127 protein-coding genes, 1 tRNA gene and 3 pseudogenes (1 of these 131 running past the window's edge) are annotated in these 168,475 nt (G+C 39.0%); 78 read left to right on the top strand and 53 right to left on the bottom strand.

Annotation, left to right across the window (positions count from 1 at the left end):
* Positions 1-803: 803 nt before the first annotated feature.
* The 3 genes from Q0976_RS05545 to Q0976_RS05535 all read left to right on the top strand — a co-directional run bounded on the left by Q0976_RS05545 (position 804) and on the right by Q0976_RS05535 (position 4,026).
* Positions 804-1,280 (top strand): type III secretion system chaperone, encoded by a 477-nt coding sequence (locus Q0976_RS05545; protein WP_299491868.1) that lies wholly within the window; start codon positions 804-806, stop codon positions 1,278-1,280.
* A gap of 152 nt (positions 1,281-1,432) precedes the next feature.
* Positions 1,433-2,806 (top strand): hypothetical protein, encoded by a 1,374-nt coding sequence (locus Q0976_RS05540; RefSeq protein WP_299491866.1) that lies wholly within the window; start codon positions 1,433-1,435, stop codon positions 2,804-2,806.
* Positions 2,807-2,952: 146 nt separating this feature from the next.
* Positions 2,953-4,026, top strand: coding sequence for a hypothetical protein (locus Q0976_RS05535; RefSeq protein ID WP_299491864.1), 1,074 nt, complete (start codon positions 2,953-2,955; stop codon positions 4,024-4,026).
* 59 nt (positions 4,027-4,085) lie between these two features.
* On the opposite strand, the gene Q0976_RS05530 is transcribed toward Q0976_RS05535, so the two are convergent.
* Both Q0976_RS05530 and Q0976_RS05525 read right to left on the bottom strand, forming a co-directional pair.
* Positions 4,086-4,943, bottom strand: coding sequence for an alpha/beta hydrolase (locus Q0976_RS05530; protein WP_299491862.1), 858 nt, complete (start codon positions 4,941-4,943; stop codon positions 4,086-4,088).
* Positions 4,944-5,014: 71 nt separating this feature from the next.
* A pseudogene (locus Q0976_RS05525) lies at positions 5,015-5,395 on the bottom strand (transposase); the annotation flags it as partial.
* 244 nt (positions 5,396-5,639) lie between these two features.
* Between Q0976_RS05525 and Q0976_RS05520 the strand changes: the two are divergent.
* Positions 5,640-7,823 carry a S8 family serine peptidase gene (locus Q0976_RS05520; RefSeq protein WP_299491860.1) on the top strand — a complete coding sequence of 728 codons (2,184 nt, stop codon included), beginning with the start codon at positions 5,640-5,642 and terminating at the stop codon, positions 7,821-7,823.
* Between the two features lie 687 nt (positions 7,824-8,510).
* Here the strand turns inward: Q0976_RS05520 and Q0976_RS05515 are convergent.
* A complete protein-coding gene (locus Q0976_RS05515) occupies positions 8,511-10,001 on the bottom strand; it encodes a PLP-dependent aminotransferase family protein (protein ID WP_299491858.1) in 1,491 nt (496 codons plus the stop codon).
* Between the two features lie 150 nt (positions 10,002-10,151).
* On the opposite strand from Q0976_RS05515, the gene Q0976_RS05510 reads away from it, so the two are divergent.
* Positions 10,152-10,763: a GNAT family N-acetyltransferase gene (locus Q0976_RS05510; protein ID WP_299491856.1), complete on the top strand. Its 612-nt coding sequence runs from the start codon at positions 10,152-10,154 to the stop codon at positions 10,761-10,763.
* Between the two features lie 10 nt (positions 10,764-10,773).
* Positions 10,774-11,379, top strand: a complete 606-nt coding sequence (locus Q0976_RS05505; protein ID WP_299491854.1) for an FMN-binding negative transcriptional regulator — start codon at positions 10,774-10,776, stop codon at positions 11,377-11,379.
* On the opposite strand, the gene mnmC is transcribed toward Q0976_RS05505, so the two are convergent.
* The gene (mnmC, locus tag Q0976_RS05500; RefSeq protein ID WP_299491853.1) at positions 11,374-13,353 is read right to left on the bottom strand and encodes an FAD-dependent 5-carboxymethylaminomethyl-2-thiouridine(34) oxidoreductase MnmC; all 1,980 of its coding nucleotides are present in this window, start codon (positions 13,351-13,353) and stop codon (positions 11,374-11,376) included. The genes Q0976_RS05505 and mnmC overlap by 6 nt on opposite strands.
* A gap of 436 nt (positions 13,354-13,789) precedes the next feature.
* On the opposite strand from mnmC, the gene fabB reads away from it, so the two are divergent.
* The 4 genes from fabB to Q0976_RS05480 all read left to right on the top strand — a co-directional run bounded on the left by fabB (position 13,790) and on the right by Q0976_RS05480 (position 19,849).
* A complete protein-coding gene (gene fabB / locus Q0976_RS05495) occupies positions 13,790-15,001 on the top strand; it encodes a beta-ketoacyl-ACP synthase I (protein WP_299491851.1) in 1,212 nt (403 codons plus the stop codon).
* 133 nt (positions 15,002-15,134) lie between these two features.
* The gene (locus Q0976_RS05490) at positions 15,135-16,265 is read left to right on the top strand and encodes a 4-phosphoerythronate dehydrogenase (RefSeq protein WP_299491849.1); all 1,131 of its coding nucleotides are present in this window, start codon (positions 15,135-15,137) and stop codon (positions 16,263-16,265) included.
* A gap of 2 nt (positions 16,266-16,267) precedes the next feature.
* Entirely contained in the window at positions 16,268-17,284 is a 1,017-nt protein-coding gene (locus tag Q0976_RS05485; protein ID WP_299491847.1) for an aspartate-semialdehyde dehydrogenase, read from the top strand.
* A 183-nt stretch (positions 17,285-17,467) separates the two neighbouring features.
* On the top strand, positions 17,468-19,849 hold the full coding sequence (locus Q0976_RS05480; RefSeq protein WP_299491846.1) for a FimV/HubP family polar landmark protein: 2,382 nt from the start codon (positions 17,468-17,470) through the stop codon (positions 19,847-19,849).
* Between the two features lie 457 nt (positions 19,850-20,306).
* On the opposite strand, the gene Q0976_RS05475 is transcribed toward Q0976_RS05480, so the two are convergent.
* The 3 genes from Q0976_RS05475 to Q0976_RS05465 form a co-directional block, all read right to left on the bottom strand.
* The gene (locus tag Q0976_RS05475) at positions 20,307-21,857 is read right to left on the bottom strand and encodes a hypothetical protein (protein WP_299491844.1); all 1,551 of its coding nucleotides are present in this window, start codon (positions 21,855-21,857) and stop codon (positions 20,307-20,309) included.
* Positions 21,858-21,977: 120 nt separating this feature from the next.
* Positions 21,978-23,825: a hypothetical protein gene (locus Q0976_RS05470; RefSeq protein ID WP_299491842.1), complete on the bottom strand. Its 1,848-nt coding sequence runs from the start codon at positions 23,823-23,825 to the stop codon at positions 21,978-21,980.
* A 101-nt stretch (positions 23,826-23,926) separates the two neighbouring features.
* Positions 23,927-24,649 carry a hypothetical protein gene (locus tag Q0976_RS05465; protein ID WP_299491840.1) on the bottom strand — a complete coding sequence of 241 codons (723 nt, stop codon included), beginning with the start codon at positions 24,647-24,649 and terminating at the stop codon, positions 23,927-23,929.
* A 1,405-nt stretch (positions 24,650-26,054) separates the two neighbouring features.
* Here Q0976_RS05465 and Q0976_RS05460 point away from each other — a divergent pair.
* Together Q0976_RS05460 and Q0976_RS05455 are read left to right on the top strand one after the other, a co-directional pair.
* Positions 26,055-26,387, top strand: a complete 333-nt coding sequence (locus Q0976_RS05460; protein ID WP_299491838.1) for a hypothetical protein — start codon at positions 26,055-26,057, stop codon at positions 26,385-26,387.
* Between the two features lie 210 nt (positions 26,388-26,597).
* Positions 26,598-27,065: a GNAT family N-acetyltransferase gene (locus Q0976_RS05455; RefSeq protein WP_299491836.1), complete on the top strand. Its 468-nt coding sequence runs from the start codon at positions 26,598-26,600 to the stop codon at positions 27,063-27,065.
* 203 nt (positions 27,066-27,268) lie between these two features.
* Here Q0976_RS05455 and Q0976_RS05450 read toward each other — a convergent pair whose 3' ends face one another.
* Complete coding sequence (locus Q0976_RS05450; RefSeq protein WP_299491834.1) at positions 27,269-28,123, bottom strand: SDR family oxidoreductase; 855 nt, start codon at positions 28,121-28,123, stop codon at positions 27,269-27,271.
* Between the two features lie 112 nt (positions 28,124-28,235).
* Here Q0976_RS05450 and Q0976_RS05445 point away from each other — a divergent pair, with 112 nt between their 5' ends.
* Positions 28,236-29,123, top strand: coding sequence for a LysR family transcriptional regulator (locus Q0976_RS05445; RefSeq protein ID WP_299491832.1), 888 nt, complete (start codon positions 28,236-28,238; stop codon positions 29,121-29,123).
* 160 nt (positions 29,124-29,283) lie between these two features.
* Here the strand turns inward: Q0976_RS05445 and Q0976_RS05440 are convergent, their stop codons facing one another.
* The 3 genes from Q0976_RS05440 to Q0976_RS05430 all read right to left on the bottom strand — a co-directional run bounded on the left by Q0976_RS05440 (position 29,284) and on the right by Q0976_RS05430 (position 30,776).
* Positions 29,284-29,442: a hypothetical protein gene (locus tag Q0976_RS05440; RefSeq protein ID WP_299491830.1), complete on the bottom strand. Its 159-nt coding sequence runs from the start codon at positions 29,440-29,442 to the stop codon at positions 29,284-29,286.
* A gap of 357 nt (positions 29,443-29,799) precedes the next feature.
* The gene (locus Q0976_RS05435; RefSeq protein WP_299491878.1) at positions 29,800-30,534 is read right to left on the bottom strand and encodes an integron integrase; all 735 of its coding nucleotides are present in this window, start codon (positions 30,532-30,534) and stop codon (positions 29,800-29,802) included.
* A 50-nt stretch (positions 30,535-30,584) separates the two neighbouring features.
* On the bottom strand, positions 30,585-30,776 hold the full coding sequence (locus Q0976_RS05430; RefSeq protein WP_299491828.1) for a phage integrase N-terminal SAM-like domain-containing protein: 192 nt from the start codon (positions 30,774-30,776) through the stop codon (positions 30,585-30,587).
* Between the two features lie 395 nt (positions 30,777-31,171).
* On the opposite strand from Q0976_RS05430, the gene Q0976_RS05425 reads away from it, so the two are divergent.
* From Q0976_RS05425 to Q0976_RS05410, 4 genes are all read left to right on the top strand, one after another.
* Positions 31,172-31,825, top strand: a complete 654-nt coding sequence (locus Q0976_RS05425) for a nucleotidyltransferase domain-containing protein (RefSeq protein ID WP_299491826.1) — start codon at positions 31,172-31,174, stop codon at positions 31,823-31,825.
* A 93-nt stretch (positions 31,826-31,918) separates the two neighbouring features.
* Positions 31,919-32,461, top strand: coding sequence for a hypothetical protein (locus Q0976_RS05420; protein WP_299491824.1), 543 nt, complete (start codon positions 31,919-31,921; stop codon positions 32,459-32,461).
* A 131-nt stretch (positions 32,462-32,592) separates the two neighbouring features.
* Positions 32,593-33,336, top strand: coding sequence for a hypothetical protein (locus tag Q0976_RS05415; RefSeq protein WP_299491822.1), 744 nt, complete (start codon positions 32,593-32,595; stop codon positions 33,334-33,336).
* A gap of 377 nt (positions 33,337-33,713) precedes the next feature.
* Positions 33,714-33,950, top strand: a complete 237-nt coding sequence (locus Q0976_RS05410) for a hypothetical protein (protein WP_299491820.1) — start codon at positions 33,714-33,716, stop codon at positions 33,948-33,950.
* A 30-nt stretch (positions 33,951-33,980) separates the two neighbouring features.
* On the opposite strand, the pseudogene Q0976_RS05405 reads toward Q0976_RS05410, so the two are convergent.
* Positions 33,981-34,936, bottom strand: a pseudogene (locus Q0976_RS05405) (IS30 family transposase).
* A gap of 175 nt (positions 34,937-35,111) precedes the next feature.
* On the opposite strand from Q0976_RS05405, the gene Q0976_RS05400 reads away from it, so the two are divergent.
* The 6 genes from Q0976_RS05400 (at position 35,112) to purF (ending at position 40,882) form a co-directional block, all read left to right on the top strand.
* Positions 35,112-35,528, top strand: coding sequence for a hypothetical protein (locus Q0976_RS05400; protein ID WP_299491818.1), 417 nt, complete (start codon positions 35,112-35,114; stop codon positions 35,526-35,528).
* A gap of 426 nt (positions 35,529-35,954) precedes the next feature.
* A complete protein-coding gene (gene truA / locus Q0976_RS05395) occupies positions 35,955-36,740 on the top strand; it encodes a tRNA pseudouridine(38-40) synthase TruA (RefSeq protein WP_299491816.1) in 786 nt (261 codons plus the stop codon).
* Positions 36,741-36,760: 20 nt separating this feature from the next.
* A complete protein-coding gene (gene folC, locus Q0976_RS05390; protein WP_299491814.1) occupies positions 36,761-38,086 on the top strand; it encodes a bifunctional tetrahydrofolate synthase/dihydrofolate synthase in 1,326 nt (441 codons plus the stop codon).
* A complete protein-coding gene (locus Q0976_RS05385) occupies positions 38,079-38,639 on the top strand; it encodes an SPOR domain-containing protein (protein ID WP_299491812.1) in 561 nt (186 codons plus the stop codon). The genes folC and Q0976_RS05385 overlap by 8 nt, the downstream gene beginning before the upstream one ends.
* A gap of 130 nt (positions 38,640-38,769) precedes the next feature.
* On the top strand, positions 38,770-39,258 hold the full coding sequence (locus Q0976_RS05380) for a CvpA family protein (RefSeq protein WP_299491810.1): 489 nt from the start codon (positions 38,770-38,772) through the stop codon (positions 39,256-39,258).
* A gap of 109 nt (positions 39,259-39,367) precedes the next feature.
* Positions 39,368-40,882 carry an amidophosphoribosyltransferase gene (purF, locus tag Q0976_RS05375; protein ID WP_299491808.1) on the top strand — a complete coding sequence of 505 codons (1,515 nt, stop codon included), beginning with the start codon at positions 39,368-39,370 and terminating at the stop codon, positions 40,880-40,882.
* A gap of 62 nt (positions 40,883-40,944) precedes the next feature.
* Here the strand turns inward: purF and Q0976_RS05370 are convergent, their stop codons facing one another.
* From Q0976_RS05370 to Q0976_RS05355, 4 genes are all read right to left on the bottom strand, one after another.
* Positions 40,945-41,274, bottom strand: a complete 330-nt coding sequence (locus tag Q0976_RS05370) for a hypothetical protein (protein ID WP_299491806.1) — start codon at positions 41,272-41,274, stop codon at positions 40,945-40,947.
* 435 nt (positions 41,275-41,709) lie between these two features.
* Complete coding sequence (locus Q0976_RS05365) at positions 41,710-42,645, bottom strand: biotin-dependent carboxyltransferase family protein (RefSeq protein WP_299491804.1); 936 nt, start codon at positions 42,643-42,645, stop codon at positions 41,710-41,712.
* On the bottom strand, positions 42,627-43,352 hold the full coding sequence (gene pxpB / locus Q0976_RS05360; RefSeq protein ID WP_299491802.1) for a 5-oxoprolinase subunit PxpB: 726 nt from the start codon (positions 43,350-43,352) through the stop codon (positions 42,627-42,629). Before pxpB ends, Q0976_RS05365 begins: the two co-directional genes overlap by 19 nt.
* Positions 43,353-43,370: 18 nt before the next feature.
* A complete protein-coding gene (locus tag Q0976_RS05355; RefSeq protein ID WP_299491800.1) occupies positions 43,371-44,111 on the bottom strand; it encodes a 5-oxoprolinase subunit PxpA in 741 nt (246 codons plus the stop codon).
* Positions 44,112-44,523: 412 nt separating this feature from the next.
* Here Q0976_RS05355 and tesB point away from each other — a divergent pair, with 412 nt between their 5' ends.
* The 4 genes from tesB to ompW all read left to right on the top strand — a co-directional run bounded on the left by tesB (position 44,524) and on the right by ompW (position 47,595).
* Positions 44,524-45,396, top strand: coding sequence for an acyl-CoA thioesterase II (tesB, locus tag Q0976_RS05350; RefSeq protein ID WP_299491798.1), 873 nt, complete (start codon positions 44,524-44,526; stop codon positions 45,394-45,396).
* Positions 45,397-45,419: 23 nt separating this feature from the next.
* The gene (locus tag Q0976_RS05345) at positions 45,420-45,821 is read left to right on the top strand and encodes a YbaY family lipoprotein (RefSeq protein ID WP_299491796.1); all 402 of its coding nucleotides are present in this window, start codon (positions 45,420-45,422) and stop codon (positions 45,819-45,821) included.
* 598 nt (positions 45,822-46,419) lie between these two features.
* Complete coding sequence (locus Q0976_RS05340) at positions 46,420-46,794, top strand: STAS/SEC14 domain-containing protein (protein WP_299491794.1); 375 nt, start codon at positions 46,420-46,422, stop codon at positions 46,792-46,794.
* Positions 46,795-46,947: 153 nt separating this feature from the next.
* Positions 46,948-47,595, top strand: a complete 648-nt coding sequence (ompW, locus tag Q0976_RS05335; protein WP_299491792.1) for an outer membrane protein OmpW — start codon at positions 46,948-46,950, stop codon at positions 47,593-47,595.
* Positions 47,596-47,700: 105 nt separating this feature from the next.
* Here ompW and Q0976_RS05330 read toward each other — a convergent pair whose 3' ends face one another.
* Positions 47,701-48,621 carry a LysR family transcriptional regulator gene (locus Q0976_RS05330; protein ID WP_299491790.1) on the bottom strand — a complete coding sequence of 307 codons (921 nt, stop codon included), beginning with the start codon at positions 48,619-48,621 and terminating at the stop codon, positions 47,701-47,703.
* Between the two features lie 222 nt (positions 48,622-48,843).
* On the opposite strand from Q0976_RS05330, the gene Q0976_RS05325 reads away from it, so the two are divergent.
* Both Q0976_RS05325 and Q0976_RS05320 read left to right on the top strand, forming a co-directional pair.
* On the top strand, positions 48,844-49,725 hold the full coding sequence (locus tag Q0976_RS05325) for a pirin family protein (protein WP_299491787.1): 882 nt from the start codon (positions 48,844-48,846) through the stop codon (positions 49,723-49,725).
* 77 nt (positions 49,726-49,802) lie between these two features.
* Entirely contained in the window at positions 49,803-50,810 is a 1,008-nt protein-coding gene (locus tag Q0976_RS05320; RefSeq protein ID WP_299491785.1) for a glutathione S-transferase family protein, read from the top strand.
* Between the two features lie 22 nt (positions 50,811-50,832).
* Here the strand turns inward: Q0976_RS05320 and Q0976_RS05315 are convergent, their stop codons facing one another.
* Both Q0976_RS05315 and Q0976_RS05310 read right to left on the bottom strand, forming a co-directional pair.
* Positions 50,833-51,309, bottom strand: a complete 477-nt coding sequence (locus tag Q0976_RS05315; RefSeq protein ID WP_299491783.1) for a DoxX family protein — start codon at positions 51,307-51,309, stop codon at positions 50,833-50,835.
* Positions 51,310-51,358: 49 nt separating this feature from the next.
* The gene (locus tag Q0976_RS05310; protein ID WP_299491781.1) at positions 51,359-52,354 is read right to left on the bottom strand and encodes a LysR family transcriptional regulator; all 996 of its coding nucleotides are present in this window, start codon (positions 52,352-52,354) and stop codon (positions 51,359-51,361) included.
* A gap of 101 nt (positions 52,355-52,455) precedes the next feature.
* Here Q0976_RS05310 and Q0976_RS05305 point away from each other — a divergent pair, with 101 nt between their 5' ends.
* The 4 genes from Q0976_RS05305 (at position 52,456) to Q0976_RS05290 (ending at position 56,250) form a co-directional block, all read left to right on the top strand.
* On the top strand, positions 52,456-53,481 hold the full coding sequence (locus Q0976_RS05305) for a zinc-binding alcohol dehydrogenase family protein (RefSeq protein ID WP_299491876.1): 1,026 nt from the start codon (positions 52,456-52,458) through the stop codon (positions 53,479-53,481).
* 743 nt (positions 53,482-54,224) lie between these two features.
* Positions 54,225-55,217 carry a hypothetical protein gene (locus Q0976_RS05300; protein WP_299491779.1) on the top strand — a complete coding sequence of 331 codons (993 nt, stop codon included), beginning with the start codon at positions 54,225-54,227 and terminating at the stop codon, positions 55,215-55,217.
* 282 nt (positions 55,218-55,499) lie between these two features.
* Positions 55,500-56,003 (top strand): peptide deformylase, encoded by a 504-nt coding sequence (gene def / locus Q0976_RS05295; RefSeq protein WP_299491777.1) that lies wholly within the window; start codon positions 55,500-55,502, stop codon positions 56,001-56,003.
* A gap of 76 nt (positions 56,004-56,079) precedes the next feature.
* Positions 56,080-56,250, top strand: coding sequence for a hypothetical protein (locus tag Q0976_RS05290; protein WP_299491775.1), 171 nt, complete (start codon positions 56,080-56,082; stop codon positions 56,248-56,250).
* Between the two features lie 91 nt (positions 56,251-56,341).
* On the opposite strand, the gene Q0976_RS05285 is transcribed toward Q0976_RS05290, so the two are convergent.
* The 5 genes from Q0976_RS05285 to Q0976_RS05265 form a co-directional block, all read right to left on the bottom strand.
* Complete coding sequence (locus Q0976_RS05285; protein WP_299491774.1) at positions 56,342-57,925, bottom strand: hypothetical protein; 1,584 nt, start codon at positions 57,923-57,925, stop codon at positions 56,342-56,344.
* Between the two features lie 240 nt (positions 57,926-58,165).
* Entirely contained in the window at positions 58,166-59,632 is a 1,467-nt protein-coding gene (locus Q0976_RS05280) for a hypothetical protein (RefSeq protein WP_299491772.1), read from the bottom strand.
* Between the two features lie 799 nt (positions 59,633-60,431).
* Positions 60,432-60,728: a DUF1330 domain-containing protein gene (locus Q0976_RS05275; RefSeq protein ID WP_299491770.1), complete on the bottom strand. Its 297-nt coding sequence runs from the start codon at positions 60,726-60,728 to the stop codon at positions 60,432-60,434.
* A 22-nt stretch (positions 60,729-60,750) separates the two neighbouring features.
* On the bottom strand, positions 60,751-61,158 hold the full coding sequence (locus Q0976_RS05270) for a DUF1330 domain-containing protein (RefSeq protein ID WP_299491768.1): 408 nt from the start codon (positions 61,156-61,158) through the stop codon (positions 60,751-60,753).
* Positions 61,159-61,199: 41 nt separating this feature from the next.
* The gene (locus Q0976_RS05265) at positions 61,200-62,198 is read right to left on the bottom strand and encodes a haloalkane dehalogenase (protein ID WP_299491766.1); all 999 of its coding nucleotides are present in this window, start codon (positions 62,196-62,198) and stop codon (positions 61,200-61,202) included.
* Between the two features lie 302 nt (positions 62,199-62,500).
* Here Q0976_RS05265 and Q0976_RS05260 point away from each other — a divergent pair, with 302 nt between their 5' ends.
* The 4 genes from Q0976_RS05260 to metA all read left to right on the top strand — a co-directional run bounded on the left by Q0976_RS05260 (position 62,501) and on the right by metA (position 66,631).
* The gene (locus Q0976_RS05260; RefSeq protein ID WP_299491764.1) at positions 62,501-63,403 is read left to right on the top strand and encodes a LysR family transcriptional regulator; all 903 of its coding nucleotides are present in this window, start codon (positions 62,501-62,503) and stop codon (positions 63,401-63,403) included.
* A 592-nt stretch (positions 63,404-63,995) separates the two neighbouring features.
* Positions 63,996-64,514 carry a sugar O-acetyltransferase gene (locus tag Q0976_RS05255; protein ID WP_299491762.1) on the top strand — a complete coding sequence of 173 codons (519 nt, stop codon included), beginning with the start codon at positions 63,996-63,998 and terminating at the stop codon, positions 64,512-64,514.
* A 706-nt stretch (positions 64,515-65,220) separates the two neighbouring features.
* Positions 65,221-65,628, top strand: coding sequence for a YbaY family lipoprotein (locus Q0976_RS05250; RefSeq protein WP_299491760.1), 408 nt, complete (start codon positions 65,221-65,223; stop codon positions 65,626-65,628).
* A gap of 67 nt (positions 65,629-65,695) precedes the next feature.
* Positions 65,696-66,631 (top strand): homoserine O-succinyltransferase, encoded by a 936-nt coding sequence (gene metA, locus Q0976_RS05245; protein WP_299491758.1) that lies wholly within the window; start codon positions 65,696-65,698, stop codon positions 66,629-66,631.
* Positions 66,632-66,707: 76 nt separating this feature from the next.
* Here metA and Q0976_RS05240 read toward each other — a convergent pair whose 3' ends face one another.
* Positions 66,708-67,091 carry a cytochrome c gene (locus tag Q0976_RS05240; protein ID WP_299491756.1) on the bottom strand — a complete coding sequence of 128 codons (384 nt, stop codon included), beginning with the start codon at positions 67,089-67,091 and terminating at the stop codon, positions 66,708-66,710.
* Between the two features lie 574 nt (positions 67,092-67,665).
* On the opposite strand from Q0976_RS05240, the gene Q0976_RS05235 reads away from it, so the two are divergent.
* A complete protein-coding gene (locus Q0976_RS05235) occupies positions 67,666-68,649 on the top strand; it encodes an XdhC family protein (RefSeq protein WP_299491754.1) in 984 nt (327 codons plus the stop codon).
* 37 nt (positions 68,650-68,686) lie between these two features.
* Positions 68,687-69,181 (top strand): tetratricopeptide repeat protein, encoded by a 495-nt coding sequence (locus tag Q0976_RS05230; protein ID WP_299491752.1) that lies wholly within the window; start codon positions 68,687-68,689, stop codon positions 69,179-69,181.
* Between the two features lie 36 nt (positions 69,182-69,217).
* On the opposite strand, the gene yfaE is transcribed toward Q0976_RS05230, so the two are convergent.
* The 5 genes from yfaE to ubiG all read right to left on the bottom strand — a co-directional run bounded on the left by yfaE (position 69,218) and on the right by ubiG (position 74,845).
* Positions 69,218-69,535 carry a class I ribonucleotide reductase maintenance protein YfaE gene (gene yfaE / locus Q0976_RS05225; protein WP_299491750.1) on the bottom strand — a complete coding sequence of 106 codons (318 nt, stop codon included), beginning with the start codon at positions 69,533-69,535 and terminating at the stop codon, positions 69,218-69,220.
* Positions 69,504-70,634 carry a class Ia ribonucleoside-diphosphate reductase subunit beta gene (gene nrdB, locus Q0976_RS05220; RefSeq protein WP_299491748.1) on the bottom strand — a complete coding sequence of 377 codons (1,131 nt, stop codon included), beginning with the start codon at positions 70,632-70,634 and terminating at the stop codon, positions 69,504-69,506. Before nrdB ends, yfaE begins: the two co-directional genes overlap by 32 nt.
* Before the next feature lie 75 nt (positions 70,635-70,709).
* A complete protein-coding gene (gene nrdA, locus Q0976_RS05215) occupies positions 70,710-72,998 on the bottom strand; it encodes a class 1a ribonucleoside-diphosphate reductase subunit alpha (RefSeq protein ID WP_299491746.1) in 2,289 nt (762 codons plus the stop codon).
* 415 nt (positions 72,999-73,413) lie between these two features.
* Positions 73,414-74,142: an HAD-IA family hydrolase gene (locus Q0976_RS05210; protein ID WP_299491744.1), complete on the bottom strand. Its 729-nt coding sequence runs from the start codon at positions 74,140-74,142 to the stop codon at positions 73,414-73,416.
* Complete coding sequence (ubiG, locus tag Q0976_RS05205) at positions 74,135-74,845, bottom strand: bifunctional 2-polyprenyl-6-hydroxyphenol methylase/3-demethylubiquinol 3-O-methyltransferase UbiG (RefSeq protein WP_299491742.1); 711 nt, start codon at positions 74,843-74,845, stop codon at positions 74,135-74,137. Before ubiG ends, Q0976_RS05210 begins: the two co-directional genes overlap by 8 nt.
* A 361-nt stretch (positions 74,846-75,206) precedes the next feature.
* Here ubiG and gyrA point away from each other — a divergent pair, with 361 nt between their 5' ends.
* Positions 75,207-77,918, top strand: coding sequence for a DNA gyrase subunit A (gene gyrA, locus Q0976_RS05200; RefSeq protein WP_299491740.1), 2,712 nt, complete (start codon positions 75,207-75,209; stop codon positions 77,916-77,918).
* 107 nt (positions 77,919-78,025) lie between these two features.
* Positions 78,026-79,120, top strand: a complete 1,095-nt coding sequence (gene serC / locus Q0976_RS05195; protein ID WP_299491738.1) for a 3-phosphoserine/phosphohydroxythreonine transaminase — start codon at positions 78,026-78,028, stop codon at positions 79,118-79,120.
* Positions 79,121-79,183: 63 nt separating this feature from the next.
* On the opposite strand, the gene Q0976_RS05190 is transcribed toward serC, so the two are convergent.
* A complete protein-coding gene (locus Q0976_RS05190; protein WP_299491736.1) occupies positions 79,184-80,380 on the bottom strand; it encodes an amino acid aminotransferase in 1,197 nt (398 codons plus the stop codon).
* A 422-nt stretch (positions 80,381-80,802) separates the two neighbouring features.
* Between Q0976_RS05190 and aroA the strand changes: the two genes are divergently transcribed.
* The 8 genes from aroA (at position 80,803) to Q0976_RS05150 (ending at position 88,050) form a co-directional block, all read left to right on the top strand.
* On the top strand, positions 80,803-82,086 hold the full coding sequence (gene aroA / locus Q0976_RS05185; RefSeq protein ID WP_299491735.1) for a 3-phosphoshikimate 1-carboxyvinyltransferase: 1,284 nt from the start codon (positions 80,803-80,805) through the stop codon (positions 82,084-82,086).
* Positions 82,087-82,290: 204 nt separating this feature from the next.
* Entirely contained in the window at positions 82,291-82,983 is a 693-nt protein-coding gene (gene cmk / locus Q0976_RS05180) for a (d)CMP kinase (RefSeq protein ID WP_299491733.1), read from the top strand.
* Positions 82,984-83,087: 104 nt separating this feature from the next.
* A complete protein-coding gene (rpsA, locus tag Q0976_RS05175) occupies positions 83,088-84,755 on the top strand; it encodes a 30S ribosomal protein S1 (RefSeq protein WP_299491731.1) in 1,668 nt (555 codons plus the stop codon).
* A gap of 78 nt (positions 84,756-84,833) precedes the next feature.
* Positions 84,834-85,121, top strand: a complete 288-nt coding sequence (gene ihfB, locus Q0976_RS05170; RefSeq protein ID WP_248938461.1) for an integration host factor subunit beta — start codon at positions 84,834-84,836, stop codon at positions 85,119-85,121.
* Between the two features lie 122 nt (positions 85,122-85,243).
* Entirely contained in the window at positions 85,244-85,519 is a 276-nt protein-coding gene (locus Q0976_RS05165) for a lipopolysaccharide assembly protein LapA domain-containing protein (RefSeq protein WP_299491726.1), read from the top strand.
* 1 nt (position 85,520) lies between these two features.
* A complete protein-coding gene (gene lapB / locus Q0976_RS05160) occupies positions 85,521-86,681 on the top strand; it encodes a lipopolysaccharide assembly protein LapB (RefSeq protein ID WP_299491724.1) in 1,161 nt (386 codons plus the stop codon).
* A 116-nt stretch (positions 86,682-86,797) separates the two neighbouring features.
* Positions 86,798-87,493 (top strand): orotidine-5'-phosphate decarboxylase, encoded by a 696-nt coding sequence (gene pyrF, locus Q0976_RS05155; RefSeq protein ID WP_299491721.1) that lies wholly within the window; start codon positions 86,798-86,800, stop codon positions 87,491-87,493.
* A gap of 14 nt (positions 87,494-87,507) precedes the next feature.
* Positions 87,508-88,050: a DUF2058 domain-containing protein gene (locus Q0976_RS05150; RefSeq protein ID WP_299491718.1), complete on the top strand. Its 543-nt coding sequence runs from the start codon at positions 87,508-87,510 to the stop codon at positions 88,048-88,050.
* A 68-nt stretch (positions 88,051-88,118) separates the two neighbouring features.
* Here the strand turns inward: Q0976_RS05150 and Q0976_RS05145 are convergent, their stop codons facing one another.
* On the bottom strand, positions 88,119-88,910 hold the full coding sequence (locus tag Q0976_RS05145) for an EAL domain-containing protein (protein WP_299491716.1): 792 nt from the start codon (positions 88,908-88,910) through the stop codon (positions 88,119-88,121).
* A 292-nt stretch (positions 88,911-89,202) separates the two neighbouring features.
* Between Q0976_RS05145 and Q0976_RS05140 the strand changes: the two genes are divergently transcribed.
* The 4 genes from Q0976_RS05140 (at position 89,203) to rplY (ending at position 94,949) form a co-directional block, all read left to right on the top strand.
* On the top strand, positions 89,203-91,935 hold the full coding sequence (locus tag Q0976_RS05140) for an ATP-binding protein (protein WP_299491714.1): 2,733 nt from the start codon (positions 89,203-89,205) through the stop codon (positions 91,933-91,935).
* 461 nt (positions 91,936-92,396) lie between these two features.
* Complete coding sequence (locus Q0976_RS05135; protein ID WP_299491712.1) at positions 92,397-93,779, top strand: L,D-transpeptidase family protein; 1,383 nt, start codon at positions 92,397-92,399, stop codon at positions 93,777-93,779.
* A 117-nt stretch (positions 93,780-93,896) separates the two neighbouring features.
* A complete protein-coding gene (locus Q0976_RS05130) occupies positions 93,897-94,445 on the top strand; it encodes a DUF882 domain-containing protein (RefSeq protein ID WP_299491709.1) in 549 nt (182 codons plus the stop codon).
* 216 nt (positions 94,446-94,661) lie between these two features.
* Entirely contained in the window at positions 94,662-94,949 is a 288-nt protein-coding gene (rplY, locus tag Q0976_RS05125) for a 50S ribosomal protein L25 (protein WP_298775368.1), read from the top strand.
* Between the two features lie 45 nt (positions 94,950-94,994).
* Here rplY and Q0976_RS05120 read toward each other — a convergent pair whose 3' ends face one another.
* From Q0976_RS05120 to sodB, 4 genes are all read right to left on the bottom strand, one after another.
* A complete protein-coding gene (locus Q0976_RS05120) occupies positions 94,995-96,512 on the bottom strand; it encodes a SpoVR family protein (RefSeq protein WP_299491707.1) in 1,518 nt (505 codons plus the stop codon).
* 10 nt (positions 96,513-96,522) lie between these two features.
* Complete coding sequence (locus Q0976_RS05115) at positions 96,523-97,791, bottom strand: YeaH/YhbH family protein (protein WP_299491704.1); 1,269 nt, start codon at positions 97,789-97,791, stop codon at positions 96,523-96,525.
* A gap of 48 nt (positions 97,792-97,839) precedes the next feature.
* Positions 97,840-99,774, bottom strand: a complete 1,935-nt coding sequence (locus Q0976_RS05110) for a PrkA family serine protein kinase (protein WP_299491702.1) — start codon at positions 99,772-99,774, stop codon at positions 97,840-97,842.
* A 259-nt stretch (positions 99,775-100,033) separates the two neighbouring features.
* Positions 100,034-100,618: a superoxide dismutase [Fe] gene (sodB, locus tag Q0976_RS05105; RefSeq protein WP_299491700.1), complete on the bottom strand. Its 585-nt coding sequence runs from the start codon at positions 100,616-100,618 to the stop codon at positions 100,034-100,036.
* 218 nt (positions 100,619-100,836) lie between these two features.
* Between sodB and grxD the strand changes: the two genes are divergently transcribed.
* From grxD to Q0976_RS05075, 6 genes are all read left to right on the top strand, one after another.
* On the top strand, positions 100,837-101,175 hold the full coding sequence (gene grxD, locus Q0976_RS05100) for a Grx4 family monothiol glutaredoxin (RefSeq protein WP_299491698.1): 339 nt from the start codon (positions 100,837-100,839) through the stop codon (positions 101,173-101,175).
* 687 nt (positions 101,176-101,862) lie between these two features.
* Entirely contained in the window at positions 101,863-102,516 is a 654-nt protein-coding gene (locus Q0976_RS05095) for a LysE family transporter (protein ID WP_299491696.1), read from the top strand.
* Positions 102,517-102,689: 173 nt separating this feature from the next.
* A complete protein-coding gene (gene rlmKL, locus Q0976_RS05090; protein ID WP_299491693.1) occupies positions 102,690-104,825 on the top strand; it encodes a bifunctional 23S rRNA (guanine(2069)-N(7))-methyltransferase RlmK/23S rRNA (guanine(2445)-N(2))-methyltransferase RlmL in 2,136 nt (711 codons plus the stop codon).
* Positions 104,815-105,066 carry a glutaredoxin family protein gene (locus Q0976_RS05085; RefSeq protein WP_299491691.1) on the top strand — a complete coding sequence of 84 codons (252 nt, stop codon included), beginning with the start codon at positions 104,815-104,817 and terminating at the stop codon, positions 105,064-105,066. Before rlmKL ends, Q0976_RS05085 begins: the two co-directional genes overlap by 11 nt.
* Positions 105,063-106,985, top strand: coding sequence for an ABC transporter ATP-binding protein (locus Q0976_RS05080; protein ID WP_299491689.1), 1,923 nt, complete (start codon positions 105,063-105,065; stop codon positions 106,983-106,985). The genes Q0976_RS05085 and Q0976_RS05080 overlap by 4 nt, the downstream gene beginning before the upstream one ends.
* Positions 106,986-107,011: 26 nt before the next feature.
* Positions 107,012-108,895, top strand: coding sequence for a DUF3466 family protein (locus tag Q0976_RS05075; RefSeq protein WP_299491686.1), 1,884 nt, complete (start codon positions 107,012-107,014; stop codon positions 108,893-108,895).
* A 146-nt stretch (positions 108,896-109,041) separates the two neighbouring features.
* Here Q0976_RS05075 and fabA read toward each other — a convergent pair whose 3' ends face one another.
* Positions 109,042-109,557 (bottom strand): bifunctional 3-hydroxydecanoyl-ACP dehydratase/trans-2-decenoyl-ACP isomerase, encoded by a 516-nt coding sequence (fabA, locus tag Q0976_RS05070; RefSeq protein WP_299491684.1) that lies wholly within the window; start codon positions 109,555-109,557, stop codon positions 109,042-109,044.
* Positions 109,558-109,627: 70 nt separating this feature from the next.
* Positions 109,628-111,385, bottom strand: a complete 1,758-nt coding sequence (locus Q0976_RS05065) for a S16 family serine protease (protein ID WP_299491682.1) — start codon at positions 111,383-111,385, stop codon at positions 109,628-109,630.
* Between the two features lie 283 nt (positions 111,386-111,668).
* Between Q0976_RS05065 and Q0976_RS05060 the strand changes: the two genes are divergently transcribed.
* Positions 111,669-111,759: transfer RNA gene (locus Q0976_RS05060), tRNA-Ser, on the top strand.
* 376 nt (positions 111,760-112,135) lie between these two features.
* Here the strand turns inward: Q0976_RS05060 and Q0976_RS05055 are convergent.
* Entirely contained in the window at positions 112,136-113,341 is a 1,206-nt protein-coding gene (locus tag Q0976_RS05055) for a multidrug effflux MFS transporter (protein ID WP_299491679.1), read from the bottom strand.
* Between the two features lie 146 nt (positions 113,342-113,487).
* Between Q0976_RS05055 and Q0976_RS05050 the strand changes: the two genes are divergently transcribed.
* Together Q0976_RS05050 and Q0976_RS05045 are read left to right on the top strand one after the other, a co-directional pair.
* On the top strand, positions 113,488-113,940 hold the full coding sequence (locus tag Q0976_RS05050; protein WP_299491677.1) for a hypothetical protein: 453 nt from the start codon (positions 113,488-113,490) through the stop codon (positions 113,938-113,940).
* Between the two features lie 186 nt (positions 113,941-114,126).
* Positions 114,127-115,425, top strand: a complete 1,299-nt coding sequence (locus tag Q0976_RS05045; protein ID WP_366525069.1) for an alpha/beta hydrolase-fold protein — start codon at positions 114,127-114,129, stop codon at positions 115,423-115,425.
* Positions 115,426-115,556: 131 nt separating this feature from the next.
* On the opposite strand, the gene Q0976_RS05040 is transcribed toward Q0976_RS05045, so the two are convergent.
* Together Q0976_RS05040 and Q0976_RS05035 are read right to left on the bottom strand one after the other, a co-directional pair.
* On the bottom strand, positions 115,557-116,609 hold the full coding sequence (locus Q0976_RS05040) for a hypothetical protein (RefSeq protein WP_299491674.1): 1,053 nt from the start codon (positions 116,607-116,609) through the stop codon (positions 115,557-115,559).
* A gap of 27 nt (positions 116,610-116,636) precedes the next feature.
* The gene (locus tag Q0976_RS05035) at positions 116,637-117,116 is read right to left on the bottom strand and encodes a CesD/SycD/LcrH family type III secretion system chaperone (protein ID WP_299491672.1); all 480 of its coding nucleotides are present in this window, start codon (positions 117,114-117,116) and stop codon (positions 116,637-116,639) included.
* A 1,049-nt stretch (positions 117,117-118,165) separates the two neighbouring features.
* On the opposite strand from Q0976_RS05035, the pseudogene Q0976_RS05030 reads away from it, so the two are divergent.
* A pseudogene (locus tag Q0976_RS05030) lies at positions 118,166-119,251 on the top strand (IS256 family transposase); the annotation flags it as partial.
* A gap of 106 nt (positions 119,252-119,357) precedes the next feature.
* On the opposite strand, the gene Q0976_RS05025 reads toward Q0976_RS05030, so the two are convergent.
* Together Q0976_RS05025 and Q0976_RS05020 are read right to left on the bottom strand one after the other, a co-directional pair.
* On the bottom strand, positions 119,358-120,668 hold the full coding sequence (locus Q0976_RS05025; RefSeq protein ID WP_299491670.1) for an SGNH/GDSL hydrolase family protein: 1,311 nt from the start codon (positions 120,666-120,668) through the stop codon (positions 119,358-119,360).
* 61 nt (positions 120,669-120,729) lie between these two features.
* Positions 120,730-121,599: an IS1595 family transposase gene (locus Q0976_RS05020; RefSeq protein WP_299491668.1), complete on the bottom strand. Its 870-nt coding sequence runs from the start codon at positions 121,597-121,599 to the stop codon at positions 120,730-120,732.
* 635 nt (positions 121,600-122,234) lie between these two features.
* Between Q0976_RS05020 and Q0976_RS05015 the strand changes: the two genes are divergently transcribed.
* Positions 122,235-123,056, top strand: coding sequence for a DUF3891 family protein (locus Q0976_RS05015; RefSeq protein WP_299491665.1), 822 nt, complete (start codon positions 122,235-122,237; stop codon positions 123,054-123,056).
* Positions 123,057-123,085: 29 nt separating this feature from the next.
* On the opposite strand, the gene tolC is transcribed toward Q0976_RS05015, so the two are convergent.
* Both tolC and Q0976_RS05005 read right to left on the bottom strand, forming a co-directional pair.
* A complete protein-coding gene (gene tolC, locus Q0976_RS05010; RefSeq protein ID WP_299491662.1) occupies positions 123,086-124,435 on the bottom strand; it encodes an outer membrane channel protein TolC in 1,350 nt (449 codons plus the stop codon).
* Between the two features lie 97 nt (positions 124,436-124,532).
* A complete protein-coding gene (locus tag Q0976_RS05005; RefSeq protein WP_299491659.1) occupies positions 124,533-125,282 on the bottom strand; it encodes a hypothetical protein in 750 nt (249 codons plus the stop codon).
* A 739-nt stretch (positions 125,283-126,021) separates the two neighbouring features.
* On the opposite strand from Q0976_RS05005, the gene Q0976_RS05000 reads away from it, so the two are divergent.
* The 8 genes from Q0976_RS05000 (at position 126,022) to Q0976_RS04965 (ending at position 145,206) form a co-directional block, all read left to right on the top strand.
* Positions 126,022-129,201 carry a non-ribosomal peptide synthetase gene (locus Q0976_RS05000; RefSeq protein WP_299491657.1) on the top strand — a complete coding sequence of 1,060 codons (3,180 nt, stop codon included), beginning with the start codon at positions 126,022-126,024 and terminating at the stop codon, positions 129,199-129,201.
* Between the two features lie 95 nt (positions 129,202-129,296).
* Complete coding sequence (locus Q0976_RS04995; RefSeq protein ID WP_299491655.1) at positions 129,297-131,102, top strand: non-ribosomal peptide synthetase; 1,806 nt, start codon at positions 129,297-129,299, stop codon at positions 131,100-131,102.
* 45 nt (positions 131,103-131,147) lie between these two features.
* Positions 131,148-136,658: a type I polyketide synthase gene (locus Q0976_RS04990; RefSeq protein WP_299491653.1), complete on the top strand. Its 5,511-nt coding sequence runs from the start codon at positions 131,148-131,150 to the stop codon at positions 136,656-136,658.
* Positions 136,659-136,721: 63 nt separating this feature from the next.
* Positions 136,722-140,789: a condensation domain-containing protein gene (locus Q0976_RS04985; RefSeq protein ID WP_299491651.1), complete on the top strand. Its 4,068-nt coding sequence runs from the start codon at positions 136,722-136,724 to the stop codon at positions 140,787-140,789.
* Positions 140,786-142,444, top strand: coding sequence for a DHA2 family efflux MFS transporter permease subunit (locus Q0976_RS04980; protein WP_299491649.1), 1,659 nt, complete (start codon positions 140,786-140,788; stop codon positions 142,442-142,444). Before Q0976_RS04985 ends, Q0976_RS04980 begins: the two co-directional genes overlap by 4 nt.
* 5 nt (positions 142,445-142,449) lie before the next feature.
* A complete protein-coding gene (locus Q0976_RS04975; protein WP_299491647.1) occupies positions 142,450-143,061 on the top strand; it encodes a hypothetical protein in 612 nt (203 codons plus the stop codon).
* 56 nt (positions 143,062-143,117) lie between these two features.
* A complete protein-coding gene (locus Q0976_RS04970) occupies positions 143,118-144,131 on the top strand; it encodes an NADP-dependent oxidoreductase (RefSeq protein WP_299491644.1) in 1,014 nt (337 codons plus the stop codon).
* A gap of 61 nt (positions 144,132-144,192) precedes the next feature.
* Positions 144,193-145,206 carry an HlyD family secretion protein gene (locus Q0976_RS04965; RefSeq protein ID WP_299491642.1) on the top strand — a complete coding sequence of 338 codons (1,014 nt, stop codon included), beginning with the start codon at positions 144,193-144,195 and terminating at the stop codon, positions 145,204-145,206.
* Between the two features lie 18 nt (positions 145,207-145,224).
* On the opposite strand, the gene Q0976_RS04960 is transcribed toward Q0976_RS04965, so the two are convergent.
* The gene (locus Q0976_RS04960; RefSeq protein WP_299491640.1) at positions 145,225-145,971 is read right to left on the bottom strand and encodes a TerC family protein; all 747 of its coding nucleotides are present in this window, start codon (positions 145,969-145,971) and stop codon (positions 145,225-145,227) included.
* Between the two features lie 482 nt (positions 145,972-146,453).
* Here Q0976_RS04960 and guaD point away from each other — a divergent pair, with 482 nt between their 5' ends.
* Entirely contained in the window at positions 146,454-147,815 is a 1,362-nt protein-coding gene (guaD, locus tag Q0976_RS04955) for a guanine deaminase (protein ID WP_299491638.1), read from the top strand.
* Positions 147,816-147,957: 142 nt separating this feature from the next.
* On the opposite strand, the gene Q0976_RS04950 is transcribed toward guaD, so the two are convergent.
* Positions 147,958-149,229, bottom strand: coding sequence for an MFS transporter (locus Q0976_RS04950; RefSeq protein WP_299491636.1), 1,272 nt, complete (start codon positions 149,227-149,229; stop codon positions 147,958-147,960).
* A gap of 201 nt (positions 149,230-149,430) precedes the next feature.
* Here Q0976_RS04950 and Q0976_RS04945 point away from each other — a divergent pair, with 201 nt between their 5' ends.
* Positions 149,431-149,835 carry a hypothetical protein gene (locus Q0976_RS04945; RefSeq protein WP_299491634.1) on the top strand — a complete coding sequence of 135 codons (405 nt, stop codon included), beginning with the start codon at positions 149,431-149,433 and terminating at the stop codon, positions 149,833-149,835.
* 305 nt (positions 149,836-150,140) lie between these two features.
* On the opposite strand, the gene Q0976_RS04940 is transcribed toward Q0976_RS04945, so the two are convergent.
* Complete coding sequence (locus tag Q0976_RS04940) at positions 150,141-151,400, bottom strand: SGNH/GDSL hydrolase family protein (RefSeq protein WP_299491632.1); 1,260 nt, start codon at positions 151,398-151,400, stop codon at positions 150,141-150,143.
* Positions 151,401-151,968: 568 nt separating this feature from the next.
* Between Q0976_RS04940 and Q0976_RS04935 the strand changes: the two genes are divergently transcribed.
* Positions 151,969-152,439: a DUF2919 domain-containing protein gene (locus Q0976_RS04935; protein ID WP_299491630.1), complete on the top strand. Its 471-nt coding sequence runs from the start codon at positions 151,969-151,971 to the stop codon at positions 152,437-152,439.
* A 114-nt stretch (positions 152,440-152,553) separates the two neighbouring features.
* On the opposite strand, the gene Q0976_RS04930 is transcribed toward Q0976_RS04935, so the two are convergent.
* From Q0976_RS04930 to Q0976_RS04910, 5 genes are all read right to left on the bottom strand, one after another.
* Positions 152,554-152,874, bottom strand: coding sequence for a YdbL family protein (locus Q0976_RS04930; RefSeq protein WP_299491628.1), 321 nt, complete (start codon positions 152,872-152,874; stop codon positions 152,554-152,556).
* Positions 152,875-152,893: 19 nt separating this feature from the next.
* Positions 152,894-153,094 carry a YnbE family lipoprotein gene (locus Q0976_RS04925; RefSeq protein ID WP_299491626.1) on the bottom strand — a complete coding sequence of 67 codons (201 nt, stop codon included), beginning with the start codon at positions 153,092-153,094 and terminating at the stop codon, positions 152,894-152,896.
* A gap of 368 nt (positions 153,095-153,462) precedes the next feature.
* Entirely contained in the window at positions 153,463-156,336 is a 2,874-nt protein-coding gene (locus Q0976_RS04920) for a hypothetical protein (protein ID WP_299491624.1), read from the bottom strand.
* A gap of 413 nt (positions 156,337-156,749) precedes the next feature.
* The gene (locus Q0976_RS04915) at positions 156,750-160,169 is read right to left on the bottom strand and encodes a YdbH domain-containing protein (protein WP_299491622.1); all 3,420 of its coding nucleotides are present in this window, start codon (positions 160,167-160,169) and stop codon (positions 156,750-156,752) included.
* Between the two features lie 52 nt (positions 160,170-160,221).
* On the bottom strand, positions 160,222-161,073 hold the full coding sequence (locus Q0976_RS04910; RefSeq protein WP_299491619.1) for a D-hexose-6-phosphate mutarotase: 852 nt from the start codon (positions 161,071-161,073) through the stop codon (positions 160,222-160,224).
* A gap of 232 nt (positions 161,074-161,305) precedes the next feature.
* On the opposite strand from Q0976_RS04910, the gene Q0976_RS04905 reads away from it, so the two are divergent.
* The 3 genes from Q0976_RS04905 to Q0976_RS04895 form a co-directional block, all read left to right on the top strand.
* Positions 161,306-163,096 (top strand): acyl-CoA dehydrogenase C-terminal domain-containing protein, encoded by a 1,791-nt coding sequence (locus Q0976_RS04905; RefSeq protein ID WP_299491617.1) that lies wholly within the window; start codon positions 161,306-161,308, stop codon positions 163,094-163,096.
* Between the two features lie 406 nt (positions 163,097-163,502).
* On the top strand, positions 163,503-164,624 hold the full coding sequence (locus Q0976_RS04900; protein ID WP_299491615.1) for an ISAs1 family transposase: 1,122 nt from the start codon (positions 163,503-163,505) through the stop codon (positions 164,622-164,624).
* A 398-nt stretch (positions 164,625-165,022) separates the two neighbouring features.
* On the top strand, positions 165,023-168,475 hold the 5' portion of the coding sequence (locus tag Q0976_RS04895; protein WP_299491613.1) for a hypothetical protein. Its footprint extends 528 nt past the window's final position; only the first 3,453 of its 3,981 coding nucleotides appear in the window; the start codon lies at positions 165,023-165,025; its stop codon lies off the right edge, out of view.

The following is a 168,475-nucleotide window of genomic DNA, read 5'->3' as shown; positions in this document are numbered from 1 at the left end:
TGTTTCATTTATAAAAAGCAATGGTATATATCATAATGATATTTATATAAAAATGATTACATGAATGCAAGCATCAGTCATTGGTAATCTAACGCTCAAATATCATTCTAATTGTTGGTAATTTTATACTCAGGTACTTACTATACAGAGTATAAAAATAAACAGTGTTGTAAAACAATTTGTTAGAAACTCGCTATAGATTTATCTGTTGCCCGATCCTTGTTTGAGTGTTGACTCACTTTAGTATTTCTGTCTTTACGACGCTTTTAGTATTGACGGTGTTGGGATAGTGAGTAGGCGCGAATAAGACTCTGTTAGCCTAACAAGGCTAGAGTTTTTATCTGGCTTCATATATTACATGTTTGGATTTTCAATTTCAGAGGAAGGAGGCATCGAAAAATGATACAGGCATAGGGATTGTTATGAGTGTTGGGAAGTATTATACGTACTTTTGCATGATTTAATTCATAAGCTCATCGGAGACTAATCTTATAATCCCCATTTTTATTGACTAAGGTGGCATTTTTTTTATGCTTTATGTATGAAATAATACTTGTTCTGCATTATTCGGTATAATTATATTATTTACTCTGAAGTCTATTATAATTATCATCTTAACCCTACTTTTAACACAGTTAACTTATCTGTATTGTCGTTAAGTGAATATTTTTGTTTTTTTCATTTTTTTTATAATTATTCATTTATATGATAGTTTTACTTTCTTATCGTCGATATAGTGCTATCTAAAATTTGGTAATGTTTAGGGTTATTTTATTCATTGAGTAAAATAAGAAGAGGTGAATATGTCAGACTCTCAGAAAGTGGATATTATTTTAACTGAGTTAGGTGCCATGATGGCAATAGACTCGATTAATAAACATGATGAAGATAGCTGGAGCATTCAATTTGAGGATAATAAACTTGTTGAACTCTTTTATATCTCTAACCAGCATAAATTGACTTTACAATATAACATTGGAATTCCGACATTGTCTGAGGTGAATAAATTACATGATTTATTGCTTGAGTATAATTTATGTTGGCCTGAATCGGGTGGTATACAAATGGCATTGAATAAAACTGATGGGAGTATAGTTCAACTATTTCAATTGTTTATTCAGGATCTTTCTCTCCCTATTATGATTGATGTATTGACGAACTTTATTGAACGTGCTGATATCTGGCAAGCGATTATTCATGATGAAAGTTTCTTTAATCAAAAAAAATCGGTTAAGTCAGTTAGTAATTATAATCGTTTCTCATCACAGTTATTAATATAGTTTCTACTATTTCAATCTTATTTCTGTTGTTTTTGTTAGTTCTTAATATAGCTTACATTATTTTAAATATTGTTTTTTCCGCTATTTTTGTTTTTTAATATTTAAATCTTAAGAGGTTTCCTTTATGTGGATAGTTTATTTTGAGGTGAATTATGCCAAGTAGTACAATTACTCCCAGTACATTTAATTTTAATAATTTAACATCATTAAAAAATAACATCCCAGAAGCTCACGAGGTTCGAGGGCGTGGTTCTCATGTTCCTTTTTCGAAAGATATAGTGCTTTATAGTAAAGAAAAAGTAAAAGATAGCAGTATTACGAGTGAACATACAACGAGTCAATCTTGGGGTTCAACAAGTTTTTCAGATAGACAAGCCAGTTATGATAAAGGCAGGACTGAATTGAAAGCGGCACTTTTACATCTGTGTGAATCCTCAAAGTTTAAAGGGAAAGAGTCACAAATAGAGTCACTTTTTAATGATATTGCTCATAGAACAAGAGGGGATGGCCATACAGGAGTCTTAAAAGGCAGTGATATTATAAAAGCATATGAGTACTTGAGTGAGCCATTCCCAAGAAAAGTAAAAGTACCCAAGCAATCACTTTTACAAATGAGTCATAGTCAACTTTCTCCAGTTAATTTAACGAAAAAACAGGAAACTCAGCCCTTATCGAGTCCGTTGAGTTCACCTGTAGTACACTCACAAATAAAACTATCAACTCAGGTAGAGTCATCCTCAACGCTAAGCTCTCATGTTTTATCACAAGAAGAGCTATCAGGTGAAAGAGCGTTAGATTGCCAAAAAGCGAAAAAAATATTGGAATCACATGTACCAAATTTGAAACGCTGTGATATTAAGATTGTTAATCCAGATTTGGGTAAAGGGGTGTGTCATAACTATGCGTTACATAATGAGTTTAGAAATGATGAAATAAATGAAGTGAATTCACATGTGCCAGGAGAGGGGTCGCTTCATCGAGATTATCTTGAGCTATTAAAACGGGATCCGGAGGCAAGAGTGGCTGTTTTTTATCAAGGAGGAACGGTTGGTCATACTGCACGTTTTGATAAGGATTTGAAAGAGTTTGTACATACCTTACCAGGTGAAGCGTTATTTACCTGTCCAATTGAGCAATTTAAGCGCAGTGGGGGGTACTCTAAACTTGAAGTATTGACACCAGATATGAAGTCTCAATTTGAACATGAAATAAGAGAACTCGATTTACAAGAACAAAAGAGGGTGCAGAGTTTACAGTTGAAAGACAGTCAAGTGGGTGAATTACTAAAGTTGAAGTTAGATCATTTAGGGGTTGATGATATGTGTTTAACAATGTCATTGGAAGAGGCCACTTCGGAATTTGGCTTAGATACTGATGGGCAAAAAATATTTCAATTATATCAAGAGATAGAGTTTGAAAATAAAGCAGGTAAAAATAAAGTACAGTATCTAACAGAACAAATTAGCAAGCAAAATATTAACTTTGATGTTAATAAATTCATGCAGGAAAATTCGGCTTACTTCTAATTTTATAAAGTTAAAACTGTCGTGTTAATAATCTCTACAAAATATTGGTTTTAGCGCTAGAAACGGGTCACTTTTTTTAATTTTTAACCCTCTTTTAGTTAAAGAGAAGCCCTTTATGTTAATTGTTTTAATTTTTGAGGTAGTATATGCCAGATCGTTCCATTACTCCTAGTACATTTAATTTTAATAATTTGATGTCGTTGAAGAACCTAATACCGACAGAGCATGAAATTCGAGGGAGGGATTCTTATAAACCATTTTCAAAAAATATTGTGCTCTATAGTAAGGCAAAGGTGGAAAATACTGATATCAACACTGGCAATAAAAAAGAATGGAGTAGCAAACAAACTTTTGAACAGAGACAAGCCAGTTATGATAAAGGTCGTACAGAATTTAAAGCAGCACTTTTACATTTGTGTGAATCATCTAGTGAGAAAAAACCACAAGTTGATAGGTTGTTTGAACAGATAAATCAAAGAGAAGCTAGATCAGATGGGCATACTGGTATATTAATGGGTAAAGATATTAAAAAAGCATTTGAAATTTTTAATAGCTCCTCGCCTGTTATTAGTTTGGCATCACATCGTGCAATTAAGTCTACGGCGCCTCTTTTACAGACGACTTCTTCATTGGTTACGCAGAGTTCAGTGAAGCAAAATCATAATAGTCAACTTGTTGAGTCTCAATCAAGGCTGACTGAAAGCACCTTGGTAAAGCAGAAACTACCGTCGTTGGTTTTACCTACAGTCGAGCGTAATTCACAAACAGAGAGTCGTTTTATTGAAGCAGAAGAAGGCCTATTCAAATATCATTCTAACTTAAAGGGTCATATCACCATTATTAATCCAGAACAAAGTAAGACGGTTTGCCACAACTATGCGCTCAAAAATGATTTTTATAATGAGGATGTATCTGGTATTCATAGTGGTATGAATGAATACGCGATGTGTAGACCGACACAGAGAAGTATTCGAACTGATTATTTAGCGTTATTGAAACAAGACCCTAAGGCTAAAATTGCTGTATTTTATGCTGGGAGTACGATTGGGCATACAGCTCGTTTCAATGAGGAATTGAATGAGTATGTTCATACTTTACCTGATTCGGCTTTATTTACTTGTGATAAAGATGTTTTTAAACAGAAAGGTGAGTATACAAAAGTGGTGGTGTTTGAGCCCAGTATGGCAAAACAGCTACAACAAGAAATAGATCAAATGTAAATATTGATTATTGAAGTTTAGGAACAACATGGGCTCTATAGTGATTGATGATTTATTTTTTATTTATTAATAAAATCGAGCACCACTTGATTAAACTGTTCGGGGTTTTCCACCATCATAAAGTGATTACCTCCTTGTTGTTCTTCAAATATAAAGAGTTCTGAATTGGGGACTTGTTCGTGCATCCATTGGTGAGACTGCCAAGGATGAAGACTGGCTCTGCCTGTGATAAAAAGCACAGGTAGAGTCAGCTTTTTAAGTACATCGCGGAAATCTTGGCATATGTTGTTTAAATAGAGTTGGCTAGCAGCGCTGCCCGGTATTGCCATACAACCTAGAATAAAGTTTTTTTGTGCGCTTGTGGCATGGGGTGTGGTCATGGCATTAACAATATTTTGTTTGAGTGCATTGGTATTGTCTTCAAGAAAACCATTGGTGAGTCCATGGAGTTCTGCTGCTTGATAAATGGTGCCATATTGCTGTTTCTCATTATCAGACCAAGCGGGATTAACGAGTAATGCCGCAGGCTCATCCACAATAATAAGCTTTTTAATCGATTGATGGCCGAATAAGTCAATGTAATCGTAGACCATCGCGGCGCCCATTGAATGAGCGACTATGGTTACATTTGATAATGATAAGGCTGTAAGTAGATCATGTAAATCATGGGCATAGCGAGATACTCGATAGCCAAAGTCCACTTTTTCTGATTGCCCATGGCCACGCTTATCTAACGAAATGACGCGATAATGCTGGCTAAAAACAGTGATTTGCTGTTGAAAAATATCGGCTGAAAGCCCTCCACCCGGAAGTAATAATAAGGTTTCACCTGGGTCTGTTTCTGAGCGTTTTGCTTCTAAATAGTGCAATGTGACGCCATCACTGGTCTTAAAATAATGAGATTGAACTGTGTCCATGAGTGCACCTTTATTTCATAGCCATGCTGAGTGAGAAAACAGCATTGTGTATTGCTATTGATTATAGAACAATGATGACAGTCTAATGGTCTTTGTTGCCAAGCCTTAAGCTCGAGAAGCCGTTTATTGGTGGCACTGTTAATCCTTTCTACTGAGGCCGTGATACTGTATATGTCTTCAACATGCTGATGAATATCACGGTCGCTCACTCCCATGTAAAACATGGGGTGTTCCTGTATATTTCATCGATTTAAGTGGCTGGGTGTTTTTTAATAAGCTGAGGTTCAAAGGTGGATTGTCTGTCTCTTGTTCTAGATGTTGTTCGATTACAGCATTAAGTGCCGCTTCGGTCAGTTGTGTGATTAACGAACTAAGAATATCATCTTTACCCGTTAGATTTTACTTGCTTGTAATGCTTTTAAGGCTTGTTCGAAATCAAAAGACTGGGTCATGTGCTATTCCTGTTTTTAATTATTGTACGGAAATGAAACAGAATGACGAACATTACTTATTTATTAAATTTAATGTTTTATAAATATACAGTTAAAGATGTAATGTTTGCTTTACTTTAACAGGTTAATCTACTTTACTTTAGTTATCTGAGTCATATTTAAAAGCAGTGGAAATAAAGATAAGTATTACTTCATTTTTATTTCAAAGTATTAATTTAAATTGTTGTTGACAAGGAGTTATGTCATGTTTAAATATAAAAATGCGTTGCTTTATCTGTTTTTTATTTTTCATTTGTTTTTTATTGTTGCAGCCTTTGCTAATAATGATACGAATATAGGGGAACCTGTTGTGGTATCTCCGCCTTTTGGCGAGGTATCATCAAATAATATTATTACTATCAGTGGTAGTGTGCCTGAAAATACTCAGGTTGAGGTAGAGTTTGGTGATTATTGGTCACAAGTCTTTATCGATGATATGAGTAATAGGGTGCCCATTAATGATTATACCGTAGTGGTAGAACCTGACGGTAGTTGGTCTTTTAAGATCATGTTCTTACGCGAAGGTACCATTGCCATGTGGTTATATACGGTACTGCCAGATGGTGATGAGTCTTATGGTATTCCCCATGATGTAGTGTATGATGCTCAGCCGCCTTTGATCACCTTAGTTGGAGGGAAAACGACAGAGGTCTTATTAGGTAACGATTATGTCGATCCTGGTGTGACGACCGATGATGGCAGTAGTGTCAGTATCGATGCCTCTCGAGTCAATACGCATATTGCAGGCACCTATGAAGTTTTCTATGATACTAACGATATCGCAGGGAATAGCATGACAACCCATCGTATTGTTAATGTTGTCGATCCTATAAACCCCAAAGTGGAAACCAGTTGCTATGGTTACGGCAATTCAAAATCAACCTTATGTAAAAATGGTTTAAGCGTTCGCGTCGATAAAGCTTGGGATCGTGGTTATACTGGGGACGGCTATATGGTAGCTATTATCGATAAGCCACTGGATGCGTTGCACCCTTTTTTTGCAGGTAAGCAAGTCGTAAAAAATAACAATGATACCTGTGCAGTTAATGATAACCTGTGTTCTCATGGTACCCAAGTGGCGGGTGTTGCAGCAGGACGTGGAGCCGATGTCAATGATGACGATGTGGTGGATTTTTCTGGTATCGCTAAGGATGCTGATATTTTAGGTATCGATAGCTTATCAACGAACCGATTAGACGATATCTACGATACGTATCGTTTTGAACACAATATTGCCGCTGTGAATATGAGCTTTGGAATATTACTCGATGCCAGTTACTATGCCGAGGATGGCAGTTGTGATGCGCACCCAAGCGCGGCTAGTGTGTATACGGTAGTGCAAAATTTACGTGATGTCGGCATTGCGGTGATCGCGGCAAGCGGTAATGATGGTGTTAATGGCCGCCTTATTTACCCAGCTTGTGTATCGAATGTGATCTCTGTTGCATCGGCGGGTAGTGATGGTAGCGTGTCTGATTTTGCCAACATTGCCGCTAGTCTAGACTTTGTCGTGCCGACCAATTCGATGACCTCGAACCCCCATTATTATGACAGAGTCTATCAAGGTTTTTCTGGCACCTCGGCCGCATCCCCCTTACTTGCTGGTGCCTGGTTGATTTTAAAGCAACACTCACCAGATGCCAGTATTGAGCAAATTCATCAAGCCTTAAAGCAATCCAGCACCGAGATTTATTCGACCCACTCTCATCATAGAGGCTATTACAATCTAAATACGGGTAACTATATTCCTCGCTTAGCTTTATCGACCATCAACTTAGATAATGCCTTAACCGCGTTAGATGAGCTTGAGCCTTTGTATTGTGATAAACCCATGAGCGACTACGATAATGTTATCGAAGGTACGGCAGCCGATGATAATTTAGTGGGCGCATCGGGTAGCAACTTGATGTTAGGTTATGGCGGCAATGACATACTCACAGGTAATAATGGTCATGATTGCATTTATGGTGGCGAGGGTGACGATGTGATCAAAGGCAACAGAGGCAACGATCACCTCTATGGTGAAGCGGGTGCCGACATTTTAATGGGTAAACAAGGTGATGATAAGCTCTATGGTGGTGATGGCAATGATATATTGCAAGGCAATAAAGGGGATGACTTATTATATGGTGGCAGTGGTGACGATGGCTTAGAAGGTCGTGCAGGTACAGATACCTTATACGGCGATAGCGGTAGTGATAGTCTCAATGGTGGAGGGGGGAATCATCAAGATGACGGCGACTTATGCGAAAACGATCCGCTCGACTCAAGCGTGATTTATTGCAGCTTGATGCCGTCAACTCGCACACAAGCACCTGCGTTAATGCGAGTCGAAGAGGCGCTGTATTATCAGCAATTGCCGTTGGTAGGTGCACCTTTAATTGAGTAGGTGCGGTATTCATTTTATGCTTTCTCCTCTAGTATCTATTGCAGGCATAGAGAACAGATGCTGGGGGAGTGGTTAATATACCTGCTTATATTGGTATTTATTTTTTACGTTTAGGTCGAGCTAATGATGGGCATAGCGAGATACTCGATAACCAAAGTTCACTTTTTCGGGTTATCCATGGCTACATTTATAGCTATATTTAATGAAATAACACGATAATGCCGACTAAACGCATTAATTTGATATTGAACTATGTCATGAATGCACCTTTGTTTCATAGCCATGCTGTGTGAGAAATGGTATTCCGTATTGCTATTGAATATATACCCGTGATACTTGAAGATGCCTGTTTTCAGAGCCTGTAAAAGTGCCTAATTCAAGGCGTACTCTTTTGCAAGAAAAGGGGCCAAAATGCTTATTGCCTTTTAAGATGATACAACGCAGAAGTCGGTGCTTTTACAGACTCCCAAAGGGCTGGCTTCTTTATATGTAAAAGCAAGCCTTTTATACAGCGTTACTGAACATCAGCTTAGAATGACTAGGCACGCTGTTCAGCTGACCATCAAGGATGATGGAAATGTCATTCATGCAGGTGCAATTAATGACCTTGTCTAAAAGGCTTTTCATTCCAGCTGAATCCTGCATTTTCAAGTATCACGGGTATAGTGTAAGTTTATGGGCTTGACTTTACGGGGTGTTCAGTGAGTCGATGAAATGGAGGAGCTTGTCGATTCCCTGTTGTAACTTTTCTTCACTCATGCCCGCAAAGCCAATGCGAATATGGCTATTGGGTGAAGTGTCTGGTGTGAGCTGAAAGTGTTTTTCCGATAACAAATAAATACCGTTTTGATGGCACAATGTCTCAAGCGTTGCTGCCATATTGCCGACTTCAACCCAAAGGGCCATGCCGCCCGCTGGAATGGTCAATGTGAGTGGTTTAAGTCGATGCTCATTGTAGGTATTGATGATCTTAACCGCATGATCGCGGCGTTGATGATATATTTTCGTCATTTTACGCAAGTGGCGTTCAAAGTCACCTGTTTGCATCCAGTTAGCGACAGCTTGTTGCATGAGTGCATTGGGCTTGTGATTCATTAATTGTCGATAATGCAGCAGTGCTGGCGTCAAGGCTTTATCGATGGCCATGATCCCTAAACGATTGCCTGGAAACATGATTTTAGAGAAGGTGGCTAAATAAATCACTAATCCTTGAGGATCGTCACTGGCCATTGGACTTAATGGCTGGCTGTCATAATGAAATTCATGATCGTAATCATCTTCAATGATGGCGATATTATGTTGAGCGGCAAGCTGGTAAATCGCCATGCGTTCAGCAATAGGTAAAGTGACTGTCGTCGGGTATTGATGTAAGGGGGTTAAATAAATCAGCTTCAGTTTTTGATGCTCAGCAAGTGCTGTTAAGGCTTCAATATCAATTCCTTGCTTGTGTTGCTTGATAGGCAATAAACGGGCGCCCGCTGCGCGAAAGGCTTGCCAAGCGGGCTGATAGCCTAATGATTCAACGGCAACATGATCCCCAGGGGATAATAATACTTGCGATAATAAATATAATGCTTCTTGGGAGCCATTAACGGCAATGATGTCCTTGTGCTGTATGTTGCGGGTTTTTCGCAAATAGGTACTCACTTGCTCTATGAATAGGGCGGTGCCCGCTAAATTACCGTAATGCAGCTCGCTTAAATCAGGCCTGACTAATGTGTGATTGAGGTAGGCTTTAAAATGTTGGAAAGGAAATAGACTGAGATCGGCCTGCCCACCAGCAAAATTAAATTCAAAAGTATGCGCGGGGGGCTGAGTGTGTGAATTGGAATTGGAATTGGCATTGGCAAGCTGGTCTGGCTTGAGTGACCATTGAAATGTTGAGGTAGGTTTCTCCTCCGTTCGCACTAAGTGTTGGCTCGTATCTATGGGTAAGTGCTGGTTCACTGTGTAAGCTTGGCGTTGTGTGGCACAAAGCCAGCCTTGAGCGATAAGTTCTTGATAGGCTGACATAACAGTATGGCGATGACAGTCTACTTGTTTGGCGAGGGTTCGAGTTGAAGGTAACGGCTCGCCGGGTTGAAGTTGCCCAAATTGAATACTTTTTTTAATCCCCATGGCAATTTGCAAGAAACGTGGCCGAATAGTGTTGTCTAACGCTAAGGCGAGTAATGGCATGTGTTTCCCTTCCTTTATCTGCTCGACAAGGTTTTTTCATGTTCGCCGAATATGTCATTTAATCTGGTATAAGTAAAATATTAAATCTGGTTGTTAATCTTATACCACAGATCAAAGAAGATAATAAAAAAACAGTGAAGGATTAATTTAATGATACCAAACATGCCGTTTAAACCCGTCCCAATATTACTCACTGCCTCGAAAATAACGTTAAGGCCACTACAGCATCAAGATGCTCATGCCTTATTTGTGGCTGGCAATCATTTATCTTTTTGGCAATGGGTACAACCTAATTATTGTGCATCCTTATTGGATACCCAAGCTTGGGTTGCTTCCTCTTTAGCTGCGCAGGATAGGGGGGAGCATCTTCCATTTGTGATCATTGATAATCAGACACAAGCTTTGCTAGGTACGACTCGGTTTTGTGCTATTCGAGTGGAAGATCGCAGCATTGACATTGGTTTTACTTTTATTTGCCCTCAATTTCAAAGAACCTATGCAAATACTCAGGCAAAATACGTCTTACTTGAACATGCATTTGAGTCCTTAGGTGCGGTACGTGTTGAGTTTAAAACTCATGAAAACAATCAACAATCAAGGCGGGCTATCTCAAACCTTGGTGCTTCATTTGAAGGAATATTACGTCATCAACGTATTTTAGCCGATGGTACATTACGAAATACCGCGCTTTTCAGCATTATTCACACTCAGTGGCCTGAAGTAAAAGCGCGGCTATTACACTATGTCTCATCGTTTGAATAAGGGTAATACATTGAATAGCATTGATGATTTACACGAATTTATCGAGGCGTATCCTTTTGGGGTACTCATGTCATCGGATTTAACCGCGACCCATTTACCTTTTATTGTTGATATTGATGAAAAAGGCAATGCAAGGTTATACGGCCATTTTGCCAGAGCTAACCGCCATTGGCGCCAATTAAGTGATGCAGAGGTATTGGTTGTGTTTAATGGTCCTCATGATTATATTTCCCCTCGTTGGTATGTGAGTCAACCCAATGTACCGACGTGGAATTATGCTGCACTGCAAGTCAAAGGGATGTTAAGTTTACTTGATGATACGCAAACACTTGATGTGATGGAGCGCACATTTACGCAATTTGAGCCAGATTTAGTGGTGGATAGTCCCGTGTCGACTCTTGTATATCGGCAAACATTATTGGCGGGGATCGTCGCCTTTAAAATTGATATCGCACATTGGCAAGGTAAGCAAAAATTGGGGCAACAGAAAAGCCTTGCCGATCAGCAAGGAGTGGTGAGGGGATTACAAGCGTCTAATACGCCTGATGCTCAAGGGTTATTAGCTTATATGCAAACCACACAAATCGGCATGGGAAAACCTAAAGTAAAACTATAAGGCCTTTCCTTTTAATAGCTTGCGCATCCACATTCGATTTGGACTGAGTAAAGCTAATGCCGCTTGATTAATGGGTAAAGGCTGCTCGCAGATCATGGCAGCCAATGCTTCTGCAGCCAATGGTCCAGAGCTTAATCCTCGGGATCCCAGACCACCCAGTACATATAAACCTTGGTGGATAGGCGCGGGGGTGTTTTGCCAATATTGTCGACTTTCTGGGGTTAATTGGTGTTGCTCATAACGGGCCAATAACTGCTCAACATCGGGAACCGGCCCCATCATTGGAGCATGATCTCGCGTCACCATACGCACGCCGACTCTGGCATCATTATCACTCACATCAATATCGTCGACCCAAGGTTGGTTGGGATAACTGTGATGCATTTTATTCAGGTTGTCGCGTTGCTCTTGTGGGCAAAAATTAAGATCAGCGGCATTTTTGACATAACTGGCACCGACACAGTGAGTTTGTTGATATTTGGGGGTCAGGTAACCATGGGCGCATAATACGGTTTGTAATTCACTGAGCTGTCCTTTTGATGGAATGTGACTGACTTGCCCTCTAAAACCTGATAGCTGCAGTGTTTTTGTTTGTGTAAATTGGGTTAACGCATGGCCATTGGCAAGGACAACACTGGCAAAAGGGCCATATTCCTGCTCACCTTGGTATAAATACCATTGATTATCTTTTTGCTCTAATCGATCAATATGACAATTGAGATGAAGCTCAAGATGGGTGAGGCTCATGGCTTTATTCATCGCGGCAAGGGTATAGTCTTCAGGACAAACCCATCCACCTTGCGGATAGAAAATACCTGATTTGTCGATGGGAATACCTGCAAGTTGGCTGGCCAGTTGTTTATCAACAGATCTAGCAATATTAGGATCCCAAGCATGACCTGTGAGTATTTTGGTGATGCGAGCTTGGCTGCGCTCATCAAATCCGGTGTGCAATACGCCACATAAATCATGTGCGATGTTAAAACCTGATTGCTGCAAGGCTTCCAGCCGACGTCGACTGTATAAAAAAGCCTGCTGAAAATATTGACTGAGTGTATTATTCTCAGGTGTGAGTAATGGGTACAGTGCCCCTTGTTTATTGCCAGAAGCTTGTGAGGCAAGGTGAGGATCTTTACAAAATAAATGTAATTTGCGCTGACGATTAGCCAGTGATAAGGCTAAGTGAGCACTGGCTATGCCCCCACCGATTATTGCAATGGGATCTTCTTTCGTGCCCATTAAGGGAAAAGGGTTATTGTGTATGGCTTGCTGATAACGTAATGCTTGTCGCTCTTGACTGGCAATATCCTTGTCGACACTTTTAGAAGAATGCGTGTTGATCTGCTGGTCGATATCGACTCTACCTTGGCGCTCAGTGTTGTTAGCGAGTGCGAGACATTGAAACCCAGCTTGTTTGGCCCTTTTTTGAAAGTCAACTTGAACGGGAGATGGATGTTCCGTTTGACCTTGGGAGTGAATAAATAACAGTGGCGCCGTGTCTTGACTGATTTTAGCCATTTGCCAAAGCTGACTTTGGTTGATATGAAAGAGGCTTTGGGTATTTTCACTATACCAATGAGAAATTAAAGTCTGCTGGAAGACTAGCATTTCTTCTATTTGACCTTTTAACTCCCCGATATGAAAGTCTAAGATGAGCTGATCATTATTAAGGCTCAGACGTTGGATACCATGAATATTAATTAACTTTGTATTCAATGTGGTATCGATATAGGGCGCCAAGCTTGGCTGACTTTGAATGAAAAACTCGATAGCTTGTTGGGGAGCATTACCAAGCATGTCAGATGCATGTGGAATAAAGGTTTTTATAATGAGCATGTGAGCATTCGATTTTTGATGCTCAGCAAGTAAAGTTAACCATGTTTTAGGCGCACTCATACCGATTTGACCTAAAACGATAGGTGAATTGTCGGTTTTTGTTGTTTTAACATACTGGTAAAGGCTACTGACTGTCATGCTGGGCTCTTTAATGCTACCGTGATAGGTGAAACGAAAAGATGGTTATCTTTTTTCTGATTTAATTGTACATTTTATTGGGCAAGGGATGTTAATCTATTTAGGGGCTGTTGATCTTTGGTGAGTCTTTCTGCAGCAGTTTGTCGTTTCTTTATACAATACAGAGCTTCTGCGGTGTCGTTATTCTCCATCAATAAGCGATAACGCGGTAGAAGTAGAAAGGAGCGACAAGCGCTGTCACCTCACTTGCCGTGATTAAAACATGTTTGTTTGAACATAATTTAATCACCAAAGATTAACAGGCCCTAGCCTGTAATAGGCGTTTAGACAGACTTTTATCGCCCTTTTGTGGAAAGCTGACCACTTTACCTCGCTAAAAGGGATACCATTAGCTCAGTAAAATTGGGTACTACATGTACATAATGGATAGCAAAAAATGAAAAGAGTCGTGATCACTGGGCTTGGCGTCGTGTCGAGCATCGGTAACAACAAGCAAGAAGTCACAGAATCCTTAAAAGCCGGCCGCAGTGGAATAACTCACTCCGATCAGTTTGTAGAAATGAAGCTTCGTAGCCATGTTTGGGGCGACATTAAGTTAGACCCAAAAGATCATATTGACCGTAAAGCATTGCGCTTTATGGGGAAAGCTGCTGCTTATGCCTACATTGCTATGGAGCAGGCTATCGCTGATGCTGGACTGACAGAAGAGCAGTATTCTGATCCTCGTGTGGGGATCATTGCAGGTACAGGTGGGGCTTCTTCAGCCAACCAAGTGGAAGCGGCCGATATTTTACGTGAAAAAGGCGTGAAACGTGTTGGCCCTTATATTGTGCCACGTATTATGGCCAGTACTGCTAGTGCTTGTTTAGCAACACCTTTTAAAATTAAGGGCATGAACTATTCAATTAGTTCTGCTTGTGCAACCAGTGCGCATTGTATTGGTCATGCCGTTGAACTTATCCAAATGGGTAAGCAAGATATGGTGTTTGCAGGTGGTGCAGAAGAAGTGGATTGGACACTCACCATGGGCTTTGATGCGATGGGTGCATTGTCAACCAAGTACAATGATGATCCGACTAAGGCCTCACGTACTTATGATGCCGACCGTGATGGTTTCGTGATCTCCGGTGGTGGTGGTATCGTGGTGGTTGAAGAACTTGAACATGCATTGGCCCGCGGCGCTAAGATTTATGCTGAAGTTGTCGGTTATGGTGCATCATCTGACGGTTATGACATGGTTGCTCCTTCAGGTGAAGGTGCGGTGCGTTGTATGCAAATGGCATTAGCAGATGTTGATACTCCGATTGATTACATTAATACTCATGGTACTTCTACGCCAGTCGGTGATACTCGTGAGCTAGAAGCATTACGTGAAACTTTTGCTGATGATCTACCTGCGATTGCATCAACGAAATCGCTAACAGGTCACGCATTAGGCGCAGCAGGTGTCCATGAGACAATTTATAGTCTTATTATGATGGAGAATAACTTCATTGCACCTAGCATTAATATTGAAAATGTCGATGAAAAAGCGCAAGGCATGCCAATTGTGACTGAGTACCGTGAAGCTGAGCTTAATACTGTTATGAGTAACAGTTTCGGCTTTGGTGGCACCAATGCGACCTTGGTGATGAGCAAATATAAATAATCATAATGTTTCAGTATTAAATGATTAAGGGAAGCCACGGCTTCCCTTTTTTTACATTTGGATCTTGTGATCGTAATGAATTTTATCCTATTCTCAGTCTTTGTCATGAGTTGTTAGTCGTATAGGAAATGAATTGAAAATCATAGCTGATGAAAATATGCCCTATGTGGATACACTATTTGGTGAATTGGGGACGATAGAAAAAGTGAATGGGCGCACGCTGACAGCAGACAGTATTGCTGATGCCGATGTGTTGTTGGTGCGTTCAGTCACTCAAGTTAATGCGGCTTTATTAGATAAAAATACCCAGCTTAAGTTTGTTGGCAGTGCGACTATTGGCACTGATCATGTTGATCTTGATTACCTTCAGGCTCGAAGTATTCCCTTTGCCAATGCACCGGGGTGTAATGCTACAGCGGTTGGCGAGTTTGTTTTTATTGCCTTACTTGAATTAGCGCATCGTTTTAATGATAACTTAAAAAATAAAATAGTCGGTATTGTTGGCGCAGGGAACACAGGTACCGCTGTTGCTAAGTGTTTAACCGCATTTGGTGTGCAGGTGTTATTACACGACCCTTTGTTACAGCAGCAAGGCGATGAGCGTGATTTTGTTTCCTTGGACGCCTTACTCGATCGTTGTGATGTATTGAGTTTACATGTGCCGATGACACGTACAGGGGCTTTCCCGACTTGGCATTTATTTGATGAAAAGCGGTTATTGCAATTAGGAGTAGGCACTTGGTTGCTGAATTGTTGCCGTGGTGATGTCATCGATAATCAAGCGTTAATAACCGTTAAGCAAGCCCGATCAGATCTCAAATTAGTACTCGATGTGTGGGAAGGTGAGCCGCATCCCATGCCTGAGTTAGTGCCTTTGGTTGAATTTGCGACACCGCATATTGCCGGTTACAGTTTAGAAGGCCGTGCACGAGGCAGTTTGATGTTATATCAAGCGTTGAGCGCACACTTGGGACTTGGTAGGGATAAATCTTTATCAGATTTGTTAACGCCCCATTGGATAGAGCATATTCATATACAAAATCAGCCAGATGAAAAGGCCTTATTGCAGCTCGTTCGGCTGGTTTATGATCTCAGAGATGATGATCGTTTGTTTAGAAATCAATTTCTTAATGTAAACGGATTCGATCATATGAGAAAAATTCATAAACATAGACGTGAATTAAGTGTATTAACACTAGTCAATAGCGGACAATTTGATGTAAATTGGTTATCTTATTTAGGGTTTTCAGGAGTTGAGCTGTAATTATGTCGCAAGAATTTAACGTGGTAGTTTTAGGTGCATCGGGCGCGGTGGGTCAAACAATGATTGAAATCCTAGAAGAACGCAACTTCCCCGTGGCTAATTTATACCCACTAGCCAGTAGCCGTAGTGCGGGTGATACGGTGAACTTTCATGGTAAAAAAGTTGAGATCCTTGACGTTGATACCTTCGACTGGTCACAAGCTCAGATTGGTTTCTTTTCTGCAGGCGGAGATGTGTCTGCTAAATGGGCCCCCATTGCGGCTGAAAATGGGTGTGTTGTTATCGATAATACTTCCCACTTCCGTTATGACATTGATGTTCCTCTTGTCGTGCCAGAAGTGAACCCTGAGGCGATAGCCGATTTTCGTAATCGTAATATTATTGCTAACCCAAATTGTTCAACAATTCAGATGTTAGTGGCATTGAAACCGATTTATGATGCTTTTGGCATTGCTCGCATTAATGTGGCGACTTACCAATCAGTGTCGGGATCGGGTAAGCAAGCCATTGAAGAATTAGCTAATCAATGTGCCAAGTTATTGCAAGGTTTGCCGATTGAGCCTCAAGCCTACTCGAAACAAATTGCGTTTAATGTATTGCCGCAAATTGATAAGTTTATGGATAATGGCTACACCAAAGAAGAAATGAAAATGGTGTGGGAAACCCAGAAAATTTTTGGCGATACCAGCATCGAAGTTAATCCGACAGCGGTCAGAGTTCCCGTCTTTTATGGTCACTCTGAAGCGATTCATCTTGAAACTCATCAACCCGTTGATGCCGATGATGTTAAGGCGGTTCTTCGAGGTGTTGAGGGCATTGAGTTGTTTGAGTCTGATGACGAATACCCAACGGCGGTGACAGATGGAGCGGGTGCCGATCCTGTGTATGTTGGCCGAGTTAGAAAAGATATTTCACATCCTAATGGCATCAATCTTTGGGTCGTTTCAGATAATATTCGAAAAGGCGCAGCACTAAACAGCGTGCAAATAGCGGAAGTTTTGATAAGAGATTATTACTAAATCGATTGAAACTATCCTATATTTTGTAAAATAGCCTGCGCGAATAGCAGGCTTTTTTTATTAACCGTTATTTTTATAACTAGAAACATAGCAGAGTATGGATATCTAGTTTATAGTAATCTTAATAAATACAATTACCTAAAGTTATCACCAGCGATAAAATAAACCCAAGGTGATAGTGACATGTTTGCAAAGGAAGGTACGATGAACTTTCGGTCTCGAAATGTTAAATCCTTGATGGCAGCCAGTACTTTATTTATAAGTGCTTCTTTTTTATGTTCCCCCGTGCATGCAACGGAGCCGTTGAGCGTTGTTGGCCCTCAAGGGCAAGTTAATACGGTAGCAAAGCAGTATGGCCCGGTACAATCGTTTGATACTTTGTGGAGCATTGCACAAAAAGTTAAACCGGATCCTAATTTAACGACTCATCAAGTCATGGCTGCCTTGTTTGATGCTAACCCACAAGCATTTTCTAATAGTAATTACAATAGCTTAGTTAAAGGGGCAAAGCTTGCGATTCCCAGTAAAGCGACGATGGAGCAATACCCTAGAACGGCGGGGGAAAAGACTAATGTCCCTAAAAAATCGGTGAGTAATGTTACCGCCAAAAAGACTCAATCGACAAATGTGAAGCAATCAACCGAGACAAAGCGGCAGGTTGGATCTTTAGCGGAGCAATTAGAAAAAGCTGAAAGGCGAAACCTGCAATTAAGTGCTGAATTTGTCAAGGCGACAGATGGGTTAGTGCTGGCACAAAGTGATAACCAAGAATTAAAAAGCACCATTGCAGAGCTCAATAACAAGGTGGCGTCATTAAATGATAAATTACAGGCCAGTTTAATACAAAATGCTAAGCAAAAGCAGGCATTAGAGACTGCTGAGGAGCAAGTGGCGACGTTAAGTGCAATTAAGCAAGATTTGTCTAATCGAGACCTAGCATCACAGTCGCCCACTTTTTGGCAAAGTATAATGAATAAACCACAGTTATTAGCCGTTTTTGCTGTCGGGCCTGCTTTATTGCTGATTATTCTATTTTGGCTATGGTTTAGAAGAACCAAAAATAATGAGCCAACGGACGCCAATACGCCTGCTTCGGCTAATACTGTCGTTGCTGAAAACCAAGAAGATAATCTTGTCTCTTCTCCAGTGAATACTCCTAGTGTCGAGGACGATACTGCTGAAAAAGTACTGGATGATCAACACAGTGATAGAACAGTGCAATTAGATACTTCACTACCAGAAGCGCATTTAGTTGCATTTGAAAATGAACAGACTGATGATTATTCATCATCTTTGGATACGCAAAATGAGAAAGATACGTCGATTGATGAACTTTGGGCTGAGGTCATTGAAGAGCATGATGATGAGAGTACCACTGAGGAAAAATTGACTGAAGAAACCGTCTTGGAACCGATTCAAACATCGACTGAAGAATCGTTAATGACCTCGTCTTCTGACGCCCCCTCTGTTGAAGAAAGTGATGTTGATTTTACCCACCAAGATGTGTCCCTTGAAGCGGAGCAAATTGTTCAAGAGCAGTCACCTTTGTCTGGTTTTGCTCAGACTCGTGCAAATACTGACAGTTATAATGAAACACACTCTGATGAGATGAATGCTTCTAGTGATACCGAAACCTCAGATGAAAATATGCCTTTATCCAGCGTTTCACAATCTCAAAAGGATGATGTTGAAGACTTTTTCAAGGCTAAAATCAGTAGCGACGAATCGTCTTTACTCAGTGAAAATACGCAAGAAAATGATAGCGATGAGTTGATTTTATCCGCTGATTTATCAGATAAAATTGCTGCTGAATTAGCCGGTGAACTACCTCAAATAGATCAGACTCATGAAGATGATGAATTAGAAAGTTTATTAGCAGAGTTTGATAATGTTGAACCTATTGTTCAGGGGGCAGCTGAGTCAAGTCAAGGTATGGCTCAAAACGATGTGACTGATAAAGAGGATATTATCACGGGGTTGAATACTCATATGGCAAATGATGTTGTGCTTGATGAGGACTTGCCTGATGAAGTGGCGAAAGAAAATGCTGAACAACAAGCTGCTATGGTGGATTCAGTGTCTGATATTGATGCTTTATTAAATGAACTGGAAGATGAGGTGGTGGTCGTTGATCCTGAACATCATGCTACAGATACGGATTTTGACCTCAGTCATCAAGATGCATCGTCAATTATGACAAATGAAAAGAAGAACGCCAGTCAAGATCAAGAACTTGATAAGTTTGAGGAAGAAAATAGTTTTATTGATTTGAATAGTTTACTTAATGATGAACCCAGCAATGACAAAGGCAGAGTCGATCCTTTTTTCGAGTCGAATATTGAAATCGATGAGCTTGAAAGCTTGATGTCTACCGAGTCTTCCGACCAGCCTAAAGCGGAAAATGCTGAACAAAGTATGAGTGATAAATTGGACTTAGCACGGGCTTATATGGACATTGATGACAAAGAGAGCGCGCGGACTTTATTAAAAGAAGTGGGCTTAGAAGGCGATGAGCAACAAAGGCGAGAAGCGGGGGCACTCCTCAATGAGCTTGTTGGACTGTGAAGATGCGTTACATGAATAGTCATCTAGAGTGAATTGAACAAATAAAAAATGTAAAAAGGCCTTTACGTCAAAGGCCTTTTTATTTGGTTTTATACTAACCTAAGTCAATAATTAATTATTCAGTGAAAGGTCAACATTGGGCAGACAAGGTCATTATTTACTCCCGCATGAACTGAATATTTACTTAACCTGAACTCGGGTTAAGCAGCGCCATTAAATATCACTATTTTGGCCTCTATCTGTGTTGTGATTTCTACTAATAGCGGGCTATTCGGCACGAACCCCCGCCTTGATATCGACAAAAATATTGGCCTTTAGCAATAAATGACATAAATAAAAACAAGAAATCAATTTAATTTATTGATTTTTAATATAATATTATTTAAAGTAGACACTCATTATCCCGAGTTCAGGTTACTTAGATTGGTATTAAATCGACATAAATTGAGCCAGGCCCTTATTTCGATGTTATCACACACTCGCCATTTTCTAATACTTCATTCTCAGAACACACCTCAGGAAGCGCTGCATCTTTAGTCATCGAAAGAAAAATATGCTCACTCAATTTGATATTATCGCTGAGTTCAATAGAGTAAGGTGTAATTGCGACATTCGGTAATGCGTCAGCACCGAGTCCGTTTAACCACCAGCCCGCTAACTGACATCCAGAAGTCGTCACCTGTGAAGTGCAGTGAATACTTTCGAGATCGGGAGCTGGAACGGCAAATTGATTGAGTAAGGTATGAAGAAAATCAAGGGCTAATCTTTGGGGGATAAAGTTGGCCTCAGTTTCATCAAACACTGTGATCTCTTCAACCCAAAATGCTGACTCTGAGAAGGAAAACTCTGCTAGGCTGGCTGTAGAGATATAAGGCACACCATTGATTAAGGCTGCAAGCTCATCAACAGCAAGCTTGGGATCAATATGAATGCGATATTGATTCAATAATGTCATGTCTTGCGCTACATTGAGCATGAGTGAGAAGGTAGGAAGAACTGTTTCAACATCTTCTTCAGGTGAAATACCGCAAGTATAATGTGCATCAATATACAGGCCAGCATTAAAGCTTTGATTAAGCAAAGCGTGTAGTTCAGTGGCTATATTGCTGGTATCGTTTGTTAAAGGCCACTCAAAAGTGCCAGCTGGCATGACATTACCTATTAATAGCGTCGTTAGTGTTTCAAGCTTGCTTACAATTCCAATGGGCACTCCGTTAGTCGGACTATATACTCGCTCTCGATGTAATAACAGTCTGGCACCGCTTATAAAATCAAACGCTTCGATATCGCCATATCCTTTTAACTGAGTCAACTCACCTGTTGACTCAAATGTGGCCGCATACAATACCTGTTTTTCGCTAAGATCAGCAGCCGCTGCGTCAGCTTGAGATAAAAAGTGGGCTAGATCAGCCACTTCCTCTTCAAGGTCTTCAATGTCACCTTCTAGTAAATAAATATCCGTGTCAAGATCAGCGATGGCTGTTTCTAATGGGTTAACAGTACTCTGTTCATATTCCCTTTCTATTGAGCGAAGGTCTTTATAGTGTTCATACTCAGCACTGCAGTCTTCCTGAGTACATTCACGATAAAGCTGTTTTGCTTGCTGTGTCTCTTCTTGCAATCGCTCAAGGTGTTCGTTAGCTAATAAAAGGGCTTGTATTCGTTCAAGCCTACTATTAGTCAACGTGACTAGCTGATTTTGTTTCAACTGTAACTGCGCTGTTTCTCGGTCAAAACTCAGTTGTTTCTGTTCTCGCTGCTGACTGTATACTTCATCGAGTATAATCGAGTATTGTAAGTCAAGCTTTGCCTGATTAATGGTTTCACAGGCTCTTTCATCGTTTAATACTGTACGACTCATTAACTCATAGCCTACGTAAGCCTCATTGGGTGTTGTATTTACTCTTGGTACACTATAGGTGTTACTGGCGCCCAAAATACTCAGCATTCCAAAGAGAAGAAGGGAAAAACATCTTCTGAGCGCGAATTTTTTAGCTTCAACTTCCATATTCAAACCACCAATCTATTTTTAGGTATCAATTGTTTGTTTTTATACGTTACTATCTGTTTTCTAAAGACAATTAAAAGAGACCTAGTGAACCTAGCTCTCTTTTATTCTATTTAGAAACTATTCACTTCCTCGAGGAGGAAAGTTAATGGAATAGTCATAGTTAATAAAGAAATAATCGGTGACACTTTCACTCGATTCATAGTCGTTACTTTGCTCATACGATGTCATTGCGGTAGAACTACCACCCCAAATCGATCCAATGCCATAGAAAAACCATCCACCCCAGCACTGATAGCCCCAACCGAATAGGCAAGAGCGTGTAAGCTTACTGGAAAGCTGATCGGTATAAGATTCAGGCACAGGTACATAGTCTAGGTTAGGATCTTCTACCATACCTCGACGACCTACTGCATCAAGTACATCTTGAAGCAACTGAGCACGAACAACATCTTTGAGTGCTTGTTTGTCATCATCGCTGAGTTTGTCATTAGCCGCATCTGCGGTAAAGGTCATTTCAAATGCCTGACTATCTTCAAACTCTTTTGTTGTTTCATTTTTGCTACTACTGCTAAAGAAACCACGCGATTTAGTCACTTTTTTAACCACTCTTAAAAACTCACTGCGGTTATAGGTAGCGTCATAAGAAACATTGGCTCTGACATCAAATGAATAGGCAATTGATGGCGCTAAATACTCACTAAAATTATTGGAATAAATGGCGAACTTTTCATCTTGAGGTAAACCATCAGTGCCTTCTATCATTGTGCAAGAGGAGCTTAACAACAGACCCACCTGGCCGGTAAAACTGTCTGACCAACCATTCAGAATATTATCTTCAAGACCTTCACCTGAACCATCAGGCATATCTTCAAAATCGTGGCTGGCACCAATACCACCAATATTTAAATAGGTCCAAGCAAGCCCTGGTGCGGCACCAAGCCCAGGATTATTGACCAAAATTTCTGGTGGTACGCCAATGGATATAACTGGATTATAGACAGCGACACGGCGGATATTTTTATTGGGATTAATCGCTGCAAAGGCTGCGACCTCATCACCCCAAAGCGTTTGGTATTCCATATTAAGCTGACCGCCATAGATGCCTGCGATCTCTTTATACATGCCTGCAAGAAAGACTTTTTCAGTGGATACTAAGCTTCTCATATCATTGATCCGCTCTGAGTTTTCGGCTAGCTCGTCTTCAAGGCTATCTAAAATATCGTCTGCTTTATCATACTCATATTTTGCATCGTAAAAAATGTCTTGAGCATCTCGCAAGAGGTTTTTTGCAATAGTATAATTATCTTTTGAGAGTTGGTATTCCTCATACTCGAAAGAACAATACTCACGCCAATCTTCTTCTTCAAACTCTGCATCTTCTCGACAGTCATAAAATGCGTCTTTAGCATCATCTTTGGCATATCCGGCTTCTCGCTCGTCAGTTTCTGCCGCTTTCATGGCTGTTTCAGCGGTATCCATAAGCGCCTTGGTATTAGAAACCTGTGTTCCAGCGGTATCCATTTCAACCTTAAACGCCGTTGGAATTTTTTGACCATTTTCATCAAGACGAAAGACGGGTAGATCATCGATAATGACTGGGCGACCACTAGTGTCTAACTCAAATTCAAACACCCCATAATCAACAATAGTTGCAAGTAACTGCTCAGTTAACAGAACAAGTGTGGTGTTTGCATTTTGTTCACTGGCTCTAACAATGGCCAAATCAGTACAATAACTTTGATTTTGAGGGGCATAGTTTGTCAGTGCGACTTCACCTTTTTCAGGTGGCGTAATATAAATATCAGTACTGCTTTCACCGTGAAACCATCGAGTACTATCCACATGACTACTCGGTACGTTAACATCACTATCATAATCTGGATTAATGACAGGTGTTGCAAGCACCTGTCCTCCCGCTACTGAGATAACACTCACTAGTAGCAATTTTTTGAAATTAAAACTCATGTCTATATTCCTTTATAATTACATCCTAAAAAAATGTTTGGCGGCACATTTGCCAAACATACTCTTTCTGTATCCAGCACTGTTAAGCCTCGATACAAAAATTACTTACCACTTAAAAAGGCTATTTCCTCCTTCGCCAGTTGTTCATCTTCTTTTTTCCTTTTGGCATCTCGTTCCAACTGACGTTTTTGGTAATTTTCTGCTGCTTGTTGTTCTATGGCCTGTCGCTGAGCAAAGGACAAGGGTTGCGGGAGGGGTAGCTCGCCACTGTTAATCTCTTCTTGAAGCTGATCGACTTTCGATCTTAATACTGCAATATTTTGTTCCGATATTGATTCCCTGAGTTTGGTGGTGTAGGCGAATAATAGAGAAACAGCTTGTCGATCATCCCCGTCAAGGCTGCCCTTGTTGATCATGTTGATAATATCGTGATCAATATAAAATTGGCTGAGCTGTTCATTGAGTGTTTTTAAGCCTTGATGATCTAAGGTATCTACAGCCTTCACTCCATCAAGTTCTAGAAACAAGCTTCCTATTTCACTACTAAGCCCAGATAGCGCACTGATTATTTGTGACTGGCTTTTTTCTTTGAGCGTCTCTTTTATATTACGGCGATTATCGGAGCGAACACTGTCAGTTAAGATTTCAGTCGATCGCTTATCCCACTCAGGTAGATCGTTTGTTTGACTTAATGATATTTGCTGCTCAGTGTCATTTTTATTAACGAGACTTGACTCTGGCTCTTTGTTATCGTTATAAAAGGTGGCAACAGTCATCACAAGCAGAGCAAAACCACCAAAAAGACCCACTACAACTTTCTTCATTACTATCTCCTTACAGCTAAAGAATAAAAATTTAATTATTGAACTAGAAAGGACTAATACCGATATTAACTATGGATAACCATCAATGTAGCCGTAGCCAAGTACGCTAATTTGTTGGTATTTACAGTCATATACATTGCATATTATGACTACCTAAGATCCATAAAATTAACTTAAACATCCTCAATCGGCTGAATATGTCTGGAAATCAGACTTGTCAGTAATCAAAGATGTATATGTCAATAAAGCCTGACTTTTCCTTGTCTAGGGCTAAAACGTGTTTTTGAGAAACTTTTAAATTGAAGGCAAATAAGGGCCTTACTGAGGGGGATATCATTGAAAAACGCAACTTTCATTGCTATAACCGATATGAGATATCAGGGGCAAATATTGGATAATACCGTTTGGATGGGTTTTATCCTTTTGTGTGTCCTTGTTTAGCTCAGGTCATAACACGGTTTATTGGCGTTGTCGTTTATCAATATTGATTATATTATCTAAGGTATGGAGCGGTGAAATATTAAAATTTGGGTAAGAAAATAGTGTATTTCACTCTTCAAATTACCACACCGTCCTAGTGCAGGTTGTTGATTTAATTTAAGTATCATTCCATTCTTCCTTGCCGTTTATTTTTAATGTATTAACAACAGGCAATAACCTATAGTTATTATTCAGTAACTTCAATAGTCAATATGTTGTAAAATTATTATTTATATGTTAGTCGGATGGGGGGCTGCTAATGGGTAGGTCATTGATAGGCAATATATCGTGATCAGAGCAACCTATATTGCTCAGGTCTTAGTTGAATAACAGGTGGTTGTTTTGTCAGAAAAGTTATTCTGCTCATGTCGAAAGTCACCATTTAAATATTTATTAGTGAGTTAAGGCCAGTTTAGGTTGGTATACTTGATTAAAATAATGCCTGCATAATGAGCGATGTTTTATTTTTGTAATCGAATGATGCTCTGATGTGGCAAGCGCGAATATTCACTATAAAAGGTTAGGTATTTAATCTGGAATAAGAGTCAATATGACTATAAAAATGCCAAAGTTATTTCTTTAAAAAGTGAAAAGTGAAAAGTGAAAATAAAGTCCTTTTAAGAGAGTGGATCAGATCGGTAATGCGCGAATAAAGAATAAATTAATGTTCTTTGTTTCATAATACATGAGAAGTTAAAAAAGAATACCTAGTGTTTTTTTAGCCTAAACCTGACGCGATTAATTTAAGATAGAGACGGACTGTTGTTTAGTGTTATGACACTATTTTTATAGCGCTTATGCTTATTGGAGATATTGAGTTTGTTAGTATATTGATATTTAGTTATTGTTGATTATAATGCCTTGACTTTCAATAGGTAATATTATCTATGTGCAAAATATAAATTAAAAATAAAAAGGGCCAAGAATGATGAAAATATTATTAACTCTCCTGATCAGTATGATTTCTTGGGGAGTCTTTGCTTACGATGGTTGGTCTGGAGCCAATAAAATCGGCAGTATACGCGTTTATTCTGAGGCTAAGGTGTATATTACTATGCCAGGTGCTGAGAACCCAAAAGAGTGCAGTAGTACTAATTTTTTGATGTTAGTGAATGCCGATACTGACGTGGGAAAAAGGCAATATTCTGCATTATTAACGGCTTATGCTTCAGGAAAAAATGTTGATCTGGCATTAACTGGGTGTTCTAACGGTGGAACCAGTGGCTATCCACTGATAGAGCAGGTTTGGTTAAAGTAGAGGCAAACACTGTGCCTTTCATTGGATGAGTATAATTGGATGAGTATAATTGGATGAGTATAACTGGCATGACCTATGTTAGATCTACTCATTCATATCCTAAAGCAATATTGGTTGTACTTTTAACATGAATATGCCATTGGGTACGCATGAATAATGCTTGCCTTCGGTTTGATAACCTTGGCGGGACACTAGGAGATAATCGACGCGATGGAAATCAAAATAGATGATTTGAATAACGGTGCTGTTGTTCAATTATTGCGGGAGCACTTGGAAGATATGTATGCAACATCGCCTTCAGAAAGCGTGCATGCGTTAGATGTCAACGCGTTAACAACACCAGAGATAACATTTTTCAGTTGCTGGGAAAATAATGAGTTATTAGGTTGCGCAGCAATTAAGGAGCTAAATGCAAAACATGCTGAGCTAAAATCGATGCGAACGTCTAATCATGCTCGAAAATCGGGTGTTGGCACACGTATTTTAAAGCATATTTTAAAGGTTTCTGCCGATAGAGGGTATACCAAGATTAGCTTAGAAACGGGTTCACAACCTTTTTTCAAACCCGCTCGCCACCTCTATGAGAAATTTGGTTTTCAGTATTGCGATCCTTTTTCTGATTATAAATTGGATCCATATAGTCAATTTATGTCATATGCACTGGGTGAGAAGCGCTGATTTGATCATTGAGTCGAATAAGGATCAGTATTTTATTGCAATCTGAAGCGAGCGAATACCTTGGAGTAGAAACTCGTTGATTGTTAGCTTGAATCGACATAAATTGAGTTAGTTATATGCCCTTATTTCGATGTCATCACATACTCGCCACTTTCTAGCACTTCATTCTCAGAGCAAACCATAAGAAGCGAAGCATCCATAGCTTATGAGTTAAGGGCCTCGGTGATACTTTTTGATAGTGGCGTTGTAGCTCGGCCAATGAGGTGACTGAGAGTGTTACTCTTTTCAGCCAACCAACCATTGGCAGCATGTACCTCTGAATCGGCTAATATATTGGCAAAACCTTCAGGTAACCCTATTTGAGTTAGCTGTTTAGCAAGTGCTTCTTCACTTAAATTTTGATAAGGAATATTCTTACTTGTTTGCTTTGATATTTCCGCTGCATATTCTGTTAATGTAAATCCCGTATCGCCACTTAATTCATATACCTTGCCAGCATGATCTTTGGAGGTAAGTACTACCGCTGCTGCTTCGGCATAATCTTTTCGAGCGGCTGTATAAAGCTTACCAGCTTGAACGGCGCCAGTGACTTCTCCTGTTGTTAATACCCTTTGAATATTTTGGGTATAGTTTTCTGTATACCAGCCATTACGTAAAATAGTGGCAGGTAGTGTTGACTCTTTTATTAAGGCTTCTGTTTGCTTGTGTTCAACAGCGAGTGTCATCGGAGATGTGTCGGCCTTTAAAATACTGGTGTAGGCCAATAGGCTGACATTGGCCTCTTTGGCCGCCTCAATGACTGCTTTATGTTGTTGGATACGACGGCCAATGTCACTGCCGGAAATGAATAGCAATTTATCGACACCATTTAATGCCGTTTTTAATGTTTCGGGTTGATTGTAATCAGCGTGTCTAACCTCGACGCCAAGTTGTTGCAATGGCTGAGAGGTTTTGAGGTTTCGCACTAAAGCGACGATGTTTTTGGCATCTGTTTTTGCTAATAAACTATGGATAACTAATTGACCTAGTTGGCCATTGGCCCCTGTGATTGCGATCATAATATTTTTCCTTAAAAGAAAGTAAGTGTGTGGTCATTTGGAATGCCAGTGCAGTATGATGCATAATAACTGTATTGATAAGGACTGCTAATCAGAATAAAAGGTTCGGATAATGAGTACAATTAATCATAATCAGTTACGATTGTTAGCCATTTTTGCCTGGGTTGTTGAGTGTGGCAGCTTTGCTGAAGCAGCGCGTAAGCTCAGCAGCAGTCGGTCTCGAATTAGTGAGCAGGTCGCTCAACTCGAAGCAGCATTAGGGGTAAGGTTATTACAGCGCACTACTCGACAACTGACAGTGACCTCTGAAGGGCAAAAAGTGTATCAACAAGCGATTAAATTGGATGATATTCTTAAAGGAGTCGAAGCCGTTACCATACCGTCGAGGCCTAGCGGTCGTGTCGTTATGACGATGAATCATGATATTGCGCATAAGTATGTGTTGCCTGTTCTAGCTGATTTCCAAAATAGATCCCCAGATATCGCGTTAGATTTTATTCTTGATGATGCTAGAGTTGATTTAATTAAAGAGCAGATAGATTTAGCGATTCGAATTGGTATTCCCAAAGATGAATCACTTATCGCTCGTGTAATGCATGAAGAAAGATTTGGGTTATTTGCCAGTCCTCAGTTTTTGCAGCGCTATGGCGTGCCAAAATCAATCAATAAAGTTGAGCAGCTTCCTTGGGTGATAATGACTCAAACCTCTGTTCAATATTTACGATATAAAAGTAAAACAATTGAAATAAAACCAACGCAATCTTTTCGATGCAATTCTCCTTTAATGGTGCAACAAATGGTATTGAATGGATTAGGTATTGGCATTATGTTACCAACTACGGTACGACAAGAAATTAATCAAGGTAAGTTAGTCAGAGTCATGCCAGCTTTGGACAGTGAAAAAATATTATTCTCATTGGTTTATCCTTCTCGGCGTCAACTGCCATTAAGAACTCGAACGGTGGTTGATTTCTTATTAGAGGCAAAAATATTTGATTAAACATTGGATCTGTTACGATATCGCTTCCAGCGGGGGGGGGGGGAGGTCGTGGATGCCTATCCACACTAGGATCTTGAATATTAAGCTTCGCTTGATGGAAGATCGTGAGTGCCCACTCACACAGGGGTGTAATCAATAACTTCATTTGTTTAAAGTTATCTTATTTGGACTGATTGGGTTTATTTAAGTAAATTGCTGCCGCAGGTTTTTGTGCAGATGCCTCTGCGAGACGCTGTAAAGCCATCTGACCTGCATGGATAGCAGGGAATGTCTTAAATTGTTGGGAACAATTTTGACTCTGGCCGCTCTGCGACTTCAAATGACATCCTTGTCTAAAGGCCAGCTAAATAAAATATATCCGTATATAAAAGCCAGCTCAACATCCCTGTTTCCCGTTCATTGACTCATGGCGTGACCATATTCACCCTATTTGTCGCTCATTAAAGCCATATTTATGGCCTTCGCCTTGAAGCCGAAGGCCACAAATGCTTCTACACTGAGGTTTAAAAGCGAAAATTAAAATCAACAGAATAATTACAAACGGTGTTTCTTCCAGTTGGGTTTTTAGTTTCTATTGGGATTTTATGTCGAATAACGAGCGTCTTTGAATGAAGGTTAAGTGATCTTGTTGATTAACGAATAAACCAAGTAAGGTCAATATGAACGATGGACATATTTATTGATGATCAAGTGGACTGATCACACCGCTATAATGCCCACCAATGACATGGGTGTATATTTGTGTTGTCTTAACATCAGTGTGACCTAACATTTCTTGAATTGTACGGATATCATAGCCTTTGCGTAATAAACATGTCGCGAACGAATGACGGAAAGTATGTGCTGTGACACGTTTATTGATCTGAGCTCGTTTTGTTGCTTGTCTTAATTCACGTGAAAATGCGGTGGGATGTATGTGATGACGACAAATATAATGATCACTAGGGTGTACACAGCGGCGACTCGCAGGAAAAAGGTATTGCCAATGAAACTGTGCGGCACTATTTTGATATTTGCGCATAAGTGAAATGGGTAATGATGCTAGCCCAAATCCTGCTGCGAGATCATGATCATGAATTGCTTTAACGTGTGTTATTTGGACGTTTAATTGAGATATTATTGTTTGAGGTAACATGCAGATACGGTCTTTTTGGCCTTTTCCTTGATACACAAAAATCGACTTTTCTTTGAAATCGATGTCTTTTATTCGGATCCATAATGCTTCTTTTAATCGTAGTCCTGAGCCGAAAAGAATTGCCCCAATCAGGTGATGATAATTGGGTAATTGATTGATTATCAACTTTGCTTCTTCACTTGATAATACTTGTGGTAACTTTTTTGGCGCTTTTGCATAAGGAAAGATTAAGTGTTCAGTATCTATTTTTAATACATATCGACATGCAAATACAATGGCGCATAAGGCTTGCTTTTGCGTATTTGCGGAAACCTGACGTTGCTTAGCTAAATAACATGCTTAGCTAAATAACAAAGAAACCGCTCTATTAATGCGCTGGTAATTTCTGAGCCATGGCGGATCGTTGAATAACGAATAAAATATCGATTCCAATAGAGATAGGATTTTTCCGTTTGATAGCTGTAATGACGTATTCTTATTTCCGTTCGTATCGCTTCTAAATACTGTAACTGGCTCATGTGACCACCAATATACAACTGTGTTTATATACAGGTATAGCTGGTTTTGAATATTTTGCAAGAAAAAAGATGCATGACTCATTTATCATAAGGTCATTATCATAGGGATCGCAATATTCGATGCAGCGATAATATTAAGTATAAAGTAGAAATATTACACAATCAATTGATATGATTTAACTTTTAATTATATGTTAAAAAGTGATATGCGGACCTCGTAAACACTGCTGCATGTTTTTTTCTTGGTTTCTTGTTAATAAATAGTTGATTTTTGATTGTTAATGATTGTACTACAATGGGTTAGCAGTGTACTCTAGCCTAAAAATAGTAAGCAGTCTGGAAGATTATCCTGCTGCTGTTGAATAAGCTGTTAGGCATCTAAACAGGGGGTTGTTTTGCCAACAAAATATAAATCCAAACTCAAGAAAGAAGTGGCATTAAAAAAGCTTGAAGCACTTATGGAGAGGTTAGAATTCTGGAATAAAAATTATTCTAGGTACTATCGTGTTGAAGAAGCTGCGCTAGTTGGGAGTATGGCTAGAAATGAAACGAGCTTTGGTGATATAGATTTATGTGTGAAAGTGAATCGTACACAAGAGTTTAAAGTTCACGACCATAGGGATGAATATATAGAATGGAGAAAAGAGGTGCTGGGTTATGCCCCACCTAGAGATTTCTCAGCTGAAATCGGTATGTATGAATTGGATGTAAGTCGTTTTATTAAGAGTAGGGATGGACGGATTGAAATTTTACGGTGGGTTCAGTTTCCCGTAATATGCCTTACTATGAATCCGTTTGTAAAACTGGTTGAAAATGGTAACTGTTTAATAAACTCCGTCACTGAGGTTATGTCAAAATCAACAGTGATAACTGATGAGCAAGCTATCGATATCGTTAATAATGGTGTGCCGGAGAATCCATCTGATAAAAAAGGTGTTTTTTGGCAGTCATATTGCAATACACTAGCTAAGTTTCCGGTTCATATTAGAAACATGATCCTAGAGAGAGATTCTAATATAAAGCATTACGAGTGCTTTGCAAATGCCTAACAAGTTGCAGCAGTATGCCCCTGCGGGGCCGGACGCTCGTCCCTCGCGCCGCTGTGCAAAGCGTTACATGTCACCCAAGAATAAAGTACGGATATGAAAACGAAGCTAAAGGAATTTGTTCAGCACCTATCTCACGATGTAGTGGATGAGGATAAAGCAGAGGAATATCTAGATGATGCCCTTCCGTCTATTGGGCTAATAGTCATGTACTTTAACTCCTTAGAAAGCTGGCTAGATTCTATTCTTTGTGAAAACTTCACCGACCGGACAGATTCCACAGGTCTGATTGTTTTAAATAAAATGAACTATGCCGCAAAGGTCGATCTTCTAAAGCGGTTCAGTGATGATTTTCATATATGCCTTGCTCAGCCCATAGAGGGGTATGATCAACTAATAAACGACTTGAAAGAGTCGGGAAGGCTTAGAAATCTTGTTGTCCATGCAAATTGGGAATCAACTGACGAGGAAGGTTATACCTATGTTAGGCTAAAAATGTCCAAGTCAGGCATGCAGCAAGAATATGTTCAGTTCACAAAGGAATCTTTGCAAAAAATAATTGAACTCATAATCAAAACCCAATTTAGTCTTAGCGCTTACTGGGAGGCTCGTAATGAAGCTCTATACGGTAGCGCATAAACATGTAACAAGTTTGGCAAGCGGGACTGCTAAAAGCGTGGCTTCGCCACAACGCAGCCCCTTCCAAAGGCGTTAGGCTCCACCGCATCAGAACAAAGCTCAGGATGAAGAATAAAGGTAAAAGGAGATTATTGGATCAGCCACAAGAGGTGATAAATAGATGGGTTGCTATAAAAACGATACGTCTTTTTAGGCCTTATATAGAACGAATATTTTTACTTAAGCTTCGGCTCACTTTAAAGTGGAGTGAAAGAAAGCGAAAAAAGGCTCTGACCAGGACCTTCGAAACAACTATCAGAGAGTATCGAAAGCTTCAAAATTCTGAATTTAGGGCATCGAAAAAGATATTTAATATAGCTTTGTTTTTCTTGCTAGCTGAGCGTGATTTACAGGCGATAAAGATCGATGCCTTCACCCATCCGGATCCTTGGAAAAGAAACCTTTCAGTTAGGGTTATGCTACTTATCATTCATGAACGAGATATGAGCAAAGTTGCATCTGGCAAAGTCATGAAGGAGATATATGAAGAAGCTAGAATCAGTGATGACTTGAAGAGCTCTATGATTCAGGCCGTTCGGGGTATATCCAAAGCTCAGAAGAGAACCCAAAAGATACTCACTGAAATAAGAAATAACACTATTGCACATCGAGATTCTGACGCAATGCTACAGTATGAGCTAATAGATAAAGTAGGTATAAAGTCAGCTAAGGAAACTATTGAGGAGTATTTTGAAGCCTCGCATATATTTTTTGGCATATTGCCTAAGCTACTGCTGGAGGCAAGTACACTTCCTGCGTTGCTGTCACAATATTCAAGTTCAAAGCCTAACAAATCAAGCAAGCGGGACGCCGAAAAGCTCGGCGCCCCTTCTTGAGGCGTTAAAATTCTTATTTGAGCTTAGGAATATATCTAGAGAATATGAAAAACAATCTTTTAAAACTGATACCACAATTCGTTACGACATTGATAGCATCATGTGGCTCCCCAGGTGCTAAAAAACCTACCTCGATTGAGGACGTTTATAAGAATAACTAATTCGGACACCCAGAATTAATGTGATGGCGATTAAAAAGAGAGAGTTGGGCCTCGTAAACACTGTTGCATGTTTTCTTGGTTTCTTGTTAGTAAGGGGGTTGTTTGTTGTTGAAGAGAGTTAATTTATAATGATTGTACAACAATGGGTTAGCTGTGTACTCTAGCTTAGTGATGTGTTTAAAAAATGATAAGCAGTTATATTTTAAGGAGTAAAGTATGAGTATTGTTACGGATATATTTGTTTGGCTTTTAATTGATACTGCCTTAGGTTTTTTGTTTTACTCGACCGGGTGTTTTATTTTAAAGGTATTAACACTTGGTCGCTATAATATGGAGTTTAAGGATTTCGCTACTTTTAAAGGTGTAAAATCGAGAAAAGTGACTTCAATTATTATCCTAGGTGTAAGCTTTTACATCTTAATAATTGCACTCATTGCGTATTCAAATAATTAAAATATAACAAGCTGTGCAAGTGAGACAAACCTAGACCTCAGCAATAAGCGACACACATTTACCTGTTAAAAATTCATAAGGACTCAGAAAGTTTAACGCCTTTCTTGGCCTCATGTTAATTAAAAATTCAGCCTCTCGTATTACCTGCTCATTAAGTGAACCTATTTTCATTCCTTTAGGAAAAAAAGGTCTTAATAAACCGTTGGTATTCTCGTTTAAACCCCTTTGGCAGGAGCGATAAGGTTTAGCAAAGTAAACATCACATTTGAGTGATTTTGCTATTGCTTCATGGCCTGCAAACTCACCACCATTGTCAAAAGTGATTGTTTTGCAAATAGACTTAAACGGCTTCATCATCATTTTTATGGTTTTCGTCACCGTTTTTTTGACTTGTTTTTCACGCGTTTTGTCACGAGGCATTTAGTTACTCGTTCGACGAGTGTCACTAGGTAGCCATCTTGTCCATATACCGTGTCACCTTCCCAATGTCCTATCTCTATTTTTTCCTCGACAATAGCTGGGCGCTCACTAATATCGATTCTATTAGGAATGAGTTTGGCACCAGCATCGGATTTTTTACCGCTTTTATAAGGCAGACCTTTACGAGGCAGCTTTGTGGCTTTATTGAGCGATTTTATCAATCTATATAGTGTGTTCGTTGAGACTGCGGTAACCTTTTTTTCTTGTTTCATTCGACCTGATATTTGCTCAGGGCTTAAACCGATATTCAGTAAGGAGTCGATTAATTCACATATTTCGTTAGTAACTTTTTTACTTTTAAAAGCCCATTGACGATTCACCATCGCTTGAGCATGAGCCGTATCACCACAATAATGACCTTGCTCACAGCGTGTGAGCTCATTTGATATGGTTTTGTTACTACGATTCAATTGGTTAGCAATACTTCTAGCACTGAAATGTTGTTTACTTAGCGTTTTAATCTGGTATCGTTCTTTTAAAGTGAGTTGCTTATACTGGGTTTTCATTGGATGACCTTGGCTGATGTTGTGAGAGATTGAAGCTTATAGGCAACTCACTCTCTTCTCTAGACCAAAGTGTGTCGGTTATTATGGCAATCTAAGAAATAACAGTTGGCTGGTTCCGCTCCGTTACACATTTTAGCCAACTACAATTTGCCCCTTAATAGGGCGTTAGGTTTCTATGAGCTTTGGAAGATATTTTCGTATAGCGCTTTTTTCCCCTTATCTTTTCGGAGGAATTGCAGCGGCTTTAGCGTTTACAACTGAGTTTGGGGTAGAGAACGAGCTAGTTTTCTTTACTGTATTCTCACTTGTATTTGCGGGTATTCCTTATGCCCTGTTTGTCGCCTTTGCGTTTGCGTGGTCTAAATTACGCTCAGACACTGAAATTAAAAAGGCAATGTGGCTTGCGCCTTTGTTGTTCTTGCCACTACTAATAATCGTGCCATTTATTAGTGGCTCTCCAGACAGCTTTCTGCAGGCTATTGCCTCTATCGCAATACTCTGGGGTTTTGCTTTGGCTTACGGCTATGGGTATGTACTGCTTACCTACTGTGGGTGGGCACTTATTAAAAAACTGGGCTTGGGCTGTGAATAAATCTAACAAGCCCATTAACTTTCGCGTCTATCGGCACCGGACAGCCAACGCTGCGTTCCGGCTGCCGATTATGGCGGCGTTATACGTATATAGAGGTTTACTGCACTGATGAAATATTCAATATTAATCGTAACAAAACAGTTTTCTGTTTTCGTTTCTCAACATTTTAGCAAACAATTTTTAGCCCATTATTAGGACGGTCTGTGTCGTTGATCCTGTCTTTTTGAGGCTTTTTAGTCATCTTCTTATTCATTTCTGTTAGAAAGTCTGCTTCTTAGTCACTTTTATTATTGTCTTTTATGACGTCACGTTAACCTTGTTATAACCACAATCTTTGATGACGATTTTTTACTGAGTTTCAGCGGTATATTGTGATAAAATCCGCCGATTAAAGAGGTCTGGTTTGTGTAAATTTTGAGGTATGGAATGCGGTTCGCGTTAGGTATTGAGTATGATGGAAGTAAGTATTGTGGTTGGCAGCGTCAACTCGAGGTGGATTCTGTACAAGCGCAACTTGAAAAAGCCTTGTCTAAAGTGGCCAATGAAGCCATAACGGTTCAATGTGCGGGCCGCACCGATACGGGGGTGCATGCGACAGGGCAGGTGGTCCATTTTGATACGAATGCTATCCGTAAAGACACGGCTTGGACCTTAGGGGTGAACGTCAATTTACCCGATGATATCGCAGTAAGATGGGTGCAAGCGGTGGATGAAGATTTTCATGCGCGTTTCAGTGCCACAGCGCGGCGTTATCGTTATATGATTTATAACCATAACCTTAGACCGGGTATTTTACGCGCGGGTGTGAGTCATTATATGGGCGATATTGATGAGACAAAAATGCATCAAGCTGCGCAGTATTTGATTGGTGAACATGACTTTACCAGTTTTCGAGCGCTTCATTGTCAGTCTAAAACCCCTGTTAGGTTAATGCATGAAATTAATGTGACTCGCCAAGGCATGTATATTTGTGTTGATATTTCTGCTAACGCATTTTTACATCATATGGTGCGCAATATTGTCGGCTCCTTGCTTGAAGTGGGCATGGGTCGTCAACCGATTGATTGGCTGGCACAGCTGCTGGAGGGGAAAAACCGTAAAGCGGCTGCACCAACGGCAAAACCTAATGGCTTGTACCTTGTTGATGTGACTTATCCTGAGCCCCATGTGTTGCCTAAACTATCTTTAGGCCCATTATTTATGTTGGATTAATTTTGAGAGAGACACTGTCTATGTCTGTTGAGCCTACAAAAAAAGATGTTAATGAGCAGATTAATGTACCCATACAAACGCACAAATTGGCGCCGAGAAAAAACGCATCATTAACTGCGTGGATAGATTATTTATTAGCCATTCATCCGAGTGAAATCGATATGGGACTCGCCCGCGTATCATGGGTTGCTGAAAAAATGGGGTTGCTGGATTTTTCACAGACTCAAGTGATCACGGTTGCGGGGACGAATGGTAAAGGCAGTACCTGTGCCTTAATTGAAGCTGCATTAACGTTAGAAGGGTTATCAGTCGGTGTATACAGTTCTCCGCATTTACTTCATTACAATGAAAGAGTAAGGGTTAACGGTGAAGATGCAAAAGACAGTGATTTAGTGGCTGCCTTTGAAGCCATTGAACTGGGTCGGGGTGAGACGTCTTTGACCTTTTTCGAATATGCCACTTTGACTGGCCTATACTTGTTTAAAGCGGCTCAGTTGGATGTTATTTTATTAGAAGTGGGTTTAGGTGGGCGATTGGATGCGACGAATGTGGTTGATGCCGATGTGGCCGTGATCACTTCTATCGATCTGGATCATCAAGAGTATTTGGGTGATACTCGGGAGCAAGTGGCTGTGGAAAAAGCGGGGATTTGTCGTAAAGGTAAGCCGGTGATTATTGGTGAGCCTGATAGGCCATCGACGTTAATTGAAACCGTAAACGCCGTTGGCGCACAAATGTGTGCTGTGGGTCCTCACTTTTCGTATCAAATCACTCAGACACATTGGACTTTTCAAGGTCAGCTATTTCATTTATCGGATCTTCCCTTACCCCAATTGCCTTTGCCTAATGCAGCGACGGCGATTGCAGCATTAGAGCATATTTGTCCTTCTATCTCATTGGAGCATATCAAACAGGCTATTTCACAAACGCGTTTAAGTGGTCGTTTAGAGTGTGTGTCTGAGGCACCCACCATTTTACTGGATGTGGCTCACAATCCTCATGCTGCTCGTTATCTTTTATCTCGCTTATTAGCGAAAAATCCCACTCGTTTATTGGCGTTATGTGGCATGTTAAAAGATAAAGAAATTGCTCAAGTTTTAGCGCTTTTTACGCCTCATATTGCGCGCTGGTATTGTTGTGATTTAGCCGTTCCTCGAGGGGCTAGGGGGGCTGATTTAGCGGCATGTTTACCACAAGGAGAAACAGTACAGGTTTTTGAGTCCTTAGCTTTAGGCTGGGCACAATTACAAGAAGAGCTTCAAGAAGATGATATTGTGATTGTTTTTGGATCTTTTTATACTGTGGCAGGGATTAAAACGTTAATAAAAGGAAATGACAGTGTCTAATCGCTTTCAGAATCGTTTAGTGGGTGTGGTGGTTATCGTTGCGCTTGGGGTGCTTTTTTTACCAGATTTACTCAATGGTAAAAAACAACGCCAAGAAGAAATATTTACCGAAATTCCACTTAAGCCTGTAATCAATGAAACTCGTTTGCCCAATCAAGCTTATGATGTGGTGAGCACCGATCTGGATAAAAAAATGGCGAAAGCTGAGGCTGCTCCCACTGTCGAGCAGAAAAAGGAAGAGGTCAAAGTCGCAAAAACAAGAGGGACTCAGTCACACGTTAAGCCCGATAAATCCCCTTTGTCCAATAGTGCTTGGACATTACGTTTAGGCAGTTTTAATAATGCTAAAAACGTGATAGCGCTTGTTGAACGCCTACAAAAGCAAGGATTTAATGCCTACACATTGCCATCGAAGCCGATTGACGGCAAGCTCACAAAAGTGTTTGTTGGTCCTGATGTGTCTAAAGATAAGCTACTTAATTTACAGTCTGATATTGAGAAATTGACTCAATTGAAAGGTAGAATTGAGCCTTATAATCCTATTGAGTCGTAATTGAATCGATAGGTTGTTCTGTGGTGAAAACAGAGAATGATAAATTTACTTATCTTGTTTAAGGTGTGGATTATCCTCTTCTCTGGTAAAATCACGCCGTTTTAACCCTTAATGCTGGATACACTTTTCCATGGTTTGGATTGATTACGCTATAATCGTCATTATTGGCATGTCGACATTGATTAGTTTGATGCGCGGCTTCGCAAAAGAAGCAATGTCTTTAGTGGTTTGGATGGTCGCATTTTTTGTTGCTAGTACATTTTATCTCAAGCTCGCGGTTCATCTTACTGCGATACAAGATGACATAGTGCGCAATGGTGCAGCCATTGCTATTTTATTTGTTTCTACGCTTATTCTGGGTGCTTTAGTTAATTATTTGTTAGGTCAACTTGTTGAAAAAACAGGCCTAACGGGTACAGATAGGGTACTTGGACTCTGCTTTGGTGCGCTCAGAGGCGCGTTAATTGTGAGTGCGTTATTATTTTTCATGGACGCTTTTACAGGCGCCCCCAAAACTACTTGGTGGCAAGACTCACAGCTTGTGCCTGAATTTGGGGTGGTGATCCAATGGTTTTTTAATTATTTGGAAAATACCTCAAGCTTTGTACCCAAAATATAACATGCCTTTGATGTCATCAACGGCATGAAAAATAGTATTGATTGCATATGTGTTGGGTCAATATTTTTTATTAAAATGATAGAACATCTTACAATGAGGAAGCTCACCTATGTGTGGTATTGTCGGAATAGTCGGTCAGTCGTCGGTTAATCAAACCATTTATGATGCCTTGACTGTGCTACAGCATCGAGGGCAAGATGCTGCAGGTATTGTGACTATAGATGGAGCAGCGTTTAGATTACGTAAAGCCAATGGCTTAGTTAAAGACGTTTTTGAGTCTAAACATATGCAACGCCTACAGGGGAAAGCGGGGATTGGTCATGTACGATATCCGACTGCTGGGAGCTCGAGTGCATCAGAAGCTCAGCCTTTTTATGTTAACTCTCCTTTTGGTATTTCTATTGCTCATAATGGTAATTTGACCAATGCTCAAGAGCTTTGTGAACGCTTAGTTAAGCAACGTAGACATGTCAATACGACTTCTGATTCTGAAGTGCTGTTAAATTTACTGGCCGATGAATTACAGCATACTAAGAGTCAAATATTGAGTGCTGATGACGTTTTTGATGCAGTGAGTCAAGTTCATGCTATTACTCGAGGTGCTTATGCCGTTGCTGCTATGATTATTGGCCAAGGTTTAGTTGCATTTCGCGATCCTTTTGGTATTCGCCCTTTGGTGTTAGGCAAACATGAGACAGAAGGGGGAACCGAATATATGGTGGCCTCAGAAAGTGTTGCACTTGATGCTGTCGGTTTTGAGGTGATCCGTGATGTTGCCCCAGGTGAAGCCATCTATATTACTTTGGATGGGCAGCTTTTTACCCGTCAATGTGCAGAATCACCCAGTTATGTACCTTGTATCTTTGAATTTGTTTATTTTGCTCGTCCAGATTCGACTTTAGATAAAATTTCTGTTTACGGCAGTCGAGTGAATATGGGGAAGATGCTTGGACAGAAAATAAAAAGAGAATGGGAAGATAATGATATCGATGTGGTGATCCCCATTCCAGAAACTTCTTGTGATATTGCGCTAGAAATTGCGCGAGATTTAGATTTACCTTACCGACAAGGTTTTGTCAAAAACCGTTATATCGGGCGAACTTTTATTATGCCGGGTCAACAAGAGCGTAAAAAATCAGTACGCCGTAAATTAAACGCTATTAATGCCGAGTTTAAAGGCAAAAATGTATTACTAGTGGATGATTCCATTGTGCGAGGCACCACCTCTGAGCAGATCATTGAGATGGCCCGAGAAGCTGGTGCAAAAAAAGTGTATTTTGCTTCTGCTGCGCCTGAAATTCGTTTCCCTAATGTTTACGGTATTGATATGCCAACGACAAATGAATTGATTGCCCATGGCCGTGATGTCGACGCGATTGCGAAATTGATTGGGGCTGACGGTATGATTTTCCAATCTTTAGAGGATTTAGTGGAAGCTGTCCGCCAAGAGAATCCGCAAATCACCACATTTGAAACGTCAGTTTTTGATGGTAAGTATGTTACAAACGATGTTGACCAAGCTTATTTAGATCATCTGACTCAGTTACGTAGTGATGATGCAAAAGCTGATCGTAATCGTGACTTGGGGACTAACCTTGAAATGCATAACGTGTGTCACCCTTAACGGCTAAAGTTCACCGTAAATGACAAATAAAAAACCGAAGCATTATCGCTTCGGTTTTTTATTTAATGTATCGGTCGCAAGTTTTCTTCTTCAATTAAGCCCTGATCTTTGAGAGAGATAAATAACAACTCAACTTCACATAAGGCTTGTTCATAATGAAAAAGCGCATTTTTCGTTCTTAAAGGTTGGTGTAAATAAGTGAGTAAATGATATTGAATACGCTGCACTTTATTTAAGGTGTCGCCATCATAGCAATATTCGCCACAAATAAAGTGTTTCACTATTGTATTGATACTATGGCAGAGATCACTTTTTTCATCTTCACTATTGATTGCATTTGCTTGTATGCAGAGCATTTTAGCGCGTTGTACTAATAAATAATGAGACTGCATATTATCTGTTTCATGGTTTATCTATAGTCTTTTTCATTCCCGTGGAATGATCACTTATTTACTTACTCAGGCATCTTCAAGTATCACGGGTATAAATGAACGCTCTCGATAAACTATGTCAATAATTGCCCTGTAATGATAGTGGCGATAAGTAATAAATAGAGCGAGCCGACGAAATAAGCCACACTGGATAGGTTTTTACTGATTTTTTCGGCCTTGAAAGATACCCTGCTATCTTGATTCTCTATCCCATGTTTTGCAGGAGTTGTCGAGTTTTGAGCGTAGAAGGGTCTTAATCTGCTATGTTTGTTCTGATTGACTAACATAATAAATACTCAATAATTAGATTATCAACATTGAACAAAATACGCCCAATTTACTTAACCTTAACTGAATGAGTGTTGATTAATTGTTCAGGTTTTGTAGAGTTATTATTCAAAAAGGCAGATTGAAAAACTGAATGAACGCTAACCATTTTTGTTGAGCTTCAAGTCTATTAGCGCGAGTAAAATGAATGTGTGTATCGGGTTTAGCTTGAGCGAGTTTAGGTAAGTCGATTTTTGCGACACAGCCTATTTTTAAATACCCCCCTAATGTTTGTCTATCGTTTAATAAGATAATAGGTTGACCGTTAGGTGGGATTTGAATGGCACCATAAGCAATAGGTTCGGAAATAAAATGCGGCTTTTGGGATACGATAGCGGGGCCTGTTAAGCGGCATCCCATACGGTCGCAATAAGGGCTAACCGTATAGGTAGAGTGATAAAAAGTGTGCTTATCTGCTGCTGAAAATAGATCTTCTTGATAAGCGCCAAGCACGTTTAATGTGATGGTATCACAGTATTGGGGACGAAACTGTGACGGGATAATATGTTGAATATGATTGTTATTTAATGAGTGTGGAATAAAAGGTGGAGAAATATTTAACTGATCTCCTGATTTTAGTGCTTTGGTACCTATGTCATCCCGCAGTACGGTAGCGGTACTGTTTAATATTTGTGGTGCATTAATACCATTTTTAATGGCTAAATAGCTACGTAGGCCTTTTGTGGGATAACCTAATGTGAGTGTTTGATTTTTTTTCAGGAGAAAACTTTGCCAAGGAGCAAGTGGGTTGCCATCTATGTTTGCTTTTGTATCTGCGCCTGTCAGACTGCACAAGAGATCATCATGTGCCTTAAAGCTCGCTTGCCCTAGAGTGATCTCTATTTGAGAGCAGGTCATTGCATTATTTAATAAATAGTTTGCCCAGCAATAGGCATGAAGATCAACAGGGCCGCCCTGAGAAAGTCCGTGCCTTGAGCCTCCAAAGCGACCTAAGTCTTGTATTAAGCTCATTGGACCGGGTGCAACTACTTCCAGTTGCTGCAAATTTTGCCTCCTTGTTTAATATACTCCGTTTTAGATATCGGGGTAAATTTGACTTTGTCACCCACTTTGAATGGCGTCATAGGTAAGGCTGTCACATCGAATAGGGGGGTTGGACAATTGCCGATGATCTGCCAACCTCCAGGTGTGTGATTGGGGTAAACGGCAGTTTGCTGATCGGCGATACCCACACTCCCTGCAGGAATACTCAATCTGGGAGAATCTCTACGTGGAGTGGCAATACGGGGATTAACCCTTCCTAAGAAGGCAAAGCCTGGGGCAAAACCGATAGCATAGACATGATATTCTTCTTCACAGTGGTATCGAATGATGTCGTCTGGATTTAAATGATGTCGCTTGGCTAAATGGGGGAGGTCAGGTCCCACTTCTGTGGCGTAATAAACCGGTAATGTATGCACCAATGAGGGGGAGCTAAATGTTGAGGTGGCCTTTTTTTTATCCCATTGATTCAGTGCGGTTTTTATCTCATCAAAACTTATTTGTGAAGCCCGGTATTGGATTAATATGCTGGTATATGACGGTGTGATTTCAAGTATATTTTGTTTGATTTTATCAAGGAAAACATCAGATACAGTGTGAGATATGAGCTGGTCCACCAGCTGCATGATAGTGTGTGTTACTGATAAATCAATCGTATTCTTAAAGTAGACAATAAGGCTGTCTTCTGCGATAGGCTGAATAGTTATCATCTTTTTTATTGGTGTACTTTATGGGTTAAGCATTCGATGGATAGCGGCAATTTCTTCTACAGAGGTGTCGTTATCGCTATGAATGCATAATGTATCGGCATGTAAATCAATAATACGACCTTCATAGGTTTTCACAAAGCCTTGACTTAAGTTTAAACTCTGTTGCTTGATATGTTTTGCACTTTTTAAGATAGCATCAGGTTGAGAGCGAGGAAGCAGTAAACCATGATTATCATATGCTCTATCGGCAAAGGCTTCCAATATCAGTTCTACATTATGGTATTGGGCTATGGCTTCATAAGGAATATTATCGAGTGTACTTTGAATGATCAGTTTGAGTGGAGCAGATAAGCTGGCATTGATTTTCGAGATTGTCCGTATAATGGTTTCAAATACTTCTACTTTTGTCATCATATCATAATGTAATGCGCCATGAGGTTTAATATAGGTCATATTGGTTTGTTGAAGTTGACAGAGCGTCATTAAGGCTCCACATTGATATGCCACTAAGTGAGCGATTTCTGGTAGTGTATGAGGAATACTGCGTCTGCCGAAACCTTGTTTGTCATGATAACTAATGTGCGCGCCAATCATGACTTGATGTGTTTTGGCCTGTGAAATGGTTTCAGCCATAATATTAGGATCAGATGCATGAAATCCACATGCAATATTTGCCATGTCAATCCATGGCATTAAGGCATTATCATCGCCCATTTTCCATATTCCGTAACTTTCGCCCATGTCGCAATTTAATTTCATGTTGCTGGCTTACCTTTACACTAATCTAGATATTGTTGCTGCTCTGAGTGTCGACAATAAGAGCATGGCTAGTGAATAGACAGGATCTTTACGGAATTTGTCACTAAATATAATAATAGGTGAAATCTATAAGTTAGTTAGCATTAATATGTTTCATGTTTTTTTTATTATGTGCTTAAGCTGATTTTATTATATTTAATCGTTACTATTGATTATTCTTTATTCTTTATTCTTTATTCTTTAGTCTTTACATTTCGCTTGAGCATTGATGTGACGTCTTTTATTTAATCGTTGATGTATGAAATAACCAATTTTTATACATGAAGGGGTAAGAAATAATCTGTCTACCAGTCGAAATCAGTCTATATCAGTAGTAGAATTCTTGTTAAGCGTTTATGAGTAAGGGAATGGAATGAGTCAAGTGTTAAGTGAGTTGCTGTCTTTGTTGTCTTTAGAGCGGCTCGAAGAGGGGCTTTTTCGAGGCCAAAGTCTAGATTTAGGTTTTGGGCATGTGTTTGGTGGTCAAGTGATGGGGCAAGCATTGAGTGCAGCGAAACAAACGCTGAAAACCAATAGACAGGTTCATTCACTGCACTCTTACTTTTTACGTCCGGGTGATGAACATTTACCTATTATTTATGATGTTGAAATTATTAGGGATGGAGGAAGTTTTAGTGCAAGACGGGTTAAAGCGATTCAAAAAGGACGTCCTATTTTTTATATGACCTGCTCTTTTCAGGAACCTGAAGTGGGTTTTGAACATCAAGATACAATGCCTAATATACCTGGGCCAGAAACATTGTTAAATAAACAGGATTTAGCACAAAAATTAAAAGCACAATTACCACAGTCTGTTTTTGATCATTTAATGGCTGAATCACCCTTGGAAATGCGTTTGCTTGAGCCGATGAATGATATGACATCAGACAAAAAACCGGCTAAACGCTATGTATGGTTAAAAGCTAAGGGTAAAATGCCAACGGATCCTTGTCTACAAGATTATTTGCTGGCTTATGCGTCAGATTTTAATTTTTTGGTGACTGCATTGCAGCCTCATGGAAAGTCTTTTTTAACCCCAGGTATTAAAATGGCGACTATTGATCATGCTATGTGGTTTCATCGCTCCTTCGACTTAAGTGATTGGGTGCTTTACAGTGTGGATAGTCCTAATGCATGTGGTGGAAGAGGATTAGTTAAAGGGCAGTTTTTTAATCAACAAGGAGAGTTGCTTGCATCGGCCACACAAGAAGGATTAATTCGAATGAAACACAATGTCGTAAAATAATGCATTATTTAAGAAGGAAAACCATGTCAATCATAAAAAGAAGTATCATTTTAGTGGGCGTGTTACTGTTATCGGCTTGTGTAACGGTGACGCCTCCCAAGCCTGTTGTTGTTAATGGTGCTGCTGGATATCTAGAAGATATTAATTTACCACAAGGCAGTAGTATTGTTATTGCTATCATTGATTTAGACAAAAAAGGCACGATTATTGCTCAAAAGACCTTTAATATAGCCAGAGTACCGGTGCCGTTTAAGTTTACTTTACCAGCAGACAGTATTGACTCATCCATTAACTATGGAGTGGTTGCGATGATTTTATATCAAAATCAAGTTATTTTTCAGACCTATGATCAATATTCTGTGATTAACAATGGCAAAACGACCACTGAAGTCATCATGAAGCCTGTTATGGTTCCAAAACGTTAATAGGTGACTTTTTTAAATGAGCTCTCAGTGTAGAGCTCATTATTATTCATCTAAGCTTTTTGTTAGATTAAACGTTAACTGTGTAAGCTGTGACAATGGAGCGAATGAGTCTGGCTATGATGCGGCTGTTTAATACAGATTAAACAATAGAAAAGTGAGTCGAGTCTTTCTTGAAGCATTAGCAGAGTAGCCAATTAAGGCTCCCTTGCTATTGTCTTCTGATGTTTTTTGGATTGTAGTTAGATGTTGATATTGACGTGTGGTGAATGGTTAAATGTTAATGACAGCAGTAAGTACACCTAAAATGGTTAATGCAAGCCCAATGATTAGTAGTCCTTCTCGAATAGACATAATCTCTCCTTAGATTGTTACCGTTATTTTTTCATTGACTCATTTCACTTTTGTGAACTTGATATTTCATTTTGATTTAATTTAGCAGCCTCTAACATTGTAGCTCAATCTGGCTGACTTTGCTGATGAAAAGGGCAGAGTGATGGGTGCTATTATGCCCTTGTCGGTTGGCTGGTGCCCATCTCTTCATTTGGTGTTGGATAGGCTATTCTCTAATAGAGATGACATTGAATAAAGGTAGCGATAAATGGAAAAACATGGATTGTCGATAGGCATTGAGCGTGTGGATAGTAACTTTTTTTTATCTTTGAAGGCCGTTGGAAAGTTAACACATGAAGATTATTTGCGTATTACCCCCATGATTGACTCAGCATTAAAAGAAGTGGCTCACCCCAAAGTGAAAGTCTTGGTGGATGCTTATGAACTAGAAGGCTGGGAAGTCAGGGCCGCTTGGGATGATTTTAAGCTGGGATTAAAACATGGTAATGAGTTCGACAAAATAGCGATTTATGGTGATAAACGTTGGCAAGAGGTCATGGCTAAAATGGGTACTTGGTTTATTTCGGGAGAGATACAATATTTTGAGGATATTGGCTTAGCGTTGGAATGGTTAAATGTCTGAGTGTATAAGACTAAATTGTGATCTTATTCATGGTTTTTACGTTTCTTGGTTCGCTGATTGAGTGACTTTGATATAGATCAAAATGATAAGTCTTATTCATAGGCATGCTTCATCTATCAATAAAAACTGTAACAATGCAGTGATAAAGGTGAAATGATGAAAAAGAATAGACTTTCTAATGCTGTTGCTATCGGGTTAGTCGCACTGAGTTTATCGGCTTCGGCAAATGCGATACAAGCGGGTGATATTATTGTTCGTGCCGGAGTGGCGGTGGTTGCGCCAAATGCCTCAAGTCAAGATGTTGCAGGTTTGGGGGAATTTGATGTGAGTAGTGATACGCAACTAGGACTGAATTTTGCGTATTTATTTACTGATAATATTGGTATTGAACTGTTAGCGGCCAGTCCGTTTAGCCATAATATATCATTGCCTAATATTGGTAATATTGCTGAAACCAAACAATTACCGCCAACTTTAGTGGTGCAATATCATTTTGGCGATGTCACATCAGCATTTAGACCCTATATTGGTATAGGGATAAACTATACCAATTTTTATGACACTAAATTTACCAATGATCTGGATGGGACTTTGAGCGATATTAGTTTGTCAAATTCTTGGGGACTTGCCGGGCAAGTGGGTTTGGATTATCAACTAACCGATAAATGGTTGCTTAATGGCTCTATTTGGTATGCTGATATTGATACCGATGCGAGTTTTAAATTATCAGGTGAATCAGTGACCATAGATACAAATATTGATCCTTGGGTCTATATGGTCAGTGTGGGATATGTGTTCTGAGGGTTTTGATATAAGGCTATGATGAGCTACTGATAAATAGCAGCATGATGTTATGTTGCTATTTATCATTTAGCTATTTTTTTAGCGTGTTGCCACATATTCAAATCAGTCAGTATCCCAATAGGGAGACTGACTGAAGCGTTCGATAAGAAAGTCAATTAAACGGCGTACTTTTAAAGGCAGGTAGCGATTTTCTGGATACAGTGCATAGGCCTGCAGTTCGACCAGTTGGTAATCAGGTAAGACAGGCACTAAGGTTTTATTTTTAATGGCTTGCCAGGTAATAAACGTGGGTAAATCAACGATCCCGTGATCAGACTCTGCTAGGTATTTCAGCACTTCTCCATTGTTTGCAGTAAAATGTGCCTCAAGTTGCAGCTTATGTTGCTTACCGTTCTTATCTGTGAGTAACAATCCACTGTTATTTGTGTGTTGATACTTTAGCAATTGATGCTTTTTAAGGGCTTCCAATGTGTGTGGGGTGCCGTGCTTCGCTAAATAACCGGGGCTTGCACACAGAATGTGTTTAATGGGGACAATATTTCTGGCCTGTAAACGAGAGTCATCGATGATAGGTCGATAAGGTTGAGTAATACGAAAAGCAAGATCGACACCTTGTTCAACAATATCAACTTTGCGATCAGAAAAATCCACTTCTAAGGTGAGTTCGGGGTGTTGTTGCATGAAAATATCGAGCACGGGGGTGAGATGATGGATCCCAAATGATAATGGCGCGGCAATTTTAAGGGTGCCTTGTAACGAGCGCACTTGACTTGAGACATGACAGTTCATTTCTTCAACTTCATCGATAATCAATTTACACCGTTGATAATACGTTTGACCCGCTTCAGTAATACTCGATTGTCTCGTGGTGCGGGTGATAAGTTTTATCCCCAGCCTGTTTTCTAATTCTGATAAACGCTTACTGATGGCCGATTTTGCCATATTAAGTTGCTCGGCTGCACGAGTAATGCTACCTGCTTCAACGACTCGCGTGAAAACGGTCATATCTTCTAATTGACCCATTATTCTTCCTTATTTAGCCGTTTAAATATTTAATTCGGTTGAATGTTGAGCTTAATTGATGCCGACACTCAGTGATAGATTGTTCACTAATATAGAATAGTTATTTAATATTTTTTATGTTTATTCGCAAATAGTCAACACATATGATGGATGTCATTAAGTTAAGAAGATGACTTTTATTCAGGGGGCGTCTTCTTGAATCAATAATAGGAGCTAAACGCTATGTCAGTAGAATTAACCCCATTACATGCAGATGAATATCAGCATGTATCCAGAATGTGGAAAACGCAAATTCAAGGTCAAGCAGTATCGGATGGCGACGGAGTGAAGATTAATCGCTTGATTGGTACGCAGACTTTGATGATGCTTGACCCTTTTTTATTATTAGATGAGTTTTTATCTGATCAACCGCAAGATTATATTGGTGGTTTTCCAAGTCATCCTCACCGAGGGTTTGAAACCGTGACGTATATGCTAGCAGGTAAGATGCGTCATAAAGATAATCAAGGTAATGAAGGGGTAATAAGTGCAGGAGGCGTGCAATGGATGACCGCAGGAAAGGGGATTATTCATTCTGAAATGCCAGAGCAGCAAGAAGGATTATTACAAGGTTTTCAGTTATGGGTTAATTTACCTGGGGTCAATAAAATGTGTTCGCCAGCTTATCAAGAGTTTATTGCATCAGACATACCAATAGAGCAAGGTCAGCAAGGGCAAATGATTAAAGTCATTGCAGGGAAAACCAATAGTGGCACTGTTGGCGGTGTGAATAACCTTTGGGTTAAACCCACTTATTTAGATATATCCTTACCAGCTCAAACGACTTTTATTCAAGATTTACCTTATGATGATAATAGTTTTATCTATGTCATAGCCGGTGATATTCAATTAGTCGGAAGTGATGCTGTTCTTAATCAAAAAGCATTAGGCATATTAACCAAAGGCAGCCAAGTGCAAATTCAAGCGGGGGAGCGAGGAGCGAAATGCTTATTGATTTCGGGGAAACCTCTGAATGAGACGGTTGAACGAAGTGGCCCTTTTGTGATGAATACACAAGCTCAGGTGATGCAAGCGTTTAGTGATTATCGTCAAGGGCGATTTTGAATGATTTTTAATGGTTGTTTAATGGTTGTTTGAGTGGGAGCTTGAGTTAACAGTGATAATTATTTGGGAGTGATATCATGGGACTATTAATTGAAGGTGAGTGGCATACTGACTGGTACGATACTGAGTCAAATAAAGGCCAATTTAAACGAGCTGAATCGGGGTTTCGTCATTGGGTGACAGCAGATGGTCGTGCGGGTCCATCAGGTAAACCGGGATTTAAAGCTGAAGCCGGTCGCTATCATTTATATGTGTCATTAGCCTGCCCATGGGCCCATAGAACTTTGATTTATAGAAGTTTGAAAGGGCTTGATAGGATGATTAGCGTCTCTGTTGTACATGCTCATATGGGGGAGCATGGCTGGCGTTTTGGTACTATTAATGAAGGGCGAGCAGTGAATGACTTGCATATGAGCCTATTTCATTCATTGGATGAGCATATGGCGAGTCAGGATGACGTTAACGGTAAGCAATATCTTCATCAAGTGTACACTCAATCAGTGCCTGATTTTACCGGGAGGGTCACGGTGCCGATATTGTGGGATAAAAAAACACACCAAATTGTCAGTAATGAGTCATCGGAAATTATTCGCATGTTCAATAGTGCGTTTGATGAAATAGGTGCAATTGAAGGTGATTTTTGTCCTAATGCTAAATTAGCGCAGATAGATGACATGAATAATGTTATTTACCCTTCAATTAATAATGGTGTTTACCGCGCAGGGTTTGCAACGACCCAAGAGGCTTATCAAGAGGCGGTGACGGAATTGTTTGGGGCATTAGATAGGCTAGAACAGCGATTAATGACCCAAGATTACTTGATAGGTAATGATGTGACAGAAGCGGATTGGCGATTATTCACCACACTTATTCGGTTTGATGCGGTGTATGTGGGGCACTTTAAATGTAATATTCGCCGTATAGCCGATTATCCGCATCTTTCTGATTATTTATCCAGACTATATCATTACCCAAAGATCAGTGACACAGTGAATATGGCACACATTAAAGCCCATTACTATGGTAGTCATAAAATGATTAATCCTACAGGCATTGTTCCTGTGGGGCCTAAATTGGCACTTTGAAATAATTGATGATAAAAAACATTCATGATTGCCGCTTATTCAACCAATAATCTATCGATAAGCGGCCACCGCCAGTGATGAGTAAGTAAAGGCAAGCCAGTAACATGCATAAATCATTTCGAGCCGCGTGGGACATGGCCCAAAAACCAGTGCGAATCCCCTCAGGTAAGTGAAATATCCATATGTCATGTCCCAAAAGAATAGGAAGTTTTGTGGATATGATTGCGACGAGCATAATGAAAATAAGAGGGATAGCAGAGAGACGTGTGAATAAACCCAAGATGATAAGCAGTCCGCAAAGGGTTTCAACAATGCCGACAAAAGGTCCAAAAAACTCTGGCCACGGAATGCCAATTTTAATAAATCGCCCAACGCCTAAAATATCACCGTAAAATAGTTTTTGTAGTCCTTCGGGGAAAAAAACGATAGCGCCTACTAATAATCGGATTAAAATTGTCCAAGCGGTGGTATCAGTTTTAAGCCAAGATAAAGATTGCATAGTGAATGACCTTGAATTGAAAATCTGAGCAGCTCTCTATGAGTATTGTTTATCTTAGTACGCTTTTATCTACTATGCCTTTTTTAACTAACTGCTGTAAAATATATCGACAGTTTTCTCGTAAGGTATCTCTGAGTAAGCGGGCTGCTGGAGTAATAGATTGACGGCTGGGGAAAATAAGCCACAACTCTGTTGGAGTCGGTACAAATGTGGGCAATATATTGATGACTTTACCTGAGAGTAAATCATTAGACATATCAAGGCAGGATTTGAGGGCAACTCCTTTTCCTGCGATACACCAACGTCTGACAAGATCGCCATCATTGGAGGCATGGTTACCATTCATTTTAATTTTAATGTCTTTTTTTGACTGAATGCAGTTTTGAGGTAAGTGATTGGTCAATGATGCATCTTGATTAGTCGGTTCTTGTGATGAAAAGTCCCATACATCATTAATAATGTCTTGCAGTTGATAAAAAAGCCCATTATGAGAGGCGAGATCTTGAGGGTGTGTAGGGGTGCCATGTGTTTTTAGATAGTCAGGTGTGGCGCAAAGTAGGCGAGGGACATGACAAATTTTAAAACCATAGACATTAGCATCATTGGGTGAACCGTATCGCAATGCCATATCAACAGAGTCACGGTAAAAATCAATATTACTGTCACTGACATTTGCGCGTAAGCGGATGTTAGGATACGTGTCCATAAAGGTATCGAGCCATGGAATAACAATATTACGGCCTAAGTCTGAGGACAGTGCAATACGCAGTTCACCCTCTATGATCCCAAGATCATCTTTCATATTTAATTTTGCTTGTTCAAGCATATCAAGTGCTTGTTGACATTGAGGTAAATATTTCTCTCCTGCACTTGATAGCCTCAAGTGCCTTGTCGTGCGAATAAATAACTCAGCGCCTAAGGCTTTTTCGACTCGCTTAATTGCCACACTGGCTGTGGCGGTTCGCATGTCTAAATTCGCTGCAGCGGCAGTAATACTGCGAAACTCGGCTACTTTTAAGATGATTTGAAGATCTTCAATTAACATATTATCTAATAATTATTGAAAAAGTATTAATCATTATCCTGTTTAACCGGGTTAAATCAAGTTCTATACTCAATACATCCAATAATCAGTCAGAGAAAATGATGAAAGCGATAGGATTTTACCAATCGTTATCTATTGATAACCCAGATGCATTAGTTGATGTTGATATTAAACAGCCTATTGCCATAGGAAGAGATTTGTTGGTTAAAATACAGGCTATAGCAGTCAATCCTGCAGATTATAAAGTGCGATTAACCACTGAGCCCAAAGAACAAGCACCAAAGATATTAGGTTGGGATGCGGTAGGTGAAGTGATTGCGACGGGTGAGTTAGTGACGCAGTTCCAGCCCGGTGATTTAGTGTATTATGCCGGTGATATTACTCGACAAGGCAGTAATGCAGAATATCAACTTGTTGATGAGCGTATTGTTGGCATTAAACCTAAAAGTTTGTCTGCTGGTGAAGCGGCTGCTTTGCCATTAACGGCAATTACTGCTTGGGAATTGTTATTTGAACATTTAGGCATTAAGCGACAACCTATCGATACTGTTGGCAAGTCTGATGAGATCATTTTAGTGGTGGGGGCGGCTGGTGGCGTTGGCTCTATGCTTATTCAGCTGGTAAAAAAACTCACTGGTGCAACGATTATCGCCACGGCTTCCCGTGAAAGATCCCAAGCTTGGGTGAAAAAATTAGGCGCAGATTTTGTCATAGATCATACTCAGTCACTCATTGAGCAAATAAATGCGTTAGGTTTAGGGGCTGTGACTCATGTGGCCAGTCTAAATAGCACTGATACTTATTTTAAGATTTATACTGAGCTCCTGGCCCCTTTTGGTAAAATTGCGATTATTGACGATCCTAAAGCACTTGATGTGACTCAGTTAAAACTAAAAAGTTTATCCCTGCATTGGGAGTTTATGTTTGCCCGATCTATGTTTCATGCAGTGGATCTTCAAGCGCAAGGGAAATTACTTAGCCATGTAGCAGATCTTGTGGATCACGGTCATATTCAAACGACGTTAGGTCAGCATTTAGGCAAAATCAATGCTGAAAACTTAAGAAGTGCTCATGCTGCATTAGAAGCTGGTAGTGCGATTGGTAAAATAGTATTAGAAGGCTTTTAAATGCTAAGTCACCTGATGTGATGCTGTCGTGAGGAGGAGAGCATTACATCAGGTTAAGTCTATTCGTGGATCTTCGCTTATTATAAGCAATGTCATTAAATACTGCGATTTTTATCTTCTATTTGTGTGGTGTTTTTGCTCATCGGGAACCATTAGAAGAGCTTTGTCTTGATATTGTTCAGTTGAGTTTAATTGTTTTATATGGATAAAAATGGATGATTAACTTAATGAAACCAACAAGCGAACTTATTTTAAATAGAGTTTAACAACAGGATTATTTCAATAAGGAAAAGAGCTTGTTGTCAACATTATTATTTGCTTAAGTGATGTGGCGGTTAAATAAAGCAAGTACAGTTACCGTTAATCTAAATAATTATTTAACTAATATTTTTATTATATTGGATGTGTAAGTGTGCAATGAGCATAAGCCTGATATTTAATTAACAAGAATGATTAGTGCATTACAAGTTATTTTTAAGAATAAAGTCAGTTGAGTGGTGAAAATGGTCTATGAATAAACCATAGTGGTGTTTAAATGGATATAGTCATATTTGATCTTTATCGATATGATTTATGCCAATTATTTATCATCTTCTATATATTTAAACCTTATTGTTGATACTTGAAGTTTTAATTTTAATCTTACTAAAGTTATTGATTTATAACTTTATTTTTGAAGGTTGTATCATAAGTAGGATGAAAATATTATAGAGACTATAGTGTAGTATTTAATGGACAGATTGATGTATAGAGAGGGCGAGTTTCCCTTATTTGGTGCCCCCACTTTTCTGAATGATAAAGGGGAGGAATGTATTCCTCAGCACTATTTACAATTTCAACATTCATTGAAATCAGTCGAAAAAATTGTGACGGATGTTGAATATGATGAGAAATACCCAATCTTTGTCTGTGAAGATGACTTTGGATTGTATATTCAAGTGGGGATCATAGGTTATGATAATTATCTACAGCTTGGCACTCAGCTTAATCAAAAAATTGTTTATGGTCGAAAATGGCGAGTAGAACCGAATCTTCCGACATCTGAGATTATTCAAACCTTATTTTTGGCGTTGCAGAAAGCAAAAGAGCATGAAGTACGTGAGCTTTTTGTATTAAGGCAAGGGGAAATAAAAAGCACTCCTTTTAATTGCCATCATGATTTACCTTTAATGGCTGATATGAGTAATATGTTATTGAGCAAAAGTATTCGTGATGAAAAAGGAAACATGACTCAGCTCATTGTCAGTTGGTTGGCGTTAATTCAATACAATGGGTTTGATATTCATTTAAATCATGTAGAGCGTTTATCTCAAGGTGGTTGGGTACTGACACTCTCTTGTTTAGAAAGTGTTTGTTTGAATGAAGAGAGCTTTATTCCAGCTAAAATGACTTTGTTATTAAGCGTTATCAATCAGAATACGTTATACCACAGTTTGATGAATGAATTGGTTAACTTGGCTCATTTACATGTTTCTGAGCACTTTACTTATCGAGGTTTTACTCGATTCAGCCGGCAATTGGATATTTTTGCCGTGGCAAACCTGTCAGTTTCAAGCCGTCGTTTACATGAAGAAGGTCAATATCAGTCTTTTAAGACAGAATGGTCAAAATTGAATTATGATACTGATGAAACCCGTGTACCTGTATTATCAAATGGCATTCTTGGGGATAAATTAAAATCATTAATCGAGTCTTATTCTCCTTTAGCAGGACAAATACCTAAGTTAAGCTTTTAGTTAACCTGAATTCGGGATAATGAGTGTCAAAGAACATTGGTAATCGGCGGATTCAACTCGCAAGTGCAATATCCCACCTATATTAAGGTAGGATGTAGCATTGAATAACGAGCGATTCACTAGAAATAGATAAGGGCAAACATCAAAGGCGGATTCAGTGGCGTAAAATGAGGTGATGCACACAGCGGCTTCTTCTTGATAATATAGGATATAAACTCTATTAGTATAATTAAATCAAGTGTATACTATTTTAAAATGGAATTTAGCTAATTGAGGAGTAATATGGCTGTTTTAACGATTTTAACGGCACCAGATTTACGGCTGAAAAATATAGCCAAGCTTGTTGTTGACTTTAATTCTGTACAGTCTCTCATTGAGGATATGCTGGAAACATTATATGCCACCAGTAACGGTATAGGTTTAGCTGCAACACAAGTGGGCCGTGAAGAAGCTATTGTTATTATTGATATATCAGACAATAGAGATGAGCCGTTGATTTTAATTAATCCTCAGGTGACAAAGGGGGAAGATAAGCTGATGGGACAAGAAGGCTGTTTATCAATACCGGATTTTTATGCGGATGTAGAACGCTTTTCTATTGTGACAGTCACAGCGCAAGATCGTTTTGGTAATGACATGACCATTGAGAGCGATGATTTTCTTGCTATTGTCATGCAGCATGAAATCGATCATCTTCATGGTCATTTATTTATTGATTATTTATCGCCTTTAAAGCGTCAAAGAGCGGTAAGTAAAGTGGTTAAGCGACTTAAAAAAGCCAGTTAGGTTTTATGATGCACTTCTTTGATGATAATCAAAATGACTGATGAAAATTGGTTGCCCGTCTCTTTCATGTGCACAGATGTTAGCGCAAAGTGGCCTTAAGCGCATTGTGGTGGCAATACTTGATCCTGATCCAAGAAATAATGGTAAAGGTGTTCATATTCTTAAAGAAGCAGGTATTCAAGTCGATATTGGTGTGGGATCAAAATTCGTGATGGGTTTTTTGCAGCATTATCTTGGGTATTCATAATTGGTTATTTATGTATATTAGATGGAAGTGATTTTATAATAAAACGGCGTAAAAATGTCTTTTTGGCGCCGTTTTATTATACATTTATTGATTAAAGGCAGAGTATTTGTCCAGAAGCCATGCAATCACCCCCATTACCGTCAGTTTCATGGCAGGCTACAAGGGTTTCGTTGGTATAGCTGGGTATGAGGTGTGTATGACTTTCTTCTGTGCTTGCACTGATGTCATCTACCATACAGAGTCCTCTTATATCATCAGGGTCTACGCCCCCACATGTTCCAGCTTCTGGATTTTCGCAATCTTCTTCATTACGAATGACCATATGATTCCATGAGATAGTATCAATGAATTCTCTTTGGTAATGGGTATTAGCAGTATCTCCACTACAACCGGTGCAACGAGGATCGTCTGAATTGGGGATTGCAGCATTATAGCCTTCAAACATGAAATCTTCTAAATCACAACCAACTCGAATAGAGGCATTGATTTTATTTGAAGGACATTGGATTATACACGCTATTCCACCGTAACCACTTGGGTCGGCACCTTCAATAAAACATTCAAACTCTTCCACTTCGGCAACCGCATCGGTGCGAAATTCTGTGACACTAATATTGGCGTAGCTTGATAAAATGTCTTCTGTATTTTCATGTTTTTGTAACGTGCTGATGTTATCAAAAGTAATGACGTCCTTAGGGTCAGTGTGTAAGAATTGATTATAAATAATGGTGTTGTTGAGTGTATCAGCATGAGCATTGCTGCAATTGTTTTGCTCACCACGACGAGCATTGAGGTTGATGGAAGGATGATTACTGATATGCTCTAAAGTAAAGTAATTGGCTTCTATTTGATTAAGACTGGTGCTTTGATGGAGAAGAGGGTTTTCTTGATCGCAACGATGAAAAAGATAAATGCCGCCATTGTCGTTTAATGTCAGATGGTTATTTTTGATCACGTTATGAGCTGAGCCATTAAGTGACATGAGTTGCTGCTGAGTATTGACATGAATGGTATTGTTATTAATGTTATTGAAATTAGACTCGGCATCAAGATAGAGCGCGACAGTGTTAGATACTCCTTGTAGATTAGAATGCTCTAAGGTGACATGATTAACACCTTCTGACAAATACAGGGTAGGGCGGTATAACCCTTCAATATTTATATTTTTCAGGCTAATACGATGAGGAGCGGCAAGGTTGGCTCGTTTGGTATGGTTCATTCCTATTTCGAAGCTTGTCATCGGATTGGATTGAGCATCATTTTTCATACCTGTGAGCCGAATGCTGCCTTTAATTTGGCAATCTTGTATATGAATATCGTGAGGAACAGACCAAGTATTATCTGCTTTTTGAACGGATTGTATAGCGATAGTATCTTCTGTTTGGGCTGTAAAGATCCCAGCTTCAATACCGACAGTAAGATCAATTAACGCATTATTACAGTTGAGATAAGTGTTTGATGATCTCTCACCTTCAAAGAGGACTTTTTTGGTTATTACATCATGACTGTCTAGCGTTAAATTACAGTCTATTGACACGGTGTGATTCTCTTTGGTAATTGGGCTTAGAATGTCAGATTTTTTCTCTTTTGAGCAAATATTATCGGCTTTGGCTGGAATGAGTAATAAGGGGGAGGTGATGAGGGTGGCTATCAGTATCTTTTTGAATAATAACATGAAAAATCCTTTTATGTTGATTAAGCATTGAGATTATTTGTGGATGTGAATTAATTGAAATACAGCTAAATACTAGTTTTATAGTTGTTGGTGTTAAAGTGTCAATGTTTTAAAATGAATTTAATGTTCAAAATGAAAACAGGAAACGTCAATTGTGGCAGTAATGAGTGGCATAATGATTTGTCAACACCATTGGCTTGCGAAAGTATCAATGGTGTTGACGGTTTCACATAACCACCATTAGAGGCAAATTTGTTGACCTAATATATGGCAATCTCCGCCATTTTGGTCATGTTCCTTACAACCGATAAACATTTGGTTGTTATAACTTGGGTAAGCATTTGTGTGGCTGTCTTCAAGGTAGCTGCTTGTTTCATGAACGAGGCATTCACTGTCAGGTAAGGTATCACTCTCACGTATGACGTCGATGTGTCCCCAATGAGGTAAATCATAAAGAGAAACTGAGCCCCACTCTAAATTACAGGCTGCTCTGACAGATGCACTAATTTTATTGTCAGGGCAAGTGGCATATTTATAGCATCCGTAACTGTTTGTTTCTACCTTACATTCAAACTCAACAATTTCAGGTTCGATATTTTGCTTAAAGGATGTCACTCTAAAATTGGCATAGACTGAAGCCTCATTTAAGGCTTCATCTTCGTCTGAACCAAAGCGAATTAGCTCATGAGGATCGGCATTTAAAAATTGATTATACATCACGGTATTACTTTCTGTATTATCTTGATTATCTGTAGAGCTTGTGTATTTTAGATTATTGTTGTCATCCTCAATACAGTAAGTCTGCTCTCCATTGTTTGCACCAATATTGATGGCGGATTTATCATTTAGATAGTTATTGTAAATGAAGTAATTATTTTGAATGCTATTAAAACTGGCTGTTTGATGACGTACCATTCCGCCTTCACCACAATTACGGAATAAATAAATTCCTCCGGTATTATTGGCAACAATATAATTGTATTCAATCCTATTGTAAGCAGACCCATCAAGTGCCACCATGTAGTCTGATGTATTGACTGCAATTGTATTTTCTAATACGTTGTGGTAATTAGACTCTGCATCTAAATATAAGCCAACAGTATCAGAGGCTCCGTGAAGATAAGATTGCTGTAATGTGACTCGATTGACCCCAGGTGATAGATAAAGAGCTGGGCGGAATAACGCTTCAATTTCAAGGTTTTTTAATAGAATGTTACTCGGTGCTGTGCTATTGCTTCTTTCTGTGTGTCCGGTATTTAAAGATGACGCCGTAAGATCGTCTGCAAATTCATTATCGTCCATGCCAATAACACGAATACTGCCGCTTATTCTACAATCTTGAATGACGATATTTTGTGGTACAGACCAAGTATCTTTATCTTTACTCGATTGAATGGTGATGGCATCATCATTTTCCATTGAAAATATTCCGGCTCTGATACCCACATTTAAGTCGATTTTTGCACTATTACAATTTAAGCTGGTATTGGATGCATCATCACCTTCGAAGTATATTTTTTTAGTGATGACATCTGTGCTTTTCAATGATAAATCGCAATCTATTGTTGCACTTGGTCGTATTTCTGATACCCACTCTAATATCTCTGCTTTTTTCATATCGGTACAAACATTGGCTGCATTGACAGAGAAATTAAATAAAGAGGTGATTATGAATATTGAAAACAACATGTTTTTTCTATTACACATATTAAGTCCTTTTGATGTTTATGAGTAAAGTCAATTACCTAAAAATTGGAGTCGATATATTTCATCCTTCATCAGTATGATCTTAACTTTATATTAATGTTCATAGTATTATTCATAGCATGGATTTTTTAGTACCTAATCATGTTTTCTTTCTCAATGATAGGGACTAGGATATTTTGACTATCATTTTATTTGATAGACTGAATAATAGTAGTTCATCACTTGCTATAAGTGTGTTTATTTCAATCTAGATTAAATTGAGTGCTAAGGGGGTATTATCATTGGATGTTGTTTTTTAAGTGTATTTGTAGGTTAGTATGTTATTTTTAACATTTTGGCTTTTTACTTATAAGTGTAACATTAATTGTTATAAGTGGTTTAAATAAGGTAGTGGGATTATTATTATAAATATTCAGTATTTTTGATATGAAGGGCATGGGCGGTATAGGTATTTTTGTTATTATGGTCATTAAAGTATTAATCGTCAGTATAATAAATATTTTTGAATATTATTACTGATAGGGGTTACCTGATGAGTCATTCTGTCAATATAAAATGAATATGTCATTTTTTAGTTTCTGTTTTGAATGTGTCAATTTGAAATACTTAAAAGAGTAATAGCCTAATATAAATAGAAATATTAGGCTGTTATGCACTAAAGTTTTAATTTTTAATAATGGAGGTAGTATGTTATTAACTATATAAAACTTAAGTTTTCTTTTTATACTTTTTATTATGGATGATTAACATTTGATATAAAAAGTAGTGATTAATATTTTTATTATGAAGATTATTGCTTCTATTCATTTGCTATAAAGATATGCAAATCAGATAACCCTTCATCTCTATCTTTTACAATGGCAAGATAATCAGGATGATTAAAGGCATCTTTAATATGTTGAGGAGATGGAAACTCCACTTTCATCATAAACTTTGGGCGGCTAGAGCCCACTAATCTTGTGTTTATATTTAACTTATTTGGAGGTAGTTTTGCACCAAAATGTTTCATAATGGAAGCGGATGCCTCTTGATAATTGAGTAGTGCTTCTTTATTTTGTGGCGTGCCAAGTACGATTAAAAAAGTTTTGTTTTCCATATGTTCACCTTTCTATTGTAAGTTATTGGGTTAATATAAAAATGTTTAGATGATTAAAACCATTATTTCTATCGTTGATAACAGAGATATATTCTGGATCAGACAGAGCGTTTAAAATATGCTGCCTATCTGGAAATTCGATATAATTGAGGAAAGTGGGGTTTGGGTTATTTCTATCAATACTGTCTCCTTTGATAACGTCATTAATTTTAAATTTTACTGGTGGAAAGATGGCCCCGTGTTTTTTCATAATGGATCCAGCAACTTTTTTATATCGATTAATTTTGTTTATATCTTTGGGGCTACCAAATGCCATTAAGTACACTTTACCCGTATTGTATTGTGAAGATTTTTCTTCACTTGGCATTGCCCCAAAGACACTTAGGGTCATGAGTGAAGTCGTTAATAAGATGAATATTTTATTTTTCATTAAGATGTCCTAAAGTATAAAGTTATTACATTGATTGCGTGTCAAAACTTAAAATTATTGGCATTGTTATACCAACTAGAAATGGCCGTTCCTATGGCATCAGGGTTATCTTCTTGGATAAAGTGGAGACCTCGACCAATATTGATAACTTGAACATTTCTGATATTGTTTTTGACCCAATTGACTTCATTTTCTTGGATCATCATGCCTGGTGTTGCATTGAGTAAAAGCATGGGCAGATTTGTCTCTTGTAACCATCGCTGATAATGACTGACAATTTTATGTACATTGTTAGGTTTTCCAGAGATGGGGATCTCAGTTGGCCATTTCCAAATGGGTTTACGACTTTCAGGTGTAGGGTATGGTGAGCGATAGTAATCCATTTCAGCTTGAGTGAGTGGGCGTATTATGGCGTTGGGTAAAAACATCTCTATGAAGAAATTCTGTTTCATTATCATGTTTTCACCGACTCCTGGGGTTTTGATTTGTTTTATCATGGCAGCGCCTTCTTTAGGCATACTCTCCCATGTAAATGGCTTTATTAAAGATTCCATGAAAACAATGCCTTTAATATTATTTTCATTTAGAGCAGCATAATTAAACCCTAGCCCTGATCCCCAGTCATGGACGACTAACGTAATATTTTTGAGGTTAAGTTTGTTGATAAATGCCTCTAAATAAGTGGCTTGATCTTCAAAGCTATATTCAATATTTGGTTTATCTGATTTTCCCATACCAATTAAGTCGACTGCGATAGCTCTAGCATCATGACTCACATAAGGAATAATATTTCGCCATAAATAAGAGGAGGTGGGATTACCATGTAAGAAAAGAATTGGATCACCGTGACCTTCATCAATATAGTGCATCTTTGAACCTTTAATATTGATGTAGTGAGAGTCAAAAGGAAAATCAGCATTGATTGACGCTATTTTCTCTTCTTGGTTTTGAGGGGGAGCTGAATTAGGTGCGCAGGCTGTTAATGTTAAAACGGATGCAAATAAAGCTGTTTCGATTGTTTTTTTTAATGGCTTTATCATAAACCACCTCTTGAGCGTTAAGTTTAAAAAGTGAGCAATGTATGTATCAACTCCTTGTCAGCTTGAAGCATTGCTTTTCGTGATTATTTTCATTTAGTTGTGCTGTTTTTCCTAGCAGCTTATTTTCTGATGGTATAAGTATAAAATTTTGAATAGACTTAACAAATAGCGATAAATAGACCTCAATGGTTTATTCTTGAACCGATAGGTTCATGATGAGTTAGTATGCTGATTTTTTATATCTATGTGGGTTTATTAAGCACATTTAATTAGATCTTAAGTTATTATTTTAAGGATATAAGTTGCAAAAACAGAATGTTGGGTGGGATGATGTTCGTTTCTTTTTAGCAGTATCAAGACTGGGAAGTGCTCGAGCTGTTGCAGAAGATTTTATGATGAGTCATTCAACGGTATCTCGTCGAATCGAAAATTTAGAGGGAAGTCTAGGTACTCGATTATTTAATCGGAACGTGACTGGGTACCAATTAACTGAAGATGGTAGAGCATTACTGCATTATGCTGAAGATGCGGAAAGTGCGATGAGAGAAGCTGAACAAGTTTTGATGGGCCGGGATACAAAATTAACCGGTTACATTCACATGACGACGCCAGATGTGATTTCAAAGTGTTTTTTGTTTCCTGAATTATCGAATTTTTCAAATCAATATCCAGATATCGATATTGAAATATCGACAACGAGTGGTCAGTTGGATCTATCTCGTTTTGAGGCAGATATTGCCATTCGATTGATACAAGCTGGAGGGGAGGTTCCTGATTCTCTTGTCGGTCGAAAATTAGGTTCTATTGCAAGTTGTTGTTACGCGAGTAAAGATTATTTACAACAACATGATTTGCAGGATCCTAACACGAAAGCCCGTTGGATTGGTTGGGGAGGAAAAGAGCGTTTTCCAACTTGGGTTAAAAGGACGCCTTATCCACATATACCGACTGTTCATTATATCAATCAAGGGCTCTTGCAATTTGAATTTGTTAAGTCGGGCATGGGGATGGCGATGCTTCCTTGTTTTATTGCTGAAAATGAACAGAAGCTGCAACGCGTGCCTGGTTGTGAGCCTCAAGTGATGCATGAAGCTTGGCTGTTATCACACCCTGACTATCGGGAAGTAACAAGATTACGTATGTTTAAAGAGTTTTTAGTGGATTTATTTCACCAAAAGAAGGGCATATTACTCGATTATGTTTGATTTCATATTGTGAAGAATATAGCCATATCCGATTAAGGTACTTGGGCCTGTTGATCTTTGGTGGTTAAATTATGTCCGAGATAAACGTGTTTTAATCTCGGCGGGAGGAATGATGCCAAGTGATATAAGCAAATATCTCCCAACAAAGAGTAAAACATGTTTAGTGAATCCTACAGACAGCGTTTGTGGCTCCTTTCTACGGCGTTATCGCTTATTTATGTAAAATAACTACACCTCACAAGTTCTGTCTTGTATAAATAACCCACAAACTGCTGCAGAAATAATCACCAAAGATAAACAGGCCCTAGTCCTGATTGAATGAGAGTATATTTCGGTATTATTATTAATGGCTCCCGCATCGGTGGCATTTCTATCATCTCAGGTTAAGTTCTCATTCATGATTATCGACGATTGAGTCTGCAATGATGCAAATTGAATGTTGTTAAATAGCACAACGAAAGTTATATTCTCTTGAACGATGATTTTTGTGGCCGTTTTAATATCGCTATATGCCTGACAGTTATGATAACCACTGGTTTTAAAAAAGAAGATTTTATATGATAGTCATAGATTTTTTTAAAGAATGGCGTTAATGAAGAGACATTTTGATAGCTTGACCCGTGAAATGTTACAAAAAAGACAAACCGCACATGAGGTGTGTCGCCAATTTTCCCGTAGTCCCAGTAAAGGTAACTTGAAACGGGTAAGATCACTGTTTTCTCGTTGTGGTGGAAGTGTTTTCATTGAAGCTGGTTTTCATTGTGATTATGGGGAGTTTATTGAATTAGGCGATCGCGTCTTTATTAATATTAATTGCACTATTTTAGATGCTGGTCGAGTGAGTATTGGGCATGACACGTTAATTGGGCCTAATGTGCAAATTCTGGCTGTGACACATGATGTCGACCCTCAGTTAAGGTTAGGCAAAAGCAATTATGCTAATGATGTGATGATTGGTAATAATGTTTGGCTGGCAGCGGGAGTTATTATTACTCCAGGGGTAACGATTGGGGATAACAGTGTTATCGGTGCGGGAAGCGTTGTCACCTGTGATGTAGACGCGAACAGTTTATATGTGGGTCATCCTGCGGTGAAAGTAAAGACAATTTGACTTTATATATTTCTAAAACCCCTTTAGAAACACATAAAACTAGGGACTGATCTTTGCTCGTAAAGGCGGCTGCTTTTTGTACTGAGTTTTTTATATCTGCATGAATAATGATTGAGTGACCGTTGAAGTGACAGACTCCAACAGGAATTAAATGTAGGCTGGGTTTTGAGTCGAGAAGCGAGTGATGCTAAGTTGATGCTTGATTGCGCCGTATAAATGTTTTTTCTCTTTCTTGACAGTCATCAGTTTATTGCATACCTCTAAATACCATATTTTTATTCATTATTTCAAAGGTGATTATAGTAGCTATATGCTCTCAATAACGCGTTTTAAACTCGAGTATTTGAGAGGTTATCACACTTGTATTTCCATTTTACTTAAGGATATCGCTTAGCGTTTGCAGCCTTTAAGGATATATAGATTTAACCTGAACTCGGGATAAAGAGTGTCAAAGAGTATTGGTTATCCATTTACAGTCAATAGGGTCAAATCACTCCCGTTATTCTTTCTTGTTTAATTTGGCTAAATAGCGCTATTAAGCGGCGCTGCTTATTCCGAGGTCAGGTAGATTTAGCTTTAGCTATAAACGTGACTCTTTTCTATGACCAGATTGGCTATACTGAATAGAACATGAATAATACTCATCCCTTTGATGTCATAGACGTGTAGACATCTAAACGTCCTTATGTATAATGGAGTCAAGAGCATGATGTTATCATTAAAAAAGGTGTTTTTTTTAATCGTTTCTTTATCTTTATTAATTGCTTGTGTAGCTTCTAATGAAGATGAGTATGTCGAGATTGATGGTATTGTCAGTTACCGTACTCCGGTGACGTTACCCGATACCGCTATTTTAACGGTGAAGTTAAAAAATATTGCTGATCATACTCAACCTCCAATCGTTTTAGATGAGCTGAATAAAGAGAAAGTGGCTTTGCCTACTCGCTTTTCTTTTACTGTTCCTTTAAATGAATTTGTAAAAGGCCATATGAACATTATTCAGGCTTATGTAAAGTATAAAGATAAGCTGATATTTATGGAGCTTAATGCTGTTAACGTTAATTTGAATTCTCAAGAGCCTTTGCTCATCATGCTTGAAAAAGTCAGTGAATAACCTAGGTAGATTGAGTGTACCTATTCACTTGATAATTGGTTTCTTTAATATGAAATAGAGGCGCAGTATGCCGGTAAAAATCCCTGATGATCTTCCCGCAGCAGAGGTATTAGAGTCAGAAAATATTTTCATCATGTCTGAAACCAGGGCTAAAAATCAAGATATTAGGCCGATGAAAGTGCTCATCTTGAATTTAATGCCCAATAAAATTGAAACAGAAACACAATTACTTCGTTTATTGGGGAATACGCCATTACAAGTTGATGTGGATTTATTGCGTATTCATGATAAAAGCTCTAAACATACTTCGATTGAACATATGGAGAATTTCTATCGTGATTTCGAAGATATTCGGCATAAAAATTATGATGGTTTAATGATCACTGGTGCTCCTTTAGGTTTATTGCCTTTTGAAGACGTGAGTTATTGGAAGCATATTTGTGACATAATAGATTGGTCTCAGCAGCATGTCACATCAGTATTATTTTTATGTTGGGCTGCCCATGCAGCGCTCTATCACTTATATGGACTGAATCGTCAAGTACTCGACAAAAAACGTTCAGGTGTGTATTTACATCAAAGAACAGAGCAACATTACCCTTTATTACGAGGGTTTGATGATGAATTCTTTGCACCTCATTCTCGTTATGCAGAAATGGATCTGACTGAATTAAAAGCACACTCTGATTTAAATGTTTTAACTCAATCGAATGAGGCTGGTGCCTATATGGTATTGAGTACGGATAACCGTAATTTATTTGTGATGGGGCATCCTGAGTATCAAAAATTTACTTTAGATGAAGAGTATAAACGAGATGTGCAAGAAGGCATTGAACCGGATCAGCCTCAGAATTATTATTTCAATAATGATCCTAGCAATACTCCTATAGTCAGGTGGTACGGACATGGAAATTTGTTAATTAGTAATTGGTTAAATTACTATGTTTACCAATTAACGCCGTATGATCTTGATACTATCAGTCAACCTCGGTCTGTATCGTAAAAAACCATGATATGACGGTATGTTATGAAAGTGCTTCCTCTGTACAGCTTATCAGCTAGAGGAAGCATATTGATGCTTATTTTTGCGATGAATAATAAGCTGAGACGTTAATGATATCTTGTTCACTAAGCATTTTTGCCATAGGTTCCATCGCTGCAGCTTGTCCCCCCTTGCGCTGTCCTGCTTTATAAGCTTTTAATGAAGAAATCAAATAAGCTTTGTTTTGCCCAGCGAGATTTGGATAGATTGGCATAACAGCTTTACCCGTCACACCATGACATGCGACACAAATAGTACTGGCTTTGGCTTTGCCAGCTTCGAGATCCGGAGTGCCAGGTTTAGCTTTTTCTGCTGTTGCAGCCTCAGCCGGTTTAGCTGTGTCTGCTGTTGTAGGCTCAACAGTTATAACGGATGTTGCTGTTAATAATGCGGCGGCAGCTAACATAAGATTACGATTCATTGCTCTTCCTTTTGACGAGTTTTGCACGATAAACGTTCCAGCTTGGTTATCGTGATTAAAATTTAATTTTTAAGTGAATCATAGTATGGAAAGCAATCCGTTCTGTAAGGTTGTCTCCCTTTTATTTCCGAATTACTCATCATGTTGAAGTACACCAACCGCATTGGAATACCAAACCTTTACAGCATGCTTCTTTACCAATATCAGGATAACCCCTTGTTACTGGATTTAACATGATGTCGTATTTTTTAACATTTTATGGTGTAAAAGTAAATGAGCTCCTGAAATAGGCTAATCAACCAAGCTTAAGAAAGTAAAAAATGTATTTATTTTGTAATTCTTATGGGCTATTAATGGTATTATTACTCGCCTATTTTCTGCAACAAGTCTTGGCTTGATGAGAAATGGCCTCATTTTTAGCCATTGATTTAAGTTTATTGGCTGTAATAAAAGTAAAAATAGTTTTTTAACTTATTTGTTAATTGGTGATTTTTATTTGTACTTCTATGTGTCATTTTTAAAACATCATTTTAAAAAAAGTAAAGCAATGAGAATAATAATAAAGGTAAGTTGAATGCAATTGACGGATATTACCGTATTAAAAACCGCATTGAATTGGTTATATGAAGGTAAATCAATTTGGCTGTGCACCATTTTAAATACTTATGGTTCTGCTCCTCGCCCTGTTGGTGCATTGTTTGTGACAGATGGCCAATTAAGACAAGGTTCTATTTCTGGTGGGTGTTTAGAAGATGCTTTTATAGACATGTTAAATGATGGTGCTTTTACAAGAGTGGCTTCTGTTTTTTCATATGGCGATCATATGCAAGGTGAAACGATTGCCACTGAGCTACCTTGTGGTGGCACTATTCGCTTGTTAGTAGAATGCCTTCAACCAACAAATATTGTATTGGCTCATTTAGAGCAGTGGTTACAGTTTGCTCAATCTCATTCTGGGTATGTGCGCCACATTAAGCCTCAAAGTGATGACATTCATCTTGAATTGGCCTTTGGGCAGTATTCAAGAGCTGTGACTGAATCGGATGAGTTGATTGAGATCTATTACGAACAGGTGTGGAAATGTATCATACTTGGAATAAGTCAAGTGAGTATGAGTGTTGCCCAGCTGGCGATAATGGCGGGTTATGATGTCCATGTGTGTGATATGAGAAAACAATTTGAGTCGAGTTGGACTTATGATGCTGATGTTGGGGGGGTCGATATCACTTGGATCTCTCCTGACTTACTGGTTGATAAGCTTGCTAACAGTCGAACAGCAATATTAGCGTTAGCGCATGATCCTCGTATTGATGATTTAGGATTAATGAGTGCTTTTGAGTCAAAGGCTTTTTACATTGGTGCGATGGGCTCTAAAAAAACCAGTATTGCCAGAGAGGAAAGGCTTCAGCGTATTTGTGAATTGTCGGCTGCTGATCTGGCACGTTTACATGCACCAATCGGGTTAAATATCGGCAGTAAGACTCCCGTTGAAATTGCTATTGCTATCATGGCTGATATTATTCGAGTGAAAAATAAGATTGCCCTTGATGCGCTTTAAGGATTTATAAAAATTTAAAAATAAAGGACATTTTTATATGGATAGTGTTATTCAAGCAGCCATTAAATTGCGAGAGTCAGGGCAATATCAACAAAGCCGTTCATTGTTAAATGAATTGTTGCTGAAATCTCAATATTGTGCGTTAGCAGAGCTGCATATTGCTTGGTCTTATGATAATGAAGGTAATGAAAAATGTGCAATTGAATATTATAGTCGAGCATTAGAAGGACAACTATCTGCGACGCAACGTTTTGATGCTTTATTTGGTTTAGCCAGTACTCACCGAGCGCTAGGGCATTATACGTATGCACTGCGTTATTTTGAGATCATTAATACAGAATACCCCCATGAAATCGCCTCTAAACCTTTTTATGCTATGTGCTTGTATAACATGGGTAGGCATAAAGAGGCGATGTCATTGTTGTTGCAATTATTGCTTTCCACCACGAATGAAAATGACATTAAACGTTATCAGCGAGCAATTAGATTATATGCAAGGGATTTAGATAAAATTTGGTGTGATAAGGCCTGAGAATGAGGCTGTTGTTTGTCTATATACTCTTCCCCTTTATGGTGTGGTTGTTGGTAAGTCTAAGTCTAGATCGCCGTTAGGGACGCAACAGCACGGTAAGCATTCACCTTGTTCAAGATGTACTAAAGGTTCGGTAACATAGTATACTTTGCCGCTATTCACTTTTGTCTTACAGGCGCCACAAAAACCACTTCGACATTCTGAAAATAATGTGATTTTTTGACGCTCTAAGGCTTCAAGCAAATTATTGAATTCTTGGTGGGAATACAATAATGTGGGTTCACCTTGAAGGCTGACTATTGCAGCCTTCTGATAACGATGTTTATAGGTCAAAATCGAGAAACTCTGAGCCATCCACTGAGGCGTCAATTTGTCCTACAAGGTAAGATGAGACTTCAACTTCCTGTGGGGCGACTTGCACAGAATCACTTTCCAACCAGCTTTTCATCCAAGGTAATGGGTTAGAGCGGTCTTCATAAGCAGGAGTGAGGTTAACGGCTTTCATACGTTCATTGGTAATATACTCTACGTATTGGCACAGTATTTGTTCATTAAGGCCAATCATAGAGCCATCTTTAAATAAATATTCAGCCCAATCTTTTTCTTGTTCAGCTGCTTTGACAAAAATCTCATAAGCTTGCTGTTCACATTCACTGGCAATTTCTCCCATTTCGGGATCATCTTTACCCGCAGCCATTAATTTTAAAATGTGCTGAGTACTGTTGAGGTGTAGCGCCTCGTCACGGGCGATAAGGCGAATAATCTTCGCATTACCTTCCATCACATTACGTTCTGCAAAGGCAAAAGAGCAGGCAAAACTCACGTAAAAACGAATAGCCTCAAGTACATTCACTGAAACCATGCATAAATACAGCGCTTTTTTGATTTCCCTTTGATTAACAATACGGGACTGACCTTGAATAGTATGTGTTCCTTCCCCTAATAAATTATAGGCTTGAGTTAATCCAATGAGATCGTCATAGTAATGGGCAATATCAGATGCACGCTTTAAAATTTCATCATTGACGACAATGTCATCAAATACAGTTGAAGGATCATTAACGATATTACGTATGATGTGAGTGTAAGACCGTGAGTGGATCGTTTCTGAAAATGACCAAGTCTCTATCCAAGTTTCAAGTTCTGGTAAGGAAACCAAAGGTAAAAAAGCCACATTGGGTGAACGACCTTGAATGGAGTCGAGTAGTGTTTGATATTTTAAATTGGAAATAAAAATGTGTTTTTCATGCTCAGGTAACGCAGCATAATCAATTTTGTCTTTACTGACATCGACTTCTTCTGGGCGCCAGAAGAAAGATAATTGTTTTTCTATGAGTTTTTCAAAGACTTCATATTTTTGTTGGTCGTAACGTGCCACGTTGACCGATTGCCCCATAAACATAGGTTCGCGGCTAGCATCGTTAGGGGTTTGACAAAAAGTTGAATAGGCCATGATTTTCGATTTCCAAAAGATAGGGGCATTATGCCCCTATTATATAGTTAACTGAGTAATGCAGCGATAAATTGATTATATCTTACATGCGCCGCCAGCACAGCCATCATCTTCTTCCTCAATACTGACGATATCATCATGTTGATCTGAAGCCCCATCACGAGTGTTATGATAGTACAAGGTTTTAAGACCCAGTTTGTAAGCGGATAACAAGTCTTTTAATAGGACTTGCATGGGTACTTTATTATCATCGAATCGTAATGGGTCATAATTCGTATTGGCAGAAATCGCTTGATCGACAAACTTCTGCATCAAGCCGACCAATTGTAAATATCCCTGATTGTTTGGCATTTGCCATAGCAATTCATAGTTCCCCTTAAGGGTGTCAAGATCGGGAACAACTTGTTTGAGTTGGCCATCTTTACTGGCTTTGACACTGATAAGGCCGCGTGGAGGTTCTATGCCATTGGTAGCATTTGAAATTTGAGAAGAGGTCTCTGATGGCATTAATGCTGATAACGTTGAATTGCGCAGTCCATGTGTTTTGATATCTTCACGCAGTGACTCCCAATCAAGGTGCAGGGGCTCATCGCAGATTTTATCAAGATCGCGCTTGTACGTATCAATGGGGAGAATGCCTTGAGAGTAGGTGGTTTCATGGAATAAGGGACAAGCACCTTGTTCTTTTGCCAACGTCATTGAAGCTTTTAATAAAAAGTATTGAATGGCCTCAAAGGTTCTATGGGTGAGTCCGTTTGCTGAGCCATCAGAATATTTAACGCCATTTTTAGCTAAATAATTAGCAAAATTGATGACACCTATGCCTAACGTTCGACGGTTCATTGAGGCTGAGCGTGCAGCGTCAATGGGGTAATCTTGGTAATCGAGTAAGTTATCTAAGGCTCGGACGGCCAGTTCGGCTAAAGGTTCGATTTCAGATAATTCATTAATGGCCCCTAAATTAATTGCAGATAAAGTACACAGGGCAATTTCACCTTCAGGATCATTAATGTTATTCAGCGGTTTAGTCGGTAAGGCTATTTCAAGACATAAATTAGACTGTCTGATAGGGGCGACTTGCGCATCAAAGGGGCTATGAGTGTTGCAGTGATCAACATTTTGTATATAAATACGGCCTGTTGAAGCACGTTCCTGCATCATTAACGAAAACAATTCAATGGCGTTGATTTGTGTCTTGCGAATGCTAGCATCTTGTTCATATTGCAGGTATAGACGCTCGAATTCATCTTGATTTTCAAAAAAAGCATCATAAAGACCTGGGACATCAGAGGGGCTGAATAAACTGATCACGGCACCTTTGATCATGCGCTGATACATCAGTTTATTAATTTGCACCCCATAGTCTAAATGACGAATGCGGTTATCTTCCACGCCACGGTTATTTTTTAGCACTAACAGTGACTCAACTTCTAAATGCCAAATGGGGTAGAACAGGGTGGCCGCACCACCTCGTACACCACCTTGAGAACAAGATTTAACGGCTGTTTGAAAATGCTTATAGAAAGGGATGCAGCCAGTATGAAAAGCCTCACCGCCGCGAATTGGGCTGCCTAATGCTCGAATACGGCCTGCATTAATGCCTATTCCAGCACGCTGACTGACATATTTTACAATTGAAGACGAGGTTGCATTAATGGAGTCTAGACTGTCATCACACTCAATGAGTACGCAAGAGCTAAATTGGCGAGTCGGTGTTCGTACACCGGCCATAATGGGAGTCGGCAATGAAATTTTAAACGTTGATGTTGCATCATAGAAGTCTTTGATGTATTTCAAACGTGTTTCTTTTGGGTATTTAGCAAACAAACTTGCAGCGACTAAGATGTATAAAAATTGAGCGCTTTCATATACTTCATTAGTCACGCGATTTTGAACTAGGTACTTTCCTTCCAGCTGTTTAACGGCAGCATAGGAAAAGTCCATATCACGCCAATGATCGATAAAACCATCGAGTAATGTCAGTTCTTCACTGGTGTAATCTGCAAGTAAATGTGCATCATATTTACCCATATCAACCAGTTTATGAATATGTGATTCAAGTTTTGGTGGTTCAAATCGCCCAAAGGCCTTTTTACGTAAATGAAAAATAGCAAGTCGTGCGGCTAAGAACTGGTAATCTGGTGATTCAGGTGAAATCAAGTCCGCAGCGGCTTTGATGATTGTTTCGTGGATTGCTTCTGTTGGAATACCATCAAAAAACTGTAAATGCGATCTCAGTTCAACTTCAGAAACAGAGACATTTTTGAGTCCTTTCGCTGCCCAAGTGATTACACGGTGGATTTTATCGAGATCGATCGTTTCACGCTCACCGCTACGCTTGGTGACTGTCAAATTGCTATTCATTAATAGTGAGGCCTTGGTTCTTTATATTCATGTTAGCGATCGGTTTAAGATCGCAATAGGTGTCCGTATCACAATCAAATAATGACTGATAAATAGAGGTCAGTTTATTTACTTGACACTGGGGTCCTTATAGTGTCTGTAATTGTTACCTACACACAACATATGGTGCTTTGTTATTTCTTAAATACAAGATAGTGCGATTTTGGCTATTTTGCAAGTGAGAATTTTGGGCACAAGTTGTGGATATCTTGAGGATAATAGCCTCGGTTAGTAATAGCTAACCCTTGAGGCTTGTTTTCATATGAATTAAATACAAAAGGTTAAAAAACGAACAGTTTGGGACAAATGTAAAGATCAGATCGTGACTGCTGGATCCTTATTCAAGGCCATTTTCATTCGCAATATTCCCCTTGCATTAAAGTTGTTCGGCTAACCACTTTTCTAAGCATTTTCCGGCTTCAAAATAGTGTTTTGCTGGCCAATTATTCGGTAAATCATCCTGACTGATATATCCCCAAAGTGCGACAGCACCAATCATATTGGCATTTTGGGCCGCAATTAGGTCGCGTTCAGCATCCCCTAAATATAAAATTGTGTGGGGAGCGCAGCCCATTTGTTGGGCCGCAAGCCACATTGGTGCCGTGTGTGGCTTGGCATTGAAGGTGCTATCGCCGCTGATAATTGTGCGCATACGTTGGGTCAATTGAAGTGAGTCGAGTAAGGGGCGAGCAAAGCGTGCTGCTTTATTCGTTACGACGCCATAAGGGATATTTTTGCTGTCTAATAATGACAGTACCGCATCTAAACCATCAAAGATTTCAGTATTATCACCATTAATATGGTGATAATGCGTTAATAATCTTTTTTGTATTGCCGTTTTTTGCTCTGAAGGCAGATCGGGTTGTGCTGCATTGACCAAGGCTAAGCTACCATGGGAGGCGGCAGAGCGCATTGAACTTATACTTTGTTTTGGAAAACCAAAGTCATTTAAGCTGAGATTAAGCGCTTGGATTAAATCAGGGGCGGTATCGGCAAGTGTACCGTCAAGATCAAATAAAACCCCTTTAATTGGAGACACGTTAGATGTAGGTTGCACCGATATGGGGTTAACGCTTGATGTGAGAGTGGATGAAGCGTTAGTCATGTTTCAATGTCGCTATCATGTAATTGACATCAAGTTTTTGAGTATATTTAAAGATATCGCTTAATGGGTTGTAGGTGATCCCTGTGGCATCCGTGCATTGTAAATGAGCCTGTTCGGCTAAAGCAATTAATTCTGAAGGCTTAATAAATTTGTTGTGATTATGAGTCCCAATCGGGAGCATTTTTAGTAGGTATTCTGCGCCTATAATCGTTTGTAAATAAGCCATTATATTTCGATTAATTGTTGAAAAGAAGACATAGCCTCCAGGTTTAACCATATCGGCACATGCTTGGATGACGGAACTGGGATCGGGTACATGCTCTAACATTTCCATACAAGTCACCACATCATATATGCCTTGATGTGTTTCTCTATGTGCTTCAGCTGTACTTTTAATATAGTTGATATCAACGTTTGCCGCTAATGCATGTAAGCGAGCAACTTCTAAAGGGTCATCGCCCATATCGAGCCCATCAACTTGGGCGCCAATTTTAGCCATACTTTCAGATAAAATACCGCCACCACAGCCCACATCGAGTACCCGCTTTCCAAAAATCCCTCCAGCGGTTTGATCGATATAGTTGAGTCTGAGAGGATTGAGTTTATGAAGGGGTTTAAACTCTCCTTGTGGATCCCACCAAGTTGATGCCATCTTTTCAAACTTTGCAATTTCTTCAGGATCTACATTTGTATTGTGCTGCACTTTTTATACCTTCATTAACGATATCTTTAAATAGTTTATCGTTATTAGTGATAATTAACAAAGGCAATGAATGACTAATTGTCCAAATGCGCTAATACTGGTCTTCATTTATCGCATTTTTAGGTATGTCAATTTGAGGCTTCTACCGCGAATGTAATTAGGGTGGATAGTCGATGTATTGTGTCTTAATTAAACGATTGAAAAGGACAAGTTTCACTTATTTAAAATGAACACTAATTAGGCCTAGCGACAATCAATAACTGTGTTAGAATGACAAATCACGTTTTCAGGCTCGGCAATGACTTAAGCTCTCATTTTAGGGACAAAGTTGTCAGCTATTTATCAGGAGATCGAGCAGTTTATGACTGATCTGGCTTCATCTATAACACCCATTAATATTGAAGACGAATTAAAAAATTCATACTTAGATTACGCAATGAGCGTAATTGTGGGTCGAGCATTGCCCGACGTGCGGGATGGCTTAAAGCCTGTGCATCGTCGTGTGCTATTTGCTATGAACGAACTAAAAAATGATTGGAATAAGCCGTATAAAAAGTCGGCCCGTGTCGTTGGTGACGTCATTGGTAAGTATCACCCTCATGGTGATACGGCTGTGTACGATACGATTGTTCGTTTAGCACAGCCTTTCTCTTTGCGTTATACGCTCATTGATGGCCAAGGTAATTTTGGTTCTGTTGATGGTGATTCTGCAGCAGCAATGCGTTATACCGAAATTCGCATGGAGAAGCTGGCACATCAATTATTGGCTGATCTCGACAAAGAGACGGTTGATTTTATTCCTAACTATGATGGCACGGAATTTATTCCTGAAGTGTTACCCACGCGAGTGCCTAATTTGTTGATTAATGGCGCTTCGGGTATTGCTGTGGGGATGGCAACCAATATTCCACCTCATAACTTAAATGAAGTGGTGGCAGGTTGTTTGGCGTTAATTGCCGATCCTGATCTAACCATTAATCAGTTAATGGAATATATTCCTGGTCCTGATTTTCCAACGGCGGCAATGATCAATGGTCGTAAAGGGATTGTCGATGCTTACCATACAGGCAAAGGCCGTGCGGTGATGCGAGCCAAAGCGGAAATTGAAACTGAAGATAATGGCCGTGAGCGTATTATTGTTCACGAAATTCCTTACCAGGTGAATAAAGCCCGCTTAATTGAAAAAATTGCCGAATTAGTTAAAGACAAAAAAATTGAAGGGATTTCAGGGCTGCGTGATGAGTCGGACAAAGACGGCATGCGTATTGTGATTGAAATTAAGCGCGGTGAAGTGGGCGAGGTGGTACTGAATAACCTATATGCTCAAACACAAATGCAGTGTTCTTTTGGTATTAATATGGTGGCGTTGACCAATGGTCAGCCTAAATTATTTAATCTTAAAGAAATGCTAGAATGCTTTATTCTGCATCGCCGTGAAGTGGTCACTCGTCGAACGGTCTTTGAGCTGCGCAAAGCACGTGATCGTGCCCATATTCTAGAATCATTGGCTGTTGCTTTAGCCAATATTGATCCGATTATTGCATTAATCAAGTCCTCCCCAACGTCAAGCGATGCGAAAGTGAAATTAACCTCACAAGGTTGGGAGCTGGGGAATGTGAAAGCCATGCTGGAAAAAGCAGGCGATGATGCCGCCCGGCCAGAATGGTTAGAGCCTGAATTTGGCATTCGTGATGGCTTGTATTATTTAACCGAACAGCAAGCACAAGCCATTCTTGAGCTACGTTTACATCGATTAACGGGGCTTGAGCATGAAAAAATCTTACAAGAATATGACGAGCTATTAACCATTATTGCAGGGTTACTGTTTATTTTAAGCAGTCCAGAGCGATTAATGGAAGTCATTAAGGAAGAGCTTGAAGAAATCCTTGAAGTCTACGGGGATGCCCGTCGTACGGTGATTAATGCCAATGAAGTGGATATGAGCCTTGAAGATTTGATTAACGAAGAAGATGTGGTCGTGACCTTATCTCATTTGGGCTATGCAAAATATCAAGTATTGAGTGATTATCAAGCACAGCGCCGTGGCGGTAAAGGAAAAGCGGCCACGAAAGTCAAAGATGAAGATTTTGTTGAAAAACTACTTGTCGCGAATACCCATGATACGATTTTGTGCTTCTCCGATTTTGGTAAAATGTATTGGTTAAAGGTTTATCAATTACCGCTTGCGAGCCGTCAGGCTCGTGGTCGACCAATTGTGAATTTATTGCCGTTATCAGAAGGCGAACGCATTACCGCGATTTTACCAGTACGTGAATATGAAGATGATAAATATATCATCATGGCAACGTCACACGGAACCGTGAAGAAAACCCCATTAACGGCGTACAGTAATCCAAGAGCGAATGGTATTATTGCTGTGAATCTTAAAGATGGCGATCAGCTGATTGGTGTGGATATCACCAATGGTAATGATGAGATCATGTTGTTCTCTGATGCGGGGAAAGTCGTTCGCTTCAATGAGAAAGTGAAAGATTCTGAAACCGGTGAAGTCAAGCGCGATCCTGAAACCGGTGACGAAGTGTTGGCATTAAGGCCGATGGGCAGAACCGCAACGGGTGTACGGGGTATTCGCTTAGAAGACGGTCAGCAAGTTGTGTCACTGATTGTACCTAAAAATGATGGCGATATTTTAACGGTGACTGAAAATGGTTACGGCAAACGTACTTTATTGGAAGAGTATCCTGCGAAGAGTCGTGCCACAAAAGGGGTGGTTTCTATCAAAATAAGCGAACGTAACGGTGCCGTTGTCGGTGCCGTTCAAGTTTGTGAAAATGATGAAATCATGTTGATCAGTGATAAAGGTACATTAGTCCGTACGCCAGCCACTGGGGTATCGACGATTGGGCGCAACACGCAAGGTGTGACCATTATTAAAACCGCCGCTGAAGAAAAGGTGGTAGGTTTGCAGCGGATCGATGAAATCCAAGGCGATGAAGAGTGCCCCGCTGATACTGACGGGCAAGAAGTGACTGGGGGAAATGCAGAGGCTGCTGAGATTGAGAGCATTGATAATGAGGCGCCCAAGCCGGATCCTGAAGTGAATGAAGATTAAATGATAAATGAGAATAACGGGCGTCCAATCGGACGCTCGTTTTTTTTAGCTTACTTTAATGTTTAAGAGTGAGTGAATATTTTAGTCAATATGAGAGGAAGAGATAAGTGAGCACTATTTATAATTTCTGTGCAGGACCTGCCATGTTGCCTCAAGCCGTAATGCAAAGAGCGCAAAGTGAGTTACTTGATTGGAATGGTCAAGGTGTGTCGGTGATGGAACTTAGCCATCGCGATCCATCTTATATTGCCTTAGCGGAAAAAGCCGAGCAAGATTTACGTGACTTAATGGCTATCCCTAGTGATTATCATGTGTTGTTTATGCATGGTGGAGGGCGTGCTCAGTTCGCTGCGGTGGTGAATAATTTTCTTGGTGATGGCGGTCAAGCGCTTTATTTAGTGGATGGCAGTTGGTCATCCATCGCTGCCGATGAAGCTGAAAAATTAGTGGGTAAAACCCATATCGATAGACTTAATATTGTTAATAAAACGGATGAGTTAAGTCAGGTGGAACTGCCCCATTTACACGGGATAAACAAAGATTATCGTTATGTGCATTATTGCCCAAATGAGACCGTCGATGGTATTGAAATCTTTGATGAGCTAGATAGCCCTTGGCCTATTGTTGCTGATATGTCCTCTACTATCATGTCCCGTGAAATTGATGTGAGTCGGTATGGATTAATTTATGCAGGCGCTCAGAAAAATATTGGTCCATCGGGCTTAAGTATTGTGATAGTACATCAAGACTTATTAACGTTACCCAGTTTACCACAATCGTCGATTATGGATTACCGCCTCGCGGTAAAGCATGGCTCGATGTACAATACACCGCCGACATTTGCTTGGTATCTGGCCGCTAAAGTATTTGAATGGTTGAAAGACATCGGGGGCGTGAGCCATATTGCGGCAGTGAATAAGCAAAAAGCAGCTTTGCTTTATGATTGTATCGATCAATCCGATTTTTATGTCAATAAAGTGAGTATTGAACATCGTTCTAATATGAATGTAACCTTTTATTTGGTTGATGAAACGTTAAATAGTGTGTTTTTAGAACAGGCTAAATCAGCTGGGTTAGTTGCATTAAAAGGTCACCGTATGGTGGGGGGAATGCGGGCGAGTATTTATAATGCGATGCCGCTTGAGGGTGTACAGGCGCTTGTTAAATTTATGATGGCTTTTGCTGCAGAGCATGGGCAATAGACTGAAAAAGTAAAAAGCTTCATCATGAAGCTTTTTGCTTAAGATGATATTTTATGCAAGTGTTTATTCTTCAAGTACCTTAGCAATGGAACTGGCAAGATAATCCACATTATCTTCGCTAATCCCAGCAATACTAATGCGGCTTGAATCGACCATGTAAATGCTAAATTCAGTTTGAAGGCGTGCAACTTGTTCAGGCGTAATGCCTAAGAAAGAAAACATGCCTTTTTGTTTGGCAATAAAACTAAAATCACGTTTAACGCCTTTTGCTTTCAGTTTTTCAACAAGCATACTGCGATTGCCATTAATACGGTCTCGCATTTGAGCGAGTTCTGCTAACCATTCTTGAGTGAGCTCTGCTGAGTCTAAGATAGTTTCAACAATGGCGGCACCGTGTGCAGGTGGCATAGAATAGAGACAACGCACGACATATAAGAGTACAGAAAATGCAACATCGGCACTGGGGCTGTCTTTTGCGACGATAGAGCAAGCACCAATGCGTTCACGATATAAACCAAAGTTTTTAGAGCATGAACTGCATAAAATCATGTTATCAACATGGGCTGCCATTTGGCGTACACCATAGGCATCTTCATCGACACCTTCTCCAAAGCCTTGATAAGCCATATCAATAAGCGGTGTAAATCCGATATTTTTCGTTAAGGTAATGATTTCATCCCATTGAGATGGGGTTAAATCCATACCGCTTGGATTATGGCAGCAAGCATGCAGTAATACCACATCTGTTGGATTTGCCTTAGCCAGTGCCGCTTTCATCTCGTCGAATTTAAGCGATTTATTATCATGATCGTAATAAGGGTAGGTTTTGACTTTAATGCCTGCGGCTTCAAATAACCCATTGTGGTTTGCCCAGGTAGGTGAACTGACCCATATGGTGGCATCGGTTCTACAACGCTTAATAAAATCAGCTGCGACACGTAATGCACCCGTTCCGCCAGGGGTGGAAACGGTGCGAATACGATTAGTGATAACAGCAGGGTTATGATGACTAAAAGCCAATTTTGTCATCAAATCGTTAAAGTGAGGACTGCCAGTTGGTCCAATATAGACTTTAGTATCTTCGGTTTCAAAGCGATGGCGCTCAGCATGTTTGACACATTTTAAGATGGGAGTGTGTCCCACTTCATCTTTATAAACGCCGACACCTAAATCGACTTTATTGGGATTGGGATCGAGTCTATATTGCGTGAGTAATCCTAAAATGGGATCTGCAGGCATAGCGTTAAGCGTGTTAAACATAGCTTATTCTACCTTTTTTGTATGCTGGCCAAAGGCCTTCTAATGAGTATGTGCTCAGCATAACGTAAATGATAGGGAGAATGACAGTCTCTCTGTCTTTTTTACGCTATTTGCCGTGGAAGGAAATGCTGCCATCGAATTGCTTGATATGCCATTAAAGTCATGGACGTTAAAATAGTCAGAAAGACCCCATTTTAGTTTAAATGAAGTGAGTGAAGCACAAATAACGTAATAAAGTGCAATAAAATGCAGAAAAATGTTGAATCCTTGCTCTGGATGAGTAAGTTTATAGCCACGAAGTTTTAGTCTAGGTCTTGTTGAGTGCATTTTGTCGTGGTGACTCGTTTGATGACAAGCCTGAGCATCTATTGTTAACTCGTATCCATGTTTATTGGATTGCCCATTTAAAGAAGAAGTGATTAATGAAACAGCTACGTCTAGAGCCAATTCAACATATTCAAGGCCAAGTGAATATTCCAGGCTCAAAAAGTATTTCCAACCGCGCCTTATTGCTTGCGACATTGGCGCAAGGCACCACGACATTAACGAATTTACTCGATTCTGATGATATTAAATATATGTTGGCATCGTTAAAGCAGTTGGGAGTGAGCTATCGGCTCACAAATAATAATACGGTATGTGAAGTTGATGGTTTAGCGGGTGCGTTAAATACAAAGCAAGCTCAAACCTTGTTTTTGGGTAATGCAGGCACGGCGATGAGACCTTTGTGTGCGGCATTGACGTTAGGAGAAGGAGAATTTACGTTAACCGGTGAGCCGCGTATGGAAGAGCGTCCGATTGGCGATCTTGTCGACGCATTGAGGCAGTTGGGTGCAAATGTCACTTATCTTAAAAATGAAGGGTTTCCGCCATTAACCATCAATGCAACTGGTCTAAATGGCGGTGATGTAGAAATTGCTGGCGATTTATCAAGTCAATTTTTAACGGCATTACTCATGGTTGCGCCTCTTGCTAAGAGTCGAGTGGTTATCAAAATCAAAGGTGAGCTGGTGTCTAAACCTTATATTGATATTACACTGGCTTTGATGGCGCAATTTGGTGTTAAAGTGGAAAATAATGACTATCAGTCCTTTATTGTGGAGGCGGGACAAGTGTATGTGTCTCCGGGTAAAGTATTGGTTGAAGGTGACGCTTCTTCAGCATCTTATTTCCTCGCAGCCGCCGCGATTAAAGGGGGTGAAGTGAAAGTGACTGGCGTCGGTAAGTCAAGCATACAAGGGGATGTCAAGTTTGCTGATGTACTTGAAAAAATGGGGGCCGATATTGAGTGGGGGAATGATTATATTATTGCTCGTGGCTCACCGTTACAAGCGGTAGACTTAGACATGAATCATATTCCCGATGCAGCAATGACCATTGCGACGACGGCATTATTTGCAACTGGTACGACGCATATTCGCAATATATATAATTGGCGGATTAAAGAAACTGATAGGCTGGCTGCCATGGCAACGGAATTACGTAAGGTGGGCGCGATTGTAGATGAAGGACACGATTACATTAGTATTACTCCTCCAAATGTGGTGAATACTGCCGATATTGATACCTATAATGATCACCGCATGGCAATGTGTTTTTCTCTGGTTGCGTTTGCTGATTGTGGCATCACGATTAATGATCCTGATTGTACTTCCAAAACGTTTCCTGATTACTTTGACCGCTTTGCTTCTCTTGTTCGTCGCTGAGTAAAGTTAATCAATGCCTTAAGGGAACCTAAGTATCATTTTATGGTCCTAAAGTGAGCCATTTTATGGCAGTAAAGGCGTGATGTATATCAAAAGCGGTAAAAACTAAATGAAGTTTTTACCGCTTTTGTTGGTAAATTAGTTTATACTTCGCGCGCTTATTTTCAGTAGCTTCACGGAAGGTGGTTTTTGCGGAGGAATTTTATGTCAGAACGGGCTCCTGTTGTCACTATTGACGGCCCTAGCGGTGCAGGGAAAGGTACCATTAGTCAGTTACTCGCCGAAAAGTTAGGTTGGAAACTGCTTGATAGTGGTGCCATATATCGAGTATTGGCACTGGCCGCTATTCATCATAATGTTGAATTGGATAATGAAGAGGCGATTACATTATTGGCGGCGCATCTTGATGTACAGTTTTTACCGGGTAATGAGAATAAAGGCATTAAAGTCGTCCTTGAAGGCGAAGATGTGTCGACGACAATTCGAAGCCAAGAGTGTTCTGATGCCGCTTCAAAAGTAGCAGCATTTCCAAGAGTAAGAGAAGCTTTATTACGTCGTCAAAGGGCGTTTAATGAAGCGCCAGGCCTCATTGCTGATGGGCGAGATATGGGCACTGTTGTGTTCCCCAATACGCCCGCTAAAATATTTTTAACGGCTTCTGCTGCTGAAAGGGCGCAAAGGCGCTATAATCAGTTGCAGGACAAGGGCTTCGATGTTAATATTGATCGCCTTTTATTTGAGATAGAGGAACGTGATGAGCGCGATATGAATCGTGCGGTTGCGCCTCTTGTACCTGCTGACGATGCATTAGTCATCGATACATCGGGGATTGATATTGAAGGTGTGGTCAATTTAGTGTTGGCCCATATAGAAACGAAATTATCTGTATTGAGCTAATGTTAGCTTAATACACAACCATTCACTCGCAAGGATGCAGTGAATTATTGTACTGACTCCACGTCTAGGATGGGCTGTGGTTTATTAAAGAAAGTAACTTAAACATGACTGAATCTTTTGCTGATCTATTTGAACAATCCTTACAAACTCTAGAGTTTCGTCCTGGTTCTATCGTTCGCGGTGTGGTTGTACGCATCGAAAACGGTACTGTACTGGTTGACGCAGGTCTTAAGTCTGAAAGCCCAATCCCAGCTGAACAGTTCAAAAACGCACAAGGCGTTCTTGAAATTGCTGTTGGTGATGAAGTTGATGTTGCCCTTGACTCTGTTGAAGATGGCTTCGGTGAAACTCAACTTTCTCGTGAAAAAGCTAAGCGTCATGAAGCTTGGATTGTTCTAGAAAAAGCGTATGAAGATGCTGAAACTGTAATCGGTATCATCAATGGTAAGGTTAAAGGCGGTTTCACTGTTGAATTAAACGGTATCCGTGCATTCCTACCAGGTTCTCTAGTTGACGTTCGCCCTGTTCGCGATACTGCTCATCTAGAAAACAAAGAATTAGAATTTAAAGTTATCAAGCTTGACCAGAAGCGCAACAACGTTGTTGTTTCTCGTCGTGCAGTTATCGAATCTGAAAGCAGCGCAGAACGTGATGCTCTTCTTGAGAATCTTCAAGAAGGTCAATCAGTTAAAGGTATCGTTAAGAACCTTACTGACTACGGTGCGTTCGTTGATCTTGGTGGTGTTGACGGTCTTCTGCATATCACTGATATGGCTTGGAAGCGTGTTAAGCACCCATCAGAAATCGTTAATGTTGGTGACGAAATCAACGTTAAAGTGCTTAAGTATGATCGTGAACGCACACGTGTTTCACTTGGTCTTAAGCAACTTGGCGAAGATCCATGGTTAGAAATCAGCAAGCGCTACCCAGAAAACACACGTTTAACTGGTCGCGTGACTAATCTAACTGACTATGGTTGTTTCGTAGAAATTGAAGAAGGCGTTGAAGGTCTTGTTCACGTTTCTGAAATGGATTGGACTAATAAGAACATCCACCCATCTAAAGTTGTTAACTTAGGTGATGAGGTTGAAGTTCTAGTATTAGATATCGATGAAGAGCGTCGTCGTATTTCTCTTGGTCTTAAGCAATGTAAGACTAACCCATGGGATGATTTCGCAGAGCGTTTCAACAAGGGTGATAAAGTCTCAGGTAAGATCAAGTCAATCACTGACTTTGGTATCTTTATCGGTCTTGACGGTGGTATCGACGGTCTTGTTCATCTTTCTGATATTTCTTGGAACGGTACGGGTGAAGACGCTGTTGCTGAATACAAGAAAGGCGACGAAATCAATGCTGTTGTTCTTTCTGTTGACCCAGAGCGTGAGCGTATCAGCTTAGGTGTTAAGCAAACTGAAGACGATCCATTCAATGCATACCTTGCTGATAAGAAGAAAGGTGTTGTCGTAAATGGTGTTGTTACTGCAGTTGACGCAAAAGGTGTTACAATTGAACTAGCTGAGACTGTTGAAGGTTACCTTCGCGTTTCAGATATTTCTCGTGAGCGTATCGAAGATGCATCAACAGTTTACTCTGTAGGTGACAAAGTCGAGTCTAAGTTCATGGGCGTTGATCGTAAGAACCGTTCTATCAGCTTATCTATCCGTGCGAAAGATGAAGCTGAAGAGAAGGAAGCAATGGCTAGCTTGAACAAGCAAGATGAAGTCGTCATGAGCAGTGCGATGGCTGAAGCGTTTAAAGCAGCTCGTAAATAAATCATCGCCTGAAGTTCGGGGGTGGCGTTTTCACCCCTGTTAGGTGACTGTGTTTGGCTTGATAATAGAGGGTATAGGATGACAAAATCCGAACTGATCGAAAAATTGGCCACTAGGCAGTCGCAGCTGTCGGCTAAAGAAGTGGAAAGTGCAATAAAAGAGATGTTAGAGCAAATGGCTCTGACATTGGAAACGGGTGATCGGATCGAAATCCGTGGCTTCGGCAGCTTTTCACTTCACTATCGTGCACCAAGAATAGGTCGTAATCCAAAGACAGGAACTTCTGTTGATTTGGATGGGAAGTATGTTCCGCACTTTAAGCCAGGAAAAGAACTGCGCGAACGTGTTGATGCTATTAACGCGTAATTTACATTGCCTTAAAAACCTCCTTTAGGAGGTTTTTTTATGCCTAAAACTTATGTAGCGCTAGCTAGTTAATGAAAATTCTTAGATAATTAGATTATCTAGGGGCGTATAGGGAGTGTAACGTGAAGTCTTTTATTATTGCTGTTGCCGTTGCTTTATTGTTTTTCTTAGCATTAGTGTTTGGTGCTAGAAATGAGCAAGTTGTGACCATTAGTTATTTTGTGGCTCAGGGGGAGTTTCGGTTACCTGTGGTATTAGCGGTGGTATTTTTAGCTGGATTTATGTTGAGCTGGATATTTGCCATTTATCATATTATGCGGCTGAAGTTTGCTTTACGTATGCTGAATAAAAAGTGTGATACATTAACCATTAAAAACAGTCAGGATGTAGACGCTTAATATGCTTGAAATACTGTTTCTGTTATTACCTATAGCCGCGGGTTATGGATGGTACATGGGACGAAGAAGTGTCAGACAAAATCAGAGTAGTCAGCGTAAAAAACTGAGTCGAGATTATTTTACAGGCTTAAATTTCTTGTTGTCGAATGAATCTGATAAAGCGGTTGATTTGTTTATCACCATGTTGGATGTAGATGATGAAACCATTGATACTCATCTTTCTTTAGGATCGTTGTTTCGTAAGCGTGGTGAAGTCGATAGGGCCATTCGTGTGCATCAAAATTTGATTGCACGGCCTCATTTAGCGTTAGAACAGCGTGATCTTGCCATGATGGAATTGGGAAAAGATTACCTCGCTGCAGGTTTTTACGATAGAGCAGAAGAAATTTTTATTAAGTTAGTCAATCAAGAAGAGCACAGTGATGAAGCTGAAACTGAACTCATTGCGATTTATCAAATAACCAAAGAATGGCAAAAAGCCATTAATATTATTAAGAAGTTGACTCGAAAACGCCAGCAAGCGTTAAAAGCCATTTGTGCACATTTCTATTGCGAGTTAGCCGATGAAACCGATGAGCTTAATGATAAGAAACAATGCCTAGATTCGGCGCTAAAACAAGATGCTAAATCAGGTCGTGCGCTATTAATGTTGGCAGAGTTTTATCAAATATCGGGTCAATTCAACTTATGTAAGATCACCTTAGAAAAGCTCTTATTAGCCGATGCAGATTTATTTGCTGATGCGCTTAATATTGCCAAAACGGTTTACATTGAGAGTCAGGATATCGATGGTTATGTGGAATTGTTGCGCCAAGCTGCCTCAGAGGGGGCGGGGGCGAGTATTACGATTTCGTTAGCACAAACCATGATAGAAAAAGGATTGACTGAAGATGCAGAAGCTTTAGTTATCGAAGGCTTGTATCGTCATCCTACGATGAAGAGTTTTCAGCATTTAATGAACATGCACCTAAAACAAGCGGAAGAGGGCAAAGCAAAGGAAAGTTTGATGATGCTTGAAAAGCTTGTTGAGCAACAAATTAAATACCGTCCTGGATATCGTTGTAGTGAATGTGGCTTTCCTTCCCATCGATTGTACTGGCATTGTCCTTCATGTAAAAACTGGGGCAGTATTAAACGTGTTAGAGGCTTAGATGGTGAATAGGGATATATCAATATTCAATTAAAGAGTCGTTGATTTATAGAGTGAATAGTCTATTTAGGGATAACGATTAACTGGCGTTAGAATTAGTATTACTTATTGATATAATTGGAGTAAAAATGATTGATACACCTATTTTGGTTGCGCTTGATTACGATAAAAAAATTGAGGCATTGAGGCTGATCGATCAACTTGATCCTGAAATGTGTCGATTAAAAGTAGGTAAAGAAATGTTTACCTTGTTTGGCCCTCAACTGGTGACTGAAATACACCAACGTGGATTTGAATTATTTCTTGATTTAAAATTCCATGATATTCCTAATACGGTTGCTAAAGCGGTGGCAGCCGCAGCAGAATTAGGTGTATGGATGACGAATGTACACGCCAGTGGTGGTTTAGCGATGATGCAAGCGGCAAAAGCAGCATTACAGCCCTATGGTGATAAAGCACCATTGTTAATAGCGGTGACGGTACTGACATCGATGAGTGATGCTGAACTAGCTCTGCTAGGGATAACCTGTTCTGCCGCTGAGCAAGTTAATCGTTTAGCACAATTAACCCAGCAAGCAGGGCTTGATGGTATCGTGTGCTCAGCGAGGGAAGCACAGGCAATGAAAGCCACATTTGGTCAGGATTTTAGCTTAGTGACGCCAGGTATTCGACCTGCAGGTAGTGATAAAGGCGATCAACATAGGGTCATGACTCCGGTTGATGCAGTGGCTGCGGGCTCAGATTACTTAGTGATAGGTCGTCCTATTACACAAGCTCATAATCCTTTACAGGCATTAGAAGTAATTTATCAGTCATTAAAATAGACGAGACAGTATTTATGGCAAACCCATTTCAAGAGCAGCTATTAAAAGCGGGCTTAGTGAGTAAACAAAAAGTGCGTGATACCAAAACGCAAAAACGAAGAGATAAAAAAGCCAGAGTCGATGATGGAAGTGAAGCATTGAAACAAGAGATTGCTGCAAGAAAGCAAGCTCAAGCGGATAAGGATAAGGCGCTAAATGAAAAACGTTTTAATGAAGCAACTGAAAAAGGGTTAGTCAGAGGATTAGTGACCGAGTTTACTCGTCTAGCAATCAAAGCACCGACTCATGCAGAATTAAAGTTTAATTTTACATTTAATAATAAAGTGTTATCTACATATGTTGATGAGAAATTACAGAATGAATTATTGACAGGACGTTTAGGCATTATTCGTCATGAAGAGCAGAGTTATTTAGTGCCTCATAAATTGGTAGAGCGCGTGAACCTGTTAGTACCTGAGTGGATTGGCTATTTATGGGTAGAGAATGATGATACAGTTGAAGCTGTTGAAGATGATCCTTACGCTGACTATGTGATCCCTGATGATTTAATGTGGTAAGTGATACAGGGATGCTGTATCAATTGAAGAGATAAAAGAATGCATTGCATTCTTTTATCTTGGTTTATTTATGCACTATGGCGATTACGGCTGGGGTGTTTGGGTAAAGGTTTGAGGCTGTGTGTGAGTGAACCCAATTGAGGTTTCGCAAATAAATAGCCTTGCATATAGCGGATCCCCAGCTTTTTCAATGTCCAATATTCCATCATTGTTTCTACTCCTTCGGCTAGCAGCATAATATTGAGTTGCTCGCATGTGACTATAATACCTTGAATAATTGCTTTTTTATATTTATCTTGGTCAACATTTTCGACAAGTGACATATCCAATTTAACGACGTCAGGATGAATTTTAACTAACCATCCTAACCCTGCATAACCGGATCCAAAATCATCAATGGCTACTTTTAATCCATTTTCTTGGTAGTATTGTCGTAATTTAATGACTTTATTGAGATCGATAATTTCTTCTGATTCTGTTAGTTCTAGTACTAGCTGAGTTTTAGGAAAGTTAAAATGATTGGTCAGTTGATTTAAAGATTGCATATGTAAAGAAGGAGACTTGATGACATTTGGACAAAAATTGACAAAAAGTTGGTTTTTTAATTGTAATGCAACAGCCGTTTGAATGGCTCGAAAACGGCATTGTTGATCAAATTGGTATTGATGACAGGCATCAACGCTGGATAAAATATCTTGAGCCGGTTCACCAAGCTCACCTCTAACTAATGCTTCATAGGCAACAATTTTGTGTTTGAAAATATCAACAATAGGCTGAAAGGCCATTTTAATTTTGAAATTTTTAATACTCTGTTGTCGCATCAATGTCTTTGTGCGCGTGTCATTAGATGTCAAGTCCATAAAATGCATTCCATGGCAGAGCAAATAGGGTGAGGAAACTATACCCCAATAAGTTTGTTCTAGGCTCTCTAGGATAAATAATAGCCGTATATAAGATTAAGTGTAGTGCAAGATGGTATGTGTGATTGAATAAAATAATAGGCTTGTGTATTCATTTATTAAATCTGTTCTACACTCAAGGTAAGCATATTTAGATCCTATATGGCTCGGGGTGAATGTGTGATGACATTATGCTTATTGAGTGCTTTGACCTCAGCTTTTCTTTGCTCTCGTTAAATTATTTAGGAATGTTATGAACTGGTTGAATCGAATTTCAATAAAAGCGAGATTATTGCTACTTGTTGTTTTTCCTTTAACTTTTTCAGCTGTATTGGCTTATATTGAAGTCAATAATTTACTTGAACGCACAACACATTTAAAGGTGTTATCAGCTCAATTAAGCTTGTTATCTGATATTTCCGATAGTATTGAGTTGGGGCATCAGATGAGGATCGCGAAATTAGACAATAAGGTATCAAATGCCAAAGCAATAAAGGAAACTTTAGCGAAAATTAAACTGCAACTTAAACAGACAACACTTGCAGTGACTTCTGTGGAGGACAAAGATACTCAGAGTAGTTTAGATTCACTTCAAGAAATTGTCATAGGGCTTGCAGAGGCTTATGAGGAATATCCGCAAGTTGTTAAGGAAGATGTTCAAGAATGGTCATTTTGGGTATTTGATTATTTATCTGAGCTAATTTTGATTTATGAGAAGGAGCCTATTTATACAGGGGTGAAGAATATTGAGCAGCAAGTGAGAATTATGTATCAGCTAACATGGATATTATTATGGGATTATGAAGCTGATTGGAGTTTTCATTTAGAGAGAGTATTTCCAGAACTCAATATGGAAGATGAACTTGTTAGTTTGAAAAATAAACAGCAATTACTGATCGATCGCTTTATTACTATTGGTGCGGATCCAGAGCAGATTAAATTATTATTGAGTATTTTCAGTTCCGCCGCGTTTATTGAAGGGCAAGCTTTTAAAGAGAAGGTTGCTAAAATAGGGCTGTTAAATATCCCAAAAGAAGAAATTACTCTTGGCATTGAAGCATTAGAAACCCGATTAGTGCTGCTCTCTGATGGTTTAAGAGGAGTGATGAAGACGCTCAATAGCCAAATACAAATTGAGGCACGAAGCTTTGAATATCAAGCGTATTTTTATATTGCGTTAATTATAGCTATTTTAATTATTATTGGTTTATTAGGGTTTTCATTAATTAGACGGATCCTTTTTTATTTATTGAATGTCATTAATACAATGCAGAAAATAGAAGAAACCCATGATTATTCAATAAAAATGCCTAATGATGGCCATGATGAGTTAAGCCAGTTTACGTTGAAGTTAAATAATTTGCTGGAAGAACGTCACTTAAACGAATCTAAAATTATGCAGGCTAGGGAAGAAGCTGAGCAAGCAAATAAAGCGAAAAGCTCCTTTTTAGCCAATATGTCTCATGAAATTAGAACACCTTTAAATGGTATTATAGGGATGTCTGAAGTGTTATCTGATACTCATTTAACGCCGACTCAGCTTGATTATTTAAGTGTGGTTGAAACCTCTTCACAAACATTGCTTATTTTAATTAATGATATTCTTGATTTGTCAAAAATAGAGTCGGGCAATTTAGCCATTGCGACGCATCCTTCAAACTTTCGTGAGGTAATTTATGATACTTTGTTGATTGTTATGCCAAAGGCTATCACTAAAAATATTGCACTAGATATTAATATTCCACAAGCGTTGCCATACAGTTTGATGCTTGACGAACATAGACTGCGACAAATAATGATGAATCTGATGTCAAATTCAGTGAAGTTTACTGATTCAGGTTCAGTGAGCATTACGCTTGAAGTCGAAAAAGCAGCGAGTGATACAATATTATTAACGGTATCGGTTATCGATACTGGTATTGGGATTAATAAAGAACAGCAGAAAAAAATTTTTCAGCCTTTTACTCAAGAAGATGGCTCGATTACTCGGCGTTTTGGTGGGACAGGTTTAGGTTTGACTATTAGTTCTCAATTGGTTGAGCTTATGGGTGGGAAGATTTGTGTTGAATCAGAACCCGGTCAAGGTAGCCGCTTTTATTTTACGATTGAAGTATATGTTGAGCGCTATGAGCCTGTTATTCCTGACGGACTTAGTCAACAGAAATTAGTACTGATTTCTAATCAGGCCGATTTTAAGGAAAAGCTGCTGCAAGAACTGGCACAATATGGGCTGAATATTGCTCTGAGTGTTGAGAGGATTAGTGAACTTAAACGGGATGAAAACAGCAGTGAACCTGCTTTTATCATTCTTTATTGCCAAATGAATTTAAAGCAAGCAAGGGAAGATATTACTATTTTAAGGCGTAAGTTTCCCCTATCCCCTCTCATTATGTGTCAATCTTTAAAAACAGAACGTTTTGACTTTGAACAAATGATAGACGGTTCCATTACTTTGCCTATTTTAGGTCAGCGTTTTATTAAGGCATTGACTAATGCCCATTTTACACATGATATGAATACAGAAAATACAGAAAATACAGAAAATATAGAAAATATAGAAAATACAGAAAATATAGAAAATACAGAAAATATAGAAAAAATTAAACCGTTGATCCTTGTAGTAGAAGATAATTTAGTTAATCAAAAAGTCGCAACGATGTTATTAAAAAAAGCTGGTTATGATTTTGATATTGCAAATAACGGTCAAGAAGCGGTGGATAAAATCATGTCAGGACAGTCTTATTCCGTTATTTTAATGGATTGTATGATGCCAGTTAAAGATGGTTTTAGTGCGACAGAGGACATCAGAGCTTATGAAAAAAATCAAGAAAGTAATCCTGTGGCGATTATTGCATTAACTGCGAGTGTTTTAGATGAAGATATTCAGCATTGTTTTGACAGTGGAATGAATGACTATACGGCTAAGCCTTTTAAAAAAGAAGTGCTGTTGGCTAAGATTGAGAAGTATATTCAGGTGATAACATAATTGCTAAAATCAATTTTTTAGTCGTATAGAAGCGGATTGATACAGAATGGGTCAATGCCTAATATGATTTTCGAGTGGGTATTGAAGGTGATTCATGTTAAGGCTCATGATGTATTGGCTGCAAAGGGGAGCATAGAATATAGAACCAATATTAAGGTATATCACCCTTAAGTTTTTTTAATAGGTGATGGGGTTAACCTTAAATGCGATGTATCTCATTGTTGGGATCATTTTCTTATTAAAGAATCTAACACTTTTATTGACTGAATAGTTTTTATTGAGTGATATGCTAAATGATTTATTTTTCTTTTGTTATTAACTTGTTGTCATTATATGTAAGGGGGGGGCGTCAAAAAATATGATTTAATGTTGTATTTTTCTACATTTTGTCACAGATAGCGGCTTATTTTTTGTCATACTTTAGTTGTAACCATTTAGTTGTAATTAAGGGTGATTGTGTGATGTTTAAACGAAGTGCCTTAATCTATTTTATTGTGGTTTATTTTTTTTCGACCGCGTTGCAGTCTCAAGAGCGTGAAAAGTTGGGGCGTCAGTTAATCACCGATCAATTACTCTTTCTCTCTCTTGTTGAGCCGAATCATGTTTTTCATGATTATTACTTGCTTATTGAAAACAATGACAATCTTTATCAGGGAGAATTAAAAGACAGTATTGAATCTGAAATATCCAGCTTTTGGGAAGGAAGAGCAATTCCATTAAAAAACCCTAATTTTAGGTTAGAAGAGGATGTGTATCAAAGAGCGATAGGGATTGAACCCCATATCGATAATTTTTTATTTCTTATTAATCATATTAAACACTTTATTTGGTTGGAGAAGACACACTCTTGGTCCTTATTAACATTAACTAAATTGATAAAACCCGGGGATAAAGATCCTCTTCTTGAGCATATTAGTTTGAGGTTATGGTTATTAGGTGATTTAACGGATTCAAATGACATAGGCAGTGATTATACAGAAGGACTTGTGCAAGCGATAAAAATATTTCAACAACGTCATGGACTTGAAACCGATGGGGTCATAGGTCCTTTAACATTAAGTTGGTTAAACGTTAAACCTCGTACAAAAGCCAAAATGTTGGCTGTCAATTATGTGGAAAAGCACACTTTTTTGGCAGTGAGGGAACCACAGTTTATCGTTGTTAATATTCCAGGGTTCAACATGATACTCGTTGAAAATGGAGAAGTGATGTTGGATTCACGGGTCATAGTGGGTAAACCTTCCCGCCAAACTCCGTTGTTAAGTAGTGAGATAACGAATGTCGTCATTAATCCGAGTTGGCGAGTACCAAGGCGCATAATGTATCGTGATTTGCTGCCAAAAATAAGGCGGGATGGGCAGTATATTAATAAAGGTAACTATGAAGTGTATGATAGAGAGGGTAATCGTTTGTTACGAACTCCGTCTCAGTGGAGCGATATTGCTAAAGGGCCGTTTCCATATCGTTTAGTGCAAAAGCCGGGTGAAAAAAATACATTAGGGCGCTATAAATTTTATTTTCCAAATGATTTTAGTATTTTTCTACATGATACCTCGACGCCTAATTTGTTTCAGAAAGCCAACAGAGCCTTGTCATCAGGGTGCATTCGAATTGAGAAAGTGAAATTTTTGGCTGAATGGATGGCAGAGAAGTTAGTTAACGATAAAAAAACATGGCAACGCATGCAAGTGAAAAGAGAAGAAAGTCGCTGGTTTTCGCTAAAGGCATCTTTACCTGTTCATTTAGTTTACTGGACAACTTGGTTAGATCAAACGGGAGCAGTGCAATATCGACGTGATATTTATAATCAACAAAAATCCTCATTACTTTCTGTTGCCCAATAGTCTTATTCAATGACTTAACAGAGTAATTGTTAAAAAACGACCATCTTGCTTGATTTGTGAACGATTAAAAGGTAGTTTGCCCTCTGTTGTATATTTATTGTTCATTTGGGGGCGTCAGTGTCAGTTGTATGTTCAGCTCGAAGACAGTTATTGTTAGGGCTTGGGGGAGTTGCCGCATTTTCGGTACTGCCAAAAAAAGCCAATGCCAGTCGGTCTACAAAAGGCGTGAGAACGCTCAGTTTTTATAATCGGCACACTGGTGAGCGTGAGCAAGGAAGCTACTGGGTTGATGGGGACTATCAAACTAATATTTTAACTGAGTTTAATCAAATTTTAAGAGATTTCAGACAAAACGAGACCATTCCGATGGATAAACGTTTGTTTGATTATGCCTTTAAACTTCAAAATACACTTAATGTAAAAGAAGAGATCCATATTATTTCTGGTTATCGCTCACCTAAAACGAATGCAATGTTAGCAAGAAGAAGTAATGGTGTGGCGAAACACAGTTATCATATGAAGGGAATGGCACTTGATCTGGCATTACCAGGTGTAAAGCTTGCAGATGTGAGAGAAGCGGCAATGTCATTAAAGCTGGGTGGTGTGGGTTACTATCCTAAATCAGGATTTGTGCATATTGATACAGGTCCTGTACGGCATTGGTAGAATGAAATACTGTTTATAGCATCTTGGAAGTATCACGGGAATAAAATAGGGCTCAATAGAGCCCTATTTTATTCCCTTCACTTTTATTAATGAGTTTAGTTAAAATATTTGTTGGTAGGCTTGTTCTATGGTAGGATCCGCTCCGCTTTAAAGCGTGGTATTTTTGGTCGAAAAAAATACTCTTTATTTTATTTTTTAAATTTTAGTGAGTAAATTATGTCTTATACTATTGTTGCACAAATCCGCACTGAATTAGGGAAAGGTTCGAGCCGCCGCCTACGTCATGCCGATAAAGTACCTGCCGTTGTTTATGGGCCAGGTAAAGAAGCGATTTCTATTGTTTTTGATCACAAAGATATCATTAACATTCAAGCTAATGAAGATTTTTATACTTCTGAGCTAACATTAACAATCGATGGTAAAGACACGAAAGTACGTGTTCAAGACATGCAGCGTCATGCATTTAAGCCTCTTATTGAACATGTTGATTTTAAATTTGCTTAATTGAAATCAGTAAAGAAAAAGCGCCATTAAGGCGCTTTTTTATGTCTAATGCGTGGTTTTTTCAGGGCATGCAGCTAATAGAGTCGATTCTCCATGTTCATTTTCTTGTTCAAGTTTGACATTAAAGCCCCATAATTCATGTAAATGTTTGACGACTTCATGACAGCTGTCATCGAGTGGAATTTGATGGGTAGGGATATATTTCAGTGTGAGTGAACGGTCGCCTGAAACAGCCACATTTTGGACTTGAATATTGGGTTCTAAGTTTGACAAATTATATTGTTGGGACAACATTTGTCTAATGTCTTGATACCCTTGTCTATCATGGATTGCAGATATTGATAGATGATTTTTATTACAGTCGTCAAGAATAGAAAATAGCTTAAATTGCCTGATTATGTTTGGTGAAAGATATTGACTAATAAAGCTTTCATCTTTAAAGTTTTCCATTGCAAAGTGTAGTGTGTCTAACCAAGGTGTTCCTGCAATATCTGGAAACCACTGTTTATCTTCTTCAGTAGGTTGTTCACATATTCGCCTGATATCAACAAACATATTAAACCCAAGTGCATAGGGGTTAATACCATTATAATAGGGACTATTATAGGCTGGTTGGGCAACGACATTGGTATGATTTTGTAAAAACTCAAGCATAAAGCGTTCTGTGACTTTTCCTTCATCATAAAGGTGATTAAGGATGGTATAATGCCAAAAAGTCGCCCAACCTTCATTCATGACTTGAGTTTGTTTTTGAGGGTAGAAGTATTGGCCCATTTTACGGACAATACGCACAATTTCACGCTGCCATGGTTTAAGTAAAGGCGCATTTTTTTCAATAAAATAAAGAATGTTTTCTTGAGGCTCAGAAGGAAAATTAGGTTCTTTTTTTTCTGATATTGCAGTCGGAGTAATAGGAATGGTTCGCCAGAGATCATTAACTTGGCTTTGTAGGTAAGTTTCACGTTCTTTTTGTCTGAGTTGCTCTTCTTTAAATGATATTTCACTAGGGCGTTTGTAACGATCGACACCGTAATTCATTAAGGCGTGGCAGGAGTCGATAATACTTTCAACGGCCTCTATACCGTGGACTTCTTCACATTCACTAATGTAGTTTCGAGCAAAGACAAGGTAGTCAATAATGGAGCTTGCATCAGTCCATGTTTTGAATAAATAATTATTTTTAAAAAAACTATTATGCCCAAAACTAGCATGGGCCATCACAAGGGCTTGCATCGTAATAGTGTTTTCTTCCATAAGATACGCAATGCAGGGATTGGAGTTAATGACGATTTCATAGGCTAGCCCCATTTGTCCACGTTTATAGCCTTGTTCAGTTTGAATAAAACGTTTACCAAAAGACCAATGTGTATAGCCAATTGGCATGCCTATTCCTGCATAGGCATCCATCATTTGTTCAGCGGTAATGACTTCAATTTGATTTGGGTAAGTATCGAGCTTGTAATGTGCAGCGACCCGTTCAATCTCTATAAGATAATCTTGTAGCAAATCAAAGGTCCAGTCTGGTCCATCATTGAGTGGTGTTCGAATTGGTTTTTTCCCCATAATGATTCTCCTAAACTGATTGTTTCTTGAACAATTCTCTAAAGACAGGATAGATATCGTCAGCGTGTTTTATGTGTTGAACGGCAATGTTGGGAAATGTTTTTTGTAAGTGCTCATATTCACGCCAGAGTGTTTGGTGAGCCCTATTGGTAATTTCAATATAACTAAAATAACGAACAAGCGGGAGAATGTTCTTTTCTAATAATTTATGGCATTGGGGAGAGTCATCAGCCCAATTATCGCCGTCGGAAGCTTGGGCTGCATAAATATTCCATTCGTTTTCAGGGTAACGTTTCTGTTGTATTTCATGCATGAGTTTTAATGCACTTGATACAATAGTCCCCCCCGTTTCTTGAGAGTAAAAAAACTCTTGTTCATCCACTTCTTTTGCTTGGGTATGATGCCGAATATAGACGACTTCAAGGTTTTTATAGGTTCGCGTTAAAAAAAGATATAATAATATATAGAAACGCTTAGCGATATCTTTAGTGGCTTGATCCATGGATCCAGACACATCCATTAAACAAAACATGACAGCTTGGCTTGAGGGTATTTCTTTTTTGATAAAATTATTGAATCGCAAATCGAATGTATCGATAAATGGAACTTTGGCAATATTTTCTTTTAATGTTTTAATTTCGGCTCTAAGCGCAATAATTTTTTCAGCTTCAGCGCCTGGCGTATCTTCTAATTGTGCTAGCTCATTTTCTAATTTCTTAAGCTCAGCACGTTTTGAGGCTGATAACGCAATGCGTCTGGCAAGTGAGGAGCGTAAAGAGCGGACAATGTTAATATTGGCTGGCACACCATCATTGGTAAAGCCAGCTCTTACTACCTGATATTCAACAAGTTTGTTCAGCTGGTTTTTTTGTAAGTTAGGGAGTTCCAGATCTTCAAATAATAATTCTAAATATTCATCTTTTGATATTTGAAAAATAAAATCATCCTGTCCTTCGCCACTATCGGATGGATCTCCAGGCCCAGCCCCCCCTGCTTCACCTGATGGAGGGCGGTCAATTTTATCTCCTCGCATAAATTGATCGTTGCCCGGGTGGACTCTCTCTCTTATACCACCAGAGCCTTGGTGAAATGAAGGCTCATTAATATCGCGGGTTGGAATGCTGACTTCTTCACCTTTGTCGACATCTGTGACACTACGGCGGGTGACGGCATCACTGACAGCTTGTTTAATTTGTTTTTTATATCGATGAATAAAGCGCTGACGATTGACAGTGCTTTTACCTTTGGCATTTAATCGTCTATCAATAAAATTAGCCATACAGACCTCCAAAATGGCGAGAGGGTATGATCTCGCCTTATCGGTAAGTTAAGAAGACTTACGGACTCTTAAATACCATTCTGATAAGAGTCTGACTTGTTTTTTTGTATAGCCTTTTTCCATCATACGATTAACGAAATCATCATGTTTTCTTTGATCGTCATTGGAGGTTTTTGTGTTGAAAGAGATGACGGGTAATAAATCTTCAGTATTAGAAAACATTTTCTTTTCTATGACGGTACGCAGTTTTTCATAACTGGTCCATAGTGGATTCATCCCATCATTGTTTGCTCTCGCTCTGAGTACAAAATTAACAATTTCATTTCGAAAATCCTTGGGATTACTGATCCCTGCAGGTTTTTCTATTTTCTCGAGTTCGGCATTGAGCGCTGCGCGGTCAAATAACTGTCCTGTATCGGGATCGCGATATTCTTGGTCTTGGATCCAAAAATCGGCATAAACAACATAGCGATCAAAGATGTTTTGCCCGTATTCAGAATAAGACTCCAAATAAGCGGTTTGTATTTCTTTTCCTATGAATTCAACATATTTAGGAATAAGGTAACCTTTTAAGAACTCAAGGTAACGTTCTGAAATATCGGCCGGAAATTGTTCCTGTTCAATTTGACGTTCTAAAACGTAGAATAAGTGCACTGGATTCGCAGCAATTTCGGTAGTGTCAAAGTTAAATACTTTAGAGAGAATTTTAAAGGCAAAACGCGTTGATAGACCAGACATACCCTCATCGACTCCTGCATAATCGCGATACTCTTGGTATGATTTTGCTTTGGGATCGGTATCTTTTAAGCTTTCACCGTCATAAACGCGCATTTTTGAGAAAAGAGAAGAGTTTTCGGGAGGTAGAATCCGAGATAGTACACTAAATTGCGCTAATGTTTCTAAGGTGCCAGGCGCACAGGGCGCTTGATAAAGTTCAGAGTTGCTGATCAGTTTTTCATAGATTTGAATTTCTTTAGTCACGCGAAGACAATAGGGCACTTTAACAATGTATACGCGGTCAAGAAACGCTTCATTGGTTTTATTATTTCTAAAACTAGACCATTCTGATTCATTAGAGTGAGCAAGAATAATGCCGTTATAAGGTAAGGCTGATAAGCCTTCAGTGCCGTTATAGTTACCTTCTTGTGTTGCTGTGAGCAATGGGTGCAGCACTTTGATGGGCGCTTTAAACATTTCAACAAACTCCATGACACCCTGATTTGCACGGCAAAGAGCGCCGGAATATGAATAAGCATCAGCATCATTTTGAGCAAAATGTTCTAGCTGTCTGATATCAACTTTGCCTACGAGAGAGGAAATATCTTGGTTATTTTCATCTCCAGGCTCTGTTTTCGCAATGGCTATTTGATCTAAAATGGAAGGGTAAACTTTAATGACTTTAAATTTGGCAATGTCTCCACCAAATTCATGTAAGCGTTTAACCGCCCAAGGTGACATGATAGCTTTTAAGTAACGTTGAGGTATACGATATTCTTTTTCAATTAATTTACCATCTTCTTCAGGGTTGAATAAGCAAAAAGGGTGATCATTAACAGGGCTGCGAACGCCGTCGGCACTCAATACATAAATCGGTATGTTTTGCATTAAAGCTTTGAGTTTTTCTGCGAGTGATGACTTTCCTCCACCAACAGGTCCAAGTAAATAGAGTATTTGTTTTGACTCTTCTAATCCCTGAGCGGAGTGTTTAAGATAAGCCACAATTTGTTCGATGGCTTCTTCCATACCGTAGAATTCGTTAAATGCAGGATATCTGGAGATCAATCGATTAGAAAATATTCGACTTAGAATAGGATCTTTAGCGGTATCAATCCGTTCTGGCTCTCCAATAGCGAGTAGTAAACGCTCAGCGGCTGAAGCGTAAGTGGTTTTATCCTTTTTACAAAGACTTAAAAATTCCTCTAATGAATATTCTTCATCGAGTTTTTTTTCATAGCGTTGTTGGTAATGTTCAAAGATACCCATAGTGCACTCCCCCCTGACACGCCAAAAATAGAATGATAGACGTCTGAATGAATTGACTTGCTACTATTAATTTTAGACCTAAAAAGAGAAGTTGGTATGTAAATATCAATAAAAACAATAACAAATAGTTGCGATTGCAACAGTTGCATTTGTTTGTCGATTATTTTTTGTGTCAACAAGGGGGCAAAAGGAAGGGGAATAAAGATAAAAAAGCAGGCGTCATTGACACCTGCTTCATGATATGGGCTATATCAAGAGATTACGCAGCGAAATTTTGGTTAACAAATTCCCAATTGACAAGTTCCCAAAAATGCGCCAAGTAATCAGGACGAACATTACGGTAATCAATATAGTAAGCATGTTCCCACACATCAACAGTGAGTAGCGGTGTAACCCCTTCATCAGTTAATGGTGTAGCGGCATTACTGGTATTGACAATGGCTAATGAACCGTCGGCTTTTTTGACTAACCAAGTCCAAGCGCTACCGAAATTATTGATTGCTGAATCAGTGAATTGTGCTTTAAAAGCGTCAAATGATCCAAAGCTTTTATCAATGGCATTAGCGATGTCGCCAGTTGCCGCGCCACCAGCATTAGGGGCTAAACCATTCCAGTAAAAAGTGTGGTTCCAGATTTGAGCTGCATTATTGAAGATACCACCTGTTGAGGTTTTAATGATTTCTTCAAGTGATTTACTTTCCAGTTCGGTGCCTTCAATTAAGCCATTTAGCTTGACCACATAAGTCTTATGATGCTTTCCGTAATGAAACTCGATAGTTTCTTGAGAGATATGTGGCTCAAGGGCGTCGTTTGCGTATGGTAATGCAGGTAGTTCAAAAGCCATTAGCTTTCTCCATTGACTCTAAGTTTATGTTTATATGTCTTACTCACTGTTAGACATTTTACCCAATAAAAGGGGTGGGTGTCTCTTTCTTTGTGGAAATTTTTTAAATTTTTTCTTTAATCAAGTACCCCTTTAAAAAGTAGGTTTTTGTTATTGCGCAACCTGACGTACAATAGCAGATATACATAGATTATGTTTTACCAGCTTAGGAAGATAAAATGGAAACAGTAGACAAAATTAAACAGCAACTTTCTGAAAACCCGATTATTTTATATATGAAAGGTTCTCCTAAATTACCTAGCTGTGGTTTTTCATCTCAAGTGGCTCAGATCATGATTAACTGTAATGAGCAATTTGCGTTTGTCGATATTCTTCAGCATCCTGATATCCGCTCTGAATTACCTAAATATGCTAATTGGCCCACTTTTCCTCAACTATGGGTTGAAGGAGAATTGATAGGTGGTTGTGATATTTTAACTGAAATGTATCAAAAAGGTGAGCTGCAACCCATCTTAAAAGAAACGGCAGATAAATACAGGACAGAAGAGCAAGATTAATTCTGTTTAGTATTCTTAGCGAGCCCAGATTTATCTATAATAGCTGGGCTTTGTCATTGTTAATTTAGTTTGATTTTCTCTGTTTTCCAGACATTGCCACTTTAGCTCGAAAGAGCCATTTCTTTACTCTGATTGTTATTTAATTAGCGTTTTTTATCTTTTTATGTTTTTTATTTGTATTGTAAATGATTATATTAGAATAATGACACTTATAGCCATTAATACTTTATTATTACGACTTAGTCATATTGCCATTAATTTTTTATTCTCTTTCTTTATATTAGTTTGGTTATAATATTACGATTTTGACTTATTCACTTTATATATCGTTAATGCTTATATGGTGTTGATTTATAATGGTATTTTTATGTGTTTTTTTATGTTACATGCATAGATACAAATTTTGAAAAAATCGTATCCATTATTAAGATGATCTTGATATGAATGATCATATTATGTATTTATTTTATTTGTTATTTGAATAGTTAGTGTTGCTATTATTGGGAAAGTAAAAATCAGTTTGATTGAATGATGAATTAATACAACAGAATTTCGACTATCCAATATTTTTTTAAACCTTTTACTCTAAAAATAAGCAGAATATCAATACATAAATTATTTGTAAACAAAATTTAATAAACATAATAATGGCCTCTAATTTATTCATAATCTATGTAGTGGTGATTTATGTTGTCAATGATTTTACTTGGATTGTCATTTTCTGCCCCTATTGGCCCAGTCTCTGCGGAAGCGATTAGACGAGGGTTAATCGGTGGATTCCTGCCCGCTTTTAAAGTGAAGTTTGGTGCCGCTCTTGGTGATGTTGTCTTTATTGTGGCTGCTTTTTACGGCATGTCGATGATCGCGACAAATACCTTATTACTGGGGATCCTGTCTTTATGTGGTGGGGCATTGCTGCTTTATATTGGTGTGAAAAATATTATCAAAGCCGTTAAGTATTATGAATTGATGAATAACCTAAGTCAGGACAACATGGAGGTGGGGACGGCACAAGAGGTTGAAAATGAAAACTTGTCTAATGGAATTCAAGTCGGATTTGGTATTTCAGTCATGAACCCTTTTGCTTTAGCGTTTTGGTTAACTATTTTCACCAGTGGTGAGTTTAGTTGGGGAACGGATAATACGACGATAGCATTAAATGTATTGTATCTATTTATTGGTATTATACTTTGGGATCTAATTTTGGCTGGTATGCTTGAAGGCGGAAAACGCATTGTCAATGTTTTCACCATTAGGCTAGTCACCGGAATTGCTGGATGTTATTTAGCCTGGGTTGGAATGACCTTTGCCTTTGATAGTGTGACGCGTTTGATGGGTTAAGCTCACTCAACGGGCTTATCAGGCTGAATAATTACCAAGGTAGGCACTATCGCTTATGATTAAGAGGTAAGATCGGTAAGCACTGACTTGGATATTCTTTGATTCTTTGATTCTATTATGTTGTTGAAAAGGTATAATGCGGCATTGATTTTTCTTGTGATCTGATTATACCCATGTTGAATTTTTTTGCAGCGGCCCCTCGAGGCTATGAATATGCACTTTCTTTAGAGCTCAAAGAGCTTGGTGCAACCAATATAAAAGAGAGTGTGGCGGGGGTGTATTTTTCTGCGCCGCTGGATTTGGCTTACCGTATTACCTTATGGTGCCGTTTAGCAAGTCGGATTATTTTAGTGATTTATAAGGGCCCTTGTGAGAGTCCTGAGCAGCTTTATAATGCGGCTTACTGTATTGATTGGCAAACACATTTCTCAAATAAAAGTACCTTTAGTATCGATTTCCATGGCTTAGGTGGTTTTATTAATAATACCCAATTTGGGGCGCTTAAAATTAAAGATGCGGTTGTGGACCGTTTTCGTGATGATGGCAGCGCTCGTCCTGATGTGTCCCGTGTTGATGCTGATTTTAGGATTGATGCGCATTATCGCCGTAATGAAATTACAATTGGGCTGAACTTTTCTGGCCCAGCCTTACATCAACGCGGCTATCGAAATAATGTGGGTGAGGCGCCTTTGAAAGAAAATTTGGCGGCCAATATGTTAGTGCGTAGTGGTTGGCAACAAAATCCACAAACCTTATTTGATCCTTTCTGCGGCAGTGGCACCTTATTGATAGAAGCGGCGATGATGGTGTGTGATATTGCGCCAGGCTTGCAACGTAAAGCGTTTGGTTTTGAACATTGGCTACGTCATGATGCAAAAGGTTGGAAAGCGTTAATTGAAGAAGCTAAGGCTCGCGCATCATTGGGTAAGACTCGTTGTAATATTAAATTTTATGGCTCGGATATCGATTCTCGTATGATAGCCTTGGCGAAGCGTAATGCTGATGGCGCAGGGGTATTTGATTTAATTGATTTTAAAGTGATTAATGCGCTAAATGTGGCGCCGCCAGAAGCGACTGGCTATTTGATCAGTAATCCGCCTTATGGTGAGCGTTTAGGCAGTACGACAGAATTATTGCAATTGTATTATCAACTGGGCGATAAGTTGAAAACGGAGTTTGGAGGCTGGCAAGTTGGGATTGTCAATAGTGATACAGAGCTATTGTCTTGCCTGAAACTCAAAGCCGATAAACAGATGAAAATGTTTAATGGTCAGTTGGAATGTGCATTTAACCTCTATACCTTACATGCTAAAAGTACCCGCCGTGTTGATCCTGCAAACCTTAAGCAAATGGGCGCGCCCAGTGAGGCGGCTCAGCCTTTTGTGAATCGTTTAAAGAAAAATGTGAAGCAATTACAAAAATGGGCCAAAAAAGAAGGCGTGGATAGTTATCGTTTATATGACGGGGATATACCTGAATATAACGTTGCCATAGACCGTTATTTAGATCATGTCATTGTTCAAGAGTATTCAGCGCCTGCTGAAATTCCTGAATCTGTTACTAAGCGCCGTATTACGGATGTGTTGTTATCTTTGCCCAGTGCGTTGGATATTAGCCCTGATCATATTGTACTTAAGACACGTGAGCGTCAAAAAGGCACCAATCAGTATGAAAAAAGAGAAGATGAAACCTTAGAGCGTATTACACAGGAATATGGCGCTAAGTTTAAATTGAACCTTAAAGGTTACTTAGATACGGGCTTGTTTTTAGACCATCGTTTAACACGCAAATTAGTGGGGCAAAAATCCAAGGGACGTGATGTATTGAATTTATTCGCTTATACCGGATCAGCATCGGTACACGCGGCATTGGGGGGCGCAAAATCAGTGACGACAGTGGATATGTCCAATACTTATTTGAATTGGGCGAAAGATAATTTTGAGCTCAATAATTTATCTCATAAAAAGTATGAATTTGTGCAAGCAAACTGCCTACATTGGATAAAAACATGTCGTCAGACCTTTGATTTAATTTTTATTGATCCGCCTACGTTTTCTAACTCAAAACGCATGGAAGATTCTTTTGATGTACAGCGCGATCATGCCAATATGCTGATTAGCTTGATGCGATTATTGAATCCAGAAGGGGAAATTATTTTCTCAAACAATAAGCGTAAGTTTAAGCTTGATAAGGCAGCACTTACGGCGGTGAATATCGATGTGCAAAATATTGATGACAAGACATTACCATTAGATTATAAACGTAATCCGCACATTCATAATACTTGGCTGATTAAACATGCAAAGTAACAACATTGATTATGATTATGTGCTCTATGGTACCGAAGGGTGCCATTTATGTGAATTGGCCGAAGCGTTAGTGATTGAATTTCATCTCAATGTCTTACATAAAGATATTTGTGATGATGATACGTTAGCTAAACAATATGGGGTCAGTATTCCCGTGTTAAAGCAGGTCAAAACAGATCAGGAAATTGCTTGGCCTTTTACGCAAGTTGAAATACAAGAATTGATTAGGGGTGTGGTTTGAGTCTGGTTCGTATTAATAATGGTTCGTTAGCGTACGGTTATACGCCACTGCTGCTTAATGCTGATTTTACTATTGAAGCTGGCGAGAGGGTGTGTATTGTTGGTCGAAATGGTGCAGGTAAATCTACATTATTGAAAGTCTTATCAAAAGATGCATTACTTGATGATGGTGAATTTAATATCACCAATGATGTTAAAGTGAGCCGCTTGCAGCAAGATCCGCCAAAAGCTGAAGAAGGAACAGTTTATTCTTACATTGCCGGTGGGCTGAAAGCGGTGGGGGAAAAACTGGAACGTTACCATCAATTATCCCATGATGTGGCCAATGCCTCACCTGAGGATATGGAGCGCATGCTGAATCAAATGCAGCGTTTACAAGAGGATTTAGATCACAGTAATGGTTGGTTGCTGGATTCTCGCATTCAGCAAAATTGTGAGCGTTTAGGTTTAGATCCAGATAAAGCTTTGAAAGCGTTATCTGGAGGGTGGCAACGAAAAGTGGCGTTGGCTAGAGCATTGGTGAGTGAGCCTGATTTATTATTATTGGATGAGCCAACGAACCATTTAGATATTGATACTATTGAATGGTTAGAGACCTTTTTATTAGGGTATAAAGGCGCCATTGTATTTATTAGTCATGATAGGGGATTTATTTCCCGCATGTCGACGCGAATTGTGGATCTTGATCGTGGGGTTGTGACCTCTTGGCCGGGTAATTATCAGCAATATTTAGCCGGTAAGGCTGAATGGTTACGGGTTGAAATGGAGCAAAATGCTCATTTTGATAAAAAATTAGCTGAAGAAGAAGCTTGGATCCGTCAAGGAGTGAAAGCCAGGCGGACCCGTAATGAAGGTCGTGTTCGGGCACTCAAAGCTCTTCGAACTGAGCGCAGTGAACGTATTAATCGTCAAGGCGGTGCTAAAATGGCGGTGGCAGATACCGAACGCTCAGGTAAGTTGGTATTTGATATTCAGAACCTTGAATACAACATTCCAGAGAAAAATCTGGTTAAAAACTTCACCAGTTCAGTGATGCGTGGGGACCGAATAGCCCTGATTGGTCCTAATGGATGTGGTAAATCAACGCTTATTAAATTGCTTATCGGTCAGCTTGAGCCACAATTTGGCGAAGTGAAAGTGGGAACTAAGCTCGACGTGGCCTACTTTGACCAATACCGTGAAGCGCTAGATCCTGAAAAAACTGTTGAAGATAATGTGGGTGAAGGCAAGAAAACGGTGACCATTAATGGGCAAGATAGGCATATTTTAAGCTATCTGCAAGACTTCTTATTTTCGCCTATGCGCGCAAGAACACCTGTTAAGGCCTTATCGGGTGGTGAAAAAAACCGTTTATTATTAGCTCGCTTATTATTAAAGCCGGCAAACTTAATTATTCTCGATGAGCCGACCAACGATCTTGATATTGAGACCCTTGAGTTGTTAGAGTCTTTGTTAACCGATTATAAAGGCACTTTACTCATTGTTAGTCACGATAGGGAGTTTATTGATAATACCGTGACCAGTAGCTGGTGGTTTACAGGCAATGGGCATTGGAGTGAATATGTTGGCGGTTATCAAGATGCGGTGCGTCAAGGTGCTAAATTTTATTCTGAGGAACCTGTGAGTGAAAAAGCTGTCCAAGCACCCGTTGAACAAACAAAAGCCACCAGTGTTAAAAAGGAGAAGGCACCGGTTGAGAAAAAATTATCTTATAAATTGCAGCGGGAGCTAGAGTTATTGCCTGCAAACATGGAAACCCTTGAGCAAGACATTGAAGCCTTGACGAATGAAATTGCAGCGCCAGCATTTTATGAGCAAGCACAGGATCTCGTTAATAAGAAGCTCGCATTATTGGCGGAAAAAGAACAACAATTGGAAGTTTGCTTTGAGCGGTGGGAAACGCTTGAATCGATGAAGTAAACTTAAAATAATAATAGGAAATAACAATGACGTTTACATTAAACAGAGCCTTATCTTTAGTGGCTGTTGGGGTGTTCAGTGTATTGCAAAGCGCGACTGCAGCTGAAGTCTATGAAGTCGTGAATTTAGATCAAGTGTATGACAGTAATGAGACGAGTCCGACATTAACCGGTACCTTGTCTGCGACGCAAAAAGGTTTTGGCATGGTCATTAATAATAATGATTATGCATTAGGCACGGCAACCAATATTGCTAAAGCTGCATCCAATAGTGTGAGTTTGGCAGATGGGATCGCGCCATCAGAGTCCAGTACAGTGCGAGTGTTAGACAGTAGTGGTAGCGCAACAAACAGTAGTGGTACTGCTTATAAAATGACAAATACCACGCCTATGGTGGCTAGTCAGTTTATTTTTACCGCAGATGGCACTGGCACGACATCAACAGTCTGGGAACCTACTTTTGTTAGTGTTAATGGTCAAATTACGCCAGTTTATCCAGACGGTGGAGAAAACACGGTTGATAGTTATTATTATGGTTTAAATGACAGTGATTTGCGTACAGGAGCCATGACGGCTCCACAGCAGCAAGATGATCCTGTTGATCCAACTTATTACTATCGTGATTATGAACGCCGCGGCTTTGTACAAAATGGCAGTGATACTGAAATTGAATTAATACCGGATGATGCGTCAGTTTTTTATACTGGTATTGGCAGTAATGGCGATGAGTTAACTGCAACTGTGGGTGGATGGTCAGTGGGCGCAGATGTGAATAATAATAGTATTGTCACAGGTTATGCCAGTACAGACTTAAGCAGCACAAGCCAAGATTATGTCAGTAGTTGTATTACTAACAATACGAGTGATACTACTGCCAATATTTGTGTTCAAAACGAGCAGTATAATGGCAATATCGATTATCAACTGCGGGCGTATGTGTGGCAATACGATTCAAGCACTAATACCGTAACAGAGACTAAACTACCACTTGGAGCCACTGAATCCGGAACTACTGTCTATGATGCGCAAGGTCTAGCCATTAATGATAATGATGTGGTGGCGGGTCGCTCTTATGTGTACCGTAATAATGGTAGCAGTTTGTATTATGATGCGGCTTATTGGACATCAAACGGAGATGGGACTTATGCCTATAACTGGATAAATACAGGCAGCAGTAGTACAAAATCGATTGCTAAGGGGATTAACGACAACGGCATCGTGGTGGGCAGTTACACTAAATACATTAACAGTTATTTGCGCAGTAAGTTTTTTTACTATGATACGCAATCTGGTGGATCTGTTGTTACTCCAAATGACTTTTATAATAGTACTTCAGACTTGAGTAGTGAAGCTTATGATATTAACAACAAGAATCAAGTGGTGGGCTGGATTGAGTCAAAAGAAAGCAATACTACCAGTAATCGCCCTAAATCGGGTTTCTTGTATAATATGGATGCGCAAGAGTTTAATGATGTTAATGATTTGTTGACTTGTGAGTCAAAAGGTTACGAGCAAGATACTGAGGGAAACTGGAGCCGTAAACAGGTGACGATTACCAGTGGTACCGGGGAAGTCTTTACTTATGATGAAGACATTGACGTGGTACAAGCCAATAGTATTAATGAAAATGGCGTTATTGTTGGTGTGGCTATGGTGCAAAAGCCTGTTTATTCTATCAGTAATGGTAGCGTGGTCATAGGCGAAAATGGCTTGCCTAATATTGAGAAGGCAGGTAATGGTGGGCCGGTGACCTCTGCAGTCCCTCGCATGGTCGTCTTAAACCCTGTGACAAATGGAACTGCTTGTACTGTGAGTTCAGGTAATGAGAATTATACTCGCGAGGGCGCAGCGACGTTTGCGTGGTTATTTTTCCTACCGTTATTATGGTTGAGACGTCGCTTTAGTGTGTAGTATTTAAGGATGGAGGAACGTTTGCTTAGGATTGTTCTTAGCATTATTTGTCAATGATTAATAGCCAATAAAAAGCCCCTTCATTTATCAATGAAGGGGCTTTTTATTGGCTCAGCAGTAGCGAGTACGATTTTTGAAGTGTGATGCTAGAAGGTTGATGTATCTGTAAATACACCCACTTTAAGATCGGTCGCAGAATAAATTTCACGGCCATCGACTTCCATTGTTGCATCTGCAATACCCATCACCAGTTTACGGTAAACTTTACGTTTGATGGTGAGTTTGTAAGTGACTTTCTTGGCTTCAGGCAAGACTTGTCCAGTGAATTTCACTTCACCAACGCCTAAGGCGCGACCTTTACCGATAGCGCCTTCCCAGCTTAGGAAGAAACCGACTAACTGCCACATTGCATCGAGTCCAAGGCAGCCGGGCATGACAGGATCGCCCGCAAAGTGACAATCAAAAAACCATAAATTGGGATCGATATCTAACTCAGCAACAATTTCTCCCTTACCAAATTCACCACCATCACCATTAATTTTTGTTATACGGTCGATCATTAGCATATTGTCTTTAGGAAGACGAGGAGAGTTAGATTGAAATAACTCTCCTAAACCAGAAGCAATAAGATCTGCTTTATCAAAATTGTTTGCGTTACTCATTGTATTTTTTACTCCAGCAATTTGAGCGCCTAGATTAGCGAACACGTGTAAGCTAAACAACTCCGATCAGCTAGAAAATACGAAGTTTTTCGAGGAGTTTGCCAAACAGGCTCTTTTCTTCCTCGGGATACCCCGCTAAACGATCTAATCTTGTCTGTACTAAACCATAGAGCGACCCTTCGGGGAAGTGATGGTCTTCGTCGGCCTTTCCAGCTGTCTTGTTCATTAACAGTTCAACGGCTTCATCAATATGCTCTATTTGGTATATATGAAATTGTTGTTGCTCAACAGCTTTAATGATAGTGGGCTTTAAATTAAGTTGCTGACAATTTGCCGTGGGAATAATGACTCCTTGTTCCCCGGTGAGGCCTCGTCTTTCACATAAATCAAAGAAGCCTTCAATTTTTTCATTAACGCCGCCAATGGCTTGTACATTCCCAAATTGATCGATGGCACCTGTTGCTGCAATGCCTTGAAAAATAGCCTGCTCACTGATAGCTGAAATAAGGCAGCAATATTCTGCGAGTGAAGCACTATCGCCATCGATTTCTTGGTAAGATTGCTCAAACACGATATTTGCGTTGAGATGAAGCGGGGCGTCACGACCAAATATACGATATAAGCAAGCTGATAAAATCATCATCCCTTTAGCATGAATATTGCCGCCAAGTTCAGACTTTCTTTCAATATCTGCAACCTCGCCATCACCATAATGTACTGATGCGGTAATGCGAGCAGGCTCCCCATAACGGTATTCGACAGTGTCGAGCACCGTTAGGCCATTGATTTGACCGATAAGCCTTGCATCTGTTGAGACATTAATAAATTTATCATCAAAGTTTTGTGCAGACAGTTGAGCTGATGCATTGTGGCGTTGGTTAAATTGATAAATAGCATGTTCAACATCTTTGTCTGTAATGGCCTCTGTTTTACTGTAGGCTTTTGCTTGAGCTAACACTTGTGCGATAAAATTAGACAGTAAAGTGAATCTTTGTTGATGATCTGCCATTTTAGATGCGTAATTGAACAAAGGAAGTAGGCTAGATTGAGCTAGCTTCACATTGTGGGTGCTGGCAATAGCCATGAGCCATTTAAGGTAGTCTTGTTCGTTGTATACACTGCGATCCATTTCATGAATAAGCTCACCTAAGAGTGGAAAATGGGTCGAAAAAAGCCGCTCTTCTATCCAAGCATGACTATAAAGCGATGCATTTCCGATGAGAATGACCTTTGCCGTTAAGGGGATTGCTGGGAGTGACTGATTGGTTTTATATTCTCTCTCGCTGAGAATATGCATGAGAAGATCCCAAAGGCGCTCTTGTTTTAATAAGGATTCTGCACAAATAAAGACATATTTATATTGGCTCAATACGCCTTTTTGAGAGGACTGCTTGTGTTGCTGGCCTGTGCCAATTAAATCGATACGTTTAATATTTCCCGCTAAATAGCAAAAATCGTCAATGTTATCTTGATATGGCTGACTGGCATGAGGATTGGGCTCGTCTTGATGTTGTGATTGAGATAAGTGCTGTTGAGCATGGGAAACTAAGGCTTTGATGAAAGGCAATCGGCTGATCCCTTCGTTATCGGCGATATACATATGTTGTTCGGGAATTTTAGATAACAAAGAGAAAGCGTCGAGTGTTCGTTCTTGGCCTAATAATAATGCACTCATATCTTCAAAAAGGGACGTATTATCTATATCAAGGCTATTGGTTTGCAGGCGAGCTTGTTCATTATGTTCTTGTTTATCAGTTGTATGCCCTGCAATTGTGGGAATGGTAAATTGTGGTGATAGAGCATTAGCAGGAATAGCGGTAGAATTCATAGAGGCAAAGCTTAGCAATGTAAAGAGTTGATAATGGGATAGTAGCATATCTTTTTCAGTGCTTGATAAATTCCATTCGATAATTCAAATTTGTGCATCGTTGTTTTCTTGTTTTGTGCACTCTTTTATTGTGTTGAAGTCTCACGGGTATAGTGTCTCTTAACCATGATTTTATTAAGTCGATGTGATTTTCATCATTTTGTTGTTTATCTCAACACTTAACCCTTCTCAAGGAAAATAGCGGTTTACAATAAAGTGAGGTCAATATATTATTCGCGCCACTGGAGAGATGGCAGAGTGGTCGAATGCACCGGTCTTGAAAACCGGCATGGGTTTGTAGCCCATCTAGGGTTCAAATCCCTATCTCTCCGCCAAATTTCAAATAAAAAACCTATCTAAAAAGATAGGTTTTTTATGCCCACCATTTGAATATGGTTTTGTAGCACACTTATGTAGAGTTCAAATCTCTATCTCTGTGCCAAATAAAATAATAAAGGCAACCTTAATAGGTTGCCTTTTTTGCATCTGAAATAAAATGAATGCGGCATGGGTTTGTAGCCCATTTAGGGTTCAAAGCCCTATCTTTTCGTCAAATAAAATAAAAAAGCACTTAATAACATTAGCGGTTTTTTGTGTTTACCATTATTCTGTTCAGAGATAATGTGCCGTTCTGAGATAAGTTGACACTTTGGATACTTATCGATGAAAACCTAAACGAAAGTGAGTTATTTATTGTTTTTTATTTGTCGATTAAGCTGAGCGCTGCTTTGTATGACTCAGTATGAAACAAAAGATAATGCTGAGACAACCTAATATGATTAAAGTCAGGCTTAGAGGAAGTGTTGAGGTGACTTTCCATTGTAATACGAAAGTTGAAATGAGGAAGGCAAACACGAATTCACAACAACCAAAAAGGGCCGAAGCTGTGCCTGCCATTTCACCAAAGGGTTCAATGGCCCCTCCAGCGCCAGCCCCCATGAGCATAGCGCCTCCCAGACCCATAATCATCATGGGGCCCATGAATCCAAACATACTTAAGCCAAAATAGGCATACCACAAGAGCATGCAAATACCGCTTATGAGCATTAGGGTCGCCCCGCAAAGTACCGTGTGAAATGTCCCCACTTTTTTGGCACAGAAACCACTGATAAAGCTACCAAGAAAAAAGACGATCCCTAAAGAGGCGAAGTAAAACCCAAAATGACTGGGGCTAATATGCAGTAATGTAATAATGATATAGGACGAGGAAGAAAAAAAGGTCATAAAACTGGCGAAACCAAGAGAAGCACAACAAGTATAGATTAAGAATTGTCTATGAGAAAAAATATCATAATAGGTTTTAAGTATATGAGAATCGACTTTTTTACGTTGGTGGTGTGCTAAAGTCTCATTGATGGTAAATTTTGCTGAAATGAGTATTATTAGCCCTATGATACTCAATGCGGCAAAGGAGGCGCGCCAACTAAACCAACTTTCTAGATAGCCCCCAATAATGGGAGCAAAGATAGGGGAAAGGGCAATGGTTGAATTTAAGAAACTGTATATTTTAGCGCAGTCATCCCCAGAGAAAAGATCCCTAACGATGGCAAAAGCCGATACCATCATGCCGCAAGCCCCTAGAGCTTGAGATATTCTGCCAATGATTAATATGTCTATATTTCCAGCGAATGTACAAATTGCCGATCCAAGAATAAAAAGACTCACACTGGCAAAAACGATATGAAGCCGACCGAGTTGATCGCTTAATGGGCCCATTAATAATTCACCGAGTCCTGTCATTAATAAAAAAAGGCTGATAGTAAGCTGAACCGTTAATTGACTAGCATGAAAATCTGCTTTAATGGCGGGAATACTCGGTACATAAATATCTAGCGCTAAGGCAAAGCTAAAAATAAGGGGGGATAAAATGAGAATGACCATGAATATGGGCTGAGATTGTAATGTTTTGTGAACCAAAAGAACCTCCTTTTTTAAAAGGTAATATCAAGCGTAGTCAAGTTTAACATTTAGGTGGATGATTTTTTAAAATAAATGATGAAGATAGGTGAGTACCATTGAGCAATGGTAGACTTTATCATTAACTCTCTAATGAAGGCGGTAATATGAATATAGTCTTGAAGCTGGTTGTAACAATATTAGCTTTTTTGTTGCTGCAGGCATGTGCAATGAGAGTGGATAGCGAGCGAGCAGAAAATCAAGTGTATCAAGGATTGCCTATCGGGGCGTTGATCCATCACATTGGCCATCCTCAATATGAATGGGCGGAGTTTAATGGGGATCGAGAATATATGTGGTTGTTTACAAATGAAGTGAAACAGTATGAAGAGGGGGATGTGCACCATTTATTCCAGAATAAAGGGAAGAGCGATAATCTTGGTCCTTGGCAACCGTCATTATTGAAAAAATGCCAGTTTTCAGTGCTTACCGATGAAAAAAATGTGATTAGAAGTATCAATTTTGAGCAAAATAGTCCCAGTATGCAGCCACAGTTTACTTCTCTGTGTATTGAGGTGTTAGAGGTGGGACGAGAGAATATGGTTGCTAATACTCATTAACTTTAATGGATTAATAATACTATTAATTGACTTATCTTAGTTCTATTTTTTTTATTCATGTTCTGTTGTTTTCTGGACGAACGTAGTATGTTGTTAAATAAAATAAGATTTTGTTATGTATGTATCCTTTACAGGTTTGGTGGAGGTTATACCGTACTGATCTTGCCTCTTGCTCAAGTATGAGCGATAGACCTAAAGAAATGGATTCTGATAAAAAAAATATGCTTCGTTTTACTTACCCTGTTTTTCACCCCTCAATGGACGTTAGCGACTCAGAATAATTTAGGTGAAAGGTTCACGATTGACTCTTCACTGCTGAATGAGACACGTCAATTTCAGGTCGTTTTGCCGGAAAATTATCACGCAGACTCATCAACGAATTATCCCGTTCTCTATCTTCTTGATGGTGATTACTTATTACATGGTGCATCAGGAATGTTGGATTTATTAGCCAATAAGGGACAACTTATTCCTGATATTATTGTGGTTGGACTGGCAGATAAAGGAACGGATAAATATCGGCAATATATGACTCCTCAGGGGTTAAGTGCCCCTAGAAAACAAGGCGATATGGGAAAGGCTTCAGAATTTTTAGCTCATATTAATGAAGAACTTATACCTTATATTGAAGCGAATTACCGTACTGCTGATAATGAGATCATATTTGGCCATTCTATTGGAGGGCTATTTGTTTTAAATGCGTTACTGGAGTCACCTAATACCTTTAACCGTTATTTTTCTTCGAGTCCTTCGGTGTGGCTAAATGACTATGCTTTTGTTAAACGGGCTAAAAAAGTGATGGCAGAGAGTCAACATGATCCCGTCTCTCTGTATTTATCTTTGGGTGATGAGACACGCATGGGACAATATGGGTTTATTGATGTGTTAGATGATCTACAGCCGAAGAATATTGATTGGCATTTTACTCATTATCCCAATGAAAATCATGTTTCTGTCGCATTGATCAGTCTACGTAATAGCCTTAAACATACCTTTGATGGCTGGTTTATTGCAGAAAAAGAACTGAATAAAATTCGCTCTGCTGATGATATTATTGCACATTATCGACCTCTATTGGCCTCATTTAATATTAAGCAGGCCATTCCCACTCCCAGTGTGAGGGCGGCTATTCGTTACTTTTATCGGAATGAAAAACAAGCTGATATTGGTGCTTTTATGCAGAAAGTAAAGCAAGAGTTGCCAAGTTCAGAAGCGGCTTTTGTGATGATGTTGGCCAGTTATCGTGGGCATTTTGATGCACCTCAAGCCGGTATTGAACTCTTGCTGAGTAAAGAGGCTAGTTTTAGTCATTCCATTGAATATATGAAGGCAATTGCAGTGGCTTATGATAAGGCTGGCAATGATAAATTGTCATTAGACTACTATCAAAAAGCACTTGATTTGTCTAAAAAACAGAATGCAAATCAATGGCAAGTGAATATTATTGAGGCTAAATTATTACAGATGAGCAAGATGACACAATAAATTGGCCAAACCATAGCGCTGGGGTTGCATGGTGAGCAACCTCAGCCTTCATCTTGATTTGTTTTTGTTCAATAAACGAATTCTTTTTTATGCCAGTAAGACTTCAGCGGAATTTTGCTTATATTCCTAGACTAAACAAGGACGTGAATCTGGTGTTTGGGGCGCTCAAATTCATTTAGGTTTGTTGTTGTATGTTTTCTAGCAAGCTGCTGTATATTCAAACTTGATTCAAGTTTCAGTAATTGTGATTGAAGTTGAAAAATCTCTTGTTGTGCTTGTTCTAGTTTTTTGTCACTTTCCATTTTGGCTTTTTCTAGTTTTTTGTCACTTTCCATTTTGGCTTTTTCTAGTTTCTTGTTACTTTCCATATCGGCTTCGAATTGTTTAGCGTTTCGGCTAGCGGTTTTTAATTTGTTGCCTTTATTTTTTGTGTCGGTTATACCAAGATCGAGCCCCATGCCTGCGACACTGCTGGTCGTGCTTTTCCCCATTTTTATCATAGATAATGCACTGCCTACAGCGCCCGGTACACTGGCTGCAGATGCTGCACTACACCATAATGTGCTGACAGTGAGCGCTGTTTTCAATACAACTGATGTTGTATTGGCCCAGTATGTGGCATTTTCATCATTCATCCCCATTTTATCAAGCATGGCATAGACGGCATTTGCTAAAGCATCGGAACCCATTTTAAGACCGTCTCCTCCGCCCGCTTTGCTGCGCCAATCGGCAAATGCACAGCCCGCATCAGAGACGACAAGTGCAAATGCAACACCAGACATGGCCATGACTGGAATACCTGCCCCGCCTGTTAAAACCGTCGCTGCAATGGACAAGCCTAATCCTACACCGGCCAAAGCGACATTAAATAAGGCTTTAAAAAAGTTCTTCTTAGCAAGGTCGACGCCATTATCTTTTGCTTTCTGATCGAGCTCTGTTGAACGTTTAATTAAATCCATTGATTCGAGCTTTTTTTTCCCTGAATCACTGATTTCTGCTAAATCCAATGCTGCTATCGTTCTGTCTACAGGACGTGGAACAAGTATCCAGTCTGAGCCAAGATCGGAAAGAGGGACTTGGTTAGGGTCAAACTTTTTGGCAGAAGTCGGTTCTTTTTCTTTAGCTTGTGCCAAGTTTAATGCATTCAAACTCGTTTTATGTGTATTGTTAATAGGTTGAGTCATGAGCACTCTCCTTAATGAGGTGTATAACTAGCCAATGATTTCTTGAAGTAAACTCTGTGCTAGTGTTCTTATTTCTGGCTGAATAGGATCGATAAAGCTTTGATCAATACAAGTTTGTAAAGCTTCAATAGACTCAATAGATCTGTCTATAGAGGAGTAACATTGGGCAATCCGAAAGGTCACGCCAGCATCACAAGCATCCATCAAGGCGGCATAGCCGTAAAAAGAAAGGGCATTTTCAAATTGATCTAAGGCATGCAAACAAGAGGCGAATCCAAGAATGTATGCTCGACGCCAAGGGTTATTCATGACTAAATAAGTGAAGGAGATCAGGGCTGATTGCATGTCTTGACGTTGATAATGTTCAAGAGCGTCTCTGTAAGCATTATCGAGTTCAGTGTCCGTTACACCGTTATAGTCAGCTTGGGTTTGATGCTCGTCAATGGCGCGTTGTATTGCATTGGCAAGCTGCTCAAGTTCAGGAGTTACTTCTCTACTGTCTGTCATTGTTAACCCCTTATGTCGCAAAGTGTGCTGAAAAATTTTGAAATGGTGTATTTTTTAGTTTTTAGCCTAGTTTTTAGTGGATCTATTCACTTTAATAGTGTCATTACATGTTTAAATAAACTGAGAGAAAATAGCTAAATTAGCCAGTGCTAAACTAATAATAAATTGATGGGGAAATAAATTACTATCACTTTTATACTCAAAGCGTTACTAACTCATCTTACCAGTTGAACCTGTATTAGACCTTGGTCTTATTTTGGGGCGATTTTTGGTTGAAAGGTGAGCGATAGGGAATGGATAATCAATTTTGAATGCCTTTTTCGTTCCTATGTTTTGTGAGTTTTAATCAAAATAGTCAGTGCTGTATAGAGCCTGTTGATCTTTGATGAGTATTTTTGCAGCGATTTGTCCTTATTGATATAAGGAAGAGCTTATGCCGAGGCGTCATGCTCGGCTTTGATTACCGATGTCGCGCTATCTTCTCCAACCTTGGAGTTGTCCGCTTGAGTTCAAAATATTACTTTATCTCTTCCATTTGATGTTTACGGATAAACAAATGTCATGTTCATATGGAAGTGAATTGAAGGATCTAGGGATCCTACATAATCAAGCAATGATATCTTAAAGGGGAGCAACAAGTGCTGTCCTCATTTTGTTTAAAGCCGAATTCACTAAACGTGCTTTATTCTTTGTTGAGTGTCCCTTTGTTTAAAGAAAGGAGCTTAGAATGCTAGGTGCCATCCCTCTTGCTGCGATTAAAACACGTTTATCTGAACATGATTTTGCTGATTGAATGATCTTAAAACCAGATTAGTTTAACCTAAACTCGGGATAATGAGTGTCAAAGAGTATTGGTAATCTATTTAAAGTTAATAGGGTAAAATCAGCCCAGTTATTCTTTATTGTTTAATTTGGCTAAATACCGCTATTTTTGTCTATATCAAGGTGGGATTTCGTGTTTAATAGTTAGTGAGCCCTAAATTAATATAATAAGTGCAACACTCACAGATAGGGGCAAAAATAGGGCTATTAAGCGGCGCTGCTTATTCCGAGTTCAGGTTAATCAGCATCTAGAACAAGACACACAGCCCAATCATCGTAATGGTACCAGTCAAAAAACGGTAAAACATGCCTCTGGCAGCTTTGAGCTTGATGTTCCTAGAGACAGACAATCAACCTTTGAATCTCAGCTTATTAAGAAACATCAAACCACCTTAACCGATTAAATGGATAGGCAAATTTTATCCATATTTAGCATGAGGATGAGCTATCGTGACATCCATCAGCATATTAAAGAGTTGTATGGTGTTAATGTCTCTGCCGGCACCATGAACAGTGTCATCGATAAGTTGCTACCTGACTTAAAGCCTGGCAACAAAGGCCGTTAGAGAGTCATTATCCCATTGTTTGGCTTGATGCTATTCACTATAAAGTGAAAGAAGAAGGTCGCTAAATCAATAAAGCTGTTTACACTCTGCTTGCCCTGAATATGAAAGGGGGAAAAAGAAATCCTTGGCTTACGCCTTTCTGAAAATGAAGGGGCTAACAACTGGCTATCGGTACTGACAGACTTAAATAATCGGGGTGTTGAAGATATGCTCATTGCTTATGTTGGTGGCCTGGCAGGCTTCCCTGAGGCCATAGCCAGTATTTTTCCTCAAACAGAGGTACAGCTGTGTGTCATTCATCAAATTCGCCACTCGATGAAACATCTGGCATCAAAGCATCAAAAAGCCTTTATGGCTGATTTAAAGCCTGTTTATCGTGCAGTGACGAAGGAAGCAGCAGAGATAGCACTGAATGAACTTGATGCTAAATGGGGCAGTATTTATCCATTGGTTATCAACACTTGGCGTCGAAAGTGGGATAATTTATCACATTATTTCAAGTATTCGGAGCCTATTCGAAAAGTAATTTATATCACCAATGCCGTTGAAGCAGTGCATCGTCAATTTAGGAAATCAACCAGAACCAAAGGGGTATTTCCAAATGAAAATAGCTTGTTGAAATTGCTTTATGCAAGCATATTAAACGCCAGTGATAAATGGACCATGCCCATTCACAATTGGAGCTTAGGTTTATCACAGTTGGCCATTTATTTTGAAGGGCGTTTAGATAACGTGTTGGATATTTAGATTATATCGTTGACACCAAATATTGAACGCCCTCACACTTGATTTATACTATGTGATAAATTTTGTACTGTAAAACGCTTTAACTTTGGGGGCGTCCTTTCTAGTATCAACCCTTATCATTAGGTTCTAGCTTTGAGCGCCACCTAGCAATATACCCAATGGCACCAAGCCCTAAAAGCTCGGCAACCCCAAATGATCCACCAGAACTAGAGTTTTCATTACTAGGATTTACTGAAGCGTCTACTGGCTTTTCTCTGGGAGGAAAATTAAAATTATGGGTGGCCAATACATCTTCTTTAGTTTGACAAGATAAGTTCATGGCCTTAGATACTTCCTCGAAAATCCACTTGTTACCTTCCTCGTTAGGATGAGAGATATCAACCCACATTCCAAGAGTGTTTACTAAATGATTTCTATCAGCTGGGACACCATTTTTCTTTTCGATCTGCTTAGGTAAGTTGATATAAAGCCCACTAGTTTCACTTGCTAAACGCATCAATTCAAGCCTAACCCAATTCGATTCATCACTAGACCAAACAAAATCAGGAACCACAACATTAACGTTATATTTATTACAAGCCGATATTGTTAAATTAATAACATTCTTAAAGGCAAGTTGATAAGCAGGAGCATTTTCACCAGCATCATTATGACCTAGTGCTAAAATCAAGGTGCTAGAATTTTCACATATCGTATTGATTACATTCTCAGACGTATAACGTAACCTGCGGCCACTTTGTGAAAAGTTGTTACACACAGATTCACTGTATGAAGATAAATAGCTAATTCCAGAAAAACTAAAAACACCACCACTTTTAATAATCACCTTTATTTCAATAGCGCCAGAACCATCATCATATAAATCAACATCAGCACAAGAAAAGTTATTAACGAGGCCGGATGAATCAATTGTTTTATGAACATCCCCGTTAATTAAAATATCAAATTTCGCGCCATCTGGCTGCTGTATATAATGAATTAGAGCTCTAGCCATAAATGCGGGGATTTTAAAAACAAGAAAGCTGTTAATAGTGGATGTTCTATAACCTAAACCTGAAACAAAGTTTTCAGCATCTGCTCTTACAAGAGATTGCCAACCATTAGATTTAGAAAATATTCCAACATCCTGACTTTCATTTTTACCACTTCCTAGCTTTGTATAGGGCGTATATCCATAACTATACGTCCCGTACTCTACATTAAATGCTCTTGCGATAAGATTAGCCCATCCATTACGAGTAATATCACCAGCGAACGCACCATGAGTAATCGAGTCACCCAATATTGATATTGATTTTTCATTGTTAAAAAAATTGGATAATTTAACACTGCTGCTTGAAAAAGTAACTTTAGGAAAAAGGAGAGAAAGCCCTAGCGCTCCGTAAAATGACAAAAATTCACGTCTATTTAAGCTCATTGAACTGATACCTTACCCTTAATCAATTAATCTAGTGTATTAACTGTAAATATAAACCTGGTTACCCATAAAGCTCAGCTATACTCAAATACTTCTGTGGCATGGGAGGTGTTCTGAGTGCAACATACATAAATCGCGGTAACATGTCTTCAAGTGAGCACCGTCGATTAAAGCGATAACAATATTCAGCTAAATATCGAGATAAGTGTCTAGGGTTGATAGAATGATAAGTCCCTGTAATGGCATTCTTTACATTTCTTATCATCGTATTGACCCAAATGAATTGCTGTTTTGTCACACTTTCTGGTCCACCACCTGTCACTATGCTGAAATGCTCGCATTCCGCGTCTTTAACGGCACTAAAGCAAGCGAGTCCATCAGATACGACGGTACTTCCTTTAGATAAATGTGTTTTTGTTGATATTGCTGCTATAAAAGACAATTTATTTTCTGAACCTCGGCCTCGTTTGCCACCATGACACTCACCGCCATAATACACATCATCAACTTGAACAATACCCGATAATTGGCGTTTATCATCTCGCTCTTTCATGACTTGCATGATTTTTTGTTTCACCCGCCAAGCCGTACTATAAGACACGCCTATTTGACGTTTAAGTGATAAAGCTGAAATACCGACTTTCGATTGAACAATTAAATGTACACTTAAAAACCAGATAGTTAAGGGAGGTTTTGAATGTTCAAATATCGTATTGGTTGTTAATGATGTTTGGTGATGACAACGGTTGCACTGATGAATTTTTCTGGATTTTAACGTGCGGTAACTTTGTGAAGAACATTCAGCACAAATAAAACCAGTAGTCCATTTCCAATTAAACAACGCCTTTACACATTGCTCTTCAGTTCCATAATGCTTGAATAATGCTAATAAACTAAAGCCAAGCTGATGTTGAATTTTACTTTTAGCCATGACTATTCTCCAAATTAAGCATTACTCTATATATAGCTCATATTTCAAAATTTTCATGGCTGAAGCTCATAGATAGTCAGGAAAAGGAAAAAGGAAAACATTAGCACCCGGTTTGCGCTTAGGTTTGTGTGTGCTCAGTCGATTTCGAGAGGCCTTTACCCTGGTGAGATAAGTGAAAGTGTTGGACGTAAATAAACTTTTATAACAATTAGTTGTGGCTTTCATACAAGGTGGGTATTACGAGCGTCATTGAGTAAAAGTGAGAAAGCAATTGCTGCAACATAAGGAAGATTACCGAGCTTATCTTTCAATATTTACCGTCTAACTGCATTATTTTTTCTCCCTTAGGTAGATTGGTATTGTGGAGAAAAATACCAGCCTTAAATGTAGTCAATTTAAATAACTATGCGAATAAAAAGGTGCTTTATGCGACCGTGCCACTTTTTTAACAGTCGAGATTATTACCAAGGTTGCTTTAGGTTAAATATCGGCTGACCATTGGATGATAACATTAAAACACAGTTGTTTTTTGTGCGTTAGTACTGTCATACGTTAATGAACTCGTGATTTATGCATCGAGTATTAACTGCTATATTTGATGGTATGAAACAGTGAATGTACAAAGAGGGAAATGCATGATTGTGCAGTCAGCCCTTCAGGATCAACCTCATTTTATCATTACGATGGCCGAGCATAGTTTATTAGCGGGGCAATTTGCTAGAGCCTTTGGCAATACGCGCTTTGAATCTGTTTCTCCGTTATCAGAAATGTTGTATCTGATTGATCACCATGACCAAGGTTGGTTTGATTTAGATATCTCTCCCAGAGTCAATCCGAAAACAGGCTTGCCTTGGCATTTGTCAAATACACCAAATAGATTAAAAATGATGACTATGATGAAGTCGGTTCATTTTAACCAAATGCATCATTGTTATTGCGGTCTGTTAGCGGCAATGCACATGTGGGGAATTTATCATGGTCGTTATGGGTTAAGTGGCAATGCCTTGATTGATACCATCCCTAAGAAATATAAGGATGAATTTAATCAAGAGTTTATTTTGCTAGCGAAAAAGAAAACTTGGCTAGAAACACAATTAGCGAAAGATCCTACTACTCAAAATTGGCTACGACGCTATTTATGGCAAAACTATAAGCAGTTACAATTTTTTGACTCATTAGCGCTCTATTTTAATTGCACTGGTGAAACAATGCGATTACCAGCGTCATTTGTTCAAGTGCCATTATCGGCTATTCAAACACAAACCATAAAGATTGAACCAATAGAAAATAATCAATATCTGCTAACCCCTTTTCCTTTTAAGCAACCCAAAGTGAGCATTAGCTTTCAGGGCCGCTATTTGTTGCCTGAACAAAGAGATACAGATCAGTTACATCAAGCACTCTTATATGCACCGTTACAGAGGCAACAGGTGCAATTGGTTGGCACGTGTTTGTAATGGATTTTGTTAATTTAGTATCACCTTTTTTAGCTTTGTTGAAGGCTGGGTTTGGTGGGTGAGATTAATCCTTTATTGATCTCTACTAAGTCCTTTTCTGTCAATGTGCCCGCAGCTTGTTTTAATGCTAATACTGAGTCAATGTACTGATAACGAGCTTGAGCGAGTTCACTTTTTGAATTGTATAACGTACTGGTGGTATTTAGCACATCGACTATGGTACGAGTGCCCACTTCAAATCCCGCTTGTGTGGCTTTGGCTGCTATTTGGGATGAGGTTACAGATTGTTTATAAGCTTTAATCGTACTGATTGCAGCATTGACGTTATTGTAATCACTGCGAACGTTCTGAATGACACTTCGATGAGTTTGCTCTAATACTTGGCAGGCGTTGACGTAATCATCTTGAGCTTGACGGACCTGAGAATTAATTTTTCCTCCTGAATAAATAGGAATATTGAGGTTGAGTGATACAGATGATGTATTATAGTTATAACTATTTGGATAATCAGAGTTGTTAATATCTTCATTGTATTTATCTGCGTTGGCATTAAGGCTCAATTTGGGGAGATGTCCCGCTTTATAATAATCAATGTTTTTTTCCGCTATCTCTTTTCCTACATCATCAGACAGAAGTGATAAATTTTTATTATTTGAGAGCGTTACCCAATCACCTATATTAGTCGGTAGGATTGGGCTAGTTTCAAAATGGGTGGTATCAAGAATATTAAGATGTTTATCATTAATACCCGTAATTGCTCTTAAACTTTCGTAATCATTCGTTAACGTGTTTTGGGCAGTAATCGATTGTGCCGTTGATAAATCATATTGTGCCTGAGCGGATTGTACATCGCCAATGGGTGAGAGCCCGACTTTAAATCGTGCTTGAGTTTGTGCGAGTTGGCGTTTATAGGCTTGTTGAGCAGCAATATTAAAACGGTAGTCATCTTGAGCGGTGAGGACATTAAAATAGGCTTTGCTTACCCTGACGATGAGGTTTTGTAATGCTGCTGCATAGGTTATATCGGCTTGAGAGGCTGTTTTTTCCGCAATGGTGAGTTTAGACCAGAGACTGCCATCATAGAGTGTTTGTGATAAAGAGAGGCCTGCGGAGGCAACATTGCCACTTGCACTGAGACTGGGGTATTGATTATCCCAAGTATGGGAGACGCTCATATTGCCGCTGATTGTAGGCAGTAAAGCAGCTCGAGACTGATTAATATTCTCATACAGGGAGTCACGTTTGGCTTTAGCTTGCAGTACTGTTGGATCGTTTTGGAGTGCTTGTTTATAAACATCCAGTAAACTAGTGGCATGAGCCGTTTGAGTTGAAGCCATTAAGGCTAATGACAGACAAAAGGTGAAATATTTTAATTTCATGTGTTTATCCTTAATGGTGTAACTATGTTGATTAAGCGTATTTAGTGGATCTTGATGCATTTTAATGGTTAAGAACTTGTGCTCAGTAGATAGGTATTTAAGGGGGGATCATATAATCTTGTAGGCAGGATGCAGTGATCCCATTTTCTTTCAAAGCGGCAAATAAGGCTGAAGAGGAAAAGCCCTGACAGTTGAGTTTAGCTTTTATAGTATCAATGCGTTTTCGTTCTGCAGTTTGACTGCATTGATGTTTCCAAGCAATTTCTTTTAATGAATTAAGTTCTAATAACCAATGAATGCTTTCCATTTCTTTATTCGTAAATTTGATATTACCAAATTGAAAACATTCATGTTTCACATCAATATCTAAGGCTTTTACTTTTGTTGGGCATTCAATTTGATCTAAAGGGAGAGGTTTAATGTTGAATTTACACCAAATTGAGCTAGAAATACTGCTGATGATAGGTTTTTTTGCGTACAAAGACAGTAGATCATTGTCTTTTAGGCTTCTTTGTGTTGCAACTGAAAAAATGTCTACAATATTGCCATAATTATCTGTTATATCTGTTTTATATTTTATTTGTTGTTTTTTTAATATACTTTGATGTTCGAGATCCATATGGTTCCATGATGTTATCCCTGAATTGATCCTATGTCCTATTTTTTTATAAAGCCCTGACGACCAATATTGCACTAACCAGTCATAGTCACTTGAAATAGCATATATTATTTTTTTTTCAAGATTTAATTTGCCAAAGAAAGTATGCATAATACCTTCTTTTTGTTCTGTTATTTGATTCTTAAAAAAAGTACATGCTTGCTTCATTTCTTTTGAATGAATATTCATAACTCCCCAGCCCCCAAAATAGAATGCTATTTTTAAATAGATTGTGCATTCTTATTCTTTAAACCCAAAAATGGTTCTTTTATAATTACCAGTTTAATTTTAGTATATAATTTGTTGGCATTTTACTTATATTAGACAAATAAATCACGTTAAAGTTGATTAACCCACTGTGTTGTCGAATAACTTAAATATATTTAATATTAGGTTTAAGTTCCTTTTTCTTAGTTTTTATTACACTATTTTGTTTTTTGTGTTATTGAATTAGCTACTATTATTAATCCCTATTCATTTTTTGTTTATCTTATTATTATGTTTAGGTGGGCAATTTTTTATTTTTACTTTATTTATTTTTCTTTATTTAACTTTTACAATATTTTAATTTTCCTAACTTTTGACTTAAATCATTGATTGTTGGTTTGTTTCCCTTTTTGTTTTGATTGGCTTATTGATTTGGAGAGTTATGGGTAAGAGATAAAGTTAATGATTGTATAAAGAATGGTTTTATTAAAGTTCATTTTCACTTTCTATTGATTACCTATTTAAAATTACTCGTTATCATAATATTGATTTATATTCAAGTTGTGATATTGATAACCTGACAGCATTTATTTTCCCTTTAGAATGAGATTCAAGTTTTAGAAACACCAGTAACTTTATTTTCTATCAAGTCATCTCATTTATTGTTTTAGAGATAATGTTATTTCATAAAATATGTCAGTGATTAAAAGGGTGAGTTTATATGTTCTTTTTATCTTTAAGTCAGGTTATTGATCGTGTATCTGCAGATTGTTGGGACAATATTGCTGTTAAAGATCTTAAGCAAACTCTTACATATGGAGAATTAAAAACATTATCAGATAACGTATCAGGTTATTTTCAACATCATCCCCAATATAAAAAAGGTGGGATTGTACTTTTACATATTGAAAAAACGGTGTATTTACCTGTTGTGTTGTTAGGTATATTGAAAGCTGGTTTAGCTTATATTCCACTATCAGAATTCCATTCTGATGAGCAGATCTGCTCAATTTCATTAGATTCACAAGCCAGTATCTTATTGACTGATAGCAAAATATTAAAAAGTTCATTAGTGGAAAAACTTGCACTTCCAGTGTGTCATCTTGAGGAAGTATTAGTTACCAGTCATCATTCTCAGCTTGAGTTCCCTGATATTGTTTCAACGGATCTGGCATATATTCTTTATACCTCAGGTTCGACTGGAAAACCGAAAGGGGTCATGATTGAACATGGTCAACTTGCTTATTATTCTGAGTGGTTTTCAGGTCAATCTTGGGGAGACTCTGCGCCTAGTTTGCCTTTTACATCGGCAGTGAGCTTTGCTGCGGCAGTGAGCCAAATTTATTATTCGTTACGTCGAGGCGAAGTGTTACATATTTTGCCTGAAGACTGTTTGCGAACACCTAAATTATTGCTTAATTGGTATCATCGACATCCTAATGCTGCGCTTTATTGTGTGCCTACTGTGTGGCGAGAGTTACTGGCTTTTTTCGCGTTAATGTCTGAGGAAAATCATGAACTGGCTTTGCCAAATGTCGTGTTATTGTCAGGGGAAGCGGTTCCTGAAGCCTTAAAAACAGAAAGCTTTCAAATTGTGCCCACATTGCGATTGTATAACTTATATGGCCCGACAGAAGCAACAGCAAATGCGACTTTTTGTGAACTTTATCCAGAGATCCCTGTGCATTTAGGTCAAGGTATTATAGGTACTGAGATCTTGTTATTAGATGAGCAAAAAAAGCCTGTTGTGAAAGGGGAAATTGGCGAACTTTATATTGCGGGTCATGGGGTGGCGCGGGGGTATCTTAATGATCTTGAGCGGACTAAGCAGCGTTTTTGCTCTTTATACAGCGCTCAAGGTCAGTGGTTATGGGCCCATGGAAGTGGCGATTTAGTGAAAATGGATGAAAATGATCGATTAATCTATTTAGGTCGAAAAGACAGTCAATTGAAATTAAATGGTATTCGATTTGATGCTGGCGATATTGAGCAAGCAATATGTTTATTCCCTGGTGTGAGTGCATGCATTGTCACTGTTTATCAGAGTGATAATGGGATCCAGTCTTTAGTTGCTTATGTATTATGTGAACAAGGTGAACCATTGGATAATAAGATGATTTCTCATCAGCAATGGCGTGAATTTTTACATGGAAAGCTCACTGACTCACTCTTACCCACTCATTTTATTTGTTTAAATACGTTTCCTAAGTTGCCCAATGGAAAGCTGGATAAGTCACAATTACCCCAGCCACAGGGTATTAATAAGGCAACGAGTCAGTTACAAGATAACAACCCTGAGCCTTGTATAAATAATGAAGACACTCTAGAACAAGCTATTTTTGCTATTTGGGAACAAGTACTCGCATGTGGAACGATAGCGCGACAAGATAATATGATGGCGCTGGGGGCCAATTCTTTGCATTTAATGCGAGTTCAATCCCTTATTGAATCACAGTTGGGGTATGTATTGTCTTTTAATGATTTCTTTGATTATCCCAGTATAAAATCTTTAGTGAATAAACTGAAATCAATGCCAAAAAATCAACAGCCTGCAAAGGAGCAAAGAGAGACTTCAAGTGCATTTTTAAGTCATGAACAAGTTTATTTTATGACATTAGATTGTTTCAGTGAAAATACCGATTATCAAATTTATTTTTATCATGAAATAAAGGGGATATTAGATACGGCGTGTTTAAAAGACAGTCTTTTTCGATGTGTAAAACACAATCCTATATTACTGACGCGGTTCAACCTTGATATGACTAAACATATTGATGTGCCATTTACGCTTGATGATATTACGATTATTGAAAAAAAAGCCACATTAGCTCAGGTTGAAGATCCACAATGGCTGCTGAAATGTGCTCAATCCGTTTGCACTGATCTCGATTCAGGTCCTCTTATTCATTTTCAGTTGTTAAGTATAGAGGATGACTTCCATGTATTATTGCATACAGTTCATCATGTGGTATTTGATCGAGAGTCAATCAATATTTGGTCACAAAAACTAATTGAATATTATCAATACCTTAAATTTGACAAATCTATTCTTGTTGAACAGGAAAGTGATTATAAAGAGTATATCAATGACCAACAAATATTGAGGTCACAAGCGCGTGATGAAGCATTAAACTTTTGGCGTAACCAGTTGCAATATGACTTTACTGCTTGGGCAGGCGAGTCTATTCATTCCGGTACAAATCATTGTGTTGAGTCTCAAGCTTTACATGGCTATAAAGCCAATAAAGTACAGCTTCTTGATTCACAGCAGCATGAAAGCTTGTTTAGGCTTGATTATCGATTGGGCTTATTAGTGGATATTGAAGCATATGCTCAGCGCCATAATGTGACCGTGTCTATGATCATGTTAACAGCTTTTTATTTGACTTTACTACAGACTAATGAGAAGCAATTTTGTCAAATAGGGATCCCAGTCTCTAATCGAGAGAGAGCTGGTTTTTCCCAAACTTTGGGTTGCTTTGTCAATATGATTAATTTCTGTGTTGATGTCCAAGATCATCTTTCTTTTACGGATTTATTAACTCGATGTAGAAGCAGTTTCTTTAAACGCTTACCTTATGCTTATATGAGTTACGGTGAGCTCGTTGATGATTATCGACAAGAACATAATGCTTCTGTGATCCCTTTCTTAGCGAATTTTAATTATTTAACCCCATTGCCAAGATTGAATGTCGGGAATACACAGTGGACTGTTCAAGAGATCCAACCCAATGCCGTTAGGCAAGGGATCATGTTAACGGTGGAAGAAAAGCAAGATACGTTATTAGGGTATTTATGTTTTGATATTCAACAGTATTCAAATGAGGATATTTCATTTTTTTCAAGATTATTTGAGAAAATAATTAATGATGAAATTTATAGTGAGTCCTTTTCATTTTAGTGTGGATATATATTGATTTTCAACGTTGTTATTAAAAATAAAGCCCTATGTAATGAAATATTACTTTTAAATTTTAATTAAGGTGGAGGCATAATATGGCATTTGAATATTTATTGCACTCGGTATTGGAACGATCGTTCAAATCATTTTCAAGCTGTACTGCTTTAAAAACCGATAGTCGCAATATTAATTATAATCAATTATTAATGATGAGTAATGTTATTGCTAAAAAATTAATGGATAGTGGGGTTAAGTCAGGTGATATTGTTGCTGTCTATTTAAATAAAAGCCCTGAAATGATTGCCTGCTTATTAGGGATAATAAAGTTAGGAGCAATATATTTACCTTTAGATACCTCTTTTCCAGAAGAAAGATTAAAATATATGCTGGAAAACTCACAGGCAAAAGCTGTTATTGATGATAAAGTAAATAAACCATTTCCAATTAAACAATCTTGTTTAAATATTAATTTATCAGAGGTCAATTGGGAGTTAGATATTTCATTTGAGCCGGTTATTATTAATGATACTTGTCCATGCTATGTCATTTATACCTCTGGCTCAACAGGACGGCCAAAAGGTGTGCTGGTTTCACACCGAACGGTTGTTAACTATTTACAGTGGATGCAAAACGCTTTTACATTATCTTCTTCAGATGTGGTTTTAGCGCAAACGACTTTTAGTTTTGATGTGTCTGTTTGGGAGATGTTTTGGCCCCTTTGTATTGGGGCAAGTTGCGCAGTGATTGAGGATGAAAAAAAATACGACCCTGTCTTACTAGCTGATTTTATGCAAACCCATGGGGTCACTGTGGCTCAGTTTGTGCCGACAGCGTTACATACAATTGCTGATACTCAGGTATTGAGTCGTTGCTCTCAGTTAAGGCATCTTTTTTCTGGTGGCGAAGCACTGGATCAAACATTAGTTCAGCAATTATCAACGCAAACATCTGCGATTATCCATAATTTATATGGGCCAACTGAAGCTAGCATATTTTGCTTTCATTGGATTGCGGATCCTCAATTCAGCAAAGGCTACGTGCCCATTGGTCAGCCAATACCTCATGCTAAGGCGTATATATTGGATGAGCAGGGGAAGCGTGTTTCTCAAGGGCAAAGCGGTGAACTGTATTTAGCCGGAGATATTTTGGCAAAAGGATATATCAATAACGTTTCAATGACTGAGTCTAAGTTCGTTCATAATCCTTTTTCAAATGCTTTTTTTATCGACACTCGAATGTATAAGACCGGTGATCGAGTGCGTGAACGTGAAGATGGCGTTTTGGAATATTTAGGCAGAATGGACAGGCAAGTTAAAATAAGAGGTCATCGAATAGAATTAAGTGAAATTGAATCTGTGATTTTTAATATTAATGAAATTAAAAATATCGCAGTAAGTTATGAAAATGAAACAAACAGTAATAATCATTCTGGCTTAAATAATAAAGTATTAAAAGCTTATTATACATTGAAAGAAGGCACAGAGTTAAGTGTTGAATTAATAAAAGATCATTTAGAAGAATACTTACCTTTTTATATGTGTCCATCACACTTTATTGAACTAGAGAGAATGCCTACGTTAAATAATGATAAAACAGATTATTCACAATTGGATTCAGTAAAGAGAATTATTAATAAAATCAAAAGAGAATATATTATGCCTATATCTAAAGCTAATTTTAATAATGATACCGAGTCAAAGATTTCAGAAATTTGGAAAGAAATATTAAATAAAGATTACATTTCACTAAGTGATAATTTCTTTGATGTTGGTGGTAACTCTTTATTGATGGCAAAAGTACATCGACATATTAAAAAAGAGATAACGGATAAAGTGTCAATAATGGATCTACTTCAATTTCCGACAATAAAAAAACTCAGTCAACATATAGATAAGCAATAGTCACATCATCGATTTAATTTAGCGGGTATTAAAGAGGTATATATTATGAAGTCTAAGGCAACTGCTCAACATAAAGATATTGCAATTATCGGAATGGCTGCACGATTACCAGGTGCATCAAATGTGAATGACTTTTGGGCGAATCTTATTAATGGTGTCGAAAGTATTACGCAATTTACTAAAGAAGAATTACGCGATTCGGGTATTGAAGAAGCATTAATTGCATCTCCAAATTATGTTCCTCGTAGAGGTATTATAGGCAATGCACAACATTTTGATGCACACTTTTTTGATGTGACACCTAGGGATGCTGAAACGTTAGATCCACAACATCGGGTATTTTTAGAATGTTGTTGGCATGCATTTGAAGATGCGGGATATGTTCCAGAGCAATATCCTGGAAAAGTCGGTGTATTTGGGGGGACGGGAACGGCTTGGCATTTAAATGAGGTGAATAACCATCCTGATGTCCATCAATATGCCAGTGGTACCTCGATTGTGACTAATAATGATAAAGATTATGTGACGACTCGAGTGTCATATAAATTAAATCTTAAGGGGCCCAGTGTCAATGTGCAAACCGCCTGTTCTACTGCATTGGTTGCCACTGTCATGGGGATGCGCAGTTTGCAATGTGGGGAGAGTGATTTAATTCTTGCTGGCGCCGCGTCTATTGATACACCAGAAAAAAGGGGTTATGAATATAAGCAAGGAGGGATGGAGTCTGCTCAAGGGCGATGCTATACCTTTGATTCAAGAGCTGATGGCACTATTTTCAGTCGAGGGGCAGGCGTATTGGTTTTAAAACGCTTAGATGATGCGGTTCGTGATGGCGATCATATTTATTCTGTGATTAAAGGTGGAGCGATCAATAACGATGGCAATCTAAAAGCGGGATTTACTGCGCCCAGTATTGATGGGCAAATCGCGGTGGCCAAAAGTGCGATTGATGAATCGGGTATTGATCCAAGTCAAATCAACTTTATTGAGGCTCACGGTACGGCGACGGCACTAGGCGATCCCATTGAGTTTTCTTCACTTTCACAAACTTTTCAAAGTTATACCGATGATAAACAATTTTGTTTATTGGGCTCAGTTAAAAGTAATATTGGGCATACTGATGTGGCTTCAGGTGCCGCCAGTTTAATTAAGACGTCTTTATCGCTGAAAAACCATCAACTGCCCGCATCGTTGCACTATCAATCACCTAATCCAAATATTGACTTTGAGAACAGTCCTTTCAAAGTGAATACTGAATTGACGCGGTTAGATATGAATAAAGAGCCGTTAAGAGCACTGATTAATTCTTTTGGTGTGGGAGGCACCAATGCGTGTGTTATTGTTGAAGAGGCGCCGATTCAACGACTCAGCGATCAGGCTAAAGGACACTATATTTTGCCGTTATCAGCAAAGAGTCGAGAAGCGTTAGAGGAAATGAAAGGTAATTTAGAACAGTACCTTGAAGTCAACCCTGAGGTTAATTTAGCCGATGTGGCTTATACCCTACAAGTGGGCCGTGAGCAGTTTAATTTTAGCAGCTTTGTGGTGGCAAATGATAAAGCCAGTTTTAAGGAAAAAGTGAGTCAAGCTCAAGTCATTAAAACGAGCTTTAAAGATACACCTGAACTGGTATTTATGTTTCCAGGTCAAGGTAACCAATACATTAATATGGCAAGGCCTATTTATGATGCTTATCCCGTATTTAAGGAAACATTTGACACTTGTTGTGATCTGTTGACACCGATTTTAGGTCGAAACATTAAAGATATTATCTTTCAAGAAGCGGACAGTCAGTCGCTTGAAAAAATCAATGAAACTCAGTTTACTCAACCTGCATTGTTTATTGTTGGTTTCGCCATGGCTAAATTGTTGGCGTCTTGGAATATGACTCCCAGTGTCATGATAGGACACAGTGTGGGTGAATACGTTGCGGCGTGTTTAGCCGGTGTTTTTAGTTTGGAAGATGCATTAAAAGCGGTAGTACTTCGTGGAAAATTAGTGCAAGGCCTACCGGCGGGTTCTATGTTAGCCGTATTATTAACTGAAGAGGAGGTTAGTGAACATATTAAAGGGACAAACATTGAGATTGCGGCAATGAATTATCCTGGATTATGTGTATTGGCTGGTGATCTGGATGAAATAGCCGAGTTACAAGATCAATTAGAAGATGATGGTATCTTCTGTAAGCACTTAGATACGTCCCATGCTTTTCATTCCTATATGATGGAGCCAATATTAGAGGCGTTTAAAGACGTCATTGCGGGGATCACATTAAGTGCCCCAAGTATCCCTTTTGTGTCAACTGTGACAGGGGATTGGATCACCGATGAATTAGCGACCGATCCTGAATATTGGGTACAACATGTTCGTCAACCCGTGAAATTTAGCCATGCACTGAAAACCTTATTGGCAACGGATGCAGAATTAGCCTTTTTTGAGGTGGGCCCAGGACGGTCTTTAGACTCTGCGGTTAAGCAGCATGTCAAACCAGGTGAAACGGTAGTGGTGTATTCTTCATTACCTATAGCAAAAGAGCAAGACACATCGGTTGAACATTTATTAGCCTCTCTTGCCAGTCTGTGGGCCAATGGGGTGACATTACCTTGGGCTCAAATGCATCAAGGGACAGTGAGAAATCGCTTATCATTGCCTGGTTATCCATTCCAACGCAAAGAGTTTAAATTACCGAAAGCAAAAACCGCTGTTGATGGGGTCGAATTAAATTCGCTTAAACTGCTAAAGCAGAAAAAAGCAGATATAGGTGATTGGTTTTATATCCCTTCTTGGAAACGAGTAGGCCAATCTTATTTAAATAAAAATATTACTGCGCAAGCTTCTTGTTGGTTAGTGTTTGCCCAAGAAGATGGTCTGTCAGACAGCATTAAAGCAGAATTAATGGCGAGATCTGAACCGATTATTTGGGTCACAAAAGGAGAGACTTTCAAGCAGGTTGAAGGCGAAAATCATTTTATTATTGACCCCAGTAACGTAGAGGATTACCGCTCATTATTTAAAGCCATTAAAGCCCATGAGTTAACCCCTAATAGAGTGTTACATTTATGGAATGTACAAGTGCAAGAACAAGATCTGCAACCGTTGACACAAGCCAGTATTGCAGCATCAAGACGGGCAATTGTAGCGCAAGAAATTAATGGTTTTTACAGTCCTCTTTATTTACAGCAAATGTTAATCGAAGCGAATTTACTGGATAACTTACAGTTAGTTTTAGTTTCAAATAATACCTATAGCGTGGCGGGAGAGACGGTGTATTCCCCTGAAAATGCTTTGTTAATGGGGCCTGCCCGTGTGTTTTATCATGAATATTCAGAGATCCAGTGTCATCAAGTGGATATTGATTGGGTGAATATGGGTCAAGAGCAAGATATTGCTCAGCAATTGATTGTTGAAGCGCTTATTCCCTCTGACGGACAAATCATTGCCTATCGTGGAAAGTTACGATTTGAAGAAGATTACCAAGGAGTGTACTTAGATCAGCTGCCACAGAGTATGCCCCGTTCGGTTCGAGAAGATGGTGTGTATTTAATTACTGGCGGCGTCGGTGGACTGGGCTTGCTGATGGCAGATTATCTGTCGACAGTGTCTAATTGCACTTTATTATTGACGTATCGCTCAGAACTGCCTGAGCGAAATGAGTGGCAACATTGGATAGTCACTCATGCTATTGATGATCCTATCAGTGTGAAGCTTGCGAGTATATTACGTTTAGAAGCAAGGGGAAATACAGTTCATTTATTACAAGCGAATATTTGCGATTTTGATGAAATGCAAGCGGCATTGGCCCCCTTCAAGCAAATTCATGGTGTCTTTCATACAGCGGGGATTGCTGGAGGTGGAATTATTCCACTTAAACAAAAAGAAGATTGTGCTAAGACATTAGATCCTAAAGTAAAAGGTACGCTTATTTTAGATGAGCTTTTGATTGATCACTCTCTTGATTTCTTCATGTTGTTTTCATCCATCACTGCGGTACTTGGCGATGAAGCACGCTTGGATTATTGTTCAGGCAATGCATTTATGGATGCTTATGCAGCCTATCGTAACCAACGAACATCTGGCAATACGACATCGATTAATTGGGGACAATGGGGCGATGTGGGGATGGCCGTGAATTGGACTAAGCAAGTTGATAGTAACAATGCGGCAATGGGGGTGAAGTCAGGCTTTGAGGTGCAAGAAGGTCAATTATTGACCTTAGTGAATAAACAGAGAGGGAATGAAGAATATTGCGTTAATTTGAGTGTGAATCAAGACTGGGTGATTGATGAGCATAAATTAAAAGGTCAACCAACATTAGTGGGTACCACGATTCTGGCGATGTTACATGAATTACTGGCTGATTTTAAATCAACTGAATTGTTGCAAGTGGGGAACTTAATGTTGACCTCTCCAGTTATTTTTGAACATGCATGGCCAAAAAGGATGAGCTTGTTTGTATCAGAAACAGAAAAAGGCTATCACTATAGCTTACGCAGCCGCGGATTATTAGCCCTTGAATGGCAAGAACATGCTTTTGGTACCATTCACCGCTCAACGACACCAGTGGATATTCATCAAGAGGCATTGGCTAATGTGCAGCAGCGTTGTCAAACGCCTGTCGTTGAGGTGGCATTAAGTCAAAGTGTACGAATGGATGATGGTCGTTTCTTGTATTTAAGTGATCGTTGGAATAACCATGGGAAGATCAGCGAAGGCGAGGGCGAGTGGATTATTCAGAAGCAATTGGCTGATGTTTTTAGTGATGATCTGCAACGTTATTCGTACCACCCAGCGATGGTAGATTCTACAGCGATTGCTTGTTTGAGTCGATTATCGGAGCACAATTTCTTACCCATCAGTTACGGCAAAATTACTTTCATTGCGCCACTTGAGATGGATTGTTTCGTTCACGTGTCACTGAAACATCCTTTTAAACAGGATGATGCTACCGTCATGATGAACATCACTTTCTACTCATCCAGCGGAGAGGTATTATTAGTTCTTGAAAATTATACCCTTATTAAAGTGAGTGCGGAAAATCCTGTAGCGTCCACACATGAGGACGATGGGAAGATTAATGTGCCGAATGTGGAGCTGAGTGATAAAGATATTCTTTATTATGAAGGGGTGAGCTCAGTACAAAGATTGATGCAAAATATTGAATTAGAACAAGTGGTTGTGGCAACCAGTGATTTAGGGCAACTCATTCGTGAAACCGTACCCGAGAAAACCATTACCGAGTTTGATACTGCGCCATCTGCGAATGAAGAAGGACATAGCCGCCCAGAGCTATCGGTGGATTATGTTGAGCCATCGAGTGATATTGAGCGTGAAATAGTGAAAGTGTGGCAGTCTATTTTAGGAATTGTGGGTATTGGTGTAAAAGATAACTTTACCGAATTAGGTGGGAATTCCTTATTGGCCGTTCAAGTTATTTCGGCAGTATCTGAGTTATTTGAAATTGATATTCGAGTGGACTTATTTTATCAAGATCAAACGGTATCAGGTTTGGCTAATTTAGTGCTATCAGAGCTTGAGACTTTGTTAGAAGCTGAGTAAGCAGCCAGTCAGGCAACATATTATGTTGCCTGGCGATTTCGTTTCTTTTGTGAGGAATTCATTATGTCGTTAATCAAAAGCCAGCTTCAATCACTGAGTGTGTCTGAAATAAAAGCCTTAGCGAGAAAAAAGGCTGCTAATAAACTAAAGAAAGAAGAATATCTCCTCCAGCAGCACAATGAGCAGCACGATTACTACCCTTTGACTGAAACACAAAAGAGCATTTGGCTTATTAGCCAGAAGCAAGAAAACCAGCTTGTATATAACAATCCTTTTGCGGTGATCTGTCGAGTCGACAAACCATTTTTAGCGGAAATTTCTGAAAAAGCGGTAGCGCATATAGTCAAACAACATACAATTTTTCAAACTGTATTTACTGAAGTGAATGGTGAGCCTGTACAAAAGATACATTCAGGTAAAGCTTATCGTTTTACTTATGATGATATGAGCCATGGCAGTGAAAGTGTGAAACAAACTTGGCTTAAACAAGCCGCAATAGAAGAAGGACTCAGACCGTTAGATTTGTCTCAAGGACCCTTAGTCAATTTTCGAGTGATTAAGGTCGATGAACATCGCTGTGCATTATTGATGATGTTTCATCATATTATTTCAGATGGCTGGACGGTTAACTTATTTTTGCAATCTTTTTTAAGTGCTTATGACACATTGAGTCAAGGTATTACACCGACTATTACGCAAACATTTCAATTTTTTGATTATGTGCTTTATGAACAAGAATGGATAATGTCCGATGAATATAAAAAGGGCATGGTATTTTGGCAAGACAAGTTGGCCGATGTCGAAGGGCAATTACGCATTCCAACGAATAAAATAAAAACATCAACGAATCAAGATAAAGGCGAAATGTGCTCCTTAAAGCTCAGCGCCTTACAATGGCAGAAAATTCAGTCAGCCAGCAAAAGTGTTCATGGAACAGAATTTCATGTGTTTCTTGCTGCTTTTCAGTGGCTATTGCATTTATATAGCAACCAAGAAGAAGTGGTTGTGGGTGTGCCTTTTGCGAATCGCAATGTGGCGAATAGTCAAGCTATTATGGGGGTATTTACTAATACGCTACCGATTGTCGCTCATTTATCGGCTGATTTAACCATAACCGATTTGATTAATGGTGCGAAAAATCAAAGTAACCAAGCTTTTGCTTATCAAAATATTCCTTTTAATCACATAGTGCAATCTTTAGAACAACGGCATTTCTCCCAAAGTAACCCGCTTTTCCAAGCGATGCTTACTTATCAGGTGTTTCCTTTTTATGATCCAGAACAATTTCAATATGAATCGATAAAAGTGGACTATGGTGTTGCCAAGCTTGATTTAAACTTATGGGTTGAAGCTGAATGTGACAGTATTATTTTAACCTTATATTACAATGCTGCTTTATTTGATGCTGATTTTGTTCAGCGAATGATGGCGGATCTGACTCAGATCTTAACTTGGATCTCAAATCATCCTCAGGCTAATTTACACGATTTTTCATTACTTGATACCTCTCAAATTCAGGCTTTTAAACAGAAATCGTTACCAGAAAAAGCCAATGTAAAAACCGTTAGTCAACAGTTTGAAGAACAAGCAGTAAAGCAACCATTGGCACAAGCATTGTGCTGTGAAGGTCGCGGTATGTCTTATGGTACGCTAGAAAAGAAGGCGAGTACGTTAGCCTGTTGGCTTAAACAGCAAGGGGTAGAGAGTGGTGATGTTGTTGCCTTGCAGTTGCCGAAAGATGAATATTATATTGTGGCTATTTTGGCATTGTGGAAAGCGAACGCTTGTTATTTACCCCTGGATGAAAAGCTAAGTGATCAGCAATTGGTTCCTTTACTCACTCATGTTAATGCGACTTTGCTTATTGGTGATAGGCTGAGGCTTGGGGCTCCTGTTACGTATTTAAATCATCGAGATTGCCCTCAAGATGTCACAGGATGTGAGAATTATTTTTGGGGTGAAGATCCTGACTTTGCTGCGTATATTTTATTCACGTCAGGCAGTACGGGCACGCCAAAAGCGGTTGAAGTTACCCATAATCAGTTAGCGCAATACTGTGAAGCGATTACGCCGAAGCTCAAGCAAAAAGTGAATGCACATTATGGCATGTTTTCCTCTTTTAACACCGATTTAGCGCATACTATGGTTTTTCCTGCTTTGATCAGTGGCGGATGTTTGGAGATTATTTCTTCAACGTTACTTGACGATCCTGGTGCTCTTTGTGATTACTTGACTTCGCATCCTCTAGATTGTGCCAAAATAACGCCTTCTCATTTAGATGCTTTACTTCGGTTAGAGAATGCTAAGGCCATTTTACCTCAAGACTTATTGGTCTTAGGGGGAGAGGTATTAACCAAGCAACTTGTTGAAAAAATTAGGCAGCAGTCCCGTTGCCGCATATTAAATCATTATGGTCCCACTGAAACCACAGTTGGTGTGGCTTGTTTTGACGTGCCAGAGGTGTTGCCTGAAGGGCTGGCGAGTGTGCCTATTGGTCATGCGTTGGCAGATAGCCAGTTCCTTATATTGGATGAACAGCAAAATAGGGTGCCTTTAGGGCGCTCTGGAGAGTTGTATATTGCTAGCCATCATATGGCTAATGGTTATCTTCACCAAGAGAGGTTAACGGAAAAGGCGTTCATTCGTCATTCATTATTACCGGATTGTCGTTTATATCGCAGCGGCGATCGTGCTATGCAGTTGTCTGATGGAGCCTTCGCATTTCTAGGTAGAATAGATAGACAAGTGAAAATTCGTGGATTTAGAGTGGAGTTGGCTGAAATTGAGCATAGATTATCGCTGATTTGCCAGCAAAGTGTGGGTGTGTGCTATTTAGAAGGTACGAGCCTTTTTCTGGCTGAATCAAAACCGGCTCAACTTATTGCTTATATTCCTTGTATTGAAAAACGAGAACAGAATGAAATTAGAGCGCTGATTAATCATGAATTACCCCGATTTATGAAGCCAGATCATATCGAGTGGTTGAACGCGTTACCTTTAAATCACAGTGGAAAAGTAGATTATCGTCAGTTAGCAAAGCTGAAATTACAGACTCAAAAAGTGATAAATCGCCCCCATTCAGAGACTGAGCAAAGGTTACATCCACTATTTTGTGAGATCTTAAAAGAGACGGCAGTTGATTGTAAAGTCAGCTTCTTTGAAATGGGTGGGAATTCACTCAATGGTCTGAATTTATTGATTAATATTAATCGTGATTTTAATACAAGCATTAATATTAATGATTTTTATGATAATCCGAGTATTGCGCAATTGGCGATTGTCATTGAGCAAGCACCATCAATACGGCCGCAAACATTAGTGTGTTTACAAGAAGGTGTTGTAACCGACTTTCCTACACTATTGTTGGTCCATCCTGCTGGTGGCAATGTGATTTGCTACCAAAATCTGGTTAAAGAGTTAGGTGAAAACATTCCTGTTTATGCTATTCAAGTCGCTGATTTTGCAACACTGGATGAAAAAGACACTCAAATAAGTTCGCTTGCTGATAAATATCTTCAAGCTTGCGCTGATCTTATAAAGCGTAAAAATATCATTCTTGGAGGCTGGTCTCTTGGGGCCACGATTGCATTTGAAATGGCAGTACAGTTGCATGTCAAGGTTGGGATGACTCCGCGTTTACTTATCTTAGATCAGGGGGCGCCACAGGTGACTGTTGAGGATGCCAGTTTAATGGATGATGCGCAAAAATTGGCGCATTTTGCCCATAAGGTGAGTCAGTTTATGGGAAAAGAGTTAATGATCACACCTGAAGGGTTATCGAGTCTTGATGATAGGCAGCGATCGAAGGTCTTTTATGAGGAGTTTAAACGGGCAGGCTTAGTTCCAAGCAGTATATCTGTTGATGACTTTGCTTATTTTATTCGAATTTTACAGACACACATTGTAGCAACTGAGCAATATTCTGGTGCAACGTATCCCGGAGAGCTTATTGTCGTTGAAGCCAAAACGGTATTGAAAGGGCGAATAAAATTACCTTATAAAGGGCTAGGTTGGCAGGCATTTAGTCAGCAACCTTTGTGTCACTTGTTTGTTGAGGGGGATCATTTATCGATATTGAATCCACCTTATATTCGTGATTTGGCTCAGCAGTTACTGCAGGTGTTGGCATGAGTCAAGTGCCATCTCCTACGTTAACAGGCAAGACGACTCATATTGAGGTGAGTGCTGTAGAGGGAGGGGAGGAAACGTCCTTTGGTAAAGGCCGCTCACAGCAACAAAGAGAGGTGTCATCTTCTCAGTGGTGGGTCATTATTGGTGGCTTAATTGGCGGTTTCATGGCCATTTTAGATATTCAGATCATGAACTCTTCCATTAAGGTGATCCAAGGTGCGTTATCCATGAGCTCAGATCAAAGTTCCTGGCTTATGACTTCTTATTTCACGGCTGAGATTGTGGCTATTCCTTTGGTGGGCTGGTTCACCCAGGCCTTTGGCACGGGGCGTTACGCACTTTATTGTATTGCAGGTTTCATTGGCGCATCGTTTTTATGTGCCAATGCGTGGAGTCTCGATTCAATGTTGCTGTTTCGAACGCTGCAAGGCTTTTGTGGTGGAGCGCTGATCCCCATTTCTTTTCGCTTGATTATTGAACTATTACCAGATGAAAAGCGCCCCCTTGGTATGACCATGTTCAGTGTGGTGTCTACTTTTGCGCCAGCTATTGGCCCGTCATTAGGAGGATGGTTAACGAGCCACTTTTCTTGGAATATGATTTTTTATGTCAATGTATTGCCAGGTTTAATTGCGGCTGGATTGATTTATCAAGGCATGTTGTTTAATAAAGTGCGTTGGGAAGTCATTCGAGCTGGAGATTTTATCGGTATTATTTCAGTGATGCTGTTTTTAGGCTCTTTGGAAATTATTCTAGAAAAAGGGGGGACAGATTATTGGTTTCAAAGTGCTTTGATCTGCTATTTAACGGTAGTGGCGCTGATTAGTTTTGTGATTTTTATTTATGATCAGCTCCATTGTGAGCACCCGTTAATTAATTTAGCCATGTTTAAAGATACGCATTTTTCTTATTGCATGGTGGTGTTTATTATGTTGGGGGTGGCGATTTATGGCACGTTATTTTTAGTGCCTTATTACCTATCCATGGTACACGATTACAATGCTTCTCAAATCGGTTCAGTGGTGATTTGGATGGGGTTGCCGCAACTGTTAGTACTGCCTTTTATTCCGAAGTTAGTCAAACTCATAAATCTTAAGTACATGATTGCACTTGGCTTTGGCGTATTGGCATTGAGTGCTTTTATGGACAGTCAAATGAGCATTAATTTTATGGGTGAGCAAATGACCCTATCTTTGTTTATTCGTGCGTTAGGCCAACCTTTTATTATGGTGCCCTTATCCTTGTTGGCCACAAAAAATGTTACGCGCAAAGACAGCGCTTCTTCAGCCATTATTATTAATGTTTTTCGTAGTATCGGTGGATCGTTTGGTACTGCGATGTTGACGACATTTTTTATTACTCAAGTCCATATTCATAGCAGTAATATTCAAGCCAGTATTGCTGTTGGGAGTCAAGGTTACGCTCACTTTATCAGTCAAGTTAAAGCGATGTTGATGCGCAGTGCCCACGGAGGATTGAATGGCACCGTAGGACAAATTGCTTCATCAATTTTAACGGATCGTATTACACAGCAAGCTGAAATTATGGCATTTAATGATTTATTTCTCATTATGGGTTGTCTCATGTTTGGGACTGCAGTGTGGGTTTTTCTATCTAATCGAGACTTTACTTTGTTTCGTCATATCGAGGGTTAGTTGTTATGAATGAAGTTAAGCGAAATATTTTTTTACGTTATCTGACGAGCCGCAGTGCATTAGAAAACATCATTGTGCCTATTGTACTTTATAGCGTTGCTTTTTGGAGTATGGGTGCTGGCTGGGCGGTGATCTCTACTGCTGTCTATGGGGGGGTTATTGCGCTGATGAGACAAGGCGATAATACACTGTCGGTGGTGCTACTCTTGCTATTTTCTGGCGGGTGCCATTATGCCTTTTCTAAGGGATTTACCCCGTTTGGGATCACCCAAGAAAGTGTGTTTTTATCTGTGAGCAGCGCGTTCAGTATGTTGGTTATATTGAGTGCGTATTCTTTGATGAATCGTCCAATGATTAAATTATTAGCAGAGTCTGGATTACCTTATCTTAAAACTTTACCTATTAGGGAAACAGCCCTGTACCACAGAGTATGGCATGAAGTGTCAATGGTATGGATTATGGCGCAAATAGTGAAGTTTATTGTGGTATTGGTTTGGAGTCATGAGAGTAGTCATAGTCTCAATACGATGGTTTTTTTGTTTAGTTGGCCCTATACAGTTGCCTTGATCGCTTTTAGTGTGAAATGGCCTCAAATACGGTGGAAGCGTGCGCTATAACAGGAAGGTATATGCGTCATTTAGCTCTTTTATTAATCTAAAATAGGTATAAGAATATGAAGCAGAAAATAAATCAATCTGTCGTGCTAGCAAAGCATCCAGAAGGGCTCGTTCAGTCGAGTGATTTTCGTTTAGAGGAACGTCCGCTTATAGCGTTGGAAGAAGGCGAAGTATTAATTGAAAACCATTGGCTTTCCATTGATCCTTATGTTCGTCCTAGGCTCAATAAAGATGTGGCTATGGTCAATCCAATTCATATTGGCGAGGTTATTCAAGGAGAGGCCGTTGGGTTTGTGCTTGAGTCTAAAAATCCAAGAGTCAAACAGGGGCAATGGGTTTTTTTATTGTCGACTTGGCAACGTTATTTTGTGACTAATGGTAAAAATACCATTATTTTACCTTTGCCTGACACTGGCTTACCTAAATCGGTATTTTTAGGGCCGCTGGGAACGGCAGGACGAGCTGCTTATTTTGGTATGAATCGCATTGCGAAACCTCAAGCGGGAGAGACTGTTGTGATCTCGGCGGCGTCGGGGGCTGTAGGCTCTGTTGCAGGGCAAATTGCTAAGATGGCCGGTGCTTATGTTGTAGGCATTGCCGGAGGGGAAGAAAAATGCCGCTATGTTGTTGAAGAATTAGGTTTTGATGCTTGCGTCGACTATAAAGCGAAAGATTTTAAAGTGCAGTTGCGCCAAGCCTGCCTTGAGGGAGTTGATGTGTATTTTGAAAATGTCGGAGGGAAGATATCTACGTTTGTAGCGCAATTGCTTAATGAGGGAGCACGAGTGCCTGTTTGCGGCAATATTTCAAAATACAATAAGGCTAATGTGCAAGCCGGTGGGCCAGAACAGTTTTTTCAATCATTACCAAGTCAGCCACATGCGCAATTCTTTTTGGTGACACAATGGCTTAAGGATTATCCTGAATCAGATCCTTGGTTATTAAATGCAGTTGAATCAGGAAGCATTAAATATCGAGAGACTATTCATAATGGATTGTCCCAGGCGCCTCAGGCCTTTGCTGATTTATTTGAAGGGCTGAATATGGGAAAACAATTAGTCAAATTATAACATTGATGATTGCTGGCAGGGAGTTGTCAGCAATCATCATGGCTCCGTTATAAGGGGGAAGATGATGAAGAAAAATATTAAAAAAATATCTCTGCTTGTGTTATTAGGTGCATTTGTTCTTGGAGGCGTTTATTGGTTTAGTTATGGCCGTTACTTTCAAACGACGGATAATGCTTATGTGACAAACGATATTACTAAACTCAGTGCGAGAACATCTGGCGTTGTGGTGGCGTCATATATTCACGATAATCAGGTTGTAAAAAAAGGTCAGTTGTTACTTGTATTAGATGATCGCGATCAGAAAGTGACCTTACAAAGAATGCAAGCGAATGTTGAACAAGTCTTGTCTGAGATTGATAATGCCAAAGCGGAATATCAAATGCAATTAAGTAAAGTAGCTGAATTTCAATCACAAACTAAGTTAGATTTAGCGAATGAGGGCTACACAAAACAGCAATACCAACGATACCTTGCTTTATTGAAAAAACATTTTGTGGCTCAAGGTGATGTGGATAATGAAGAGCTTAAATATACTCAAGCAAAAATCCAGTATAAAAAAGACAGCCAAAGTTTAAAGACACAGCAAGATCAACTCGCGGTATTAGCCAGTAATGTGAAACAGTCTCAAGCCAGCTTATCTGAAGTGAAAGCTAATTTAGAGCAGGCCAAGTTAGATTTGAGTTATACCCAAATTGTCTCTCCTATTGATGGGGTGATAAGTGATCGCAGTGAGCAAGTGGGGACGATGGTGCAATCAGGGGAAACGATAGCCAGTATTGTGTCTGCAAAACCTGTTTGGATTGTCGCGAATTTTAAAGAAACCCAACGGGCACAAATGTCTGTGGGTCAAGGTGTTCAAATTAATCTTGATGCTTACCCTGATAAAACGTTTTATGGGAAAGTCAGTAGTTTGTCGCCAGCGACAGGTTCAACGTTTGCCTTGTTACCTGTTGATAATGCAACGGGAAATTTTACTAAGGTTGTGCAACGATTACCTGTGCGTATTGCCTTTGATCACGTTCAGCATTTAGCCAGTGGTTTGTCAGCTACAGTAACGGTGGATACGCGTTCTTAAAGTTTCTGGTGTTATTGCTTACTTCTTATTGCTTGGTGGTTTCATTGAGTGCTTTTTCGCTTTATTTTTGCGTAATTGAATATTAAGCATTTCAACGGTAACAGAAAAAGCCATAGCGAAATAAATATAGGGTTTAGGGATATGAATATCGACTCCTTCAAGCATGAGAGTGAGTCCAATTAAAATGAGAAAAGATAAGGCGAGCATTTTGAGTGTGGGATTGGCATCCACGAACTCATTAATCCTTTTTGCGGCAAATAACATGACAATAACCGTGAGGATAATGGCGGTTGCCATAATAGAGAGCTCTTGTACAAGTCCAATGGCAGTGAGCACTGAGTCAAATGAAAAAATGGCATCCAATGCTGCAATTTGTAATAAGACTAACCCCATACTTGAGGCTATTTTAGTGGTGGAGGGTTCCCCATGTTCGTTAAAACTATGATGAATTTCATGGGTTGATTTCGCCATTAAGAACATACCTCCTCCAATAAGAATAAAATCTCTTCCTGAAATACCATGTTCTAAGATGCTGAACCAAGGTGTGGTTAACGATGCGATTGCTGCTAAAGAAAACAGCAGTAACAGGCGTGTACACATTGCAAGTAGTAAGCCGATATTACGAGCAATATTCCGTTGATGGATAGGCAGTCGCCCCACTAAAATGCCGATAAAAATAATATTATCTATCCCTAGTACTATTTCTAATGCTGTTAATGTGGCTAAAGCGACCCAAGCTTCAGGACTAGATAAAAGGTGATACATTGGATAGTGATCCTCAGATGCTCACAGTTTGCCTGTTAATTGAAAGGGTAAACGTCAAATAATGTTTAAGCAAGCAGGGAAATAGACTTCCTCATAAATACTGTCATTGGACAGTGAGATTATTTTTTAAGCCAGCAAAGATCGAATGGTGATTTATTTGATTGCTATCACATTACTCATTCTAATATAACTATATTGTTACATTTGTATCTAATTGTTTTTTGATTGAAAGGAATATGGAGATAATGATCAACAGATTCTTGTCACTCGTAGATGGAAATAGGGCTTGATTGCGCCGTTTTCAGTTCTTCGGGATCATTTATATCAAAGTCTTATTTAAACAATTTTTTACATATGTATCCTTAGCGCGCTTTCTGATCTGACTTATTCTATTTTGCCTCAATTAAAAGGAGCTGTGGCGATAATGGTGTTTCAGAAAGTCGAGTATTGATGGTTATTGTGTGTTTTTTAGGAGTGGGATTATGTTATTTCGTACCAAATGTGCAGCTTTGCTTGTTGCCTCTTTATTTGCTGGTCAATCTTATGCCGAAACCTATGGTGTTAGAGGCAGTATTCTTCATTTTTTAAGTGATCCAGCACAAACGGCGGAAGTGGAAAATAGCTATGAATATATTGAAGATGGCTTGTTAGTGGTGAGAAATGGCAAAGTGGTCGACGTTAAGCCTTATCGCCAACGTCAATCTCAACGTTATTCTCGTATTGAAGATTACAGTGGTAAGTTGATCATGCCTGGTTTTATTGATACGCATGTGCATTATCCACAAACACAAATGATAGCGTCATATGGGGAGCAATTATTAGAGTGGCTAGAAACGTATACCTTTCCAACAGAAAAAAAGTTTGAGGATAAAGAACATGCTTTAAAAGTCTCGAAACTATTTTTAAATGAACTGGTGAAAAATGGCACTACCAGCGCGTTAGTGTTTGGAACGGTACACCTGCAATCGGTTGATGCATTATTTGAGGAAACTGAGAAACTGAATATGCGCCTCATCGCAGGTAAAGTCATGATGGATAGAAATGCACCCAGTTATTTACTCGATACTGCGGATTCGAGTTATGAAGAAAGTAAGATGTTAATTGATAAATGGCATAACAAAGGACGCTTACAATACGCCATTACGCCGCGTTTTGCACCGACTTCAACACCAGAACAATTAACGGCGGCGGGTCGATTAAAATCTGAATACCCTGATGTTTATGTGCATACTCATTTGTCTGAAAATACAAATGAAATTGCTTGGGTTAATGAACTTTTTCCTGAAAGAGAGGGCTATTTTGATGTATATCAACATTATGGTCTAGCCGGTGATAAGTCTGTTTTTGCCCACAGTATTCATTTAACGGACAGTGAGTGGGATGAGTTTGAGCGTACCGATTCAGTGATTTCTTTTTGTCCGACATCCAATATGTTTCTGGGCAGTGGTTTATTTAAATTGGCCGAGGCAGAAGCACATCATGTAAGAGTGGGGCTGGGTACTGATGTGGGCGCTGGAACCAGCTTCTCTCAGCTTCGTTCTTTAGGAGAGGCTTATGGGATCATGCAGTTGCAATCTAAGAAAATGTCTGCGTTTAAAGGGCTTTATTTAGCCACTTTAGGGAGCGCAGAAGCCCTGAGTCTGGAGGATAAAATTGGTAACTTTAGCAGACGTAAAGAAGCTGATTTTGTGGTACTTGATTGGGCGGCGACAGATTTTCAAAAATTACGTTATCAAGATACGAATACCTTAGAAGAAAAACTATTTGCGCTAATGCTGCTTGGAGATGATCGCAATGTGGTAGCGACTTACGTCGCGGGTGAGAAAGTGTATGGGCAGGAGTAGCGGTTCGTATCAGTATTAGCTGATGGGACTTTGATGATTAAACGTATTGCTAACAGTCGAAGTTTTAATGCTGATTTTTAAGCGTTAAATCTTCATTTATCCGTCCAACTGAAGGATCCGAGCTTTAGTTTTTCAGGTGGATTTATTCATTTTTGATCATTGAAAAACCAATACACATGGCAATGCTGTAACTGAAGGGGATTAAGAAAAGCATAATATGGAATTCTTTAAGATCGGGGTAGAACGTCGACATATCGAACCATTTAAATAAACCCGCTATCATTAACAGTGCGAGTGCACCGCCTAAATTAGAGCAGACACTATTAATACTCAATGCATAGGATTGTTTCGTTGTTGGAGCAAGATCTGCTGTGATTGAAACCGCTGTGACGATAAAGCCGCTGACTATGCCAAGAAAGCTTAATAATAATAAGATTAAGGCTCCATCAATCGGAGAATAAATGACTAACAAACTAATGATTAGTCCCATGCCACTGACATAGGTGAGCAATTTTGATCGTGAATGGTAAAAGAGGTTTGTTAACCAGCCTGCAAAAGGTGCACCTATGATATAACCAACAAATACCGCTGCAGTGGATGATTTTGCATAAAGGTTGCTGACCCCCAGTTTATCGGACATAAAAGGCAGTAACCAAGATGAATAAAAAGACACCATAGGGAGTCCATGAAATAATACATACAAATATGACTTTGATAAATTTTTATTATTTTTATCGGTAGTCGAGGTGATGGAGCGCTCTTGAGGGGGAGTTAACGGGTAGATTATGGCTTTACCTTGTTTGAGTTTGATGAGTAATAGTGTGAGCATCATTAAAACGAGAAAACTAGGAATAATGGCAAAGAGCTCTAACGCATTGATGGGACCAAACTGAATAGAAAGAGGGGTAAAGAGCAAACTGGCAAAAATGGCTGCCGCGCCACCAAGACCAAAAATAATCCCTGAAGCCAATGGATAAAAACGTTGACTAAAGATTTTTTTCGCTAAAAATAAACTGAATACCAGTGAAAAGCTTGAGGCAAACCCCATGAGGAGTAAAGAAAAGGAGATGATGTAAAATGCAGTGGAATGGGCTAACAGTAATATCGCAATAACATGTAATAATAACACACTCATTAAGGTAAACAGATAATATAAGCGATTAATGATGATGCCTGCAATCGGCTGAAAACACACAAAGGCAATCCAAAAAATAAATAAGGCAATATTATATTGTACAGAAGACAAATGGGCGATGCCTTTTTCATCCATTACCGGTAGAGCAATACTGGGGATGATGCGAAACATATATTGGTGGAAGTAAAAGCAAAGTGATAATAACCAAACGAGAAAGAGAGATGATAAACCCAGTAATGTAGAAGGCCTATGGGAAAGAGAAGTTGGACTATTGGTCATATATTGGATTCATTCCTTAAGGGTAAGAAAGCGTTGCTTGGCGTGATCACAGTATTACCATTGTTTATCGTACACCTTTAGGTGGTTTCAATTATTGTTATCTTAGAAGATAATAAACTTTCTGTAAAAGTTGTCGCGACTTTAAGCTACGTCGTTATGAAAAATAATTGAAAATGTTTATATAAATAAAAGGACTTTATTATGTTTAAATATTTAGGAATATTATTGTTTGGTTTATTTTCTTTTATGGTGCAAGCTGCTGATTATCAAATTCGTATTTATAATGGTACCGATAAGAGAGTCAGTACTGGCAGTTTTTCTTGTATTGGAATTGATTGTTCTTTTCCAAGTAGCATAGGATCTGGAAGTTCTGGAACGGTTTATGCTGATGTTGATTCAAATACAAGCTCTGCAATGATTATTTTTGAATATGGCTCTTATCAGTATGAATGCCGAGGAACAATTCGGTTTACGCTTATAGGTGGAGATATTTACGCTGTATCAGGCACCCCGTCTTATATTGCATCAGCTGGAAGCGCTGGGAATTTACCCGATTGCAATAGTGATTATTACAGCTCCAGTTCATGGCAAGTAAGTATGTATTAGGGGTTATTGAGCTTTGGTGATGATTTCTTCACCACAAATGCTGTCTGTAGGATCAGGTTAAACGTGTTTTACTTTTTGTTGAGAGCCGCTCTGTTTAAGAAAGGAGGTGAAGAATGACTAGGTGTCATCTCTCTTGCCGCGATTAAAACACGTTTATTTGAACATCATTTAACAAAGAAAGAACAAATGCCCCTAATATAACCTGTAAAGCTATAGCAAGGGAGGAGATCATCACATCAGGTTAATATATTGATTTAGCAATAAGTCATACCAATCTGATCAAGATCAGATTGGTATTTTTAAAATTAGTTAGTTTGATTTTTAAAAGTGAAGCTGGAGAGTGCCTTATTAACAATTTGCTCGGCAATGATATGGTGAGTTTGTGTTGTTGGGTGCGTGACTCCCCAAAATAAGTAGCTGTCAGAACCATTAACGGAACAATCTGAGCGCAAAGGGTGTGTTTGTAAATAATCGCTTGAAGCACTCTGATTAATATCTAAGCAGGAATCAGTGACATTATTGAGGCCATAACTTTGTGGTGAATCGATAACATCTTCAAATAAATCGTAGGTATCATATAAAACAAAGTTATACCCTTGCGCTTGATAATTGGCGATTTGATTTTTGATAAATGCATTGTATTCAAATATTTTATTTTTTACTTTAATTGCTTGAGTCGCGCTGGAATATTTAAATTGAGGTGCATGACTCGCATCGGGTAAATTTAATACGACCATGTTGGTGATACCACTATCAATGAGCTTTTCGATAATTTCAGTAAAGTCTCCACTGACTTCAGCAACGCTTCGATTATAATTAACAAAATCATTGAGCCCAAATTCAAGGGTGACTAAACTATCTTTAGGATCGTAGTTTTCAGCGAGTTGCATGTATTGCACGTAAGAGTTAATTTGATCGGTCACACCTGGTAAAATAACATATTGATCTTCACCCGCAGCGCCACTAATGGCCCAATTATATAAAGGTAAGCCAATTTGTTGCGCTAAATATTCTGTCCACACATAACCATTAGAAAAATGTCCTAAAAACCAGGAGTTATCATTAGGAAATAACCATTGCGAGGCATTATATAAATTGCCGGTATCAGAAATACTGTCACCAAAACTGACGACTTTATTGACTAGACTTTTATCGTCGTTATCGCTGCTAATGTCATTGGTCCAGATGGTTTGATTATAAGACAAGCGAGTATCAGCGGCAAAGAAGGTGATATCGGCTGCCTGATAATCGGTATCTAAAGTTTTTTGGCAGCGTTCAAGTAAGGTGTCTTGACTGGTTTGAGTGTAAAACATATTTTTCCAAGAGAGACTCGAATACCAATAACCCTTGACTTTATAATAGCTTCCATCATCATTTAAGCCCCACTCCCAATCAGTAGCAACATCATCATGGCTATCGGCTGGTCTGTACCAGCAACGTAAATAAGTGTAGGTTTCTTTGGATTGTAATTTACTGATCTGTGAGCTAGATAGCGTGCTTTCATTGGCAAAGTTTGAAAAAGGCAGTAGGCATAATGTGAGATAGAAGGCATTTTTTAGGATCATATAATGGTTCTCCATTGCAGTTCAGGCCAATGATGTGGCTTATTAACAGCCTGAATTGATATTGTTGTCAGTTATCATCTTTGAGGAAATGTGGCTTATTGTTTTATGTATTAGGTTTTTCTAATGCAATTGATAACAACTAAATGGTATTGATGCTATTTTTATTTTGAGTTTTAACTCTAAACTGGGCTTGTTGTGTCTTTATATGGGGTTGTGTTTTCTTTTTGATTTAAATTTGTTTCAAACAATTTGTAATTTGGTTTGTTTATGGTTGGGGTGTAGATGATCCCATTCACTTATTTCAATGCATATCGCTAAATCAATATGAGTGACTCTCTTTGTTGCATGATCTTGACAGGTACCCACATTCCATCATGCATGCGCCTTGAATTGTCGCTCAACTGCTCGCGCTGAGACTCTCATTTTATATTGATTTAGCTATAACTTTGTGGCGAGGATTGAAATGACAAAAATAACCACCATCTCTCTATACAAATAAGCATAAACGCTTTGTCTCGCATTGGGGTATTTAAGGTGTAGTGATAAGCGGTAGAGGGAAGGTGGTCATTTGAACTTTAGTCATATTCGCTGGCTTGATGAGAAAGGGCAGGTAAAACCGCCGATTTATTTGTATGGAATGTTGATTTTTCTTGCTCGAGGCTGGTGTATTTGGGTTGCTTCATTAACACAATCCAGTGATAGAGCGGGGTTGGTTAGTTTATTTTATCCCCATAAAGCTGACTTTATCATGTCGTTAATGGCGGGGTTAGGTGCCGTTCTGATTTATATTTTTGTTATTGCAGAGCGTAAACGCAGCCCTGAATGGCTTCGAATACCCTTTGGTCAAATAAGAAGTCTATTATTTGGCTTGTTATTATTGGATGGGGGCTTACTGATCGCAAGGGTAATGACTACTCATTACCTATACAGTTGGAGTATGGGATTAGATGCATTATTGTTGTTTTGGAGTGTGATCTATTTATTCAAGTCAAAACGTTTATCTTTGTATTTATCAGATTGGAAAGTGAGCTCGTTATAACCCTATGGGGAAAATGCGCTTTAATGGAATAAAGCGCATGGGGGGCATATAAGCGTTGGTTTATCAATAAAAGGCGAGTAATAAAAAATGAGCACTATTACTTGTTAGAGGGGATTATTTCCTGATCCATTGACCGTTTTTGTTTTGATAAAATTGGCCTGTTTTAGTGGCTGCAATGGCTTTTTTAGCGGCAAGGTTCGCCACTTCACTAAGAGGAATGCCGTTCTGTTTTGCTATTTTTTGATAAGAGTTACGGCGTGCATCGTTTACTCTTTTGGTTAATGTATTTACTTCAGGACTGGCTTTGACAATGCCAAGGTAGCCATTTTGTTGTTCACCTACTTTGCCTTGCATTTTGGCCTCTTGCAAAGAGATTGCATATGCATTTAGGCAAAACAGTAAAACGGTGAACAGCGTCAGTATTTGAGTTTTCATGAAGGCTCCATTAGTCAGCTTAAAATAATTCATCATTAGTGAGTAGTTGATCCAGCTCTTTATCGACTTTGATTTTGATTTCATGTTCAATTTTTACATTGAGATTAATTACAATCGGTTTATCTGGCGGGGCCAGTTGAACTGTTGGTGTACAAGCACTGACGGTTATTAGCACCATTACGCCTAAGAGTGTTTTGTGGGTGAACACTATGCTGTTCATTCCGTTTCCTTACATCATATAGTGAATGTTTTTATGAGTAGTGTAGAGTAAATTTAAACATATTTACTTATTTATTAAAATGTTATATAGACTTTTATTTACTGACTTGATGGGTTCAACATCGTCTTTGCGTTGTCTGATGATAGGCTATAGGTTAAATGGTGAGTACATACTATATATTAAAGCGAATGTATGTGAAATTATTTAATTGATTTTTATATTATTTTTCCATTTATTACTGAGAAACCATATTGAGAGTGAAGTATGAGCCATAATGACTATTTTTTGTTTGGCCTTACCTAAATGTGAGACGCGAAAAAACAGTATTGACCATTAATGATCCGGTTCAATACTGCTTTTTGTTTTAGCTAATTCATTTCATTTAACGGCAGTGTTGCACTAAAGTTATCTCCTGTTATGTTAATCAAGGTCAATTTATCACCCTGATAGGATGTTGAGACGGTAACGTTTATCGTTTCGGTTTTATCACCAGTAAAACCTCTTGATAGGATGGTAAGTAAGCCATGACCATTAAAAGAGCCATTTTTTACTGGTAACATATCGATTTGCTTTAATTTGAATGTGTATTCTGTAATGGATGCAAAATCCATTGCACCCCAGTAGGCACCAGATAATAAAGTTAATGGTGTGCTTTGATCTATGCTATTGCGCTCAAAATACCAGTTTCCGCTGTTTAGATTTTTGATAGCGGCACTGTTAAAGTCGAGATCATGATAAGTGGTTAAACTTGACTCTCTTGCTATGTTATAAAAAAGTTCGCCTTTTATGTTATTTCCATATTCATCCTCTTCGAATGGATTAATATTTAATACAGGATCAAAGATAATTTGGCCAAAAAGCGAAGTATCGGCTTTATAAACATTCAGGTATTCAATCACGTTTGCTTCACTTTCAACGGCTTCGATAGTGATGTTTTCGTAGGTTTCAGGGAATGAACCAATCAGTCCGGGTTTAAGCATGGTATCTTCTGGACCGCAGTCGTCTGATGAAAAGCTGCAAGGAAGATCAATCCAGGCATAACTTGTGGCTTTCAATATTGTATTGTTATTGATTAATTGGTTATTGTTATTGCGTGTGAGCACAAGGGGTGTTTCAAAACGCCAGTCAATAGTTTCGCTGCGGCTTTCATCTAAATAATGTCGCTCGCTTATAAGACCTAAGTCTTCGATGGCCAGTGAGGACTGATTGCTATCGGTTGAGTAAAGGAGAGTGTCTTGCACTTCACTGCGTTGAAATTCAATATTTTTACCATTGGGATTGGTAAAATTGACAGGGATAATGTTAATACTTTTACCATTGACTATGGTATCTTCATCGGCTGCTGCATAAGGAAAATTTCTTATTCCTGTTGCAAAAACCGTAAAGTTGATTTCGGTGATCTCATCTTCAAAGAAGGGGAGTTCATTTTCACTGTCTGATGTTGTGTTAACATCATTTTCATCGGCATAAAAAATGGGTGCATATTGCAAGTTTATGGTTTGCTGATAGAGATCCATATTGGCTTGTAATGCTATATCGGTACTGGTTCTGTTGTTATCTTGTTCATTGCAGTTTAGGCTTGTTTCTGGGTTAAGTACATCATTAAAAATATATTGATTATCAATAATGTTTGTTGTTTCCATACTTATGGGTATAAATAAAAATGGTGTATTTTCAGCCATAGAATAAGAACAAAATGAATTAGTGATTAAACTGGCAGTGTTTTTATCATGAAAGCCAAATGCCAGATCCCAGTTTTTATCATGGTTTGCGATGTAAGTTTGAGCATTATTGTGATCAGGATTGACCTTTGCATAATAGACCTTATCGGCGGGTAGCTGGAACAGGTTAACGTCGTTGTTATCACTGTCAGGATTGATGCTTGCTATAAAAAAATCCACTGTCATGGGAGTATTGGGGTTATGTCCTATAGCTTTAGTAATCGTAATATAATCATCGACCTGACCTAATGGTACTTCCCAAGGGTTATTAATTGGAGGGTTGATCTGTTTTCCTGATTTATCAGAAACTTGAAAGTATGTAATAACATTGGTTTGTGAATTATCATTATTATTTCGTATATAAGATAGAAACATGCTATGGGCATTATCTTCAAAAGGGTTTGCTTCGATATGTATCACCTCAGGAGAGTGGCCTTTTATATTGCTGAACTCATGGCTGTTTTCCCAGTTGATTTTTTGATTATTTTCTGAGAGTTTACCCATTTTAAATTGAATGGTGTTGTTGTTACTGTTACCGTTAGAGCCTGTAACAATAATTGTGTTATTATTTAAAAAGCTAATACTGGGTTTATAGATATTACCCAAGCCAACCGAGTCTCTGTCACTCCACTGTATATTATTTTCGTTGATTGTGCCTGTGTGGTAACGAATTTTGCCATCTTCTTTATAAACGATGACCGCTGTGTTTCCGTCAGGTGAGATGGCGATATTAGGGGTTTTACCTTTGTAGCCGTTAAATTGATTATTGTTTGTAAAGCAGGCTTCTGCTTCTGACTTTACACAAGACCAGCCATTGTTCCAGTAAATGGTGCCGTTATTGAGTCGCCCTTGCTTAAAAAACAATTGCTCGTTTTCATCTTGCCCTATTACAAAGACTTGACGTGTGATGGGTGATAAAGCGCTTTTTAAGTATTCAAATGTATGACGTTCTGAATCATCATTAATGTTTGTTTCAGCACCCCACTCGATTTGATTATATGGGGTTCGCAGACCGGTGCGATAGGCTACAGTTGAGGCTGCATTGTCTGAGTTTGTTTGATGGAAGCTAATTAGATAATTTTCATCGGCAATCAGGCTGCTGAGTTGATTTGGGGTAAAATCATGGCTGAAAGATGAATTTTTGATTTGTTGCCAGTCAAATAAATGGGGATTATACAGCTCCCAGACACTTTTTAATTGAAATGACATTTTACTTTTTTTTTCTACAAAATAGCCACTATTGTAAAAGTTACTTTCTACACTGGTTTTACCGCTTTTGCTTTTTTTTTCGAAGCAAAGCCCACCTAGTGGACATTTGGAAATTTGAATTTTTATAAATTTAATTTCAGATATTGTCTGATTGTCTGTATTTTTGACTTGATAGGTAACTTTAGCCTTACTGCTACATAGAGTACTTTCATCATCCTGAAAATAGATACCAAAATTATTGGTAGATCCAGGCATGATGGTCACAGTTTCTGTTGATTTTGGAGCAATGCACTTATTTTTCCATTTATTCAAATCATCGATATCCCTAGGGTACCATCCAGTTTTGGTAACCGGATAGCTTATACCTTGCCATTTTTTTAAGATGGTGAATTCCTGTTGTGAATATAGTTCGATTTTTTTTATGCTGACACTCACAGGTGAATTGGCTAAGTTTTTTAATTCTGCTTCTAGTCTTATTCTGGTATCATCAGCGAAAGACGAGAAAGAAAAAAATGTGATTAAACTCAATAGCAATATATAATAATACTTATATTTTGGATTTAAATTTTTCATATTTCTTTGAATATCATGCTTAATTAAATTTCATTAATTTTAACTTAATTTATAATTAATACTGTAAGCTTTGGTAACAAAACATTTGGACTTTTTATTCTAAAATTGGGCTTAGAGCTAAATTTGGTTACGGTGACAAAAAGTACGACACGTTATTTTATTGATTTTTCTATTTCACTTTGCAATTTACCACTGAGCTGTAAGCTTCTGAGTAACTGTAATAAGTTTTCTTCTTGAGTGTAATTAAAGACGATAGGGCGTGTAACGCCTCGGCTTTTCCCTTCTATGTGGGCTTTTAAAATGGCATCACCGTTTGATGTCATATTAAATTGACTGGTTAATGCATGATATTCGAGATGCTCTAACGCAGAAAAAGCAAAATCTAAGTAAGGCTGAGACAGCTTCATTTTCTCGACACTGGGATTATTATTGATTGCTATCAGGCCACCAGGGGCACGAGCGGTCAGTTCTCCATTATTGAATGTCAGTTTATCATATTCAAACTGGATAGGTAATACCGCATCAAATAGGCCATCAGCGTAGACTCCTTCAACGGGGTGAAGGGTGAGTAATTGATGAAGGCTGACTCCTTTTAATAAGATGCATGCTTTTGTTTCTCCTTTGGTATTTAGGCTAAACTCTGGCACTGCTAATGTGCCGTTTAATGTGTTTGCTGTGAGGTTGAGTTCAAGTTGTGTTTGGTTTAATCCCAATTGTGCCCATAGGGCTTGCCAAGTTGTTGAAGTGTCTTTGCTTAAAGGCGCTAACCGAGGGGGTGCTATCTGGGTGAGTGTTCCTTGAATATTGAGATCTGTGATGATGATCCCAGGATTAAAGGCATCCATTGATAATGTTAATGTGTCGCATTGTAGTGGTAATTGATTGAGGCTATCTTTTTTTGTGTGTAAGACATGATGAACAAAGTGGCACTGGGCGTGCAGCGTTCCTCCTTCAAAAGGCAGTCCTTTGAACTGACCTTGAATATCATTGAAATGAGTACTGAGCGCAAATTGCCAAGGTGTGGCGCTATTGGTTTTGTAATAGCTGATCTCAAATTGACTCTCACCTGTGATGTCAAGATCTAAGGGTTCGGTTTGTGTTTCTTTTATTACGTTAAGGAGTTCATTTAAGGGGCTGGAAAATGTCCATTTTCCGTTAATAGCCTGTAGATTGGCAAGAGAGTCTACAGTGACTTTATGCTGACTGTTTAAGTGAAGGTCATTGATTTTCCAGCTTTCGTGGCTGGTGATTGTCTTTGCATGGCTGGTGATTGATTGACTTAAAGACAGCTTGTTGATATGTGCCAGTTGTTGGCGCTGTTTTGTTTTTTTAAGCGGTGAGCTTTTCAAGTGAAAGGGGGATGTTTGACTGGCTTTGTTAATGAGTAAATCATCCATATTGACGGTGATGTCTTGTTGCATAGGCTGATTAATGGCAGTCCAAAATGTTTGCATTGCATTATGTGATGTTAGGGGGGCAGATTGTGACGCGAAAGACAAAGTATCGTCCAATTTGAAAACTAAATCGATTGGTCGGGATGAGGCAATATGTAATTGCTTTATCTTTCCTTGGTGTTCAATATTTGCCAGCTTTTGACTTGAGGTATCGGCACGTTTTTTATGCGTTGATGTGTCTGTATTGGTTTGCCAGTTGGCGTTCACTTTGTTTAATTTTAGCTGGATCGGGGGCAAAGTGAGTGTGATTTTCTGCTTAGGAATATAGCGCAGTATTGAACCGGCTTCGATGGTTAATTGATTTTCTTTAACGTCAAGTGTGCGTAAATAACCATGGTCATTGGGCATGACTTTATTGTTTTTTAAGGCCAGTGAATGAGCCGTGTTATTCAAGGTCACTGTGCCAGTATTAAGGCTGATAGGCGTGTCAAATGTAAATTGGATTTGATTGTTTTTACTTTGTTTGATGATACAGCCTTGGCTGCTCAAATTAAGCTGATTAAAAGTGATATTGGCCATATGATGTTTATCATAGTGCTCTATGTTCTTCCAGGTTTTGTTCAGTCTGCTCCGTTCGTTACTTTGGCCTGTCTTCAATAAAGGCAGTGATAGCTCAATAGGTGCATATTGCTGAGTGTGCAGCGCCCACTTTCCGCTCACATTATTCATAGAAAACGCGTTCATTATTTGCAGCTCAAAGAGTGTCAGCTGGGTGGTTATTGGCCCAAGATCCCAGGTCAAATTTGCATGAGATAAACTGAGCTTTTTTGAGGTCATATTGAAAATTAATGGCTCAGTAATAACCAGTTTCAGGGATGTGTTTTGCTGCTTATTTGCTTTATCAGCTTGATTGATTTGTGACAATAATGAGTGTAATTGCGAAGATAATTGTAAATAAGAGATAAGCTCCGTTAATTGAGTTTGGTTAGGGCTAAGAGTGATTGCGACGGGTTGTATGGATAAGGTGGGACCAGTAATGGGACCGGTTATATTGACTTGTAGCTGAGAGGCTTGGCAGTTTGAACCTTGTTGCTTTTTATTGATGTCATAACGTGCGCTGTGTAAGCGGATATTATGCCGCCCTTGGCTTGTGGGGAGAGCGGTTATCGACATATTCTTGGGGGAGATATAAAAAGGAACATCACATAATTGATGTGTTGATTGTACAAAAATCGGTTGTGTATTGTCTGCTCCTACGGAGCTTGATAAGTCTACATTTATTTGACTGGTGAGCTGACCCGTTGCGGGCAACTTTGAGTGAAGCAGAGCAAATAACGTTTGCGAAACGTGTCTGACTTCGGTATTTGTTTGGACTAAAGCTGCTGAAAGGGGAGCTGTTTGTTGGGCACTTGAAGCCGCGGATAATGATTTTGGGTTGACTGTGTTTATAGGTATGCCGTAAGTTAAGCGGGAAGTCAAGCCGAATGAGTCGAGTTCTGAAAATAATGAGGTTAATCCTTTGGCTAGCGCAGCAAATGATAGGTGACTTGAAAACTGCCATTGTGACGGGGTGAAATGCCCTGAAAGTGTCCAAATAGGGTGATTATTCATGAATAATTGTGTCGAGAAGGCACCTTGATGTAAATCCATTGATCTCATTGCCATTAATGGTACCGATTGATGTTGATCTTGGGCGTTAAGATGAACATCAATTTGTTCGATATGCAGCTGTGGAGACGTTGCCAGAAATGATAAGAGCTGAGGGCTCAGTAGTGTTTGTTTTTGATTGCTGGTATTGGCCGCTCGGCTCTGGTCCATCAAGGTATTGACTTGATGGGTAAATGATAAAGGATGGAGTTTCACAGTGATCTTATTAATTGTAACTTGTTGAATATCACTACTTGAAAGTTGAAAAAGAGAGGTATCTTTTTTAAATTGAATGTCAATATCATGGAGTTCCCATTGATCTTGGTTCATGCTAATGGTGAGCTTGGGAATAGACCAATGCAATAGGCTTTCTGCTGAGACATTTATTTGGGTAATGTGTGCATTAAAAGGCGTTAAATAGTGGTTAAAGATCCCTTTCATTAATCGCTCAACGTTTAAGCTAGCGATAGTGGATAGGCCGATAATGAAGGCAAAAATAATGGTAAAAGTAAAAATAACACGCCGCTTCACTGACGACTCTCCTTATTAATGTCCATTGATGCTAAAGGCCCTTGGGTATTGATTAAGCTTTTAGCCATTGAATGCTTGTGGTTAATGTGTGGCTTTCATTGGGGGCGAGTGTGATTTTGTCATCAAGTACGTTAGCGGCTTCTAAGCAAATCATTGAGAGATAATCATCATCTTTAAAATGAGATAAACGTTTAGATTTATCAGACCAAGGGTTCCATAGAATAGCTGATTGGCTATTTTCTCGTGAAATTTCAATAATACCATCGGGGGTGTGTAATTGCTGTTGTGGGCTTAATTGTGTGTACACTCTATCTGTTTCTTGATTGATAATGACATTATCTTGCTGTTGCTTAAAGGGTCCTTGATTAAATTCAATATATTGAGCTTGGTTAAAACCCGTAGCTGACAATGCATGGATATTGCCTATAGGAAAGTAGCTGTGTAAGGCTTGAGTCAATGTGATGGTTTTATCATCTAAGTTGGTATTGATAAGTGAAACGCTCAATGTCTCACTTAAGCGAAAACGTGCACTGAGTTGAGTATGATAGGGCCAATAGTCTTGCGTGCTTTCATTTAATGCTAGTGTAAAGAGTAAATCCACTTCCTTGTCATTTATCTTCACTTCACTGAGTTGCCACATTTGTGTACGGGCAAAACCATGTTGAGGCCAAGCCGAGTTATCATGCTGTCCAAACCAAGGCCAACATATCGGGATCCCACCTCGAATAGCGCTACCCACTTGGTAATCATTGTCGCTTGAACACCAAAGGAGTGGTTTTTGACCTTTAGGCTTAAAAAAATCTATTTGAGCACCTTGTTTAAAAATACGCGCTTGGCAATGTTGTGTATCAATGTCGATGTATTCTAAACCATTTTTGTGCATTTTAGTGGTTACAGTGCCCATAGTACTTCCTAATTAACTGATTTTGCATAAGCTTACCGTATCTGGGGGGGAAGTGAAATGTGGATACCTAAAACCTGAAGAATAATATTGCATGTGGATAAGTGTTGCGTTTTTAAGTTGAAAATGAGAATAATATTGAGTTTTTACTCAATTATATCCGTGATACATGAAGATGCAGGGTATATATAGCGATATAGCGTTAGCGTTAACATAACAAGAAAGGGAAGACAGCATGCCAGTTTATCAAGCACCACTGCGTGATTATCAATTTGTGTTAAATGAATTGCTTAATGTATATCAGCAAGACGAGTTAAGGGGATTTGATGAAATTGATATTGATTTAGTCAATGCCATATTACAAGGCATGGCAGAGTTTAGTACTGAAGTCATGTTGCCATTAAATTCTGCAGGGGATCTTGAAGGTTGCCGTTTAGAAGCAGGACAGGTAAAAACGGCAACCGGGTTTAAAGCGGCGTACGATCAATTTGTAGAAAATGGCTGGGGGACCTTAACCAGTGATCCTGAATATGGCGGGCAAGGGTTACCCGCAGTGGTTGGCTTGTTTATTTTAGAGATGACAGCAGCCACTAATATGTCTTTTGGCATGTATCCGGGCCTGACTCACGGCGCATATTCTGCCATTCATGCTCATGGCACTGAGGCTTTGAAGCAAAAATACCTTGAAAAAATGGTCACTGGTGAATGGACAGGTACCATGAACCTGACAGAATCCCATGCAGGAACGGATTTAGCGTTATTGCGGACAAAAGCGACTCCCTTAGAAGAAGAGACATATGCGATTTCTGGAGAGAAAATTTTTATCTCGTCAGGCGATCATGATTTGAGTGAGAATATCGTGCATTTGGTTTTGGCTAGGTTGCCAAATGCCCCGGCAGGTGTAAAGGGGATTTCTTTGTTTGCCGTGCCTAAATACCTTATTAATGATGACGGTAGTTTAGGTGAGGCAAATAATGTCAGTGCCACGGGCCTTGAGCATAAAATGGGGCTGCATGGTAATGCAACCTGTGTCATGCTTTTTGATGGTGCAGTCGGAGAGCTTGTGGGGGAAGCGAATCAAGGTTTACGAGCCATGTTTACTATGATGAATGAGGCTCGATTAGGTGTGGGCATTCAAGGGTTAGGCGTATCAGATATTGCTTATCAAAATGCCCTGATGTACGCAAAAGATAGGCTTCAGGGGCGGGCATTAAGTGGCCCTAAACACAGTGACAAAGCGGCTGATCCTATTTTGGTACATGGCGATGTTCGTCGAATGTTATTGGCGCAAAAAGCATTTAACGAAGGGACTCGAGGTTTGATGGGCCAACAGTCTTTGTGGCTGGATACGGCTTCTCGACATAGTGATCCCAATCAAGCAAAGCAAGCGGGTATGTTGGCAGCTTTGTTTACACCTGTGGTGAAGGGGTTTGTTACGGATCAAGCGTTTAAAGCATGTATTGATGCACAGCAAGTATTTGGTGGGCATGGTTATGTCCATGAATGGGGAATGGAGCAGTTTGTTAGGGATCTGCGGGTTTCAATGATCTATGAAGGCACTAATGGTGTGCAAGCGTTGGATTTAATCGGAAGAAAGTTACTGTCTGATAAGGGCGCTGTGCTTAATCTTTGGTCGAAAATGGTGAAACACTTTGTTGGCGAGCATCAAGGTAATTCGGCTATGACCCCTTATGTGATGGGATTAGTGCACGCGGCAGAAGATCTTGAAAAAGCCACAGGTTTTATTGTGAGTCAGGCTGAAAAGTCACCCGATATGATAGGGGCAGCTTCAATGCCTTATTTACAATTAATGGGGATCACAGTCCTTGCTTGGATTTGGGCTCGAACGGCATCAATTGCACTACGGGCTTTAGATGAAGAGACGCAGGAGCGTACTTTTTATCAGTCAAAGTTACAAACTGCGCAATGTTATATGGATTATTGGGCGGTACAAACGAGCAGTTTACGTTTGCAAATAGAATCGAGTAGTCACACTATGACTGAATTTGATGACGCATTGTTTTAATTTATTATCTATTTTATTTTTAAGCCACACTTTGTTGTGGCTTTTGGTTTTTTTATCTTCATAAAATCGTATTGTGATGATCTTTAATCAAGTCTAAAAAATATTTTTCCACAGATTGATGGTTATAGGCTGTTATCCTGAGTTAGGGCTGGAGCATACTTTGTTAAATCAAGTAACAAGCTAGTTTTTTGACTCATTTTTTATGTTGATTTATTCACTCGTAATATAATTTATCGTGAAAAGTGGATGCTTTTCATATCATACTGAAATCATCCATTTCAGCTCATTTGTTTAATTTTAAGGTTAGTATGCTCTCACCCTCAGGGCGGGATCACACTCTTAAAAAGAAGTGAACTTTTTGCGATAATGATAATCAGATCATCAAATTAACTCACTTTTTATCATTATGTCCTTATTCGATCATTTGTCACTTCTTGATGATCCTCGTTCTCATGTGAACCAGCGCCATAATTTAGTGGATGTGTTATTCCTTGTGTTTTCAGCCATGACCAGTGGCCAAGATGGTTGGGCTGAAATACAGCAGTTTGGTGAGCTTAAACTTAATTGGTTACGGCAATTTCGTTGCTTTAAAAACGGCATACCGCGTAGACATACCATTGCTCGAATTGTACAAGCAATCAACCCAGAGGCACTCCAATTATGTTTGATTAGCTGGATAAATGAAAAACGACAACAAGCGGATAAACCTTTGATTGCGATTGATGGAAAAGCATTAAAAATGGCTTCAAAGCTAGGTGAAAAGGCATTTCATTCGGTTGCTGCTGATGATATCAATACTGGACTTGCCCTTTATCAAGAACTGAGTTCGGGCAAAGGAAAAGAAATAGCAACAGAAATAGCAACAGCTAAATCCTTACTCAATATGTTAGACATTGATAATGCATTAATTACGCTTGATGCACTCCATGCTCAGGCCGACACATTATCCGCCATTATTTCAAGAAAAGCCGATTATTTAATCCAAGTTAAAGGCAATCAAAAACGCTTGTCTCAAGCGGTACAAGCTCAATTTACCAAAGCCTTTGGAGCCTGTGATACAGTGCCTCACTTTGCAACAACGAATAAAGGGCATGGACGAGAAGAAACCCGTATTACTTTCCAGCTGCCTTTTATTGCGAATGATGAAATAAAGAAAAAATGGCCATCAATCAATACAATCGTTGCAGTAGAGCGACATCGAAAAATCAAGAATAAAACAACCATCGATACCAAATTTTATGTTTCATCGCATCAGGTAGCGCCCGAATTTATGTCAACAGCAGTACGTGGTCACTGGCAAATAGAAAATAACTTACATTGGGTATTAGATGTTGTTTTTAAAGAGGATAGCTGTCGTATTCATGAAGCAAACAGTGTTGAATCACTGCTTATTTTGAGGCGGTTAGCATTAAACCTTGCCAAAATGGAAACAACACAAAAAAGGAGTATGAAAAATAAATTAAACCGCTCTTTACTCAGTGATGAGTATCGAGAGCCGCTTATTTTTGGTCATGTTAAAGGACAATAACAAAGTATGCTCTTGCCCTATATCCTGAGTAAAATACTGTTAGTTAGTGTGTTGGTTAGTTTAATAATTGTGGTGCATAGTAATTGTATGTAAAAATGTTTTGAGTATTTACTATTGTTAGTTATTTTCTTAACGTAGTGTTTTTTTGTGTTAAGTTAATTTCATTTAATCTTGGCTTGTTGGTTTCTGTCTGTTTGTTTTATGTTTTTGTAATACAGTGTGTTAATTGATTTTATGTGGTGAGTCTTAATAGAATTAGTTTTTTAGCGTTAGCAAGGTGGTTCGTGTTTTATTTTTCTAGTGAATAAAATGATCATCACTGGTTTAATCAATATTAATTTAAACTCTCTTTTATTCATCAATAAATGAATTTGGGAGAAGATTTAAAGGCATCAATTATGAAGTATAATCAAAAAAGATTAGTGGGGAAAATTGGGTTAGCATCCTCAATCTCAATGTTGTTATCAATGTCGGCGTTGGCTACTGAAGATCCACTTAAGCTGTATCATAATATGTCACCTCATGATGATTTACTTTATAATGCGAGTTATTATAATTTATCAAATAATACTTTTCTAGCGCGTACAAACCATTATCTGATGGAAAATACTGAAAAGGCATCAAGTATCAGTAGGGATATGCGTGCAGCATTACCGATAACCCATAACAATACAGAAACTGGCAGTGTTGTATTATCTGCACGTTTATTTTCAACAAATTATGACAGTAAGGTTGTCTTAATGCCTAATTCAGATAAGGCATCTTTCTCTGTTGAAGTGTCAGATAAAAATCTGAATGTATTGATGACTGACACTTTACCTTCATTAGAGAATCGTTTTACCTCTTCATTAGCCACAGTGAATTATAATGCAGTAAAAGCCGATTTTACTGGAAGTGGCACGGAAGAGGTTATTGCGATTGGCGATAGTGTTAAATTTAATACATCACCAGAACATTATGGTTTTAATCTTGCGCTTATTCAGGCCAAAGATACGAATGATCCGAGCCAAGGTTTGAATGTATCAACAATTTATGAACCTCTCTCAATGACGATTTTAGGCAATGACTTGGCGGTGCAATATGGGCATCCGGTTGTAGGGGATTTAACCGGTGATGGTAATCAAGAAATTGTTTATGCTTCTAGAACTCAATTTAATGTGTTTACTGTGTGTTCTGGTCAATATTCAAGTGTGAAGAACTCTGTGTGCAATAATAGTGATGGCAGCAGTAAACCTGCTTATACTGTGATATATAATTCTGATCCCTCGAAAGTGAATTTGTTGCCTTATTCAGCGGCTGATCGTACGAATTCCGCTTATGAGCTCCATATTGGCAACTATCATGGCACTGGCAATGAATTAGCGGTTGTGAGTAATGTTCAGAATACTGCGACAAAAAAGTGGATTGCGTCAATTGATGCTTATAAAGTCAGTGCTGGGAGCAGCGGACCCGTTTTTACACCTACAACACAAGCTGACATTACTGGTAATATCGCCGGAGGCTATGATGTGAGAGGGGGTTATTGTTTTGCGACTTCGGCGAAGAAAAACTTGTTTGATTCGAATGAACAATTGTGGCTTGCGTGTCAAAACTATCTAAAAAAGGGTGATAAAAATGCCGTTGGTCCGGTTCTTTCCATGTTACAAATGGGATTTAATTTAGGTGATAAAGGTGTAAGCCTTTTGTCGAGCCAGAAACCTAATAATACTGGTTATTGGCGTTTAAGGGGGCTGTCTGCTGTATATCCAAGCACCTTGCCTATGGATAGAAATCTAGAAGGTACGGACTTTATTAATGCATTGGCCATGGTGTTCAGTGATGCGACTAAGCTGACCAGTCAAGGTATTAAGTTACGTGTGATGACATTAAATCAAGATACCACTGGGGTAAACAGTACTAAGATTTTTCCATATGTCAGTCATAGGGACTTTGCTAATAATTATTCGAGCGGCTCGTTCCATCGAGATTTAGTATTTAGGCCTTATATGATGGCCGATGATCGTAATACCCCCATGAATGTGCGCCGTGCTAAAAATATGTTATTTAAGGGGGATCTTCAAGGGCAGTCTGTCAAGCTTGGTGCGCCTTTGTATTATAAAACGCCAGCTATTCAGAAGCCGTTTTTGATTGTGGGGTCGCCGCCTGCGCATATTGGTTTTATGTTACCAGCGAATAATACGAGTGATGATCCACAAATTGGCGATAGTCGAGTGGTTAATTTGAGTCTGGATAAAGATAACTATGTGACGAAGTTTGAGCAAACAACTACAGACTCGAGTGGGTATGTGACTCAAAATGTGAATACATTAACTAATTCGGTTGCTATGCAATTAACTGCAGAAGGCTCTGTTGGCAGTGGTGAAATAACGCCTAGTCCAGTTAAAGCATCATTTAAAGCAACTGTTGGTGGTAGTTATACTAACGAGAATACAGTGGATGTGTCGAATAAAAATACCTCTACATATTCAACTGATTTGGCATTAACTTCTGGTTATCAAGATAGATTAGGCATCTTGAGTCAAAGTAATGAGCATTTCATTTACCCTGTAATGGGCAGCAGAGTTTGTCCTGACGGTGATGATTGTGCAGAAAGTGAAAAAGGCCAGCAATATGTGATGTATACTAGACAATCTGATGTTTCTCGCGCTTATGTGGATGGTAGTCAAGTTTCTTGGTATCAACCTGTGCATGAAGTGAATAACGTGCTGTCTTATCCCCGTTCGTTTGAACAATTAGAGACAGATTATGGTAGTGCTATTGAACCATTATCTCAGGCAGATAATACTTTTTATACGGCTACTGGAGATAGCGAATTTAAAATGGCTTGGCTAAATGGTACTTCGTCATCAAAGAAAACCACATTGATAAATAAGGAAACATGGAATGCAGGTTTTAGTGGTTCTTATGGTACCAGTAACTCATTTACCAAGTTAACTGGAGTGGGTTACAACAATTCGTTCGATATTAAATATAACGGGGCTTATACCAGTACAGGTGTGACTAACGATACCAGTAATTATGCTGCTGGCTCCTCGGTGACTGTAGCTCTACCAAATACGTTTAGGTCCACAACAGATTACAGTTATGCTATAACGCCTGTTGTATTTAGTGATAAGTTGGATAGTAGCAGTATTGATACTAGTGATCCTTTTATGCCTGAGGCCGTGAAAGAGACTATTCAACAAAATGAAACAGGCTCACTGTCAGGTGGGTATATGAAGATTGGGTATTATACTAATTTTCAAAACATCCCGAGTAATTATATGGGATCGTGGTGGCGATCTAGAAAAGGTCTGTCGAAGATAGATATCGGTCTTAATAACCCCACTCGTTGGGATACAACTGGTAGTAATACGAGTATTCGGCTGGATGATGAAGGGACTAATTGTTTAGCAGATGATGTTTGCGCTGTACCTTACCAACCAACGGTAGCTGGGCAAGAAAATTTTTCGCCTTTTTATAATATGCGAGGGTTATTTGTGACGACCAGAGCTGGTGGTGAGACTCGTTTCGAAGCAGAAGCAGGTGAACAATTAACACTCCAAGCACGGATTTATAATTACAGTTTAACGGATATGCCAGAGGGGAGTCGTGTGCATGTACAGTTTTATCGTCAATCTGTTGCTAACTCTGGTTATTTAGTGCCTAATTCGGCAGAGCTGACAGGTGAAACATGGCTATCTGACATTCCTGGTGCTGGGTACGGTTCAACTGGTTTGGATAATTGGAAGATGGCCACGGTTGACTGGGATACTAGCGAAATCGAGGGAAGTTATTATTTTTGGGTGGTGGCGTGGGCAGAAGATGTCGATGGTGACATGATATCTGAATTACCTGGAAAAGGGCTTGCT

The organism is uncultured Shewanella sp. (assembly GCF_947501665.1).
GTDB lineage: Bacteria > Pseudomonadota > Gammaproteobacteria > Enterobacterales > Shewanellaceae > Shewanella.
Note: the sequence above shows the minus strand (reverse complement) of the source record. Positions and strands in the feature narration are given on the sequence as shown.

What these genes read in the sequence shown, in the direction of transcription:
- Q0976_RS05545 (WP_299491868.1), top strand. Translation starts at nt 804, where the DNA reads ATGTCAGACTCTCAGAAAGTGGATATTATTTTAACTGAGTTAGGTGCC.
- Q0976_RS05540 (WP_299491866.1), top strand. Translation starts at nt 1,433, where the DNA reads ATGCCAAGTAGTACAATTACTCCCAGTACATTTAATTTTAATAATTTA.
- Q0976_RS05535 (WP_299491864.1), top strand. Translation starts at nt 2,953, where the DNA reads ATGCCAGATCGTTCCATTACTCCTAGTACATTTAATTTTAATAATTTG.
- Q0976_RS05530 (WP_299491862.1), bottom strand. Translation starts at nt 4,943, where the DNA reads ATGGACACAGTTCAATCTCATTATTTTAAGACCAGTGATGGCGTCACA.
- Q0976_RS05520 (WP_299491860.1), top strand. Translation starts at nt 5,640, where the DNA reads ATGTTTAAATATAAAAATGCGTTGCTTTATCTGTTTTTTATTTTTCAT.
- Q0976_RS05515 (WP_299491858.1), bottom strand. Translation starts at nt 10,001, where the DNA reads ATGCCATTACTCGCCTTAGCGTTAGACAACACTATTCGGCCACGTTTC.
- Q0976_RS05510 (WP_299491856.1), top strand. Translation starts at nt 10,152, where the DNA reads ATGATACCAAACATGCCGTTTAAACCCGTCCCAATATTACTCACTGCC.
- mnmC (WP_299491853.1), bottom strand. Translation starts at nt 13,353, where the DNA reads ATGACAGTCAGTAGCCTTTACCAGTATGTTAAAACAACAAAAACCGAC.
- fabB (WP_299491851.1), top strand. Translation starts at nt 13,790, where the DNA reads ATGAAAAGAGTCGTGATCACTGGGCTTGGCGTCGTGTCGAGCATCGGT.
- Q0976_RS05485 (WP_299491847.1), top strand. Translation starts at nt 16,268, where the DNA reads ATGTCGCAAGAATTTAACGTGGTAGTTTTAGGTGCATCGGGCGCGGTG.
- Q0976_RS05480 (WP_299491846.1), top strand. Translation starts at nt 17,468, where the DNA reads ATGTTTGCAAAGGAAGGTACGATGAACTTTCGGTCTCGAAATGTTAAA.
- Q0976_RS05475 (WP_299491844.1), bottom strand. Translation starts at nt 21,857, where the DNA reads ATGGAAGTTGAAGCTAAAAAATTCGCGCTCAGAAGATGTTTTTCCCTT.
- Q0976_RS05470 (WP_299491842.1), bottom strand. Translation starts at nt 23,825, where the DNA reads ATGAGTTTTAATTTCAAAAAATTGCTACTAGTGAGTGTTATCTCAGTA.
- Q0976_RS05465 (WP_299491840.1), bottom strand. Translation starts at nt 24,649, where the DNA reads ATGAAGAAAGTTGTAGTGGGTCTTTTTGGTGGTTTTGCTCTGCTTGTG.
- Q0976_RS05460 (WP_299491838.1), top strand. Translation starts at nt 26,055, where the DNA reads ATGATGAAAATATTATTAACTCTCCTGATCAGTATGATTTCTTGGGGA.
- Q0976_RS05455 (WP_299491836.1), top strand. Translation starts at nt 26,598, where the DNA reads ATGGAAATCAAAATAGATGATTTGAATAACGGTGCTGTTGTTCAATTA.
- Q0976_RS05450 (WP_299491834.1), bottom strand. Translation starts at nt 28,123, where the DNA reads ATGATCGCAATCACAGGGGCCAATGGCCAACTAGGTCAATTAGTTATC.
- Q0976_RS05445 (WP_299491832.1), top strand. Translation starts at nt 28,236, where the DNA reads ATGAGTACAATTAATCATAATCAGTTACGATTGTTAGCCATTTTTGCC.
- Q0976_RS05430 (WP_299491828.1), bottom strand. Translation starts at nt 30,776, where the DNA reads ATGAGCCAGTTACAGTATTTAGAAGCGATACGAACGGAAATAAGAATA.
- Q0976_RS05420 (WP_299491824.1), top strand. Translation starts at nt 31,919, where the DNA reads ATGAAAACGAAGCTAAAGGAATTTGTTCAGCACCTATCTCACGATGTA.
- Q0976_RS05410 (WP_299491820.1), top strand. Translation starts at nt 33,714, where the DNA reads ATGAGTATTGTTACGGATATATTTGTTTGGCTTTTAATTGATACTGCC.
- Q0976_RS05400 (WP_299491818.1), top strand. Translation starts at nt 35,112, where the DNA reads ATGAGCTTTGGAAGATATTTTCGTATAGCGCTTTTTTCCCCTTATCTT.
- truA (WP_299491816.1), top strand. Translation starts at nt 35,955, where the DNA reads ATGCGGTTCGCGTTAGGTATTGAGTATGATGGAAGTAAGTATTGTGGT.
- folC (WP_299491814.1), top strand. Translation starts at nt 36,761, where the DNA reads ATGTCTGTTGAGCCTACAAAAAAAGATGTTAATGAGCAGATTAATGTA.
- Q0976_RS05380 (WP_299491810.1), top strand. Translation starts at nt 38,770, where the DNA reads ATGGTTTGGATTGATTACGCTATAATCGTCATTATTGGCATGTCGACA.
- purF (WP_299491808.1), top strand. Translation starts at nt 39,368, where the DNA reads ATGTGTGGTATTGTCGGAATAGTCGGTCAGTCGTCGGTTAATCAAACC.
- Q0976_RS05370 (WP_299491806.1), bottom strand. Translation starts at nt 41,274, where the DNA reads ATGCAGTCTCATTATTTATTAGTACAACGCGCTAAAATGCTCTGCATA.
- pxpB (WP_299491802.1), bottom strand. Translation starts at nt 43,352, where the DNA reads ATGATAACTATTCAGCCTATCGCAGAAGACAGCCTTATTGTCTACTTT.
- Q0976_RS05355 (WP_299491800.1), bottom strand. Translation starts at nt 44,111, where the DNA reads ATGAAATTAAATTGCGACATGGGCGAAAGTTACGGAATATGGAAAATG.
- tesB (WP_299491798.1), top strand. Translation starts at nt 44,524, where the DNA reads ATGAGTCAAGTGTTAAGTGAGTTGCTGTCTTTGTTGTCTTTAGAGCGG.
- Q0976_RS05345 (WP_299491796.1), top strand. Translation starts at nt 45,420, where the DNA reads ATGTCAATCATAAAAAGAAGTATCATTTTAGTGGGCGTGTTACTGTTA.
- Q0976_RS05340 (WP_299491794.1), top strand. Translation starts at nt 46,420, where the DNA reads ATGGAAAAACATGGATTGTCGATAGGCATTGAGCGTGTGGATAGTAAC.
- ompW (WP_299491792.1), top strand. Translation starts at nt 46,948, where the DNA reads ATGATGAAAAAGAATAGACTTTCTAATGCTGTTGCTATCGGGTTAGTC.
- Q0976_RS05330 (WP_299491790.1), bottom strand. Translation starts at nt 48,621, where the DNA reads ATGGGTCAATTAGAAGATATGACCGTTTTCACGCGAGTCGTTGAAGCA.
- Q0976_RS05325 (WP_299491787.1), top strand. Translation starts at nt 48,844, where the DNA reads ATGTCAGTAGAATTAACCCCATTACATGCAGATGAATATCAGCATGTA.
- Q0976_RS05320 (WP_299491785.1), top strand. Translation starts at nt 49,803, where the DNA reads ATGGGACTATTAATTGAAGGTGAGTGGCATACTGACTGGTACGATACT.
- Q0976_RS05315 (WP_299491783.1), bottom strand. Translation starts at nt 51,309, where the DNA reads ATGCAATCTTTATCTTGGCTTAAAACTGATACCACCGCTTGGACAATT.
- Q0976_RS05310 (WP_299491781.1), bottom strand. Translation starts at nt 52,354, where the DNA reads ATGTTAATTGAAGATCTTCAAATCATCTTAAAAGTAGCCGAGTTTCGC.
- Q0976_RS05305 (WP_299491876.1), top strand. Translation starts at nt 52,456, where the DNA reads ATGAAAGCGATAGGATTTTACCAATCGTTATCTATTGATAACCCAGAT.
- Q0976_RS05300 (WP_299491779.1), top strand. Translation starts at nt 54,225, where the DNA reads ATGTATAGAGAGGGCGAGTTTCCCTTATTTGGTGCCCCCACTTTTCTG.
- def (WP_299491777.1), top strand. Translation starts at nt 55,500, where the DNA reads ATGGCTGTTTTAACGATTTTAACGGCACCAGATTTACGGCTGAAAAAT.
- Q0976_RS05290 (WP_299491775.1), top strand. Translation starts at nt 56,080, where the DNA reads ATGTTAGCGCAAAGTGGCCTTAAGCGCATTGTGGTGGCAATACTTGAT.
- Q0976_RS05285 (WP_299491774.1), bottom strand. Translation starts at nt 57,925, where the DNA reads ATGTTATTATTCAAAAAGATACTGATAGCCACCCTCATCACCTCCCCC.
- Q0976_RS05280 (WP_299491772.1), bottom strand. Translation starts at nt 59,632, where the DNA reads ATGTGTAATAGAAAAAACATGTTGTTTTCAATATTCATAATCACCTCT.
- Q0976_RS05275 (WP_299491770.1), bottom strand. Translation starts at nt 60,728, where the DNA reads ATGGAAAACAAAACTTTTTTAATCGTACTTGGCACGCCACAAAATAAA.
- Q0976_RS05270 (WP_299491768.1), bottom strand. Translation starts at nt 61,158, where the DNA reads ATGAAAAATAAAATATTCATCTTATTAACGACTTCACTCATGACCCTA.
- Q0976_RS05265 (WP_299491766.1), bottom strand. Translation starts at nt 62,198, where the DNA reads ATGATAAAGCCATTAAAAAAAACAATCGAAACAGCTTTATTTGCATCC.
- Q0976_RS05255 (WP_299491762.1), top strand. Translation starts at nt 63,996, where the DNA reads ATGAAGAGACATTTTGATAGCTTGACCCGTGAAATGTTACAAAAAAGA.
- Q0976_RS05250 (WP_299491760.1), top strand. Translation starts at nt 65,221, where the DNA reads ATGATGTTATCATTAAAAAAGGTGTTTTTTTTAATCGTTTCTTTATCT.
- metA (WP_299491758.1), top strand. Translation starts at nt 65,696, where the DNA reads ATGCCGGTAAAAATCCCTGATGATCTTCCCGCAGCAGAGGTATTAGAG.
- Q0976_RS05240 (WP_299491756.1), bottom strand. Translation starts at nt 67,091, where the DNA reads ATGAATCGTAATCTTATGTTAGCTGCCGCCGCATTATTAACAGCAACA.
- Q0976_RS05235 (WP_299491754.1), top strand. Translation starts at nt 67,666, where the DNA reads ATGCAATTGACGGATATTACCGTATTAAAAACCGCATTGAATTGGTTA.
- Q0976_RS05230 (WP_299491752.1), top strand. Translation starts at nt 68,687, where the DNA reads ATGGATAGTGTTATTCAAGCAGCCATTAAATTGCGAGAGTCAGGGCAA.
- yfaE (WP_299491750.1), bottom strand. Translation starts at nt 69,535, where the DNA reads ATGGCTCAGAGTTTCTCGATTTTGACCTATAAACATCGTTATCAGAAG.
- nrdB (WP_299491748.1), bottom strand. Translation starts at nt 70,634, where the DNA reads ATGGCCTATTCAACTTTTTGTCAAACCCCTAACGATGCTAGCCGCGAA.
- nrdA (WP_299491746.1), bottom strand. Translation starts at nt 72,998, where the DNA reads ATGAATAGCAATTTGACAGTCACCAAGCGTAGCGGTGAGCGTGAAACG.
- Q0976_RS05210 (WP_299491744.1), bottom strand. Translation starts at nt 74,142, where the DNA reads ATGACTAACGCTTCATCCACTCTCACATCAAGCGTTAACCCCATATCG.
- gyrA (WP_299491740.1), top strand. Translation starts at nt 75,207, where the DNA reads ATGACTGATCTGGCTTCATCTATAACACCCATTAATATTGAAGACGAA.
- Q0976_RS05190 (WP_299491736.1), bottom strand. Translation starts at nt 80,380, where the DNA reads ATGTTTAACACGCTTAACGCTATGCCTGCAGATCCCATTTTAGGATTA.
- aroA (WP_299491735.1), top strand. Translation starts at nt 80,803, where the DNA reads ATGAAACAGCTACGTCTAGAGCCAATTCAACATATTCAAGGCCAAGTG.
- cmk (WP_299491733.1), top strand. Translation starts at nt 82,291, where the DNA reads ATGTCAGAACGGGCTCCTGTTGTCACTATTGACGGCCCTAGCGGTGCA.
- rpsA (WP_299491731.1), top strand. Translation starts at nt 83,088, where the DNA reads ATGACTGAATCTTTTGCTGATCTATTTGAACAATCCTTACAAACTCTA.
- ihfB (WP_248938461.1), top strand. Translation starts at nt 84,834, where the DNA reads ATGACAAAATCCGAACTGATCGAAAAATTGGCCACTAGGCAGTCGCAG.
- lapB (WP_299491724.1), top strand. Translation starts at nt 85,521, where the DNA reads ATGCTTGAAATACTGTTTCTGTTATTACCTATAGCCGCGGGTTATGGA.
- pyrF (WP_299491721.1), top strand. Translation starts at nt 86,798, where the DNA reads ATGATTGATACACCTATTTTGGTTGCGCTTGATTACGATAAAAAAATT.
- Q0976_RS05150 (WP_299491718.1), top strand. Translation starts at nt 87,508, where the DNA reads ATGGCAAACCCATTTCAAGAGCAGCTATTAAAAGCGGGCTTAGTGAGT.
- Q0976_RS05145 (WP_299491716.1), bottom strand. Translation starts at nt 88,910, where the DNA reads ATGGACTTGACATCTAATGACACGCGCACAAAGACATTGATGCGACAA.
- Q0976_RS05140 (WP_299491714.1), top strand. Translation starts at nt 89,203, where the DNA reads ATGAACTGGTTGAATCGAATTTCAATAAAAGCGAGATTATTGCTACTT.
- Q0976_RS05135 (WP_299491712.1), top strand. Translation starts at nt 92,397, where the DNA reads ATGTTTAAACGAAGTGCCTTAATCTATTTTATTGTGGTTTATTTTTTT.
- rplY (WP_298775368.1), top strand. Translation starts at nt 94,662, where the DNA reads ATGTCTTATACTATTGTTGCACAAATCCGCACTGAATTAGGGAAAGGT.
- Q0976_RS05120 (WP_299491707.1), bottom strand. Translation starts at nt 96,512, where the DNA reads ATGGGGAAAAAACCAATTCGAACACCACTCAATGATGGACCAGACTGG.
- Q0976_RS05115 (WP_299491704.1), bottom strand. Translation starts at nt 97,791, where the DNA reads ATGGCTAATTTTATTGATAGACGATTAAATGCCAAAGGTAAAAGCACT.
- Q0976_RS05110 (WP_299491702.1), bottom strand. Translation starts at nt 99,774, where the DNA reads ATGGGTATCTTTGAACATTACCAACAACGCTATGAAAAAAAACTCGAT.
- sodB (WP_299491700.1), bottom strand. Translation starts at nt 100,618, where the DNA reads ATGGCTTTTGAACTACCTGCATTACCATACGCAAACGACGCCCTTGAG.
- grxD (WP_299491698.1), top strand. Translation starts at nt 100,837, where the DNA reads ATGGAAACAGTAGACAAAATTAAACAGCAACTTTCTGAAAACCCGATT.
- Q0976_RS05095 (WP_299491696.1), top strand. Translation starts at nt 101,863, where the DNA reads ATGTTGTCAATGATTTTACTTGGATTGTCATTTTCTGCCCCTATTGGC.
- rlmKL (WP_299491693.1), top strand. Translation starts at nt 102,690, where the DNA reads ATGTTGAATTTTTTTGCAGCGGCCCCTCGAGGCTATGAATATGCACTT.
- Q0976_RS05085 (WP_299491691.1), top strand. Translation starts at nt 104,815, where the DNA reads ATGCAAAGTAACAACATTGATTATGATTATGTGCTCTATGGTACCGAA.
- Q0976_RS05075 (WP_299491686.1), top strand. Translation starts at nt 107,012, where the DNA reads ATGACGTTTACATTAAACAGAGCCTTATCTTTAGTGGCTGTTGGGGTG.
- fabA (WP_299491684.1), bottom strand. Translation starts at nt 109,557, where the DNA reads ATGAGTAACGCAAACAATTTTGATAAAGCAGATCTTATTGCTTCTGGT.
- Q0976_RS05065 (WP_299491682.1), bottom strand. Translation starts at nt 111,385, where the DNA reads ATGAATTCTACCGCTATTCCTGCTAATGCTCTATCACCACAATTTACC.
- Q0976_RS05050 (WP_299491677.1), top strand. Translation starts at nt 113,488, where the DNA reads ATGAATATAGTCTTGAAGCTGGTTGTAACAATATTAGCTTTTTTGTTG.
- Q0976_RS05040 (WP_299491674.1), bottom strand. Translation starts at nt 116,609, where the DNA reads ATGACTCAACCTATTAACAATACACATAAAACGAGTTTGAATGCATTA.
- Q0976_RS05035 (WP_299491672.1), bottom strand. Translation starts at nt 117,116, where the DNA reads ATGACAGACAGTAGAGAAGTAACTCCTGAACTTGAGCAGCTTGCCAAT.
- Q0976_RS05025 (WP_299491670.1), bottom strand. Translation starts at nt 120,668, where the DNA reads ATGAGCTTAAATAGACGTGAATTTTTGTCATTTTACGGAGCGCTAGGG.
- Q0976_RS05020 (WP_299491668.1), bottom strand. Translation starts at nt 121,599, where the DNA reads ATGGCTAAAAGTAAAATTCAACATCAGCTTGGCTTTAGTTTATTAGCA.
- Q0976_RS05015 (WP_299491665.1), top strand. Translation starts at nt 122,235, where the DNA reads ATGATTGTGCAGTCAGCCCTTCAGGATCAACCTCATTTTATCATTACG.
- tolC (WP_299491662.1), bottom strand. Translation starts at nt 124,435, where the DNA reads ATGAAATTAAAATATTTCACCTTTTGTCTGTCATTAGCCTTAATGGCT.
- Q0976_RS05005 (WP_299491659.1), bottom strand. Translation starts at nt 125,282, where the DNA reads ATGAATATTCATTCAAAAGAAATGAAGCAAGCATGTACTTTTTTTAAG.
- Q0976_RS05000 (WP_299491657.1), top strand. Translation starts at nt 126,022, where the DNA reads ATGTTCTTTTTATCTTTAAGTCAGGTTATTGATCGTGTATCTGCAGAT.
- Q0976_RS04995 (WP_299491655.1), top strand. Translation starts at nt 129,297, where the DNA reads ATGGCATTTGAATATTTATTGCACTCGGTATTGGAACGATCGTTCAAA.
- Q0976_RS04990 (WP_299491653.1), top strand. Translation starts at nt 131,148, where the DNA reads ATGAAGTCTAAGGCAACTGCTCAACATAAAGATATTGCAATTATCGGA.
- Q0976_RS04985 (WP_299491651.1), top strand. Translation starts at nt 136,722, where the DNA reads ATGTCGTTAATCAAAAGCCAGCTTCAATCACTGAGTGTGTCTGAAATA.
- Q0976_RS04980 (WP_299491649.1), top strand. Translation starts at nt 140,786, where the DNA reads ATGAGTCAAGTGCCATCTCCTACGTTAACAGGCAAGACGACTCATATT.
- Q0976_RS04975 (WP_299491647.1), top strand. Translation starts at nt 142,450, where the DNA reads ATGAATGAAGTTAAGCGAAATATTTTTTTACGTTATCTGACGAGCCGC.
- Q0976_RS04970 (WP_299491644.1), top strand. Translation starts at nt 143,118, where the DNA reads ATGAAGCAGAAAATAAATCAATCTGTCGTGCTAGCAAAGCATCCAGAA.
- Q0976_RS04965 (WP_299491642.1), top strand. Translation starts at nt 144,193, where the DNA reads ATGATGAAGAAAAATATTAAAAAAATATCTCTGCTTGTGTTATTAGGT.
- Q0976_RS04960 (WP_299491640.1), bottom strand. Translation starts at nt 145,971, where the DNA reads ATGTATCACCTTTTATCTAGTCCTGAAGCTTGGGTCGCTTTAGCCACA.
- guaD (WP_299491638.1), top strand. Translation starts at nt 146,454, where the DNA reads ATGTTATTTCGTACCAAATGTGCAGCTTTGCTTGTTGCCTCTTTATTT.
- Q0976_RS04950 (WP_299491636.1), bottom strand. Translation starts at nt 149,229, where the DNA reads ATGACCAATAGTCCAACTTCTCTTTCCCATAGGCCTTCTACATTACTG.
- Q0976_RS04945 (WP_299491634.1), top strand. Translation starts at nt 149,431, where the DNA reads ATGTTTAAATATTTAGGAATATTATTGTTTGGTTTATTTTCTTTTATG.
- Q0976_RS04940 (WP_299491632.1), bottom strand. Translation starts at nt 151,400, where the DNA reads ATGATCCTAAAAAATGCCTTCTATCTCACATTATGCCTACTGCCTTTT.
- Q0976_RS04930 (WP_299491628.1), bottom strand. Translation starts at nt 152,874, where the DNA reads ATGAAAACTCAAATACTGACGCTGTTCACCGTTTTACTGTTTTGCCTA.
- Q0976_RS04925 (WP_299491626.1), bottom strand. Translation starts at nt 153,094, where the DNA reads ATGAACAGCATAGTGTTCACCCACAAAACACTCTTAGGCGTAATGGTG.
- Q0976_RS04910 (WP_299491619.1), bottom strand. Translation starts at nt 161,073, where the DNA reads ATGGGCACTGTAACCACTAAAATGCACAAAAATGGTTTAGAATACATC.
- Q0976_RS04905 (WP_299491617.1), top strand. Translation starts at nt 161,306, where the DNA reads ATGCCAGTTTATCAAGCACCACTGCGTGATTATCAATTTGTGTTAAAT.
- Q0976_RS04900 (WP_299491615.1), top strand. Translation starts at nt 163,503, where the DNA reads ATGTCCTTATTCGATCATTTGTCACTTCTTGATGATCCTCGTTCTCAT.